At 62.0% G+C, this 230686-nt stretch carries 213 protein-coding genes and 2 tRNA genes (1 of these 215 cut by a window edge); 135 read left to right on the forward strand and 80 right to left on the reverse strand.

The genetic code is table 11. The features are described from left to right. Positions 1-329 precede the first annotated feature (329 nt). From SMD31_RS11490 to SMD31_RS11500, 3 genes are all read left to right on the forward strand, one after another. Positions 330-1424 carry a glycosyltransferase family 4 protein gene (locus SMD31_RS11490; RefSeq protein ID WP_320501030.1) on the forward strand — a complete coding sequence of 365 codons (1095 nt, stop codon included), beginning with the start codon at positions 330-332 and terminating at the stop codon, positions 1422-1424. Positions 1425-1511: 87 nt separating this feature from the next. Then, positions 1512-2399 (forward strand): glycosyltransferase family 2 protein, encoded by an 888-nt coding sequence (locus SMD31_RS11495; RefSeq protein WP_320501031.1) that lies wholly within the window; start codon positions 1512-1514, stop codon positions 2397-2399. After that, positions 2392-3327, forward strand: coding sequence for a glycosyltransferase family 2 protein (locus tag SMD31_RS11500; protein WP_320501032.1), 936 nt, complete (start codon positions 2392-2394; stop codon positions 3325-3327). Before SMD31_RS11495 ends, SMD31_RS11500 begins: the two co-directional genes overlap by 8 nt. Positions 3328-3355: 28 nt before the next feature. Here the strand turns inward: SMD31_RS11500 and SMD31_RS11505 are convergent, their stop codons facing one another. Then, positions 3356-5194, reverse strand: a complete 1839-nt coding sequence (locus SMD31_RS11505) for a VWA domain-containing protein (RefSeq protein WP_320501033.1) — start codon at positions 5192-5194, stop codon at positions 3356-3358. 611 nt (positions 5195-5805) lie between these two features. On the opposite strand from SMD31_RS11505, the gene SMD31_RS11510 reads away from it, so the two are divergent. Genes SMD31_RS11510 through SMD31_RS11525 form a run of 4 tightly spaced genes read left to right on the forward strand, consistent with a single transcriptional unit; the run spans position 5806 to position 11122 of the window. After that, complete coding sequence (locus tag SMD31_RS11510; protein WP_320501034.1) at positions 5806-7005, forward strand: glycosyltransferase family 4 protein; 1200 nt, start codon at positions 5806-5808, stop codon at positions 7003-7005. A 30-nt stretch (positions 7006-7035) separates the two neighbouring features. After that, positions 7036-8625 carry a VPLPA-CTERM-specific exosortase XrtD gene (gene xrtD / locus SMD31_RS11515; protein WP_320501842.1) on the forward strand — a complete coding sequence of 530 codons (1590 nt, stop codon included), beginning with the start codon at positions 7036-7038 and terminating at the stop codon, positions 8623-8625. Between the two features lie 48 nt (positions 8626-8673). After that, positions 8674-10386 (forward strand): GumC family protein, encoded by a 1713-nt coding sequence (locus SMD31_RS11520; protein ID WP_320501035.1) that lies wholly within the window; start codon positions 8674-8676, stop codon positions 10384-10386. A 22-nt stretch (positions 10387-10408) separates the two neighbouring features. Beyond that, positions 10409-11122, forward strand: coding sequence for a serine O-acetyltransferase (locus SMD31_RS11525; protein WP_320501036.1), 714 nt, complete (start codon positions 10409-10411; stop codon positions 11120-11122). Here the strand turns inward: SMD31_RS11525 and SMD31_RS11530 are convergent. Beyond that, positions 11119-12567 carry a hypothetical protein gene (locus tag SMD31_RS11530; protein WP_320501037.1) on the reverse strand — a complete coding sequence of 483 codons (1449 nt, stop codon included), beginning with the start codon at positions 12565-12567 and terminating at the stop codon, positions 11119-11121. The two genes, SMD31_RS11525 and SMD31_RS11530, sit on opposite strands and share 4 nt — an antisense overlap. A gap of 179 nt (positions 12568-12746) precedes the next feature. On the opposite strand from SMD31_RS11530, the gene SMD31_RS11535 reads away from it, so the two are divergent. Continuing rightward, complete coding sequence (locus tag SMD31_RS11535) at positions 12747-14147, forward strand: O-antigen ligase family protein (protein WP_320501039.1); 1401 nt, start codon at positions 12747-12749, stop codon at positions 14145-14147. Here the strand turns inward: SMD31_RS11535 and SMD31_RS11540 are convergent. Next, positions 14144-16558, reverse strand: a complete 2415-nt coding sequence (locus SMD31_RS11540) for a tetratricopeptide repeat protein (RefSeq protein ID WP_320501041.1) — start codon at positions 16556-16558, stop codon at positions 14144-14146. The genes SMD31_RS11535 and SMD31_RS11540 overlap by 4 nt on opposite strands. Positions 16559-16975: 417 nt before the next feature. Here SMD31_RS11540 and SMD31_RS11545 point away from each other — a divergent pair, with 417 nt between their 5' ends. The 8 genes from SMD31_RS11545 (at position 16976) to SMD31_RS11580 (ending at position 25354) form a co-directional block, all read left to right on the forward strand. Beyond that, entirely contained in the window at positions 16976-17509 is a 534-nt protein-coding gene (locus tag SMD31_RS11545) for a hypothetical protein (protein ID WP_320501042.1), read from the forward strand. 130 nt (positions 17510-17639) lie between these two features. Continuing rightward, complete coding sequence (locus SMD31_RS11550) at positions 17640-18638, forward strand: NAD-dependent epimerase/dehydratase family protein (RefSeq protein ID WP_320501043.1); 999 nt, start codon at positions 17640-17642, stop codon at positions 18636-18638. Between the two features lie 209 nt (positions 18639-18847). Continuing rightward, positions 18848-19633, forward strand: coding sequence for a CpsD/CapB family tyrosine-protein kinase (locus SMD31_RS11555; protein ID WP_320501044.1), 786 nt, complete (start codon positions 18848-18850; stop codon positions 19631-19633). Positions 19634-19659: 26 nt separating this feature from the next. Beyond that, on the forward strand, positions 19660-20727 hold the full coding sequence (locus SMD31_RS11560; RefSeq protein WP_320501045.1) for an ExeA family protein: 1068 nt from the start codon (positions 19660-19662) through the stop codon (positions 20725-20727). A 57-nt stretch (positions 20728-20784) separates the two neighbouring features. Continuing rightward, positions 20785-21552 (forward strand): glycosyltransferase family 25 protein, encoded by a 768-nt coding sequence (locus SMD31_RS11565; RefSeq protein WP_320501046.1) that lies wholly within the window; start codon positions 20785-20787, stop codon positions 21550-21552. Further along, the gene (locus tag SMD31_RS11570; protein ID WP_320501047.1) at positions 21536-23110 is read left to right on the forward strand and encodes a lipopolysaccharide biosynthesis protein; all 1575 of its coding nucleotides are present in this window, start codon (positions 21536-21538) and stop codon (positions 23108-23110) included. Before SMD31_RS11565 ends, SMD31_RS11570 begins: the two co-directional genes overlap by 17 nt. Before the next feature lie 19 nt (positions 23111-23129). Then, positions 23130-24140 carry a polysaccharide pyruvyl transferase family protein gene (locus tag SMD31_RS11575; protein WP_320501048.1) on the forward strand — a complete coding sequence of 337 codons (1011 nt, stop codon included), beginning with the start codon at positions 23130-23132 and terminating at the stop codon, positions 24138-24140. Between the two features lie 29 nt (positions 24141-24169). Beyond that, a complete protein-coding gene (locus SMD31_RS11580) occupies positions 24170-25354 on the forward strand; it encodes a glycosyltransferase (RefSeq protein ID WP_320501049.1) in 1185 nt (394 codons plus the stop codon). Here the strand turns inward: SMD31_RS11580 and SMD31_RS11585 are convergent. Both SMD31_RS11585 and SMD31_RS11590 read right to left on the reverse strand, forming a co-directional pair. After that, positions 25348-26547, reverse strand: coding sequence for a hypothetical protein (locus SMD31_RS11585; protein WP_320501050.1), 1200 nt, complete (start codon positions 26545-26547; stop codon positions 25348-25350). The two genes, SMD31_RS11580 and SMD31_RS11585, sit on opposite strands and share 7 nt — an antisense overlap. 38 nt (positions 26548-26585) lie before the next feature. Beyond that, entirely contained in the window at positions 26586-27179 is a 594-nt protein-coding gene (locus SMD31_RS11590; RefSeq protein WP_320501051.1) for a polysaccharide biosynthesis/export family protein, read from the reverse strand. Positions 27180-27892: 713 nt separating this feature from the next. On the opposite strand from SMD31_RS11590, the gene SMD31_RS11595 reads away from it, so the two are divergent. From SMD31_RS11595 to SMD31_RS11650, 12 genes are all read left to right on the forward strand, one after another. Beyond that, positions 27893-29407, forward strand: a complete 1515-nt coding sequence (locus SMD31_RS11595) for an undecaprenyl-phosphate glucose phosphotransferase (RefSeq protein ID WP_320501052.1) — start codon at positions 27893-27895, stop codon at positions 29405-29407. A 211-nt stretch (positions 29408-29618) separates the two neighbouring features. Then, on the forward strand, positions 29619-30374 hold the full coding sequence (locus tag SMD31_RS11600; protein WP_320501843.1) for an isoprenyl transferase: 756 nt from the start codon (positions 29619-29621) through the stop codon (positions 30372-30374). A gap of 48 nt (positions 30375-30422) precedes the next feature. Further along, entirely contained in the window at positions 30423-31736 is a 1314-nt protein-coding gene (locus tag SMD31_RS11605) for a UDP-glucose dehydrogenase family protein (RefSeq protein WP_320501053.1), read from the forward strand. Positions 31737-31775: 39 nt separating this feature from the next. Then, on the forward strand, positions 31776-32768 hold the full coding sequence (galE, locus tag SMD31_RS11610) for a UDP-glucose 4-epimerase GalE (protein WP_320501054.1): 993 nt from the start codon (positions 31776-31778) through the stop codon (positions 32766-32768). Continuing rightward, entirely contained in the window at positions 32768-33118 is a 351-nt protein-coding gene (locus SMD31_RS11615) for a VanZ family protein (RefSeq protein WP_320501055.1), read from the forward strand. The genes galE and SMD31_RS11615 overlap by 1 nt, the downstream gene beginning before the upstream one ends. A gap of 133 nt (positions 33119-33251) precedes the next feature. Continuing rightward, on the forward strand, positions 33252-34178 hold the full coding sequence (locus SMD31_RS11620) for an SMP-30/gluconolactonase/LRE family protein (protein WP_320501056.1): 927 nt from the start codon (positions 33252-33254) through the stop codon (positions 34176-34178). 245 nt (positions 34179-34423) lie between these two features. After that, complete coding sequence (locus SMD31_RS11625; protein ID WP_320501057.1) at positions 34424-35404, forward strand: ABC transporter permease; 981 nt, start codon at positions 34424-34426, stop codon at positions 35402-35404. A 37-nt stretch (positions 35405-35441) separates the two neighbouring features. After that, a complete protein-coding gene (locus SMD31_RS11630; RefSeq protein WP_320501058.1) occupies positions 35442-36473 on the forward strand; it encodes a sugar ABC transporter substrate-binding protein in 1032 nt (343 codons plus the stop codon). Positions 36474-36545: 72 nt separating this feature from the next. Then, positions 36546-38669 (forward strand): ABC transporter permease, encoded by a 2124-nt coding sequence (locus SMD31_RS11635; protein WP_320501059.1) that lies wholly within the window; start codon positions 36546-36548, stop codon positions 38667-38669. Continuing rightward, complete coding sequence (locus SMD31_RS11640) at positions 38666-39706, forward strand: hypothetical protein (RefSeq protein ID WP_320501060.1); 1041 nt, start codon at positions 38666-38668, stop codon at positions 39704-39706. The genes SMD31_RS11635 and SMD31_RS11640 overlap by 4 nt, the downstream gene beginning before the upstream one ends. 3 nt (positions 39707-39709) lie before the next feature. After that, positions 39710-41209, forward strand: a complete 1500-nt coding sequence (locus tag SMD31_RS11645; protein WP_320501061.1) for a sugar ABC transporter ATP-binding protein — start codon at positions 39710-39712, stop codon at positions 41207-41209. Between the two features lie 15 nt (positions 41210-41224). After that, positions 41225-41635 carry a carboxymuconolactone decarboxylase family protein gene (locus SMD31_RS11650; RefSeq protein ID WP_320501062.1) on the forward strand — a complete coding sequence of 137 codons (411 nt, stop codon included), beginning with the start codon at positions 41225-41227 and terminating at the stop codon, positions 41633-41635. Here SMD31_RS11650 and modC read toward each other — a convergent pair. Genes modC through modA form a run of 3 tightly spaced genes read right to left on the reverse strand, consistent with a single transcriptional unit; the run spans position 41632 to position 44211 of the window. Next, positions 41632-42729 carry a molybdenum ABC transporter ATP-binding protein gene (modC, locus tag SMD31_RS11655; protein ID WP_320501063.1) on the reverse strand — a complete coding sequence of 366 codons (1098 nt, stop codon included), beginning with the start codon at positions 42727-42729 and terminating at the stop codon, positions 41632-41634. The two genes, SMD31_RS11650 and modC, sit on opposite strands and share 4 nt — an antisense overlap. Next, a complete protein-coding gene (gene modB, locus SMD31_RS11660; RefSeq protein WP_320501064.1) occupies positions 42719-43420 on the reverse strand; it encodes a molybdate ABC transporter permease subunit in 702 nt (233 codons plus the stop codon). Before modB ends, modC begins: the two co-directional genes overlap by 11 nt. A gap of 5 nt (positions 43421-43425) precedes the next feature. After that, entirely contained in the window at positions 43426-44211 is a 786-nt protein-coding gene (gene modA, locus SMD31_RS11665; protein ID WP_320501065.1) for a molybdate ABC transporter substrate-binding protein, read from the reverse strand. Between the two features lie 161 nt (positions 44212-44372). On the opposite strand from modA, the gene SMD31_RS11670 reads away from it, so the two are divergent. Further along, entirely contained in the window at positions 44373-45581 is a 1209-nt protein-coding gene (locus SMD31_RS11670; protein WP_320501066.1) for an amidohydrolase family protein, read from the forward strand. A 79-nt stretch (positions 45582-45660) separates the two neighbouring features. Then, positions 45661-45948 (forward strand): GIY-YIG nuclease family protein, encoded by a 288-nt coding sequence (locus tag SMD31_RS11675; RefSeq protein ID WP_320501067.1) that lies wholly within the window; start codon positions 45661-45663, stop codon positions 45946-45948. A gap of 84 nt (positions 45949-46032) precedes the next feature. Here SMD31_RS11675 and SMD31_RS11680 read toward each other — a convergent pair whose 3' ends face one another. The 7 genes from SMD31_RS11680 to SMD31_RS11710 are packed head-to-tail and all read right to left on the reverse strand — an operon-like array spanning position 46033 to position 53646. After that, positions 46033-46482, reverse strand: a complete 450-nt coding sequence (locus SMD31_RS11680) for a MarR family winged helix-turn-helix transcriptional regulator (protein ID WP_320501068.1) — start codon at positions 46480-46482, stop codon at positions 46033-46035. Continuing rightward, positions 46482-47066 (reverse strand): amino acid synthesis family protein, encoded by a 585-nt coding sequence (locus SMD31_RS11685; protein WP_320501069.1) that lies wholly within the window; start codon positions 47064-47066, stop codon positions 46482-46484. The genes SMD31_RS11680 and SMD31_RS11685 overlap by 1 nt, the downstream gene beginning before the upstream one ends. Beyond that, a complete protein-coding gene (locus SMD31_RS11690) occupies positions 47063-47647 on the reverse strand; it encodes an amino acid synthesis family protein (protein WP_320501070.1) in 585 nt (194 codons plus the stop codon). Before SMD31_RS11690 ends, SMD31_RS11685 begins: the two co-directional genes overlap by 4 nt. Then, positions 47634-48536: a UPF0280 family protein gene (locus SMD31_RS11695; protein ID WP_320501071.1), complete on the reverse strand. Its 903-nt coding sequence runs from the start codon at positions 48534-48536 to the stop codon at positions 47634-47636. The genes SMD31_RS11690 and SMD31_RS11695 overlap by 14 nt, the downstream gene beginning before the upstream one ends. Beyond that, entirely contained in the window at positions 48533-50053 is a 1521-nt protein-coding gene (locus tag SMD31_RS11700) for a 6-hydroxynicotinate reductase (protein ID WP_320501072.1), read from the reverse strand. The genes SMD31_RS11695 and SMD31_RS11700 overlap by 4 nt, the downstream gene beginning before the upstream one ends. Beyond that, entirely contained in the window at positions 50050-52794 is a 2745-nt protein-coding gene (locus tag SMD31_RS11705; RefSeq protein ID WP_320501073.1) for a molybdopterin-dependent oxidoreductase, read from the reverse strand. The genes SMD31_RS11700 and SMD31_RS11705 overlap by 4 nt, the downstream gene beginning before the upstream one ends. A 3-nt stretch (positions 52795-52797) precedes the next feature. Further along, positions 52798-53646 (reverse strand): FAD binding domain-containing protein, encoded by an 849-nt coding sequence (locus SMD31_RS11710; RefSeq protein ID WP_320501074.1) that lies wholly within the window; start codon positions 53644-53646, stop codon positions 52798-52800. A 213-nt stretch (positions 53647-53859) separates the two neighbouring features. Between SMD31_RS11710 and SMD31_RS11715 the strand changes: the two genes are divergently transcribed. Beyond that, positions 53860-54411, forward strand: a complete 552-nt coding sequence (locus tag SMD31_RS11715) for a chloramphenicol phosphotransferase CPT family protein (RefSeq protein ID WP_320501075.1) — start codon at positions 53860-53862, stop codon at positions 54409-54411. Here the strand turns inward: SMD31_RS11715 and pncA are convergent. Next, complete coding sequence (gene pncA / locus SMD31_RS11720) at positions 54408-55025, reverse strand: bifunctional nicotinamidase/pyrazinamidase (protein WP_320501076.1); 618 nt, start codon at positions 55023-55025, stop codon at positions 54408-54410. The genes SMD31_RS11715 and pncA overlap by 4 nt on opposite strands. A gap of 222 nt (positions 55026-55247) precedes the next feature. On the opposite strand from pncA, the gene SMD31_RS11725 reads away from it, so the two are divergent. From SMD31_RS11725 to ureG, 7 genes are read left to right on the forward strand one after another with little or no spacing between them, the layout of a single operon-like run. After that, positions 55248-56090, forward strand: a complete 843-nt coding sequence (locus SMD31_RS11725) for an urease accessory protein UreD (protein WP_320501077.1) — start codon at positions 55248-55250, stop codon at positions 56088-56090. A 12-nt stretch (positions 56091-56102) separates the two neighbouring features. Next, the gene (locus tag SMD31_RS11730) at positions 56103-56405 is read left to right on the forward strand and encodes an urease subunit gamma (protein WP_320501078.1); all 303 of its coding nucleotides are present in this window, start codon (positions 56103-56105) and stop codon (positions 56403-56405) included. A 12-nt stretch (positions 56406-56417) separates the two neighbouring features. Beyond that, complete coding sequence (locus tag SMD31_RS11735) at positions 56418-56729, forward strand: urease subunit beta (RefSeq protein ID WP_320501079.1); 312 nt, start codon at positions 56418-56420, stop codon at positions 56727-56729. A 4-nt stretch (positions 56730-56733) separates the two neighbouring features. After that, the gene (gene ureC / locus SMD31_RS11740; protein ID WP_320501080.1) at positions 56734-58443 is read left to right on the forward strand and encodes an urease subunit alpha; all 1710 of its coding nucleotides are present in this window, start codon (positions 56734-56736) and stop codon (positions 58441-58443) included. Positions 58444-58448: 5 nt separating this feature from the next. Beyond that, on the forward strand, positions 58449-58940 hold the full coding sequence (locus tag SMD31_RS11745; protein WP_320501081.1) for an urease accessory protein UreE: 492 nt from the start codon (positions 58449-58451) through the stop codon (positions 58938-58940). Then, entirely contained in the window at positions 58915-59631 is a 717-nt protein-coding gene (locus SMD31_RS11750; protein ID WP_320501082.1) for an urease accessory protein UreF, read from the forward strand. Before SMD31_RS11745 ends, SMD31_RS11750 begins: the two co-directional genes overlap by 26 nt. Further along, entirely contained in the window at positions 59628-60284 is a 657-nt protein-coding gene (gene ureG, locus SMD31_RS11755; protein WP_320501083.1) for an urease accessory protein UreG, read from the forward strand. Before SMD31_RS11750 ends, ureG begins: the two co-directional genes overlap by 4 nt. On the opposite strand, the gene SMD31_RS11760 is transcribed toward ureG, so the two are convergent. The 8 genes from SMD31_RS11760 to SMD31_RS11795 all read right to left on the reverse strand — a co-directional run bounded on the left by SMD31_RS11760 (position 60281) and on the right by SMD31_RS11795 (position 67579). Then, positions 60281-61030: an SDR family NAD(P)-dependent oxidoreductase gene (locus SMD31_RS11760; RefSeq protein WP_320501084.1), complete on the reverse strand. Its 750-nt coding sequence runs from the start codon at positions 61028-61030 to the stop codon at positions 60281-60283. The genes ureG and SMD31_RS11760 overlap by 4 nt on opposite strands. Positions 61031-61060: 30 nt before the next feature. Then, on the reverse strand, positions 61061-61963 hold the full coding sequence (locus tag SMD31_RS11765; RefSeq protein WP_320501085.1) for a Gfo/Idh/MocA family protein: 903 nt from the start codon (positions 61961-61963) through the stop codon (positions 61061-61063). A gap of 11 nt (positions 61964-61974) precedes the next feature. Then, positions 61975-62805 carry a sulfite exporter TauE/SafE family protein gene (locus SMD31_RS11770; RefSeq protein WP_320501086.1) on the reverse strand — a complete coding sequence of 277 codons (831 nt, stop codon included), beginning with the start codon at positions 62803-62805 and terminating at the stop codon, positions 61975-61977. Then, positions 62806-63855, reverse strand: a complete 1050-nt coding sequence (locus tag SMD31_RS11775) for a sulfate/molybdate ABC transporter ATP-binding protein (RefSeq protein ID WP_320501087.1) — start codon at positions 63853-63855, stop codon at positions 62806-62808. 20 nt (positions 63856-63875) lie between these two features. Next, positions 63876-64736: a sulfate ABC transporter permease subunit CysW gene (gene cysW, locus SMD31_RS11780; protein ID WP_320501088.1), complete on the reverse strand. Its 861-nt coding sequence runs from the start codon at positions 64734-64736 to the stop codon at positions 63876-63878. Further along, entirely contained in the window at positions 64733-65590 is an 858-nt protein-coding gene (gene cysT / locus SMD31_RS11785; RefSeq protein WP_320501089.1) for a sulfate ABC transporter permease subunit CysT, read from the reverse strand. Before cysT ends, cysW begins: the two co-directional genes overlap by 4 nt. 144 nt (positions 65591-65734) lie before the next feature. Next, positions 65735-66181 (reverse strand): RrF2 family transcriptional regulator, encoded by a 447-nt coding sequence (locus tag SMD31_RS11790; RefSeq protein ID WP_320501090.1) that lies wholly within the window; start codon positions 66179-66181, stop codon positions 65735-65737. 90 nt (positions 66182-66271) lie between these two features. Then, positions 66272-67579: a hypothetical protein gene (locus SMD31_RS11795; protein ID WP_320501091.1), complete on the reverse strand. Its 1308-nt coding sequence runs from the start codon at positions 67577-67579 to the stop codon at positions 66272-66274. 58 nt (positions 67580-67637) lie between these two features. Between SMD31_RS11795 and SMD31_RS11800 the strand changes: the two genes are divergently transcribed. From SMD31_RS11800 to SMD31_RS11845, 10 genes are all read left to right on the forward strand, one after another. Beyond that, positions 67638-68405, forward strand: coding sequence for an SDR family NAD(P)-dependent oxidoreductase (locus SMD31_RS11800; protein WP_320501092.1), 768 nt, complete (start codon positions 67638-67640; stop codon positions 68403-68405). Between the two features lie 34 nt (positions 68406-68439). Next, on the forward strand, positions 68440-69765 hold the full coding sequence (gene hisD, locus SMD31_RS11805) for a histidinol dehydrogenase (RefSeq protein ID WP_320501093.1): 1326 nt from the start codon (positions 68440-68442) through the stop codon (positions 69763-69765). Positions 69766-69849: 84 nt separating this feature from the next. Further along, positions 69850-70854 (forward strand): ABC transporter substrate-binding protein, encoded by a 1005-nt coding sequence (locus tag SMD31_RS11810; RefSeq protein WP_320501094.1) that lies wholly within the window; start codon positions 69850-69852, stop codon positions 70852-70854. A 55-nt stretch (positions 70855-70909) separates the two neighbouring features. Then, positions 70910-71692 carry an ABC transporter permease gene (locus tag SMD31_RS11815; RefSeq protein ID WP_320501095.1) on the forward strand — a complete coding sequence of 261 codons (783 nt, stop codon included), beginning with the start codon at positions 70910-70912 and terminating at the stop codon, positions 71690-71692. Further along, positions 71689-72486, forward strand: a complete 798-nt coding sequence (locus tag SMD31_RS11820; protein ID WP_320501096.1) for an ABC transporter ATP-binding protein — start codon at positions 71689-71691, stop codon at positions 72484-72486. Before SMD31_RS11815 ends, SMD31_RS11820 begins: the two co-directional genes overlap by 4 nt. A gap of 7 nt (positions 72487-72493) precedes the next feature. After that, entirely contained in the window at positions 72494-73939 is a 1446-nt protein-coding gene (locus SMD31_RS11825; RefSeq protein ID WP_320501097.1) for an amidase, read from the forward strand. 165 nt (positions 73940-74104) lie between these two features. After that, the gene (locus tag SMD31_RS11830) at positions 74105-75190 is read left to right on the forward strand and encodes a putative B6 ABC transporter substrate-binding protein (RefSeq protein ID WP_320501098.1); all 1086 of its coding nucleotides are present in this window, start codon (positions 74105-74107) and stop codon (positions 75188-75190) included. A gap of 56 nt (positions 75191-75246) precedes the next feature. Next, on the forward strand, positions 75247-76869 hold the full coding sequence (locus SMD31_RS11835) for a putative B6 ABC transporter ATP-binding protein (RefSeq protein WP_320501099.1): 1623 nt from the start codon (positions 75247-75249) through the stop codon (positions 76867-76869). Beyond that, positions 76866-77885, forward strand: a complete 1020-nt coding sequence (locus tag SMD31_RS11840; protein ID WP_320501100.1) for a putative B6 ABC transporter permease subunit 2 — start codon at positions 76866-76868, stop codon at positions 77883-77885. Before SMD31_RS11835 ends, SMD31_RS11840 begins: the two co-directional genes overlap by 4 nt. 4 nt (positions 77886-77889) lie before the next feature. Further along, positions 77890-78825, forward strand: a complete 936-nt coding sequence (locus SMD31_RS11845) for a putative B6 ABC transporter permease subunit 1 (protein ID WP_320501101.1) — start codon at positions 77890-77892, stop codon at positions 78823-78825. Between the two features lie 113 nt (positions 78826-78938). Here the strand turns inward: SMD31_RS11845 and ppaT are convergent, their stop codons facing one another. After that, positions 78939-80114, reverse strand: coding sequence for a pyridoxamine--pyruvate transaminase (ppaT, locus tag SMD31_RS11850; RefSeq protein WP_320501102.1), 1176 nt, complete (start codon positions 80112-80114; stop codon positions 78939-78941). Between the two features lie 119 nt (positions 80115-80233). Here ppaT and SMD31_RS11855 point away from each other — a divergent pair, with 119 nt between their 5' ends. Genes SMD31_RS11855 through SMD31_RS11865 form a run of 3 tightly spaced genes read left to right on the forward strand, consistent with a single transcriptional unit; the run spans position 80234 to position 83103 of the window. Further along, the gene (locus tag SMD31_RS11855; protein ID WP_320501103.1) at positions 80234-80605 is read left to right on the forward strand and encodes a hypothetical protein; all 372 of its coding nucleotides are present in this window, start codon (positions 80234-80236) and stop codon (positions 80603-80605) included. 12 nt (positions 80606-80617) lie between these two features. Next, positions 80618-82132 (forward strand): acyl--CoA ligase, encoded by a 1515-nt coding sequence (locus SMD31_RS11860; protein WP_320501104.1) that lies wholly within the window; start codon positions 80618-80620, stop codon positions 82130-82132. Continuing rightward, positions 82129-83103: a 2-dehydropantoate 2-reductase gene (locus SMD31_RS11865; RefSeq protein WP_320501105.1), complete on the forward strand. Its 975-nt coding sequence runs from the start codon at positions 82129-82131 to the stop codon at positions 83101-83103. Before SMD31_RS11860 ends, SMD31_RS11865 begins: the two co-directional genes overlap by 4 nt. A 190-nt stretch (positions 83104-83293) precedes the next feature. Here the strand turns inward: SMD31_RS11865 and SMD31_RS11870 are convergent, their stop codons facing one another. Both SMD31_RS11870 and SMD31_RS11875 read right to left on the reverse strand, forming a co-directional pair. Beyond that, positions 83294-83581, reverse strand: coding sequence for a GIY-YIG nuclease family protein (locus SMD31_RS11870; RefSeq protein WP_320501106.1), 288 nt, complete (start codon positions 83579-83581; stop codon positions 83294-83296). Between the two features lie 284 nt (positions 83582-83865). Beyond that, positions 83866-85407 (reverse strand): UxaA family hydrolase, encoded by a 1542-nt coding sequence (locus tag SMD31_RS11875; RefSeq protein ID WP_320501107.1) that lies wholly within the window; start codon positions 85405-85407, stop codon positions 83866-83868. A gap of 64 nt (positions 85408-85471) precedes the next feature. Between SMD31_RS11875 and SMD31_RS11880 the strand changes: the two genes are divergently transcribed. The 11 genes from SMD31_RS11880 (at position 85472) to SMD31_RS11930 (ending at position 96248) form a co-directional block, all read left to right on the forward strand. Next, positions 85472-86245 (forward strand): GntR family transcriptional regulator, encoded by a 774-nt coding sequence (locus SMD31_RS11880; protein ID WP_320501108.1) that lies wholly within the window; start codon positions 85472-85474, stop codon positions 86243-86245. Between the two features lie 192 nt (positions 86246-86437). Further along, complete coding sequence (locus tag SMD31_RS11885) at positions 86438-87469, forward strand: aldo/keto reductase (protein ID WP_320501109.1); 1032 nt, start codon at positions 86438-86440, stop codon at positions 87467-87469. Further along, positions 87469-88293, forward strand: a complete 825-nt coding sequence (locus SMD31_RS11890) for an amidohydrolase family protein (protein ID WP_320501110.1) — start codon at positions 87469-87471, stop codon at positions 88291-88293. The genes SMD31_RS11885 and SMD31_RS11890 overlap by 1 nt, the downstream gene beginning before the upstream one ends. A gap of 130 nt (positions 88294-88423) precedes the next feature. Then, a complete protein-coding gene (locus SMD31_RS11895; RefSeq protein WP_320501111.1) occupies positions 88424-89182 on the forward strand; it encodes an SDR family oxidoreductase in 759 nt (252 codons plus the stop codon). A gap of 8 nt (positions 89183-89190) precedes the next feature. Continuing rightward, a complete protein-coding gene (locus SMD31_RS11900; protein WP_320501112.1) occupies positions 89191-90039 on the forward strand; it encodes a fumarylacetoacetate hydrolase family protein in 849 nt (282 codons plus the stop codon). Next, positions 90026-90985 carry a carbohydrate kinase family protein gene (locus SMD31_RS11905; RefSeq protein ID WP_320501113.1) on the forward strand — a complete coding sequence of 320 codons (960 nt, stop codon included), beginning with the start codon at positions 90026-90028 and terminating at the stop codon, positions 90983-90985. The genes SMD31_RS11900 and SMD31_RS11905 overlap by 14 nt, the downstream gene beginning before the upstream one ends. Beyond that, positions 90982-91641: a transaldolase family protein gene (locus SMD31_RS11910; RefSeq protein ID WP_320501114.1), complete on the forward strand. Its 660-nt coding sequence runs from the start codon at positions 90982-90984 to the stop codon at positions 91639-91641. Before SMD31_RS11905 ends, SMD31_RS11910 begins: the two co-directional genes overlap by 4 nt. 125 nt (positions 91642-91766) lie before the next feature. Continuing rightward, the gene (locus SMD31_RS11915) at positions 91767-93578 is read left to right on the forward strand and encodes an AsmA family protein (protein WP_320501115.1); all 1812 of its coding nucleotides are present in this window, start codon (positions 91767-91769) and stop codon (positions 93576-93578) included. 102 nt (positions 93579-93680) lie between these two features. Continuing rightward, positions 93681-94577 carry a bifunctional 5,10-methylenetetrahydrofolate dehydrogenase/5,10-methenyltetrahydrofolate cyclohydrolase gene (locus tag SMD31_RS11920; protein ID WP_320501116.1) on the forward strand — a complete coding sequence of 299 codons (897 nt, stop codon included), beginning with the start codon at positions 93681-93683 and terminating at the stop codon, positions 94575-94577. 7 nt (positions 94578-94584) lie between these two features. Then, the gene (locus tag SMD31_RS11925; protein ID WP_320501117.1) at positions 94585-94764 is read left to right on the forward strand and encodes a DUF1289 domain-containing protein; all 180 of its coding nucleotides are present in this window, start codon (positions 94585-94587) and stop codon (positions 94762-94764) included. A gap of 59 nt (positions 94765-94823) precedes the next feature. Continuing rightward, positions 94824-96248, forward strand: a complete 1425-nt coding sequence (locus tag SMD31_RS11930) for a C69 family dipeptidase (RefSeq protein ID WP_320501118.1) — start codon at positions 94824-94826, stop codon at positions 96246-96248. 122 nt (positions 96249-96370) lie between these two features. Here the strand turns inward: SMD31_RS11930 and SMD31_RS11935 are convergent, their stop codons facing one another. After that, the gene (locus tag SMD31_RS11935; protein WP_320501119.1) at positions 96371-97675 is read right to left on the reverse strand and encodes an MFS transporter; all 1305 of its coding nucleotides are present in this window, start codon (positions 97673-97675) and stop codon (positions 96371-96373) included. Between the two features lie 230 nt (positions 97676-97905). Here SMD31_RS11935 and SMD31_RS11940 point away from each other — a divergent pair, with 230 nt between their 5' ends. Together SMD31_RS11940 and SMD31_RS11945 are read left to right on the forward strand one after the other, a co-directional pair. Further along, the gene (locus tag SMD31_RS11940; RefSeq protein ID WP_320501120.1) at positions 97906-98472 is read left to right on the forward strand and encodes a TetR/AcrR family transcriptional regulator; all 567 of its coding nucleotides are present in this window, start codon (positions 97906-97908) and stop codon (positions 98470-98472) included. 139 nt (positions 98473-98611) lie between these two features. Next, positions 98612-99550: a dihydrodipicolinate synthase family protein gene (locus SMD31_RS11945; RefSeq protein WP_320501121.1), complete on the forward strand. Its 939-nt coding sequence runs from the start codon at positions 98612-98614 to the stop codon at positions 99548-99550. Positions 99551-99652: 102 nt separating this feature from the next. Here SMD31_RS11945 and SMD31_RS11950 read toward each other — a convergent pair whose 3' ends face one another. From SMD31_RS11950 to SMD31_RS11965, 4 genes are all read right to left on the reverse strand, one after another. Then, the gene (locus SMD31_RS11950; protein WP_320501122.1) at positions 99653-100048 is read right to left on the reverse strand and encodes a hypothetical protein; all 396 of its coding nucleotides are present in this window, start codon (positions 100046-100048) and stop codon (positions 99653-99655) included. A gap of 194 nt (positions 100049-100242) precedes the next feature. Then, positions 100243-101514, reverse strand: a complete 1272-nt coding sequence (locus SMD31_RS11955) for a tyrosine-type recombinase/integrase (protein ID WP_320501123.1) — start codon at positions 101512-101514, stop codon at positions 100243-100245. 727 nt (positions 101515-102241) lie between these two features. Then, positions 102242-104344, reverse strand: a complete 2103-nt coding sequence (locus SMD31_RS11960) for a DUF3987 domain-containing protein (RefSeq protein WP_320501124.1) — start codon at positions 104342-104344, stop codon at positions 102242-102244. A 1337-nt stretch (positions 104345-105681) separates the two neighbouring features. Beyond that, positions 105682-106407, reverse strand: a complete 726-nt coding sequence (locus SMD31_RS11965) for a hypothetical protein (RefSeq protein ID WP_320501125.1) — start codon at positions 106405-106407, stop codon at positions 105682-105684. 162 nt (positions 106408-106569) lie between these two features. On the opposite strand from SMD31_RS11965, the gene SMD31_RS11970 reads away from it, so the two are divergent. Further along, the gene (locus SMD31_RS11970) at positions 106570-106821 is read left to right on the forward strand and encodes a helix-turn-helix domain-containing protein (protein WP_320501126.1); all 252 of its coding nucleotides are present in this window, start codon (positions 106570-106572) and stop codon (positions 106819-106821) included. 77 nt (positions 106822-106898) lie between these two features. Beyond that, positions 106899-107531, forward strand: a complete 633-nt coding sequence (locus SMD31_RS11975) for a hypothetical protein (RefSeq protein ID WP_320501127.1) — start codon at positions 106899-106901, stop codon at positions 107529-107531. 5 nt (positions 107532-107536) lie between these two features. On the opposite strand, the gene SMD31_RS11980 is transcribed toward SMD31_RS11975, so the two are convergent. Next, positions 107537-108091, reverse strand: coding sequence for a recombinase family protein (locus tag SMD31_RS11980; protein WP_320501128.1), 555 nt, complete (start codon positions 108089-108091; stop codon positions 107537-107539). Positions 108092-109014: 923 nt separating this feature from the next. On the opposite strand from SMD31_RS11980, the gene SMD31_RS11985 reads away from it, so the two are divergent. The 4 genes from SMD31_RS11985 to SMD31_RS12000 all read left to right on the forward strand — a co-directional run bounded on the left by SMD31_RS11985 (position 109015) and on the right by SMD31_RS12000 (position 114341). Further along, on the forward strand, positions 109015-109329 hold the full coding sequence (locus SMD31_RS11985) for a hypothetical protein (RefSeq protein WP_320501129.1): 315 nt from the start codon (positions 109015-109017) through the stop codon (positions 109327-109329). 266 nt (positions 109330-109595) lie between these two features. Then, positions 109596-109967: a hypothetical protein gene (locus tag SMD31_RS11990; RefSeq protein WP_320501130.1), complete on the forward strand. Its 372-nt coding sequence runs from the start codon at positions 109596-109598 to the stop codon at positions 109965-109967. A 1972-nt stretch (positions 109968-111939) separates the two neighbouring features. Then, the gene (locus tag SMD31_RS11995) at positions 111940-112695 is read left to right on the forward strand and encodes a hypothetical protein (protein ID WP_320501131.1); all 756 of its coding nucleotides are present in this window, start codon (positions 111940-111942) and stop codon (positions 112693-112695) included. Positions 112696-112769: 74 nt separating this feature from the next. Beyond that, on the forward strand, positions 112770-114341 hold the full coding sequence (locus tag SMD31_RS12000; protein ID WP_320501132.1) for a hypothetical protein: 1572 nt from the start codon (positions 112770-112772) through the stop codon (positions 114339-114341). 193 nt (positions 114342-114534) lie between these two features. Here SMD31_RS12000 and SMD31_RS12005 read toward each other — a convergent pair whose 3' ends face one another. The 7 genes from SMD31_RS12005 to SMD31_RS12035 form a co-directional block, all read right to left on the reverse strand. Beyond that, a complete protein-coding gene (locus tag SMD31_RS12005) occupies positions 114535-115842 on the reverse strand; it encodes a FliH/SctL family protein (RefSeq protein ID WP_320501133.1) in 1308 nt (435 codons plus the stop codon). Between the two features lie 209 nt (positions 115843-116051). Then, positions 116052-116528: a very short patch repair endonuclease gene (locus SMD31_RS12010; protein ID WP_320501134.1), complete on the reverse strand. Its 477-nt coding sequence runs from the start codon at positions 116526-116528 to the stop codon at positions 116052-116054. 15 nt (positions 116529-116543) lie between these two features. Next, positions 116544-117548, reverse strand: coding sequence for a PD-(D/E)XK motif protein (locus SMD31_RS12015; protein WP_320501135.1), 1005 nt, complete (start codon positions 117546-117548; stop codon positions 116544-116546). Next, a complete protein-coding gene (locus tag SMD31_RS12020) occupies positions 117526-119793 on the reverse strand; it encodes a Z1 domain-containing protein (protein ID WP_320501136.1) in 2268 nt (755 codons plus the stop codon). Before SMD31_RS12020 ends, SMD31_RS12015 begins: the two co-directional genes overlap by 23 nt. Positions 119794-119897: 104 nt before the next feature. Next, entirely contained in the window at positions 119898-121889 is a 1992-nt protein-coding gene (locus SMD31_RS12025; RefSeq protein ID WP_320501137.1) for an ATP-binding protein, read from the reverse strand. Then, positions 121886-123460, reverse strand: a complete 1575-nt coding sequence (locus tag SMD31_RS12030) for a DNA cytosine methyltransferase (protein WP_320501138.1) — start codon at positions 123458-123460, stop codon at positions 121886-121888. The genes SMD31_RS12025 and SMD31_RS12030 overlap by 4 nt, the downstream gene beginning before the upstream one ends. Positions 123461-124267: 807 nt before the next feature. After that, positions 124268-124342: transfer RNA gene (locus SMD31_RS12035), tRNA-Val, on the reverse strand. A 260-nt stretch (positions 124343-124602) separates the two neighbouring features. On the opposite strand from SMD31_RS12035, the gene SMD31_RS12040 reads away from it, so the two are divergent. From SMD31_RS12040 to SMD31_RS12050, 3 genes are all read left to right on the forward strand, one after another. Beyond that, positions 124603-125529 carry an N-formylglutamate amidohydrolase gene (locus SMD31_RS12040; RefSeq protein ID WP_320501139.1) on the forward strand — a complete coding sequence of 309 codons (927 nt, stop codon included), beginning with the start codon at positions 124603-124605 and terminating at the stop codon, positions 125527-125529. 7 nt (positions 125530-125536) lie between these two features. Then, entirely contained in the window at positions 125537-126070 is a 534-nt protein-coding gene (locus tag SMD31_RS12045) for a GNAT family N-acetyltransferase (RefSeq protein ID WP_320501140.1), read from the forward strand. Positions 126071-126445: 375 nt separating this feature from the next. Beyond that, a complete protein-coding gene (locus SMD31_RS12050; protein ID WP_320501141.1) occupies positions 126446-127105 on the forward strand; it encodes a glutathione S-transferase family protein in 660 nt (219 codons plus the stop codon). On the opposite strand, the gene SMD31_RS12055 is transcribed toward SMD31_RS12050, so the two are convergent. After that, complete coding sequence (locus SMD31_RS12055; protein WP_320501142.1) at positions 127102-128514, reverse strand: MFS transporter; 1413 nt, start codon at positions 128512-128514, stop codon at positions 127102-127104. The two genes, SMD31_RS12050 and SMD31_RS12055, sit on opposite strands and share 4 nt — an antisense overlap. A 243-nt stretch (positions 128515-128757) precedes the next feature. Here SMD31_RS12055 and SMD31_RS12060 point away from each other — a divergent pair, with 243 nt between their 5' ends. Together SMD31_RS12060 and SMD31_RS12065 are read left to right on the forward strand one after the other, a co-directional pair. Further along, positions 128758-129111: a cupin domain-containing protein gene (locus SMD31_RS12060; RefSeq protein WP_320501143.1), complete on the forward strand. Its 354-nt coding sequence runs from the start codon at positions 128758-128760 to the stop codon at positions 129109-129111. Positions 129112-129150: 39 nt separating this feature from the next. Continuing rightward, complete coding sequence (locus SMD31_RS12065; RefSeq protein WP_320501144.1) at positions 129151-130371, forward strand: EAL domain-containing response regulator; 1221 nt, start codon at positions 129151-129153, stop codon at positions 130369-130371. 7 nt (positions 130372-130378) lie between these two features. On the opposite strand, the gene SMD31_RS12070 is transcribed toward SMD31_RS12065, so the two are convergent. Further along, positions 130379-130741, reverse strand: coding sequence for a DUF983 domain-containing protein (locus SMD31_RS12070; protein WP_320501145.1), 363 nt, complete (start codon positions 130739-130741; stop codon positions 130379-130381). Between the two features lie 104 nt (positions 130742-130845). Next, positions 130846-132240, reverse strand: a complete 1395-nt coding sequence (locus tag SMD31_RS12075; RefSeq protein WP_320501146.1) for an amidase — start codon at positions 132238-132240, stop codon at positions 130846-130848. A 117-nt stretch (positions 132241-132357) separates the two neighbouring features. On the opposite strand from SMD31_RS12075, the gene SMD31_RS12080 reads away from it, so the two are divergent. Continuing rightward, a complete protein-coding gene (locus SMD31_RS12080; RefSeq protein WP_320501147.1) occupies positions 132358-133248 on the forward strand; it encodes a PAS domain-containing protein in 891 nt (296 codons plus the stop codon). Positions 133249-133263: 15 nt separating this feature from the next. On the opposite strand, the gene SMD31_RS12085 is transcribed toward SMD31_RS12080, so the two are convergent. From SMD31_RS12085 to SMD31_RS12095, 3 genes are all read right to left on the reverse strand, one after another. Continuing rightward, positions 133264-134352, reverse strand: coding sequence for an extracellular solute-binding protein (locus SMD31_RS12085; protein WP_320501148.1), 1089 nt, complete (start codon positions 134350-134352; stop codon positions 133264-133266). Positions 134353-134445: 93 nt separating this feature from the next. After that, on the reverse strand, positions 134446-135942 hold the full coding sequence (locus tag SMD31_RS12090) for a CoA-acylating methylmalonate-semialdehyde dehydrogenase (RefSeq protein ID WP_320501149.1): 1497 nt from the start codon (positions 135940-135942) through the stop codon (positions 134446-134448). Positions 135943-136098: 156 nt separating this feature from the next. Beyond that, a complete protein-coding gene (locus tag SMD31_RS12095; RefSeq protein WP_320501150.1) occupies positions 136099-136431 on the reverse strand; it encodes a hypothetical protein in 333 nt (110 codons plus the stop codon). A gap of 123 nt (positions 136432-136554) precedes the next feature. Here SMD31_RS12095 and SMD31_RS12100 point away from each other — a divergent pair, with 123 nt between their 5' ends. Further along, the gene (locus SMD31_RS12100; RefSeq protein ID WP_320501151.1) at positions 136555-137394 is read left to right on the forward strand and encodes a class I SAM-dependent methyltransferase; all 840 of its coding nucleotides are present in this window, start codon (positions 136555-136557) and stop codon (positions 137392-137394) included. Positions 137395-137421: 27 nt separating this feature from the next. Then, on the forward strand, positions 137422-138069 hold the full coding sequence (locus SMD31_RS12105) for a DsbA family oxidoreductase (protein WP_320501152.1): 648 nt from the start codon (positions 137422-137424) through the stop codon (positions 138067-138069). Here the strand turns inward: SMD31_RS12105 and SMD31_RS12110 are convergent. The 5 genes from SMD31_RS12110 to SMD31_RS12130 are packed head-to-tail and all read right to left on the reverse strand — an operon-like array spanning position 138066 to position 142741. Further along, on the reverse strand, positions 138066-138938 hold the full coding sequence (locus SMD31_RS12110; RefSeq protein ID WP_320501153.1) for a protein phosphatase 2C domain-containing protein: 873 nt from the start codon (positions 138936-138938) through the stop codon (positions 138066-138068). The two genes, SMD31_RS12105 and SMD31_RS12110, sit on opposite strands and share 4 nt — an antisense overlap. After that, the gene (gene nagA / locus SMD31_RS12115; protein ID WP_320501154.1) at positions 138935-140074 is read right to left on the reverse strand and encodes an N-acetylglucosamine-6-phosphate deacetylase; all 1140 of its coding nucleotides are present in this window, start codon (positions 140072-140074) and stop codon (positions 138935-138937) included. Before nagA ends, SMD31_RS12110 begins: the two co-directional genes overlap by 4 nt. Beyond that, complete coding sequence (locus SMD31_RS12120; protein ID WP_320501155.1) at positions 140074-141096, reverse strand: SIS domain-containing protein; 1023 nt, start codon at positions 141094-141096, stop codon at positions 140074-140076. The genes nagA and SMD31_RS12120 overlap by 1 nt, the downstream gene beginning before the upstream one ends. Then, entirely contained in the window at positions 141093-141860 is a 768-nt protein-coding gene (locus SMD31_RS12125) for a GntR family transcriptional regulator (protein ID WP_320501156.1), read from the reverse strand. The genes SMD31_RS12120 and SMD31_RS12125 overlap by 4 nt, the downstream gene beginning before the upstream one ends. Next, positions 141857-142741, reverse strand: a complete 885-nt coding sequence (locus tag SMD31_RS12130; protein WP_320501157.1) for a BadF/BadG/BcrA/BcrD ATPase family protein — start codon at positions 142739-142741, stop codon at positions 141857-141859. Before SMD31_RS12130 ends, SMD31_RS12125 begins: the two co-directional genes overlap by 4 nt. 183 nt (positions 142742-142924) lie before the next feature. Here SMD31_RS12130 and SMD31_RS12135 point away from each other — a divergent pair, with 183 nt between their 5' ends. The 7 genes from SMD31_RS12135 (at position 142925) to SMD31_RS12165 (ending at position 149719) form a co-directional block, all read left to right on the forward strand. After that, positions 142925-143857, forward strand: a complete 933-nt coding sequence (locus SMD31_RS12135; RefSeq protein ID WP_320501158.1) for an N-acetylmuramic acid 6-phosphate etherase — start codon at positions 142925-142927, stop codon at positions 143855-143857. A 25-nt stretch (positions 143858-143882) separates the two neighbouring features. Next, on the forward strand, positions 143883-145154 hold the full coding sequence (locus SMD31_RS12140) for an ABC transporter substrate-binding protein (RefSeq protein WP_320501159.1): 1272 nt from the start codon (positions 143883-143885) through the stop codon (positions 145152-145154). A gap of 66 nt (positions 145155-145220) precedes the next feature. Then, positions 145221-146150: a carbohydrate ABC transporter permease gene (locus tag SMD31_RS12145; RefSeq protein ID WP_320501160.1), complete on the forward strand. Its 930-nt coding sequence runs from the start codon at positions 145221-145223 to the stop codon at positions 146148-146150. An 11-nt stretch (positions 146151-146161) separates the two neighbouring features. Then, positions 146162-147001, forward strand: coding sequence for a carbohydrate ABC transporter permease (locus tag SMD31_RS12150; protein ID WP_320501161.1), 840 nt, complete (start codon positions 146162-146164; stop codon positions 146999-147001). Continuing rightward, a complete protein-coding gene (locus tag SMD31_RS12155; RefSeq protein WP_320501162.1) occupies positions 146998-148053 on the forward strand; it encodes a Gfo/Idh/MocA family oxidoreductase in 1056 nt (351 codons plus the stop codon). Before SMD31_RS12150 ends, SMD31_RS12155 begins: the two co-directional genes overlap by 4 nt. A 19-nt stretch (positions 148054-148072) precedes the next feature. Next, positions 148073-149077: an ABC transporter ATP-binding protein gene (locus SMD31_RS12160; RefSeq protein WP_320501163.1), complete on the forward strand. Its 1005-nt coding sequence runs from the start codon at positions 148073-148075 to the stop codon at positions 149075-149077. Between the two features lie 210 nt (positions 149078-149287). Then, complete coding sequence (locus tag SMD31_RS12165) at positions 149288-149719, forward strand: hypothetical protein (RefSeq protein ID WP_320501164.1); 432 nt, start codon at positions 149288-149290, stop codon at positions 149717-149719. A 26-nt stretch (positions 149720-149745) separates the two neighbouring features. Here the strand turns inward: SMD31_RS12165 and SMD31_RS12170 are convergent, their stop codons facing one another. The 6 genes from SMD31_RS12170 to SMD31_RS12195 form a co-directional block, all read right to left on the reverse strand. Further along, on the reverse strand, positions 149746-150189 hold the full coding sequence (locus SMD31_RS12170) for a helix-turn-helix domain-containing protein (RefSeq protein ID WP_320501165.1): 444 nt from the start codon (positions 150187-150189) through the stop codon (positions 149746-149748). Between the two features lie 61 nt (positions 150190-150250). After that, positions 150251-151366: a hypothetical protein gene (locus tag SMD31_RS12175; RefSeq protein WP_320501166.1), complete on the reverse strand. Its 1116-nt coding sequence runs from the start codon at positions 151364-151366 to the stop codon at positions 150251-150253. A gap of 2 nt (positions 151367-151368) precedes the next feature. Beyond that, positions 151369-152091 (reverse strand): TfuA-like protein, encoded by a 723-nt coding sequence (locus tag SMD31_RS12180; protein ID WP_320501167.1) that lies wholly within the window; start codon positions 152089-152091, stop codon positions 151369-151371. Then, entirely contained in the window at positions 152088-153278 is a 1191-nt protein-coding gene (locus SMD31_RS12185) for a YcaO-like family protein (protein ID WP_320501168.1), read from the reverse strand. Before SMD31_RS12185 ends, SMD31_RS12180 begins: the two co-directional genes overlap by 4 nt. 9 nt (positions 153279-153287) lie before the next feature. Further along, a complete protein-coding gene (locus tag SMD31_RS12190; RefSeq protein WP_320501169.1) occupies positions 153288-153698 on the reverse strand; it encodes a hypothetical protein in 411 nt (136 codons plus the stop codon). A gap of 23 nt (positions 153699-153721) precedes the next feature. After that, positions 153722-155761 (reverse strand): BTAD domain-containing putative transcriptional regulator, encoded by a 2040-nt coding sequence (locus SMD31_RS12195; protein ID WP_320501170.1) that lies wholly within the window; start codon positions 155759-155761, stop codon positions 153722-153724. Between the two features lie 65 nt (positions 155762-155826). On the opposite strand from SMD31_RS12195, the gene SMD31_RS12200 reads away from it, so the two are divergent. Both SMD31_RS12200 and SMD31_RS12205 read left to right on the forward strand, forming a co-directional pair. Beyond that, the gene (locus SMD31_RS12200; RefSeq protein WP_320501171.1) at positions 155827-156549 is read left to right on the forward strand and encodes a helix-turn-helix transcriptional regulator; all 723 of its coding nucleotides are present in this window, start codon (positions 155827-155829) and stop codon (positions 156547-156549) included. Further along, positions 156546-158243 (forward strand): sensor histidine kinase, encoded by a 1698-nt coding sequence (locus tag SMD31_RS12205; protein WP_320501172.1) that lies wholly within the window; start codon positions 156546-156548, stop codon positions 158241-158243. The genes SMD31_RS12200 and SMD31_RS12205 overlap by 4 nt, the downstream gene beginning before the upstream one ends. Here SMD31_RS12205 and SMD31_RS12210 read toward each other — a convergent pair. Genes SMD31_RS12210 through SMD31_RS12220 form a run of 3 tightly spaced genes read right to left on the reverse strand, consistent with a single transcriptional unit; the run spans position 158240 to position 161056 of the window. Then, on the reverse strand, positions 158240-159343 hold the full coding sequence (locus tag SMD31_RS12210; RefSeq protein WP_320501173.1) for a hypothetical protein: 1104 nt from the start codon (positions 159341-159343) through the stop codon (positions 158240-158242). The genes SMD31_RS12205 and SMD31_RS12210 overlap by 4 nt on opposite strands. Before the next feature lie 41 nt (positions 159344-159384). Continuing rightward, positions 159385-160143, reverse strand: a complete 759-nt coding sequence (locus SMD31_RS12215) for a cyclase family protein (protein WP_320501174.1) — start codon at positions 160141-160143, stop codon at positions 159385-159387. A gap of 1 nt (position 160144) precedes the next feature. Next, positions 160145-161056 (reverse strand): LysR family transcriptional regulator, encoded by a 912-nt coding sequence (locus SMD31_RS12220; RefSeq protein WP_320501175.1) that lies wholly within the window; start codon positions 161054-161056, stop codon positions 160145-160147. A 99-nt stretch (positions 161057-161155) separates the two neighbouring features. Between SMD31_RS12220 and speB the strand changes: the two genes are divergently transcribed. From speB to SMD31_RS12250, 6 genes are all read left to right on the forward strand, one after another. Beyond that, positions 161156-162124 carry an agmatinase gene (speB, locus tag SMD31_RS12225; RefSeq protein ID WP_320501176.1) on the forward strand — a complete coding sequence of 323 codons (969 nt, stop codon included), beginning with the start codon at positions 161156-161158 and terminating at the stop codon, positions 162122-162124. 27 nt (positions 162125-162151) lie between these two features. Further along, complete coding sequence (locus SMD31_RS12230) at positions 162152-163423, forward strand: cysteine desulfurase-like protein (protein ID WP_320501177.1); 1272 nt, start codon at positions 162152-162154, stop codon at positions 163421-163423. A gap of 137 nt (positions 163424-163560) precedes the next feature. Continuing rightward, complete coding sequence (locus SMD31_RS12235) at positions 163561-163833, forward strand: hypothetical protein (protein ID WP_320501178.1); 273 nt, start codon at positions 163561-163563, stop codon at positions 163831-163833. Next, positions 163805-165034, forward strand: a complete 1230-nt coding sequence (locus SMD31_RS12240) for an amidase (RefSeq protein ID WP_320501179.1) — start codon at positions 163805-163807, stop codon at positions 165032-165034. The genes SMD31_RS12235 and SMD31_RS12240 overlap by 29 nt, the downstream gene beginning before the upstream one ends. Before the next feature lie 113 nt (positions 165035-165147). Continuing rightward, complete coding sequence (locus SMD31_RS12245) at positions 165148-165510, forward strand: YciI family protein (RefSeq protein ID WP_320501180.1); 363 nt, start codon at positions 165148-165150, stop codon at positions 165508-165510. Continuing rightward, positions 165491-166723, forward strand: a complete 1233-nt coding sequence (locus SMD31_RS12250) for an RNA polymerase sigma factor (RefSeq protein ID WP_320501181.1) — start codon at positions 165491-165493, stop codon at positions 166721-166723. Before SMD31_RS12245 ends, SMD31_RS12250 begins: the two co-directional genes overlap by 20 nt. Here the strand turns inward: SMD31_RS12250 and SMD31_RS12255 are convergent. Further along, positions 166711-167226, reverse strand: coding sequence for an adenine phosphoribosyltransferase (locus SMD31_RS12255; RefSeq protein WP_320501182.1), 516 nt, complete (start codon positions 167224-167226; stop codon positions 166711-166713). The genes SMD31_RS12250 and SMD31_RS12255 overlap by 13 nt on opposite strands. A 103-nt stretch (positions 167227-167329) precedes the next feature. On the opposite strand from SMD31_RS12255, the gene SMD31_RS12260 reads away from it, so the two are divergent. The 9 genes from SMD31_RS12260 (at position 167330) to SMD31_RS12300 (ending at position 175865) form a co-directional block, all read left to right on the forward strand. After that, positions 167330-167842 (forward strand): Lrp/AsnC family transcriptional regulator, encoded by a 513-nt coding sequence (locus tag SMD31_RS12260; RefSeq protein WP_320501183.1) that lies wholly within the window; start codon positions 167330-167332, stop codon positions 167840-167842. A 238-nt stretch (positions 167843-168080) separates the two neighbouring features. Then, positions 168081-169376: a type III PLP-dependent enzyme gene (locus SMD31_RS12265; RefSeq protein ID WP_320501184.1), complete on the forward strand. Its 1296-nt coding sequence runs from the start codon at positions 168081-168083 to the stop codon at positions 169374-169376. A 73-nt stretch (positions 169377-169449) separates the two neighbouring features. After that, the gene (locus SMD31_RS12270) at positions 169450-170577 is read left to right on the forward strand and encodes an MlaE family ABC transporter permease (protein WP_320501185.1); all 1128 of its coding nucleotides are present in this window, start codon (positions 169450-169452) and stop codon (positions 170575-170577) included. Positions 170578-170582: 5 nt separating this feature from the next. Continuing rightward, positions 170583-171356 (forward strand): ABC transporter ATP-binding protein, encoded by a 774-nt coding sequence (locus SMD31_RS12275; RefSeq protein WP_320501186.1) that lies wholly within the window; start codon positions 170583-170585, stop codon positions 171354-171356. Positions 171357-171377: 21 nt separating this feature from the next. Then, a complete protein-coding gene (locus SMD31_RS12280; RefSeq protein WP_320501187.1) occupies positions 171378-172316 on the forward strand; it encodes an MlaD family protein in 939 nt (312 codons plus the stop codon). Beyond that, positions 172313-172981: an ABC-type transport auxiliary lipoprotein family protein gene (locus SMD31_RS12285; protein ID WP_320501188.1), complete on the forward strand. Its 669-nt coding sequence runs from the start codon at positions 172313-172315 to the stop codon at positions 172979-172981. Before SMD31_RS12280 ends, SMD31_RS12285 begins: the two co-directional genes overlap by 4 nt. A gap of 29 nt (positions 172982-173010) precedes the next feature. Then, positions 173011-174333 carry an aspartate aminotransferase family protein gene (locus SMD31_RS12290; protein ID WP_320501189.1) on the forward strand — a complete coding sequence of 441 codons (1323 nt, stop codon included), beginning with the start codon at positions 173011-173013 and terminating at the stop codon, positions 174331-174333. Positions 174334-174483: 150 nt separating this feature from the next. Next, complete coding sequence (locus tag SMD31_RS12295; RefSeq protein ID WP_320501190.1) at positions 174484-175590, forward strand: DUF2336 domain-containing protein; 1107 nt, start codon at positions 174484-174486, stop codon at positions 175588-175590. Next, complete coding sequence (locus tag SMD31_RS12300) at positions 175587-175865, forward strand: hypothetical protein (RefSeq protein WP_320501191.1); 279 nt, start codon at positions 175587-175589, stop codon at positions 175863-175865. Before SMD31_RS12295 ends, SMD31_RS12300 begins: the two co-directional genes overlap by 4 nt. A 117-nt stretch (positions 175866-175982) precedes the next feature. Here SMD31_RS12300 and SMD31_RS12305 read toward each other — a convergent pair. Then, positions 175983-176059: transfer RNA gene (locus SMD31_RS12305), tRNA-Pro, on the reverse strand. 149 nt (positions 176060-176208) lie between these two features. Beyond that, a complete protein-coding gene (locus tag SMD31_RS12310) occupies positions 176209-177231 on the reverse strand; it encodes a polyprenyl synthetase family protein (protein WP_320501192.1) in 1023 nt (340 codons plus the stop codon). Between the two features lie 138 nt (positions 177232-177369). On the opposite strand from SMD31_RS12310, the gene SMD31_RS12315 reads away from it, so the two are divergent. From SMD31_RS12315 to SMD31_RS12360, 10 genes are all read left to right on the forward strand, one after another. After that, a complete protein-coding gene (locus SMD31_RS12315) occupies positions 177370-177579 on the forward strand; it encodes a putative signal transducing protein (RefSeq protein ID WP_320501193.1) in 210 nt (69 codons plus the stop codon). After that, entirely contained in the window at positions 177579-178313 is a 735-nt protein-coding gene (locus SMD31_RS12320; protein ID WP_320501194.1) for a tRNA1(Val) (adenine(37)-N6)-methyltransferase, read from the forward strand. Before SMD31_RS12315 ends, SMD31_RS12320 begins: the two co-directional genes overlap by 1 nt. A 33-nt stretch (positions 178314-178346) precedes the next feature. Beyond that, positions 178347-178586, forward strand: a complete 240-nt coding sequence (locus SMD31_RS12325) for a hypothetical protein (RefSeq protein ID WP_320501195.1) — start codon at positions 178347-178349, stop codon at positions 178584-178586. A gap of 181 nt (positions 178587-178767) precedes the next feature. Then, entirely contained in the window at positions 178768-179688 is a 921-nt protein-coding gene (locus SMD31_RS12330; protein ID WP_320501196.1) for a glycine--tRNA ligase subunit alpha, read from the forward strand. 3 nt (positions 179689-179691) lie between these two features. Then, on the forward strand, positions 179692-181809 hold the full coding sequence (gene glyS / locus SMD31_RS12335) for a glycine--tRNA ligase subunit beta (RefSeq protein ID WP_320501197.1): 2118 nt from the start codon (positions 179692-179694) through the stop codon (positions 181807-181809). Between the two features lie 8 nt (positions 181810-181817). Then, positions 181818-184505, forward strand: coding sequence for a pyruvate, phosphate dikinase (gene ppdK / locus SMD31_RS12340; protein ID WP_320501198.1), 2688 nt, complete (start codon positions 181818-181820; stop codon positions 184503-184505). A 172-nt stretch (positions 184506-184677) separates the two neighbouring features. Further along, positions 184678-185601 (forward strand): ArgK/MeaB family GTPase, encoded by a 924-nt coding sequence (locus SMD31_RS12345; protein WP_320501199.1) that lies wholly within the window; start codon positions 184678-184680, stop codon positions 185599-185601. 8 nt (positions 185602-185609) lie between these two features. Beyond that, positions 185610-186218: a CDP-alcohol phosphatidyltransferase family protein gene (locus tag SMD31_RS12350; RefSeq protein WP_320501200.1), complete on the forward strand. Its 609-nt coding sequence runs from the start codon at positions 185610-185612 to the stop codon at positions 186216-186218. Between the two features lie 8 nt (positions 186219-186226). Continuing rightward, a complete protein-coding gene (locus tag SMD31_RS12355; protein WP_320501201.1) occupies positions 186227-187138 on the forward strand; it encodes a phosphatidate cytidylyltransferase in 912 nt (303 codons plus the stop codon). Further along, positions 187138-187791: a lysophospholipid acyltransferase family protein gene (locus SMD31_RS12360; RefSeq protein WP_320501202.1), complete on the forward strand. Its 654-nt coding sequence runs from the start codon at positions 187138-187140 to the stop codon at positions 187789-187791. Before SMD31_RS12355 ends, SMD31_RS12360 begins: the two co-directional genes overlap by 1 nt. Here the strand turns inward: SMD31_RS12360 and SMD31_RS12365 are convergent. Genes SMD31_RS12365 through ygfZ form a run of 3 tightly spaced genes read right to left on the reverse strand, consistent with a single transcriptional unit; the run spans position 187788 to position 190334 of the window. Next, complete coding sequence (locus SMD31_RS12365; protein WP_320501203.1) at positions 187788-188291, reverse strand: cupin domain-containing protein; 504 nt, start codon at positions 188289-188291, stop codon at positions 187788-187790. The genes SMD31_RS12360 and SMD31_RS12365 overlap by 4 nt on opposite strands. Then, positions 188255-189370: a DmpA family aminopeptidase gene (locus SMD31_RS12370; RefSeq protein WP_320501204.1), complete on the reverse strand. Its 1116-nt coding sequence runs from the start codon at positions 189368-189370 to the stop codon at positions 188255-188257. The genes SMD31_RS12365 and SMD31_RS12370 overlap by 37 nt, the downstream gene beginning before the upstream one ends. Positions 189371-189425: 55 nt before the next feature. Then, complete coding sequence (ygfZ, locus tag SMD31_RS12375) at positions 189426-190334, reverse strand: CAF17-like 4Fe-4S cluster assembly/insertion protein YgfZ (RefSeq protein WP_320501205.1); 909 nt, start codon at positions 190332-190334, stop codon at positions 189426-189428. A gap of 89 nt (positions 190335-190423) precedes the next feature. Between ygfZ and SMD31_RS12380 the strand changes: the two genes are divergently transcribed. Next, the gene (locus tag SMD31_RS12380) at positions 190424-191515 is read left to right on the forward strand and encodes an ATP-dependent 6-phosphofructokinase (protein WP_320501206.1); all 1092 of its coding nucleotides are present in this window, start codon (positions 190424-190426) and stop codon (positions 191513-191515) included. Next, positions 191505-192005 (forward strand): TIGR02444 family protein, encoded by a 501-nt coding sequence (locus tag SMD31_RS12385; protein WP_320501207.1) that lies wholly within the window; start codon positions 191505-191507, stop codon positions 192003-192005. Before SMD31_RS12380 ends, SMD31_RS12385 begins: the two co-directional genes overlap by 11 nt. 10 nt (positions 192006-192015) lie before the next feature. Here the strand turns inward: SMD31_RS12385 and SMD31_RS12390 are convergent, their stop codons facing one another. Both SMD31_RS12390 and SMD31_RS12395 read right to left on the reverse strand, forming a co-directional pair. Then, entirely contained in the window at positions 192016-193464 is a 1449-nt protein-coding gene (locus SMD31_RS12390; RefSeq protein WP_320501208.1) for an ATP-binding protein, read from the reverse strand. Between the two features lie 164 nt (positions 193465-193628). Continuing rightward, complete coding sequence (locus tag SMD31_RS12395; RefSeq protein WP_320501209.1) at positions 193629-194138, reverse strand: hypothetical protein; 510 nt, start codon at positions 194136-194138, stop codon at positions 193629-193631. Positions 194139-194276: 138 nt separating this feature from the next. Here SMD31_RS12395 and SMD31_RS12400 point away from each other — a divergent pair, with 138 nt between their 5' ends. Beyond that, on the forward strand, positions 194277-195443 hold the full coding sequence (locus tag SMD31_RS12400) for an MFS transporter (protein WP_320501210.1): 1167 nt from the start codon (positions 194277-194279) through the stop codon (positions 195441-195443). On the opposite strand, the gene SMD31_RS12405 is transcribed toward SMD31_RS12400, so the two are convergent. Further along, positions 195440-196054: a UbiX family flavin prenyltransferase gene (locus SMD31_RS12405; RefSeq protein ID WP_320501211.1), complete on the reverse strand. Its 615-nt coding sequence runs from the start codon at positions 196052-196054 to the stop codon at positions 195440-195442. The genes SMD31_RS12400 and SMD31_RS12405 overlap by 4 nt on opposite strands. Before the next feature lie 264 nt (positions 196055-196318). Between SMD31_RS12405 and SMD31_RS12410 the strand changes: the two genes are divergently transcribed. The 6 genes from SMD31_RS12410 to SMD31_RS12435 all read left to right on the forward strand — a co-directional run bounded on the left by SMD31_RS12410 (position 196319) and on the right by SMD31_RS12435 (position 206176). Then, positions 196319-196489, forward strand: a complete 171-nt coding sequence (locus SMD31_RS12410; protein WP_320501212.1) for a YdcH family protein — start codon at positions 196319-196321, stop codon at positions 196487-196489. A gap of 483 nt (positions 196490-196972) precedes the next feature. After that, positions 196973-198673 (forward strand): 2-isopropylmalate synthase, encoded by a 1701-nt coding sequence (gene leuA / locus SMD31_RS12415; protein ID WP_320501213.1) that lies wholly within the window; start codon positions 196973-196975, stop codon positions 198671-198673. Between the two features lie 170 nt (positions 198674-198843). Then, a complete protein-coding gene (locus tag SMD31_RS12420) occupies positions 198844-200742 on the forward strand; it encodes a propionyl-CoA synthetase (protein ID WP_320501214.1) in 1899 nt (632 codons plus the stop codon). Between the two features lie 128 nt (positions 200743-200870). After that, on the forward strand, positions 200871-202208 hold the full coding sequence (locus tag SMD31_RS12425; RefSeq protein ID WP_320501215.1) for a S1C family serine protease: 1338 nt from the start codon (positions 200871-200873) through the stop codon (positions 202206-202208). A gap of 137 nt (positions 202209-202345) precedes the next feature. After that, the gene (locus tag SMD31_RS12430; protein WP_320501216.1) at positions 202346-203161 is read left to right on the forward strand and encodes a transporter substrate-binding domain-containing protein; all 816 of its coding nucleotides are present in this window, start codon (positions 202346-202348) and stop codon (positions 203159-203161) included. A gap of 39 nt (positions 203162-203200) precedes the next feature. Beyond that, positions 203201-206176, forward strand: a complete 2976-nt coding sequence (locus tag SMD31_RS12435) for an HD domain-containing phosphohydrolase (RefSeq protein ID WP_320501217.1) — start codon at positions 203201-203203, stop codon at positions 206174-206176. 75 nt (positions 206177-206251) lie between these two features. Here SMD31_RS12435 and SMD31_RS12440 read toward each other — a convergent pair whose 3' ends face one another. Then, positions 206252-208075: a DEAD/DEAH box helicase gene (locus SMD31_RS12440; protein WP_320501218.1), complete on the reverse strand. Its 1824-nt coding sequence runs from the start codon at positions 208073-208075 to the stop codon at positions 206252-206254. Between the two features lie 331 nt (positions 208076-208406). Further along, positions 208407-209099 (reverse strand): hypothetical protein, encoded by a 693-nt coding sequence (locus SMD31_RS12445; protein ID WP_320501219.1) that lies wholly within the window; start codon positions 209097-209099, stop codon positions 208407-208409. 234 nt (positions 209100-209333) lie between these two features. On the opposite strand from SMD31_RS12445, the gene amaB reads away from it, so the two are divergent. Next, a complete protein-coding gene (gene amaB, locus SMD31_RS12450; protein WP_320501220.1) occupies positions 209334-210851 on the forward strand; it encodes an L-piperidine-6-carboxylate dehydrogenase in 1518 nt (505 codons plus the stop codon). A 59-nt stretch (positions 210852-210910) separates the two neighbouring features. On the opposite strand, the gene SMD31_RS12455 is transcribed toward amaB, so the two are convergent. After that, entirely contained in the window at positions 210911-212086 is a 1176-nt protein-coding gene (locus SMD31_RS12455; RefSeq protein ID WP_320501221.1) for an MFS transporter, read from the reverse strand. Between the two features lie 118 nt (positions 212087-212204). Next, positions 212205-212330, reverse strand: a complete 126-nt coding sequence (locus tag SMD31_RS12460) for a hypothetical protein (protein WP_320501222.1) — start codon at positions 212328-212330, stop codon at positions 212205-212207. A gap of 211 nt (positions 212331-212541) precedes the next feature. Here SMD31_RS12460 and SMD31_RS12465 point away from each other — a divergent pair, with 211 nt between their 5' ends. The 7 genes from SMD31_RS12465 (at position 212542) to SMD31_RS12495 (ending at position 218487) form a co-directional block, all read left to right on the forward strand. Continuing rightward, complete coding sequence (locus SMD31_RS12465) at positions 212542-214134, forward strand: hypothetical protein (protein WP_320501223.1); 1593 nt, start codon at positions 212542-212544, stop codon at positions 214132-214134. A gap of 2 nt (positions 214135-214136) precedes the next feature. After that, entirely contained in the window at positions 214137-214835 is a 699-nt protein-coding gene (locus SMD31_RS12470; protein ID WP_320501224.1) for a hypothetical protein, read from the forward strand. 162 nt (positions 214836-214997) lie between these two features. Beyond that, positions 214998-215702 carry a hypothetical protein gene (locus SMD31_RS12475; RefSeq protein ID WP_320501225.1) on the forward strand — a complete coding sequence of 235 codons (705 nt, stop codon included), beginning with the start codon at positions 214998-215000 and terminating at the stop codon, positions 215700-215702. Between the two features lie 229 nt (positions 215703-215931). After that, positions 215932-216624: a hypothetical protein gene (locus tag SMD31_RS12480; protein ID WP_320501226.1), complete on the forward strand. Its 693-nt coding sequence runs from the start codon at positions 215932-215934 to the stop codon at positions 216622-216624. Between the two features lie 133 nt (positions 216625-216757). Continuing rightward, positions 216758-217258 (forward strand): hypothetical protein, encoded by a 501-nt coding sequence (locus SMD31_RS12485; RefSeq protein WP_320501227.1) that lies wholly within the window; start codon positions 216758-216760, stop codon positions 217256-217258. A gap of 45 nt (positions 217259-217303) precedes the next feature. Further along, positions 217304-217786 (forward strand): hypothetical protein, encoded by a 483-nt coding sequence (locus tag SMD31_RS12490; RefSeq protein ID WP_320501228.1) that lies wholly within the window; start codon positions 217304-217306, stop codon positions 217784-217786. Beyond that, a complete protein-coding gene (locus SMD31_RS12495; protein ID WP_320501229.1) occupies positions 217783-218487 on the forward strand; it encodes a hypothetical protein in 705 nt (234 codons plus the stop codon). The genes SMD31_RS12490 and SMD31_RS12495 overlap by 4 nt, the downstream gene beginning before the upstream one ends. Here SMD31_RS12495 and SMD31_RS12500 read toward each other — a convergent pair whose 3' ends face one another. Further along, positions 218488-219876 (reverse strand): aminotransferase-like domain-containing protein, encoded by a 1389-nt coding sequence (locus SMD31_RS12500; protein ID WP_320501230.1) that lies wholly within the window; start codon positions 219874-219876, stop codon positions 218488-218490. 89 nt (positions 219877-219965) lie between these two features. On the opposite strand from SMD31_RS12500, the gene SMD31_RS12505 reads away from it, so the two are divergent. Both SMD31_RS12505 and SMD31_RS12510 read left to right on the forward strand, forming a co-directional pair. Then, entirely contained in the window at positions 219966-220208 is a 243-nt protein-coding gene (locus tag SMD31_RS12505) for a hypothetical protein (RefSeq protein ID WP_320501231.1), read from the forward strand. A 137-nt stretch (positions 220209-220345) separates the two neighbouring features. Further along, positions 220346-221512, forward strand: a complete 1167-nt coding sequence (locus SMD31_RS12510) for an acyl-CoA dehydrogenase family protein (protein WP_320501232.1) — start codon at positions 220346-220348, stop codon at positions 221510-221512. A 4-nt stretch (positions 221513-221516) separates the two neighbouring features. Here the strand turns inward: SMD31_RS12510 and SMD31_RS12515 are convergent, their stop codons facing one another. The 3 genes from SMD31_RS12515 to SMD31_RS12525 form a co-directional block, all read right to left on the reverse strand. Then, a complete protein-coding gene (locus SMD31_RS12515; RefSeq protein ID WP_320501233.1) occupies positions 221517-222401 on the reverse strand; it encodes a 5-formyltetrahydrofolate cyclo-ligase in 885 nt (294 codons plus the stop codon). Then, on the reverse strand, positions 222398-223909 hold the full coding sequence (locus SMD31_RS12520) for a UbiD family decarboxylase (protein ID WP_320501234.1): 1512 nt from the start codon (positions 223907-223909) through the stop codon (positions 222398-222400). The genes SMD31_RS12515 and SMD31_RS12520 overlap by 4 nt, the downstream gene beginning before the upstream one ends. Positions 223910-224055: 146 nt before the next feature. Next, on the reverse strand, positions 224056-224901 hold the full coding sequence (locus SMD31_RS12525; RefSeq protein WP_320501235.1) for an SPOR domain-containing protein: 846 nt from the start codon (positions 224899-224901) through the stop codon (positions 224056-224058). Positions 224902-225090: 189 nt separating this feature from the next. Between SMD31_RS12525 and SMD31_RS12530 the strand changes: the two genes are divergently transcribed. Continuing rightward, a complete protein-coding gene (locus SMD31_RS12530; protein ID WP_320501236.1) occupies positions 225091-225399 on the forward strand; it encodes a hypothetical protein in 309 nt (102 codons plus the stop codon). Here the strand turns inward: SMD31_RS12530 and cobT are convergent, their stop codons facing one another. From cobT to SMD31_RS12545, 3 genes are all read right to left on the reverse strand, one after another. After that, positions 225400-227271 carry a cobaltochelatase subunit CobT gene (gene cobT / locus SMD31_RS12535; RefSeq protein WP_320501237.1) on the reverse strand — a complete coding sequence of 624 codons (1872 nt, stop codon included), beginning with the start codon at positions 227269-227271 and terminating at the stop codon, positions 225400-225402. Positions 227272-227291: 20 nt separating this feature from the next. After that, on the reverse strand, positions 227292-228290 hold the full coding sequence (cobS, locus tag SMD31_RS12540; RefSeq protein ID WP_320501238.1) for a cobaltochelatase subunit CobS: 999 nt from the start codon (positions 228288-228290) through the stop codon (positions 227292-227294). A 192-nt stretch (positions 228291-228482) separates the two neighbouring features. Continuing rightward, complete coding sequence (locus tag SMD31_RS12545) at positions 228483-229109, reverse strand: DnaJ domain-containing protein (RefSeq protein WP_320501239.1); 627 nt, start codon at positions 229107-229109, stop codon at positions 228483-228485. Between the two features lie 116 nt (positions 229110-229225). Between SMD31_RS12545 and SMD31_RS12550 the strand changes: the two genes are divergently transcribed. From SMD31_RS12550 to SMD31_RS12560, 3 genes are all read left to right on the forward strand, one after another. Further along, positions 229226-229714 (forward strand): YchJ family protein, encoded by a 489-nt coding sequence (locus tag SMD31_RS12550; RefSeq protein ID WP_320501240.1) that lies wholly within the window; start codon positions 229226-229228, stop codon positions 229712-229714. A 10-nt stretch (positions 229715-229724) separates the two neighbouring features. After that, entirely contained in the window at positions 229725-230000 is a 276-nt protein-coding gene (locus tag SMD31_RS12555) for a BolA family protein (RefSeq protein WP_320501241.1), read from the forward strand. Positions 230001-230208: 208 nt separating this feature from the next. Further along, positions 230209-230686, forward strand: the 5' end (the start) of a protein-coding gene (locus SMD31_RS12560) for a PspA/IM30 family protein (protein WP_320501242.1). It continues 674 nt past the right edge of the window; 478 of the gene's 1152 nt are visible here — the first part of the coding sequence; it begins with the start codon at positions 230209-230211; its stop codon lies beyond the right edge, outside the window.

The raw sequence follows: 230686 nt of genomic DNA on the forward strand, positions 1-230686 counted from the left end.
GGGATGGAGCAGCCCGGTAGCTCGTCAGGCTCATAACCTGAAGGTCAGAGGTTCAAATCCTCTTCCCGCAACCAATCCATCAGAGCCCTCGACCCTACAGGTCGGGGGTTCTTTTGTTTTCGGACCTTCTTACCGGCAACCTTTACCGCCTCCCTGGAGTTTAATTCCACCAAGCCGACATAAAGGCCGGCCCGACTTTCCCGTTAAGCGGGAAAATTCTCTTGTGCTGCGGCGCAACATGATCACAATAGGGTCTTGATCGGTGGATAGGCTTAACTCCCGCCCGGTCGGTATCGGCCCCCCGGCGGCGATTTCCTGGAGGTTGCCGCATGTCCAAGATCGTCATTCATCTGGTCTATTCGTTAGGTGGCAAAGGGTCCGTGCAAAGGCGGGCCCATCTCGACGCTGAGGTGGCGCGGGCCGCCGGGCATGAGGTTGTCATGGCGACCGATCGCGTCGCCGGCCCCGTGCCCGCAGGCGTCAAGGTCGTGAAGCCGGCGCGATTGTGGCACCACCGCCTCCCGGGCGTGCTGCGGGAACTCGGCGCCATGATCGCGGTCCATTTCACGCTGGCGCGTTATCTGCGCAACAACGCCGCCGATGTCATCGTCTTTCATGATTCGACGTTGTGCTGGCCGGCCCTTTGGAATGCTGGCAAACGACCGACGGTCTATATGGTGCACGCGCTGATCCGCGACCGGATCGAGAGCGGCGCCAACCCCTATGGCGCCTTGCGCACCTGGCTCTACCGCCAGGCCAATCGTTACGGCCTGAGGCACAGCAGCCATGTGGTCTGTGTGTCGCAATACATGGCGAAGATGGCGATCGCTGAAGGTGCCGATCCGTCTGCCGTGGCAGTGGTCCCCAATCTGCTCGACCTTACCGAATTCACGACACCGCACGTCGCCGAATATGACGTGATCTATGCCGGCCGCCTCTCGGTCGAAAAGGGCGTCGGCACCCTCATCACGGCGCTCAAGGACCTCGATCCCCATCTCAAGGTTGCCATCGTCGGCGACGGGCCGCAGCGCGGCCAGCTTGAGGTGCACGCCGCCACGTCGGGCCTTGCTGCCTGCAGCTTCCTCGGCTGGGTCGACCGGGCGCGCCTGCGGGCGCTCCTTGCCACTGCCGCCGTGCAGGTCGTGCCGTCACTTTCCGAGCCCCAAGGTGTGGTGGCGCTGGAGGGGCTTGCCGCCGGCACACCGGTCATCGCCGCCAATGTGGGCGGGTTGACCGAAATGATCGAGCCGGAGACCAATGGCTGGCTTTTCCCAGCGGGCGATGCCGGGGCCTTGCAGCGGCTCCTGGAGCGGGTCCTCAGCGACCGGACGACCCTTGCCGGGATGCGGGAGCGGGCCAAGCGCTCGGCCCAGGCATTTGATCTCAGGACCATGCAAAATCGACTGGAGCGGATTTATCTTTGACGCGTACAGCTTTATAACGTGCAAGGATGCTGCGGTGCGGCATTGTGGATAACAGTCGAGACCAACCGCATGACGATGAGGCCTTCCTTGCCCGCCAATCCCCTGCCTGCCGAAGCGGCGACAGTCGGTTCCCCGGATCCCAAAATCAGCATCGTTATTTCCGCCTATAACCGGCCGGCGCCCCTGGTGGAGGCGGTCGACAGCGCGTTGCGCCAGACCTATCCCAATAAGGAAGTCATCGTCGTCGACGATTGTTCGCCGGTCGATCTGAAGGCGGCCCTGGCGCAATTTGGCGACCGCATCTTGTACCACCGCAAGGAAACCGGCTCTGGCCCCAGCGGCACCCGCAATGTGGGCGTCAAGATTGCGTCCGGCGATTACGTCGCCTTCCTTGACGACGACGACATCTGGCTGCCCAACAAGCTGGAGGTGCAGCTGGTCGCGATGGGAACGCGCGACGCCTCGGTCTGCGGATTCTCGGTGCTGGAGACGGGGCGGCTGGTCGTGCGCCCGGTGACCAGCATCGATACCGGCATGCTGCTCTATGGCAACAAATTCGCCGGCACCACCGGCTTCATGGCCAAGCGCAGCAGATTGCTGGCGGAGCCCTTCGACGAGACGTTGCGCTGGGGTGAGGATTGGGACATCTATGTCCGCTATAGCCAGAAGGAACCGCTGGTCTATGTGCCGCAGCCCTTGTTTCAGCGCCGCACGGGCAACAATGACAGCATCACCAAGAGCCTGAAGAAGGTCGCGAGCGGCAAGGAAGAGCTGTTCATCATGTCGCTGAAGAAGCACCGGAAGCTCCTGGGCGAGACGATCTTCCGCCGCCGTGTGGCCGGCATCAAACTGTCCAATCTCAAATACAAGGACGACAAGGCGGCGATCATCTGGGATTGCATGAAGAGCGCCGGTGCGCTGCCGACCATCTGGTGGCTTGCCTATAAGACGATGCGGGGTGACGCGCGTGTCTGAGCCCAGGGATCCCGCCACGGTCTCGGTGATCATCCCGGCCAAGAACCGCGAGCATGTCATCGGCCGTTCGATCGAGAGCGCGCTGGCGCAGACGGTGAAACCGCACGAGATCATCGTTGTCGATGATGGTTCGACCGACCGCACCGGCGATGTCGCGCGCAGCTTCGAGGGCCGCGGCGATGTCGCCGTGCGCGTCATCAAGAATCTGCAGTCGACCGGCGCCCCCGAGGCACGCAATATCGGCGCGCGGGCCGCCACCGGGCGCTATCTCGGCTTCCTCGATTCCGACGACGCCTGGTCGGCGGACAAGCTGGAAAAGCAACTCAACGTCTTTGCCAGTGGCACCGGCATTGCCGCGGTCTTCGGTGGCGTCGCCTATCACCGCGCGGGCAAGGTCCGGAACAAGATCGTCGAGCAGCCGATCATCTCGCAGCGCGGGCTGATGCGGCACAACGTGATCGGCCCGACCTCATCCTGCCTGGTGCTCTCTGATGCCTTTCATGCCGTCGGCGGCTTCCGCAAAGACATGCCAAGCTGCCAGGATTGGGAATTGTGGCTGCGCCTATCAACCGCGGGCGCGCTGCACATGGTGCCGGAACCCCTGCTGCATTATTACTATGACGGCACGGGGCAGATCTCGAGCAACGTCGCCAAAGTGATGGCCGGGCACCGCATGGTGTTCGACACGGTCTATCGGATGGCGGCGCATGACGCTGCTGAACTGCGGGCCTTGCGGGCCGAGCATGAGATGCTGCTGGCGAAATTGAACGCGATGACGTTCCATGATGCCGGCGCCACCTTCGGCCACCTCGCCAAGGCTCTGACTGCCATGCCATCGCCCAGCCTGATCGCGCGTGCCGTTCATTACGGGCTGCGCGTCACCTATCACAAAGCCAGATTGATCTTGAAGCCGGCCAGCCGGCGCTGACGTTTCCGCCAGCGCCGGTTACCTGGCATCAGCTGGCGGCAAGTGCCGCCGCTTCGTGGTCGCCCGGCAGTGACGTCGGGGCGATATAGGTATCGATATGCTGGCTCGCCACCAGCGAGGCGTCCGGCGTGTCGGTGTTGTGGATGGTGATCACCAGATCGGCACCGCCGGGCACGCTGGTGCCGCCCTGGTCATTGTCGCCGCTGCCGCTATCGGCCTGGTCGACATCGCCATCCGCATCCTTGGTGCCGTAGTGGAAGACGACATTGGTGTCCTCCGACACACCACCCGGCGTGAAGGTGTAGGCACCGGTGTCGAAGTGGAAGGTCATGCGGCCGCTATCCGTGTCGAACGACACTTCGCGACCCGAGATGACCACGTTGATGCCACCGGCGGCATCCTGGGACACGTTGGCCGATGTGCCGTCCCAGCTGAAGCTGACGTCATAGGCGTCATCGGCGCTGTCATAGCTCAAGGTGTAGATATGCGTCGCACCATCGCCCGCTGAATCCGCCTGACCGGGCGTCGCATTGTCGCCGATCTGCGAGGTGTTGCTGCCGTCGAGCACATTGCCGGTGATCGAATGCCCTTCGATGGTACCGATCAAGGTGCTGCCGAGATCGAGCGGATCGGTCACATAGAGCACGTCCTGCGCCGGCACATGGTCGCGGTCCGGGTCGGCCACGTCCTTGAGGTCGCGATCGGGATGGGCCGGGCTGCCGCCGATGTCGTCGCCGATGCCGACGGCATAGACATGGTCGATGCCGTTGCTGGGATCTTCAAGGAAAGCGTCCCAGGCGGCCTTCTGGCCGGCGGTGAGGTGATTGCCGTTGTCCTTGTCGCCACCCCAGGTCGGCTTACCATCGGAGACGAAATAGACGACGTTGTCGACATCGCCGCTCAGCTTGCCCGGTGCTTCCCACGCGGTTTCGGCGGTAGCGAGCGCTGCCTGGTAGTTGGTCACGGCCTTGGGGTCGAGGATGATCGCCTCGATGGCGGCGATCGCATCGGCGACGCTGCCCCAGCTGAACGCGGTGCTGGCGGTCTTGTCGAAGGTCACCACGGTGACGCGCACGTCGCCCAGCGTTTCATAGGTATGGAGGAGGTTGCTGAGGGCCGCCTGCGCGATCTCAAGGCGCGACTGCACGCCATCGACGCTGGCATCGGCGTCTTCCTTCATCGAGCCCGAGACATCGAGCACGATCATCACATTGGTGTCGCGATAGCCGTTCTCGTCGCCGCTATTGGCATCGTTGTAGTTGATCGGCGCGATGCCGGTCGGCTCATCGACCGCCAGTGTGGTGAGGTCGTCGTCCTGCGGATCGTAGAACGAATTGGCGCGCTGAATGACCGTGTAGTTGAGCGACGTCGCTTCGAGGCCGCCGACGGCGTCGAGGCCACCGATGCCGTCGGAGGGATCGAACGGGGCGAAGATGCCGCCGGAATTGTCGGGACCGGTGCCGGCATCGCCCGCGGCCGGGCCGGCCGCGGTCTGAATGTCGATATTAGGATCGGTCGAGGCGAGCACTTCCGCCACATCGACAGGCGATCCATTGGAACCGACGATCTCGACCGGTGCCGCTTCGTTGGCATCGGCATAGCCTTGCAGAATGACGGTAACGTCGCCGGACTTGATGGCGAGATTGCCGTTCTCATCGCCCAGGCGAGCGTCGAGCCCGTCGGTGGGGAACGGCAGCTGGATGGTTTCACCGGCGGTGACCGGGATCCGAACGATGTTGTCGCCGGCTGGGACCTGAACCTGAACCACGGGGCCCGCGCCCTGGGTCAGGATCGCGCCCTCGACGTCACTCTCATGGATCACATGGTCAGCAACGCTGTCCGAATTGAGGCTGGATTCCACGTTCATAGCTGGCTCCATGATGGGTTTGTGGACTGCAGGATGCCGGCAACACACGGCTAAGCACCGGGTTTGCCTGACAAATTAAAGCTCCCTCTCGCGCACAACGTTTTCAGACCGCCCGAGGGCTCGAATCCATCTACGCTGCACTGCAAAAGTTCATTGCTCGGAAGCTAAACGTGGAGGGCTGGGAAGCGTCAATCGTCGTTTACTGAAATGAGATTAAAATGCCCGTTTTTTGCATGTTATTACGCTTTGCTGATAGGAATATCACGGTTATGTCACAGAACGGCAGACACTTAATTTTCTATTAACATCATCGTGTAAGGTTCTGGGTGCCTGAAATTTAGTCACTTATATTATGCAGTTATATGCCTCGTTGGAACGTTTTGCGACTAAGGGTTGGTATAAAGTGACAGGGAGAAATGCGCTTTGCAGCCCGGCCTGGAGCGGAATGTACCGGATTATCACAGATGTAAACGTGTTTAAGCTAAGTCATCGCTGGCTCTCCAAAGGGCTGGCGATTAGCATTATTGACGCTAAAATGAACCCATGTTGCATCGCGATAAATGATCGTATCCTGGGGTCGCCAGGTGGCAGTGCACAACGAGGAGTATCGCGTGGCTGACGCCTCAATTTTGGAGACACCGACCCGCATGACGGACCGCCCCGCCGATGGCAACACGGCTCATGGCACATCGGCCAAGAGAACGAAGATCTGCGTCGTCGGGCTGCGGGGCGTCCCGGGAGTCATGGGCGGAATTGAATCCCATTGCGAGCAGATATTCCCGCGCCTGAAGCGCCTCAACGCTGATTACGACATCACGATCATCGGCCGCCGGCCCTATGTGAGCGGCGCGCCCTACGCCTATGAGGGGCTGCGCGTCGTGCCGCTGCCGGCCGCGCGCAGCAAGTATCTGGAGGCGATCACGAATACGGCCCTGGCCGTGTTGTATGCGCGCTTCTATGAGAAAGCCGACGTCATCCATATCCACGGTATCGGCCCCGCTCTGATGGGCCCGCTGGCCCGCCTGCTGGGCATGAAATTGGTCGTCACCCATCACGGGCAGGATTTCGCGCGGGCAAAATGGAACAGCGTCGCCAAGGCGGTGTTGCGACTGGGCGAGCAATGCGCGGTCCGCGCGGCGCACCGGGTGATCGTGGTCTCGAAATCGGTCACCGAAGAGTTGCGCCGCCAGAATCGCCGTGGCGAAGCCCGCATCGAGTACATCCCGAATGGCGCTACCGAACTGCCGGCCGATCCGCTGGTGGGTGACGGGGTGGCGCCGCTCGAGGCATTGGGGCTGACCCCCGGTGGCTATATCCTGGCCGTTGGCCGGCTGGTTCCGGAAAAGGCGTTTCATTTGCTGATCGATGCATATCGCGTGGCCAAGCCAGGTTACAAGCTCGCCATCGTCGGCCGCGCCGACCATGACGACGACTACTCGCGCCAACTCTTGGCGAAGGCGGGCGGCGACGTGATTTTCTGCGGCTTCCAGAACCACGGCACATTGCGCGCGCTTTACCAGCATGCGGCATTGTTTGTGCTGCCGTCGACCCATGAGGGATTGCCGATCGCGGCATTGGAAGCAGCCAAGCTCGGCGTGCCGATGGTGCTGAGCGACATTCAAGCCAATGTTGATATCGGCCTTGCCCCCGACAACTATTTCCGCAGCGGCAATGTCCATGCGCTGGCCGCCAAACTGGGGCAGGACTATCAGAGCTTCGCGGTCGACGCCCAGGAGATCGGGCGCCGCTTCGATTGGGGAGCCATCACGGAGGCGACACAGAAGGTTTATGCCCAGCTTGCTGCAGCTTGATTTGATCCACCGCGGAGCAGCCCGGTGACGATGTTGGCGTCATCGGCGGCCAAGCCGTCCTTGCGCCTGTCGGCCTTGTTCCGCCAGGGGGCCGCGCTATGGGTGTTGGCGCTGATCAACTGCGCCTTGGTTGCGGGCGCCTTCCACAACTCGGTCGCGGCGACGCTCGATGTCTGGATGAACTCGCCGGAATACAATTATGGCCTGCTGGTGCCGGTGGTCGTGGCCCTGATGCTGTGGCGCGATTTGGGGCGCAGCACGGCGCCGCAGGCGGGCGGCTGGTGGGGTGTGGGGTTGGTCGGCTTCGGCCTTCTCCTCGGGCTCATCGAGGCGCTGAGCCAGACACGGTTTCCGGGGCAGGTAGGTCTTTTCCTCAGCCTGATCGGCATCTATGTCGCCTGGCAGGGCGAGGCACGGTCGCGCGCCACTTGGCCGGGCCTTGTCTTTCTGTTGTTCGGCCTGCCGATGGCGAACGGCATTCAGGTGATCCTCACCGGCGCCTTGCAGATGGTGTCGTCGATCGGTGCCGTGGCGCTCATTCGCCTGGCCGACATTCCGGTCCTGCGCGAGGGCAATGTCATCGACCTCGGTCCCATCCAATTGCAGGTAGCCGAGGCGTGCAGCGGTTTGCGCTATCTGTTCCCGCTCGCCACTTTCTCGTTCCTCTGCGCCTATCTCTATATCGGCCATCCGGTGAAGAAGGCCGTCATTTTCCTGTCCAGCATTCCGATTACCATTGTCATGAACATCGTGCGCATTGGCGTCACCGGATTGCTGGTCGACCGCTTCGGTGTCGCGGCGGCGGAGGGCTTCTTCCATGACTTCGAAGGCTGGATCATCTATTGCGCCTGTCTTGCCATCCTTGCGGTCGAGATGAAGCTGCTGTGCTATATCGGCGGCCATGACCGGTCGCTGCTGCGGCGGCTCGATCTCGACCTGCCGCCCAGCGGCGGCAAGACGGCGCCCGTCAGGCCTGCCCAAGCTGCGCCGGGCCTTGCCGTGGCATTCCTTGCCTTCCTTACCCTGTTGCTGGTCGTGGCCATCGGCACAAGGCCCGAGCATGTGCCCGTGCGCAATTCCTTCGCGCTGTTCCCGCGCGAGATCGGCGCCTGGCAGGGCGTCGAAGCGCCGGTCGATGCCGACTCCCTGCGCGCCCTCAATGCAAGCGACCATCTCAGTGTCAATTTCGCGCGCAACGATGGTGCGCTCATCAACACCTGGATCGCCTATTACAGTTCGCAATACAGTGGCAACGCCGCGCATTCGCCCCTGGTCTGCATGCCTGGCGGCGGCTGGCAGATCGAGCAGGCCGGTGTCACCACGCTGAACGTCAGCCGCGACGGTGCCACGACGGCGATCCCGGTCAACCGGATCATCATCGCGCAAGGGAACACTCGGCAGCTGGTCTATTACTGGTTTGTCGAAGGTGGTGCCATTGAGACGAATGAGTACCGCGCCAAGGCGCGACTGTTCGCCAATGCCGTGATGGAAAATCGCCGCGACGGCGCGTTGGTACGTTTTGTGGCACCGATCAGCGGCACCGACATTGCCGCAGTCGATGCACAGATGCAGAGCTTTATAGCGGAATTGCTGCCGGTCCTGCCCACCTACCTGCCATGAACGGCAGGGCGGTTGCGGGATCGGTAAAAGAAAAGGTGGAAGGTCGAGATGGCCATGGAAACTGATGATCGTCTGATCAATATCGATATCATGGGGGCACTTCGCCGCCGCAAATGGTACGGCATCGTCGTCGCAGCCATCGGTATTGCGGCAACGGTCGGCGTGGTCATGAATTTGAAGGCGACCTACCAGTCGACCGCCACGATCCTGATCGAGGAGCCGGACGTGCCGGCCGATCTGGTCAAATCGACGGTTTCAACCTTCGCCAATGACCGGCTGCAGGTGATCCAGCAGCGCGTCATGACCAGCCAGCATCTGAATGAGATCATCGACCGGTTCGGGCTCTACCCCGAGATGCAGGTGAAGATGCCGCGTTCGGCCATCGTCAACAGCATGCGCGGCAAGGTCACGATGGAGGTGGTCAGCGCCGACATAGGCGGGCAGCAGAACCGGCGCGCGCAGAACCAGGCGACCATCGCCTTCAACCTGTCTTTCGAGCATGAGGATCCGAGCGTTGCCCAGCAGGTGACCAACCGGCTGACCGACATCTATCTCGCCGAGAACGACAAGACCCGGCAGGAAAAGGCGGCCGGCACCACGGTGTTCCTGACCGAGCAGGCGGACAAGCTTGCGGCCGACGTGCAGAGTCTCGAAAAGCGCCTGCTCGAGGTGAAGTCGAAATACAATGGCAGCCTGCCCGAGCAGTTCAACTTCAACACCCAGCTGCTCAACCAGGCCCAGGCGCAGTTGCTGCAAAGCCGCAGCGACATGCAGATCCTGACCGACAAGAAGGCGTTCCTGCAGAACCAGCTGGCCACGATCAGCCCCTATACGCCGATGATGGCCAATGGCCGGCCGGCGACGCCGCAGGCCCAGTTGCTGCAGCTGGAGCTGCAATACAGCGACATGTCGGCCAAGTACGGCGCCAAGCACCCGGATGTGGTGAAGTTGCAGCGCCAGATCGAGGGTCTCAAAGCGCAGATGGGCGAGGTCGACAATGCATCGATCGACCGCGCCCAGTTCGATACGCTGCAGGCGCAGCTCAACGACGCGCTGCAGCGCTATGGCGAGAAACATCCCGAGGTGGTGAAACTGCGCCGGCAATTGGCCGAGCTTGCCGCAAAGCCAGCGGCGCCGAGCATTTCCAAGCTGACGGCACCGCAGGGTCCGCCGGACAACCCGATCTACATCCAGCTGCAGGCACAGCTTTCGGACGCCACTGCGCAGCTGGGCGGCGTCACGGCCCGCATCGCGACGCTGGAGAAGAATGTCGAGGATCTGCAGGCCCGCATTCTGCAGACGCCGGCGATCGAGGCGGAATACAATTCGCTGCAGGATCAGCATCGCGCCGCGCTGCAGCGCTATCAGAGCTTCAAGGACAAGGAGGCCGATGCCCAGGTCGCCGAGAACATGGAGCAGCAGAGCAAAGGCGAGACCTTCTCGGTGATCGAGCCGCCGCAGTTTCCGGATTCGCCGGTCTCGCCCAACCGCAAGCTGCTTTATGCCGCCGGGTTGATGCTGTCGATGATGCTGGGAGCAGCCGTCATGATTGCGCTCGATATGCTCGACGCGCGCATCTATGACGGACGCAACCTGATGCATGTCTTTGGCGAGATGCCGCTGGTTTCGGTGCCCTATATCAAGACCCGGGCCGAGGTGAAGGCGCGGCGCTGGCGTTATGCCGGCATGGCCAGTCTCACCATCATCTGTGCCATCGGCATTTCATCATTCTTGTATATCAAATATCTGCCACCGATGTGATGGCGAGGGAGACGAGGAACGGATGAGCGAGAGCGTGACTATTTCGCAGGATATTCCACTGACGGGCACAGGAACGGCGGGCAACGAGCGGGCGGAAGATGCTGGCCCGCGTTCGCTCGACGATCTTGCCAAGCCACATACGGCGGGCTGTGCTCGCAGCTTCGCGCAGTTGAAGAGCTGGCTGAAGGCCGACCTCTATCGCTATGCCGGCCGGTCCGATCTCAAATCCTTCGTGCGGCATTTCCTGTTCACGCCGGGCTATAAATACACCGTCTGGATGCGCACCTGCGGCTATTTCCGCGTCAAGACCTGGGCGAAGCTGCTGTTGCTCTATCCGCTGTCGAAATGGATCCTGCTGCGCTGCCGCTACAAGTACGGCATCGTCATTCCCGAATACACGGTGATCGGGCCGGGCTTTTTCATCAATCGCTTCGGCGGCATCTATGTGAACGGCGATGCGGTCATCGGCAGCAATGTCAATTTCACCCACGGCATCATGCTGGGTCAGGCCAATCGCGGCAAATACATGGGTTCGCCCATCGTCGGCGACCGCGTCTTCCTGGCATCTGGCGCCAAGGTCATCGGCCGCGTGCGGCTGGGTGATGGCTCGGTGGTCGGTGCCAATGCCGTGGTGACCAAGGACGTGCCGGAGAACGGCGTCGTCGGCGGCATCCCGGCCAAGGTCCTGTCGCTGGCTGGGTCCGACGGATACGTCAATCGCACCGCGCCTCTTTAAGGCGCGGTGCTGCTATCGACCGTTATCGTTTCGCTCCGCATCTCGCCATTGACGGCCACGTCATGCAGTTCGATGACGCCGGTTGCATTGCTGTGGGCGAGGGTGGCGCCTTGGCGCAGGTCGATGGCGCCGCCATGCATGCGGATGACCGGTGGTTCCATGCTTTTCAGCTTGTTGAGGCCGAAGGCAAAGGTGCCGTCGCCGGCCTGCAGCTTGGTGTCGACGATCTCGCACTGGCCGGTCACCTGAACGCAGCAGCCGGCGCTGTTGCCGCGGCTGACCGGTTCGCGGAAGTCGCAGTCGCGAATCAAATTATCGCCCATCGCCCAGATGCGCGCGCCGAACTTGCAATTGTCCGAACCGCTTTTCTCGATGGTGACGTTCCTGGTCTTCAGGTCGAAGGCGGCGTCGCCCATGTTGCTGCCGTGGCAATTGCGGATGGTGACGCGGCTGGTGCCGCTTTCGGTGACGATGCCGTCGCCCTGGGTGTAGCCGGGGGACCCGTCGGCCAGCGTCTTGGTGCTGATGGCGTTGCTGAGCTTGACGTTCTCGAACAGGATGTCGCTGCCCTTGGTGATGGCGATCAACTGACAGACATTCTTGGCGCCAGCATCGAGGTTGTTGGCGTCGAGATCGAGATTGCGGAAAACCGCCTGCGACAGATCGTGAAAGCGCGCGAAGCCGCGAATGATACCGAAGGCGCGACAATCCCTGACCGTGATGTTGCGCAATCTGCTGCCCTCGTCGGTCTCGATGACGCGGCCGACATTCGTGCCGGCGATATCGGCAAAGGTGAAGCCGTTGAAATCGGCCGATTTGGTCTTGCCGGAACGGAATTTGAAGAAGCCGTCGCCCGACGTGCCTTCCATGCGGAAGCCGGCGAGCAGGGCGTGCGCGGCACCTTTCTCGATGCCGATAAAGAAGGGTGCGCCCTTGCCGCGGTTGAATTCGGCAACCGACCAGGGAGCGACGCTGCGGAACTGGGCGCCAGCGTCATCGCCGGCGGGAAGGGCCAGGGCCCCGGCATCGTTGACCACCCCGGCCATGACGATGATCGGCGCGTCGGCCGTGCCTGCATTGCGCAGAAAGACCTGTGGCTTCTTGCGGCCGAGTTCGAAGAGGGCAGGCTTGGCCGGATCGACCGCCAGGAGCAGCGCGTCGCCAGGCCCAGCCAGAGCCTGGGATTTCGACAGCCATTGCAGCGGCATCGCATTCGACCAGTTTTCGCCGCTATGCCCGCCATTGCCCCAGCGCGTGAAGTATTTGACCGATCTGGCGGCGGCGATGGCCTTCTGGGTCTCCGCCGAGAAGCCATCGGCGATGGCCGCCCAGGCCTGCCGCTTTCCGAGCGCCACCAGCCCGGCAGCGAGCATCATCTGGGCGAATTGCCGACGATTGAGGCGGGGGAACGGCGAGGTCGGAAGCTGATCATTCTGGCGGGGCATTTAGAACCTGTGGGTCATGAACCGGGTGTCGGTGAGGAGACTGGTGATCGGGCGGCACCCTGTCAACGCGAAGGACGGGTTAATTCCGTGACAAGCGTGAAGCCGCGCGTATTTTCATTGCCACGACAACGGGCATATGGTCGAGAGCTATCGGCCGGGAACCAAATGGATGACGAAAGATGACTGAAGGCGTGGCCCTGGGGGCAACATTGCCGGCGTGGTTGCTCTACCCGACCACGCTGGTGATTCTGCTGATCCTTGCCTATCGCCTGTGGAAGGTGCCGAGCCTCGTTGCCGCTTTTGCCTGCTTTGCTCTGGCTTTCCGTTATCTTGCATCGGCGCATCACACCTTCACCTTCAGCGCCTCGCCCATCGGCCTTTCCTGGAACGCGCTGGGCTCGTCATCAGTCTTTCTGCTGGGCCTGGTGCTGATCCGCGCCCGGCATTTGCTGATCAAGCAGCTCATTCCCTGCTATGTCATCATTGCCATCGTCGTCGTCAGCGGACTTGCCAACCACACCATCCCCAAGATCATCGATGTGGGGGTCAAATTCGGCTACCTCGTGATCATGACGATCAGCGTCTATGAAGGTCTGCAGGCGCTGGGCGAGAAGCGGATGACCAATCTGCTGCTCTGGGCGTTCATCACGCCGCTGGGCTGCCAGGCTCTGTCGGTCGTCTTCCATGTGGTCAAGGCCAGCGAGGGCGACGGATCGGTCAGCTATATCGGCGGCTATAACCATGAGGCAGCCTTTTCGATCGTGTTGGCAACGGGACTTCTCATCGCCTGCTTTGCCACAGGCATGTCGGTCTGGCGCCGCTCGCTGATCTTGCTCATCTTCATGGGCGGGATCATCGCCGCCAATTACCGCACCGCGATCCTCGCTTTCGCACCGCTGATTGTGACCCAGTTCAACCTGGATATCCTTGGCCGCTTCTCGCCGCGCCAGCGCACCATCATTGCCGTGGTGCTGATCAGCGTCAGTTCGGTGGCCGTGATCGCCGTCGGCTGGGTGTTCCGTGAGCGGTTCCAGGACATCGTGACGGTCCTTGAATCGGTCGATGATCTGATGAAGCCGCAGAACGAATATACGCAGGAACAGAAGGAACTGCTGTCGGCGCGGCCCTATATCTGGAGCGGGTATATCGACGCCTATATCAAGGGCGGCGCGAAGGTGCATCTCTTAGGGTTTGGTCCCGATTCCTGGATCGGTGTCATGAACGTCTATGCCCACAACACCCTGATCTCGGCGATCTACGAGTATGGGGTGTTCGGCGTCGTCGCCTTCCTCATGCTGTGGGCCACCATGTTCTATACGGCGTTGCTGACGCCAGCCGGCGTGCGCGGCAAGCTGATTGCGGCGCATGCCAGCTTCCTGCTGCTCAACATGGCGACAATGCCGCATTGGATGCTGGAAGGAGACATTCTCTATGGCGTGCTGTGCGGCTATACGCTCTTCATGCTGCATCGGCCGGCAGCGATGCGAAAGCCGTCGGCTGGCAAAGCCGAAAAGCTCGGACAATGGGGCGGCGCGCAGACCGCTGCGCCGCGCCCGCGCCCCAACATCCTGAAGCCTTAGTTCTTCTTCAGATCTTCCGAGAGTTTGAGAGCGTCTTCGACGCCACGGAACTTCGGTTCGCCGCTGAGCGCACCGGCCAACACGGTCTTGGCCTTGTCGTTCAGCTTCTTCTGCGACAGGGCCAAGGCGTAGTGATAGAGCATCTGCTGGTCGGTCGGCGCCATTGAGCTCGCCTTCCCCAGCAGGATCGTGGCGTCACTGATATTCCCCAGGCGCAGTTGAACCCAGCCCAGCGTGTCGATCAGTGTCGCATTATTGCTGTTGCGGAAGGGCTCGGCGAGGACACGGGCGCGGTCAAGCTGCTTCTTGTCGGCCGGCCAGATATCGGCAATGAGCTGCGCCAGATTGTTCGAGGCGACGACATTGCCGGGCCACCGGGTCAAGACACTTTCATAAGCGGTGCGCGCCTTTTCATAGTCGCCGGCGATTTCGTAGGCAATGGAGACGCTTTCGGCGACCAGGCTGTCATTGGGGAAGGCCTTGGCCGCCTGTTCGAGAATGGCGATCGTCCCGGCCTTGTCGCCGCGCTGCTTCAGGAGCAGCGAGAGGTTGAGATAGGCGCTGCGGTTGTTGGGTGCCGCGGCGATGGCCCGGCGCAACAGGTCCTCGGCACCTTTGCCTTCGCCCTCGCGCTGCTGCAGGTTGGCCAGCAGAACCAGGGCATCCGCATCGTTTGGATTCTTGGCAATGCGGTCAGTGAGCATTTTTCGCGCCTCTTCCTGGCCGTCCGTGCTGCCGCTGCCCTGGTCGGACTGCCCCTGTGCCGAGGTCAATTTGGGGCCGATGACGGCAAAGTCGCGCCCCATGGCCAGCGCCTGCTTTAGCTCGCTGACGGCCGTGGTGTAATCCTTGCGCACGAGAGCGGCCTCGCCCAGGACTTGGTGGCCGGCTGCCGCCGTGGCCGGGTTGGCGAGCAGGCTCTGCCCGATAAGCTCGCCCTTATCCCATTGCAGCGAATAAATCAGGATCTGTGCCTTGCTCACCAGCAATTCCGGCTGGTCCGGACGCAAGGCAATCGCGGCATCGAGGTGCTGCACAGCTTCGACCGGCGATTTCGTGGCCAGAAGGCCGGCAAGCTTCAAGCGCGCCTCGACATTTTCCGGCGCCACCGTGACCAGCGAGCGCAATGTGGCGACGGCAAGTTCGGGCTCATTGGTGGCGATATAGGTCTGGGCGAGGAGGCTGAGCCCAAGGGGCGACGTGGGGTCCTCGCTCAGCAGGGACCGGGCGTCGGAAATGGTGTCGTCATAGCGGGCGCGGGAAAAATAGATGCTGGCGCGCTGGGTCAGTGCATTGCGGTTGCCGCTGTCTTCTTTGAGGATGGCATTGAGCTGGGCGAGGGCATCGTCCTCCTTGCCGCGAAGTTGCGTGATGCGGGCCAATTCGGCACGTGCATCGAGCTTGTCCGACAGGTTGGCCAGGCGCTCGATGAGCGGCGTCAGGATATTCTCGGCCGCATCCAATTGACCGGCCTTGATGTTGAGCCGCGCCAGCAGCAGGTCGTAACTGGCGGTCTTGGGGGCGGTCTTCACCAGGGCCGCGACTTCGTCGATCGCCTTCTGGGCGCCAAGGCTGCGCTCCAGAAAATCGGCATAGGCGTTGATGAGCAGCGTCGGCGTGGCGCTCTTGCCGATCGCCTGGCGGAAGATCTCCTGCGCCTCGGGCAGCTTGCCGTCCTGGCGCAGATGATCGGCCAGTTCCAGCACGTAGCGGGGGTTGTCCGGCTGCATCGCCATCAGCTTGCGCAGCACATCATTGGCTTCTGCAACGCGCCCCTCGTCGCGCAAGAGTTTCAGCTTAACGCTCCACAGCTGCGCGTTGGCCTGATCGGCGGCGAGGCCCTGATCGATGAAGGCGGCGGCCTCGTCGAACCGCTTCTGCCGCGCCCGCTGGCTGGCCAGCACGATGAGCGTGTCTGGATCGTTGGGCTTGAGCGCCAAAGCGGCTTGCGCCTCGATCTCGACATCGGCGTATTTGCCCTCCATCAGCAGCGCGGCGGCGCGCAAGGTATGGCCTTCGGCGCTGGTCGGGTCGATGGCGATGAGCTTGTCGGCGTGCAGCAGGGCCTTTTCCGGATCGGCGCCCATCAACGCGTACTGCCCCAGCTTGCGCTGGGCATCGGCATGCTTTGGGTCCTGCAGCGAAACTTCCTGGAAAGCGGCAAGGGCCGCCGGCAGATTGCCCTGGCGCTCCAGAATGAGGCCGACATAGTAGCGGGCCTCGACGCCGCGCGGATTGATCTGCAGGGCGTTGCGAAACTCCAAAATTGCCTTCACGAGATCGCCGCTTTCGTAAAGCGTCTTGCCGCTCTCGATATGCTTGGCCTCGCGCTCCTGCGGCGAGCCGCAGGCCGCTACCAAAAGGAGCGTGGCAAACAGAAATTTGCGCAGGAGCGCGGCGGCGGGAATCATGTAAGTCCTTTTAGAAATATTTGGCGACAGAACCGTTACGGGAGATTGTCGGGGATTCTTAGCTGCACGGCCGCTCAGCCGCCGGCGTAAGATCCTTTGCCCGTCCTGCATCGCCTTGTTGGCGTCTAAATCATGCGAATGACGGACATGTGTCAAGAAGCGGAGAAGGGACTGCGCAAAAGATGAGCAGTGCTGCTCAAGACGTAGTCAAATCGGGCCTTTTTCGTATGTTCGCGCGAGAAAAATGTCACAGCAAAAGCTCAGAGTCACCACAGCACGTGTCGTCGCCAAATGGTAGCTTGCACTTACGATAAATTGTCGGCATCAATGCACCATGTGACAAGTTTTGAGAGTCGCCCTTCAGGCGTTCGATGGCTTGCGTGATTAACGGTTACCGTCAGAAACGGCAGGGAAAACATGAAAAAGATAATTGCTTTGCTCTTCGCTGCTGGCCTCTCGCTTGGCGTTGCCCATACGCCGGCCAAGGCTTCCAACTTCGATCTCGGTGCGCTCAGTGCTGATACTTCCGGGTTCGTTGCGAACTTCGGCAGCAACATCACGACGTTTACCGATACCATCGCTTTCTCACTTGCTGGTGTGAGCAACGCGCTGGTTGGTTCGATCGAGGACCTCAACAACATTTTCGGCCAGGTCGTCGACAGCTTCAATTTCTCGCTCGATCTTTTCAAAGTCGGCGATGACACGACGCTCGGCCACTATACCGACGCGACCGGCACGGGCATCAGCTTCAACTATGCCGATCTTGCGGCGGGCGATTACTTCTTCCGCATCACCGGCGACAGCTCGCCCAAGGGCAACGCCTATAACTACCACTTCAACGTCAAGGTGACGGAGACCCCGATCCCGCCGGCGCTGCTGCTGTTCGGCACCGCGCTGGGTGGCATGGGCTTTGCCGCTTACCGCAAGCGCAAGGCCGCCGCGCAGGCCTAAACGCGCCCGCGTCTGGTTTCCTACTTCCTGCTGTTCGGTGAAACCCCCAGCGTTCGTCTGGGGGTTTTTCTTTGGGTCCTTGCGTTGCCGACCTCAGTCGCGCACGTAAGACAAGTACGAGGTTTTCTGAATGGGTGTGTTGGTCACCGGCGCCGCCGGCTTTATCGGATCCTTTGTCGCCCGCGCGCTGCTGGGTCGCGGCGAAACGGTCATCGGGGTCGATAACCTCAACACCTATTATGATGTCAGCCTGAAGGAAGGCCGTCTCGCCGGGCTGGTGCAGCACCCCAATTTCCGCTTCGTCCGTGCGGATATCGCCGATCAGCAAGGCTTGCTCAAGGCCTTGCAGCCGCATCTGGCTGCGCTCGACCGGATCGTGCATCTGGCGGCGCAGGCCGGCGTCAGGCATTCGATTGAGAAGCCACTCGACTATCTCAATGCCAATCTGGGTGGACATCTGCACTTGCTGGAGTTGGCCCGTGGCGTGCCGAATCTGCGCCACATGGTCTATGCGAGTTCCAGCTCGGTCTACGGTGCCAGCCAGCGCATTCCTTTTTCGCTGGACGATCCCGTGGATCAGCCGGTGTCGCTCTATGCCGCCACCAAGCGGGCGGATGAGCTGATGAGCGCCTCCTATGCCAGCCTCTACAAGATTCCGTTGACGGGCTTGCGTTTCTTCACGGTCTATGGCCCTGCCGGCCGGCCCGACATGGCCTATTTCAAGTTCACCCAGGCGATACTGGCCGGGCGCCCCATCGATGTGAACGGGGATGGTAGCCAGAGCCGTGATTTCACTTATGTCGACGACATCGTGGACGGCGTCATCGCGGCGCTTGATCGCCCGCCCGCCGGCACCATTCCGCACCGCTTGTTCAACCTCGGCGACGACCAGCCGGAAAAGCTGTCGCATCTCATCGCCCTCATCGAAGAGGCGTGCGGCCGCCGCGCCCAGATCAATTACCTGCCGCCCTCGCCAGGGGATGTGCCGGCAACCTGGGCCGACATTTCAGCAAGCCGGGCGGAACTCGATTACGCGCCGAAGGTTCCACTTGCCGAAGGTGTGAAGCGCTTCGTTGAGTGGTATCGGCGCCACGCGGCGCAACCAGACGTCGCAGCACTGGCTGGGTAGCCCGGGGCGGCGGCGGGCATTTTAACCACCACAATGCTGTGGTTCGGTTGAGAAAGTGTCGACGAAATTCGAGCGTTGGCGGAGATTCAGATTTGTCTCGCCCCATCTCCACAGGAAACACTTATCAGCGCGCGGCGAGATGGCTATAGTTCGACTTCGCACTTGCAGCAATTGCCGCCGCGCGACGGGCGGCGACGAAGGAGTTCACCATGGAGCAGATTGAAAAAGCGATGGCGCGTGCACGCGAATCGCGTGCTGGCAATCTGAAGCAGTTCCGCCCCGCCAACAGCCCCGGCGGGCGGGCCTCCATCAATGGCGTGGCGCCTGCCTATACGGAAACCGTCGTGGCACCGCTCGATGCGCGGCGCATGAACGAGGAGCGCCTGGTAGCCGACGCGCTTGGCCACCCGGTCTCGGATACCTACAGCCTGCTGCGCACCCAGGTGCTGCAGCGCCTGCGCGCCAACAACATGAATTCGCTGGCCATCACCAGCCCGGAAAGCGGTGCTGGCGTCACGACCACGGCCGCCAATCTGGCGCTGGCAATCGCGCTCGACGTCAACCAGACGGTGCTGCTGGTCGATCTCAATCTGCGCGATCCCGGCATTGCGCAAAAATTCCGCATCACGCCGCCCGCTGGCATCGATGACTACCTCCATGGCGAGGCCGACCTCAAGGATTGCCTGGTCAGCCCCGGCGTGCCGCGGCTCGTGATCCTCGGCGCCCGCATTCCGAATGGCGAAGCGGCCGAGGTTTTGAGTTCGCCGCGCATGGCAGCACTCGCACGCGAACTGCACAGCCGCTATCACGACCGCATCATCATCTATGACCTGCCGCCGCTCATTCCTTCGGGCGATACGCTGGGCTTTCTGCCCAATGTCGAAGCCGTGCTGCTGGTCGCGCGCAGTGGCAAGACCACGAAGAGCGAGTTGGAGAAGTCGGCGCGGCTCCTCGGCCAGAAGCCGATCGTGGGAACATTGCTCAATGCACATTGAGCGGAGGTCGGCTGGGGTAGGCTGCCATGTATGAAGACTTCTTCGGGCTCAACGAGAAGCCGTTCTCGCTGTTGCCGGATCCCGATTTCCTATTCCTGAGCAGCAAGCATTCGCTGGCGCTCAACATGCTTGAATACAGCCTGGCGGGCCAAGCCGGTTTCTGCGCGATCACGGGCGAGATCGGGTCGGGCAAGACGACACTGATCCGGGCGCTGCTGCGCCGCATGGACCGCGATATCCGCCTTGGCCTGATTTCCAACACGCATAGCTCGCTCACCGACATCGCCTCCTGGGCGCTGAGTGCGTTTGGGCGCAGTCCTGCCGGCAAGTCGCGTGCCGAGATCCACCAGGACCTGATGCTGTTCCTGATCGAGGAATACGGTGCCGGCAAGCGCTCGGTGCTCATCGTCGACGAGGCGCAGAACTTGACGATCGAGGCGCTGGAGGAGTTGCGCCTGCTTTCCAACATCAATGCCGACAAGGATCTGCTGCTGCAGATCATCCTGGTCGGGCAGCCGGAACTGCTGGAAAAACTGCGCCGGCCGGAACTGTGCCAGTTCGCGCAGCGCATCAGCGTTTCCTATCATCTGGCGCCGCTGACCTGCGCCGAGACGCTGCATTACATCACGCATCGCCTGCGCGTTGCCGGCACCACGGCGCCGATTTTCAACGACATGGCGGTGGGCGGCATTCAATACTTCTCGGGCGGCGTGCCGCGACTCATCAACTCGATCTGCGACATGGCCATGGTCTATGCCTATGCCGACCAGGTGCGCGAGGTCGATCTCGACCACATTTTCCGTGTCGTCGGCGACCGTATGAGCAATGGCGTGTCGGTTTTCGCCGGCATTGGCGGCCCGGAAGATCCGGCCGCGGTGCGCGAGATTACCGCCCTCATTCGCGCGGCTGCCGAGGCGCGGGCGACCTTGCCGGCGCCGGCCCTGCCGCAGCCAGAGCCGGCACCTGAACCGGCACCGGCCCGGCGCCGCCAGCTCGTCGCCAATGATTTCGGCAACGGCTATGCGTCGATCACTGCGCAACAGGCAGAAACGCGTCCGTCATGGTTCCGGCGTACCTTCCTGCGGGCCAATTGAAGCGAGCGGGATGTGGTGGAAACAGCGCAGAGCATCAACAGTGACGGAACGGCAGGGGTGACCGGCCAAGCGCCGCAGCGCACCAAGGTGCTGGTCGTCAGCATGGCCGATGCGCTCGACCGGCAGCACCGGTTCAGCGATCGCGCGAGTGCAGCGGTGGTTCCGTGGCGCTTTTTTTCCGCCTATTCCAAGCTGCATCCCCATCTGGTTTATGACGAGACCGAAGCGCTGCTGGCCCATGGCCGCCCGCTGCGTCCCGGCGAACTCGGCTGCTATTCCAGCCATTACGCGATCTGGGAACAGCTGGTCGCCGATGACGATGCCGATCAGTATGTCGTTCTGGAAGACGACGTGATCGTGGATTGGGAATATCTGAAAAAGATCATCGACGCCGATCTGTCTCCCATGAAGATCGATTATCTGCGTCTTTACTACAAATACCCGGTCAGGCAGATCGTGCTGATGAACGCCTTCGTCGACCGGTCGCGTTCGCTGGTGGAGCTGTCGGATTTCGCCTATGGCACGCAAGGGTACCTGATCACCAAGGCGGCGGCGGTGCGTCTGCTGATGCATTGCCGTGTGGTCAGGCGACCGATCGATGACGAGCTTGACCGCAGCTGGGCGCATGGCGTGCGGAATCTCTCCGTGTTTCCTTTTCCGCTCATCGAGGAATCGGGCGCATCGACCATCGGCGCCAGCCGCTTCGAGAAATATCCCATGCCGGCGCATTTGCGCGTCCGGCGCCGCATTCATCGCTTCGTCGAGCGCATGCGGCTAAGAAAGGCAAAGGCGATTCGCCGGCTCCGACATGCGTTCGCAAATTGAGTTGCCCCGCAAACCCGATCTGACGGACGAGGTCCCGGTGGTCGGCAAAGAAGAAGAAACGAGGCAGGCGGCGGTGGCGACGGAAGACGACGGGCAGGGAACGTATAATCGCGACCTTAAGCGCAGAACGCGAATCTCCATTGTCTGGACGGCGCTGCGGCTCGCGTCGAACCAGTTCTTCGCCTTCGTGGTGTTTGTCGTGCTGGCGCGGCTGCTGTCGCCGCATGACATCGGCACGTTTGCCATCGTCACGCTATTTTCCGAATTCAGCCGCATCCTTGCCAATGGCGGCATGACGAGTTACATCGCCCGCGCCAAGGTACTGACGCCGGAACTCCAGGACACGATCTTCTGGACCAATATGGCGCTGGCCTGCATCACGTCGGTGATCGTCATTGCCCTGGCCGAACCGGTCCTTGGTCTCATCGGCCAGCCTTTTGCCGCCGGCCCGCTGATGGTGGTGGCGGCATTGCTGCCAATCGTTGCCGCGGGTGCCTCGCATGCCGCGGTCTGCATGCGCCAGTTCAGCCACAAGTCGCTGGCCATCCGCTCGGCGATCAGCGGCACACTTGGCGGTGCGGCGGCGATTGCCGCGGCCTATGCTGGCTGGGGCATTTGGAGCCTGGTGGTGCAGCGCGTCGTCACCGAGATCCTCAATACGCTGGTGTCGTGGCAGGCCTATCGCTGGATGCCGGGCCGGCAGTTCAGCCGCGATTCCTTGCGCGAGATCTGGGGCTTCGGCTCCAACCTCGCGTTCGCGCAGATCGTCTTCCTGTTCCTGGTGCGTATCCAGGACCTGGTCATCGGCGCCACGATCGGCGCCGCCGCTGTCGGTATCTATCGTACTGCCTGGCGCATGACCGAACTGGTGACGAACGGCGCCATTCAGCCCTTCACGACGGTCGCCATCCAGACATTCTCGCGCTTGCAGGACAACCGCGCCGACCTCATCAAGGCCTATCGCGGCATGATCCTCGCCAGCTCCATGGTTTCGTTTCCGGCGCTGGTCGGGTTCGGCATCATCGCCCCGGATGCGGTGCCGGTCATCTATGGCGAGCAATGGGTGGCATCGGGCGTTCTGGCACAGATATTTGCCCTGATGGTGGTGCCCTTTACGCTCAATTACTTCGCCTCGCCGATGCTGAGCGCCATCGGTCGTGGCTCGGACATGCGGACGCTTTCGCTCATCCAGCTGGGATTGACGCTGGTCATGACCTGGGCAGCGGCACCCTACGGGATCGTGGCGGTCGCTGCCGCCTATGTCGCCCGCGCCTACATCACCTTTCCGATCAATCTGTGGCTGCTGAAGCGGCGCGCGGGCATCGGCTACAAGGAAACGGTGCGGGCCAGCCTGCCGCCGTTCCTGGCATCCTGTCTGATGGGTGTCGGTGTCTGGAGCTTCATGCATTTCGCCCGGCCCTACATTGCCCAGCCACTCCATCTCGTTATGGGCGGTGTCGCCATCGGCATGCCGCTCTATGCGATTTTCCTGCCCGTCCTGTCGCGCGATGCGCGTGGCGTGATCGGGCGCAAGCTCAAGAAGTTGCGCGGCAAATAGCCGGCGAAAGGGATCAAGGATGTCAGAAGTCGTCAGCAGCAAGGCACTGATCGCCGGATTGCAAGAGAAGATCGACACCGTGGTGCGGCCGCTCATTCCGGAAGGCCGCATCTCGCTGGTCGACTTCCCCAATTATGCCAATGTCGGGGACTCAGCGATCTGGCTGGGCCAGATCGAATTCCTGCGCCAGCGTCTGGGCGTCACACCGAGCTATGGCGCCACCATCGACAGCTATTCGCGCGAGGCATTGCTGGCCGCCGCGCCGGACGGGCCGATTCTGATCAATGGTGGCGGTAATTTCGGCACGATCTGGCCGCGGCATCATGATTTCATTTTGCGCCTGCTCCGCGAGCATCCGGGCCGGCCGATGGTCCTGCTGCCGCAATCGCTGCATTTCGACCCACCGGAAGCAGCCGATGAAGTGGCGCGCGCGATGGAGAAACACGGTCGCTTCACCATGGTGGTGCGCGATCAAAAGTCGCTGGCCTTCGCCCGCCAGAAATTCCCCTGTGATGTGCATCTGGCACCCGACATGGCGTTCTTCATCGGTGCCACGCAGCCGCGCCGCCCGAAGGACAACTTCCTGTTCCTGATGCGCTCCGACAAGGAGAAGGTCGAGGGCCAGGAGATGCCGAGCATTCCCGAAGGCGGCGACGTTACCGACTGGCTGGAGGAATCGCGCCGGCGCCTGCGCATCTCGCGCTGGATGGGGCGCCTCAGCGGCATCATGCGCGGCGGCAACGGCAGGATCAGCGCCTATAACGCCCTGGCGCTCAACCGCTATTGGCGGGGCGTCGAGATTCTGTCGCGTGGCCGCGTCGTCATCACGGATCGTCTGCATGCCCATATCATGTCGACGCTGCTCGATATCCCGCATGTGGCGCTCGACAATTCCTATGGCAAGGTCGGCGGCTTCATCGAGGCCTGGACCAAGCCCTATGCCGGCTTGCGTCGCGCGACGACCATGGACGAAGCGCTGGCGGCCGGCCGGACCCTGCTTGCCACCATGCCGCAATGTGCGGCGCGCTGAGACGCGCCGTCCTGACAAAGGAAACAGGCATGACCGGATCTTCCCCACAGCGCCGTCGCGTGGCTTTCATCATCAATTCCCTGGCCGGCGGCGGTGCCGAACGCGTCATGTGCACCCTATTGCGGGCCTCGGAAGAAGAACGGCGCGATGTCGACATCACACTGATCCTGCTCGACCAGGAGCCAGCCGCCTATACCGTGCCGGATTGGGTGCGTATCGAACAGCTGGATTGCCGGCATTCCTTTGCCCGGAGCCTGGGGCAGCTCTTCACGGCGCTGCGGCGCCTGCGCCCGGATGTCGTGCTGAGCTTCCTCACGCGTGCCAATATTGCGGCGGCACTCGCTTGCCGGGCCTTAGGGATTGCAGCGGTGATCAGCGAGCGCGTCAACACCAGCAGCCATCTGGGCACGGGTGGTGGGGCGATGGTGGCGCGCCTGCTCGTTCGCCTTTGCTATCCACTGGCGCGCAAGATCATCGCCGTTTCGCCGGGCGTCGCGGACGATCTTGCCGACGCCTTCGGGATTGCGCGGGCGAAGCTGATGGTGATTGCCAACCCGGTCGATCTCGACGGTATCCGGCGCCAGGGCGACGAGGCGCCAGCGGTCGTTCCCGGCGTGCCTTACATCATGGCGATGGGCCGACTGGTCCCCAATAAGAACTTCGCCATGCTGATCGAAGCCTATGCGCAGGCCGAGATGAGCGAGCAACTCTTCATCTTCGGGGAGGGGGGCGAGCGTGAGAATCTGCAGGGGCTCATCGGCAAGCTCGGCCTGGAGGGGCGTGTGCATTTGCCCGGTTTCTGCGCCAATCCATATGCCATCCTCAAGCATGCGGCACTCTTCGTGCTGCCGTCCAATGCCGAGGGGTTTCCCAACAGCCTCCTTGAAGCAATGAGCCTGCGGGTGCCGGTCGTCTCAACCAATTGCCTCTCCGGTCCGGCCGAAGTGCTGGCCGACGTGGCGCGGGAACGGGTTACTGAACCGGTCACCTTTGCGCCGCACGGCATTCTCGTGACACCCGACAATGTGGCCGATATGGCCCAGGGTCTCCGCGCCATGAAGGATCCTGAGCGGCGGGCGAGCTATGCCGAGAAGGCGGAACGCCGTGCCGCCGATTTCAGCGTCGCGCGCGCCAAGAACGCTTATTGGGATGCCTTGCGGGCGGAGATGACACCGCCGGCCGCGGCATCCGGGGCACCGCTGCGCGCTCAGTAGCCCTCTGACCCGCCCCAGGTCGGCAGCGCGTAGCGGAAGGTGAGGTAGACCGAGTTCGACATCGCGTCTTCGTTGCTTTCGTCATAGAGCTTGTAGCGGAAGCGGTATTCGGCAACGAGGCTGAGTTCGTCGGTGATCGCCCAGGAGAGCGACGGGCGCAGCGCGGCATAACGCGATTCCTCATTGCCGGTGCTTTCGCCTTCCAGGCTGAAATAGTCGAATGTGTCGACGTAATCGAGATTGAAGCCCAGTGATGTCAGCCGCGTCAGCTTGTGATCGACGCCAAAGCTCAGCCGGTTGCGCGTGGTCTGGTCACCATCACTCGACGGCTCGGAATTGTGCGAGAACGAGAACCGGCCCGACGTGAGGTCATCAAGGTCATAGCGCGCGTTGAAGCGCAGGCGATAACCGAGGCCGCCGCCATCCGAATTGTTGTCATCACCCTCGCCGGTGCTCTGGCCGCTCTCGATGCTGTAACCGAGACCAGCGGCACCACTGAGGGAGAGGCGCTCCGACGGTTCATAGGCATAGCCGACGAGGGCGCTGACCGTGTCGGTCATCCGGTCGCCGGGTTCGTCGGGGATGAAGCGGAAATAGCTGACATTGGCGGTGAATTGATCGACCTCGCTCAGGCGGTGGCCCCAGTCGAGCGTGCCGCCGAAATACTGATAGTCGGTCTTTTCGACATCATCATAGGCGGCCGAACTGTAACTGCCGCCCAGGGTCATCTGGTCGACCGGCGACAGCAGATAGGTCCAACTGGGGCGAACGTCCCAAAAGGTAATGCCGATCTTCTTGTCGATGAAGCGATCGGTCTGTTCCTGTTCGGATTTCAGCGTCGTGTCGCGCACGAAGCTGCCGCCCAGTTTCAGCGTGCTGCGCTCGGTCACCTGCTGGGTGACGCCGAGGCGCAGGCGCTGGTCCTGCGAATTGAATTCCGAATGGTTGATGTATTCGTTGAAATCGAACTTGCCATCGATCCAGACATTGAGCGTCGGCGCATTGCGCTCTAACCGCAACACCGGCGAGGTGACGAAGCCGAACGTCTCGATCTCGTTCTCGCGGCCGAGCAGCAGGTTGTCGCTATAGAGAAACTGCTGCGAGATGCTGGTGTCGAGCGTCCATTGCTGGGCCTGTGCCGACCCGCCGAGCCAAGGCAACAGCAAGGCTGCACCGACGAACAGGGCGCGCATGCTGACCGTGCCCCGCAGAGCGTCCCCCGGTCCCCGCACTAGAAGCCGAACCCGGCTTGCGGCACCACGACAACGTCGCCGCCCTTCAGCAGGATGTTGCTTTCCAGGTTTTGTCCGTCTTCGAGCTGCGAGTAGTCGAACGGAATAGCGCTTTGCTTGCCGGCGGCGTCGCGACGCAGGATCTTGATCTCGTCCTTGCCGGCAAAGGGGGTGAGGCCGCCAGCAAGGCTCAAGGCCTGCAGGACGTCGAGGCGCGTATCGAAGGCGAAGGTGCCCGGCGCCTTCACCTGGCCGATGACCGAAATGGAGTTGCCGACCGCCTTGCGCATCGACACGGTGACTTCGCTGTCGGTGAGATTGGGGAAGAACTGGCTCTGGCGCAGATTGTCGGCGATCTTGGCCTGCAGTTCCTGGAGCGTGAGGTCGAGGGCATTGATGTTGCCGGCGAGCGGGAAGGACAGCCAGCCATCGGGCTGAACCACGACGTCCTGGTTGAGGTTCTGCTCACCGTAAACGGCGATGTGCAGCTGATCGCCGCCGTTGATGCGGTACGTGCCATCTTCGGCGCTGGCGGCACCGGCGGCACAGGCGAAAAGGATGGCATACAGGGACAGCGCGAGTTTTCGCAGCATAGACGACCTCATGAGATGGATCTTAGTACCCAAAGCGGGTGGATGGTCAGAGGAACTCCCTGGCGCATGCACTTTAGAGTCATGGTCGGCTGTGTGTAAAGAATCCAGGGGGTGAAGCTTGAGCGGCGGGCCAGCGCGAATCATCGCGGGCCGCCAGCCACTCATTCATGAACGGTCGCGCCAGCGATGGCACGCAACATTTCGGGGACGTGACAAAAAATCCACACTTTTTGAGAAATTGGGAACCGGAATAGCCGCGCTGCGTTCTGGGTGGGCTCGACGCGTTTGCATAATCTTACGGCAGCGTTGAGTAAAAAATAGCCACGGCATTTCTCTGCTTCCCAGTAATTGTGAGTTTGTCGGAAATAATTCGACACTTTTCGGCGAAAGACGCGATTTTCTCTCAAGCTTGTTACACCCAAGGCCATCGACTTCGAACATGATCCCCCTCACCGAAAAAACGAGGAGATCGAGGAATTGTCGCTTGGCCCTTCTGCCGCACTGCGGTAGGCTCTCTTCGCTATTGCGATGAAGCGTCGGCCGGCGTCCGGTGATCTCGAGGGTGCTACGGCTTAATTACTCATAACCGACTGCAAATTGTGATGAAAAATACAAAAAAAAGAGCACCGGTTACTGCTTCTATGGGAGAGGGGTCGGCCGTTCAGGGGAGAATGACAGGTGTCGCCATGCTGCAACTGCACATTGCTCCGAATATGCGTTCCAGTCAGATTGTCGCCGCGCCCGCCAATGATGTAGAGGCGCGTCGATTCAACAGTATCCGCTTCATCCCGCGCGATCCGCGGTTGGGCGGGGTACTTCTGGCGGTCTGTGACATTTCTGTGTTCTTCGTCGCGATGGCCGCAATATCGGGCCTGTTACTGTACTCGCAGATCGAATTACTGCAGACGAACTTGCCCCACTTCTTCGTGACGGCCGCATTGAGCTTCTTCTTGGCTCATGCATTCGCGCAATCCTACAAGGCGGAGAGCCTGTCGCGGATCTCGAAGATCTCGCGCACGGAATTCATCCTGAAGCCCGCCCTTCTCACTGGGGCGGCTGCGGGTTTCGCCTATGGCTTGGAGACGCTGCTCGGCCGGGGCACCCCGATCGTCAGCAATTTGCCGCTGTCGGCCCTGCCGGCTGAAGCCTATTTCGCCCTGTTTGCCACGGTGGGTGTCGCCCTTGAGCGCGGGGCCGCCTATGGCCTGCTCAGCCGGTTGCAGGCCGCAGGCCATCTCGCCACCAATGTCGTCCTGTTCGGTGCCGACGTCATCGGCCAGCGCCTGATGCGCGTCATCAGCGATGATTATGCGGATTCGGTCCAGGTGCGGGGCATCTTCGACGATCGCCTGCAGCGCGTGCCGCGCGACCTGCAGGGAACACCGGTCCGGGGTGGCATCGACCAACTGGTCGATCTCGTCCAGAATGACCCGACCATCGACAAGGTCTTGGTTGCTCTGCCGATGAATGCCGAAGACCGGATTCTGCATCTCCTCGCCAAGCTGCGGCATTTGCCGGTCGATGTGGCACTGGTGCCGGAATTCATCGGCGTGCGTGTCGACAAGCAGGTCATCCGCGACGCCCATCCGCCCATTCTCAATGTCAGCCGCAAGCCGCAATCCGGGCTCGACCGCGTGGTCAAGCGCAGCTTCGACGTGCTCGCGGCTTCAGGCGCCCTCATTGCCTTGTCGCCGCTGCTGCTCGGCTCGGCGCTGGCGATCAAGCTGACCAGTGCCGGCCCGGTCTTCTTCCGCCAGCCGCGCATGGGCTTCAACAATCGCAAGTTCCACGTCTACAAGTTCCGCTCGATGTACACCGATTGCGCGGATCTTGAGGCCAAGCAGCAGACCCAGCGCAACGACAGCCGCATCACCAAGGTCGGCAGTTTCCTGCGCAAGACCAGCATCGACGAGCTGCCGCAGCTCATCAATGTGCTGAAGGGCGACATGTCGCTGGTGGGGCCGCGCCCGCATGCGCTCGGCATGCAGGTGGGCAATCGCCTGTGCGACGAAATCGTGCGCGAGTATGCCGTCCGACATCGGATGAAACCCGGCATCACCGGCTGGGCCCAGGTGCATGGTTTGCGCGGTGCGGTCGATGAGCCGGAAGTGCTCGAGGCGCGCGTTCACCACGACATCTACTACATTGATAACTGGTCGTTCATCTTCGATCTGCGCATCATCCTGATGACGGTGATCGAATTGATCCGGCCGCGCAACGCCTACTGATCCCGCGTGACTTCACTTGATCAACTGCCGGCGTGCGGCCGGGCAGGCGGGGGTTCTGTCCCCAAATCGCCCGCGAAATTGCCTCACCCGCGCTGCAATCGCCATGGCGCGATCCGCAATCCTGCCATCATTCCCGACAAATCTGCTCCGGACATGTTTGACCTTGGCCCATATGCCTGACCTTGGAAGATAAGGAGCTCCCGTGACCACTTTGTCGACGCTGCTGGCCCGGCAACCGCAGATCACCACCGGCGATGATGTTGCCGCGGCCCTCCATGTCGCCATCATCATGGATGGCAACGGCCGCTGGGCGCAGAAGCGCGGGCTGCCGCGCACCATGGGCCATTATTATGGTGCCGAAGCAGCGCGCAAGGTTGTGCGGGCAGCAGGCGAATTGGGGGTCACCCATCTCACCCTGTTCGGCTTCTCCTCGGAGAACTGGCGCCGCCCGAAGCCGGAGATCGATTATCTCATGAGCCTGCTGCGCGGCTATCTGCGCAAGGATGTGGCGAGCCTCCACGAGAACCGCGTGCGCCTCAAGGTGATCGGCGACCGCGCTGGGCTGCCGGCCGACATCGCGACCCTCATCGGCGAGGCCGAAGCGCTGACCGCCGCCAATGACGGCCTTAACCTTACCATCGCCCTCAATTACGGCGGGCGCGCCGATATTGTGGCTGGTGTCCGCCAGCTGGCGCAGGAAGTTGCGGCCGGCAGGCTTGATCCGGCTATGATCGACGAGGCCAGCGTCGGGGCGGCATTGCCCAGCGCGGCCCTGCCGGACCCGGACCTCCTCATCCGCACCAGCGGTGAGCAACGGGTCAGCAATTTCCTGTTGTGGCAGCTGGCCTATACGGAAATGCTCTTTGTCGAGCGCTATTGGCCGGATTTCTCGGGCGAGGACCTCAAGGCGGCCCTTGCCGAATTCAGCCACCGAGATCGCCGCTTTGGCGGCGCTGTGTCAAGATAACGGAACGGGCGGCAACGAAGCCTAAGCCCCAGAAGACAGGATGAAAGTATGAAGATTGCGGTCATTGGTACCGGTTATGTGGGTCTGGTTTCCGGCGCCTGCTTCTCGGAATTCGGCTTCGACGTGGTCTGCGTCGACCAGGACGCTGGAAAGATCGAGCAGCTGAAAGCCGGCAAGATTCCGATCTATGAGCCGGAGCTCGATACGCTGGTGAAGCGCAACACCGAGCGCGGTCGCCTCTCCTTCACGACCGATCTGCCGGAAGCCATGGTCGGCGCTGGCGCCGTCTTCATTGCGGTCGGCACGCCGAGCCGTCGTGGCGATGGCCATGCCGATCTTTCCTATGTCTATGCGGCGGCAGAGACCATCGCCAAGGAGATCAAGGACTATACCGTCGTCGTTACCAAATCGACCGTGCCGGTGGGCACCGGGCGCAAGGTGGCCGAAATCATCCGCAAGGCCAATCCGGCCGCCAAATTCGACATGGCCTCGAACCCGGAATTCCTGCGCGAGGGCTCGGCGATCGGCGATTTCATGCGCCCTGACCGTGTCGTCATCGGCTGCGAGACGGAAGAAGCCCGGGCGGTGATGCGCCAACTCTACCGACCGCTGTTCCTCATCGAGACGCCGATCCTCTTCACCAGCCTTGAGACGTCGGAACTCATCAAATATGCGAGCAACGCGTTCCTGGCGCTGAAGATCTCCTTCATCAACCAGATCTCGGATTTGTGCGATCAGGTGGGTGCCAACGTCACCGATGTTTCGCGCGGCATCGGCCTCGACGGGCGCATCGGCTCGAAGTTCCTGCACCCGGGGCCGGGCTATGGCGGCTCGTGCTTCCCGAAGGACACGCTGGCCTTGATGAAGACGGCGCGCGACGCGCATGCGCCGATCTCGCTGGTCGAGGCGACGGTCAGCTATAACGATGCGCGCAAGGTCCAGATGGCCGACCGCATCTCCACGGCGCTCAATGGCGACGTGAAGGGCAAGACCGTGGCGGTGCTGGGCTTGACCTTCAAGCCCAATACCGACGACATGCGCGATGCCCCCAGCCTGGTCATCATCCCGGAATTGCTGAAGCGCGGTGCCAAGATCCAGGCCCACGACCCGGTCGGCACCGAGGAAGCGCGCAAGCACATGCCGGATATCGATTACTGCGAGGACCCCTACCAGACGATGGTGGGTGCCGATGCGCTGGTCATCGTCACCGAGTGGAACAGCTACCGCGCCCTCGACCTTGCCAAGGTCAAGAAGCTGCTGAAGGCGCCGATCGTGATCGATTTGCGCAACATTTATCGCCCCGATGAAATGGCGCAGTTCGGCTTCAACTACACCAGTCTCGGCCGGCCGCGCACGATCTGAGTGCGACTTGTCTGGAAAGATGAAAAGGAGGGCACGGCCATGAAGATTCTCGTGACCGGCGGCGCGGGTTATATCGGCAGTCACACCTGCCTGGCGCTGGCTGATATGGGCTTCGAGCCGGTGACCTTCGACAGCCTCGTCACGGGCCATGAATGGGCCGTGCAATGGGGGCCGCTGGAGAAAGGCGACGTCCGCGACCAGGATCTGGTCTCCGCCGTTCTGGAAAAGCATCGGATCGAGGCCGTGCTCCATTTCGCGGCCTTGTCGTTGGTGGCGCAATCGGTTGCCGAACCCTTGCGCTATTACGACAACAACGTTGCCGGCACCTTGTCGCTGCTCGCTGCGATGAAGCGCAGCGGCGTGCGCAAACTGGTCTTCTCCAGCACCTGCGCCGTCTATGGCGTGCCACCCAGCCTGCCGATCCGCGAGGACATGCCGACGGCACCGATCAACCCCTATGGCCGCACCAAGCTCGCGGCCGAGAACGCCATCATGGATGCGGCGCAAGCGGGGCAGATCGACGCCGTGGTTCTGCGCTATTTCAACGCCGCCGGTGCCGATGCGGCGTTGCGCATCGGCGAGGCGCATGTGCATGAAAGCCATCTCATACCCTTGGCCGTACACGCAGCGCTGCTGAAGAGCGAACCCTTGCGTGTCTTTGGTACCGATTACGACACGCCGGACGGCACGTGCCTGCGCGACTACATCCACGTGACGGATCTGGCCCAGGCCCATGTCGCGGCGCTCAACTTCATCATGGGGCATTCGCGTGGCCATCGCTTCAATCTGGGCACCGGCAAGCCAGCATCGGTGCGCCAGGTGATGAAGGCGGTCGAAGCCGCCACAGGTCGTCCCGTGCCGCACAGCGAAGCGCCGCGCCGCGAGGGCGATCCCATGTCCCTTTATGCCGCGATCGATCTGGCGCGGGAAAAGCTCGGCTGGGAGCCGCAGCATCTCGATATCGTCGACATTGTCCGCAGCGCCGTCGATTGGGACGCGAAATACACCGCCGACCTTGCCAAGACGGCCTGATGACCTATCTGCGGCACCTGAGCTTGGCGTTGCTCCTGCTGGCGATCGCCACCGTCCTTTACGGTTCGCTGGCGCCGAGCCTTGCGCCCCCGGGCGGCGGGGTGATCGACAAGTTCGAGCATGCCGGTGCCTATGGCGTGTTGTCTGTGCTGGCTTTGCTGGCCTTCGAGACGCGGCGGCGGCAGATCGTTGCCCTCGTCTTTCTCTTCTGCCTCGGCATCGCGATTGAGTTGATGCAGGGTTATCTCGGCGGGCGCGAAGCCTCGGCGCTCGACCAGGCCGCCAATACCTTGGGCATTCTGCTGGCCACCAGCGGCTACTTCTGGGCGATGCGCCGCCGCTTTGCCTGAGCAAATCTGTCCAAATAGTCTGACAATTCCCTTGATCCGCCGCCCCCACTTCTAGGATGATCTGCCGCCGCCATGCGGGCGGGATGACGCGGCCAAGGCCCTGGTGCAACAGGGCAGGGCAAAGGGGAGAGCCATGCTGACCGAAAGCTTCGAAGTCTTCGACGACCGTTTCCGCCGTTATGCCGGTGGCTGCGTGCATCTGGAAAAGCTCTATACCGGTTGCCGCTGGGCCGAGGGTCCGGCCTATTTCGCTGCCGGCCGCTATCTCGTCTGGTCCGACATCCCCAATGACCGCATCATGCGCTGGGACGAGACGGATGGTTCGGTCTCCGTTTTTCGCGCACCGGCCATGAATACCAACGGCCACACTGTCGACCGCGAAGGGCGCCTGGTCTCCTGCGAGCATCGCGGTCGCTGCGTCTCACGCATCGAGCATGACGGCTCGCGCACGGTCCTGGTCTCGCATTACCAGGGCAAGAAGCTGAATTCGCCCAATGATGTCGTGGTGAAATCCGACGGCACCATCTGGTTCACCGACCCCAGCTATGGCATCGACAGCGAATATGAAGGCGATGCGGCGCCGTCTGAACTCGGCGGTGCCTGCCATGTCTATCGCTTCGACCCCGCGACCAAGGACCTCACCGCGGTCGCCACAGATTTTGAAAAGCCTAATGGGCTTGCGTTCTCGCCGGACGAGGGGCTGCTCTATGTCGCCGACACCGGTGCCACCCATGTGCCGAACGGGCCGCGCCACATTCGCCGCTTCCGTGTCAATGCCGACGGCAAATCGCTCAGTGGTGGCGAGAAATTCGCGGAATGCCAGGTAGGTTTGTTCGACGGCTTCCGCATCGATGTCCATGGCAATATCTGGACCAGCACCGGTGCCGGCGTCGATTGCTATGCCCCCGACGGCACCTTGATCGGCCGCGTGCGGGTGCCAGAAGTGGTCGCTAATGTCTGCTTCGGCGGGCCGAAGCGGAACCGCCTGTTCATCTGTGGCACGACGTCGCTCTATGCGATCTATGTCAACACGCAAGGGGCATTGCGACCCCAGCACTGAGGCTTCGGCCCGCGAGCTTTCCGCGCAAGCGCGCAAGATAAGCTCGTTCGCTCTGACCAACCGCAGCCGGATAAACGAACGCCCAGGCGATCTCCCGCCTGGGCGTATTTCGTTTGTCTTACAAATGATCAGTAGACTCTCCAAACATCTCCGTATTAGCCTTCACCCGGGAAATTTTCGGGGGCACGGGGCGTTTTGCCGGCGCAAGAAGATCGGCCGACGCTCCTTTTCAGTGGCATGACGGGATGACCATCCGCTCGGCTTTTTCGCGCCTGGACCAGGAACGCATCGTGTTGGCGATCGCGGTCCTTGTCTTCATCATCGCATCGGTGACCCTCAACGGGTTCCTGACGGCGGCCAATCTGGTAAATATCGTGCGCAGCGTGTCGGTGCTCGGCATCCTCGCCGTCGGCATGGCCATTGTCATCATTGGGCGCGGTATCGATCTCTCGGCCGTCGCCATCATGGCGATGTCGGTTGCCTGGTATCTGCAGATGCTGGGCGACGGCACCGCGCCCGGCCTGGCGCTGGTCATCACCCTGGGGGCCGTGCTGGCGATCGGCCTCGCCAACGGTTTCCTGGTGGCCTATGCCGATGTGCCGCCGATCTTCGTGACCTTGGCCAGCGGCGCCTTCGTCTTCGGCTTCGTGCGGTCGCAGCTTATCACCCAGGATGCCGTTCCGGTGCCGCCGCAGCATTGGATCGAACTTCTCGGTCAAACGCGCTGGCTCGGCATTCCTGTCGAAGTCTTCCTTTTTACCGCGATCGCCTTCCTTGCCTTCCTCTTCCTGCGCTTCACCAAATGGGGTCGCTACGTCTATTACGCTGGCGACAACCCGATGGCGGCGCGCAATCTCGGCATACCGGTGCGGCCGATGCTGCTGCTGCGTTATGTGATTTCGGCCTTTATTGCCTTTACGGCCGGCATCCTCACCGCCTCCAGCCTGCTCTCGATCAATACCCGCGTCGTCAATTCGACGCTGCTCTACGATATTGTGCTCGTGGCGGTGATTGGCGGCATCGGGCTGTCGGGTGGGAAGGGCGGCATGCGCAATGTGATCGTCGGCGCCCTGCTGATCGGCATCATGCTCAATGCCATGACGATCCTCGACATTCCAAATCTCTACCAGAACCTCATCAAATCGACGATCCTGCTGGTCGCCATCATCATCGACGGTCTCCTAAACCCGCGTGACGAACAGACGGCGCAGCAGGGCGATATTTAAAAGACAATCAGTCAGCACAGACAGGAAAGGGTGTCTCATGTTCGGATTCAAGAAGACCTTGATTGCAGCGACGGCCTTGGCGGCCGTGGCCTTCGGCAGCGTCGCCTTCAACGACGCAGCCATGGCGCAGGAAGATCCGGGCCCCGCGGCCTATGCCGCGGCCTTGAAGGATAAGCGCGTCATCCTGGTGCCGATGGCGATGGGTTTCGACCTGGCGCAGGGCTGGGCCGCGTATCTCAAGAAGGAAGTCGAAGCCTTCGGGGGTGTGTTCGAAACGCGCGACCCGAACTGGAGCATCGAAGCCGGCGCCCAGGCCATTACCGAGGCCATCTCGTCGGACCCGAAGCCCGCGGCACTCATCGTTCATTCGCCCGACCTCAACTCCTACGCCAAGCTGTTCAAGAAGGCGCAGAAGGAAGGCATCTATGTCATCGCCATCGACAACCCTGTGAATTACAAGGTCGATGCCTTCATCGGTTCCGATTGGGATCGCCTGGGCCAGCTTGAAGCCGAAGCGGCGATCAAGGCCTGCGGCGAGAATTCCTCGAAGCAGATCGGTCTCGTCCAGGGCGACCAGGTCAACGCCTCCAGTCTCTATCAGTACGCCGGCATCATGAAGGTGCTGGAAAAGCATCCCGACTTCAAAGTCGTGGCCAAGCCGGATTCCAACTGGGACGCCACAACGGCCCGCAACGTGACGACGACCATGTTGCAGCAGTTCCCGGATGTCTGCGCCATCATCGATTTCTGGGATGGTGACGCGACCGGTACGGCGGCTGCGATCCGCGAAGCCGGCAAGCAGGACAAGATCGCCCTGGTGACCACCGGCGGCGGCGAGAAGGTCGATTGCGATGCGCTGGAGAACGGCACGTTCAGCGCGGTCGTGATGACCGAACTGCACAACCAGTCGCGCGACATCAACGCGATCCTCAAATACCTGTTGCAGAGCGGTGTCGCCCCCGGCACGGCATCGACCTATATCTACACGCTGGAGCGCGCGTGGACGAAAGCCGACTTGACGCCCACCACCTGCTGGGATCTCAAGGGCCTGCAGGCGGCAGCTCAGTAAGCTTATCTCTCGCGACAGGGCAACCGGCTGCCGCGCCAGTTGCCCTGTCGCTCTTATCTCCTGGGAACATTCATGTCGGTACGGGAAACGCTGCAGCGCTGGCGCTATAACTACATCCCCGATCATCTGATCGGCGAGATCCTGACCAAGCGCTGGACAGACAGCGCGATTCCGTTCCTGGCTTTGGTGGTGACAATCGCCGCCTTCGGCACCGCCATCAACGGCTTCTTCAAGCCGGCCTCTTTAAGCGATTCCACGCGCCAGCTTGGCGAATTTTCCATCGTCGTCACCGGCCTCACCATCGTCATGCTGGGTGGCGGCATCGATCTCTCCGTGGGGTCGATCTTTGCGCTGGCCGCCTTTGCGGCCGTGTCCTCGCTCTTCATTTTCGATTTGCCGGTCTGGGTGGCGCTGCTGTCGGCCGTCTCCGTCGGCATCGCCTTTGGCGCGCTCAATGGCTTCCTCATCGGCTATGTGCGCCTGCGCGCATTTTTGACGACCCTCGTCACCTTCATTATCGGCCGCGCCATCTATGACATCCTGGTGGTGAGCTTCGCCTCGAAGGTGCAGCTTTCCGATGTCACTTCCGATCTCTGGGACTACATCGGGGATGGCACCGTCTTCGGTATCGCCATCAGCGTCATCGTCGCGGCGCTCATCGCACTCGTGGCACACATCGCCCTGACGCGGTCGCGGCCCGGCTGGCATATCCTCGCCGTCGGTGGATCGCGCCGCTCGGCCCACAATGCCGGCATCAAGGTGCGCCAGACCGTCTTCATGACCTATGTCATCTCCGGCATCTGCTGCGGCATCGCAGGATTCCTTTTTGCCTGCCGCCTGAGCGGGGCAGGACCGGGAACCGGTCTCAATCTCGAGATCATGGCGCTGACAGCTGCCGTGGTGGGTGGCAACAGCCTGGGTGGCGGGCGTGGCTCGATCGTCAAGGGGTTGATGGGGGCGGTCATCGTGCTGGTGATGACGAATGGCCTGATCCGTTTGGGCTACGGCACAGGCACCAACCAGATGGTGCTGGGGCTGATGCTGGCCGTGGCCGTCACGCTGGATATCCGCTGGCTGAAGAACCGGCACAAGGTGCTGAACGAGGTCTATGTGGCGCCGATCTATCAGCGCATGGGCGACACGCAATCGGCGGAGCCGGGTTCGGGCACGCCCTATGCCCTCAACAACAATCTGGCGAAGACCGACTACATCGGCCTCGGTGAGTTGGAGGGACCGGAGGATGTCATCCTGGACGAGGACGACAACCTCTATTGTGGCACCCGCCATGGCGAGATCATTCGGTTCTTCGCGCCGGACTACAAGCGCTCGGAGGTCTTCGCCCATACCGGCGGCTTCCCGCTGGGACTTGCCTTCGACAAGGCCGGCAACCTCATCTCCTGTGTCGGCGCGATGGGGCTCTATTCGATCTCACCCGACCGCGTGGTGACCAAGCTCACCGCCGAAACGCGGCGCAGCTGGACCTCGGTTGTCGATGACGCGCGTCTGCGCGATCCCAATGATTGCGACGTGGCGCCGGATGGGCGCATCTTCTTCACCGATTCCACCAAGCGCTATGACGCCCATGACTGGGCGCTGGATTCGATCGAAAGCCGGCCGACAGGGCGCCTGCTTTGTTATGATCCGAAGACCGGCAAGACCACGACGCTGCTCGACAACTACCTCTACGCCAACGGCGTCTGCATCGCCCATGACGGGCAGTCGCTGTTCTTCGCCGAATCCTGGGCCTGCCGCGTCCACCGCTATTGGTTCGATGGACCCAAGGCGGGTGAGGTCGAATGCGTCATCAAGGACATGCCGGGCTACCCCGACAACATCAACCGTGCCTCGGACGGCGGCTATTGGATGGCCTGGCTTGGCATGCGCACCCCAAGCTACGATCTTTCGTTGCGGCATCCCAGCATGAGGAAACGGATGACGCGGCGCCTGCCGCAGGATGAATGGCTGTTCCCCAACATTAATACCGGCGGCATCGTCAAATTCGATGAGACCGGCAAGATCGTCGAGACCTTGGGCGACCTCTCCGGCCTGTCGCATCCGATGGTCACCTCGATGCGCGAGCACAAGGGCTCTCTCTTCGTCGGTGGCATCCTCAACAACCGTGTTGGTCGCTTGCCGTTGCCCCATGCCAAGCCCGACTGGACCGGCATTCGCTCGTATTGGGGAGGGGCGAAATGATCTTCGATCCGATCCTCGATCTCTTCCGCGGCAAGGCGGTGACGATCGCGCCGCTCGACGGGGCTTTCCGGCCCAATACGGCGCTGGAAGAAGCGAATCTTGCCCAGGCGGTCGCGCAGCCGGACAACCTCATCGTTCACGGCGGCCGGTTGCTGTTTTCGTCCGGCAGCGATCTGTTCACCTTCACGCCCGGCGGTACCCCCGCTATCCAGCGCAGCTTCGGCGCTCCTATCAGCGCGCTGGCGGCATCGCCCGGCGGGCATCTGGCGGTAGCACTCGATGATGGCCAATTGTTCGTGGCCGACCGCGAGATCACATTGCCCCAAGGCGTTGCCTGTATCACCGCCATGAGCTTCGGCGATGATACGTCGCTCTATCTTTGCAACGGATCGGCGACGCATCGACCCGGCGACTGGGCGCTGGACCTCATGGAAAAGAACAGCAGCGGTTCCCTCTGGCGCCTCGACCCGGCGACCGGTGCCGCCGTCTCGCTGGCCGACAATCTCGCCTTCCCCAACGGCGTGCTGGTGGACGGACAATCCGTCATCGTCGCCGAAAGCTGGCGGCATCGCCTGCTGCGCCTCACGGGCGGTACCGTGACGCCGCTCCTCGAAAAGCTGCCCGGCTATCCGGCGCGCCTTGCCCCGGCATCGGGCGGGGGCGCCTGGCTCAGCCTCTTTGCGCCGCGCAATCGCCTGGTGGAGTTCGTGCTGCAGGAGGACGCCTATCGCCGCGACATGATCGCCCAGGTGCCGCGACCCTATTGGATCGCGCCGAGCCTTGCATCGGGCGCCAGCTTCCTTGAACCGCTGCAATGCGGTGGCATCAAGACCATGGGCATTCACAAGCCCTGGTCACCGTCGCGCTCCTATGGATTGGTGGCGCGCCTCGATAATGCGTTCCGCCCGGTCGCCTCCTATCACAGCCGCGCCAATGGCGCGCGCCACGGTGTCACCAGCGTTGCCGAGTATGGCGGTTACCTCTGGGTCGGATCGAAGGGCGGCAACGCCCTGCTGTCGCTGTCGCAGAAAGGATAAGAGATGGATCCGATCATCGAGATGCGGCAGGTCACCAAGGCCTATCGTGGTGTGCCGGCAGTGAAGAATATTGATTTCGCGCTCATCAAGGGCGAAATCCACGCCCTGCTGGGCGAGAATGGCGCGGGCAAATCGACCCTCACCAAGGTCATGGCCGGTGTCGTCGAGGCGACGAGCGGTGAAATGCGCTATCGCGGGATGCCGGTGAAATTCGCTTCACCCAACGAGGCCCTGCAGGCCGGCATCGCCATGGTGTTCCAGGAGACGAGCCTGGTGCCCTCCATGACCGTGGCGCAGAACCTCTATCTCGGCGAGGAGAAATTCCTCAACCGCCTCCGTGGCATCTACATTTCGGCCCAGCAATTTTTGCAATCGTTGAACTTTCCGGTCGACCCCACTGCAACCGTCGAGACGCTGGGTGCAGCGAAACGCCAGATGGTCGAGATCGCCCGCGCCGTCCATCACAATGCCGAAGTCATCATCTTCGACGAGCCGACGGCGACACTGACGCCCGAGGAAAAACGCCACTTCTTTGCGCTCATGCAGCGATTGAAGGCCCGCGGCGTCTCCATCGTCTTCATCAGCCACGCGCTGGAGGAGGCGCTGGCGCATGCCGACCGCATCACCATCATGCGTGACGGCGAGCATGTCATCACCGACGACGCCAAGAACTTCGACCGCGAGAAGATCGTGCGCGCCATGGTCGGCCGCGCCCTGTCGGACGAACTCTACGGCAAGGCGCGGGATGCGGCGAAGATCCGCGCTGCCGGCAACAAGGTGCTCTCGGTCGAGGATATCTCGATGGGTGCCGTGGTCAGGAACAACTCCTTCTCCATCTTCGAGGGCCAGATCACCGGTGTCTTCGGCTTGATCGGCTCGGGCCGCACCGAGACGTTCAAGGTCGTCTCCGGCATCTACAAGCGCAATTTCCTGCGCGGTGGCGAAGTGCATCTCGATGGCACGCCGGTGCGCTATTATGTGCCGCGCGAGGCGGTCAAGGACGGCATCGTTTATGTGACCGAGGACCGCAAGAGCGAAGGTTTCTTCGAGACCATGTCGATTGCGGAGAATCTGTTTTCGGGCTTGCTCGCCTCCGGTCGCGAGAAGAACGCCTATATTTCGATGCGCGAGATGCAGGATCTGGCGGCCGAATGGCGCTCGACGCTCAACATCAAGGCGATCAATGACAACGCGCGCGTGGTCGAGCTTTCGGGCGGCAACCAGCAGAAGGTGGTGATCGGCAAGGGCCTGGTGCAGAAGCCGCGCATCATCATCTTCGATGAACCGACGCGCGGCGTCGACGTGGGCGCCATCGCGGAAATCCACCAGCTCATCAACCGGCTGGCCGATCAGGGTCTTGCCGTGGTGGTGATCTCGTCCTATCTGCCGGAGATCATGAACTTGTCCGACCGCATTCTGGTCTGCCGCCAGGGGCGCATCGTCGAGGAATTCTCGCCCAGCGATGCCACCGAGGAAAAGATCATGTATGCGGCGGTCCACTGACGAAGGAGTAACGCCATGGCGACCTTGAAACTGCCAAGCATTGCCGAGGCAGAGAAGAATCCGGCGGTAAAGGCGGTCTATGACGACATCCGCGCCACGCGCAAATCAGATTTCATCAACAATATCTGGCGTGGCCTCGCTGGCAGTCCGGTGCTGCTGCAGCGCATCTGGGACCAGATCAAGGCGGTGATGGCGACGCCGAGCGCCATCGACCCGCTGACCAAGGAAATGATCTACATCGCGGTCTCGACAGCGAACGGCTGCTCCTACTGCGTTCATTCCCACACAGCCGCCGCGCGTGCCAAGGGCATGACGGATGAGCAGCACACCGAGTTGATGGCGATCATCAGTCTTGCCGGGCAGACCAATCACCTGGTGACGGCGATGCAGATCCCGCTCGATCCGGAATTCGAGGTGAAATCTTAATTCCACGTCCCGATCATGCGGCGGTCGAAGGCCACTGATTTGATCACCGCATAGACCGGTTTTCCCGGCTTGAGCGCCAGGTCGCGCGCCGATTTCGGCGTGATGCGGGCGAGGAGAGTGGCGCCCTCGCGGTCGAGACCGATATTCACCATGCCGCTTTCGTCTTCCCGCAGATCAGCAATGCGGCAGGACACGATGTTGAGCGCGCTGATATCGACCGGGCGCGCGAGGCTCAGCATCACGTCGCGCGCCTTGATCTGAACCCTGAGATGCGTGCCGATCGCGGCGCCCAGGGCCGGGATGCGCAGTTCGCCCAGTGGTGAGGCAAGAATTGTGAGCTGGTCGTCGATATCGTGTCGCGCAATCGTCGCGTCGATAAGAGCACCGGCACCGCTTTCGTCCTGCGCGGTGAAGGGCAGCAGGTCGAGCCGGCCCAGAATCTCCGCAGCGGTGCCACTGGCAATCGACTTGCCGTCGGCGATCAACACGACCGAGCTGGCGAGGCGCGCGATTTCCGGCACCGCATGGGTGACATAAAGGATCGGCATTTCGGCCTCGTCACGCAGCCGTTCGAGATAAGGCAGGATCTCGCCCTTGCGATCCTCGTCAAGCGACGCCAGCGGCTCATCCATCAACAGCACTTCCGGGTCCGACAGCAAGGCACGGCCGATGGCGATGCGCTGCTTTTCGCCACCGGAGAGATGCAGTGGTCGCCGTTCCAGCAGATGACCGATCCCTAGCAGCGAGACGATGTGGTCGAACTGTCGCTGGTCGCGGGCCTTGTTGAAAAAGGCACCGTAATCGAGGTTCTGCTTCACCGTCAGATGCGGGAAAAGGCGAGCCTCCTGGAACACATAGCCGACGCGACGGTGATGCGGCGGCAGGTTGATGCCGCGCGCACTGTCGAAAAGAACGCGGTTGCCGATCTTGATGACGCCTGAATCGGGCCGCGTCAGCCCTGCCACCATGTTGACCAGCGTGGTTTTGCCGGAACCGGAACGGCCGAAGAGCGCGGTGATGCCGCTCGCGCTGATGAAATCGGCGGCAATGTCGAGCGCGCCCATCTTGTGGCGCAGGGAGATCTCAACGCTCATCGCCGATGACCTTCGCTGAAACCCGGCGCGCCAGCAGTTCGGAAAGAACCAGCGCCGCCATGGAGATGACGATCGAGATGACGACAAGACGCATCGCCGCCGTGTCGCCGCCCGGCACATTGGTATAGGTGTAGATCGCGGTCGGAATGGTCTGCGTCTCGCCAGGGATGTTGGAGACGAAGGTGATCGTGGCGCCGAACTCGCCCAGTGCCTTGCCGAAGGACAGAATGATGCCGGCGATGATGCCGGGCAGGGCCAAGGGCAGGGTGACGGTGATGAAAACCCAGATGGGTGGGGCACCCAGGGTAACCGCCGCCTGCTCCAGTCGCCGGTCGACCAGTTCGATGGAGAGACGAATGGCCCGCACCAGTAGCGGAAAGCCCATGATACCGGCAGCCAGTGCAGCACCCGTCCAGCGGAAGGCGAAGACGATGCCGAACCATTGATCCAGAATGGATCCCACGGGCCCTTTGCGGCCCATGACCAGGAGAAGCAGATAGCCGGTCACCACCGGCGGCAGGATGAGGGGCAGGTGAACGATTCCGTTGAGCAACGTCTTCCCCCAGAAGTCCCGTCGCGCCAAAGCCCAAGCCACCAGAAGCCCGAACGGCAGCGATGCCGCCGTGGCCACCAGGGCGATCTTCAGGCTGAGATGGATCGCAACGAGTTCTTCCGGGGTGAATGACAGCACGAAACCTACTTCAGGATTTTGAAACCTGCCTTCTCGAACAGCACCGTCGCTTCCGGGGACTTCAGGTAGGCCAGGAAGTCAGCGGCGAGCGGCGCCGTCGATCCGGTCAATTGGGCGATAGGATAGATGATCGGCTTGTGCGAGTCCTCCGGGAAAGTGTCGACCACCTTCACCTTGGGCTCGGCTGTGGCGTCGGTCTGGTAGACGATGCCCAACGGCGCTTCGCCCGAAGCGACCAGTGCCAGGGCGGCGCGAACGTTCTCGGCCTGCGCCACCTTGGGCTCGATTGCGGCCCAGGCGCCGAGCTTTTCCAGTGACGCCTTGCCGTATTTGCCGGCCGGAACCGCCTTCACATCGGCCATCGCGAGCTTCCCGTCGCCCACCGCACCGGCGAGATCGACGCCGTCGGCGATCTTCAGGGTCAATGCACTGTCCGCCGGCGCGACGAGCACCAGCGTATTGCCCAGCCAGTTGCTGCGCGTGCCGTCCTTTACCTGGCCGGCCTTTTCGACATGGTCCATCCAGTCGAGATCGGCGGAGATGAAAAGATCAGCCGGCGCACCGCCTTCGATCTGCTTGGCAAGCGCTGAGCTGCCCGCATAGGAGATGGCGATATCGCCACCCTTGGCCGCCTTGAAGGCGGCTGCGGCATCATCGAGCGGACCTTTGAGGCTCGCTGCGGCGAAGACGACGATCTTGTCGTCAGCCTTCGCGACGATGGGTGCTGCGGCGAGGGTCGAGAGGGCGAGGGCCGCGGCGATGAGTGAGCGGCGGGTCAGAAAGGCGATCATGGAGTGTTTCCCGGACTTCGTTGTGTTCATTCGTATATATCGAAAATCCCTCCGTCGTCAAAGCCGATCCGACACCGTTTTTCGTGACTCACCCACGGCCCCTGCACTAAGATCGGCCACGAAAATTGTCCTTTGTTTCAAGAGAGTTGAAGGGAGCCACCATGGCCCATGACGCACCTGCCGGAGCCGCCGGGCCGGCAAAGCTGGCGATCCGCAATATCGGCCTGATCCTCAGCGGCGACATCCAGAACCCGATTCTTGCCGGTGATGCGGTCCTGGTGGAAAACGGCAAGATCAGCGCCATCGGCAAGGCCAAGGATCTCGATCTCGACAATGCCGACACGGTGATCGATGCCCAGGGTGTCGCGCTGGCGCCAGGGCTCATCGATAGCCATGTGCATCCGGTCGCCGGCGATTGGACGCCGCGCCAGAACCAGATCGGCTGGATCGATTCATCGCTCCATGGCGGCGTCACCACCATGATCTCGGCCGGCGAAGTGCATATGCCGGGGCGGCCCAAGGACATCGTCGGCTTGAAGGCGATGGCGATCTTCCATCAGCGCTCTTATGCGGCTTTCCGCCCGGGTGGCGTGAAGCTCCATGCCGGGGCGCCGGTCATCGAGCCCGGCATGACGGAACAGGATTTCAAGGATCTCGCCGATGCCGGCGTGAAGCTGCTGGGCGAAATCGGCCTCGGCGGTGTCAAGGACGGCCCGACGGCGCATAAGATGGCAAGCTGGGCCAGAAAATACGGCATTCAATCGACCATCCACACCGGTGGCCCATCGATCCCAGGCTCCGGCCTCATCGACAAGGATGTCGTGCTGGAGGTCGATGCCGATGTGGTGGGGCACATCAATGGCGGTCACACGGCGCTGCCCGACAATCAGATCCGTTGCATTTGCGAGGGCTGCAAGCGCGGGCTGGAGATCGTCCATAACGGCAATGAGCGCGCGGCCCTCTTCACCTTGCGCACCGCGCGCGAGATGAACCAGTTGGAGCGCGTCATCCTGGGTACCGATGCGCCGGCCGGTTCCGGCGTGCAACCGCTCGGCATCCTGCGCATGGTCTCGATGCTGTCGGCGCTGGGTGACGTGCCGGCGGAAGTGGCCTTCTGCTTTGCCACCGGCAACACAACGCGCATGCGCAAGCTCGATACCGGGTTGATCGAGAAGGGCATGGCCGCCGATTTCGTCTTCCTCGACAAGGCGCAGCATTCCGCCGGCAAGGATCTGCTGGAATCGGTCCGTCTCGGCGATCTGCCCGGCGTCGGCATGGTCGTCATCGACGGCGTGCCCCGCATTCAGCGCAGCCGCAATACGCCACCGGCAACGAAGATCCCGGATCTGGTGAAGGGGAAGCTGGGGTAGTTTCACCCAAACGTCATGCCCGGGCTTGACCCGGGCATCAGCTTGCAAGTGATGGAAGCAAGGCAAGAGAATTCGATAGATGGGTGGTTGGGTCTACATTGTCACCAATCGTCCACACGGCACGTTGTACGTTGGTGTAACCAGCGATCTTCCACGGCGGATCTGGGAACATCGCGAGGGTGTCGTTGAAGGTTTCACATCGCGCTACAAGCTGCATCAGCTGGTTCATGCAGAGTTCCACGACGATATCCGCGGCGCGATTCAGCGAGAAAAGAATATCAAAGGCTGGTCGCGCGGGTGGAAACTAGATCTGATCGAAAAAGAGAACCCTAATTGGGAAGATATCTTCGAGCGACTGCAGATTTAGCAGCATGGCGGAGTACAGCCCAGTCGCACCTGATCCCCGGGTCAAGCCCGGGGATGACGAAAGAATCCGGCAAACCCAATCTGATTAACTCAACGCCTTCAACAGCGCGATCAATTGCGCCCGCTGCCCGGCATCGAGTGGTGCCAGCGTTTCTTCGGTGATGGCGGCGGCGATGGGAAAGCCGCGTTCAGCTTCCTTCCTTCCCGCATCGGTCAAGGTCACCAGCACACGGCGGGCGTCGACGGGGTCGGGGCTGGTGATGGTGAGCCCGCGTGCCGCGAGGCGATCGACCACGCCCTTGATCGTTGCGGCATCGAGTGCCACCAGGCGGCCGAGCAGGTTCTGCGAGGTGGGGCCATTCTCATAGAGCTTGGCGAGTGTGGCCCATTGCGGGGCGGTAAGGTCGCTGCCGAAGGTGGCGGCAAAAATCGCCGTGTGGCGCTGGCTCACCTTGCGCAGGATGAAGCCGATCTGATCGTCGAGGCTATAGCCATCGACCGGCGCGGCGGGTCGCGTGCGCGGCTGGTTTGCCATCAGCGCAATCCATCCTCGCCCTTGATCTGATCCTTGGTGAGGCCACCCACACGCGGCAGCGGGCGACCGCTATCGGTGACGGCCACCGCCACCATGATCTCACCCGCACGCGGCGCGTCATTGATCTGCACCTCCATGCCGTCGAAATGGCTGCGCACGTAAGCCGCATCCTTGTGCCCCAGCGGCACGTCGAGCACGCATCCAAGCCCGCCGCGCTTCTTCGAGGAGGGGATGAGTGCCGCCCCCTTTTCCAGAACCTTGCGCACCGGCGTCCCCATCTTCGGGTGCAGGATGGCGGCGGCATGTTCCAGTTCGCCATTCTCGCCGACGGCAGCCGCCTTGCCATAGCTCTCGGCTTTCGCCCCGTCGATGCCGAGGGCCGCCACGGCCTTTGCCGCCAGCAGCGCGCCCAGTTCCTCGCCGATATCCATGAGGGGCGTCAGATCCTCGACATATTTCCCGGCAAAGGGATTGGCGATCACCGCGACCGCGGCGGCACGGCGCGTCGGCGGCGCGATACCCTTGTCCATCTCGCGGTGGGTTTCCTCGACGAAGGTGACGATCTTCCTGATCTCGGCTTTCATCGCAATCCGTCCTCTCCCTTGATCTCGCTGGCCTTGAGGCCGCCGGCGCGGTTGTGGATGCGGGCACCCGTCGTCATCACCAGCGCCACCAGCATCTCGTCGGCGCGCGGGCCGTCGGGGAGACCCACTTCTATGGAATCGAAATGGCTGCGCACATAGGAGGCGTTGACATGGGTGACCGGCACGTCGAGCCGCGCACCCAGGCCGCCCACTTTCTTCGACGAGGGCACGATCGCCTTGGTGTCGCCCAGAACCTCGCGCATCGCATAACCGCCCGGTGCGTGCCACAGCGCGCCGTGTTCCAGTTCACCGGCGGCGCCGACGATGATACCCTTGCCATAGCCTTCGACGATCGAGCGATCGCCGCCCAGCGCCTTCACCATGTCGCGGGCGAGATCGAGGCCAAGCGGGCGCAGATCTTCCATGAATGGCGTGATCTCCTCGACATAGCGGCCGGCGAAGGGATTCTTGATGACGGCGAGGCCGACGACGCGGCGCAGCGGCTTGTTGGCACGCGGGCCGCCTTCATGGAAAATCTCTTCGACCGAGATGAGACGCTTGCGGATATCAACCTGCGGCATGGATCTTCACTTCCTTCTGGTGGCCGATAAGGCTCATCAAACCCGGATTATTGAGAACGAGCCGGGTCTCGCCGGCAAGATGCAGGGCCGCTGCGTGAATGCGGCCGAGCGCCAGCAAGTGCTCGGCAAAGCGCACGCCGCGCATCAGGGCGCGGGCCACATCCTGTGGCGCCAATGCGCCGACGGAACGGGTCACGAGCCGCGAACCCAGGTCGCTGTCCGGCTGCAGTGAATCGGCTGGCGCGCGGATGATGGCCGGATGATCGGGGAGATCGACGGCATTGGCGATCATGGTGGCGGCGGCATCGGCAGTTGGCGCATCGGCAGCCAGAACGGTCACCGCATCGGCGATGCCGAGCGAGAAGCTGCGGCCATGGCGACCGCTGGTGGCGATCCCGCGCACACCATCGCCGGGCGCCACGAGGAGTTTGCCAAAGAGGCGCGGATGATCCGGGCGGTCTACCATGCCGATCTCGAAATGCGTTCCAGCCGTGAGATGCAGCGCAATGTCACCGCCATTGTTGACATAGGCCCGGGTAAGCGGTGCGGCAGCGGTCATGGCATCGAGGACCGCTTCGGCGCCGGCCCCGGCCACCGCCACCATCGGCGTGACGAAATGCTTGTCGGAATAGAGGCGCGCGACGGCCGCCATGCGGCGGGCCACAGGCCCATGGGGTGCAGCACTTTCCGGCGTCATGGGCCGGCGCAGCAATGGCAACTCGACGCAGAGTTCATCAAGCAGTGTGGCAAAGCGATCACAAGCGGCGTCATAGGCGATGGTGACCGCCGCATCCGGCCCTTGCGCCTCGATGATGAGGTCGATGGGACCGTCCTGCAAATGCAGGCGGCGCCCGTCCGGCAGGAACTTGGCCTGTTGCCGGCGGCTCATGACGCCTTGTCCGTCCGATTGTGGAAGGTGAGCGGCCAGGGCGCTTGCGCGTGTTGGCCCACCTGCTGGCGCTTGAAGCCGTCGCTGGGCAGCGCGTCGATGCGCTGCACGAAATCCATATGCCCGCCGAGCGCTGCGTAATCATCAAGCCGCATGGTGAATTCGATCGGCGCCACCAATGCTGGCGTCGGCACATAGCCAAAGGCGTTCTGCGGCAGCAGGGTGACATCGACCATCAAGGTGATGCCGCCACCGGGCCAGATATAAGCCGGGGCACCGCCGCAGGTGACATAGGTGAGGGCACGCTTCACTGATTGCGTGAGGCGCACAGGGTTCTCGGTCACACCAGCGCGCAAGGATCCGCCGGCACCGCCCATGAACAAGACGGTCGACAGGGCTGGCTCGCAATTCTCCTTGATGCGCGTCACCGAATCCTGCAGCGGTTTGGGCATGTCATGCTCGATCGGCTGCAGGTTGTCATCGAGCACGTAATAGCCGGCATGCTCGCCGGTCGTGCTCACCATCAGCATGGTGAGGCCAGGCTTTGCCACCTTCGGGTCGAAGGGCTGCAGGATGGAGAGCGGGTCGGAAATATCGGTGCCGCCCCAGCCCGTGCCGGGTTCGGCCACCTGGAAATAACGCCCGGGCGTCGAGCGACGTCCACGCATCTTGATGCCGGTGTCGGGAATGCCAAGGAGCTTGCCCGCTTGGTGTTCCGAGAGCACGCCGGTGATGTGGTCATCGACCACCACGACTTCATCGACCTTGCCCTGCCATTGCTTGGCAAACATGCCGATGGTGGCCGACCCGCAGCCGACGCGCATGCGCTCCTCTGGCACATGGTTGACGATGGGTGCCTTGCCCGCTTCGACGATGACGGTCGCCCCGCCATCGATGGTCAGTTCAACCCCCTGCTTGTTGCAGAGGGCGAGGAGCGTGTCGCAGGTAACACGGCCTTCCTTCTTCGACCCGCCGGTCAGGTGATGCACGCCACCCAAGGACAGCATCTGTGAGCCATATTCGCCGGTCGTCACATGACCGACCGCCTCGCCTTGCGCCCGCACAATCGATTGCTCGGGGCCAAGGAACCGGTCGGTATCGATTTTGATCTTCACGCCGCAATAGCTGAAGATTCCTTCCGTCACCACCGTCACCATGTCGACGCCTTCGACTTCCGCGGCGACGATGAAGGGGGCGGGTTTGTAATCGGGGTAGGTCGTGCCGGCGCCGATGGCGGTCACGAACGTGCCGCCGGCATGCAGGATGTCGCCGTCCCATTCCGACATCTGGCCGCCGAACGGCACCACCGCCTGGCCATCGGCCAGGGCCTGGCTCAACAGGATATGCGCATCGACACGGATCAGCTCACCGCCCTTGTTGGCGTAACGGTCGCAGGCACCGGTGGCGCCGTCGCGGATGTAGCACAGGACGGGGCAGGCATCGCAGCGGATCTTGCCGTCGACGACCTTGGGCCCGACGCTGCTGTCGACAGCGGCGGCTTGCTGGGTTTCACTCATCGCGCGGCCTCCTTGATGGCGGTCCGGATGCGGTCGGGTGTCGCTGGCACGCGCATGATGCGCACACCGGTCGCATCGGCGATGGCGTTGAGGATGGCGGGCGCGGTGGGGATGAGGGCCTGCTCGCCGATGCCCTTGGCGCCGAACGGACCGACGGGCGATGCATCTTCGATCAGGATCGATTCCACCGGTGGCACATCGCCAATGGTCGGGATGAGATAGTCGTGAAGGTTCTCGCCCCGGCCGGGGTGGAACTCCTCCATCAGCGCAAGCCCGATGCCTTGGGCGACGCCGCCCTCGATCTGGCCTTCGATCAGCGTCGGATTGACCGCGCGGCCAACATCATGGGCGGCCGTGATCTTGATCAGCTGCACGGTGCCAAGTTCAGTATCCACCGCCAACTCCACCAGATGCGCGCCGAAGCCATAGAGCGCATAGGGATTGCCCTGGCCGTTTTCGTCGAGCGGGCTGGTCGGCGGATCGAATGTCTCTTCTGCCGCCAGCACATAGCCGCGCGCATCTTTGGCCAAACCGGCAAGATCGATCGGATGGGCGATGCCATTGCCGACAACCAACAGCTGGCCATCTCGGAACGACAGGGTGGCATCTTGGCCGGCATTGGCGAGACGCAGAATCTGCTGGCGCAAGGCCGCCCCCGCCAAGGTCGCCGCCTTGCCGGTGACGAAAGTCTGCCGCGACGCGGACGTCTTGCCGCAATCCGGCGTGATATCCGTATCGGCCGAGAGCAGATCGAAGCGGTCGATGGGTGCGCCCAGCGCATCGGCGCAAAGCTGGGTAATGACGGTGTTCGATCCTTGCCCGATATCGACGGCACCCTGATGCAGAGCCAGGCGGCCATCGGGTTTAAGGCCCAAGCGGATCGTCGAGGGGTTCGGCAGCGAGGTGTTGCCGCAGCCATACCACATGCCGGCAACGCCAACACCGCGACGGATGGTCGATGGCTGTGCGTTGGCCGCTTCCGCGTCGCGATGCGCGCGGTCCCAGTGCGGCTTCAATGCCTCAAAACAGGCGCGGATGCCGGTGCCGGCACCAAGGATCTGGCCGGTCACCGTCGGCTGATCCGGGCCCAGCGCATTCTTCAGGCGGAAGTCGAGCTTATCGATGCCCAGTTTCTCCGCCAGCATGTCAAAGAGCTGCTCTTGCGCGATGCTCGCCTGCGGGACGCCGAAGCCGCGGAAGGCACCGGCCGGCACGGCATGGGTATGCACGGCGCGGGTCTTCGCCCGATAATGTGGGACGTAATAGGGACCAGAGGCATGAACCGGGACGCGATTGGCGACGGTTGGCCCCCAAGACGCGTAGGCGCCGGTGTTGAAATCGCCGGCAAAATCGATCGCGGTGAGAGCGCCGTCCTTGCTGGCGCCGACCTTCACCAGCATGCTGCCGGGATGGCGCTTGGTCGTGGTGGCGATGGATTCGGCCCGCGAATAGACCATGCGCACCGGCTGTTTGAGGTGCCACGCGGCCACAGCGATGAAAGGCTGCACCGAGAGATCGAGCTTCGAGCCGAAACCGCCGCCCACTGCCGTCGGAATGATGCGCACGTCTTCCGGCTTCAGGCCGAGGATCTTGGCGACATCGTCGCGGTCCATATAGGGCGCTTGCGTGCAGGCCTGCACCTCGATCCGGTTGCCGACGCGGCGCGCGATGCCGGCTTCGGGTTCGATATAGGCGTGCTCGACAAAGCCAGTTTCAAAGAGACCCTCGACCACGGCATCGGACGTGGCCAGTGCATCTACCGCTTCGCCGCGCTTCACCCAGCCGCGTACCAGGACATTGCCGGCGCGTGCATCGTGAAGGAGCGGCGCATCGGGCTTGAGCGCCGCATCCAGCGTGAGCATTGCCGGCAGTTCTTCCCAGCTCACGGGAAAATGCCGCAGATCCAGCGCCTCGATGATTTTGGGATCGCCCACGATCGCCGCCACCGCTTCGCCTTTGAAGCGCGTCTCATTCACGGCGAAGACAGGTTGATCGGCGAAGGGGCCAATCACGCCATAACAGTTCTCGCCCGGCACATCCTTGGCGGTGAAGATGCGGACGATGCCCGGGTTGGTGCGCGCGTAGGCGTCAAGATCGCCCAACGTGAAGCGCGCATGGTGATAGGGCGCGCGAATGGCGCGAAGCAACAGTGCGTTCGTCTCATGGCCATCGGCGCCGAACAGATCCGTGCCGCTGACCTTGCGTTGACCGTCCAACCTGTCGATACGTGCGCCGACGGCCGCACCTGCACCCGGCAATTCGGCCGCGCCACGTGCCGTGTCAACGTCCAGCACAGCGGCGATAATCTTGCGATAGCCTGTGCAGCGGCACAGGACGCCGCCAAGCGCATCCTTTACCGCCGTCTCATCCGGCGTCGGGTCTTTTTCGAGAAGCGCTGTCGCGGCCACCAGCATGCCCGGCGTGCAGATGCCGCATTGCGCGGCGCCGTGGCGAAGGAAGGATTGCTGCAGCTTCGCGGCGACCGGATTTTCGGCCGGCAACCCTTCGACGGTGACGAGTGCACGACCGCTCACCTGGCCCACGGCCATCAGGCAGGAACAGACGGCGTCACCATCAAGCAGGATGGTACAGGCACCGCAATCACCGGCGTCACAACCGACTTTGGTGCCAGACAGCCCCAGATCGTCACGCAACACATTGCTGAGGCGACGCTCAGGGGGAACGGCGACGGCAATCTTCTGGCCGTTGAGGGTGAAGGGGATGGCGGCGTTATCCTGCATGTCTCAAGCCTCGCCGCATTTGACGAAACAATCCTGCACGGCACGGCGAATGAGGGTCGCTGCCGCATCGCGCCGATAATCGGCGGTCGCGCGCACGTCATCGATTGGTGAGAGGGAGGCGAGCCGGACCGGCGTCACGGCAACGGCAATGTCGGTGACGGACCGCGCGCCGATCAGGGCCTGCTCGATCTGCGGCAGGCGCTGCGCCACGGCCGAGCACGACCCAATGGCGACGCGGGCCGTCGAAATGGCACCGTCGGCTGATCGCTCGAGCGCCACAGCGATCATGGCGATCGAAATCACCAGATAGCGCCGCGCGCCCAGCTTCACGAAATGGCTGGTCAAGCGCTCCGCCTGACGCCGGGGTATCAGCACGGCGCTGAGAATCTCGTCCGCCGCCAAGGCCGTGCGGCGGTTGCCGAGGATGAAATCGCCAAGCGGCATGTCGCGACGGCGCGATGGCGCGGCAATCTCGACCTGGGCATCCAGGGTGAGGAGCGGCGGTACGCTGTCGGCCGCTGGCGAGGCGTTGCACAGATTGCCGCCGATGGTGCCGCGATTCTGGATCTGGATGGACCCGATCTCGCGTGCCGCTGCCTTCAGCGCTTCCAGGCCGGCTGGCAGGGGGGCCGCCACGATCTCGCTCCAGGTGGCTCCGGCGCCAAGGCGAATGTGATCCGCCTCCGTGCTGATGACAGAGAGTTCCGGCACCCGCGAAATATCGATGATCGGCCGGTTTTCCGGCACCACGTTGATGCCCGGGAATAAATCGGTGCCCCCGGCCAGCAACCGACCCTGGTGCTGTGTCAGCAGGTCGATGGCGGCGTTGAGCGATGCCGGCTGCAAAAACATGGCGACGCGATGGCTCCCGAAACGGCTCGGCCCGGCGGATTTTGGCATCCAGCCGGGCTGGCGAATTCATTTGTGTGCAAATGATTGTCCCGCCGACAGGCCCAAGCGTCAAGACCCTTCCATCGCCCCGCGGGGTTAAGATGCCGATTGCGCCGCCCGCCAAATCCCTAGAAAAATGCCGACCTTATCGGCGGATCAGTGAAACGGGTTTTCATGGCGGCACGAATCGTCATCCTCAACGGCGTCGGCAGTGTGGGCAAAACATCGATTGCCAAGGCGCTGCAGGAAATCACCGCCACCCCTTTCCTGCATGTTTCAATGGATGTGTTCTGCGAAATGCTGCCGCCGGCCTATTTCGATCACCCGGACGGCATGCGATTTATCACCGAGATCGCGGACGGCAAACCTTCCGTCGCGATCCACAGCGGCCCGGTGATGGCGCGGTTGATGGACGGCATGCGGCACGCCATCGCCGCCTTGGCAAAGAGCGGCAACGATCTCATCGTCGACGATGTCATGCTGGGCGACACCGTGGACGCCTACCGCAAGGTGCTGGCGCCCTATCGCGTCCATTGGGTCGGCGTGATGGCCAGCCTCGCGGTGCTGGAAGCGCGGGAACAGGCGCGCGGCGACCGGCTCATCGGCCTGGCGCGCTGGCAGTTCGACCGCGTGCATGCGGGCCAGCGCTACGATCTGGAAATCGATACCAACGACATCACGCCGGCTGCTGCTGCGGCGCTGATCAAGGCGCGCTTCCAGCTCTAGGCGGCGAGCTCGACCCCGGCCGCGCGCATCTCAGTCAGTGCGGCTTGCAGCGAGCCGCCAAGATCGATGCCGCGGCAGGCCGCGAGCTCGACACGGGTCGTGAAACCCAGGCGCCGCGCATCGAGTGCCGAATAGGCGACGCAGTAATCGGTCGCGAGACCCACCAGGGTCAGACGCGGCAGGCCGCGTTCGCGCAAATAGCCGGCAAGGCCCGTCGGTGTCTTGCGGTCATTCTCAAAGAAGGCCGAATAGCTGTCGATGCCTGGGCGAAAGCCCTTTCGGATGACCAGCTCTGCCTTAGTCCAGGCCAAGCCGGCGTGAAATTCGGCACCGCGCGTCCCTTGAACGCAGTGGTCCGGCCACAGGGTCTGCGTCCCGTATGCGAGATCGATCGAGCCGAAGGGGGCTTGTCCCGCATGGCTGCTGGCAAAGCTCGAATGCCCCGCCGGGTGCCAATCCTGTGTCAGCACGACATGGGCGTGGGCGTCGATCAGGCGGTTGACCAGCGGCACGATCTCATCACCACCGGCGACCGCCAAGGCACCGCCGGGGCAGAAATCGTTCTGCACATCGATGACGATCAGGGCCTCATTATCGGCATTGGCTGCGGTCAAGATCCCTCTCCTGGAACGAATCCATGCGTGGCTCACGCCATCATAGGCGAGGCGAGCTGGCGGGGCCAAGGCGCCAGAATTTGGGCAGATGGCTGGACGGCTGCCTGAAATATGGGCAGGCGATCCCGTGACATGGCCGCAAATGAAGGATTTTCCGCCTTGGCCTACCTTGGCACCGGACTTGCGAAAGGGCCTTGGTCGCGGCAGCGCGACGAATGGCGCTTGAGCAAAAAGGGGATGGCGGTGGAAGGCAGTCTCGACATCCGATTTGCCGGCAAGTCGCCGGCCGAGACGCGCCTGGTCCACCTCGATCAGCGGGCGCCGCTTCGGGCGCTGTTCCCGCATTGCCCGGACATGGGCCTGCCGGTGACGGCAATCACCGCGACCTGCGGCGGCTTCACCGGCGGTGACCATCTGACCATGTCGGTCGACGTCGCGGCGGGTGCCGGGGTCATGGCGGTCGGCCAGGCGGCGGAGAAGCTCTATCGTTCGACGGGTGCCGAGACGCGGATCGACATCAATCTTAGCGTGGGCGCCGACGGCTGGCTGGAATGGCTGCCGCAGGAAACCATCCTGTTCGATGGCGCAAGGCTGCGGCGGCGCACCTCGCTCGCCATGGCCACGGGCAGCGCGATGCTGGGCGGCGAAATCCTGGTCTTTGGCCGCCAGGCGCGCGGCGAACACCTGACCCACGGCCTCGTCCATGACGGCTGGCAATTGGCGCGCGATGGCAAGCCCGCCTGGGCCGACATCTTTCATGCAGCCGACCAGGATCTCACGGCCATGCTGGCGCATCCGGCTGCCCTTGCCGGTGCTAGGGCCAGCGCCATGCTGGTCCATGTCGGCGCTGATCTCGGTGCGGCTCTAGCCTGGGTCCGTGAAAGACTGGCGTTGGCCAACAACGCCCTGCGGGCAGCGGCGACCATCGTGAACGATGTGCTGTTGGTGCGCTGGCTGGCCGATGACGCGTCGGACATCCGCCCATCATTCGCGGCCCTGTGGATGGGCCTGCGCGGCCGCGCGCGAAACTTGCCCGCCAATCTGCCCACGTTCTGGCACGCCTGAAGGATTGATCGCATGCGCCTCACGCCCCGCGAGAAGGATAAACTACTCATTTCCATGGCGGCCATCGTGGCGCGGCGGCGGCTCGAGCGCGGCGTCAAGCTCAACTACCCGGAAGCGATCGCCCTCATCTCCGATTACATCGTCGAAGGGGCGCGCGACGGCCGGTCCGTGGCCGATCTGATGCGCGACGGCGCCACGGTGCTGACCAGCAATCAGGTGATGGAAGGAATCCCCGAGATGCTGCACGAAGTCCAGGTCGAAGCGACTTTCCCGGACGGAGTGAAACTCGTCACCGTCCATCATCCGATCCGCTGAAAGGGCACGCAAATGATCCCAGGCGAAGTATGGCCCTTGGGCGGCGAGATCGTTCTCAATGACGGGCGCCCCACGGCGACGCTGCGTGTTGCCAATACCGGCGACAGGCCCATCCAGGTCGGGAGTCATTTCCATTTCTTCGAGACCAACACGGCGCTCGATTTCGACCGGGCGGCGGCGCGCGGCTACCGCCTCGACATTCCGGCCGGTGCCTCTGTCCGCTTCGAGCCGGGCCAAAGCCGCGAGGTGAATTTGGTCGCCATTGGCGGCGACCGAATCATCCATGGCTTCGGCGGTCTTGTCGACGGCAAGCTGGAGGGCTGACGGGATGGCCTATCGCATGAACCGCGGCACCTATGCCCTGACCTATGGCCCCACCAAGGGCGACCGCCTGCGCCTCGCCGATACCAATCTGGTGATCGAGATCGAAAAGGATTTCGCCATCCCTGGCGAGGAGGCGAAATTCGGCGGCGGCAAATCGATCCGCGACGGCATGGCGCAGTCGCAGCGCACACGGGCGCAAGGTGCCGTCGATACCGTCATCACGAATGCCGTCATCCTCGACCATTGGGGCATCGTCAAGGGCGATATCGGCCTCAAGGACGGCCGCATCGCCGGCATCGGCAAGGCCGGCAATCCGGATACGCAAGATGGCGTCGATATCATCATCGGTCCAGGGACCGAGATCATCGCCGGCGAAGGCCGCATCGTGACGGCAGGTGGGGTCGATTCCCATATTCATTGGATCTGCCCGCAACAGGCGGAAGAGGCGATCAATTCCGGCATCACCACCATGGTCGGTGGCGGCACCGGCCCCGCGGAAGGGACGTCCGCCACCACCTGCACGCCGGGGCCTTGGCATATCGGCCGCATGCTGCAGGCGATGGAAGGCCTACCGGTCAATATCGGCCTGCTCGGCAAGGGCAATACCTCAAAGCCCGACGGCCTCATCGAACAGATCAAGGCCGGTATCTGCGGCCTGAAGCTGCATGAGGATTGGGGCACGACCCCGGCCGCCATCGACAATTGCCTCAGCGTCGCCGACGACATGGACGTGCAGGTAGCGATCCATACCGACACGCTCAATGAATCCGGCTTCGTCGAGCGTACCGTGGCGGCCTTCAAGAACCGCATCATCCACGCCTATCACACCGAAGGTGCCGGCGGCGGGCATGCCCCCGACATCATCAAGCTGTGCTCGCTCCCCAATGTGCTGCCGTCCTCGACCAACCCGACGCGGCCCTTCACCGTCAACACGCTCGACGAACATCTCGACATGCTGATGGTCTGCCATCATCTCGACGCCCGCATTCCCGAAGACATCGCCTTTGCCGAAAGCCGCATCCGGCGCGAAACCATCGCCGCCGAGGATTTGCTCCACGACATGGGCGCCATTTCCATGATGTCGTCGGACAGTCAGGCGATGGGTCGGGTGGGCGAGGTGATCATCCGCACCTGGCAGACGGCGCATAAGATGAAGGCGCAGTTCGGCAGCCTGCCCGGCGACCCGGCCGAGAACGACAACAAGCGGGTGAAGCGCTATCTCGCCAAATACACGATCAACCCGGCCCTCGCGCAGGGCATGGCCCATGAGATCGGCTCGATCGAAGCCGGGAAGCTCGCCGATCTGGTGTTGTGGAAGCCGGCCTTCTTCGGCGTGAAGCCCGATATCATCCTCAAGGCCGGCATGATCATGGCGGCACCCATGGGCGATCCCAATGCCTCGATCCCGACACCGCAGCCCGTGCATTACCGACCCATGTTCGGCGCCTTCGGCAAGGCACTCACCCAAAGCACCGTGACCTTCCTCAGTCCGGCGGCGATTGCCGAAGGTGTCGGTGAGGCGCTGGGCCTGCAGCGGCGCCTGCTGCCGGTGCAGGGCACCCGCAGTGTCACCAAGAAGGACATGATCCACAATGACGCCATGCCGGCGATCGAGGTCGATTCCGAAACCTATGAAGTGCGCGCCGATGGCCGGCTGCTCACCTGCGAACCGGCCAAGGAATTGCCCATGACGCAACGCTATTTCCTGTTCTGACGATCATGACGGAACAGATGCACCGGGCGACGGCCGTCATTCCGTCAGGTTATTGGCCGAAGGCGCAGGAGAGCGGCACGGTGACGCTGATCTATGCCGATCGCAGCCGGCGCCGCATCCGTCTCGTCGATGATGCGGGCAGGCCGTTTCTGCTCGATCTTGAACGGCCGGTGCGGCTGGCCGATGGCGATGGATTGCAGTTGATGGGTCATGGCTTCATCCGCGTCGTCGCGGCGCCGGAGGCACTGCTGGAGGTGACGGCACGTGATCCCAGGCATCTGGCACAGCTTGCCTGGCATGTAGGTAACCGTCACACGGCGGCGGAGATGGTCGATGACCGGCGCCTGCGCCTCATCGACGACGCGGTCCTGCGCAACATGCTGAAAGGTCTGGGTGCCGAACTTGCGACCGTCGCAGCGCCGTTCCACCCCGAAGGCGGGGCCTATGCCGGCCCGGCCCATGATCACGCGCATGGACCAGATACCCACACCCATTGATCACGGCACGCATTCGGCAACGCGGCTGCTCACCTGGCTGTCGCCGAGCTTTCCCGTGGGCGGATTCAGCTATTCGCATGGCATCGAATATGCGATCGAGGCCGGCTTGGTCCGCGACCAGCCGAGCCTGGCCAGCTGGATCGATGGCATCTTGCGCTTTGGGGCGGGCCGCAATGACGGGCTACTCCTCCTTGCCGCCTATCGCGCCACGCGGGCATACGATGTGCCGGGGCTGGTGCTCGCGGCCGGTCAGGCGGCGGCCCTGCGCGGCACGATGGAACTGGCGCAGGAAGCCTCCGCGCAAGGGGCTGCGTTCCTCAAAGCCATTGCCGGCGGCTGGCCGCATTATGCCGATGCCCCGGCGGTGAAGGCCTTGGCGACGGCGGATTGCGCCATCACCTATCCCATCATCGTCGGCACCCTCTGTGCCATCGCCGGTATCGAAGAACCCGTGGCCGTTGAGGCCTATCTCACGGCCTTTGCCAACAATCTCATCTCGGCCGGCATTCGCCTGGTGCCGCTGGGGCAAAGCGATGGGCTGCGGACGGTCGCCATGCTCGAGCCGCGCATTACCGGTTATGTCGCGACCCTGGCAGCCCTTTCCCTCGACGACCTCGGTGGCGCGGCGCTTGCCGTCGACTGGTCGAGCATGAAACACGAAACGCAATATACGAGGTTGTTCCGCTCATGACCCTCCCCATCCGCATCGGCATCGGTGGTCCCGTCGGCTCCGGCAAGACGGCGATGCTCGAACGGCTATGCCGTTGCCTCGCTGATTCCTACGATATCGCCGTCATCACCAATGACATCTATACCAGCGAGGACGCGAAATTCCTGACGCGCGCGGGTGTCCTCCCGATCGAGCGCATCGCCGGTGTCGAGACCGGCGGCTGTCCGCACACCGCCATTCGCGAGGACGCGTCGATCAATCTCGCCGCCGTCGACGATCTGGTCGCGAAATTTCCGAAGTTGGAAATGCTGTTCGTCGAATCCGGCGGCGACAATTTGAGCGCCACATTCTCACCGGAGTTGGCCGACCTCACCATCTATGTGATCGACGTCTCGGCCGGCGACAAGATCCCGCGCAAGGGCGGGCCGGGCATCACGCGTTCCGACATCCTCGTCATCAACAAGGTGGATGTGGCACCCATCGTCCATGCCGATCTCGACGTGATGGCCAAGGATGCGACCGTTCAGCGCAAGGAAAAGCCCTTCGTCTTTGCCAATATGCGCGAAGGGCTGGGCCTCGAGCGCATCATCGAGCTGATCCTGGAGCTTGCCGGTCTCCCAAAGCGGAAAGACCGCTTCGTCGCGGCTCTGCCCGCCTTGCAGGATTGGAGCTAGGCGCGCAGGACCTGGCCGCCATCGGCCACCAGCGTCTGCCCCGTGACCCAGCTGGCAAGCGGCGAGGCGAGGAACAGGATGACGTTGGCGATCTCCTCCGGCTTGCCATAGCGCCCCAGGGGAATGCCGTCTTGGACGGATTTGTAGACTTCCGGCGTCTCGGTGCGGCAACGATCCCAGAAACCGCCGGGAAAATCGATCGAGCCTGGCGCCACGGCATTGGCACGGATCTTCTTGGGCGCCAACTGCACGGCCTGTGAGGTCGTGAAGTTGATGAGCGCCGCTTTTGCCGCCGCATAGGCCGGGTCGCGCGCCGACGGCATCATGCCGGAGATTGACGTGACATTGATGACCGAGGCATCCGTGGCACGCGCCAGGAACGGCAGGGCCGCGTCGGCCAGGCGGACGGCGGCCATGACATCGACATTGAGGCAATCGACCCAGCTGTCGCCGGTATTGTCGATGCCGGAGGCGTTGCTGACCAGGATGTCGATGCCGCCCAGGGCATCTGCCGCCGCTGCCACATAAGTCTTGATCGCCTCGGCGTCGGCCAAATTGCAGGTGGCCGCATGCACCATGCAGCCGACGGCAGCGATCTCGCCGCGCGTCTTCTCCAGCGTCTCGGCGCCACGCGCACAGATCGAGACATCGGCGCCGGCTCTGGCGAAGGCCAGCGCTGTCGCACGGCCGATACCGCGGCTGCCGCCGGTGACGATGACGCGACGGCCGGTGAAATCGAGCAGCATGGTCGTCTCCCCTAACTAGTTTCCCAGCTGTCAGTCCGCGAGCAGCGCCTCGATCAGTTCAGCAACCGCCAGCCCTTCGGCGAAGGTTGCCAGCTGGTGTGGCTTCCCGTCCAGCATATCGGCCAATGCGTCGAGTTGCGAGGTCGGCGGCAGGCTGGCGCCGGCATCGCCGGCATAATCGAGCTGGCTCCAATCGACGATTGCCACGTCGCCCTTGGCGCCCTTGACTTCAAAGCGGTTGTCGTCGTCGCGGTCGCCGCCGATCCCCGCATCGATGGTGAAGGCAACGCTGGGATATTGGATCGTGGCGGTGAGCTTGGTTTCCGTCCCGGCGCTGCCGCGCTCGATGGTGCGGGCCGTGATCTTGCCGGCGCCGAACAGGCGGTTGGCGAGGAAGACGAAATGCGAAATGACCTCACGCGTGAAACCGCCCTCGGCCGGCTGCGCCAGCCAGGCACCGGCATCGGACTGCCATTTGCGCGGCCAGGAGCCAAAGCGCACATGCAGATGCACGCCCTTGATGTCACCGATGGCGCCGCTCTTGACCACATGGGTCAGGCGCGTCGCCACGTCCCGCGCGGCATAGGAGAAATTGACCGCCGCCGGCAGTTTCGATTTGGCAACAAGATCGCAGCAGTCGCGCGCCGATGGGATGGTATGCGCCAGCGGCTTCTCGCATAGCAGCGGCTTGCCCGCCAAAACAGCCAGGCGCACCACCGCTTCATGGAAGGCCGGCGGTGTCGCGGTATAGATCGCCTCCACCCGCGGGTCGTTCACCACGGCCGCGGCGTCGCCGAGCAACGGGAACGGTACTTTGGGTCGTGCCGGATCGAAACCGGCCACGACATGGAAGCGGGGATGAGCGGCGAGGTCCGCCGCCATCTCCTGCCCCATGACGCCAAGGCCGATGATGCCGAAACCGTAACTCTTCATGGACCGATCCTTCAGAACAGCGAATAGAACATGCGCAGCGAGGTGACGAACAGAAAGCCGGCAAAGCAACGGCGCAGGATGATTTGCGGCATGGTATGCGCGACCTTGGCGCCGATCGGCGCAAAGATGAGGCTGCTCGGCACCAGGGCCAGCACGGCGACGAGATTGACATAGCCGACCGACACCGGTGGCAGTCCGCCTTCACCGAACCCGGTGACCATGAAAGTGATCGTGCCGGGCACGGCGATGATGAGGCCGAGAGCCGAGGCGGTGCCGACGGCGCGGCGGATCGGATAGGAGCACAGCGTCATCGCCGGCACAGAGAGGCTGCCGCCGCCGATCCCCATCATGGCCGAGACCCCGCCGATGAAGAGGCAGATCGCCTGGCGGATGGGCGTCCCCGGCAGTTTGTCGGTGAGGTGGAAGTCAGGCCGCCCCAGCGCCAGATAGAGCGCCACGATCATGCTCATGATGCCGAAGATCAGTGTCAGCGTGGCGCCGCGCACGTCGCTGGCGATGATCGAGCCCAGGATGACGCCGACAGCGACCCAAGGCCCCCATTGCCGGAACAGCGGCCAGTCGACAGCACCGCGCCTGTTATGCGCCCGCAGCGAGATGATCGAGGTCGGAACGATTGACCCCAATGAGGTGCCGACGGCGATATGCATCCGAAGGTCCAGCGGTACGTCGAATGCGCCCAGCACTTGGAACAAGGCCGGCACCACGACGATGCCGCCACCCACCCCCAGCATGCCGGCCAGGAACCCGGAGCCGCAGCCCGCGAGTGCCAGTACGCCGATCAGAATCCAGATTTCACCATCCAGTAGGCCAGAAAGATCCATTTACCCCGGCAGGACGTCGAACTTCGCGAAGTTCACCGTCACGCGCTGCCCCTTTGCCAAAATTGCACCCGCTTCGTCGGGGGGCAAGGTTACGTCAAGCGCCAGGGATGTATCAACCAATTGCACTTCGACCCGCGGCAGCGGGCTGGCGCGAAAGACATGCTGCACGATCGCCGGCACGCCACCGCCATCGGCACGGCCGATGCTGATCTCCTCAGGGCGGACATAGGCGGTCCCCGGCCCGTCCTTGAGATCGGCAACCTGCGGGGCCGCGATGATGGTGCTGCCGATCCTGACCACGCCGCCGCGGATCTCGCAGGGGACGCGGTTGGCGCCACCCAGGAATTCGTAGACGAAGGAGGTCTGCGGCTTGTGATAGACCTCTTCAGGTGAACCCACCTGTTCGATCAGGCCCTGGTTCATGATGACGACCTTGTCGGCCAGTTCCAGCGCCTCTTCTTGGTCATGGGTCACGAAGACCGAGGTCAGCTGCATGCTTTCATGGAGGCGGCGCAGCCAGCGGCGCAATTCCTTGCGCACCTTGGCGTCGAGCGCGCCAAAGGGCTCGTCGAGCAGCAGCACCGAGGGCTCGATGGCCAAGGCGCGGGCCAGGGCGACACGCTGCCGCTGGCCACCCGACAATTGGCTGGGATAGCGATCGCCGAGGCGCTCCAACTGCACCAGGCGCAGCAATTCATCGACCCGCGCCTTGATCTCCGCCTTGTTGGGGCGCTCCGTGGTCGGCCGCACGCGCAGGCCAAAGCCGATGTTCTCCGCGACCGTCATATGCTTGAAGAGGGCATAATGCTGGAACACGAAGCCGACGCGGCGGTCGCGCAATTTGCGCCCGGTCATGTCCTCCTCGTTGAACAGCACATGACCTTCATCCTGCGCATCGAGGCCGGCCAGGATCCGCAGCAAGGTCGTCTTGCCGGAACCGGACGGGCCTAGCAACGCCACGAACTCGCCGCGCTTGATGTCGAGGTCGATGCCGCCCAGCGCCTTGAAGGTGCCGAACGTCTTGACGATGCCCTGTGCCTGCAAGCCCATGATCATCTCCTATCGGCGCATCAATGGGCTCTTCCGGCACTGAGCCGGTCGCCATAGCGCCATTCGAGGAAGGATTTGGCGGCGAGCGTCACCAAGGCCAGCAAAGCCAGCAGCGAGGCGACGGCAAAGGCGCCGACGAAATCATATTCGTTGTACAGAATCTCGACATGCAGCGGCATGGTGTTGGTCTGGCCACGGATATGGCCGGACACGACCGAGACCGCACCGAATTCGCCCATCGCGCGGGCATTGCACAGCAGCACGCCGTAAAGCAGGCCCCAGGCGACGTTGGGCAAGGTCACCAGCCGGAAGGTCTGCCAGCCATTGGCGCCGAGCGAGATGGCCGCTTCTTCTTCCTCGGTGCCCTGTTCCTGCATCAAGGGGATGAGTTCGCGCGCGACGAAGGGGAAGGTGACGAAGATGGTCGCCATCACCAGCCCAGCGACATTGAAGATGACCTTGATGCCCCATTGGTCGAGCGTCGGCCCGAACCAGCCATGGGCGCCATAGAGCAACACATAGATCAGGCCGGAGATAACCGGCGAGACCGAGAAGGGCAGGTCGACCAGCGTCAGGAGCAGGCTCTTGCCGCGGAATTCGAACTTGGCAATGGCCCAGGCACCAGCGAGGCCGAAGACGACATTGAGCGGGACCGAGATCGCCGCAACCTGCAATGTCAGCAGGATGGCGGAGCGCGCATCGGGCTCGGTGACGGCTGCGAAATAGGCGCCAAGCCCATGCCGCAACGCTTCCAGAAAGACCAGGGTCAAGGGCAGGAACAGCACCAGCGCGATGAAGGCGAGGGCGAGGGCGATCAACACCCAGCGCACGGGCGCCGGGTCGCGCAGGGTCAGCTTGTTGTTGCGCAGGTCGACGCTCATCGGTCGTTATCCTCGTGCCGCCGCGCCCAGCGTTGGATGAGGTTCAGCACCAGCAGCATGACGAAGGAAATAACGAGCATCACCACCGCGATGGCCGCGGCCCCCGCGTAATCGAACTGTTCCAGCTTGCTGACGATCAGCAGCGGCGCAATTTCCGACTTCATCGGCATGTTGCCGGCGATGAAGATGACCGAGCCGTATTCACCCACTGCGCGCGCAAAGGCGAGGGCGATGCCGGTCAGAAGGGCCGGCATGATCGACGGCAGGATGACCAGGCCAAAGACCTGCAAGCGCGAGGCGCCAAGGCTTGCCGAGGCCTCCTCAAGCTCGCTGTCGAAATCCTGCAGCACCGGCTGCACCGTACGGACGACGAAGGGCAGGCCGATGAAGATGAGCGCGATGACGATGCCGGTCGGCGTGAAGGCGACTTTGAGGCCCAGCGGCGTCAGCAGGGCGCCGATCCAGCCATTGGGCGCGTAAAGTGTCGTGAGGGCGATGCCGGCAACTGCCGTCGGCAAGGCAAAAGGCAAATCGACGAAGGCATCGATGAGGCGTTTGCCCGGAAACTGATAGCGCACCAGCACCCAGGCGATGATCAGCCCGAAGATCCCGTTGATAACGGCGGCGATCGCCGCGGTGCCGAAACTCACGCGCAAGGCGGCAAGAACACGCGGCGTGGTGACGGTGTCGAAGAAACCGGCCAGGCCCAGTTCAGCCGGCCGCAGAATGAGGGCCGCCAACGGCAGCAGGACGATGATGCTGAGATAGAGAAGGGCATAGCCCAGCGTCAGCCCGAATCCCGGCAGAACGCTTGGTCGCTTCCAGTTGCTCCATGTTCCGGCACGTGCCGACATCGCTCACCCTCGTCCCACAGGCCACTGGCCCAACGTCATGCGCCATTCTGGCCCCAAGATCACAGGGCAATACAGGGCATGGGTATTTGCCGCAACCTTTATGTATTTACTCGGATTTGCTGTGGTTTAACGCCTGGGCGTCGATCAGATGCCGTCGCCCATGACGAGCTCGCCCGTCCGGCCGTCGAGAACGTCGGAGAGGCTGGTCCGGTCCAAAATGCCGGAGGATGCATCACGGACCTGTTTGAGGACGCGGCGGATGACGCAGGTCGCCTCGTCCTCGCAATCGACGCAGCGGCGATAGGCGGTGAGGCTGGCGCAGGGGAGTGCCGCCAGCGGTCCATCGATGAGGCGAATGACCTCGCCGAAATGGATCTCCTCCGGCGCTTTGGCCAGGGCATAACCACCATGTTTACCGCGAAAGCTTTGGACGAAGCCGTTGCGCTTCAGCTCCAGCAGGATCAGTTCCAGGAATTTGCGCGGCACGGCCTGCTTGGCGGCGATCTCAGCGATTCCAACGGGTTCGTCAGAGTTTGCCTTGGCCAGATAGAGCAAGGCGCGCATGGCGTATTTGGCTTTTTGCGACAGCATTCTAAAATCTCTATAGGGTAACTAGAGAATATTACTTAAGGCCGGAATGTCAAGCATCAGCCCTTAAAACTTTCTCGTGATCTAGGGTGCTTAGCGGTGATTTGCCGAATCGGGTGTGAGTTCGTCGAAGAATGCTGAAAGAAGTCCCATTCCTGCCACAGGATCGCTGCCCATGGCAATCGCCGTCGCCAGGCCGATCGCCGACGAGACGGGGTTATGGCTGCCGCCACCCGCCCGCAAATTCATCACCAGCGTCGGGCACAGGAACAGCGCGAGCTGCACGACGCGCCGCCAATCCGTCGGCAGCAACTTGCGGGCGGCGAGTTCCGCCAGCAGCGGCTTCCACAGCAGGTCGCGTTTGGCTGCCAGCAAAGCAAGGCGCACCGGGCTCGGCCGCCAATCCGTCTCGATATGGAGGACGTCGCCGATCCGTTTGGCGTTTGCCGTGAAAGTCTCGGCCGCTGCCGGGGCGTCATAGAGCCACAGCGGGTGGGCGAAGATGTTGTGGAAGGTCGTCTTCACCTCGGCGAGCAGCGCCGGCACATGGCGCCCGGCAAAGGCTGGGTCGAACATCGAAAGCCGTGCCGCGTCACCCCCATCCTCGTACCAGACATTGGCGTTGTGGGCGTCGCCATGGGCGGTGACGCCGCCGCAATCCCCCAGCCGTGCCGGCTCCAGACGCACAAAAGCCTCGGCAAAGAGTGCGCCTAGGCTGTCGCGATAGCGCACGCCATTTACCTCGAAGGTAAGGTGCTGCAATTCATCCCACGACAAAGTCTCGCCGGGCAGTGCGAAAACCTGGTCGCGATAGAAGCTCCCGAAACGCCCGCCAAGGTGGCCCGGCCGGTCTGCATCGACCAGCCGCGCATGAAACAGGCGATGGATCGGTTCGGCCGCCGATTGTGCCGCCGTGATCGGATGCAAGGTGCGGCGATAGACCGCGATCAGCTCCTCATTGAGTCGTCGTTCGGCAGCAACCGCCCGTAGAATGGCCGCTTGGTCGGTGCTGAAATCGAGCGACTTCAGCACATCGGCAAAGCGCCGGTCGTCGCGGCGGCGATAGACGAGAATCTGCTCGCCCGGCTCTGTCGAGACATGCAGCGGCTGGTCGACGGGCAGGCCTGCCTCGGCCAGCAGAGCGGCGCGGTAATATTCGCCGGCCATCGCTTCCTCGTTTTCCTCCTGGTGGAACTTGAAGAAGAACGGCTTGTCGCTGGCCGTGAAAAATCCGTTCAGCGAATTGAGGCTGTAGATGTCGACATTGATGCGGATGTCCCGGGCTTCAAGGGCGAACTTCTCCTGCAGCAGCCGCGCGATGATCTCGCCCGCACCGGCCAGGTCGCCTGCTTTGGCGCGCGCCCGGGCCTCGGCGGTCAGGGAAGGGGCAGGGATGGGCATGACAGGCGGTTCTTTTCGGTTATGCTGCGGGCGCCTCGATATCTAGCGTGAGTGTCCCATGCAAGTCGATCTTTCCCGTTTCAGCCTTGCCGGCAAGCGCGCCCTCGTCACCGGCGCCAGCCGCGGCATCGGCCAGGCCATCGCCATCGGCTTGGCGCAAGCCGGCGCCTCGGTGGCCGTCAGCGCGCGCAAGGAAGCGAGCCTTGCCGAAACGCTGGCGGGCCTCTCCGGGAAAGGCGTCGCCATCGCCATGGATGTGGCCGCCGTCGATGCCTGCCATGCCGGGGTCGCGGCGGCTGTGAAGGCGCTGGGCGGACTCGACATCCTCATCAACAATGCCGGTGTCGAGGAGGTGCGCCCCTCCCTCGATGTCGACGAAAAGCTGTGGGACCGCATCCTCGATACCAATTTGAAGGGTGCCTTCTTCTGTGCGCAGGCTGCGGCGAAGGCGATGCAGGCCGAGGGTCGCGGCGGTGCCATCCTCAACATGTGCTCGCTGACCTCCGAGGTGGGCGTGCCGACGGCCGTCCCCTATGGCTCCTCGAAAAGTGGGCTGCTGGGCATGACAAGGGCGCTGGCGGCCGAATGGGCGCCGCTCGGCATCCGCGTCAACAGCCTTGGCCCGGGCTATTTCCGCACCGCTCTCACCGATGTTTTCTACGAGAACCAGGATTGGGCTGCCGCGATGCTGCAGAAGATCCCGCTGAAGCGCTTCGGCCAGCTCGACGATTTGGTGGGTGCGGCGATTTTCCTCTCCTCGGATGCCGCCGCCTATGTCACCGGAATTTACATGCCGGTCGACGGTGGCTATCTTGCCTCGATCTGATTTCCGAACAATTTGACCGAATGGAGAGGCTGCAATGTCCCGCAGCGTCAATCTGCACGAGCTCGCGCGCCTCAGCGCCGACGACCGCGCCAATCTCTTGAAGCGCAGCGAGAGCGATCTTGGCGCCTTCCTCGACCGCGTCCGCCCCATCATCGAGGCCGTGCGCACCGAGGGCGACGTCGCCTTGGCGCGCTTTGCCAATGAATTCGACAAGTCGCCGGTGAAGGCGAATGAGATCGCGGCAACACCGGCCGATTTCGACGCCGCCTTCAAATCGGTCGAGCCCGAGGTCATCGAGGCCATCGAGTTCGCGGTCGAGAACATCCGCAAGTTTCATTCCGACCAGAAGCCGGAAGAGATGTGGCTGCATGAGATGCGCCCCGGCGCCTTCGCCGGCGATCGCTTCCGGCCCATCCCGTCGGTCGCCTGCTATGTCCCGCGCGGCAAGGGCTCCTTCCCCAGCGTCGTCATGATGACGACGGTGCCGGCGGTCGTTGCCGGGGTGAAGAACATCTGCGTCATCACGCCCCCGGGTCCGGACGGCAAGATCGACGCGGCGACGCTGGTGGCAGCGCGCCTCGCCGGTGTCGACAAGGTCTATAAATGCGGCGGTGCCCAGGGCATTGCGGCGGTCGCATTCGGCACCCAGACCGTGCCGAAATGCGCCAAGGTGCTGGGGCCGGGTAGCCCCTATGTCGTGGCCGCCAAGCGTCTCCTCTCGGACGTGATCGATCCCGGCATTCCCGCTGGCCCCAGTGAATCGATCATCTTCGCCGACGATACCGTCGATGGTGCGCTGGCTGCCCTCGATCTGCTGGTCGAAGCCGAGCACGGGCCGGATTCATCGGCCTATCTGGTGACGCCCAGCCGGAAGGTTGCCGAAGAAGCGATCAAAGCTCTGCCTGATTATTGGGCAAATATGAGCGAGCAGCGCGTCAACTTCTCCTCGACCGTGCTGTCGGGGCGCAGCGGCGGCATCGTGCTCACCCCCGATACTGACAGCGCCATCGCCTTCATCAACGACTACGCGCCGGAACATCTGGAAATCCTCTCCGACGAGCCGTTCGCCTATCTCGGCCGCATCGAGAATGCGGGCGAGGTGTTGCTCGGCAAGCACACGCCGGTCACCTTGGGCAATTTCGTGCTGGGGCCGAATGCCGTGCTGCCCACCAGCCGGGGCGCCATGACCCATTCGCCGCTCTCCGTCTTCGATTTCATGAAACGCATCTCGGTGGGTTACGTGACCTCGGTCGGTTATCCGCAGCTTGCCAAGCACGCGCGCGTGCTGGCCAAGTACGAAGGTTTCGACGCCCATGCCAATGCCGTCTCGGATATCCGCGACAGATTGCTGAAGAAGTAGGGCCATTTGCTTGACGAATGCCGGGCCGGCCATCACTATCGCCGCCGGATTGGGGAAACACGTTTGGGAGAGGGAGCAAAACACATGAATTGGACACCGAACCGCCGCCAGGTCCTGCAGGCTGGCGCCGCTACTTTGGCCGCCGGCAGCTTTGCCAAGGTTGCCTTTGCGCAGTCGATTCCGACCACGCCGGAAGAAGGCGCCATCAAGATGGCGATCGAGCCGTGGCTGGGTTACGGCCAGTGGCACATCGCCGCCAAGAAGGGCCTGTTCAAGAACAGCGGCCTTGCCGATGTCGAGGTCGTCAACTTCAACACCGACGCTGACTTGAACGCGGCCCTCGCCGCCGGCCAGGTCCAGTGCGGCAATATCGCGACGCATACCGCGATGGCGTTTGCCGCCGCCGGCCTGCCGATCAAGATCATCGCGCTGCTCGATGTCTCGATGACGGCCGATGCCATGATCACCGATGGCTCCGTTACCTCGATTGCCGATCTCAAGGGCAAGCAGGTCGCGTTCGAGGAAGGCACCACCAGCCACATCCTCCTCAACTACGCGCTGGGTCAGAATGGCATGACGTTGAACGACGTCGAGAAGGTACCGATGCCGGCCTCCGATGCGGGTTCGGCCCTCATCGCCGGCAAGGTGCCGGTCGCCGTCACCTACGAGCCCTATCTCACCCTCGCCATGCAGCAGAACAACAAGGTGAAGATGCTGTATTCGGCCGGTGAAAATCCGGGCCTCATCTCCGACGTCTTCGTCGTGCGTGAAGATTTCCTGGCCGAGAAGCCGGGCCAGGTTCTGGCGCTGCTCAAGGCCTGGGATGCGGCGCTCGCCGATTACAATGCCGACACCACCGGCGGCCGGACGATCATCTCCGAAGCCGTGGGTGCCAAGCCCGAGGAACTGGCGACGGCGTTCGACGGCGTCAAATATTTCTCGGTCGCGGACAACAAGACCCAGCTGACCGGCGATTTCGTGAAGAAAGTGGTGCCGGAAGTGAAGAAGGCCGCGACCGAAGCCGGCCTGCTCTCGAAGGACGTCGATCTCGCCAAGTTGATCGATACCCGCTTCGTCGAAGCGCTCTAAGTCGATGCCGGGGGAGAAACAGGAGCGATCCGCTCCCCCGGCTTATTCTTCCAAAATGTTCTCATTGACCGCCACCGTCTCCGGACGGCGCTTCATCGCGATTGCGATCCTGGTTTTTCTGGTTCTCGGCCTGCTGTGGTGGGGCGTGACCGAGACGGGATTGGTGACGCCGCTTTTCCTGCCTTCGCCGGCAATGGTGATGTTGCGCCTGCAGGAACTGGCGGTGAGCGGGAAGCTCCTCGACGACCTCATCGTCAGCGTCTATCGCATCTCGCTGGGCTTCCTCATCTCGACCCTCTTCGCGCTTCCCATCGGCATCCTCATCGGCTCCTATCGCGCCTGGGAAGCGGCGATCGAACCGCTGGTCGATTTCATCCGCTACATGCCGGTGGTGGCCTTCGTGCCGCTCACCATTCTTTGGACCGGCACGGGTGATGCGCAGAAATTCCTCATCATCTTCATCGGCACCTTCTTCCAGCAGGTTCTGCTGGTGATGGACAACGTCAAATCCGTGCCGCGCGATTTCATCAATCTCGGGCGTACGCTACAGATGCCGGAATGGCGCATCCTCTCGCGCATCATCCTCCCTTCCGCCATGCCGGCGATCTGGGATTCGATGCGCATCAGCCTGGGCTGGGCCTGGACCTGGCTGGTGGTGGCCGAGTTGGTGGCCGCCACTTCGGGCCTTGGCTATCGCATCACCACGGCGCAGCGTTTCTTTCAGACCGACACCATCTTCGGCTATCTGCTGCTCCTGGGCGTCCTGGGGCTTGCCACCGATCAGGCGATGAAATGGGCGCATCGGCGCCTGTTCCGCTATCTGCGGGTGCAGCGATGACCGCGCCCAAGCTCGTCGTCTCAAACCTTGGCAAGACCTTCCGCGGTGATCGCGGCGATGTCGTCGCCTTGAACGGCGTCGACCTCGTCATCGGCGAAAATGAATTCGTTTCATTGGTTGGGACCTCCGGCTGCGGCAAGTCGACCCTGCTCTCGATCGTCGCGGGGCTCGAGAGCCACGATCAGGGCACCCTCACGCTGGACGGCAAGCCGATCAGAGGCCCCGGCCTCGATCGCGGCGTCGTGTTCCAGAGCTATACCCTGCTGCCCTGGCTCACCACGCTCGGCAATGTCGAATTTGCGCTGCTCGCCGCGGGCAAGTCGCGGAAAGATGCCCGCGACATCGCCCGATCGCATCTGTCGCTGGTTGGGCTCGATGGGTTTGCGGATCGCTTCCCCAGCGAACTGTCCGGCGGCATGAAGCAGCGCGTCGCCATCGCGCGGGCCCTTTCCTATCGCCCCAACATGCTGCTGATGGACGAGCCCTTCGGCGCCCTCGATGCCCTCACCCGTCATCACATGCAGGAGCTGCTGGCCCGCATCTGGGAACAGCACCGCTTGACCGTCCTCTTTGTGACCCATGATGTGGAGGAGGCGGTCTATATGTCCGACCGCGTCGCCGTCATGTCGAACCGTCCCGGCCGCATCAAGAGCATCATCCCGATCGATCTGCCGCGCCCGCGCACCTATGAGATGACCGGGTCGCCGGAATTTGCGCGGTTGCAGCGCGACGTGCTCTCCGAGATCCGGGCCGAATCCATCGCCATCGCCGCACTCGGCGACGCGCTGGTCTGAGCTTTCCATGAACCGCGCCGACTATCTCGCCCAGGATGGTCTCGGTCTCGCCGATCTCATCCGTCGCCGCGCCGTCTCGGCCGATGAGGTTCTCGTCGCCGCGCGCGAGGTGATTGCGGCCACCAATCCCGAGACCAACGCCATCGTCGACCTGTTCGCCAATCCTGCTGAATCCAACATGGATCCAGCAGCGCGCTTTCACGGTGTGCCGTTCCTGCTCAAGGATATCGGCGGCGCCCTCAACGGCGCCAGGACCACCGGCGCCAGCCGCTATCTGGCCGGGCTGCCGCCGCTCGACACCGACGATGCGCTGACGGCCCGCTTCAAGCAGGCTGGCCTGCGCATTCTCGGGAAGACGAATCTCCCCGAACTCGGCTTCAACGTGACGACCGAGCCTGCCATGTTCGGGCCTGCCCGCAATCCCTGGAATCTGGCGCATTCGACTGGCGGTTCTTCCGGCGGCTCGGCGGCGGCGGTCGCCGCCGGCATGGTGCCGCTTGCCCACGCGACCGACGGCGCCGGATCGATCCGCATTCCGGCGGCGGCGTGCGGCCTGGTCGGCTTGAAACCGTCGCGCGGGAGCCTCCCGCAAGGTCCGGCCCATGCCGATATCTATGCTGGGCTGGTGAGCGAGGGCGTGGTGAGCCGTTCCGTGCGCGATACGGCGGCGGCTCTCGACATCGCCTACGGTCCCGATGCGGGGGCGCCTTATGGCGCACCGCCGGCACCCATTGCCGGCTTCCTCAGCGCGCTCATGCAGAACGGGCCGCGCCTCAAGATCGGCGTCAATCACCAGCATCTTGATGACGTCGCCTTGGCGCCGGAGGGATTGGCAGCGCTGGAAACGGCAGCGGAACTGCTCCGCGGGCTCGGCCATCACGTAGCGCCGATCGCCCTGCCGATCAAAGAACACGATCTCGTCCTTCCGCGCCGCGTCTACAAGGCACAGGTCTGCGCCCAGGCTGCGGCGGACGCGGCCGAACTCAAAACGATCCTCGGCCGTCCGCCGCACGAAGGCGAAATGGAACGCATCAACCTTGCCGCCGCCGAAGCGGGGCGGCGCATGGGCGCTGCCGAATACGTCGCCACCATCCGCGCCGGGCAGGCTTTCACGCGGACCATGGCGCTGCTCTGGGACGATATCGACGTGTTGCTGACGCCGGCATTGGCCGGCCCCGCACCGCAACTCGGCGCCTTCCCGACCGATCATGACGACGTCGATCTGCATGTCGCGCGCATGCTGCGTTTCTCGCCCTTCACCGCCACCTACAACGTGACCGGCGAGCCGGCGATCACCTTGCCGATCCAGCAATCGGCCGATGGGTTGCCGCTCGGCATCCAGCTTTGCGCCGCCTTAGGAAATGACGCCTCACTGCTGGTCCTGGCCCAGGAAATCGAGACGGCGCGCGTGTTTGCGCTGTCACCGATGCTGCGCCGGCAAGGCGACCTTTAGACCATCCATCGCTTGTATCGAGACAAGCTCATCCACAACTGTATCGAAGCAATAACCCGCTGGACGGGCAGGGCCGCGCCAGCGCATGCTTGGGCGTTGTTGGCGGCCCGGCCGCCGCTTTCTGGTGCTGACCGATCGGTCGGAATGCGTGAGGAGAAAGACGTTATGACCAAAGCTGGAATGTTCGCGCGGGCGCGGGTCGGGGCCACGGGCTTCACCCTGGTCGCCGCGGCCATCACGGCCATCATATCTGGCACGCTCATCGCCCAGCCCGCAGCGGCGCGTGAAGTAAAGAAGCTTGCCATTCTGACACCGGAAGATCCCACCGATTACGGCTGGAACCAGCAGGGCTATGATGCGGCGAAGGCCGTGGCGGAAAAACTCGGCCTCGATTTCATGCCGGCAACCGGCCTTGGCTATGGTGATGTGCATCCCACTTTACGCGAACTTGCCGATGACGGCGCCAGCCTGCTCATCGCCCATGCCAGCGGCTACAACACGGCCGCACCCGAAGTCGGCGCCGAAAAGAACGTAGCCGTCGCCATCGTCGACCGCCCGAACGACAGCAAAGAAGGCGCCGTTGCCGATTATACCTTGAGCGGTCATGAAGGTGCCTATCTCGCCGGCGTGCTGGCGGCGAAGACGACGCAGACGAAGGCCGTCGGCATCGTCGTCTCCGGCGAGCCGCCGTCATGGAATTCGCAATCCGCCGCTTTCGCGCAAGGGGTGAAGGCCACGCGTGCCGACGTGAAGATTCTCTACGCCGTCATCGGTCCGGCGGCCTATTCGGATGCAGCTGGCGGCCGCCGGGTGACGGACTCAGTCATCGGCGCTGGCGCCGATGTGATCTTCGGCCAGGGCGATGGTGCCAGCTTCGGCATGCTGCAGGCGGTCGAAACGGCGAAATCGACTTCGGGCGGGAAGGTCTGGTTCATCGACGTCATCGGCGACAAGACGCCGATCGACAAGGGGCATCTCCTCTCCTCGGTCGTCTGGAATCTGGAGCCGGTCTATACGGCGATGGTCGAGGATCTGAAGGCCGACAAGTTCGGGACCCATCCCTATTCAATCCAGCTGGCCGACGATTCCGTGCGTCTCTTGAAGACCAACCATATTGCCGATGATGTCTGGGCTGCGGTTTCCGAGGTGCGCCAGCAGATCGTCGACGGCAAGCTGAAGATCGAGCCGGTCTGGGAGGCGGACAAGGTCCGCGCTCTTATGAGCTCGATCACCGATGCCGGCGCGCAATAAGGGGGCAGGGGGCCGGCGGCCTGGACTTGGGGCCGCCCGGGGGGCAAGCTGGCGACATGGCAAGCGACAACGGACAGCCGCGATCGAACTCGGCGACGGGCGCAGATTCTGCGCCCGTTTTATCTGTGCATGCCCTCACCAAGCGCTTCCCCGGAATCGTTGCCAATGACCAGATCTCGCTCGACTTTCATGCCGGTGAAATTCATATCCTGCTCGGCGAAAACGGTGCCGGAAAATCGACATTGATCGGCATGCTCGCCGGCATGCAATCGCCCGATGCCGGTGAAATTCGCGTCGGTGGTGAAATCGTGCAGATCAAATCCCCCCGCGAGGCCCTCAATCTTGGCATCGGTACGGTCTTCCAGCATGTGCTGCTGGTGCCGAGCCTTTCGGTCATCGAGAATCTGATGCTGGGTGGCGCCTGGTGGCAAAGGCTGGCACGCGGGTCGGCCCTGGCGCGCTTTGCCGAATTGTCCGGCTTGCTGGGTGTGACCCTCGATCCCAATGCCAGGCTCGGCAGCCTGTCCTTGGGCCAGCAGCAGCAGGTCGAAATCATGCGTGCCCTGTGGCGCGAGGCACGGCTCCTCATCCTCGACGAACCGACATCGATGCTGACGCCGCAGGGCGTCAAGGATCTGGCGGCGGTCCTCCGACGCCTTCGCGACAAAGGCGTCGCCATCATCCTGGTCACGCACAAGCTGGGCGAGGCCACGGATCTTGGCGATCGCATATCGGTGCTGCGCCATGGCCAGCTGGTCGGCGCGGTCGCCCCTGCGGATTGCCGCAGTTGGACGGCGGCCGAGGTGAGCGACCGTGTCATCGCCATGATGTTCGGCGGCAGCGACGCGTCGGCAGAGCGCGCCATCCAGGTTGGCAGTGGCGAAGGCCATGCCTCGCTGGTCGCCCATGCCGGTGCGCCTTGCCTGCAGGTCAGCGGTCTGACCACGGCGGCCGAACGGGGGGCCTGTCCCTTGCGCGACGTGACGCTCGACCTGTGGCCGGGCGAGGTCTTGGGCATTGCCGGTGTCGACGGCAATGGGCAGAAGCACCTGGCCGAGACGCTGGCCGGGCAGCGCGCGGCCAGCAGCGGAACCATCCGCGTTGACGGGAAGGACGTGACCGGTGGCGATGTCGCCGCGCGCCGGCAGGTCGGCATCCGCTATGTAACGGATGATCGCCTGGGCGAAGGGACGGTCGGCAGCCTCTCGGTCGCAGTCAATTTGCTGCTGAAGGATATCGGAAGACCGCCCTTCTGGCGCCATGGCATCGCCGATCGCGCGCGCATCCGCGCAGCTGCCGTCGGTCGCATCGAGGCCAATGACATCCGCACGCGCGCCCCCGAGACACCGCTCGGCAAACTGTCCGGTGGCAATATCCAGAAAGTCCTCCTGGCGCGCGAGCTGGGCGAAGGTGCGGGCGCTGCGCCCACGCGGGTCATCATCTTCGCCAAGCCGACCCATGGCCTCGATCTGCAGAACGCCGAGCTTGCCCATGACCGCATTCGCCAAAGCGCCGCTGCCGGGCAAGGGATCCTGTTGCTGTCGACCGATCTCGACGAATTGCTGGGCCTGAGCGACCGCATCGCCGTCCTCGTCGACGGGCGCGTGGTCGGCATCGTGGCGAACGGTGCAGGCGCCGGTCTCGCGGTGGGGCGCCTGATGACCGGGGCGGCGGCATGAACCATCTTTGGCGCCTCTGCCTTCCGCTCCTGCTGGCCCTCGTGGCTGGCGGCCTGGTGCTGGTCATCCTGGGCAAGGATCCGCTCGCCTATTATTTCTATGTGCTCGACCGTGGCATCCTCAGCTGGGGCGGCTTGCAGGAAACGCTGACCCGCATGGCGCCGTTGTTGCTCATCGCCGCAGGGCTCATCGTTGCCTTCCGGGCCGGTATTTGGAATCTGGGCGGCGACGGGCAATATCTGCTGGCGGCGGTGGTGACGGCGGCCCTGGCTCCGGCCCTGATCGGCTTTGTGCCGCGCGGCCTCACACTCATCCTCTGCATGCTGGCGGCGACGCTCGTCGGGGCCCTGTGGTCGCTGCTGCCGGCTTTCTTGAAGGCGCGCTACGGAATCAACGAGATCATCACGTCGCTGATGATGAGTTTCCTCGGCATTTCCCTGGCAAATGTGCTGGTGAAGCTGTTCTTCTGGGACCCGGCGACAACTGTCCCCCAAACCCGTACCCTCGACATCGCCAGTCGCCTGCCGCGAATTTCCGGCAGCAATATCCATATCGGTCTCCTAATCGCTCTCTGCCTTGTCGTCCTCGTCCATCTGCTGATGACGCGCACGGCCTTTGGACTGAAATTGCAGGTCGTCGGCGCCAGTCCGGCTGCGGCGCGTCATGCGGGCCTCAAGGTGGGTTTTCTCACCGTCGCCACCTTCGCCTTGAGTGCCGGCCTCATCGGTCTGGCCGGCGCGGTCGAGATTCTTGGCGTCTGGGGCAATGTGCGGGCGGATTGGAACCCGGCCTATGGCATGCTGGTGGTGCCGCTGGTCTTTCTGGCGCGGATGAACGGCCTTGCCGTCATCGGCTTTACCTTCTTTTTCGCGGCGCTGATGATCGGCGGCGAAAGTGCCGCCCGCCGCATCGGTGTGCCGCAGGATTTCGTGCTCCTCCTCATGGGCCTCGTGCTGGCGTTTCTGGGCCTCGTCGAATATCTCGACCATCGCCACCAGATGCGGGCGGCAGCGTGACGCCATGACCGAATTGCTCTCGCAACCCTTCCTCGTCTCGCTGCTCTTTGGGGCCGTCACCGCTGGTATTCCGTTGCTGCTGGCCGGGCTCGGCGAGCAGATATCCGAGAAGGCGGGCGTGCTCAATATCGGCATCGAGGGCATGATGCTGCTCGGCGCCTATTGCGGTTTCGTCGCCGCCTATTATTCCGGCTCCTTCACCCTGGGTTTTGTCGCCGGCGGTCTCGGTGGCATGGCCGCTGCTGCCCTGATGGCGTTGTTATGCGTTCGCCTTGGCCTCAACCAGATCGTCATCGGCATCGCCTTGACGCTTGGTGCCGAAGGGCTGACCGCCCTGCTGCATCATTTTCAGTTCTCGCGCACCTATCCGCGCCTCGACCAGGCGCCGGTGCTGGCCTTCCCGCTGCTCCTCGACATCCCGGTGATCGGCCCGGCGCTCTTTGCCCACAATCCAGTTGTCTATCTCGCCGTTGCCTTCGTGGCGGTTCTCGCCTGGGTGTTTCGCAATACGCATGTCGGCCTCAATCTCGAAGCCGCCGGCACCCATCCGGCGGCGCTCGATGCCGCCGGTACCAGCGTGGTGGTGACCAGAAGTGGGGCGGTGCTGGCGACTGGCTTCCTGTCGGGTGTCGCTGGCGCCTATCTTGCCAATGTCGGGGCCGGCCTCTTCGTGCCGTTCATGACCCATGGTGCCGGCTTCATCGGCATCGTGCTGGCCATGCTGGCGCGTGGCAGACCGGTTTGGGTCTTGCTCGGCGCGCTGTTCTTCGGCCTCAGCCTGGCGATGACCACGGCGCTCCAGGTCGCCGGCATCGACATCCCCACCGACATCGTGCAGATGCTGCCCTTCGCCGTCGTCATGCTGGTGCTGGTCATCTTCGCGCGCCACGCGGTCCTGCCGCCGGCCCTGGGCCAGCCCTACCAGCGCGGCGAGCGTTAGCCTGCCCCTCACCCCAACCCTCTCCCCACTTCGTGGGGCGAGGGAGTTTCGAGTGAGTTCGTTATAAAGCCCCTCGCCCCTCTGGGGAGAGGGGTTGGGGTGAGGGGTCCGTTTCAGCCGGCGGCGATCACCGCGAGGGCCGCTTCAATTCCGGCACCGACATCCACTTTGTGCCCCAGCTTGCGCAAGGCCCCACCCATGGCGGTGATGGCGGTCGTTGCATAGATCGGCTCCGCCGCCGGCCCCATATGGCCGACGCGCAACACCTTGCCCGCCGTGGCGCCGAAGCCGCCGGAGAACACAACGCCGAATGCGTCTCGTGCCGTACTCACCCAGGCCTGTTCCGTGACGCCATCCGGAACGCGGATCGCCGTCGTGGTGGGGGAGGCGATGGCCTCCGTCTTCGCCCAGAGTTCCAGCCCCATCGCCTTGACGCCGGCCCGGGTGGCGGCGGCGGTCAGCGCATGGCGGCGCCAGACCTTCTCCGGCCCTTCATTGAGATACTGGTCGAACACGGCGTCGAGCCCGTTGATCTCGGCGACCGACGGCGTGAAGGGGAAGGGCTTGTCGTGCCGCCAGGCATCCTTCCAATCGAGATAGGAGAGGATCGAGGCGCGCGGCGCCTTCGGATTGGCTTCCATATGCGCCCAGGCACGCTCGCTCACCGCGACGACGGTGGTCCCCGGCGCACCGCCCAGGCATTTGCCGGGACCGGTGATGAAGACGTCGACATGGCAGTCATCGGGATGCACATCCATGCCGCCAAAGGACGAGACCGCGTCGACCAGCAGCAGCGCGCCATGATCGCGCACGATCTTGCCGATTTCGCGGATTGGGTTGATCGTGCCGGAGGGCGTGTCGTGATGGACTAGCGACACGATCTTGATGTCGGGGCGCTGCTTGAAGGCGGCGGCGACATCGGCCGGATCGATCGCCTCGTTGAACGGCACCTCGATCTCGACCATGTCCTTGTGATAGCGCGCCGACCAATAGCCGAAGCCCTTGCCATAGACGCCGGACGCCAAATTGAGCACGGTATCCTCAGGCCCAATCAGCGAGGCGGCCGCGGCTTCGATGGCCGGCGCCGGTTCCACCTGCAGCAGCAAAGCCGGTTCCTTGACCCGCAAGGCCGTCGCCGCTTTCTTCGCCACACTTTCGAAGAAATGCTGGAAATAGGGGTCGTAATGATAGGCGACCGGTCGCGACAGGGCGCGCAGGACGCTCGGATAGACCGCAACCGGTCCGGCGGACAACGTGACGACGGCTTCCTTGATGGTGGGCGCGCTCATGATCTGGGCATTTCCCCTGTGGTCGAGACGGCTTATTCTGATGCCGCCAATTCTAGACTGCGGCCGCGCCCATGAAAATACATCCGCTTCTGCTTTCGCTCCTTCTTCCTGCAGCTTGTATGCATACGCTTGGGGATCATGCCGTCAATCTGCAGCTCACCAATGCGGGGGCAGAACCGCTTTCATGCAAGATCGTTTATGGCCATTGGGTTGAGCGCGACCTGGGGCGCCTCGATCCCGGCACCACCTTCGACATCGCTTTGCGGCAGCAGAGCGAGGACCACGCGCTTTTCATCTACCGCGACGACATGCAGCGCCGATTGATGATTGAGAACATCCTGTGCGGCCGCGCGGGGAACTGGCATGAGACGACCGGCCAGGTCGATCTGGCGCGCCCGCGCCAGGCGGATATCGCCTATCTCGAAGCCACTTGCGCTGCCCCCGCAGGACCGGGCAGGGTGTCGTGCCAACTGACCGACATTGCGCCTTAAGGAATAAGATCGATGACCACCGCGACCCATGTTCCCGCTCTGCTGCAGGGCGATCCGCAGGCCGACGCCATCGGCGCGCCTGAGCGCCGCACCATGACGCGCGGCGAACTCGCGGCACTCGTCGCCCGCATCGGCGGTGCCTTGCGGGCGATCGGCATCGGGCAGAAGGATGCGGTGGCGATCGTCATGCCCAACGGCCCGGAAATGGCGGCGATGTTCGTGGGCGTCGCCAGCTATGCCGTGGCCGCCCCCTTGAACGCCGCCTACCGCGCCGACGAGTTCGATTTCTACTTGAGCGATCTCGATGCCAAGGCGCTCATCATCCTCGGCGGCCCGGACCAGCCCGCGCGCGCGGTGGCGGCGAAGCGCGGCATCCGCGTCATCGACGTGACGCCCGATCTCGCCGGTCCCGCCGGCGCGCTGACACTCTCCGTGCCCTTTGCCGATCACGGCGCCCCCAACCCGTCGCCCGATGATGTGGCGCTGGTGCTGCATACCTCCGGCACCACCTCGCGCCCGAAGATCGTGCCGCTCACCCATCGCAACCTCGCGACCTCGGCCGGCAATATCCGCAACACCCTGGCGCTCACGCCGGCCGACCGCTCTCTGGTCGTCATGCCGCTCTTCCACATCCACGGGCTGATTGCGGCACTCCTCTCCTCCTTCGCTGCCGGTGCCTCGGTCCATGTGCCGGCGGGCTTCAATGCCCTCAAATTCTTCGCGCAGCTCGATGAGGCCAAGGCCAGCTGGTATACGGCGGTGCCGACGATGCACCAGACCGTGCTGGCGCGCGCCGACCGCAACCAGGATGTGCTGGCGCGCAACAAGCTGCGCTTCATCCGCTCCTCTTCCGCCAGTCTGCCGCCCCAGGTGATGAAGCAGCTCGAAGAAACCTTCGGCTGCCCCGTCATCGAAGCCTATGGCATGACCGAGGCGGCGCACCAGATGGCCAGCAACCCACTGCCGCCCCGTGCGCGCAAGCCCGGCTCTGTCGGCATCGCGGCGGGGCCGGAGGTCGCCATCATGGGCACTGACGGCGCGCTGCTGCCGGCCGGCGAGGTGGGCGAGATCGTCATCAAGGGCGCCAATGTGACGCCGGGCTATGCCAACAACCCGAAGGCCAATGCAGAAGGCTTCCGCGATGGCTGGTTCCGCACCGGCGATCAGGGAATCCTGGACACGGAAGGCTATCTGCGTCTCACCGGGAGGCTGAAGGAGATCATCAACCGCGGCGGCGAGAAGATCTCCCCGCGCGAGGTCGACGACATCCTGATGGACCATCCCGCCGTGGCGCAGATCGTCACCTTCGGCATCCCGCATGAAAAACTGGGCGAGGAAGTCGGCGCCGCCATCGTGCTGAAGGAAGGCCAGAGCGCCAGCGAGCAGGACATCCGCAGTTTCGCGGCATCGCGCCTTGCCGATTTCAAGGTGCCGAAGAAGATCGTCTTCCTCGCCGAAATCCCGAAAGGGGCCACCGGCAAGCTGCAGCGCATCGGCCTGGCGCAAAAGCTCGGCCTCGTATCATGAAGGTAGCGATCTATGGTGCCGGCGCCATCGGCGGTCTGATCGGCGGTCACCTGGCGCGGACGGGTCAAGACGTCACGCTCATCGCCCGCGGCGCACATCTCACCGCCCTTAAGGAGAAGGGCCTGCACATCCATGGCATGAGCGGTGACTTCACCGTGCACCCGAAAGCCACCGAACACGCGATTGAGGCCGGCCCGCAGGATTTCGTCATCGTCGCATTGAAGGCCAATGCGGTCCCTGGCATCGCCGACAAGCTGGCGCCGCTCCTGGGCGCAAACACGGCCGTCGTCATGGCCGTCAACGGCATGCCCTGGTGGTATTTCTATGGCCAGGAAGGTGCCTTGAAGGATGCGCGCATTCCCGCCGTCGATCCGGATGGGAAGCTCTGGGATCTTGTGGGGCCGCAGCGCGTCATCGGCTGCGTCGTCTATCCGGCGGCCGAAGTCGTGGCACCCGGCGAGATCCGCCATGTCGAGAACGACCGCTTCTCCCTGGGTGAGGCGAGCGGCGAGAAGACCGAGCGTGTGCAGGCATTGTCCGCCGCCTTCATCGCCGCCGGTTTCAAGGCGCCGGTCAAGACCGACATCCGCACCGAAATCTGGGTCAAGCTCTGGGGCAATGTCGCCTTCAATCCCTTATCGGCCCTGACCGGCGGGACGCTGGCGGGGATCTGCAGCGACCCCGACACCCGCGCCGTCGCCAAGGCGATCATGGGCGAGGCCGAGGCCATCGCGAATGCCCTCGGCGTCAAGATGCCGATCGATGTGGAGAAGCGCATCAACGGTGCCGCCGGGGTGGGTGAGCACAAGACGTCGATGCTGCAGGACATCGAACGCGGCCGCCCGATCGAGCTCGAAGCCATCGTCGGCGCCGTTCGTGATCTCGGAAGGCTCGTTCATGTGCCCACACCGATGATCGACACGATCTACGCCCTGGTGAAACAGAAGGCGGGATTGCTGGGGTTGCTGTGAGGCACATCTAGCTCCACCGTCATGGTCGGCGAAGGCAGAGCATCACTGACGAGCAAACCCTTGGTAACTGTGGATCCCCGGGTCAAGCCCGGGGATGACGCAGTTGGTTCGGGAGAGACTGCAGAAACAGTATCGCACGACCTGTCCTGCAAAGCACCGTCATCCCCGGGCTTGACCCGGGGATCCACGCTCACAGCATGAGTCGGTCATAAAGGTCTTCCCAACCAGGATTGGTCTTTTCGATAAGTTCGATCTTCCAGTTTCTTGGCCAGCGTTTGATATTCTTCTCGCGTTGGATTGCGGCCTGAATGGTCTCGTGAAGCTCGGCAAAGACCAACTGCTTCAACGCATATCGGGCCGTAAACCCGTCTATACCAGCTTCTCTATGTTCCCAGGCGCGCTTGGCAAGATCGCTCGTGACGCCGACATAGAGTGTTCCTTGCGGATGATTGGTGACGATATAGACCCAGCCGCTCAATGCTTGCCCCTGTCGTCAAGAATAGATCCATCCTCAGCAACAGTGGATCCCCGGGTCAAGCCCGGGGATGACGGCTCTTTTCGAATAATCGCTTCTGCGATGCATAGACCCTGGCTGCCTCGGCCCCAAATCAACCGTCATCCCCGGGCTTGACCTGGGAATCCACTCTCATGGCACCAAAACCCGATATCGAATGCTCCCCAAAAGAAAAGCCCTCCCGCGATGGGGAGGGCGAGGAAGGGGACGTTGTTTGCGACAGGTCCCCGGCTATGCTGTGGCGCCGCTCACATCGTGGCGCCGATCTGCCACGGCACGAATTCGTTGTCGCCATAGCCCAGCTGCTCCGACTTCGACTGCTCGCCCGACGCCACGCGCAGGATCAGCTCGAAGATCTCCTGGCCCTTCTCCTGCACGGTGACACCGTCGAGGATGTCGCCGCAATTGATGTCCATGTCCTCGACCATGCGCTGATACATCGGCGTGTTGGTGGCGAGCTTGATGGAGGGTGTCGGCTTGCAGCCATAGGCAGAACCGCGGCCGGTGGTGAAACAGAGGATATTGGCACCGCCCGCCACCTGGCCAGTCGCGGAAACGGGGTCATAACCGGGCGTGTCCATGAAGACGAAGCCCTTGGCCGTCACCGGTTCGGCATATTCATAAACGGCGGTGAGGTTGGTGGTGCCGCCCTTGGCTGCAGCACCCAGCGACTTCTCAAGAATGGTGGTGAGGCCACCCGCCTTGTTGCCGGGCGAGGGATTGTTGTTCATCTCGCCGCCGTTTCGGGCGGCGTATTCTTCCCACCACTTGATCCGGCTCACCAGCTTTTCACCCACCTCGCGGTTGACGGCGCGGCGGGTCAGCAGATGTTCGGCGCCATAGATTTCCGGCGTCTCGGACAGAATGCCCGTGCCGCCATGCTTCACGAGGAGGTCGACCGCGGCACCCAGCGCCGGGTTTGCGGTGATGCCGGAATACCCGTCCGACCCGCCGCATTGAAGGGCGAGAATGAGTTCGGAGGCCGAGATCGTCTCGCGCCGCACGTCATTGGCCTTCGGCAGCATTTCCTTGATCGCGGCGACGCCGGCTTCGATGGTCTTTCGCGTGCCGCCGGTATCCTGGATGGTCATGGTGCGGAAGGTATCGCTCTCGACGATGTTGTAGAGCTCCTTCATGCGGCTGATCTGGAACACTTCGCAGCCCAGTCCCACCAGCAGCACGCCGGCAAGGTTCGGATTGGTGGCGTAACCCCACTGCGTGCGCTTCAGAATGTCGAAGCCTTCGCCCTTGGCGGCCATGCCGCAGCCGGTGCCATGGACGAAGGGGATGATGCCGTCGATATTGGGATACTGCGCCAGGATGCCGCTCTTGGTCACCGCTTCCGCCATGAAGCGCGCCACCGACGCCGAGCAGTTCACCGAGGTGAGGATGCCGATATAGTTGCGGGTCCCCGATTTGCCGTTGGCGCGGCGATAGCCTTGGAAGGTGGCGCGCGCCTCGACCGGCAACACCTCGTCGTTCTTGGCACCAGCAGCGAATTCATAGTCGCGGTCGAACTCGCCCATGCTGGTGTTATGCTCATGCACCCAATCGCCCGGCGCGATTTCCTCCGTCGCAAAACCGATGATCTGGCCGAACTTCAGCACCGGCTGTCCCACGGCAATCGGCGCCACTGCCATCTTGTGGCCGCGGGTGACGCGCGCATTGGCGGCGATGCCGCCGGCCGCCAATTTGCCCTTCTCGATTTCGTCGACGGCGACGACGACATTGTCTTTGGGCGACAGGCGAATGGACCGGGGTTCGGCGGCGACGACGCTGAGATTGCTCATGGCGGTTGTGCTGGCTCTGGCAAAAAGGGGTTGCGTTTCTTCGGCTACATTCTAACATGTTAGTATGAATGTCAAAGCGGAATCCTATGCGTTTTTGGGCGACGTCAGCGCATCGGCGCGTGGCGGCACGACCGCGCGCGTGGTCAGCGCCTTGCGCGAAGCCATTGTTTCGCTTGAACTCCTCCCGGGCACGCCGATCGACAAGGCAGCGCTCTGCGAGCGGCTGGGTGTTTCCCGTTTCCCCGTTTCAGAGGCGCTCTCGCGTCTCCAGGCCGAGGGGCTGGTCGATATCCGGCCGCAAAGCGGCACCACCGTCTCGCTCATTCGCTTAGGGGATGTGCGCGAAAACCTCTTCATGCGGCGCGCGCTTGAGGCGGAAGCCGTGCGCTCCCTCGCCCGCAACCTGGCGCCCGATGTGCTCGCGGCCTTGCAGCGGAACATCCGCTACCAGAAGGCCGCGGCCGGCGCCGGCGATCCGGTGGGCTTCCACAAGCTCGATCTGGAATTCCACGAGATCATCTTCTCCGCCCTCGGCTTCCCGCGTGCGCGGGCCGCAGTGGAAAGCGCGCGCCTGGGTCTTGATCGCATCCGCCGTCTGCTGGCGTCCAAGCGCCGCCACAAACTGACCTATGATGAACATGCCAAGATCGTCACTGCACTCGAAAGAGGCGATGGCGATGCGGCGGCCTCGGCGATGATCGTCCATCTCGACGCGGTGATGGGCGAATTGCTGAGCCTGGCCGAGAAACAGCCCGAAATCTTCGCCGACCGCAGCACCCAGCCCGTCCGCCGCGCGGCACTCGCCGCCAAGCCACAAGCGAAGAAGCGGGGGACGTGATGCAAACTTTGCTCATAGTTCTTCCCCCTCCCCCCTTGAGGGGGAGGGTCGGGGAGGGGGGTATCTCTCAACTGCCGAGATGCATCGTTACTGAAACGAACCACACCCCCCTCCCGCGCTAACGCGCGACCTCCCCCTCAAGGGGGAGGTAAGGGGAAGACGCCGAGAAGAATAGAAAGCCAGGGGAATGACATGAAATCGAAGATCTTCAAGGCGCCATCGGGTGCCGAAATCCCGTTCACCGAGCTTGGCTTCGGCACGGCGCCCTTGGGCAATCTGTTCCGTGCGCTTAGGGAAGACGAGGCGCAGGCGACGATGCAGGCGGCCTGGGAAGCGGGCATTCGTTACATCGACACGGCGCCGCTTTACGGCCTGGGGCTCTCCGAAACCCGCATCAATCATTTCCTGCGCGGCAAGCCGCGCGATTCTTATGTGCTCTCCACCAAGGTCGGCCGCCTGCTCGAGGTCTGCCCGCCGAGCGAGCGCACCGGCATCGGCAAGTTCTTCGACACGCCCTCGCGCCGCGAAATCTACGATTACAGCCATGACGGCATCATGCGCTCGATCGAATTCTCGCTGGAGCGCCTTGGGGTCGACCGCATCGATATTCTCTTCGTGCACGATATCGACGTTGCCAATCACAAGAGCGCGGCAGTGCGTGACGAAAAGGTCGCCGAGCTGATGAAGACCGGCTATGGCGCGCTGGTGAAACTGCGCGACCAGGGCGTCATCAAGGCCTTCGGGGCCGGCGTCAACGAATGGGAAGTGTGCGAGAACCTCGCCAAACAGGGCGATTTCGACATCTTCCTGCTGGCCGGCCGCTACACGCTTCTCGAACAGGAAGCGTTGAACTCCTTCCTGCCGCTTTGCGAACGGCGCAAGATCGGGATCGTGATCGGTGGCGCCTATAACTCCGGCATTCTCGCCACGGGTGCGAAGCCTGGCGCCTTCTACAATTACGACCCGGCGCCGCAGCATATCCTCGACCGCGTCGCCGGCATCGAGAAGGTGGTGGCAAAGCATGGTGTCAAACTGGTGGAAGCGGCCTTGCGCTTCCCGCTGGTGCATCCGGCGGTCGTCACCGTCGTTCCCGGCGCCAGTCGGCCGGAGGAGGTGGCCCTCAACATGCGGACACTCGCCGCCGATATTCCGGCAGCCCTCTGGGCCGATCTCAAATCCGCCGGCTTCATCCGCGCCGAAGCGCCGGTTCCGGGCAGCAAGTGATGCGCATCGACGCTCATCAGCATTTCTGGGCGCGTGCGCGCGGCGATTACGGCTGGCTGGAGACGATCGAGGCGGTGAAGCCGATTCGCCAGGATTACTATCCGGCCGATTTTGAGGCGATCCGCGCGCGGCACGGCATCGACCGCACGGTCCTGGTGCAGGCCGCGCCCAGCGTCGAAGAAACCGAATACATGCTGGGCCTTGCTGACGCGACGCCCTGGATCGCCAAGGTCGTGGGCTGGGTCGATTTCGAAGATGCCACCCACCGCCGGCACCTCGAACGCTGGTCGCATCATGCCAAGTTCTCAGGCGTGCGGCCGATGATCCAGGATATTGCCGATACCGATTGGATGCTGCGGCCGGATGTGCAATGGGGCTATGCCGCCGTCTGCGCACTCGACCTCACTTTCGATGCGCTGGGCCTGCCGCGCCATCTCGACAACTTCCTGCGCCTGTTCGACCGCTACCCGAAGATGCGCGTCGTCATCGATCACTGCCTGAAGCCGGAAATCCGCAACGATGCCTTCGACGACTGGGCGGTAAAGATGGCGTCCATCGCCGACAAGACCGGCGCCTTCTGCAAGCTCTCGGGCCTTGGCACCGAAGCAAAACCGGGCTGGAGCGCCGCGACCCTCAGGCCCTATGCCGAGCATGTCATCAACAGTTTCGGGCCCTCCCGCGTCATGTGGGGCTCCGACTGGCCGGTGATCAATCTCAACGGCAGCTATGACAGCTGGCGCGCCGCCGCAGAAGAGATCGTAAAACCCGCCGACGCTGCCCGCATCTTCGGTGGTACTGCGAAAGAGTTTTATCGGATTGCTTGATGCCTATTATTGAGTCGTCATGCCCGGGCCCAGAGTTTATCCCATTGGCCGGGCATCCACTTTCTCCAGGCCATCAGTGGATCCCCGGGTCTTCGCCCGGGGATGACGGAATAGAGAAGGAAACAGAAAATTGACCAACAGACTTTCCGGCAAGATCGCTCTCGTCACCGCTGCCGCCCAAGGCATCGGTGAGGCCTCGGCGCGTGCATTCGCCGCTGAAGGGGCGCAAGTGATCGCCACCGACATCTCCGCCGCCAATCTCGAAAAGCTGAAGGGCGTTCCCGGCATTCGCACGCGTTTACTGGATGTGACGAAACAGGACGCCGTCGATGCCTTGGTGAAGGACGAGCCCAGGATCGACGTGCTCTTCAATTGCGCCGGCTTCGTCCATAACGGCACGATCCTCGATTGCGCCGAAAAGGATTGGGATTTCAGCTTCGACCTCAATGCCAAGGCGATGTACCGCATGATCCGCGCTATTCTTCCGGGCATGCTGGAGCGGGGCAAAGGCTCGATCGTCAACATGTCCTCGGTCGCCTCGTCGATGATCGCCGTCCCCAACCGCTTCGTTTACGGCGCCAGCAAGGCTGCGGTGATTGGTCTCACCAAGGCGGTGGCGGCCGATTTCGTGACCAGGGGCATCCGCTGCAACGCCATCTGCCCGGGCACGGTGGAATCTCCCTCCCTGCAGGACCGCATGCGCGCGGTCGGCGAGACGATGGGCGGCGATTACGACAAGGCGCGCGCCGCCTTCATCGCCCGCCAGCCCATGGGCCGGCTGGGCACGCCGGAGGAGATTGCCGCCGCAGCGGTCTTTCTTGCCAGCGACGAATCTGCTTTGATGACTGGAACCGCTCTGGCCGTCGATGGCGGCTGGACGAATATCTGAGGAATAAGATGAAACTTTTGCGTTACGGCGCCCGCGGTGCCGAAAAGCCGGGCCTCCTCGACAAGGACGGCAAGATTCGTGACCTCTCGCAGCATGTGCCGGATATTGCCGGTGCGGTGCTTTCGCCGGAGAGCCTCGCGCGCCTCGCCAAGATCGATGCGGCGACCCTGCCGCTGGTCGAGGGCAACCCGCGTTATGGCGCCTGCGTCGGCAATATCGGCAAGTTCATCTGTGTGGGCCTCAATTATTCGGATCACGCCAAGGAAACCGGCGCCGAGCCGCCCAAGGAACCGATCCTGTTCATGAAGGCGACCAGCGCCGTGGTCGGTGCCAATGACAATGTCATGATCCCGAGGAATTCGGTGAAGACCGATTGGGAAGTCGAGCTTGGCGTCGTCATCGGCCGCGAGGCGCGCTATGTCGACGAGAAGAGCGCCCTCGACTATGTCGCCGGCTATTGCGTCATCAACGATGTCTCCGAGCGCGCCTTCCAGACCGAGCGCGGCGGCCAGTGGGTGAAGGGCAAGTCCGCCGACACCTTCGGTCCCACCGGCCCCTGGCTGGTGACCAAGGACGAGGTGAAGGATGTCCAGAACCTCGGCATGTGGCTCGATGTCGACGAGAAGCGCTATCAGAATGGCTCCACCAAGACGATGATCTTCGGTGTGGCACATCTGGTGCATTACATCTCGCAATTCATGAGCCTGCAGCCGGGCGATGTGATTTCGACCGGCACGCCGCCGGGCGTGGGTCTGGGGCAGAAGCCCAATCCGATCTATCTCAAAGCCGGCCAGGTCATGCGCCTTGGGATCGAGGGCCTGGGCGAGCAGCGCCAGCAGGTCATTGCGACGCCGTAAGATGTTCCTGTCCTGCGGCGACGCGCTCTTCGACTGTTTCTCCGTTCCGACCGACGGCCCGGCCACCATCCGTTTGGATGGCCGGGTCGGCGGCTCACCGCTCAATGTGGCGCTCGGCCTCGCCCGTCTCGGCCGGCCGGTCGGCTATTTCACCAAGAACTCGACCGATCTCTTCGGTCGGCGCATCCTCGCCTTCCTGCAAAAGGAAGGGGTCGATACCAGTTTGATCGTGCCGACATCCCGCAATTCGACGCTGGCGATGGTCGAACTCGACAAGACCGGCAGTGCATCCTACGCCTTCTACACCGGTGGGACCGCCGACCGATCGCTGGAACAAAGCGAATTGCCGGCACAATTGCCAGCGGCCATCCGCGCCATTCATATCGGTTCCTACACCACGGCGACCGAACCCACAGCGTCGACGCTGGTGGCCCTGGTGAAGCGCGAGCGCGACCGCCGCTTCATCTCTTATGATCCCAATATCCGCCCGTCGATCGAACCCGACCTCGATCTCTGGCGCGCCCGCATCGCGTCACTCGTCGGTACGGCGCATCTCCTGAAGCTGAGCTCAGAGGATGCCGAGCTGCTGTTCCCGAAACAGTCGCTGGAAAGCCTCGCCCAGGATTGGACCCGTCGCGGCGTGCGCCTCGTCATCGTCACCAAGGGCGGCGAGGGGGCCATCGGCTTCACCGGACATGGCGTCAGTGCCGCCGTTCCCGGTGTTCATGTCAATGTCGTCGATACGGTGGGGGCGGGCGATACGTTCCAGGCAGCGACGCTGGCCTGGCTCGAAAAGCACGACGCCCTGGGCGGTGCCGAAGCGGCCGATCTCGATTCCGACGCGCTGCGTGCGCTGCTTTCTTTCGGCGCCCGGGCTGCGGCCATCACCTGCAGCCGTCGCGGCGCCGATCTGCCGTTCGCGGCCGACCTCAAGGATTTCTCATGACTTACCGCCTCTTCATCGACAGCGCCAACCCGGCCGATTGGGATCTGGGCTTGGCTCGCGGCTGGTTGCATGGCGTCACCACCAACCCGCTCATCATCTCGCGTGCCGGCAAGAAGGTCGACCTCGCCACCGCGCAGGATCTCGTTGCCAATGCCAAGAAGCGCAATCTCCATGAACTGCAGCTGCAGGTGACCGGCCACACCGCCGGCGAGCTACATGCCAGTGGTGCCGCCTTGCGCGACCTCTGGGACAAGGTGACGATCAAGATCCCGGCGACCGCCGCCGGTTTCGAAGCCGCGGCACCGCTCTGCCGCCAGGGCTACAGCGTCACCATCACCGCCTGTTACACCGCGCATCAGACCATGCTCGCCGCCAGCATCGGTGCCAAATATGTGGCGCCCTATTACGGCCGCATGCTCGATGCCGGCCTCGATGCCGATGCGCGGTTGAATGCGATGCTCGAAATCAGCCGCCGCGAGGATGTCCGGGTGCTGGTCGCCAGCATTCGCTCGATCGACCAGTTGGAGACCCTGACGGCGCGTGGTTTCGACACCTTCACCATCACCGCGGCGCTGGCCGGTCAGCTCGGCACCGATGCCCAAAGCGACGGGGCGGCGGCCGATTTCATGGCGGCTGCCGAGGCCAGCCTGAAATAGCCCCCTCGCGGGGGATGCAAAATCCGCTTTTAGCCTGAATATCTGTTCAAAATTTGAACAGGTATTCAGGCAACCGCTGCCCTTGCCGATTGTTCCTGATCACCTCTTCATTGATCGGGTCCGGCGTGAAATTTTTCCTGCGCATCGTTCTTGGCCTAGTCGTCGTCATTCTCCTCCTCATCGGCGGGGCGGTGATCTGGCTGACCCAGGCCGATTTGAAACCGATCGCCGAACGGGCGGCGAGCGAAGCGTTGGGCCGCACCGTGGCCGCCGAGAGCTTCAGCGTCGACTGGGGCGCGCCGCTCCATATCGAACTCACCAATCTGCGTATCGCCAACGCGCCGTGGGGCAGCGAGCGTGACATGATCACGCTCAAGAGCTTCAACGCCGATGTCGAGCCGATGTCGCTGTGGCGTGGCGTTCCTGTTTATCAGCATATGCGGGCGCAAGGCCTCAAGGTCGTCCTGGAACGTGATAAGCAGGGCATCGGTAATTGGAAGTTCGGCAGTGAAACGTCAAGTGGCGGCTTTGCGCTTATTCCGAAAAACCGGACTCAATTTCCGACACTGCTCGACATGGTGCTGAAGGATGCGCTTGTCACCTACCGCACCTATTCAGGCAATACCTTGCGCATCCAGCTGGACAATGTCGCCATCGCGGCACCTGACGACGTCTCGGCGGTCACGCTGAAGGCAGCCGGTGCCTATAACAACACGCCTTTGGGCCTTGATGCGACGACTGGATCGTTCCGGGACATGCGCCTGGCGGATAAGCCGTTCCGCACTGATTTCGAAATTTTCGGCAAGACTGCGCGCCTCAGCTTCAAGGGCACGCAGATGGAGCCCTTGGATTTCGACGGTGTCGATGGTCAGGCCCATCTCAAGGCGGAGGAACTCGACAATCTGCTGGCAAGTTTCGGCGCCGATCTGGTCGCCGACTATCCCCTGGTCATCGATGCGCATTTGACCAAGAAGGGCGACCATTGGGAACTGACGCGTGCCAAGGGCCAGTTGGATCAAGGAAATTTCAGTGGCCAGCTGATCCTAGACGAGGGCAGCAAGGGCGCGCCGGACCGCGTTGCGACAGAACTCTCCTTTGACCGATTGGATGTCGATCGGCTTCTGGCTGGTCAGTCATCGGGTGCCGAGCCCAACCTGTCGGCGCCTGGCCAGTCGGGCGTTGTGCTGGATGCACAGCTGCGGGCCGATCAGTTCGTCTACCGCTTCATCAGGCTGCGTGATGTCGAGGTGAGCGGTCACATGGGGCCGGGTGTCCTGGCATTGAAGTCGCTGCGCTTTCCCTATGCCGGTGGGCGCGTGCAGGCGTCGCTTGACGTCAAAGATCGCATTGCTGCCACGGCCATCGTCGATGGCGTGGATGCCGACAAGCTGGCGCGCGAAATGGGGGCGGCGGCAGGCGATGTCACGGGAAAGATATCGGGGCGCATCAAACTTGATATGCCGAGCGGCACGCTGCGTGAGGCCCTGGGGCAAAGCCAGGGTGCTGCCGTCATCAGCATGAGCGAGGGAGGCTTACGCCGCGCGATCCTCGAACAGATGTCGACCGATCTGCGGTCCTTGTTTCGCGAAAAGGAAGGCAGTTCGCCGATCCGCTGCATGGGTGGGATCGTCATTCTGAAAGATGGGATCGCCGTGGTGGCACCGCTGCGCCTGATGGCCAAGGGGGCCATCCTCAATGGCGGCGGCACGATCGATATGGCCAAGCGACAGGTCGATCTGCGCCTGCGGTCGGAGCGCAAATCCACGGGCTTTTTCGCGCTGGATCTGCCGATCGGGATCAGCGGCAGCTTCGATAATCTGTCGGCGGGTCTTGCCGGGGATGGGGCCAAGAAATGGGCGCCACCGCCGGGGCCGAAGGCCACTGCGCTCGATCCCGACATGCAAAAGCTCGTGAGCGGCAATCCCTGCCTCAATTAGCGCCAAAAGCGGCCGAATGTCATGGCCGGGTCATGGACAGAAGGCGGGCAGAAAGGTTAAAACCCGGCGCGCAAGGATGTTTGCGCGAGGGAGCCTTTTGCCATGTCGAATGCGTTGCTGAACGGCCGCCAGGTTGCCGATACCATGCTGGTGCAGACCCGCGCCCAAGTGGCGGATCTCAAAGCCAATGGCTGGGCACCGCGGCTGTGTTCGATCTCGGTCGGCGACGTCAGCGCCGTGCAGCTCTATGTGCGCAACCAGAAGCGCACGGCTGAAAAGGCCGACATCCAGTTCGAAGAAGTCCATTTCCCGGCCGAGATCCATCAGGAGCAGTTGCTGGCGGCGATCCACGGCATGAACGCGGATCCCCGCGTGACCGGCATCATCCTGCAGCGCCCGGTGCCGCAGCATCTGTCGATCAAGCAATTGCAGGGCGCCATCCATCCGCTCAAAGATGTCGAAGGCATGCATCCGGCCTCGATCGGCAACATTGTCTATAACGAACTGGAACTGGGGCCGTGCACGGCGATGGCCTCGGTCGAGTTGCTGCGCCAGACCAGCCTCAGCCTCGCCGGGCTTGAAGTCGTCGTCGTCGGCCATTCGGAAATCGTCGGCAAGCCCATCGCCTTCCTGCTGATGGCGGAAGGGGCCACCGTTACGGTCTGCCATCATATGACGCGGAACCTGTCGGTTCATTCGCGCCGGGCCGATGCGCTGTTCGTGGCGGTGGGGAAGCCGGGCCTCATCAAGGCCGAGATGGTGAAGCCGGGGGCTGCCGTCATCGATATCGGTATCAATCAGATCACGCTGCCGGACGGGTCGACCAAGGTGGTCGGCGATGTCGATTTCGATTCCGTGTCGCAGATTGCCGGCTGGATCACGCCGGTCCCGGGTGGTGTCGGCCCGGTGACGGTCGCGGTGCTGATGCGCAATGCGGTCATCGGCGCCACCCGCCAGAAAAAGCACTACGAGAGCCTGTTCGGCCCGCAGGCACAGTAGCCAATCTATGAAGTCACCCTGCATCGACATCTGCAAGTTCGACGGCCGCACCGGCTGGTGCGTCGCCTGCGGCCGCACCAAGGAAGAATGCCGCGGCTGGAAGAAAGCGCCGCGTCCAAGACTGATTTCCTTGAGCGCGGAACTGCCGCGCCGGCTTGCCAAGCTCGCGGCAAGGGACGCAGGCTGACCTTTTCTTTGAGGACGCCACATGCTCTAAACGCCTGATCAACCGGGCGTGAGGATGCGATGAGTTACGGGCTTTACATCGGCAAGAATCTGACGGCGGACGGAATCGCCTATCTTGCCGGATATGGCGATGAGCCGTCGAGCCACTGGCTGGAGATCGTACCGCGCGCGCATCATCCTGCAGGCGCCACGATCCATGTCGGTGTCACGCCACAAGCCGATCTGCCTGGCGTCATGAGCACCATCCCGCAGGTCGCCGAGACGGCGCGCAATATCCGTGTCAGCTATTCCTATTATCTCGGCGTGCCGGCGCCGCTCACCAATGGCGGCTTGAACGAGCATGGTGTTGCCGTGCGCGATATCTGGTCGACCTCGCGCGACGAACTCATCGCGCTGACGCCCAAGGACCAGAGCGGACCGAATTACAGCGACCTTGCCCGCATTGTGCTGGAGCGGGCGCGCTCGGCGCGGGAAGGCGTCGATCTCATTGCGGATCTCATCGCCCGCCATGGTTATGCGGATTATGGCGGCAATTCGCATCTCATTGCCGACGCCAATGAAGCCTGGGTCGTGATCGAATGTTCCGGCGGCAAGGGACTTTGGGCGGCGGAACGCCTGGGCGCAGACAGCGTCCGCGCCTCACGGCCCGGTTATATCGGCGTCATTCCGATTGATCAGCCGAACCATCCGGACTTCCGCTATTCGCCCAATCTGGTCTCGTTCGCGGTCGAGCAAGGCTGGTTCGATCCTGCCGCCAAGCAACCGTTCGATCTCAACAAGGTCTATGGCGACGGCAAGGGGCGCTGGGCGGGGGTTGCTTGGATCGAAGGCGAGATGACCCGGCGTGCCGCGCGGCGTGAGAAGATCGGCATCGCGGATATCTTCTGGGCCGTGCGCACCGAGAAGCTCACCGGCGATACAGCGGGCTACGGTCAGGTGGTGCCACTTTACGGGAAGGTCGCGCCCGAGCTGCGCATGCTGTGGCACACCCAGGTCGGCGCCATTGCCGCACCCTTCGCGCCAGTCTTCATGGGGGTAAGCGAGGTGCCGGAGGAATACCGCCAGCATCGCTATCTGACGACCGGGGAATCGGCACGCTTCCTCGATCTGCGTCATGGCGATGCCGTCTCCATCGTGCCACAGGGCATTGAATCAACGCGGTCGGCGAGCGCGGTCTTCAAGCGGCTGCAGAACCTCGTGGCCCAGCATGACGATCTGTTCCGGCCGGAAGTGACGGCGGTCTGGGAGGCGATCGAGCGCAAGTTGACGGCGGATTATCCGGGCGTTGTCGACACGGTGCAGACCTTGATCGATGCCGGCAAGCCGCAACGCGCCGCAGCCTTTCTCACCTATTACTGCCGCACCGAATTGCTGGCCGCCTTGGAACTGGGCGAGACCCTGACGCGCAGCATCGAAGCGCGCACACGGGCGCTCTTTGGCATCAGTGCCGATCCGGTGCCGAAATCAGCCGCGCAGATCTGGTAGGCGACGACTGTGCCGTCATCCCCGGGGCTTGACCTGGGGATCCAGTTTCGTCCGCCAAGCAGTGGATCCCAGGGTCAGGCCCGGGGATGACGAACTTAATATACTGTGGTGCCGTCGTGTCGTTACTCCGCCGCCACCTGGACCGGCTTGACGTGCTTCTTCACCGTGATGACAAGCACCGAGGCGACGAGGCAGAGGGCGCCGGCGGTGAAGAAGGCGGGGAGATAGGTATCGAGTTCCGTGCGAGACCAGCCGGCGCCATAGGCCGCCGCCGCTGCACCCAGTTGATGCGCCGCAAAGACCCAGCCGAAGACGAGGTTGGCGCGCTCGCGACCGAAGCGTTCGGCGCAGAGTTTCACGGTCGGCGGGACCGTCGCGATCCAGTCGAGGCCGTAGAACATGGCGAAGACGCCGAGGCCGACGAAGGTGAAGTCCGACGCCGGCAGATAGAGCAGCGAGAGACCGCGCAGGCCGTAATACCAGAACAGCAGCCAGCGATTGTCGAAGCGGTCGGAGAGCCATCCTGACGCCACCGTGCCGAGGAAGTCGAAGATGCCCATCATCGCCAACAGATTGGCGCTGGTCTGTTCCGGCACGCCGAAATCGAGGCAGAAGGGGATGAGATGCGGCTGAATGAGGCCGTTGGTGCTGGTGCCGCAAATGAAGAAAGTGAAGGCGAGCACCCAGAACACCCAGGAGCGCGACGCGTCCCGGAGGGCGTGCAGGGCCGCGAAAGCAATTGAATGCGAGGCCGCTGCCGCTTGCGCCGCAGCAGCACCGGCGACCGACGCACCTGTATCGCCATAAGGAACGAGGCCAAGATCCGATGGCCGATCGCGCATGAGGGCGGCAACGACAATCGCCACGATTGCGAGCAGGATGCAGAGCAGGCCGATCGACCAGCGCCAACCGGCAACCTCGGCGATATGGATGAAGAGGGGGATGAAGACCAACTGGCCGGTGGCGGAACTGGCGGTGAGGAAACCCACGACCAGGCCGCGACGCCGGGTGAACCAGCGTGTCGCCACCGTGGCGCCCAGCACCATCGCCGTCATGCCGGTGCCGAAGCCCAGCACCACGCCCCAGAGCAGGATCAACTGCCAGACCTCGGTCATCGCCAGCGAGGCGGCGAGGCCGCAGATGATGAGCGCCAGTGATGTGAGGATCATGCGCCGCACGCCGAACTTGTTCATCAGGGCGGCGGCAAACGGGCCCATCAGGCCGAACAGCACCAGGCGCACGGCGAAGGCGCTGGAGATGTCGGAAGTGGTCCAGGCAAATTCCTTCTGCAGCGATATCAACAACACCGCCGGGCCGCCCATGGCGCCAGCCGTCACCAGCATGGTGAGGAAGGTGGTCGCCGCCACCAGCCAGCCGTAATGGATTTGCCGACGGGCGAGGCTGGCTGCAAGGATATTGGAGATCATGGCGACATCCTGGTATGAAGCGCGGGACTTAGGAACAAATGCGGCTTGCGACTGGATCCTGAAAAGAGATACAGGCGTCCTGCGGCACGATGCCAATGTCCATATTCGATGGGTGCTCTGCAAATAATCATGATGGGCGTCATGATAACCATGGTATCATCGTGGGAATAACGATACCGGTGACCCAGTCGCCGCGCGGCGTCGGGTTGCCTGGCTGAAGGGTTAGGGCGATGAAGGTCACGCGAGAGAAGGCAGCAGCACATCGGGCTGCGATCGTGAAAGCGGCGGCGGATTTGTTCCGCGCGCGGGGCCTGGGCGGTGTCGGTGTTGCCGAGATCATGCAGGCGGCCGGGCTCACCCATGGCGGCTTCTATGGGCATTTCAAATCGAAGGATGCGCTGGCGGCCGAGGCCTGCACGGAGGCCTTCACCGAAGGGTTGCAGCGGGTCGCCGCTGATTCAGACCTTGCCAATTATGTGGCGCGTTATTTCACCAAGGCGCATCGCGACCGGCACGACGGCGGCTGTCCCATGGTGGCGCTGGGCAGCGAGATCGCGCATCAGGAAAAGGATGTGCAGGCCAAGTTCGCCGACGGAATTGCCGCCTATCTCGCCGGGATCGAGGATTTGCTGCGGCGGAGCGATGACGGCACGGACCCGGTGGCCCAGCGTGCCCAGGCGATTGCGACGGTGGCGACGCTGGTGGGCGGTATGATCCTCGCCCGTGCGACCGCTGAAACGAAGCCCGAGCTTTCGGCCGAGATCCTCGAGACCCTGCCGCGCGTCATCACCCACTGACTTTTCCGCACAGCCGGGCAATCCGCTTCAGGGCGTTGGGAAGGCGCCATCTTCTTATCTTGAACATTGTATACAATATTCTATTCTGCTATACTCTTATCCAGTCTTAGAGATTTCAAACACTTAAGGAGCGACGATCTTGAGCAGCAATGTCTTTGCGGGCTGTATCCCGGCCTTGATGACCCCCTGCAAGCCCGACCGGACCCCGGATTTCGCGGCCCTGGTGAAGAAGGGGCAGGAACTGATCGGGCTTGGCATGTCGGCGGTGGTCTATTGCGGCTCGATGGGCGATTGGCCGCTGCTCACCGATGAGCAGCGCATGGAAGGTGTCGAAAAGCTGGTGAAGGCCGGCGTGCCGGTCATCGTCGGCACGGGTGCGCAGAACCCGGCGCGGGCGGCGGCGCTTGCGGCCCATGCCAAGAAGGTCGGCGCCAAGGGCCTGATGGTGATCCCGCGCGTGCTGTCGCGTGGGCCCGTCGTCGCGGCGCAACGCGCGCATTTTGCCGGCATCCTCGAGGCCGCCGTTGATCTGCCTGCCGTCATCTATAACAGCCCCTATTACGGCTTCGAGACCAAGGCCGATCTGTTCTTCGATCTGCGCACGAAGTATCCGCACCTCGTCGGCTTCAAGGAATTCGGCGGCGCCAAGTCGCTGAGCTATGCCGCCGAGCACATCACCGGGCGTGACAAGGCGCTGACCCTGATGGTCGGCGTCGATACGCAGGTGGTGCATGGCTTCGTCAATTGCGGTGCTGCCGGGGCCATCACCGGCATCGGCAATGTGCTGCCCAAGCACGTGCTGCATCTCGTTGAGTTGTCGGCGAAGGCGGCGAAGGGTGACGCGAAGGCGCGCAAACAGGCACAGGAACTCGACAACGCGCTGATGGTGCTCTCAAGCTTCGACGAGGGCCCCGACCTGGTGCTGTTCTACAAGTATATGATGGTGCTTGAAGGCAACCCGGAATTCACGCTGCACTTCAACGCCAGCGACGAGCTGTCGGCCAGCCAGAAGCACTATGCCGAGACGCAGCTGAAGCTGTTCAAGGATTGGTACGCCAATTGGGACGGGAAGAAGTAACCGCTGGCGTTTTCATATCCCCCGGCAAATTGCAGAAGGGAGATGCCATCGCCGGCATCTCCCTTTTTTTCGTTGAAAGCCGTGCCGGCGGATGCGGCGCGCTTATTCCGGCGCGCGGTAGGGGACCTGGGTCACGCGGTCGATGGCAAAGACCATGCAGGGTGCGCCTTTGCTCTGGCATGTGCTGACGGCGTCGGCCTGGACCTGTTGCGTGTCGGCGCAGGCAGCGGCGTCGCAGGTCGCTGCCGCCGATGCCGAGGCGCCGTCGTTCGAAATGGCGAAGGCGCCGCGCTTGCTCTTGTCGATGCCTTTGAGATAGGCCTGGAACGAACTCCAGACATCCGGCCCCAGGCGCAAGCTGATATTGACTGGGGCGTTGGGGTCGCTGGAGGTAGCGGCGGCCGCAGGGGCATCGCCCTGGCCGTCGGTTGCAGCAGTGGAGCAGGCGGCAACAACCGCCAGAAGAGCAACTGCCAACGCCGCTCGAAGAAACGCCATGTCGACCTCCACATTCGCGAGGTGGGTAACATGCCATAGATGCGGACCGGCGCAAATGGCACGGCGGCCAAAGGCCAAAGTTGTTCGCATCACTTATGGGGGAAAATGGTGGGCGGTACAGGGATTGAACCTGTGACCCCTACCATGTCAAGGTAGTGGATTATTCCAAGTAAACCGCATTTTCTGGGCTTTAATCATCCTGCTTTTTTTATCTGCACGTTTTTTGCACGTGAAGCCATCCCGAACTCAAGCTCGTTGGCGAGGTCTTTGGCATGCTCGGGGGAAAGGTGCTGGTACCGCTTAAGCATCCGGGGGCTAAGCCAACCGCCCGCTTTCTGGACGTGTCGGTCCGAGAAGCCGCGCATGGTCAGGTGGCTGGCAGCGTTATGCCGGCCCCAATGGGGCGTAACGGTCCTGACTATTGCCGCCCGACCCCGGAGGCGCAGCGCGGCCGCCGCGTCGCCCTGGTGGGCCTTCTGGCTTGCCAGACGCTCGATAACGATCGCCGCCCGCTCCCGCATGGCTTTCCAGGCAGTCTTCACCACGAACCCGGTCTGCTTCTTGGGACGTTTATAGGGTTTGCCGTCATCGGCCAGGAATAAGGCGTCGTGACTATCCGTCCGCTTCTCTAGGCTTTCCCGGATCATCTCGGCATACCAGTCCGGGATTGTCCGAAAGATGGGCTTCTTGGACTTTGAAAACCCGAGAAATATATGTTCATGGCCGGGCTCCATGCTGATCCCGGTGCCGTCCGGACGCTGGTAGTTGGGTAGCCGACGAGGCACAAACAGTAATTCTCCGCCGCGGATGCCCGTCGCGAATACGCCGGCCACGAACAGTTTAAGATGCTTTGGCGCCTTACGGATCAATAGCGCTATTTCCTCGGCATAGAGCCATTTATTAACGGGTTGCTCCGCAATATCGTATTCGGGAAGGTCGGGGCGTTCGTATTCGCTTATCCACCGCTGCGCCACGGCATGGTTCATGATGGTGCAAAAGACGGTTGCCTCACGTTGCATCGTGGAGAGCGAATTGCCCTTCGCAATGTGCATCTCATCGAAATAGGCCGCGAGGTGTCCCTTCGAACTTTCGACGAACTCTTTGAGGGGGATGTCGGCCACCCGCCTCGCCCGCAAGAAGTTGACCCATTTGATAACGTACTCGATTTCCTTATCTGGCTGGCCGGCAAGGGCGGGGTTTCCCGCTACGCGGCGTCGATTCCGAACATCGGCGTAGTCTGCCGCTGCTTCGATGAATGTCTTGACGGCTGCTGCACCATAGAGAAGCTCATTGTAGATTTCGCCTTCTCGGCGGAGGCGGATTTCCTCGGCACGGGTTGCAGCCCCGGGCTCCCCTGCGCCAATGCCTGTAGTCTCATAAACGGATCGCGATTTTTTCCCTGCGCGGACCGTGCCACGGAGGTAGTACGTCGAGCGACCGGCGGGGATGCAGACCTTGAGAGACATGGCAGCAACTCGATTATAAGGTTGTAGTGGTGTTTCTCAAAAAGCTTGTGACGCTCGGTTCCCGAGTAGAAGACAGTATCAGGGAACCGCCTGCGGAGATTCGCAAGCCAGTTCTGTAGCGTGCGAGGTGAGCACTGCAATTTGTCACGCAATTGCGCCTGAATCAGTGGCCAGCGGTCGTTTAGGCGATCCGCTTCTTGTTCCTGATGCACGGCTCAGGCCTGCACCGGGTTGGCTTGATTTGCTGCAATTGCGAACGCGCGGCAGTTGCAGTGTTGCAGCACCGGACCAGGAGGCATTTAGGCTTGTCCTCTTTGGCTTGTCAGCTCAGCGAACCTCTGCCTCGTGCAGTTCCAAGTGGATTCATAGAGATCTGCCATATAGTCAAATCGCTGATCGGCTTCCAAGTTCGCGACATGGTTTTCGTCGATCGCCATATCAAACGTTCTGAGGACTGCTCTTAGGAACATGAGCATTGCCTCATACTTGTCGTCAAAGTCTGCGGAGGTCAGGTCCTGCCCAGAGCGGAGCTTCGCCATGCGTGTTCCGCTAGGGTCGGGCGCCGGAGGCTCTCCTTGCCAAGGGTGACGGGTATGGATGTCAATCACGTTCATCTCTTCTCCAATTCTTCGTTTTGATGAAAGCCGAATCAGGGAACCACTGGCACCGCTGCAACTGCTAACGCGACATTTGGCGCAGCAATTGCAGCAGTGCAGCAAGCCGGTCTCTACTTCACGATCTGCCAATGCCCCCCGCCGGGAAGCTCAATGACCTGGCCGTGGTCCTTTAGGACACTCAACCCGCGGACAACGAGATCTTTGGCTCGGATCCGGTTGTGGCCGTGAGTGTAGATATCCCGGAGGCTGGCTGTACCGCCCAGATTCTCTATTGCTGAGCGCACCCTTTCCGCCAGGACGATGTCGGGGTGTACGGACATGACGCCAGACAGCCGCAATGCTTCAGCCCGGTAATACTCCATGAGCTCAACACTCCGCTGCATGGACTGGCCAGATACTTCCATCGCATCCGGGTTCCCCACCAGTTCGATGATGGCTGCTATTCTGGCGGCATTCTCCGTGCAGCGGGCACTGAACTCTAGGATGTCATCAAATGCTCCGCCGGGTGCACGTTGAGCCTCGTTGGCATCGTGGAACTTGATCGCTATCTCCTTTGCCTGCGGTGACATGGTTAGGTTCTTGAATTGCAGCCGAGCAGGTTCTCCGATCGCAGGCAGGTCGATCCGGCTTAGCAGTTCTTTCATGGCGCGCTCGTAAGTCTCGATTGCGCCCGGACTTGCAGCTTTCGGTGCACGGTACATCCTCGTCCCAGCGACCGAAGGTGGTGCAGATATGAGCATGCGAGCCATTAGACCCTGAGATTTCAACAAAGGGTCGCCTAGCAGCATGTCGGCAATACTTGGCTGCAACATCAAGTGAAGGGCGAACCGAACGCCCCGTACAGTCTGCAACGGCTCACCAGCTCTTGTGCGCATGAACGATCCACTGCTCCACAGGCCGGACAGATGAGCCGCTGTCTTTGTGCGGTTGTCTTTGTTCATCGCGAAGCCGCCCAGAAAGCTCCCTCCTTCGTCCGAGAACAATCCCGCGCTACCAGGATTGGATGTCAGTAGCTTGAACGCTCCCTCAATTGTCGGCTCCGAGCAGAGAAGGTATGGCTTGACGGGCGGGACGGGTTTTGCCCGAAGCGCTTCCAAGTCACATTCCGAGCCTGCCCGTTGCTCCTTCGAGCCCTTTCCGGTGCCATCCAGAGCGTCATTAAAATCCGCCTCCCACTGGGCGAGCATTGCCTGATAGCGGGTGTCGTCCAAGCGTCCCATACGTTCGTGCTCAATCTCCCAATTGCGGATTGGACGCATGGCAATACTGTCGCTTGATGATTTCCCCTCGCCTGAAGCAGCGATCGTCACCAAGAACAACGTCGTCGGTGACTGCCCACCTACAATCGGAGTAACGTCGGCAAAGCTCTGGACGCACAGCGATGCCGCTCCCAAAACCGACTGAGCGGCGACCGCAGGCGGGGTTTGAGTTACGTCATGAATCGCTTCCGCTGCCGGACCCAAGATGGGGCCGAGAGCGTGAATCGGGAACGGCGCGCTTTCTTCGACCGGTCGCCGCAGTGGCAAAGGGCCGTTGGCCGAAAGTGCCTCGGTTGCTGCTTGCTGCAACTGCTGCAAACCGTGAACGGTGACACCGTCCGGCAACTCATCGGCCAGATCCCATCCCTCAGGGTAGGTTGAAGGGACATTGACGATCTTGATGGACTTTGCACCGCTAATGCGGCAGGCGCGAGCAACGTCAGCCGAGTAGCGCCTCCCAGCATCGTCGTTGTCCGGCCAGATCCACACGTCCCGGTCCTTGACGGGTGACCAGTCAGACTTGTCCGCCCCATTTGAGCCCCCGACCGACGTGGTGACTGCCATTGCCGGAAACTTCTCCGCCGCGGCGATGACCGTCTTCTCTCCCTCTACCACCAAGATACCTTGTGACGGGTCCTGCAAGAGTTCTGCCAACCGGAAGAGGGGAATGTTCTTCGGTCTGCCGGTCCATGTCAGACTGCCGTCGCCATTCAGAGACGCAAATCGATATGTCTTGCCTGCCGCCGTCTGGAAACGAAGGACATGGCCAACCAGTGACCCCTCCCTATCCCGGTAAGGCCAACCGGCGGCAGGGCTGCCCAGCCCCCGGTGTTCAAAAGCTGCCAGTTGTGCCTCATCAAGAGCCGAAAGAAGTTCGACGGTGGGTGATGAGGGGGGACCAAGCAGCAACGCGGTGGGGCTAGTACCGTCCAACGCGTCAATACGACTATTCAATTAATAACTCCCATGAAGTTGATTCAGAATCTGACGAGCCGCTTCGGCTGGGCGACAGCGGTTGAGGTACGCAAACAGGGCGACTAGATCGCCGCCGCGGTCTTTCGTGGCAAAATCTGCCCATTTGCCGCTCTGAACATTCACAGAGAAGCTTCCGGCAGCGTGATCTGTACGCGTGGGATTCCTGACGACGTACTCATTTCCCTTGAACACGCCTCCGGGTAGCCAGGACGGCACAAGCCATCTGGCGCAGGACAGCGCCTTATCCGCAGCCATGCGGATAGGAGAGGGCAAATGCCCTCGTACATTGTTCATGTGCTCTCACGAAGAAGTCAGATGCGCCCTGCGGGCGACTATCTGACGAGTTCTTGCGCATTCGCGTGGACGGCGCACAGCCTTGGTGCCCACTTACGGCGCGACCGCATTTTATCGCGGGTATTGACGCTACCGAGCGGAGATTGCTCGGAGAGTGCGGCGTCTCTATTGGAGGCGCCAGGTACGGCAACATGCGTATCAGCACGTCATGTTGCACTAACTCAGCGACCTTGACGGAAATGGTTGGCGAGATAAAGCCAAAAATTCGTGCCTCGATCATTTCGCCAACAGAATCGCAAAATAAAGCATCAACTGGATTTTTGTGAGCACGGAGCTTCAAATTTCGTTCGAGAAGCGTCCGCGATACGAATGAGGAGTATGCCCGCCGGAAGCGCTTTTAGAAAAAGATGTTGGCAGCGGGTGCCTTGTGTCCGCTGCCATTTCTTTCTCAGCAATTTCGCTCGTTGGTATGAGCGAAATGACCTCACGGAAACCCCAAGGACAGCTGGTTTACGGCTATGATAATTGGCCAGATCTAATCAATCATCGGATGCAGCAGGCGGGCCGTCACGGTCATTCCCGGAACGCCGACGCCAAGACGGCCTGACATAGCCTTCGTAGCCCAACAGTTGGAAAGCTGTGTCCGCGACATCGTGCAGCGACTGCCGAATGCTATTAGCCTCCAAGAGGGAGAAGTGCTCCGCGCCCCTCTGAAAGACGACGTAGGCGGCAGCCAGAGAGAACATCACTGCGTGCCATTCCCGGTCGAATTTAGGGCCGGCAAGCGCCTCCCTGGCTCGGAATACGGCAGAGAGGTCGTCGTAGTAGGCTGCGAACGCGGCCGCTTGCTCTTTCAGTAGATCAATTTGGCTCATCATATCCTCACACATGCAGAACCATGCCCTAACGGCACATCTTCCAATGGTGGGATAACGGGATGCGCCTATGTAGAGGCGCTTGGCTCATATGCTACGCGGAGGAAATACAGGTCGCTAAGACATCGCTAATCTGACTCCGCAGCGTCAAGCTTTGTCGGTGTCACCAGAAGCGTCGGTTCCAGCGCGATTGCGCCATTCCTGCAAGGACGTAACCGAACCTTTAGTCTCATCGGGCCCCTCTGAAGCGGGTGGGCGCGGAAACGACGCCCGGATGATCTTCCATGTGGTCAGGAAGGTCGCGTGCTCAGCAGCTACCGCACTCATTGCTGCTTCCAATGTGTCGGTCTTAGGCCAGCTGATACTCCGCTCCGTGGGAAGAGCGTGTTTGATGAAGCCGGACCAGGGAACGTCGGTTGCATAAAACTGACCAAGGAGATACCTAGCCGCGTCGTAAATCGAATCATAACAGTCCTCAGGCGGCAATCCCTTCGTCGCCCGGCGAGCGCGCGCCGGCTCGTACAATGACGCAGCAGTCAACACAGCGGCGATTGCGACCGGTGACCCATCGGCGGACGCGAGAAGCTGTAGAGTCATAAGGCGACCTTTACCACCTGACACTCGGTCCTGGATGATACGACCCGGCGTGCCTGGTGCCTTGGCCCAGAATGCCCGATTGCGCTCTAGCTCGGCCGCGATTTCGTCGGTCTTCCAGAAAACGAATTCGTCGGCCCGCACATAGTCCCTGGTTGCATTGCCGCCGTCGTCCAGCTCGATATGCGTAACTAGCTGGTTTAGGTCGATCCCGGCCTGGTCGAGCGTGCGACGCCAAATCTGGAAGTACTGATGCCAAACGGCCTCTAGGGTGCTCATTAGCCTCTCCTGGTCAATCGAGCGCATATGGCGCGGTTCGGTTGGCTGCATAGTGGGATGGCCATGCCTGCGCGCGGACGCTAGCTGAACCTAACGCAACCGAAGTGGGTCATAAAGACCCAATCGGTGGAATCGACATGTTAACCCGGCTTTTCTCTCGCCATGATCACCTCTGGCGAAATCCGGGCAGCAAGAGCCTATATGGGTTGGACTCGGCAGCAATTGGCTGATCGGGCTAAGGTGGCGCTTAACTCCGTTACCCGTATGGAGATGGAGCAGGTTGATCCCCGTTTGGATACGCTCATGGCAGTTCGGCGCACCTTCGAGAAGCATGGTATCGAATTTCTGTCGGTGGTCGAAAGCCGGGAAGGTATACGAATTCGGCAGAAATCGGACCGAGCCACGAAACGCTGACGGCATCGCAGTTTAGCCACAATCCTGTGTCAGCTTCTCATTTCAGTGCAGTGTATTCGCGCGCGGGTAGGGGATCCATGGAACACGGCCGAATCAGACTTCTTCTTCGCTGCGAATTTATTGGCGCGGTCGCTCTAGCTTCGCTGCTGGCGACCACGCTATCGCCGAAATCAAGCCGCGCAGACGAATACTATAATTTTTACTCAATCCGGTGCTTCGAAGAGCTTGGGGCAGCTCGAATTGAACGGGTCGGCCTATGGAACGTTCGAAGTGTGGTGTGGCCAATCGGTGGCATTGACGAGGTAAATCGGACGATGGAAATGCCTAGGGCGCAGCGAATGCAACACCGATGGGATTCGCATAGTCAAAGTTTGAAGCGGCTTGAGGAAGAGCAGAGCCTTTACGTCTTTGGTGAGGGGTACGGGCGCTACGAAGAGCCACCGATACGCTGCCAGTTTCCGAACGGCTTTCTCGAAATTACGTACGAAAAGCTAGACCGCGATTACGTCACGTCGGGCGACCCAAGAGTTTACTATCGAGGGCCGATGAGTCTCAAAGTTCAGCGGAGCGATGGGAAAGTTATATTTGAGAACAAGACGTTCATACCTGAGAGCTTCCAGGTTCAGGACACCGACGGCCATTTTGTCTATTCGGTCTGCGGGCAGACTGGTCCGTGCGTCGAAAAAACCGTTTTGCTCAACGATCAATAAGGAACTTAAGGGCTGCCGAGCAGCCGATAGATCGACGCTTTTGAGAGGCCAAAAGAGGTCATTAAGTCGCGAATTAACTCTCCCTTTTGTCGCCGCGCCTTTAACTGTGCAATCTGGTCGTCAGTCAGGACTCGCTGCCTTCCGAAGGCAACGCCACGTTCCTTTGCCTTTGCGATGCCCTCCAACTGGCGCTCCTTGCGGATATCTGCCTCAAACTCGGCAATTAGAGCCAAGAGGCCTACCATCAGCTTGCCGTGCTTGGTGGTTGTATCCAGCCCGCTCTGGTCCAGGCAACGGAAGCCCACGCCCTTGTCCTTTAGACGGGCCAGGATGGCGTAGAAGTCGGTTGTGGAGCGGGCTAGGCGGTCAAGCTTGGTAACTAGCAGCACGTCGCCTTCTCGGACGTAGTCGAGGCACTTGGCGAGTTCGACGCGCTTGCCATCGAGTCCAGATTTCTTTTCGGCATAGATCTTTTCGCAGCCGGCGTTCTTCAACATATCGTGCTGCACTGCGAGCGTTTGGCCGGTGGTCGAGACGCGGGCATATCCAACTATTGCCATGACTCGAATATCCTAGACGTTGCGAGAAACTACTTATAAGACACCAATTTGGACACTGCAACCCTAGGTTCTCATCTAGTATAAAATTCGAGACTGTCAGGCGACGTGAACGAGTCTGTCGATATCGAAGATGTTTCAGCCGACGGAATTGGTAGTTTGGCGGCGTCCTAGCCCGCTGAGAGCCAATCAATGACAAACATCTTCTATGCCCTAATTTTCTTCTCGCCCTACGCGCTAGGCCCTTGGATCCTAGTCGAGGGCCTGGTTCGCTTGCTGGCAGGAAGGTGGATGGGGTTGGAATGGAGGCTTTGTGCTCTGGCTCTGAGCATCCTGGCCACGCCGTTCACAGCGATTGCATATCTGATAGCTATAGATGCCAAGTGGTAAGTGCCAATGGCAATGGCCTGAGCCAAGTGAGTTCCCTTGTCGGAGCGCTAAGGCTTTCCTCAACCTTCTTCGGAGTCTCTACCTTCGATAGCGTTAGCGCGAAATGGAACGCCTGGTGGGTACTATTGTGGGCGTCGATCAGCATTTACCGAGAGGGGCCAGGGGGTAAACGCGACTGCCAATAGATCTGCCCGTGCATACGATTTCGCGCGGGCATCGAGAATTTTTTGCAAAAAAATTGAACCGTATCCGTGAGCGGCGTTGAACTCCTCCCTTGGGCTGAGGCTTCTTTCAGGCTTTCCGGCAAGCAACCAAGGGCTGTAAGATGGGGCGGTAACAACCAAACAGGGAGAGTCGAAAATGCCTGCACTTGGAGAACCGGACCCCGCCGCTATGCGCCAACAAATCCAGGATCACGAGAACAGAATCAAAAAGCTTGAACGTGCCTTAGTAGATTTGGAAGGGCTGGTGGCGAGGTTGAAACGTGAGGTCAGGAAGTAAGCGACGGCACAGAAACTAGACGGGAGGGATGCAGGGTGGCTATCAAAGCGATTTTCCAACCATCAGCAAGAGAACTGAAGTTGCTTGAAGACTTGGCCGCTGAAGTGAAGGCGATTGAGGACGCACATTGGGAAGGGTACCGGAACCACCTGAAGACCGAGCAAGGCATGAACGATGAACAGGCTGATGCACATATAGCCAGTCTGAAGAGCTCACAGTCCAGGAGAAGGGCACTCAAAAGGACAGCTAAGAAGGTCGTCAAGAAACCCACCGCAAATAAGGCAGTCAAGCCCAAAGGCAAGCTACCCAGCAAACCAAAGAAGCCGAAGAAACCGAGTAGGCCGAAGTGAAGGGGTAGAGGTCATGGCATCAAGAGTTAGATACCCGCTCCAATGTAAATGCGGGCACACTGGCGAACTGGTGATGAAGGAGAATGACACTCCCTATTCAGCATCTTGGGAAGAATACTCGACAACTGGCTTCGATAGTGCCGGCTATCAAGTCCAAGGCAGGACAGCGGGTTTTCAAGAAGTGTTCAAGGAAATGACGGTCAAGTGTCCACAGTGCGGGAGTCAGTTATCGGAAGCGAATGTTGTGGAGAAGTAAGGGGTAGGGAATGAAGTGGCTGGCTTTGATCGTGACAGGGCTTTTCATTTCCAGCACCGATCAAGCCCAACAGGTTCAAGAACTCCATTATAGCAATGGGATGCTGCTTTCTTACACGTGCAGCCAACCGGACAAACCGGGTGCCAGCATATCGGGGCAAAACCGCTGCATCATGCTCTTGGATGGGTTGATCGGTGGAATAGCCTATCGAGCAAACAAAGAAGGCACTTGTCTGTTCAACATCGATGCGTTGCCGGAAATGGAGAAGGTCAGGAAGCAGGTTGTCGCATGGTTTGAGTTGAACAAGACGATTGATGATCTAAACCGGTCAGATGCTTCCATTGTCGAAGAAGTGTTGATGAAGGTCTATCCGTGTAAGTGACAGAGTAGGGTCAGGGGGACAGGATGAAGTGGGGATTGATTGCGTTGCTGCCTCTGATCTTGGCTGGCATGATGTTATTGCCTTGCGGGATGGCCAGTGCTGAGACGCTATTCGAATTGGTCGCTTCCAATCAGTACCAGTCATTGTGGTCCGGGTACGCGACGGTCGAGACGTGCACCAGTTCGAAGGAAAGCATCGAGTTGGGACCGTACCTTTTTGTCTGTGATCAATATGAATACGCCTACCCCTACCACTACGGCGATACTATGCTTCTGGGCAAGCAGGTGGAGTTAAACGGGAACAAATTCTATATCTTTTATCTGTGCATGAAAGGTGAAGACGATTGCATTAAAGGATCGGTCTACAAAAGATAATTCGTCTAGCTCTTTTGGTGATCCAAAGCCAAGGCCAGTAAGTCCCAACCCAGTTGGTTATCGTATATCTGTTTGCCGGCTTCTCGCAGCACGGATATCCGCCATTTTCTGAGCATGCTCTGGCACGACCTTTCCGTATAGAGAGCCGGAGGTATCTCAATGTGAACAAGTCTCGCGTGATGCCAGGTGCATAGAAGCTGTAGATCATTCATCGTGCTGCCCAGGAGCCCATTTGCTCTAAAGGAGCGCCACATGAAGATCGTTCTATGGAGCGTAGGTATTGGCTGCGCGCTATTGTACTTGTGGCTCAGCAGAATTTCATTCGTGTTCTAACGCTCACAGCCACGTGAAAGCGCTGCTCGGTGGCTGCACATATCAGCGGTTTCGACAGCATGAGACATTTCTATGAGAGTGATGGCAGATGACCGGGCTGGCGTTCGGCATAGCACTCTTCGCGCCAATGTTTGTGCTACTGGCCGCGACCAAGAACATTCAGTCAATGACCATCAGGCTCTTGGTGTCGCTGGGTGGCGGATTGGTGTTAGGCGCACTTGGGGTCGTCGCTTTATTGCTCTACGAGTTCCTTAGCTGCCCATTCATAATGGGGTGTCAGTAGGCGCAGGGTGAGGTTCGCAGTTGGGTCCGATATTTGGGCGAAACAGTGGCCGATTCCCTAGGATCGTCCAGGTGCGGCGCAATGGGGGGGGGACCCCCTAAGCACCATCGCCAATAGATCAGCCCGTACATACGATTCCGCACGGGCAGCTACATTCCATTTTTGCATGTGTCTTCTGAGGTCACCCCCTGAGTCTTCAAGGCCCGCGACGAAGTAAGCGACCCGGTCGACCGCCAGTTGATGAATTTCTATCGGTCAGGACTTCGTATAAACCGGCATTATTTCGTCGTCGTGAGTTCTCTGCATTGCTACCGAGCAAAATGTTTTAGACACTCATTCTGATCCAAAGATGTCGAGATGAGACACGCTACAGGCTTTGGCACTAACCTGCTCTGCGATAGCCGGCTTTCTTTGTGAGAAAAATCCCGGGCTCGCAGAATTCGTGGCGCAGCATACAGTGATCGCTCACGGCGGCTGATCTTCGCAAGCCCGATCATGAGGGCGGTATATAGGGGTCGATCAGTGGACATTTTGTAGACTAGTAGACCAGTCAGATTTCGCTCAATCGAGAAATTGCGTTTCCCCAACGTCGCATCCTCCCGTGGTGTCAGTTGGGCATAGCTTCGTTCCCAATGGACTAATACGGATGAATGGATGATTCCGATCCGCGCGTGCTTCGAACGCCGGTCGACTTGGAAAGTCTGCTTGCTGCTAAGCGTCACCGGGCAATCAGCGTCGTGTCACATCTCCATGACCTCCCCGCCGTTTATAACTATTAAAGTACCGGTGTGTCCATAATACAACTTGAGGTTACATCCGTTCTTGCTACAATTACAAAGGAACTTGCGCAAGGGGCACCTTGTCGAACATGGCTGGCAATTCGAATTTGCAACGCTGGAGTCTTTCCCGACGGTCCTTCGGACTGAGCGTCTCTGTTGGGATGGCGTTATCGTGGCGGCAGGCCCTCGCTCAGGATCAGACATTGGAGTTCAACGCAACACCGGACGAAACGCCTACGACTTCGGAAGGCACGCAGGGCACTTCGCACTACAAAGACTCCAATGACGAGTCTTCTAGTGAAGGCGGAGAAAGCGATTCCGCAAACCGTGGCGACCCATCGCAGGGTTTACACTATCGCGAGCGTGTCGATTTCTTTGACGACCGAATAACAATGGAATCTCTGGGGCAAACGTCGACGACGCAAGGTGGTCAACGAGGCACTCGATCAGACAACGTAACAAGCGCGAGAGATGCAGCCCTTATAGGCTTGGTTCTTGCCAAAATGGCTGTTGATATACGATCTGGCCAGTTGGGGAATCTAGCGAGTGATCTCTACCTAGGCCAGAATGCATTCACATACGGTAATCTTTCTCAGGCGGCGCTAGTCAAGCAAACTGACGAAGCGTTGGCGGACCTTGCATCAAATCTGCTAGTTGACGGCACATTATTTCTCGCATCCGACATGTTAATCGGTGCGGCAGCCGGCGGCGTTACTATTGCAAGCGCCGCTGTTGCCTTGGGAATCTCCCCTGCCATTCTCGGTGCTGCAGGGGCGGCCGCACTGATTTATTCCAGCATTCTTATCGGTAACGCGGCTCAGCCCCTAAAAAATGAGATCAAACAAGGAATCAAAGGTGATTTGCAGAAGCTGCGTCAGAAAACTACGAAAGATGGCAGCATTCGTCCTGATATTGGATTCAACCGCCCTGGCGGCACTCGCGCAACTAAGCATCTTTGATGGCATTCCAACGACCTGGGAAAATGAGCTTTTGAAGTGATGGCAACTGCTTCTACCTTTTGGACGGGGAGAACATGGCAGATAGTAAATTCGAGTGGCCAGATGATGAAGCGTTCCAACAGTTCCTTATAAAACGGGCGCAAACGTATCCGCCATCTATCGTTGATGTGGATCTCTACAATCGTGTCGCAGAGGGTTTGGAGCCGTTTGTAGACAGTACCTATCAGGCAACGCAGGCACTTTTCGAAACCGGCAATGCCGGCTCCGGCGCTCACGGTGTCGAAAAGCTCAACCCGCTGCATGTCGAAATTTTATTGGATCAAGCAGCGGATTTGTTAGAGAGGGCAGCCGCGGCGACGAGGAATCTTGATGAGCTTAAGCGGCGGCAGTTTCAGCAACGCCTTGAGTTCAGCGAATTTGAGCAAGTGGACAAGATCCACGCCAATGAGATTAGAGAGAACAAGTATAAAATTGACGGACTGACGGCGACTGCTGAGTTTAATGGAGTGAGTTCAGCCATATCTTCGCTAACTCTAAATCTTGAAGCCCTCGCGGCTCACCGCAATGACTATTGGGTTGGAGAAAATCTCAATAACATGATCTCTAGAGCCGCTACCTTGCTGACGATCCAACAGTTTCCAAGCGAAGGGTTTCCTGAGCAACAATTTAGCTTCGAAGACGCCGCGAGTCCGAAGGCGACTAACCCTAAAGCCCAAGCAGTATGGAAACTATCTCCATATCTGATTGCACCAGATCTTGGTGAACGAGCATTGCAATTGTCGATTCAATATCAAGAGATGTTTGGGCAAAGAGTAGCCTTGGAGGCGAAGAGGGAGGCACTTTCGGTTAAAAAAGATTTCGAAACGGCTAATGAGAACTTTCAACTCAGCCGCATCAAGGTGGCGCGCGACCTAGTATCGAGAAAGCTGGTTGAGAGCGCGATACCTGGGAGCGCGTTAAATTACGATTCGCAAGTTAAAGTGCATGAGGAGTTAGTTGACCAGGATGTTCGCCGAGCCCTCTTTCGAATGATGGCCAGTCAGACAGGCTTAAAACGAATTTATGGTTTTGATGAAGCATTACCGGGGGGGGCAGGAAGCAACTCAGGCGCCGATGTCTACTCGCTGCTGAATTGGGTGCGCCGAGCTATTGACTTCCTGAGTATCTCGGCCGCAAGCGATCAGCTCACCGTGATGCCAGTATCCATTCGTTCGCTTCTGAATGACGATACTGTGTGGGAAGAAGGAAAGAAACACGGGGTATGGACTTTCTCCATACCTGAGAATGGATCAGTGTTCGGCGCGCTTGGAAGGATGCTTTCAGATCTTTCCTGTCTTCGGATTCGTGGTGTAAGTGGTTTTACAGTCGGTTCGACTGAGTATTGGCAGTTGCGCATCGAGCGGCCAACTGAAAGCTGGCTCGGCGCACCCCTGTTGCCAGTGTGGCTCGGCCGCGTGACGGACCGTGGTGCCAATGCGGACGCCGAGGTTGCGGGGACTGCGACGTGGTTTAATGCTAGCCTATATGGAGACTGGAAGGTGTCACTAGCGAAAGCCGCTCAGGCGACATCGTCGGATCTTGCAGCAGTTAAGGATGTATATCTCGAGCTCATGACCGTGGCGCGACCAGCCGTTGCGCCAAAGTGATCTAGGCGCTTAGCCTTGTCAAAGGTCATAGCCATCTTTCGCTGGCCACTAGTACTCGCAAGTGCTTGTAGCCAGACGCTTCAAAGGTGCCGGGCGAGTGGATGCGCTGGCGCGAATCATTGACCTGGACCCCAACATTCACGCCCTCTGGGCGCACTAATCCTTTCATGAGGTTGGAAGCGATCCGTAGCGCTCAAACCACGCCATCGTCGGACGCCACTTCCCCCCGGCCGGGATAGATCTCTTCAGGTGTTTTCCATTGCAGAAACGTCTTTAGCGCATCCGTTTCACCGATCAATGCTTGAGCCCGGTCCAGTCGCTCTCGGAGGGCTCCCTGCTCATCAATTGGCATAAGGGAAAGCTGCGCCCGCGCATTTTTGAAGAAAGCTTCAAGCTGCTTGCTCTTGGCCCAATCCTCGATGATCGAGCGCATCTCTTCCGTGCTCTCTTCGAGCGCTTCAGCGCGCTTTTTGGCTTCTTCCTTGCGCTTCCATTCGTCCATTTGGGCCCGCCAGCGCTGGTGCTCGCGCTCGGCCTCTCGTTTTCCCTCCTCGATCAGCCGTGTGATTTCAGGAATCGAGTTTTCGAGTTCCTCGACGATCTTCCCGCTTTCCGGAAGGGGCGTGTCGCGCTCCTCGCGCCATACTCGGCTCCATTTCGCGAACCCGTATGGTGAGTAGGCGAGGACAGAGAAACGGCCAGTGGGAAGGTCTTTTTTCGTGGTCCAGGACCAATCGCCGGGCCGTTTTGCCAGTCTCGCTGTGACTTCCGTCTCGCGAACGTACTGACCGCCGACGTATCGCATCTCAACGTCTTCAGCGAGCTCTATAATCGTAAGCCCGAACGCCATCTCGCCCACGCGTGCAACGGTTATGCGACGTGGCCCCCAGAGATGATGGCGGCCGTGGCGGTCTGTCTTTCTCGGAACCTCACGCTCGTCGATTTCAGGACGGTAGTGAAATTTATCCTCACTTTTTGCAATTGAGACGCGATAGCCTCTTGCTTCGAAAGCGGAGAACAGTCGATTGGCGACACTCAACCCCTTATCAAGGCCGCTTTCTGTCACGACCAGATCGACAAGCAGTTGTTTGGTGGGGCGCAGATACTGAGAATCGTATGCGGTCCTCGACCCATGAAATAGTTCTCTTGCACCCGCCAGGAGCGGATGTGTTTTCGGTACTCTGGATGCGCCCGCGCTGGATGTTTCGCGAATTCGAGTCCGTTGCATCTTCGGCGGACGCTTCGCCGGAACTTTCGATCCCGGCTTCCACTCAGCAGGTTGTCCGGGGGCCGCAGGTGGCAGTTGTGGCCGCTTAGGTGCCCGTCCGACAGCATGCTTGCCCCAGTACCCGGGGGCAGGGCGAGGGATTCGGAGCGCGTCACAGGCCTCGGCAAACTGGATTGCCGACACACCAAACTGTACCGCCAATCTATTCAGCGGTTCCGACCATGCCAGTTCATAGAGTTGAACTCGCGAGATTGTTGAGTTCTGCAATTTCATTAGGTGCTGGGACTTCCTTGGCGAAAGGGAGAAGCCCTTCTTGCATTACTTAACGGCGCTACCGGAACTACGCGATTCGTCATCTCGCCTGGTAATCCGCAGTGGGGCCTTGAGCTGAAGAGTCTTGGCACGACGTCCGATTCCCCAACTAGTTGACCAAGTTTCGGAAAGCAGGCGCTTCAGCGGTTTGCGCTCGCACCAGCGATCGATCACGACGCGCCACGGATCTGCACCGTCTTTCCGGCTGATCTGATGCCGGGTCTATTTTCCAGTATGAATTTCTCGCAGGCTTCGAGGACATCATCTGGTTGGCGCCGCCTCGGTCCCCTAAGCGCACATTCCCAAACAAGCATAACGCGCCAACCGGCTGAGCGCAGCCTGTCGAGAATTTGCTCATCTCGCTTTCGATTGCTGTCTATCTTCGACTGCCAGAACGCCTGACGCGTTTCCGGGAGCTTAAACAATGAGCAGTTGTGACCGTGCCAAAAGCAGCCATGAACGAAAATGACAGCCTTATGCCTAGGAAAAACTAGGTCCGGTCGGCCCGGGAGGTCACGTGAGTGCAATCGGAAGCGAAACCCCATTCGATGCAAGCCTCGTCGGAGAAGCCATTCGGGCTTGGTGTCTTTACTCCGAACACGGCTCATATTGAGCCGCCGCTGCTCTGGTGTCAGGACGTCAACCAATTATCCATGTCCTTCTCAGGCGTAGCTTGGATTGGCAGCGCCAACGATTGTTTTTAACTCATTGGAGTCCAGCGTTGGTAGATTGGCCAAATCGATTGTGTAGCGAATAGCAACGATCCCCGTCGGTAATGCCAGATTGTCCGGGAACCTGGGAAACTCATCATCGACTTCATATGCTGAGACTTCACGAAGATTAAATCGTAATAGCTCCCCAGAATCACGCATCTCTTCTGACCAACCCATGCTGACCATCTTAGCCAGAAATAGATCCAGTGACGCTGCGTCCTTCCGCATTGCCTCGATAATGGAATCTACCCGCGTAGCGATCGTTTCTCGCCCCCCAATCGTTTCCTCCAACTGAACCGATATCATCAACAGCTGGCAACCTGACGGCGCTGTCAATTGATCTAAGCGCGAAATCTCGTGCTCATGTCGGCTCTTGCGGGTTGTCTTCACCTCTATATGCAATTGGTCACCGACAAAATCGTGTCGCTCAGAATCTGGCCCGCTCCATTGCTCGACCGCAGCTGACCCAAGGCATGGAATCATTAGTGTTTCGAGAACGAAGAGCTCGCCAAACAAGCCAACCTGAGTAGTCTTGTCCATTTGCTGTCGCGAGGGCTTCCAAGCCGACTGCCAAGCCCGAATAGTTGCGGCCACTGCAGCCCATGGCTCACGATAGTCCACTAGAATTGCTTCGACGAACTCTCTGCAGAATGGAGTGAATACCCGCTCATGGGAAGGATGTGCCGTTACAACGAGAAAATCTCCGGTCTCAAGGCGTCTATATCGAACTTTCAGCCCGTTCAGATCCGGAATCTTTTGGGTGGTCGGGCCGCGAGAGACTGGCACTAGCAAGAGAAGATTTCCCGCGTCATCTATCGCCATTGAAAGCGAAGTCTCCGCACCATCCGCCAGGATTGGAGTGGTTACCAAGGTGTCCCTATTAGAGGGCCTCTTGGTCCGAAGTGCAGCCCATTGCGCCGGAGTGGGACAATCAGCCATTGGCGACCATCTCATTAACTACCCAAGGCGCGTCGGCATCTGAGGTGTGTGGCAGACTGAGAGCCAGAGCGATTACAGTGTCGGCTTTCTCAGTACCCAGTGGTTCAGGGTCCAACGGATAGATTAGCAGCAAGCCCTGCGTCGCAGGTCTTGCTGCACGCATCGCGTCTGAATCATAAGTATTGTTCTCACGCTTGTAGGCTTCGGGTCCGTCAACGAGATCAACGCCTTCGTGACGAGGGTCAATCAGAATTCCAATGCTTTCGCTACTCTCGCGACGGCGTCTTACGAGGCCAATGTTCTGGTTGCCGATCGTTATCCGCCGTCCTTGCTCCGGAGACGCGATGAAGATTGTCCAGTCCGTGAGTTCGCCAAGAACAGAACGTGACATGATCCAATCAGCAAGCTCGTAGCTGCGAAACGCGACAATGTCGTCATGAGTTTGATACCTGCGCAGTATAGCGCAGACTGCTTCCGGAGCTACGTCGCGTATAATCAGGCCGCCGTGCCGTTGCTGGGGACGCGGAAGTGTCTGAATGGACTCGTCAATAAGGGTTCGATTCTCCAAGATTTTTACGGAGTCCGACAGAGGCAAAAGAACGGTCTGGGGATGTTCGCCCGACCAGGAATCTTGCTGAGTCACCGCGGTTGCCGACTTATTTCGGGCAGTGAGCAGCAAGTCGCTATGACCCCGGAGACGGATGGCCATCTGATCCGGTCTTCGGCCGGCGCGTTCCAGGGCGATGATTGAGTCTCTCATCGCCTGCTCAACGATGGCCAACTCTGAGAACCACCTTGCAATCCCGTCTGTTGTCCAGACTCGTATCAGATCCTCATATCCGCGTCTGAATCCGTACCAGCGTGCCATCTGGAGAAGCGTATCGCACATTGACGCGGTGCGCAGAAAGTAGGAGATCGTTAGCCCTTCAAGTGTAAGGCCGCGAGATAAACGGTTTCCACCCACGGCAATAAGGTGTCGGCCGGGTTTCTCGTCATATTCGAGATTTTCTCCAGTCGCACTGTTCAGCACGACAATAACGATCCGACGTAGAACCGAAAGTGCCTGTTCGACGACATCGGCATCATCCGGTGGCGATTCCATCCCAACCTTCAAATTGGCCCAGGCAGCCCGTAGGAGTGCTTCGAGTGGCTCGCGCTGACCCAGTTCTTCCGCATTACGCCACAGTCTTATGTGTTCGCTGATTGTCTTTGCAATGCGCTCCTGATCATCTGTTCTCGCGCTGACATGTACGAGCATAGTGTGGCTTTGACCGGCCAAATTTGGCCGCAATTGACGTACCCCGCCCGCTACGCAGAACGATAGAACTGCGTCGGATAGCGACGTCGGCAGACTCTGTCCGCCAGCTTCAATCACGATCTCGGCGCTCTTCCGACGGCGAGGCGCCCGAAGTGCTTTGACATCCTCATCCGGGACAACACGCAGAACCTCACGGCCCTGAGCCGAAACGCCAAAAAGCTCCTCGGTGCCGGTGTAACCAGCCGGACGAGGTAGCTGCACTACAAAATCCTTTGGAAACAAGTCTTCGCCCACCCGCCGATCCACGGCACTGGGATTTATAAAGATGTTTGCGAATGGCGTGGCAGTATATGCGACGTAGGCCGCTTTCGGCGCACGAGACAATATTGAGCGAATTAGCGCGTTCGTTCTGGACGGCGCCAAATTCTCGTCCGCTTCATCGTCTTCGGTAATAGTAGGGTCGGGCGGTCTGTTGCCTTTAGTGTTTATGGAGGCTTGGTCAGCCTCGTCGTCAATAATCAAGACGGGCATCTCGTCGAGATAGCGTCTGGCGGAGTTCAGCCAGTGGTCCAGCTTTTTCAGAACTGCAACATGCTTTTTTACCACTGCCAGGAATGGCGCAGAGGATTGCAATATGCGGACATCTTGCTCCTTAAAATCCTCCGTTGGGGTCGTAAGTCTTATCCATTCCCGACCCCTCTCAGCTGTCGGCGCATCAGCTTGGTGTCCGGTCAGCTCTCGTTCAAGCCGGTTCTGTGTTTGATTTCTGAGAGAGTCGTGGATGCCCGACAGAACAATCACAATTCTATAGCCCGCGTCCGCAGCGCGCGCGGCAAGGGCAGTATAGTTCGCTGTCTTCCCACTCTGGACATAACCGACCACGAGGCCTCGACCTTGAAAGGGAGAATCGCTCTCCGGGTCGCGTAAGTGACGCAGCACTCTTAGAGACTCTGCTGCGACAGAGGCGATCTGCTGAGGTTGCCATTTCGGGTCGGCGCGCAATAGCGCTTCTAGCCGTGTCCAATGATACCAGGAAGCATCACGGACAAGACGGTCAGTCCAGTTGGGCCTTAGAGGAAGGCTCCCAATGACGCGCACATTTGGCATCAGTCGGCTTTCTTATTGAGAAGGTGCTTCTGCACCTCCATCTGATCCAACCGGTCGAGAAAGGCCGCCAGGTGGGAAAGCGTCGCTTCGTCCTTTCCAATCTGCCTTACTAGCGCTGAAAGCGCCGGATCTGCTTCACTGACCTGTACGGCAACATCCCCGGCCAACCCCCGGGTCACCTTCCAGACAAATTTCGTTGTCTTCACCTCGCGGACCGCGATCTTTGGCGTAGGGGGCGCAGCTACACCTGTTCCCGTGCTACCGGGCGGCGGGTTCGGTTTACCCGCACGACTGACTCGGGGGCCAGCGTCGCCCGGCTTACCGGTCGGGCGCGACGCCTTCCGATACTTACTCTGGCTATCCCGACGTGCGTCGGTGGCAATCTTCTTGATTGCTTCCTGTAACTGTAAGGGGAGCTGGACAAACTGTTTACTGATGTTGACTTCCATCGCGTCATCGAGAGCTTGACCGAAGTTCACAACCACTCGCGCGAGCTTCGTCTTCTCGTCGCTCGTGGCCCACATCTGATGCCAGCCTCCCCATTTGATGAGGCGATCATTTCGGTATATGAAGAGCCCCTGGCTCTCGTTGCGTTTCCCGTGAAGTCCGATCTGGTCGAGCGCCGCGTTTATTGATTCCTGGCCACCAGCTTTGTGATGAGCCTCGATTTCATCCTCACTCGGCAAAAGAAAAGCTTGCACCTCAACCTTCGCGTCACCGTTCTCGGTAGGAATCTTGATCGTCTTCCTATCATACGCAGCGGTAAGCGGGTGCCCGACAGGATTGTTGGCCGCAATGGGCTTCCCGTTTATTGAGATAGTCACGCGCTTGCGGCCAGCGGCCTTACCTTCGATAAATCGATGAAAGACCAGTGCTAGGTGTCGCTGGAGTTCCATGATTTCCCAGGAGTACGGATCAAGTCCGCGCAGTCCTCTTGATGCCTGGGGTGGGCGCATGTTTTTCCATAGCACAACGGTGCCTTGTTTCCCGAGCCGGGTAGCCTCCTGTTCCCACGCTTCGAGTGGATCGGAAAGCACATCCCATTCCCCAAGACGATCTTTGTCCCACGTCAGATGGTGAGCCTGCTGACCATCCTGCTTTGTAACTACCGTCAGAACTTTCGCCTGTGACCAGGATGCTCCCTTCAACCCGTAACCATATTTCCCCAGCGCATTATCATCGTAATCAGTAACGCTCCCAATGCGCATCGCTTCGTCGAGCGTACTTGGGTCCATGCCCTTGCCGTCATCGGCAATTGTCAGCCAGCGTCCGTGCCCTGTGTCGGGACGGCCGAAGAATATTTTGATATTGGTGGCTTCGGCTCCAATAGCATTGTCTACAATGTCGGCAACGGCGCTTGGCATCGAATGCCCGACCGACGACAAGATGTCGATTAGCCGTGGGGCATTTGGAGGCAGCTGCTTCCGTCCTGAAGAATTGTCTTTGTGAGAGTTAGGCATAACCTTTCCCTTACCCTTCCTCGAAGTTCCGAACAGATCCGGCCGACTCTCACACAAAATCCTTCGGACCTTCTGACCTTCTTCACCGTGAAGCGCGATCATCCCCGATTTCGATTTTGCTAGATTGCTTGTCTCGCCGGTCGCAAAGATTGCCCGGGTCGTCCGATCGTCCGGCGGGAAAATCGCCCAGGCTCCCGATGCAGGAGTCTTACTGGAATTGATTTCCATTGCGAACAAGCATCCGGGCTCTACGAAGTGAAAGCACTTGTCTTTTGGGCAATTTCCTTCAAGCCGCCAGTTCTTATCCTGTCGCTTCAGCCAATGCTTTTTCTCGCTGACACCGATGTCCGTGTCATACCGCAAGTCCATGTAAATCAGCTCTGAATCTTTCGCGGCCGGGAAAACTCGGTCTACGACATCCCAGTCAAAATTTACTGCGCGCTGCTTCGAGCCTTCCTTGCCCTGGCGCCGATACTCATGGAACATCCCAAGTTCGCTATGCGTGAGGCGGCGTAATATAAGGAAGATCATTTGTCTTCCTTCCCGGTCGTGGTGTGCAGCAGCCGCCTGTCGACTCCCAGGACATCACTGCGAATATCCGGAAGGTGCCGGCACCCCAGCATTGTCCTCATAGCCATGGCAATTGCGTATGCGACAAGAGGAGGAACCGCGTTACCTATCTGCTTCAGCGCCGGATTCATTGAACCCTTGAGGGAAAAGCCGTCCGGAAAGGATTGAAGTCGCGCAGCCTCTCGCACGGAGATTGTGCGAGCTTGCTCACTGTCGAAGTGAATATGACTGTAGGAGTCTTTCCCAAGGTGAGCCATTAAGGTACGCACGGGCCTGTCGCGATAAAGCTTCCACCATTTGTTCGGAAATTTCCCGGGATCGTAGGGAAGGGTCCATTGCCTCGCAAACTCCTTGGCGTCCTGACTGTTCGAAAATCCGTTCACCCCCGCGCGCCAGCGGCCGTTCATCAGCTGCTCGCGCTTGGCTTCGACGAAACGCCATATCTGCGGGTATTCCCAGCCTTCCTCCATCATCCTGAAGATCTTGTAGTCCCTCGGCAAATATCGGATGACATGGCCAGTCGTATGGCCACTTGCTCCAAACCCAGGCCATTCACGCATGAGGCGAGACCATTTTGTCGTCGGCTTCACCGACAAGTAAGTCACCGGCTCGGAAGGATCCTTTCGGCCGCGAGAAAGCTTTCCTGCCTCCAGCAACTCAAGTGCGTGGATTGGTGGAAGGTCTGCGAGGGCCTGTTCAGCCGTAGTCGCAGGTAGAGCACTTCCTTCGCTTGGATCATCTATCCATCGGTGACTTTGCTCTGAGGCAAAGGGAAGGCCGATCGCTTCAGAGATCAGCTTTCGCGCAGTCGCCCGGGTGCCTTCGTAACCAGGTGGCAATGGCGTGTGATGGGTAGGCGCCGGAAAAAGTACGTCTTCGTCGAGATCCCGATGAACGCCAACGAGAAACATGCGTTCGCGGATCTGTGGCACTCCGAACCATGACGCATTCAGCAATGTGTAACGAACTCTGTATCCTTCTTTCCGGAGGTGCTCCGAAACAGTATCCGCGACATTTTTCCCTCCATGATTCAGGATGTCGGGGACATTCTCCATGAGCAGGGCGAGGGGCTTGGTTTTTCGGACGTAGTGGAGATATCTTCTCCACAGGTTCACCCGCCCGTCGACAAGAAAGGCCACATCGGCATCGTCCTCATCGCGACGGTGCGCTTCGTGCCTCAGCTTCGCCCGCCCGACCCTGGCGAATGCCTGGCATGGCGGCCCGCCTACTAGAACGTCAACCTGGTCGTCGGCTGCGCCATCAATTCCCAGGTCGCGGAAAATCGAACTTGGCGTTTCGATCATTATGTCGCGGGCCTTGAAATGGCCTTGTTGACGCGAGCCATAGGAAATGTGGGCGAAATTGGCGCCGTGTGATTCGGCTGCCCAGGGATCGGAATCAACCGAAGCTACCAGTTCAAATCCGGCCGTGACAAAACCAAGAGTGATACCGCCACAACCCGCGAACAAGTCCATGAAACGGGGAGGATTACCGGCTCTCAGCCTCTTAAGTTTCTTTTTAATTGTATCCATGTCCGTCCGTATTGCTTGCATCACCAGGTTAGGGCCGAAAATGCGTCGATTCGGCTGCTAACCGTCACTCTTGGGCAAATCTAGAAAACTCGCAATTGGCTAGCTGCCAGTTTGTTCGCAAGTTACCTGCTGAAGCCACAGCTAATATTAGCAGTTTGTGAACGCTAAGCTCCATCACTTCCTGTAGACGGTGGCTAGGTTTGCAATAGAGCGCGTCTCCAGAGTTGCCGTCATCTCAAAGTCAGTTGGGGCGACGCTTATGTAGCAGTATGCAGATGGAATATTAGGGTGGAGCGAGACGCGCTCATAAGGCAGTTTTGTTCCGCCGGAAGCTGGCATGCACGCCTTCGTTCGGCCAGCTGTAAGAGCAGGTGCAAATGACGCCGGTCGAAAGACTTGGCACGGCCACGGACCCCAGCCGCGACGTCGTGAGTCAGAGCGAGGCATTCTTCGCGCACCCGGATCCGGGACGCATCCCGCGCGCGAGGCGGAAACACCCCTCGTCGAATAAGCTCCGGAAACATTCACCATAAGATTTCGATCGAGAGCCCACACCTCCGTCGAAGACTCTTCTTCGCGCAAGAGATGTGCCGGCAAGCCGAGAAATGCCTCATGGCGGACGTACCGATAGATTATGACGAGCGGCTATATAAGCGGATCTGTTGTGTGGAACGACCGGGCAACAAGTGCACGGCTTCTGCACGGCTTCAGCTGCCGGTTCATGCCGTGTTCTGCCTTATCTTGCCGGATCGCTCTCAATCGCCCGCGGCACAATTGCGAGGAAGTGCTGATTTTAATTGGAAGGAATGGTGGGCGGTACAGGGATTGAACCTGTGACCCCTACCATGTCAAGGTAGTGCTCTCCCGCTGAGCTAACCGCCCGCCGTGACCTGCGACCAGCCCGCCTGGAACTCGGGGGTGGTGGCGTGAGCGGGCAACAAGGGAAGGCCCGTTCGGTCGGCGGGTGGCGAAATAGCATCCTCGCCAGGGGAATGCAAGCCTTGCCGCTGCGGCGATCCAATTGCGTGCGGATTTCCACTGGCTAGCAAAGGGGATAGGCACGGGAAAACGGCGCAAAAATCGCCGCTTTCAACGCTCCCGCCCCGTGACAGCGGCGGTAAATTTCTCTAAACCATCAGTGGATGCCCAACGGTGATTTCCATCGCGAGCCGACCGGGACAGAGACGGGGCATGATTCCGTCGCGCCCGGTCACGCCATCCTCAATCTGGTCCGCCCCGAGACGTGGCGGGCCCCGCTGATTGTCGCCTCGCCACATTCGGGCCAGCATTACCCACCGGACTTCCTGGCCAGCACCGGTTTGACGCAACAGGAATTGCGTCTCTCAGAGGATTGCTATGTCGACGAATTGGTGAGTGCTGCACCCAGCGTTGGCGTGCCGCTGCTGGCGGCGCTGTTCCCGCGCAGTTTTTGCGACGTCAACCGAGAGCCGCTGGAGCTTGACCCCAGCATGTTCAGCGACCGGTTGCCGGCGGGCGCCAATACCGCCTCGCCCCGGGTCGCCGCAGGCCTTGGCGTGGTGCCACGGCTTGGCGCCAATGACCGCGAGATCTATCGCCGCAAGCTCTCCTTCGCCGAGGCAGAGGCGCGCCTTGCCGTCTATTACCGGCCGTATCACGCCGCCCTCAACGCGCTCAGCAACGAGGCGATCGCCAAGTTCGGCGCCTGTCTCATTCTCGATTGCCATTCGATGCCATCGGTCGGCGGTCCCGGCGAGCGGGGCCCGGGTGGCCAGGGCCGGGTCGACTTCGTGTTGGGCGATTGCTTCGGCGCTTCCTGCGCGCCAGCAGTGACCGCGGCGGTCGATGCCTTTTTGCGTGCGGGCGGCGCCAACATGCGGCGCAATTCGCCCTATTCCGGCGGGTATGTGACGCAGCATTACGGCCGACCGGCAACCGGCGTGCATGTGCTGCAGGTCGAAATCAACCGCGCGCTCTATGTGAATGAACGCTCGCTGGAGCGTAGCGCCGGCTTTGCCGCGATGCAGGCGAATATGACCGGGCTTATCAGCATGTTGGCCGAGAAGACCGCCGACTTGCTGAAAGGATGAGGGCGCGGTGACGGCATTTTCATTGCGGCCCACCGTTGCGGGCGATCTTGGCGTCATCCAGCGCATCTATGCGCACCACGTTCTGACGGGCCTCGCCAGCTTCGAGGAGACGCCGCCGGATATCGATGAACTGACGCGCCGCTGGCGGTCCATTGCCGAGATGGGGCTGCCCTATGTGGTGGCCGAGGGGCCGGGCGGCGAGATCGCCGGCTATGCCTATGCCAGCCCCTACCGGCCGCGCAGCGCCTATCGCTTCACGGTCGAGGATTCGATCTATCTGGATCCGGCGTTCCAAGGCCAAGGCTTGGGGCGGGCGCTGCTCGCGCGTCTCATCGCCGATGCGACCGCCTGCGGCAAGCGGCAGATGATCGCCGTCATCGGCGATTCGGCCAATGCGGCCTCGATCGGCGTCCATCGGGCGCTGGGGTTCGAGATGACCGGCACCTTCAAGGGGATCGGCCGCAAGTTCGGCCGCTGGGTCGATACCGTGCTGATGCAGCGGGCACTGGGCGACGGCGTCGCCTCTACTCCGACAAATTAAGGATTTTGGCCGGCTCGGGGGCCGTTTCTTCATCGGCAGAAAAAAAGGCCGTGCCTGACGGCACGGCCCAAGTTCTGGGAGGAAACGCCCATGAGGGGCGCCTTGTGACGACGCCTGTCAGGGGAGAAATGCGTCGTCACGAGGCAAAGATGGCGATTTTGCAGTGCAATGTCAAGTCTTTGGGCAGTGGTTAATTAAGCGTCATCATGCTGAAAAAACTAGCAAATTTGTGTTGCTGCCATGCAACACTATTCAGTTGATAGAGTATTAACGGGGACCGCTAATCCTCTGACAAAAGACGGCTTTCAGCGATCTTTTTCACCGGTTAACCAAGCGGCATTGCGGGCCGGTCCAGCGCCCGGTAACGTCCATGTCATGACCGAAATCCTTCTTTCCGGGCCCCTCAACGGCACCCATGTGGCTGCCGCGCGCCTGGCATGCGAAGAAAAAGGTCTCATTTATGCCGTCCAGGAGCCGGATCTGCTGAAGGCAGGCGGTTTTCGACTCGCCGAGCTCCTCACCTATCTGAGCGAGCGCCAGCCGACCCTCGCCCATGCCGGGCTGATGCTGTTCGATCTCGAGGCGATCCTGCGCTATGTCGACGAAGGCTTTCCGGGGCCGATCCTGCAGCCGGAAAACCCCCGCGACCGGGCGCTGATGACCCAGATCATGGCGGTGATCCGGGCCCATCTCGCCCCCTCGGCCGTCGGCGTCGTGATCGCGCAGCGCCTGTTCGTGCCGTTCCTGGGCGGGGCGCCGGATCTCCACCTCGTCACCCGCATCATTCCGGCGATGCAGGATTCGCTCTATGCCGTCGAACAGCTGTCGCTGCTTTCCCATGACGGCGAACGCTCGGAATTCCTGATCGGACATGATCTCAGCCTGGCTGACATCATGCTGATGCCGATCGCGGGCTATTTGATGGCAACGCCCGAGGGGAAGACGGCACTCAATGCCTCGACCAGGCTGTCGCGCTGGTGGATCAGCCTGTCGCGCCGTGCCGCCTGGGCGCGCTGCAAGCCCAAGCTCGGCTAGATGGCCTGGCGCTTCACCAAAGCGATGAAGCGCCATACGAAGACCAGGCCCAGCATCGGCGCCAGGGCACCCACCGACAAAACCCAGGTCACGGCATGGGCGACATCGGCCGGTGCGAGCGCATCGGTGAGGCCGGCGGCATTGGCGATGGCACCGGCCGCTGCCGCACCGAAGGCGATGCCGAGCGAGCGCATGGTGGGGATAGAGGAGGCGGTGATCGATTCCTCGCCCTTGGCGGCGTGGCGCATGGTGGCCGCGACGACATGGAGATTGGACGAGCCGAGGCCGATGCCGACCAGGCCGTTGAAGGCGGCGATCGCCAGGGGCGGCAGGACCACGACGCCCAGCGCCAGCGAGACGAGGCCGATGACGCAGAAGGCGAGACCACAGACCATGGCGGTGAAGGCCTTGGCGCCCTGCCATTTCGCGGTGAAGACGGAGGCCGCCGTCCAGCCAATGGCGAGGATCGCCATCATGTAACCGGCGGCGATCGGGGTCTGGCCGTGCAATTCCTGCAGAGCCAGCGGCAGGAAGACGCCGATGACGGTATGCGTCATCGACGCCAGGAACATCACCCAATAGCCGGTGCCGGTTGTGGTGCGCCAGGACAAGGGCTGGCTCGGGAAAATGCGGTTGAGGCCGCGCCGGTCGAGCGTGAAGGTCACGAAGACGAGGACGAGGGCCAGCACGATGAGGCCGACGCGCTCGGCCAGATTGGCGCCTTCGCTGGCGATACCGATGCTCATGACACCGGCTACAAGCAATGCCAGGCGGCCGAAGGGGAATTGCGGGATCTCACCTTTCTGCGTCTTGTCGGCAGGGAGGCGTGTGAGCGCAACGCCGAGGAAGAGCAGCACGAAGGGCAGGTTGAACCAGAAGGCACCACGCCAGAAATGGAAGGCGGCGAAACTGCCGCCCAGTGCCGGGCCGATCAAAGCCGCAACGCCCCAGGTAGATGAGATGAGCGCCAGGATCGGCTTCTTGAGATGTTCGGGAAAAAGCTCGCCCACCATCGCCATCGAGCGCGACAGCACGATGCCGCCGCCGAAGCCTTGCACGAAACGCGCGATGATGAAGAGCTCCATATTCGGCGCCGTGGCGCAACTCACTGAACCGATCAGAAAGAGGATGGCGCCGGCGCAATAGGCGCGGCGACCACCGAAACGCAGGCGCAAGGGCGCCGTCGCCGCGGCGCCGATGATCGAGGCCACCATGTAGAGCATGGTCGACCAGGCATAGAAATGCGCACCGCCCAGGTCGCGCACCACATCCGGCATGACGGTCGACACGACGAAGACGTCCACCGCATGCAATCCGATACCGAGATTGAGCATGATGACGTAGAGGCCGAGGCCATGGCTGAACAAGCTGCGCCAGGTGGCTGGTGCGGTGGAATCTGGTGATGTCATCGGGCGATCCTGCGGCGGCATTGATGGGCGCGGATCGTAGAAGGGGCAGGCATCATCGTCAAAGCGGGATGGGCGCTGGGCAGCCATGTTCGCAAAGCGGGCGCGGTGAGCGATTGGCCGAGCCAGGACCGGGGGCCAGAGCGCCACAACCTTGTGAGGTGCCGCCGGTGGCGCCAACCCGCCGATGATGCTAAGAATCTCCGACGTTTTGGGCGCCCGATGGGCGCATTTCGGGGGAATGAGATGAGCGTCAAGTTGATCCGGTTCGGAGCCAATCCGCCAGCCATCGAGACCGGCGTGCCGGGGAATATTGTCAGCGGCAATCCCAGCACGAAACTGCAGAACTACTATACCGACAAGACCGGCCAGTTCTTTGCCGGCATCTGGGAATCCTCGGTCGGCAAGTGGCAGGTCAATTACGGCGAGGAGGAATTCTGCGCCATCCTGGCCGGCAAGGCGATCCTGACCGGCGCCGATGGTGTCGCCGAGACTTTCAAGACGGGCGATGCCTTCATCATCCCAAAGGGTTTCAGCGGTACCTGGGAAACCGTCGAGGCGGTGAAGAAATGGTATGTCATCCTGGAGCTGAAGGCGTGATCCCGACACCCCGCCCGAACGAGCGGTGGTGAGGTTGCCATGCCGGAGGTGACGGCCGGCTTACGCGTGCTCGTGATCGATGAGCAGAACGTCACCCGCCGCATGGCGGTGAAGATGGTGCGCGACAGTGGTGCCGCCGAAGTTCTGGAAGCGGAGACACCGCTCCAGGCGCTGACCCTGCTGGATGCGCAGGAACGACCGGTCGATCTGGTCATCACCGATGTCAAAGCCGCAAGCGAGAGCGGGGCCATCGACGGCGTCGAATTCGTGCGGCGCGCGGCGGAGCGGCGCCTGGTCGGGCATGTGGTCATTGCCTCGGCCCTCGACGATGCGATCATTCGCACGGTCGAGACGATGGCGCGCGGATTCGGGATCGAATTTGCCGGTCACGTCAAGCGCCCGATCAGCCCGGAGAGTCTGCGCCCGCTGATCGTACGGCTGGTGGCGCGGCGCGCGGCAGCACCTTTGTTGAAGTCACGCTCGGTCCACGTCACGGTCGAAGACCTGCGCCATGCGATTGCCGACAAGCAGTTCGTGCCGCATTTCCAGCCGCGCGTGCGCCGCGCAGACGGCGTGGTGACGGCGGTCGAGGCGCTCATCCGCTGGCGCCATCCCGATCGCGGGCTGGTGTCGCCAGGGGCCTTCATTCCGCTCGCCGATCGGACCGGCCTCATCGACGGCATCACCGATGTGGTGCTGGAAAAATCGATCGCCTGGGCGCGCATCTGGCGCGACAGCGGCATCGACATCGCCGTCTCGGTCAACCTCACCGAGAATGCGCTGAGCGAGCCGGATCTGCCCGAGCGGATTGCCCTTTTGGCCCGGCAGCATGACGTGCCGCATGAGCGGATCCTGCTCGAGGTGACGGAAACGGTCGCCATCACCGAGGCCGCCACGTCACTGGAAGCGCTGGCGCGGCTCCGCATCAAGGGGTTTGGTCTGTCGATCGATGATTTCGGCACCGGCATGGGAACGCCTGAGCAGCTGGCGCGCACGCCGTTCACCGAAGTGAAGATCGACCAGGCGCTGGTGACCGGCGTCTTCGACCAGCCGCAATTCTACGGCGTGCTGGAATACTCGCTGAAGCTAGCCAGGCAATTGGGCTTCAAGACGGTGGCCGAAGGAGTCGAGGGGCCCAAGGACTGGCAGCTCCTCAGCGATCTCGGCTGCGATGAAATGCAGGGCTATCACGTGGCCCGCCCCATGCCCGGCGAAGAGGTCGAAGGCTGGGTCCAAGGCTGGCACCGCGACGCGCAGTAGCGACGCGCTATCCCTTGGCGTGGGAGCAGTAGATCACGGCCATCACGGCACCCTTGAGATAAGGGAGCAGTGCCACCGACATGACGACGGTGGCCGGCAGCCAGATTGCCAGTTGCACCCAAGTGGGCGGATGGGCGTAGCTTTCCAGCAACAATAGGCCGCTCACCACGATATGGCCGACGATGAAGATGGTGAAGTAAGCCGGCGCGTCATCGGCGCGTAAGGGTTCGAATGGCAGATGACAGACGGCGCACGTCTCGGCGATGGTCAGATAGCCGCGAAACATCGACCCCTGGCCGCAGCGCGGGCATTTGCGCCGGCAGCCGCGAAGGAAGGCGGTGGTCCAACGCGATGTTTCAACGGGCGCCATTGTGGGTCCTTCAATCAACAGAGGGTGCTGACCATAGCGGTCGCGCGACACATCGCCATGCGTCCGATTGTCACCAGCCGGGCCATGGCGAAACCGTCGTCCCGTCAGAGGGTTGGGTGGTGGAAGGGGCGGCCCTGCTCGAAGGCGCGGGCCGCATTCAACACCGCACGGTCGCCATAGAGCGGCCCCACGATCTGCAGGCCGATCGGCAATCCGGCCGCAGTGAGGCCGCAGGGCACGGATATCGCCGGCTGGCGCGTGAGGTTGAAAGGATAGGTGAAGGGCGTCCAATCCGACCATTGCTTGTCGCCGCCTTCCGGCGGGAAATCATGGCCGGCGGCAAAGGCCGGAATGGGCATGGTCGGTGTCAGCAGCAGATCATAGCGCTGGTGAAAGCGGTTCATGGCCGTGCCCATCGCCTCGCGCGCCTTGACGGCGGCCAGATGATCCATCAACGAAATGCGCCGGCCCATTTCGACAACGCCGGCGAGGCCCGGGTCGAGCAGCTTCTGCTTTTCCGCCGGGAACTGATTCACCAGGAAAGCAGCACCACCGAACCAATGCGTCTGGAAGGTGGCGAGACTGGAGTCGAGTACGTGCTCGACCAACTCGACCTTGGCGCCCAGGGTTTCGAACACCTTGGCGGCAGTCGCCACGCTGGCGGCAATTTCGGGATCGACCTTGGCGCCGGCAAGGGTCGGCGCATAGGCGATGCGCCAGCCGGCGATATTGCCGTTGAGCGTTTCATGATAATCGGCCGGCTCGACCGGCAGGGTGTAGCAATCGCGCGGATCCGGGCGCGAGATGACCGAGAACATGAGGGCGGCATCAGCCACCGTCCGGGTCATCGGCCCGACATTGGCGAGGCTCCCGAAGGGCGAGAGCGGGAAGGCGGGGACCCGGCCGAAGGTCGCCTTGAAGCCGACGATGCCGCTGAAGCTTGCCGGAATGCGGATCGAGCCGCCGCCATCGGTGCCGATATGAAGGGCGCCCATGCCGGCAGCCGCCGCGACCGCAGCGCCGCCGCTGGAACCACCCGGGGTCTTGCCGGCATCCCAGGGGTTGCGGGTGATGCCGGTGAGCGGTGAATCGGTCACACCCTTCCAGCCGAACTCCGGCGTGGTCGTCTTCCCCAGGATGACAGCGCCATGTTCCTTGAGCCGTGCAGCGCTTGGCGCGTCATCGTCCCAGGCCTGCGCGGGGTCAACCAGGCGCGAGCCGCGCAAGGTCGGCATGCCTTTGGTGAGGACGAGATCCTTGATCGAGACGGGGACGCCGTCGATGAGGCCGCAAGGCGCATTGCGCTGCCAGCGTTCCTCCGACCGGCGCGCCTGCGCAAGCGCACCGTCGCGATCGACCAGGCAAAAGGCATTGAAGCGCGGGTTGTGGCGGTCGATGGCCTGGAGCGCTGCCTCGGTCGCTTCGACGGGCGACAATTTGCCGGCCCGGTAAAGTGTTACCAGTTCGACTGCACTGAGATAGGCGATATCATCGACCATTTGTTTCCCCGCCCGGTTAACCAACTATCAACCGCTATTCCTGCATGGTTACGCTGCGCCGATCAATGCCAACGCCGCTCTGGTCCTGGCCCGCTGATCGATTTTCCGGGAGCCTTGATGAGTCTGCAGGGGACATGGGAACTATCCTTCCTGGTGGATAAGGATGGCCGCATCCTGGAAGGACGCGGCGCCTGCAGCGAACATCTGGGCCACAGCCTGCAAAGCGTCATCGGCAAGTCGGTCTTTTCCTTCCTGACCCATGACGAGCGACCGCATTTTCGCCGCTTCATGGGGCAGATCAACCGGCCAAGCGGGAAGCGTGCCGCGCTGGTGTCGCTGCAATCCTCGGTCGGTGGCATCCGATCCTACGCCATGGAAGCGCAAGCGGGGCGCTCGGCCGACGATAACTGGCTGATGTTCAGCCGCGATACCGGCGGCGCGGAAGGCCTCGACGATCTCGACCTGCCGGTGGTCATGGTGGATGAAGACCAGTTCCTGCGCCTGGTCGAAATGGCCGCATCGCAAGCGCAAGCCTCACTCGACCTCACCACGATCGAGGTCGGTGGCCTGAGCGATACGCGGCGCCTCGACGGCATGGGGCATGCTGCGATCGAAGCCTTCGAGCGCAGCGTCGGCGAGACGCTGACGAACAGCGCCCACGAAGGCATCCTCTCTAGCCCGGCCCGCGGCTATTACAACCTGCTGCATGATCCGGCCAAGGGCGGTGCCGCCATTGCCCAGGACCTGACATCGATCGCCAGCCAGCACGGCATCAATGCGGCGCAGGCTGGAATCGTCCATGCCACCCTGTCGGTGGCGCCACAGACATCGCTGGCGGGCATCCGGGAAGCGCTGGGCATCATGCAAAAGCGCATGCCGGGCTATCAAGGCTGGGCCAAGCCAGCCGGGCCGAAAATGCGCGAAGGGCAGATCGCCGCTGCCTTGGGCATCTGCGCCTTTTTGGCGGGGGTGATCGCGATCGTCGTCTGGATGATGAAGCGGTTCTGAGCGCCCCGACCGGAATCAGCTCCGCTGCAGCATGTCGGCGAATTCGGTGCGCGCCTTGTCGAAATTGTCTGCCCACCACTTGCTGTCGACAATCACCTGTTGGCTGAGGTTGTCGGGCTGGGTCGGGTCGTAATCGCGCAGGGCCTTGGGCATGGCGGCCGTCGCTTCCGGATTGGCGGGGCCCACGCGCTGCAGATTGGTGAATTCGATCTGCCGCCCGGCATCCTGCATGTGCGCAATCAGCTTGAAGGCATCGATGCCGCCGGGATTGCCCTTGGGCACCACCCAGACGCCGGGATAGAGAATGCCCCCGGCCCAGGTGAAGGCGATCTTGCCTTCCGTTTCCTTGGCGAGCGCCACGGCGCGGGTGTGCCACAGGCACGCCATCGAGATAGTCTTGTCGGTGAACATCTGCTGCACCTGTTCGCCCGTCTCCCAGGTCTGCAGATTGGGCTTGAGGCGCGAGAGGCGGTTGAGGGCCACGGTGAGGTCGATCGGGTATGGCTTGTCGCCACCTTGCGCCATCATCGCCGCTTCGAGCGCACCATTCATCCAGCGATAGACGGCACGGCCGCCGGGATAATTCTTGGTGTCGAAGAAGTCCTTCCAACTCATCGGCGGGCGGGCGGCAAAGCGCTCGGTATCGAAGGCGAGGACGTAGGAATAGGTATAGCCGCCAGCGCCATGGGTAAAGGCGAAGGGCGACATGATCTTGGCGGCGTCCACCGTCTTGTAGTCGATGGCGCTCAAATGCCCGCTGGCGCCAAGGCGCATGGCGGTGAATCCATCGGCATCGCAGAGATCCCAGGTCACGTCGCCGGAATCGACCAAGGTTCGGATGGCGCCTTCGGTCGGACCCGTGCCGTCGAAGACGACCGAGGTGCCGGTCGCCGTTTCGTAGCTTTTGCCATAGGCGCGGGTGAGGCTCTTGATCTCGTCGCCGCCCCAGCTGGCGAACACCAGCTCCTTGGCGGCGGCCTGGGATCTGGCGGGCAACATCAGAGCTGCCGTTCCACCGGTCAGGGCCGCCAGCATCTGCCGTCGCGACCAGCCTCCCGCGCGGGCGAGGGCAAAGGTATCGGCGAGGAAGGGCGAGATCGGCATTCAGGGGCTCACTAAAAACGAAACGGCCGGATCGGGTTTAACCGATCCGGCCGTCATTATAAAGCGATCTGAAGGTGTTTACTTCATCGCCCGTCACTTCATGGTGGGCATGACGAATTCGGCGCCCGAGCGGATCCCGGTCGGCCAGCGGCCGGTGATCGTCTTCAGCTTGGTGAAGAAGCGGATGCCTTCCATGCCGTGCATGTGGTGGTCGCCGAACAGCGAACGCTTCCAGCCACCGAAGCTGTTGAAGGCCATCGGCACAGGGATCGGCACGTTGACGCCGACCATGCCGACCTTGATGCGCGAGGTGAAGTCGCGGGCGGCGTCGCCGTCGCGGGTGAAGATCGCCGTGCCGTTGCCGTATTCATGGTCGTTGATGAGCTTCACGGCACTGGCGTAATCGGGCACGCGCACGACGGAGAGCACCGGGCCGAAAATCTCTTCCTTGTAGATCTTCATCTCCGGCGTGACGTGGTCGAACAGGGAGCCGCCCATGAAGTAGCCGTTCTCATAGCCCTGCAGCTTCAGCGTGCGGCCATCGACCACCAGCTTGGCACCTTCCTTGACGCCAGCGTCGATATAGCCCTTCACCTTCTCGTAATGCTGTTTGGTGACCAGCGGGCCCATTTCGGCTTCGGGATCGGTGCCCGGCGCCACCTTCATGCCGCGCACGCGGGGGCTGAGCTTGTCGACGATGGTGTCGCCGACCTTGTCGCCCACCGCAACGGCGACCGAGATCGCCATGCAACGCTCGCCGGCCGACCCGTAGCCAGCCCCCATGAGGGCGTCGGCAGCCTGGTCCATATCGGCATCGGGCATGATGATCATGTGGTTCTTGGCGCCGCCCAGAGCCTGGACGCGCTTACCGTGCGCAGTGCCGGTCGTGTAGATGTATTCGGCAATCGGCGTCGAGCCCACAAAGCTGATCGCTTCGATGCCGGGATGGGTGAGGAGCGCGTCGACCGCCACCTTGTCGCCCTGGACGACGTTGAAGACGCCATCGGGGAGGCCCGCTTTCTTCAGCAGATCGGCGACCATGATCGAGACCGACGGGTCGCGCTCGGAGGGCTTCAGGATGAAGCAATTGCCGGCGACCAGCGCGGTCGGGAACATCCACATTGGCACCATGGCCGGGAAGTTGAACGGCGTGATGCCAGCGACGACGCCCAAGGGCTGGCGCACCGACCAGGAATCCACATTGGTGCCGACGTTTTCGCAGAACTCGCCTTTGAGGAGCTGCGGCGCGCCGCAGGCGAATTCGATGACTTCAAGGCCGCGGGTGAATTCGCCCCGGGCATCGGAGAGGACCTTGCCGTGCTCGGCCGTGATCATGGCGACGATCTGGTCGGCATTGTCTTCGGCCAACTGCTTGAACTTGAACATGATGCGCGCGCGCGTCAGCGGCGGGGTATTGGCCCAGCCGGGGAAGGCACCTTGCGCGTTCTTGACGGCGGCGTCGACTTCCTGCGCGGTCGCCAGATGGACCTTGGCCTGGGCCTCGCCAGTCGCCGGGTTGAATACGTCGGAGGTGCGGCCCGATGTGCCCGCCACTTCCTTGCCGCCGATGAAATGATTGATGGTCCGCATAGCCGCCTCTCCAGATATCCAAGGATTATGCACTTTGCCCGTGGGTATAGTGCGGGAGCGGCTGTGTGGTCAAGATTTTAATCAAGACGCTAAGTATTTTGAGCGCTCGGATTCCCGCGCGGTGATGAAGCGCGGATTTCTGCCGAGAATTCGGCCTCAGGGCGCGTTGATGCCAACGACCGTGCCGTTGAAATCGACGGTCAGCGCATAGATAGCACCGCCCTTGCGCCCGGTCGCGCGCCAGACGAAGGGATTGACCTGTTCCAGATCGGCGATGCCGGCATAACCCGCCTGTTCGAGCCGTTCCTGGGCGTCATCGGCTGAGAAGGCGCCAGTTGCTGCGGTGTCGAACTTGGCAATCGTTTCGGGCGAACCCGCCGATGCCGGCAATGGCTGGCGCCAGTCGCCGCGTTCGTCGGCGTTGCTCGTGAGCGCCGGCACCAGGAGTGATAAGGTCAGCAAGGAACCGAAGGTGAGCCGGTACCGCATGATGTCTCCCTCCACCGACGCCCCAAGCGCCGCGTCGGGATGCGTCGAGAGAGAAACGCGGCGCAGGGAAACGGTTCCCCGGGGCATGCATTTTTTTTGGGGGCGTATGGGAGGGCCAGGGTCATGACGATCGAGCAGCAGGTCGCCCGGCATTACGGCAGCAAGGATCTGGAGGCGAATATCCTTGCAGCGCTCGCCGCGGCCGGGAAGGACATGGCGCATCTCTCGATCGATGACCTTGCCGGGCTGGATGAATTTCATCTCGGCTGGCGCGAGCAAACGGCGCGCCTTGCCAGCGATCTGGGGTTGTCGGCCGGCCAGCATGTGCTGGATATCGGCTGCGGCATCGGCGGGCCGGCGCGCTACTTTGCGGCACGGCATCAGTGCCGCGTGACGGGGCTCGACCTCACGCCGGAATTCGTCGCGGCCGCCCGGATGCTGACCGAACGCTGCGATCTGGCCGGCAAGGCGTCGTTCGAGGTGGGAAGCGCCCTGGCGATGCCCTTTGCGGCCGGCGGCTTCGATGCCGCCTGCCTCATTCATGTCGGCATGAACATCGCCGACAAGCCGGCCCTCTTTGCCGAGGTGCGCCGCATCCTGCGGCCGGGCGGGCGCTTTGCCGTCTATGACGTCATGGCGATGGGCGATGCCGATCTCACCTATCCCATGCCGTGGTCGGCGCTGCCGGCGACCAGCTTTGTCGCCAAGCCGGCGGCCTATCGGCAATGGCTCGAGAATGCCGGTTTCGTGCTGGAGGTGGAGCACAACCGGCGTGACAGCGTGCTGGAGCAGGTGAAGATCATGCGCGCGCGTGCCGCTGCGGAAGGCCCGCCACCATTGGGGCTTCACGTCATCATGGGTCCGCAAGCCAAGATACGGCTGCAGAATGTCATGGCTGCCCTCGAACAAGGGCATATCGCACCGGTCGAAATGATCTTGCGCGCCGCCGAGATAGGCCGTTGACTGCGGCTGCAGATCAAGGAGGCCGGGATGGCGCAGAATTTGAAAATCGATTTCGTGTCGGATGTGTCGTGCCCGTGGTGCATCATCGGCCTCAAGGCGCTGGAAACGGCGTTGGCGCGGCTCAATGGCACGGTCGCTGCCGAGATGCATTTCCATCCCTTTGAGCTCAATCCGCAAATGGGGCCAGACGGGCAGAACATCGTCGAGCATATCGGTGAGAAATACGGCTCGACGCCGGAACAATCGGCGCAGGCCCGCGTCATGATCAAAGAGCGCGCGGCCGATCTCGGCTTCGAGATGCGCATGCATGAAGGGAGCCGCATCTACAACACCTTCGACGCGCATCGCCTGTTGCATTGGGCGGAAGCCGAGGGCAAGCAGGCGGCGCTGAAGCATGCCATGTTCAAGGCCTATTTCACCGACGGTGCCAAGATGTCGGACCACGAGACCTTGGTGAAAGTGGCGACCTCGGTCGGCCTCGACGAAAAGAAGGCGCGGCAGATTCTGGCGGATGGCACCTATACTGATGACGTCCGCGCCGAGCAGGCATTCTATCGCCAACAGGGAATCAATGCCGTGCCGGCGATCGTCATCAACGAGAAATACCTGATCTCGGGCGGGCAGCCGGTCGATGTGTTCGAGCGGGCCCTGCGCGAGATCGCGCAAGAGAACTAATCGACCGCAAGCAATAACGCCGTGGCGTCATCCGCCATTTTGAGGCGCGGATGTTTGACGCCGGTCGGATCCTCGGCCTCAATGCGGCGCAGTCTGGCAAGGTTCTCCGCCGGGCCCTGGGCGATGGTCTGCTGCAGGAGGCTTTCGTTGCTGTCGTGACCATAGACGTCGACGAGCCGATAGTAGCCATCGCTGAGCAGCAACAGGTGCCGGATATCCTTCGCCGGAAAGCGGTCGCGCTGCAGCAGGCCGATCGAGTTTTGTTCGGCGCTTAGCACGCCGTAGCCGCCTGCCTGGTTGCGCCGCTGCCGGATCGCCCGCAGGGCCGGCCGCATTTCCTGGAACAGGGTCGCCGCCTCATGCACACCGCGCGCACGGTGTGCCAGGATCTGCCTTTTGAGGTCCGCCTCGATCTCCGCCAGGATCGCATCGTCGAGGAGATGAACCCGCCCGTCATGAGTCTCCAGCAGAACCGGACAATCGCCGAGGCGCGCGATTTCTATCTCGTCGCCGATCCGCCGCGCCAGCGTGAAGCTTGCGGCCGGCGTCTCGCCGTGATCACCGCTCATGCCATCGCGCCATGAGCGTTCCTGCGTGGCGCGGAGCTCGCCGATGAGCCGGCCAAGAAGTGTTTCTGTCGGCACGTCCGAACCGGCGGCGAGCAATCTCGGCAGGATCTCCTGCACCTGCGCCACGAACCAGGCGGCATCCGTCGGGCCGGGCAGCAATGGATGATCGTTGATCCCCGTGACACCATCAAGGACCCAGGCGGCACGCGCTTCCGGCCCTGGCCAAATCGCATAGGCATCCTCGTTGATGCGGGTGCCGGGAGCGGTGACGGCGCCCAGCACGCTGAAGCCCCGGGTCATCGCCGCACGCCACCGCGCCAGACGGCCTTGGCCCGGAGATCATGATCGATGAGGACGAAATCGGCGCGCGCGCCCGCCGCGATGCGGCCGATGTCTTGGCGCCCGAGGAAGTCCGCGGGGTCCACCGAGGCCATGCGCAGCGCCTGGAGGAGGTCGAGGCCGACGCCTTGCACCATGAAGCGCACGGCAGCCATCATGTCGAGATCGGAACCGGCGAGCGTGCCGTCATCCAGCACCAAGACGCCGTCCTGGCGCGTGATGCGTCGCCCGTTGAGATCGAAGCTCTGGATGTCGGACCCCACGGTCGACATGGCATCGGTCACGAGGAAGATGCGCCCGGGCCCGCGCTTGGCGCGTAGGGCGATGTCGATGGCCGCCTTGTGCACGTGATGGCCGTCGGCGATGAGGCCACACCAGAGCTGACCGGAATCGAGTGCCGCACCGACGACGCCGGGGGCGCGATGGGTCAAGGGCGACATGGCGTTGAAGAGATGCGTGACGCCGCGGGCGCCGGCATCGACCGCCGCCAGGACCTGGTCATAGCTGGCATTGGAATGGCCGAGGCTGACGACGATGCCGGCATCGGCGAGGCGCCGGATGATGCGGGGCTGCACGCGTTCCGGCGACAAGGTGACGAGCAGGGTTTGAAGCCCCAGGCCGAGCAGGAGATCGACGTCGGCATCGTTCATCTGGCGGATGAGCTGCGCGTCATGGGCGCCGCGCCGTTCCGGCGACAGGAACGGGCCTTCGAGATGAAGGCCAAGGCAGCCCGGCAGATTGGCGGCGAGCGCCTGCTTAACGGCGGCAACCACCGTGGCCGTCAGGGCCGGTGTATCGGTAATGAGCGTCGGCAGCAGCGACGTCGTGCCAAAGAGGGCGTGCGCATCGCAGATCCTGCCGATACCCGCCACATTCGGCGCGTCATTGAGCAGCACGCCACCACCGCCATTCACCTGCACATCGATGAAACCGGGCACCAACATGTGGCCAGCGAGACGTTCAGTCGCCATGTCACTGCCGAGCTGGGCTGCGGGAAGCAGATCGGCCACCCTGCCATCGCGGATGATGACGGCATGATCCCGGCGGACGCCAGTGCCGTCAAAGATGTCGACGCCGATGAACGCAAACGCTGACATCACACGGTTTCCGTCACTTTCTTCAGGAGACGGGGATGGTCGGGGTCGAGCTTGCGGCCAAGGCTTACCTGTTCGATCGCGAGATACCCGCTGGCCATGGCGGCGATGAGCGCGGTGGCCGGATGCTGGCCGGTTGCCATTGGCAGATCGCGACCCGTGACCAGCACCTTGGCTCCAGCCGCGCGCAGCGTCTTGGCGCAATGATCGAGCGAGGGGGCTGAGGCATCGTCCTGGCGGAACATGAGAACGGGAAAGCCCTCGTCGACGATTTCGATCGGGCCATGCAGCACTTCGGCGGCGCTGTAGGGTTCTGCATGCAGCGCCGCCGTTTCCTTCAACTTCAGGGCGGCTTCCATGGCGATGGGAAGACCCATGCCGCGGCCAATGACGAGGGCCGAGCGCGCGGCGTGGAAGGTTGCCGGCAAGGCTGACCAATCCATCCTGAGTGCCTTGGCAAGGTCAGCCGGAAGATCGGCGAGCGCGCGGCGCAATTCATCATGGCCGGCGAATTCGGCGAGAATGCCGAGGCCGGCGGCCATGGAGGAGAGGCAGGATTTCGTGGCGGCAACGCTCTTTTCCGGACCGGCTGCCAAGGGAATCGTGAGATCGGCAAGCTCGGCCGCCGGTGATTGCGCGTCATTGACGATCGAGATCACCTTGGCCCCGCCTGCCTGCGCATTCTTGGCCAGCGCCAACAAGTCGGGGCTGCGGCCGGATTGAGAGATGAGCAGCATCGCTGCACCCTTGGCGCGGAGGGGTGTCTGATAGATCGAGGCGATCGAGGGACCGACCGACACGACGGGCAAGCCAAGGAGGGATTCGCAGGCATATTTGAAGAAGATCGCGGCATGATCGGATGATCCGCGCGCGCAAAGCGCGATGAAAGGCGGGTTGAGTTCGCGCAGCAGCGCGCCGGCGCGCGCGATGGCCGCGCCCGATTGCGACCACAGGCGTGCCACGGCATCGGGGCTTTCCATCGTCTCCCGGCGCATCCAGCTCATCGCGGTTTCGGGCGTGTTCATTCAGTCTCTCCACTGGTGGTCAGTTCGACGACGAAGTCATAGGCGTCGCCGCGGTAATGGCTCTTGGTGAATTCGACGGCGCGGCCGTCGGCGAGATAGGAGATGCGCTCGATATAGAGCGCTGGCGAGCCGGCAGGGACCGACAGCGCCTCGGCATCCTCCGCGCTGAGGCTTTCGGCCGACAGGCGCTGCATGGCCCGCACGGGCCGGATGCCAGCTGTCTGCAAGGCTTCGTAGAGCGAACTGCCGACCGCGTCAGGCGAGGCGAGCATGCGCGCCGGCACCACCGCGAGTTCCAGCGCCATCGGCCGACCATCTGCCATGCGCAGGCGACGCAGGCGAATGACGCGCTCGTTGGGCGAGAGTGCCAGCACCATGGCTTCGTCGGGCGAGGGCGAGGCGACGGTCTTCTGCAGCCATTTGACCGAGGGCATGAGGCCACGGGCCAGCATGTCCTCGGTGAAGGAGGTGAGGCGCGAGAGACGCTGTTCGACGCGCTGCCCCTGGCCGGTCACATAGGTGCCGGAACCGCGCTTTTGCGTCAGAACCCCTTCGTCGACCAGCTCGGTCAGCGCCTTCCTGACGGTGACGCGCGAAATATCGAGCTGGCTCGCGATCTCGCGTTCCGACGGCAGCGCGTCCTGCGCCGTCAGCGCACCTTTGTCGATGGCGCCGCGGATCAGCGATTTGAGGCGCAGATAAAGGGGCCCGGTGCCGCCCCCCGCCAGGGCCTCTGCCGTGAAAATCGCCGCCGGCTCGCTCACTGCACGCGACCGCCGGCGAGAATCAGCGCGCCATCCAGCGCGTCATGGCGGGGGCTGACGAAATAGGGGCGGAAACGATAGGGGAAGTATTTCTGATAGGCCTGCCCCAGGCCGCCCATGATGCAGATGCGCTTGGCGCCGAGCTTCACCAGATGATCGAGCACCAGGGTAACGCCGGTCTGTCCACGCTCGACGATAAAGCGGGCGACCGTATCGTTCCGTTCGGCATGTTCCAGCAGCAAGGGCGTCAGCGCGCCGTAATCGCGGGGTTTCGCCGTTTCGGCAAAGCGATGGAGGTTATCCATGGATCCGTCGAAGCGCGCCCAGACCGCATCGGTGAAGGGCGTGCGCTCGATGATGCCATCTTGGGCATAAAGCGTGCGGCGGAGCGATTCACGCCCGAGATCGGCGCCGCTCCCCTGGTCGGACAGCATGAAGCCCCAGCCGCCGAAGGTCTGCAGCTTGCCGCCGACCTGGATCACATAGACAGCGCCGGTACCGATCGCGGCAATCGCCCCATCTTCGCCGCCATGGGCGCCGACGCAGGCGATGATGCCGTCATGCTCGACGCGCAAGGTTTGAAAGGGCCAGGTGTGGGCTTCGACCCTGGCAACGGCGCCGGCCATGTTGGCACCGGCGAGGCCGAAACAGGCGGCCGTCCTTCCCATGGCGTCGTCGCCAAGGCCGGCGATGGTGAAAGCGGCGTGGCAGGCGTCGGCGATGTTGGTAAGTGCCTCGGCTGGGTCCGTGAAAATGTTGGCGGAACCGCCTTTTGTTTCGGCGCGCAAGGCGCCTTGGGCATCGCGCAGCCGCACCCGGCAATGTGTCCCGCCGCCGTCAACGCCCAGGAAGAAGTCCGCCGCCATCGTGGAAACGTCCATTTTAATGCCACTTAGATACCAATATACGAAGCTTCCAGTGACAATGCCAGGGTTTCTTTTTCTGATATTATCGAATTGATATAGATGTAATTTTTCCGAATTTCGACAGCTGCAAAATTTGTGTCTCGACAGATATGGTATTATTTCGGTATTGTCACGCTCAGAAGTCAAAAAGGCGACTCAATGCTGGGACGGCAGACGGAGGAAGTGAGCGCGGCAGCGTCGGGCATCGATACCTGGCCCGATCAGCGTGCCCTTGCTGAAATGCTCGCCGGCCAAGGGCGGGGTGTCGCCGCGGTCGAAGGTGCGCTGCCGGCCCTGGCCGCCGCTGCCGAGTTGCTCGCGGCACGGATGGCTGATGGTGGGCGTCTCATTTATGTCGGCGCCGGCAGTTCGGGCCTCATTGCCAAACTCGATGCCTTGGAATTGCCGGCGACCTTCGGCATCCCACCTTCGCGGGCGCTGGCGTTGATCGCCGGCGGCGCCGCCTCGTTCGAGCATCTTAATGGCGCTGCCGAGGACGATCCGCAGCTCGCCCGATTGGACATTGCGTCGGTCGATGTCGCGGCGACGGACGTCGTGGTCGGCATTTCCGCCAGCGGTTCCACCATCTATACCTGTGCCGCGTTGAAAGAGGCGCGGACACGTGGCGCCGCCACGGTCGGCATCGCCTGCAATGCCGGTGCGCCGATCTTCGATGGCGTCACAGTTGCCGTGGTGCTGCCGAGCGGTGGCGAGGTTCTGGCGGGTTCGACCCGCATGGGCGCCGGAACGGCACAGAAGGCGGCGCTCAATCTGCTCTCGACCTTGACGGCGATGAAACTTGGCCATGTGCATGACGGCATGATGGTCAATGTGCGTGCCGAGAACGCGAAGCTGCGCGAGCGCGCGGCGGTCATCGTTTCGCGTATCGCCGGTGTCGATGTGGCATTGGCGGCGGAAAAGTTGAAGCTGGCCGACTACGAGCCGAAGCTTGCCATCCTGCTTGCCGCTGGTGCGGCTGATATCGCGGAAGCGAAGCGGCTGATTGCGGAATCGAAAGGACATTTGCGCCCGGCGCTGGCCTGGCTGGGCGCGTCGCCACGACAAACGGCGAGCGCTGCAGGCACCAAGTAGAATGAAAAAAGGGAGGTACAACATCATGCCACGTAACCATTTCCGCAGCACGATCCTGGGGTCTACGACCCTGGCGATCGGCCTCATCCTTTCTTCGGCGGCCTTTGCCGAAGATGTGACGCTGACGATTGAGAGCTGGCGCAATGACGATCTGCCGATCTGGCAGGAGAAGATCATCCCGGCCTTCGAGAAGGCCAATCCGGGTATCAAGGTCGTCTTCTCGCCGACGGCACCCACCGAATACAACGCGGCCCTCAACACCAAGCTCGACGCCGGCACCGCAGGTGACCTCATTACCTGCCGCCCGTTCGACGCCTCGCTGGAGCTCTTCAAGAAGGGGCATCTGACCAGCGTCAACGATGTGGCCGGCATGGACACCTTCAACGCGGTCGCGAAATCGGCCTGGAGCACGGATGACGGTGCCACCACCTTCTGCGTGCCGATGGCTTCGGTGATTCACGGCTTCATCTACAACAAGGATGCCTTCGCCAAGGTCGGCGTCGACGTGCCGAAGACGGAGGAAGAATTCTTCGCCGCTCTGGAGAAGATCAAGAAGGAAGGTTCCTATGTGCCGATGGCCATGGGCACTGCCGACCAGTGGGAAGCGGCCACCATGGGCTATCAGAATATCGGCCCGAACTATTGGCATGGTGAAGACGGCCGCAAGGCGCTGATCGCGGGCAAGGAAAAGCTCACCGATGCCGATTGGGTCGCCCCCTATCAGACGCTGGCGCGCTGGGCCGATTATCTTGGCGATGGCTACAAGGCACAGACCTATCCGGACAGCCAGAACATGTTCGCCCTTGGCCGTGCCGCGATCTATCCCGCCGGCTCCTGGGACATCTCGGTCTTCAACACCCAGGCCGAGTTCAAGATGGGCGCGTTCTATCCGCCGGTGAAGAAGGAAGGGGATACCTGCTACATCTCCGACCATGCCGACATCGCCATGGGCGCCAATGCCAAATCGGCGCATCCGGAAGAGACCAAGAAGTTCCTGGCCTGGCTGACCTCGGCCGATTTCGCCGACATCTATGCCAATTCGCTGCCGGGTTTCTTCAGCCTCTCCAACCACGAGGTGAAACTGCAGGATCCCCTCGCCCAGGAATTCGTCAACTGGCGTGGCACCTGCAAGACGACGATCCGCTCGACCTATCAGATCCTGTCGCGCGGCACGCCGAATCTCGAGAACGAGACCTGGGGTGCGTCGGCCAATGTGATCAATGGCAGCGAGACGCCGGAAGCCGCCGCCAAACGGCTGCAGGACGGTCTCGACAGCTGGTACAAGCCGGCCCCTTAAGGGCTTAACCGGAGCGGGACGGGCTTCCATGGCGGAAGCCCGTCTTTCTCTGTAGCCTCATCCCCCATGAGCGAACCCGTTCACATCCGCCGCCCGCGGCGCTGGCACATTGCCGTCTTCCTGGCGCCGGCCTTGCTGGTCTACACCATCTTGATGGTGGTGCCGCTGGCCGAAACCCTGCGCCTGTCGCTCTTTACCGAGCAAGACCAGGTCAGGAGCTTCGCGGGGCTCAGCAATTTCGCGACACTCTTTGGCGATCCGCGCTGGGCCCAGGCGTTCTGGAATGCGCTCCTCAACAACATCGAATTCTTCTGCATCCACATGGCGGTGCAGAACCCGGTGGGCATCGCGCTGGCGGCCCTCCTCAGCGTGCCGCGTCTGCGCGGGCGCGCTGCCTATCGCACGACGATCTTCATGCCGACCATGCTGTCCTTCGTCGTCATCGGCTTCATCTGGAAGCTGATTTTGAGCCCGCTTTGGGGTGTTACGCCCAGCATCATGGCGGCGGTCGGCCTGAAATGGCTGTTCGGTCCTTGGCTCGGGCAGGAGGATACGGCACTCATCGCCGTTTCATTGGTCTCAGTCTGGCAGTATATCGGCATCCCGATGATGCTGATCTATGCAGCCCTCCTGTCGATTCCCGAAGAAATCATCGAGGCGGCGGAATGCGACGGCCTCATCGGCGTGGCGCAGTTCTGGAAGATCAAGCTGCCCCTGATCATGCCCGCCATCGGCCTCATTTCTGTGCTGACCTTCGTCGCCAATTTCAACGCCTTCGACCTCATCTATGTGAGCCAAGGGGCACTCGCCGGGCCGAATTTCGCGACCGACATTTTGGGCACCTTCCTCTATCGCACCTTCTTCGGGCACCAGCTGCAGCTGGGTGACCAGCATATGGGGGCCACCATCGCCACGGTGATGTTCCTGATCATCCTCAGCGTCGTCGCCTTCTATCTCCTCGTCATCCAGCGGCGCATGCGTCGCTATGAGTTTTAGGGGGTGGCGCGATGGCACAGATTCCCGTCTTCCGCATGCGCCGCGCCGTGGTTCACGGCTTGCTGGGGGGCTATACGCTGATCGCGATCCTGCCGGTCCTGCTCATCATCATGAATTCCTTCAAGGACCGGAAAGCGATTTTCAATCACCCGCTGGCGCCGCCGGGGCCAGCCACGTTCAGTCTCATCGGCTATGAGACGGTGCTGAAGCAGGGTGACTTCCTGTCTTATTTCCAGAACAGCCTGATCGTCACGGTCGGCTCGCTGTTCTTCATTCTGCTGTTCGGGGCGATGGCATCCTTCGCCCTCACCGAGTATCGGTTCCGCGGCAATGTCTTCCTGGGGCTTTTCCTGGCGCTCGGTGTCATGGTGCCGATCCGCCTCGGCACCATCGGGATCCTGGAAATGATGGCGAAATCCGGTCTCGTCAATTCGCTCTTCGCCTTGATCCTGGTCTATACGGCGCAAGGCCTGCCGCTGGCCTGCTTCGTGCTTTCCGAGTTCATGCGCACGGTCTCGGCTGATTTGAAGAATGCGGGTCGCGTCGACGGGCTGTCTGAATATGTCGTGTTCTTCCGCCTGGTACTGCCGCTGGTGCGGCCGGCCATGGCGACGGTGGCGATCTTCTCGATGATTCCGATCTGGAATGATTTGTGGTTCCCGCTCATCCTGGCGCCCGCGGAAGGCACCAAGACCATCACGTTGGGGACCCAGGTCTTCATCGGCCAGTTCGTCACCAATTGGAACGCCGTGCTGGCGGCACTCACCTTGTCGCTGACACCGGCGCTGATCCTCTATCTCATCTTCTCGCGCCAGCTCATTCGCGGCCTGACGGCAGGAGCGGTGAAATGACAAAGCCCTTGCGCGTTCTCGTGGTCGGTCTCGGCAATATGGGCTTGAGCCAAGCCCAGGCCTATCACGCCAATCCCGGTTTCGAGATCGTCGGGCTTGCCAACCGGTCGGCGGTGACGTTGCCGGCAGCTCTTCAAAGCTATCCGCGCTTTGACAGCTTCGAGGCCGGCCTTGCGGCCGCGAAGCCGGATGTCGTTTCGATCAATACCCATACCGACAGCCACGCCGAATACGCCATCAAGGCGATGGAGGCGGGCGCCCACGTATTCCTCGAGAAACCGCTGGCAGCAACGGTCGCCGAGGCCGAGCGCGTGGTGGCTGCTGCCACCAGGTTCAGGCGCAAGCTGGTGATCGGCTATATCCTGCGGCATCACCCGTCCTGGATCGAATTCATCCGCCGTGCCCGTGACCTCGGCGGCCCGTTCGTGATGCGCATGAACCTCAACCAGCAATCCAATGGGGCCGAATGGGCGGTGCATAAGCGCCTGATGCAGACAACCTCGCCCATCGTCGATTGCGGCGTCCACTATATCGACGTCATGTGCCAGATCTGCGATGCCAAGCCCATCGAGGTGCGGGGCATGGGTGTGCGCCTCAGCGATGAGGTGGCGCCAGACATGTATAATTACGGCCATCTGCAGGTGCTGTTCGAAGATGGCTCCGTTGGCTGGTATGAGGCGGCCTGGGGGCCGATGATCTCGGAAACCGCCTTCTTCGTGAAGGATGTGATGACGCCCAAGGGTTGCGTCTCCATCGTCATGAAAGAAGGCGCGCGCTCGGCCGACATGGAAACCCACACCAAGACCTCGACCATACGCACGCATTGGTCCGAACGCGATGCGCAGGGGCGGTATCTGCGGGCGGATGAGGACCAGGCCATGGCTGACGAGCCAGGGCACCAGGAGCTCTGCGATCGTGAGCAGGCCTTCGTGCTGAAGGCGATCCGCGAGGATCTGGATCTGACGGCACATATGGCTGAGGCCGTGAAGTCTCTGGCCGTCGTGCTGGCGGCGGACAGAAGCGTGCGCGACGGTGTCGCGGTGAAACTCTAAGGCGAAAGGTCGGCATCCCGTGGGTTCACTCAAGCTCAAAGGCGTGCGCAAGAGCTTCGGCAAGTTCGAGGCCATCAAGGGCGTCGATCTCGACATCGCCGATGGCGAATTCGTCGTCTTTGTCGGCCCTTCAGGTTGCGGCAAGTCGACCCTGCTGCGCGTGATTGCGGGGCTTGAGGAGCATTCGGAGGGTAATGTCGAAATCGACGGCCGCATCGTCGACGCGCTGCCGCCGGCCAAACGCGGTATCGCCATGGTGTTTCAGACCTACGCGCTCTATCCGCATCTCTCGGCCCGCGGCAATATGGAACTGGCGCTGAAGCAGGAGGGAGTCGCGCGGAGCGATATCGATGCGCGTGTCACCGAAGCCTCGCGCATGCTGGCCCTCGACCAATTGCTTGACCGGCGGCCGGCGGAACTGTCCGGCGGCCAGCGCCAGCGCATCGCCATCGGCCGCGCCGTGGTGCGCCAGCCGAGCCTGTTCCTGTTCGACGAGCCGCTTTCCAATCTCGATGCCGGCCTGCGCGTCAACACGCGGCTGGAGATCGCGCGTCTCCACCGGCTGCTGAAGGCGACGATCGTCTATGTCACGCATGACCAGGTCGAAGCCATGACACTGGCGGACCGCATTGTGGTGCTGAACCAGGGTGCCATCGAGCAGGTGGGGGCACCGCTCGAACTCTACCGGCGTCCTGCCAATCTTTTCGTCGCCGGGTTCATCGGTTCGCCCAGGATGAATTTCGTGCAAGGGGCTGCGGCCGCGGCTTATGGCGCGCAGACCCTGGGGGTCCGCCCCGAGCATCTGCGATTGATGGGGACAGGCGGCACCTGGCAGGGCGAGGTGAGCCACGTCGAGCATCTGGGGTCCGACACCTTCGTCTATGTCGACGTGCCGCAGACGGGCACCCTGACCGTGCGGCTTGATGGCGAGGCGGTGGCGGCGCCGGGGGCGAAAGTGTCACTGTCTCCGGTTGCAAATCAGCTGCACCGATTTGGCCCGGATGGGCAGCGGCTGGCGGATTGATGTTGCTTATCGATTTGAAATCACGCCCATAATTCAGTCTTAACGCGATCCCGTCCTACCCGCGTCCGGAGATTCACGCCGGAGTCACGCCACCCCGATTACAAAATGTGTCTATTGGACAAAGTGCTTTCGAGCGCATCCGATCCGGGCAGGGACGTCCGGCAGGGGCGTCCGGCAGGGTTGTCCGTAACCAGGGTAGGTGGGGTTACCATGAAGCAGGGAAATGGGTCGCGTCGCAAAGTGCAGGCATTGAAGGGTCCGCGCGGCAGCCAGATCGGCGGTACCGATGGTGAGCTTGAAGTGAAGGCGTTGGAGGCCTTGCGCACCGCCTATAAGCGGCTGTCGCGGGTGCTGAGCGACGAGATCGATCGTTCGCGCAAGAATGTCGATCGGATGTCGGATCTGGGCGGCCGGTTGCGCTGGGTGGCGGAGCGGCACAGCATGGTGCATACCGCGCTTGCTGCCGGACCGGCCTACGCTGCCTATCTCTGCGGCGAATGCGATCAATTGCCGGAAGTGCGCTCGCTCGCGGAAATGGCGGCCAAGATGGCCAATGACGGCAATGCCTATCCGACAGCTCTCAACCTTCTCAACTATATCGATCACGAATTGGGTTGGATGCCGATCGAGAAATCGGCCTAGGGGCGTGAAGCCGGCTTAAGGACCTGTCACTTCTTCCCCAAGGATCGCGCCAGATCGACCAGATTTTTGCGCACCTTGGGGCTTTTGATCTGATAATAGGCGCGCACCAGTTCCAAGGTTTCGCGCCGTGCCATGGGGTCCTTTTCCGCATCGGTCACGAGCGGCACCGCACCTTGCAGGTGACCTGGGCTCTGCCCCTCCACTTCCGACGTCATGCCTTCGAAGAAATAGGGGATGCTGACATCAAGCACCTGGGCGATGTCGAACAGCCGGCTTGAACTGACGCGGTTGGCGCCGGATTCATATTTCTGAATCTGCTGGAAGGTGAGCCCGATCAGGGTGCCGAGGCGTTCCTGGCTCATGCCGAGCAGCGTTCGCCGCAATTGCAGCTTCTTGCCCACATGCACGTCGATTGGATTGGGAAAGCCTTTGCTGGCCATTCGGCCGGAGGATTTACGTTCGCGCGGCATTCTAACTGGCCCCATCCCGAGTCGTCGGAAAACTATCCCAGAAAATTAAGTGAGAACGAACTCAAGTGCCAGTCCTCGGCTGAGTGCAGACATCGCCAGCACGCTTCAGGACCTTGCTTGCACAGCGCACACCACCCCCGGCTCTGGCCAGCGCACTGAAACCGAAAACCGGCACAGGATCGAAGCCGAGATCCTGCCAGAGACCGCGGTTGGCCGCGTCGAAGCCGGTCAATTGCGGCTCCTCATCGCCATATTGGGGAAGCCAGACGAGCGGACGCGAGCGACCCGGCCGGGTCACATTTTCCAGAAGGATATTGTTGTAGGGGCGGAGGTTCGGGTTGGGGCTCCACTGCGGATGCGCCACATAGGGCACCGGGTTCCGCCTGACGGCAAAGCCGTCCGCCTCAAGACGGCATCTGGCTGCATCCAACTGGTCGGCCCAACCAGGCGTGCGCGGCGCGTCGATGGCGTGGCCTGATCTTGGATCGGCCAGCAGCAGGAGCGGGCGCCCGTCGGCATCGGCAAGTCCCGTCAGCGACAGAACCAGGTCAAGATGACTGGGCTGCTGCCGCAGATCGGCTGGACCTGTCGTCAAACCGGGCAGGGCGAAGCCGAAGATCGATAGCGGCCTTGGATCAAGCGCCTGATGCCGCGCCAATGCGTCCGCCCAGGAGAGGCCACCGATGCCGACGCGCTTGGTCATCTCCACGCTGGCGGCACCGAGAATGCGAAAATCCGGGCCGGTCAGCGTGTTGCCCCCGGCGAGATGCAGAAGGGGCCGCTGGAGATCAAGTACGTGGGCTGCTGCAAACCACTTCGCTTGCCGGCCCGGTCGATCGGTGTTGGTCGGGTACTGGATGATCCAGCGGCCATCTTGATCCGCCAGCATCCAGGGATCCTGGCTCCACATTTCCGATTCCAGGACCGGGGCATCGGCGCCGACGCCGATGACCTGCGCCCGACCGAGGCTGTGCCGTGCGGTCCAGGCTGCAAAATCGGGGTGGGCGGGATCGTCCGTCATCAGATAGAGAGAGGTTTCGGGCGGCATCGCGGCAGCGAGCGCCCCCAGGGCGACGGTCTTGGGCGCGTGGTCGGGTTGCAGCAGGCGCAGCGGAATTGTCATCGCCAGAGCGCTGATCCAGCCGCCGCAATCGGGAACCAGCTGAGTCACCGACATGGCTAAGGACGCCGCGCGGAAGCTGTCATCATTTCTCGGAAGAACAGCGTCTCATTGAAGTCGAAGGCAGGCGGCGTTGCCCGCGCTGCCGGAAGCGCACGCATGTGATCAATCAAGGCCAAGGCGTCCTCGGTCTTGATGCTGACGCGATGGGCGCGGAGGAGGGCTGTGAGATCATCCTTTGCCGCGCCGTCGATGCCGGCGGCGGCAAGAACCTGTGGCCAGGTCCGGTCCTTGAAGTGCAGCGCCGACGCCGCTGCGCCTAGTCGGCCTGCGATATCCGCATCGATCTTGGCGGTTGCCAGGAGGCGGGCCAGCGTCTCGTCCATGTCGACGAGCGCCTCAGTCAGCGGTTTGTAACCGAGGGCCGCGGGGGCGTGTACCATGGCGACGTCACCGTCCGACCGGCGCCGACCGGCCTCATAATCGGCAAAGACGCGGCCGATGCCGACCATGCCGAAAGCGGCACATTCGGCAGCCCGCAATGCCCCCATGCTGGCGGCACCGAAGACGGCGACACCCCGGCGAAGGGCAAAAAGAATCTCCTTGTGCCAGACCGACGCGCCGTATTCGAAGGAGCCGTCGATGACGCCGATCGCCTGGCCACCGGCCTGGACCGCTGCCAGCAGATCACCCTTGCCGGCCGGCGGGCGCAGGTCGATCCCCGCAAGCCTTTCAGAGGCGATGCCGTGGAGGCTGGGGCCAGCGAAGACGATCGGGGTCATGCCAGGCCTTTCAGCAGGGCATCGATCAAATTGGCGCTGCCCTGGGCGACACCACTGTCGTTACCGGTGCCAAGATCGGGCGCCAGGATGCGGACGACCTCAATGCCGAGTTCGGGTCGCGCCAGCGGAAAGAAATAAAAGTCGTCGATCCCGGCGTGGGCGAGGCACGCAAGGAAGTGTTCGAGCTGCGCGCCGGCATCGGCCATCTCGGATTGGGGCAAATGCCCATCGACATGCTGGAAACCGCTCAACGGGGTTGTCGTCTCACGCGGCAACTGCGCCTTGCTGCCGCTGTAGCCCAGCTCGCTGATGTCGTCGCGTGAGCCGGCAATGTCCGTCGCGCGCGATTGCACGCATTCCAGCAGTGCGGCGATGGCGGCGTCATGGGCATCGGGTCGGCAGGCGAACCCGGCGGTCAAGGTGGCGCCTGCACCGTCGGCGGAGGCAACCAATCGCTCGAAGAAGCAGCCCACGACCGGGACCGGCACGCGTGTCGGCAGACTGAAGAAACGTGGTTCGAAGCCGGCGCTTCTCACCTGTTCCACCAGCCGATCAAGGGTCGGATGGGCGCCAACTGCCGGTTTCACCGGGCGGGCAATCCCGGCGCCAAGGCCAAAGAGATCAAGTGACGCCGTCGCGTCATGTTCGAGCACTTCAAGCAGGCCATGGATCACCGCGCGGTCCAGGCTGTTGCTGCCCGCCAATCCAATCGACGACATCTTGAAAGCGGTATGATCCCAGGGCGTGTCCGCCCGCATGTCGAGGCCGACAAGCTCATAGGGGGCGAAAATCTCGCTGCGCTCGCGCCAGGTGAAGCCGCGCACCCAGGCATAACGTCGAGTTGGTTGGATCCGGCCAGGTTGGCAGCGCATCATGCGAGCAAAGGGGACGGTCGGGCGCGCTGCTGCGGCCATCTCGTCCGGGGTAGCGAAGCATGCGACGACATCTTCAGGCCGCTCGGCAATAGCGCCTTCGGCCGCTTCCATCACCGCCGAGATACGGGCCAATGCCGGCGTCTTTCCTTTACCTTGCGAAACCGACAGGGCGCGGGAATTGGGCCGGCAGGCAAACCAGACGGGAATGCCGATGCAATCGAGATCGGTGATGTCGCCGACTCGCGTGATCCCCAATTGACGGAGATCGCGTGGGTCGGCCTCACCGCTTTCGAAAAAAGCTTCCGTGAACAACAGGTGATTCTAAACGAGCTGGGCGTCCTTCAACTGCCCATCCGCCGGCAGCGAGGGGTTGAGATCGGCAAGCGCGCTCGACAAAGGCGCTGCGGCCCAACGATTGGACGACCAGTCCGTATCATCGATATCCGCGACAAAGCAGAAATCCGCGTCGGAGAGCACGGCGCCTTTGCCGATCATCTGACCGATCGCCTGATAGCTGGTGTCGATGTCGGCAAAAGTTTGCGGCACTTCGGTCTTGTTGATGATCGTCTTGGCACCAGTCGCGATCTGCGCGAATACCGCGTCGAATGTTGTGCCCTTCTGCTGCGCGTAGGCGGTGATTGTCGCCTTGCTGATATGCGTGAGTTTAAGTGGTTCCGTCTTGACGAAGAGAACGCCGCTCTCACGGTCGCCGATGATGTAAAGCTTGGACATATCTACCTTCCTTTGGGCGTTTATCAGTGCTCCGCCATGCGGAGTCCGTCGAGAACTGTTTGCTTGGAGCTTTCGTGTTTGAACGGTGCCAGCTTGACTGCGCTGGCGGGGTCAGTATCCGGGTATAATTCCTGAAAGCGGCGCCAGTACGCGCGTGCCTCGCTGCGGTTGCCGAGATGCGCGTGACAAGCCGTCAGAATCCTTAGAACGGAATTCTCCGACGCCATTTTTGCGCAAAGCTCGATGGCCCCGGCAAAGTCTTTCTTCTGCACCAGGATGCTGGCGCCGGCCCACCAGTAATGATCGGGCGCAAAGGGATTGAGATCGACGGCGCGTTCGAAATGCGCCCAACCAGCGTTTTCTTCACCAAAGCATGACAATGCGTCCGCATGCTGAACCAGAAAGTCGGCTGAATTCGGACTGAGCGCCTCGGCCTCGGCGAATTTCTCTGCGGAATAGTCAAAGTCACGTTGGTAGAGAGCGACTGACCCGCACATCAAATGCGTGAAACCGGCACCAGGATCGATCTTGGCAGCGAGTTCGGCCGATTCCCGGCCGTGGCGCAGAATTTCGGGATCGTTGCCGCCCAGTGCCAGCCACTCCAGGTACAGCGTCTGGGCAATCCGGGCGTGGGCCAGTGCCATGCCATTGTTGAGGTCGATCGCTTGCTGGAAGGAGCGCCGGGCGCGCCGAAGTCGAGGCAGGTCGGAATTCTTTAGGAGTTCCTGCCCATCGAGATAATGCAAATAGGCTTGGTTGTTGCCGTCCCGGCGCATCACATCGAGCAGATGCCGCTCAACAGAATTTGCGACCGTAGAAGCGACTTGCAATGAGAGCAGGCGGAAGGATCGGACCAACTCTTCTGGGCGGAACGAGAACTCTCCCGCCCAAAGAATCTCGCCGTTCTGACAATCGGCCATCCGCAATACCAGCAGTTGTTCGCGTTCACTTGGTTTGACGAACCCACTCACTGTGTAGTCAGCGCGCAATACCGAATTGTCGAGAGGTACACCGGAATCGTGCGCCAGCTTGAAGGATGAATGCGGTGCCAAGGTGACAAAGCTGCGATAGCGCGCCAGTTCATTGGCAATATCCTCGACCAAGGCACGAAGCAGCGCTGATTGCCCCGGATCGCCCGCCGGCATGATCCAAGTCGGCGCCATGAAGGCGACGCGTGGTTGCGCTTTCTGCGGTTTGGCCTGCGCCAGATCACCCGGTTGATGACCGCGCGAGGCTAGAACACGTCGCAAGACGGCGGCTGTTTCCGGCTGCGGCGGGACGCCGAATTCGCGTTCCAGCATGGCGATGAGCTGGCGGTAGGTCCGCTCGGCTTCTTCGTGCATGCCATTGCGGCCATAGGCCTCGATCAGGCTGCGATAGCTGGCTTCCCGTTCCGGGTCGAGGGCCAGCATCCGATCGGCCACGGCGCGCAGATCCTGCTCCGAGGCGCGGCCGAAGCGGGTGAGTTCAATGAGAATGGAGGAGGCGGCTGAGAAAAAGCGTTCCCGCAGCGCCGCGCGCTCGACCATCAGCCAGTGCGAAAAGGCGTCGGTCGTCTCCGTGATGCCTTCCAGCAATTCGCCGCGGAAGAGCAGCAGGCCGCGCAATGCTTGTTCCGGCGAGCCGGAACGGTAGCCGATTTCGAACAGGCTGAGATCGATGAGGGCCGCACCGCCGCCCAAGGCGACGGTCTTCGTGTCGGCATCGAGCAGATCGTCATGCGCGCCGCCGGCCTTGCGTACCCGGGCCAGGAGCTGACGCAGATTGCCCAGTGCCGCGGCCTCGGTATCGTTGTCCCATAGCAGCGCCGCCAGCTCCTTGCGCGGCAAGCGCTTCGATGGCGCGCGCGCCAGCAACGCCAAAAGCTGAAAGCCCTTGGCCGGAAAGATGACCGCACCGCCGGGCCGGACGAGTTCCGGCAGCCCTAGCAGGCGAATCTCAATGTCTGATTCTAATCCCATGCGATAAACGCGCGTATTCCCCAACCCATTGAGAATCTGACTTAAATGGTGGTGCTTCGCAAGCGCAAAACTCAGACAAATGGGAGACTTGGCCCATGTCACGGTGGCGTCACGTCACCTGCGGGACACTAGCGCGTGAAAGTAAACGAAACGGTAAGGTTGGGCCGATGAGTGGGATAAGGAGCAATGTGACGCATCTGCCGACGTGCAGAAGCACCGTTGCCGATGGTGCGATGGGAAGCGGGCAGCCGGAAGCCGTGGCTTTGCGCTCGGATATTGCCGCCTTGATATGCCCGGATTGGCGCATCGCCTCCCTGGTCATGGATGCCCGCACCGGCCAGGTCACCTTTGCCAACACGCCGTGCCTGCAATTGCTGTCGGGCGAGCACAGCATCCAGATCGTGTCCGGGCGTTTTAGTTTTATGACGCCGATTGTGACGGACCGTTTCTATGCCACCCTCGATCGCCTGGTTTCCAGCGGCCTTGAAAGCGCCACCATGGTCGAGCGCGGCGGCGTTGGGGCGCATTTCCTGGCGATCACCATCCGCAACACGCAGGGGTTTTTCCGCGACGTTCTCAACCGCAGCCTGGGTGAGCGGGGTGAGCGCACCCAGTTCGTGATCGTCGAATTCGCCGGCAGCCGCGACCAGTCGGATTGGCTGGCGATGCGTAGCTTTACCCAGAGCTTCGGCCTGTCGACCTTCGAGAGCGAGCTCTGTGACCTGATCGTGCGTGGCCTTGATCCGGCTGAGATCGCGGCCCTGAAGATGCGCGATGCCGACGAGGTCGATGCGGCCATTGATGGCCTGCTGGTCAAGCTCGGTTGCAAGAATGCCGCGCAACTGGTGCGGCTCGTGATGACGCTGTGTCCGCCGACGAGGCAGGCATGATGCGTTCGGACAATTCCTGTTTGCTCTCCGAACCGGCCACGATCCTGATGACACAGCCTACCGAAAAGCAGAAAGTCACGCAGGCGCAGGCGCAGGCGCAGGCGCAGGCGGGGCTGCCGTCCTGGCTGATTTCATGGCCGACCGCCCTTCTTGCTGCCGTTCTGGTCTTTGCCATCGCAGCGATCCTGCTGGCGCAGGATTATGGCAACGTGCTTGACGCGGGGCGCCAGCGCGCCCAATCCCTGGCCGAGATCGCGGCGGCACATCTGCAGCAGACCTTGTCCGCGGTCGAGGTCAGCATGCAGGTCCTCGACCGCCCGCCAGCCGCCCTCACAGCCGCCGGATCCGAGCCGGCGCTGGGGCCGATCCTTGCCAGGGTCATGCGCATCATGCCGGCGCTGAGCGACATGCAGGTAGTGGATGTCGATGGTCGCGCCATCGTGAAGAGCGAGCAGGGTGTTGCCAAGGGCGGGATGAATGCAATGGCCTTTGCCTATCATCGCGACCATCCCGGCGATACGATCCGCCTGGATTGGCAAGGACCGACCACCGCCGATCTCCTCATCTCGCGCCGCATCAGCAATGGCGATGGGTCCTTCGGCGGAGTCACCCTGGGCCGCCTCGATCCGACCTATTTCGCCGATTTCTTTGTGGCGCTCGGCGCGGACCGGGCGACCCTGCGCCTCGCCGACGGAACGGTACTGGTCAATTTCGGGCGGGCGGATATCGCCGACAGCCTGACCGCGGTGGAAAGCCTGCATGGCCTGCCGCTGGCCGTCGAGATCGGACTCGACCGGGAGCAGCTCCTTGCCTCCTGGTACAGCAAGCGTGATGTCGGCATGGCCCTGGCGGCCTCTCTCACCTTGTTGCTGTTCGGCGGCGTGATCTTTTTGCGGCGGCATCTTGCCCAGATCACGGACCTTGCGGCGCTGAGTTCGCATGCAGCGGCCGAATCCGCCGCACGCAGCCGTGCGGATGAGATCAGCCGGCGCAAATCCGATTTCGTGTCGCAGATGAGTCACGAGTTGCGCACGCCGCTCAATGCGATCCTTGGCTTTTCCGAGGTCATCAAATCGGCAAGCTTCGGCCCGGTGGGTCAGCCGAAGTACCAGGAATATGCCGACGACATCCATTACAGCGCCCAGCATCTGCTGGCGGTCATCAACAACATCCTGGATCTTTCCAAGGTCGAGGCTGGCAAATGGCAGATGATGGAGGATCAAGTCACCTTGGACGAACTGTTCGACGCCTTAAGGCGCCTGGCCAGCGAACGCGCCGCCCGTGAAAATGTCGAACTGAGCATCAAGGACTTGCCTGCCAATATGATCCTGCGCGGCGACAAGCGGACCCTGGTTCAGATCATGCTGAACCTCACCATCAATGCGATCAAGTTCGCGGGGCCCGATCGGCAAGTCGATTTGGAGGTTCAGGCCCAGAGTGATGGCAGTCTTGCCATCGCGGTGGCAGATCACGGCGAGGGCATGACGAAGGACGAATTGGTGCGCGCCATGCGTCCGTTCGACGCGCCGATGCACGGTGCCAAGGGCAAGAAGCAGGACACGGGCCTCGGCCTGCCGCTGGCCGCAGCCTTTGCCGAATTGCATGGCGGGCGCGTCGAGCTCGACAGCATGCCGGGGCTCGGCACCACGGCCCGCCTCATCCTGCCGGCCGAGCGCGTGCAGTCAGTCCACTAGCCGAGTTCGGGAAGGCGAACTTCCAGGAACTCGGTGCCGGCGGATGCGTCGAGCCTGTAGCCGATGTCGTTCGGAATGACGACGCTGTCGCCGACCGTGAGCGCGTGATTCCCGACCGTACCACCCAGCGCCAGCGCGCCCTTGAGCACGAAATAGAACAGAAACTCGCCGCCATGCGGTTCGGCGTCGACGCTGCCTGCGCCCGCCGCCCGCACCACCCGCACGCCGGCAAGGCCGTCGGTCGCTGCTGAAATGCCGAGATCGCGGGCCTCGAAGCCAGGCAGATGCCAGGGCGACCATGTGGCCTTGGCGGCGATGTGGCGGACGAAGCGTTGGTCGCCATAGTAGCGCGCCGGAATGAAATGGCCGGTCGGCAAGGTCATGTTGTTGTCGGCAAAGGTCTCGTGCACGGCCGGACAACCGATCTCGATCACCTCCAAGCCATCGGATGCCTCGAGCACACGGTGGCGGATCTCGGGCGGCTGCAACACGCAATCGCCCGCTTCAAGGAGGAAGGGGTCGCCCTGGTCCTCATAGACCAGCTTGGCCCAGCCGGCCTTGCAGAAGATCATCTGGAAACGGATCTTGTGGAAATGGACGTAATCCGGCACGGGGCCGCCGGTTGGAATGCGAATGTGGGAGGCGATGAAGCGCCCGCCCAGGCGCGAGGGTATGAGATCGCGGTATTGCATGCCGGCACGGCCGACACCCCAGGCGTCGGCACCACCCTTCGACAGCACGAACTCCTGCGTGCCTTCGGGCACGATCATGGGCGGCTGCACGTCGACCAATTGCAGCTTCGTGCCGCTCGGCGCCGTCAATTCTTCCGGCGTGCCGGCAGGCAGCGCGCTGAGATCGCACAGCAGGCGCAGTTGCAGCGGCGTCTGGTTGCCGGCATTGGGCCGCCGTTCCAGCCGCAGGGTCAGGCCATGCCCGGAAATGACGGCAAGCGCCGGTGAATCCGCCGGCATGATGAGATTGACCTTGAAACCCAGGCGCTGCGTGAAGAAGGCGAGTTCCGCGGCAAGGTCGGGGCAGGGCAGCACGATCTGTGCCGCGCGGATATGGGTGCCGATGTCGGCGGGAATGTCAGCGATCATCTTCCTGTACTCGTCGCATGTTTGGCAGCGTTCTAGCGCATTCAGCGATGAATGGCGATGGCGCGGGCGGGAAAGCCCGAGCCACCCTTGGGCTTGGGCCAGGTGGCGATGATGAGGGCGCCGGCCGGGGGCACGCGGTCGAGATTGGTCAGCATTTCGATCTGCCAGCGGTCCTTGGACAGCACGTAGCGCTCCAAGCCATCGTCACCGGCCGAGACGGAGAGGCCGGGATCGGTATCGAGTTGTTCGTGGCCGATCGCCGTGACGTTCCGCTGTTCAATGAGGCAGGTCAGGACCTCCTGCGACCAGCCGGGGCAATGCGACTTGCCGGCGGCGTCGTGATTGCTCATCAGAACCTTGTCTGGCCAGCGTTGCGACCAATCGGTGCGGAGAGCGACGAAGGCACCGGATGGGATGCGCCCGAACCGCGCTTCCCAGATGTCGATATCGCCAAGGGTCGGCACGGCATCGGGATTGCGGGCGACGCGTTCGCTGATATCGAGGATGACCAAAGGCAGCACCATCTCCGCCGGCGTGATCGCATCCAGCGTCCGCCCGCCTTCAATATAGTGGACCGGTGGGTCGACATGGGTGCCCCACTGGCCGACATGGGCATAGTGATGCACCTGGCAGCTGTGCCCCAGCGCGTAATCCTGCAGCAGGTGGCGTTCCTCATCGGGGAAGTCGGCAAATTTCGGTTGGCCGGGAAAGAAGGCATGGGTGAGGTCGGTGAAAGTGGCGCCGGCGAGATGCTCCCGAAAGAACGGCCACAGTCCATGTGCCAGATCGTTGCCGTCCATGTCAGCCTGCCTTCCTGCTCTCAGCCACGCGGTTGAGGAAGCTCCGCAGCACCACATTATCCTCGGCGTGCCGTTTGTGCAGCAGGAAGAAGGGCGATTCATATTCGCCGGCCGGACCCAAAGGCAATTTCTGCAGCCGGCGCTCGCGGCCGACCATTTCGGCATAGTGAATGGGGAGGAAGCCGACGAAGCGACCGGAGAGGATCAGGGCGGCCTGCGCCTCCATCTGGTCGACCACGGCGCCGGCCTTGAGATGGCCGATAATCTCGAGATCGAACAGATGCAGATAGCGGCGCGCCACGAAGGCATGGCCGCGAATGTCGGCAAGCGTCACCTTGCGCCGGCCGAAAAGCGGATGGCCTTCGGCGCAGAACATCGCCTGCCTTTCGCGGTAAAGCGGCAGATAGGCGACATCCGTGCTTGCCTGGCGCGGCGGTTTCACGAAAGGGCCGATGGCAATGTCGCGGGTGCCGTCGCTCACCGCACGGGCCATGGCGTCGGGTGAATCCGTCGACAACTCCAGCACCACTGACGGTGCGCGTCCGGCAAAGGCCCCCAGAATGGCCGGCAGGTCGAAATCCGGGTTGCTCAGCATCGCATCGACGGTCCCGATCCGCAGCGTGCCCTTCATCTCGCCTGAGACATCGGCCGTCACCTTCTGGAATCGCTCGACGGCCGAGAACAGTTCGCCGCTGGCGCCATAGAGCTTCTCGCCGGCGGCGGTGAGGGCAAAGCCCGCCCGGCCGCGCCGGCACAGGCGAAAGCCTAAGCGCTTTTCCAGTTCGGCCAGCTGGGTCGACAGCGTCGATTGGCTGACATTGAGGGCGAGTTGTGCGGGCGCCAAGCCGCCGCTTTCCACGATCGTCGTGAAGACGCGCAGGAGTTTCAAATCGAGGTCGTTGAGCTGGCGCATGATTACATCGGAGAAATCGATATATCGGCGATTATCTTCCCTTTATCGTGAATGTAAAGCCGTGGCATTTTCCCGAAGGAAAGCCAACGGAGTGATGCCATGAGCCAGAACGCCTATGAGACCGGCCGTCTCAACCTGCCCTTTGTCGGGCATTGCACTTTTGCCAAGCAGCCGATCTGCACCGATTGGGACAATATCAATGCCGATGTGGCAGTGCTCGGCGTCCCCTACGACATGGGCACGCAGTACCGCTCCGGTGCGCGTTTCGGCCCGCGCGCCATCCGCGAGGCGTCGACGCTGTTCTCCTTCGGCCATGGCGGCGCTTATGATTTCGAAGACGACGTCGTCTATCTGCCGACCGACAAGGTGAAGATCGTCGATATGGGCGATGCCGACATCGTCCATACCGACACGGTAAAGAGCCACGAGAACACTCGGTTTGCCGTGCGCAAGATCCTCAAAAGCGGTGCCATGCCGCTGATCCTGGGCGGCGACCACGCTGTGCATGCACCGGTGATCGAAGCCTTCGCTGGGCAAGAGCCCGTCCACATCGTGCATTTCGATGCCCATCTCGATTTCGTCGATGAGCGCCACGGGGTGCGCTACGGCCATGGCAATCCTTTGCGCCGCGCGTCGGAGACCGGCCATGTCACCGGCATGACGCAGCTCGGCATCCGCAATGTCTCCTCGTCAAACCGCTCGGATTACGAGGCGGCGCGGAATTTCGGGTCGAAGATCCTCTCGGTGCGCCATGTGCGCAAACTGGGGACGCAAGGCGTGCTGGATCTGATCCCGAAAGGTGTGCGTTATTACGTCACCATCGACATCGACGGCTTCGATCCGTCGATTGCGCCGGGGACGGGCACGCCCAGCCATGGCGGCTTCCTCTATTACGAGGTGCTGGAGATCCTGCAGGGCCTGACCAAGCAGGGCGATGTCGTCGGCATGGATCTGGTCGAGGTGGCGCCGCCCTATGATCCGACCGGGGTCACTGGTTTTCTCGCCGCACAATTGCTAATGAATTTCCTCGGCTTCATCTTCGAGGCGCGCCACCAGCGCAGCCGGTAAATCCCGATCCTTCAGGAGTAGCACCTCATGACTTACGACGTTGCCGCCATTCGCGCCCAATTTCCGGGCCTGAAGCGGGTGCAGAACGGCGAACCGGCTGTCTTCTTCGACAATCCCGCCGGCACGCAGATGGCGAAACAGTCCATCGACCGCATGGTCTGGGCGATGACCGAAGTGAACGCCAATCTGGGCGGTCAATTCGAAACCTCGATCCTGGCGGGCAAACTGGTGGATGACGCCCATGAGGCGGCGAAGGATTTCGTCAATGCCGCCAGCGTCGAGGAGATCGTCTTCGGCCAGAACATGACGACACTGACCTTCATGATGTCGCGCGTGCTGGGCCGGGAGTTCAAGGCCGGTGACGAGATCGTCGTCTCGCGCATGGACCACGACGGCAATGTGACGCCCTGGCTGATCATGGCGGAAGAGCGCGGCCTGACCGTGAAGTGGCTGGATTTCAGCCCGGAGACATTCGAATTCGATCTCGCCCAGCTCGGCAAGATCGTCACTGAGAAGACGCGGCTTGTGGCGGTTGGTTATGCCAGCAACGTCACCGGCACGATCAACAATGTGAAGGCGATCGCCGCGGCGGCGAAGGCCGCCAGCAACGGCAAGGCGCTGGTCTATGTCGATGCGGTGCAGTTCGCCCCGCATGGTGTCATGGACGTGCAGGATATCGGCTGCGACTTCCTGGTCTGCTCGGCCTATAAGTTCTATGGCCCGCATTACGGCCTGCTGTGGGGCAAGCAGCATCTCTTGGAAAAGCTCAGCGCCTATAAGGTGCGCGCGGCGACCAATGAGCTGCCATCCAAGTTCGTCACCGGCACCACCAATCGCGAAGAACTCGCCGGCATCATGGGCGCGGTCGAATACTATGCCTGGCTGGGTCAGAATTATGGCGGGGCTTCGGACCCGAAACTCACGCGCCGCCAGCGCATCGTCGCCGGGACCGAGGCCATGTTGCGCCACGACCACGGGCTTGCCGAGCGCCTCATCAACGGCCTGGAGCAGGTGAAGAATGTCCGCATTATGGGCATCACCGACCGCAAGTCGTTCGCGCGCCGTGTGCCGACCGTTTCCTTCGCCATGGAGGGGACCGACCCGACCGAGGTCGCCAAGTTCATGGCCGATCAGGGTATCTATGTCTGGGACGGCCACAATTACGGCGTCGAGCCGGTGACGCGCCTTGGCCTCATCGACAAGGGCGGCGTCGTACGCGTCGGCCCCACCCATTACAACACCCCGGCCGAGATCGACCGCTTCTTGAAGTCGCTCGACGTCTATCTGCAGCGGCGGTGAGTAACGCTTTGTTGCTGATGCGATGAGCATTACACTGTCATGGTCCGCTTTAGGCGGACCATCCACACATTTGCCGACGACGGCAGAAGGTAACTCGTGGATCCCCCGCCTAGAGCGGGGGATGACAGGAGGGCAACATGAGGTTGTTTGCGCCGGTTCTTTCGATAGCGATGCTTTTGGCAGCGCCAGCTGCCGCTCAGTCGACCGATGAAGCCGAGAAGCTGGCCGGCGAAGGTATCTCCAAGATGCTGCAGGCGCTTGATCTGCTGTTGAAGACCGTCCCACAATATGGCGCACCCGAAATGCAGCCGAACGGCGATATCATCATTCGCCGGCTGCATCCGGAAGACCAACCAGATGCAACGCCCCAGGAAGAGGACGATGAACCAGGCGACGGTACAGAGACATGAGGCGTGGCGGATTCTTCAGCGACTTGGTGCCCTGGCGCCCGAAGGCGAGATAACACTCGAACCCACCGGGTCCGGCCCCCTCAATGGCCTGACATTCGCGGTCAAGGATCTGTTTGATGTCGCGGGTTACGTCACCGGCTGCGGCAATCCAGATTGGAAGCGCACCCACAAGCCGGCGACCCGGCATGCTGTGAGTGTGGAGCGGCTGCTGGGTGCGGGGGCACGCGCCATTGGCAAGGTCATCACTGACGAGCTGGCCTTCAGCCTCAACGGACAGAATTTCCATTACGGCACGCCGCGCAATTCGGCGGCACCGGATCGCATCCCCGGCGGGTCCTCTGCTGGATCCGCTGCGGCGGTTGCGGGTGGGGCCTGTGATTTGGCGCTTGGCACCGATACCGGTGGGTCCGTGCGCATTCCGGCAGCACTCAATGGCATCTATGGCATCAGACCCAGCCATGGCGTGGTCGATGATCGGGGTGTGATGCCGCTGGCGCGCAGCCATGACACGGTCGGCTGGTTTGCGCGCAGCGCGGATATCCTCGCCAAGGTTGGTGACGTCTTGCTGCCGCCGGATACCGGCGAGGATACGCCCTTCAGCGAGGTCTATCTCGCACGGGATGCCTGGGCGCTGGCTGATCCCGCCGTGGCGGCTGCCTTGGCACCCTATCGCGACCGGATTTTTGCTGCCATCGGCCCCGCCATCGACATGACCTTGGGCGCCGATTGCGGCGGCCTCACCAACTGGCGCATGACCTTCCGCTTCCTGCAGATGCGGGAAATCTGGGCCGAGCATGGTGCCTGGATCGAAGCCGAAAAGCCGCGCTTCGGGCCCGAGATTGCCGAACGCTTTGCGATGTCGAAGGACGCTGCCAGCAGGACCGATACGGGAGAAGCGGAAACGCGCCGCCTGATTACCAGCCGCCTCGACGACATGCTGGCAGAAGGTGGCATCCTGGTCATTCCGACCGCCGCCGACATCGCGCCGTTGAAATCGATGAGCGCCGCAGACTCGGCCGGTTTTCGCGACCGGACCTTGACGCTGACCTGCATCGCGGGTCTGGCACGTCTGCCGCAGGTGACCTTGCCGGTTGCCGCGGTCAATGGCGCGCCGGTCGGGATTTCGCTCATCGCCCGCCATGGCCGCGACCGTGCCTTGCTGGCCTTGGCAAAGCGCTTGGCGCAAGACCTGGTATCCTGAAACGCGAAAAAAAAAATTGGGAACGCTGTCGAAATCGGTCGATCTTCAACGTCTCTCCGGGTGGAAGGCATGCGACGGGCATGCCCAAAAGGCCCGGAGGAGGGGCTAAGTCCATGAAATATATGTTGATGGTGTGCGAGAACGAGCAGAATTTCGGCGACCGGAACGACCTTCCGGCGATGGAGGGGCTGCTGCAGCGGCACATGGCCTTCCAGAACGAGATAAAGGCTGTTCATGTCGGCGGTGCCGGCCTCAAAGGGGTGTCGACCGCGACAACCGTTCGAACCAGCGGCGGCAAGCAGGTCGTTCATGACGGCCCCTTTGCCGAGACCAAGGAGCAGTTGGGCGGCTTCTATCTCATTGACGTCCCAGATCTCGATGCGGCGATCGAGATTGCGCGCAAGGTGCCGCTCATGAAGGACGGCGCCATCGAAATCCGCCCGCTGATGACCGTGGATGCCAAGGCCACCGCTTGAACTGACCGTGCGCGAGGCGAGTGGCCGCATCATCGCGGCGCTCGCCGCCCGGTTCCGCAATCTGGATCTTGCCGAGGAAGCTTTGGCCGAGGCGAGCCTCCGCGCTGCCGAGACATGGCCGCGCGATGGCCTGCCGCGGGATCCGGCCGCCTGGCTCTACCGCGTCGCCGAGCGTTGCCTGCTGGACAGTCTGCGACGGCAACGGCGGGAGGTCGGGCGTGATCTGGATCCACCGGAGCCCGCACCCAATGCCGAGGACATGCTGTTGGACGACAACCGCCTCATTCCTGACGAACGCTTGCGGCTGATTTTCATTTGCTGCCATCCGGCGGTGGCGGTCGACGCGCGGGCGGCGTTGACGCTGAAACTGGTCTGCGGCCTGACCACCGGCGAGATCGCCCGCGCCTTTTTGCTGACCGAGACCACCCTGGCGCAACGTCTGGTCCGCGCCAAGCGCAAGATCGCGGAGGCCGGCGTGCCGTTCGAGATTCCAGGGCCGGCGCATTGGCGACCACGGCTTGACGCCGTCCTGTCGACCGTGGAAATCGCCTATTCAAAGGCCCATGAAGATGCTGCAGGTGCTGGTACCCATGCGGGTTTTGGGGCCGAGATGCTGGATCTCACGCGCGCACTCGCCGAATTGCTGCCCCAGGAACCCGACGTGCTGGCGCTGGCGGCGCTCATCCGCTTTGCCGAAGCGCGGCGTCCAGCGCGTGTTGCGGCAGATGGGGCGATGGTGCCGCTGTCCGAGCAGGATCCGGCCTCGTGGCGCTGGCCGCTCATTGTCGAAGGCCGACGCTATCTGTCGGCTGCCCTGGCCGTCGCGCCGCCAGGGCCGCGCGTGTTGCAGGCCAGCATCCATGGCGCGTGGTGCGCCAGGAAGAGCCTTGCCGAGCCGGCGCCCTGGCCACGTATCCTGGAACTCTATGACGCGCTGCTGAACTGGCGCGACGATGCCGTCATCCGCCTCAACCGGGCAGTGGCCCTGGCCGAGATCGCCGGGCCGCAAGCGGCGCTGGATGATATCGCGCAACTCGCTGCCGATGCGTTGGCCGGTTTTCCCCCGTACCACGCCTTGCGCGCTGATCTGCTGCGGCGCCTCGACCGCTTGGCCGAGGCGCGCGCGGCTTATGATGCCGCACTAGCCCTCAATCCGCCGCCGGCCGAGGCGTTGTGGCTCAGACGTCGCCGCGACGGTCTTCAGTTATCGTAGCTCAGCAGCGAGTGGACCGGCATCTTGAAGCGCTTGCGGCCGTTCAGAAAGGTGAGCTCGATCAGGCAGCCGATGCCGACGACGTCGGCGCCGACCTTCTCCAGCAGGGTGACGGCGGCGGCCATGGTGCCGCCGGTCGCCAGCAGATCGTCGAGCACCACGACACGCTGGCCCGGCTTGATCGCCTCGGCCTGGATCTCGATGACGTCCTCGCCATATTCCAGATCATAGGCATGGCGGATGGTCTCGCCCGGCAGCTTGCCGCGCTTACGAACCATGATGAAGCCGGTCCCCAAGCGATCGGCCAAGGGGGCCGCCACCAGGAAACCACGGGATTCGATGCCCACCAGCACGTCCGGCTTATAGGGCCGCAATGTCTCGGTGAGGCGGTTCAATGCCTCGTGCCAGGCGCCGGCATGGGCGAGCAGGGTGGAGATGTCGTAAAAGAGGATGCCGGGCTTCGGGAAATCCGGGACATGGCGGATGTGCTGTTTGAGATCCATGGGGGCCTGAAGGGGGTTGGGGGAGGTGGCTTCTGCCGCTGATCTGGCTGTATAAGCCATGGGCCGGGACCGGAAAAGGGCCAAAGCGGAGGGGTTGAGAGGCATGCGCAAGTCGCATCGGATCGACAAGGTGGACGTGAAAATCCTGACCGCGCTCCAATCGGCGGGCCGGGTCAGCAATCTGGAACTTGCCGCCAAGGTGGGCCTTTCCGCCAGCCCCTGCCACACGCGCCTGCGGCAGCTGGAGAAGCAGAAGGTCATCCGCGGCTACCGGGCCGATATCGATCTGGGCAAGGTCGCCGACCATGTCGAGATCATGAGCTTTGTGACGCTCCACAAGCACGGGCGGGCCCAGCAGGGCGCCTTCGAGCAGTTGATCGACGGGACGCCGCAGGCCATCGCCTGCTACCAGATATCGGGCAATTTCGACTACATCGTCCACTTCGTCTGCCGGTCGGTGGGTGAGTATGTCGAGATCCACCATGGGCTCATCGAGCAGGACCCCAACATCGCCTCGGTCACCACCAATGTGATCATGTCGGAGACCAAGAAGTTCGCCGGCTATCCGCTGAAAGAGCTGATCGACCCCGGCGAGTTGAAGCCCGATCAGGGCTAAAGCAGAAAAATCTTCGGGTGAGGGGCCCCTGCTTGCGCAGATATTCTGCCGAGCCGGCCATCAAAAACGACAAATCCTGCTAAACAATTCTTATCTATTGCTCCGCCATGATGGCATTCGCCGCGTGGGATTCACCCTCTGACCAGGGGTTTCCAGCGCGGCGATTTCATTTTCACCCCTTTGTGTTACCGGGGCCCTGAAGAGCCCCCATCGGCCCTTGAGAAGGATGAATTGGCAGATGAACAAGATTGCGGCTGTGCAGGCGAATTCTAAGCTGGCGAACTCGAAGCTGGCGAAGTCGAAGAAGGCGTCGCAGGAAGTGAGCGCCCGCGACCTGACGGCGACCTCGCTGCGGGCCCAATTGGCCCCGCAGGCGGTCATCGCCAACGATGCCGGCCCCCGGCCTGAGCGCGCCCTGCAGTTCCTGGCCCAGGAAAAGCCGGCGACCCCCTGCCTCGTGGTCGATCTTGACGTCGTCGAGCGCAAATACGCTGCCCTCCAGGCGGCGCTGCCGCAGGCCGAAATCTTCTATGCCGTGAAGGCCAACCCGGCGCCGCAGATCCTCGGTCGCCTGGCCGCCGCCGGTTCCAGCTTCGACACCGCGTCCTCGGGCGAGATCCGCTCGGCCCTCGAGACGGGTGCGGCACCCGACCGTATTTCCTTTGGCAACACCATCAAGAAGCCGGCCGACATTGCCTGGGCGCATGGCATCGGCGTCAATCTCTTCGCTTTCGACGCCATCGAGGAGCTGCGGAAAATCGCTGCCCATGCCCCGGGTGCCTCGGTCTATTGCCGCATCCTGGTCGAAGCCGAGGGCGCCCTGTGGCCGCTCAACCGCAAATTCGGCTGCGTGCCGGAAATGGCGACCGAACTCCTGATCGAAGCCCGTGAACTTGGCCTGGTGCCGGTCGGTGTCTCGTTCCATGTCGGCTCGCAGCAGCTCGACCCCAGCCAGTGGGACCGCGCGATCGCCGCTGCCAAGTCCGTGTTCGACGGCTGCGCCAAGGCTGGCGTGACCTTGAACATGATCGATCTGGGCGGCGGCTTCCCGGCCGAATATGCGCCCGGTGTCGCCGGTATCGAGGCCTATGGTGCCGCGATCTCGGACGCCATTACCCGCAGTTTCGGCCAGACCTGGCCGCGCCTCATCATCGAGCCCGGCCGCTACATGGTGGCGGATGCCGGCGTCATCGAGGCCGAGGTTTTGTTGGTCTCGCGCAAATCGTCCAGCGAGGAGCGCCGCTGGGTCTATCTCGACATCGGCCGCTTCGGTGGCCTGGCTGAAACCGAGGGCGAGGCGATCCGCTACCGGGTCGAAGCGCTGGACACGGTGGCGACCGCGACCGGCCCGGTGATCCTCGCCGGCCCCACCTGCGATTCGGCCGACATCCTCTATGACAAGGCCAATTACCGCCTGCCGCTCGATTTGAAGGCCGGCGACCGGGTGCGCCTGCATTCGACGGGGGCCTACACCACGACCTATTCTGCCATCAATTTCAATGGCTTCGACCCGCTGAAAGCCTATTTCATCTAACCGTCGGGTGTTCCATCATTGCTGTGCCAAGGCGGGCTGCTAGACTGCAGCCCGTTTTGCATTTGAGGCACTCATGAGCGACCCCGGTTGGGTCAAATTCAGCACCAGCGGCGGCATGGCCATCTGGTCATGCGGCGGGGCGTGGACGATCGATCACGCAACGCGTCTGGCACGCGATTTGGCCATCCCCGCGGAAGCCAAGGGGAAATCCGCGCGCATCGAGCTTGCCGCGATCGACCAGCTCGACACCTCCGGTGCCTGGCTCATCCGCCGTCATGGGCATGCCTTGGTCGATGCCGGCTTCAAGGTTGAGACGACGGAAGGCGATCCGGACCTTGCCGTGCTGTTGAAGCGCGTGGTCGAGACGCAGGACGTGCTGCCGGCCGAGCTGCCCCGCCGCAATCTCGGCGACAAGGTGGCGGAGATCGGTGCCTCGGTCGAAAGCATCCTCACCGAGAGCCGCGATCTGCTGGCGTTCTTCGGTGCCTTGATCAGTGCCCTGGCGCGCCTCGCCATGACGCCGTGGAAGCTGCGCTGGAACGCGATCTTCTCGCACCTGGAACAGACCGGGCTCAATGCCCTGCCGATCGTCGGCATGATCAATCTGCTGGTGGGCGTTGTGCTGGCCTTCCAGGGGGCCGATCAGCTGGCCCGTTTCGGCGCGCAGACCTTCACCATCAACATGCTGGGGATCTCGGTCCTCCGGGAAATGGCGGTGCTGCTGACCGCCATCGTCGTTGCCGGCCGCTCTGGTTCGGCCTTCACCGCGCAGATCGGCACCATGCAGGTGAATGAGGAGGTGGATGCCCTGCGCACCATCGGCCTCGACCCCATGGATGTGCTGGTGGTGCCACGCGTCATCGCCCTCATGGTGGCGCTGCCACTCCTCACCTTCTTTGCCGATATGATGGGCCTTCTGGGTGGCGGGCTCATGTGCCTGGTGCTGCTCGATATCAGCTTTGGTCAATATCTGGGTCTGCTCAACCAGGCCATCACGGTCAATCATTTCTGGGTGGGCATCGTCAAGGCGCCGTTCTTCGCGGCACTCATCGCGCTCATCGGCTGCTTCGAGGGGCTGCGCGTCTCCGGCAGTGCCGAAAGTGTCGGCAAGCTCACCACGCGCTCGGTGGTCGAGGGTATTTTCCTTGTCATCATCGTCGATGCGCTCTTCTCCATCCTCTTCTCCTATATCGGGGTCTGAGGCACATGGCGCAGAGCCAAGATAACGTCATTTCGCTGCGCGGCATCGTCAACCGCTTCGGCAAACAGGTGCTGCATGACGGACTCGATCTCGATGTGCGCCGGGGCGAGGTGATCGGCGTCGTCGGTGGATCGGGCACCGGCAAGTCGGTCTTGATGCGGACCATCATCGGCCTCAACCGGCAGGCTGCCGGAACCATTTCGGTCCTGGGGCAGCGCATGGACCAGATCAGCGATTCCGAGCGCACCAAGATCGAGGCGCGCTGGGGTGTCCTCTTCCAGAACGGGGCGCTCTTTTCATCGCTGACCGTGGCCGAGAACGTGCAGGCGCCGATGCGCGAACACACGGATCTGTCGCCCCAGCTGATGGACGAACTGGCGGCGCTGAAGATCCGCCTTTCCGGCCTGCCCGCGGAAGCGGGTGCCAAATATCCATCGCAGCTCTCTGGCGGCATGAAGAAGCGGGCCGGGCTCGCGCGGGCGCTGGCGCTTGATCCCGATATCCTCTTCCTCGACGAACCGACGGCGGGCCTCGATCCCATTGGTGCCGCCGAATTCGATCAGCTCATCCGCAATCTGCAACAAAGCCTGGGGCTGACGGTGGTCATGATCACCCATGACCTCGACTCTCTGGTGGCGATCTGCGACCGAATCGCTATCCTCATCGACCGGCGCATCCGGGTTGGCACGCTCGAAGAGCACCTCAAGGACGAGCATCCGTGGATCAGGGAATATTTCCACGGGCCGCGCGCCCGGGCCGCCGGCATCGGCGCCCGATAGACACAAAGGAACGGCAGGATCATGGAAACAAGGGCTCGGCATCTGGCGGTTGGCAGCTTCGTGCTGCTGCTCCTGGCGGGCGCCTTCATCTTCGTGCTGTGGGCGGCGAAGTTCCAGGGCCAGGTCAGCTATAACGGCTATTACGCGCGCTTCTCCGGCTCCGTCTCGCAGTTGCGGGTCGACAGCACGGTCAATTATGGGGGCATCCCGGTCGGGCGCGTGACGGACGTGCGCATCGATCCTGAAGACAGCGCCCTTGCCCGTGTCGATTTCGAGGTGCGCGCCGGCACGCCGATCCGGGTCGATTCACAGGCGACCCTTGAATTGCAGAGCATTGCCGGCGGCGTCGGCATGTCGGTCAGCCGTGGCAGCTCGTCACAGCCCCTGTTGCCGGCAGGCAGCGAAGTGCCGGCAGCCGCATCTGCGCTGGAGCGCCTGACGCGCCAGGCACCTGACCTCATCGCCAAGATCGATCGCATCGCCAACAACCTCAATGCCATGCTGTCGCGCGAGAACCAGCAGGCGCTGACCGACACGCTCGCCAATCTGCGCGACTTGTCAGCGGGTCTCAAGGAACGCGGGCCGCAGATCGATGCGCTGATCGCCGACAGCGATGCGGCCGTCAACCGCGTGGGCGATGCGGGCGACAAGTTCAGCAAGCTTGCCGCCGATTTGCAGAAGACCCTGGGGCCGGCGGCCAGGGAAGCCCAGAAGGCGGTCGACGCCTTTGAGAAAATGGCAAGGTCCTTTGAAGGGACGTCAGACCAGATGAACGCCCTGGTGGCCGAGAACCGCGAGCCGCTGCGTCAGTTCTCCGGCACCGCGCTCTATGAGGCCACGGATCTTCTGGCGCAAATGCGCGATCTCGTCGCGTCCATGGCCCGCATTTCCCAGGAATTGGAGCGCGACCCGGCGCGCTTCTTCCTCTCTGACCGCAATAAAGGTGTGCCCGCTCCATGATCGACCCCGCGACGCTATCGACCAGCCGTCAATCGACCCAGTCGATTGACCGGCGTGCGGCCCTGCTGCTGGGTGCCTGCAGCCTGCTGACGGCCAGCGGCCTGCTCGCGGCCTGCAACGTGATCCCCGAGGTCAACACGCCGCTCAACCTTTATTCCGTCTCGCCCAAGGTTGCAGCCGTGGCCAACCCGCCGGCGCTCGACTGGCAGCTGGTCGTGGCGGAGCCCAAGGCGGGGGCCGATCTCGCCACCAACCGCATCGCACTGAGCCGTGCTGCCAACCGCATCGAGTACTTTGCCGAAGGGGTCTGGTCGGATGCGGCACCGGCACTGGTGCAGTCGAAGCTCATCGAGGCTTTCGAGGATGTGGTGCCGCAACTGGCCGTGGGGCGCGATTCCGCCGGCCTCAAGCCCGACTACATCCTGCAATCGGAACTGCGCGATTTCGAGGCGGCCTATAACGGCGGTGCCGGCGAAGCCGTGGTGCGCATCACCGCCAAGCTGGTGAAGATGCCAGAGCGCAAGATCGTCAAGTCGATATCGGCCGAGGCCCGGCAGCCGGCGAGCGGCGGCGGCCTGCCCGCGATGGTCGCGGCGTTCGAAGCCGCGCTCGGCAATGTCTTCAATGAACTCATCTCAGGCGTTCTCGCCGCCCCGCAATCCTGACTTCCACATCAGCAGAGATTCCTCTCACCATGTCTCACGTTCTGCATCGCGACCTCCGGAATCCGCTCCCCACGGCCGTCAAAGGCGACGGTCCCTATGTGATCGACAGTGCGGGCAAGCGATATCTCGACGCCTCGGGCGGACCGGCGGTGTCGTGCATCGGCCACAACCATCCCAAGGTGATCGAGGCCGTGCGGCGACAGGTGGGCGAAATCTCCTTTGCCTATTCGGCCTTCTTCACACATCCGGCGATGGAGGCACTGGCGGACACGCTGACGGCGCAGGCACCAGCTGGCCTCAGCCATGCCTTCTTTGTCTCCGGCGGGTCGGAGGCGATCGAAGCGGCCATGAAGCTCGCGCGCCAATATTTCCTGGAGATCGGCCAGCCGCAGCGCAAGCATTTCATCGCCCGCGAGCGCAGCTATCACGGCAATACCCTGGGCGCGCTGTCGCTGGGGCATGATTTTAACCGCCGCCAGACCTATGAGCCGCTGCTGCTGCCGGTGACGCATATCTCGCCCTGCTATGAATACCGCGAACGCCGTGCCGATGAGAGCGCCGAGCAATACGGCTTGCGCATCGCCAATGAACTTGAGGCGGCGATCCTGAAACAGGGGCCGGAGACGGTGGCGGCCTTTTTCGCCGAGCCAATCGCCGGCTCGTCGCTGGGTTGTGCGGAACCGGTGCCGGGTTATCTCGCGCGGCTGCGGGAGATCTGCGACCGTTACGGTGTGCTGCTGGTGTTCGATGAAGTGATGTGCGGCATGGGGCGGACCGGCCATCTTTATGCCTGCGCCGAGGATGGTGTGACACCCGACATCCTCACCATGGCCAAGGGCCTGGGTGCCGGCTATCAGCCGATTGGCGCCTTCCTGGCTCATGACAAGATCGTGGGGGCCTTGGAAAAGGGATCGGGCCAGCTGAAGCACGGCCATACCTATGCCGGCCACACCATGTCCTGCGCCGCGGCCTTGGCCGTTCAGCAGGTGATCGCCGAGGAGAATCTGCTCGACCGCGTGAAGGATCTCAGCACCAAGCTGCGGGCGCGGCTCAACGATGCCTTTGGCCAGCATCCGCATGTCGGCGATATCCGTGGCCGCGGGCTCTTCATCGGCCTGGAACTGGTGGCTGACCGGGAGACGAAACAAGCCTTTGATCCGGCGGAGAAAAAGTGGCTGAAATTCCGCCAGGCGGGCATGGCGGAAGGACTGATAACCTATCCGGCTGCTGGCTGCATTGACGGCAAAAGTGGCGACCACATCACCTTGGCGCCGCCCTTCAACCTCACGGACGCGCAGCTCGACGAGATCATCGAGAAGATGGGCACGGCCTTGAAGCAAACCATCGGATGATCATGCACGTCGCAGCCACTAAGCCTGTGATTTGGCAAAATTTTAAATATCGACGACTCTGCGCGTTACCAATACTTTAACTAATTGTGGATTAGGTGATCTTGATGGCACCATAGAGCCCTTGGCTCGTTACAACTGGAGTAAGCCTCGATGGCAGGCATGCTGACGGAAGCCGATGTCCGCAAACTGATGACCGACCCATCAGCGGACTCCCGGGTCGAGACGGCGACCAAGGTCGCCAAGGCCTTCTACGGGACCGAGTTGACAGCTGCCGAAAGGCAGCTTGCCGAAGAAATTTTTCGGATCATGGTGCGTGACGCCGAGGTGCGCGTGCGCGAGGCGCTGTCAATCAATCTGAAATCGAGCCCCGAGCTGCCCAAGGATGTGGCGCTGTCGCTCGCCAAGGACGTCGAGGCGGTGTCGCTGCCGGTCCTCGAATTCTCAACCGTGCTCTCTGACGCCGACCTCATTGAGATCATTCGCATGTCGGGCGCCGAGAAGCAGACGGCCGTGGCGCGCCGCGCCAATGTTTCTGGCGATGTCGCCAACGCCCTCATTGATCACGGCAAGTCCGGCGATGTCGTGGCGACGCTGGTCAACAATCCGGGAGCGTCACTCAAGGACGCCGATCTGGAAAAGGCCTTTGCCAAATTCGGCAACGATCCTTCCGTCAGCAACTCGCTGGTGGCACGCGCCAATCTGCCGCTGCGCGTCTCGGAAAAGATCGTGGCGCTGGTATCTGAATCGCTGCGCGACCATCTGCTGTCACACAAGGAAATCTCGGCCGAGATGGCAGCCGATCTGGTCCTGCAGGCGCGCGAGCGGGCGACCGCCGGCCTGCTGCCGCCGGGGTCGAAATCCGCCGATGTCGTCGATCTGGTGAAGCAGCTGCGCGACACCAAGCGCCTGACGCCCTCCCTGATCCTGCGCACGCTCTGCACCGGCGATCTCACCTTCTTCGAGGCGAGCCTTGCCGTGCTGGCCAACATGTCGATCGTCAATGCCCGCGTCCTCATCCATGACGAGGGCAAGCTGGGGCTGCAGTCGATCTATCAGCGCACGCCCTTGCCGGCCAATCTGTTCCCAGCCTTCCGTGTCGCCTTCGACGTGGCGCGCGAGACGGAATATGACGGCGGCGCCAATGACCGTGCCCGCTTCTCTGCCCGCGTCATCGAGCGCGTGCTGACCCAGTTCGAGGATATCGGCAACGATAACCTCGACTATCTGATGAAGAAGCTGAAGCAACTCGCCGCATGAAAAAGCTCATCACGCCCGTCGCCGCATTCTTCGTGCTGGCGGCAACGCCCGTTTTTGCCTGCGACCAGCAGGAAGCGGTCGACCTCATGGTCAAGGTCTCGACGGCGCTCGGTGAGAAGGCCGGTGCTGCCAAGACCGAGGAAGACAGCCTGAAGGTGACGGCGGCCAATGCCCGCATGAACGAGGGCGGTGCGGCTCTCTCGGCTGGCGATCCCGACAAAGCCTGCGAGATCTACCGGGCAGTCGCCAAGGACGAGGGCATTTCGCTCGAGTGAGCCTGCGCCTGGGGTGTGCACGGTATCGCTGAAAGCAGCAACAGCACCGAAACGGCACTTCTACCGTGGATAGAGCCGTGCTTTTGGAAAAGAGCGCCGCTGGGCGCTGAGATGAAATGGTCGGAGTGAGAGGATTCGAACCTCCGGCCCCTACGTCCCGAACGTAGTGCTCTACCAGGCTGAGCTACACTCCGACCGAAGCGCCCGGGTCCTGGAAGTGCCGGGCGGCGAAACGCGGTGCCTTATAGCCGCTGGGAGGGGCGGGCGCAAGCCTGCCTTAAGGCCCCTGGGCAAACTTTATGGCCGAGGCCCAAGTGGTTGGCCGGACAGCCTCTTTTTGCGCTTAAAAACCCCGGTCGATGCAGAAATCGATGACGTCGATGAGGGCGCGCTTTTCCGGCCCTTCGGGGAAGATGCCGAGCGCATCCCGGGCGATGGCGCCGTAATGGGCGGCGCGGGCCACCGTGTCCTTCAAGGCGCCGTGGCGTTCCATCAGCTGGATGGCGTGCCTGAGATCGCCGTCCTCCTGCTCGACCTTCTCCAGCGTGCGCTGCCAGAAGGCGCGTTCCTCGGCATCGCCGCGGAGGTAGGCAAGAATGACGGGGAGGGTGATCTTGCCCTCGCGGAAATCGTCGCCCACGGCCTTGCCCAGCGTCTCCTGCTTGGCGGAATAGTCCAGCGCGTCGTCGATCAGCTGGAAGGTGATGCCGAGGTTGAGGCCGAAGCTCTGCAGCGCGTCTTCCTCGACCTTGGGGCGCCCGCCTACAACCGCACCCACTTCGCAGGCGGCGGCGAAGAGGGCCGCGGTCTTGCCCTTGATCACCTCGAGATAGGCCTGCTCGGTGGTCGCCGTGTCGTTGCTGGTCATCAGCTGCAGCACTTCGCCTTCGGCAATGACGGCGGAGGCGGTGGAGAGGATTTCGAGCACGCGCAAGGAGCCATCGGCCACCATCAGCTGGAAGGCGCGGCTGAACAGGAAGTCGCCCACCAGGACCGACGCCTTGTTGCCCCAGACCGCATTGGCCGAGGCCTCGCCGCGGCGCAATGCGCTTTCGTCGACGACATCGTCATGGAGAAGGGTCGCGGTGTGGATGAACTCGACGCAGGCCGCGAGGCCCGGCGCCCGATCGCCGCGATAGCCGCACATATGGGCGGAAGCGAGGGTGAGCAGTGGGCGCAGGCGCTTGCCGCCGGCGGCGATGATGTGGCCGGCCAGCTGCGGGATCAGCTGCACGTCGCTCTGCATGTTCTGGACGATGAGCTGGTTGACGCGGGCAAGATCGGCGCCGACCAGCTCGGTCAGGCGGTCCAACGCGTCAGGCTTTGCTTCCTTGCGCCCGGTTTCGAGGTTAACGACGACGGCCAATTGGGGTATCCCCTACCTAAATTCTTGAGAAAAACCTTATCTCGCGCGAGCATAGCCGCTCTCCCGCCTCGGTCAAGTTAAGCCGGGGTCGGTCCCGCGACATAACGGCGCGGGAAAAACGCGAAAAGGGGCGAGGTTTTGCGCGAATTGCTGCGGTCCCAGGACCCGGTCAGGCTGTCCTTCATCACGGCCCTGCTCGCCGATGCGGGGATCGATTCCCTCATCCTCGACACCCATTCCAGCATCATGCAAGGCAGCCTTGGCATCCTGCCGCAGCGCCTGGTCGTGGCGGAGGACGATCTTGAGCAGGCGCGGCGCGTGCTGACGGAGGCTGGCGAGCTGTTCTGATGGAAACCAGCACCGACCGAATCTTAGGCAACCGGCTGCAACTGATGCAGCCCGCCCAAGGCTACCGCGCGGCGATCGATCCGGTGCTGCTGGCGGCGGCGGTACCGGCCCAGCCGGGGGAGCGCTTGCTTGACCTGGGCTGCGGTGTTGGTACCGCCGGATTGTGCCTGCTCGCCCGCGTGCCGGGCACCTCGCTCAGCGGCCTTGATCTGCAGCCGGGGCTGATCGCGCTAGCGACACGCAATGCCGCGGCCAATGGCCTTTCCGGCAGCACGTTCTTTCAATGCGGGGACCTGCTCGGTTTCAAGGATGCGGGCTTTGATCACGTGCTGGCGAACCCGCCTTATCTCGCGCGTGAGAAGGCGTCGATCTCGCCCAACCCGGTCAAGGCGCTGGCCAATGTCGAGGGCGACGCAAAGCTTGCGGACTGGGTCGCTTGCGCGATCAATGCAGCGAAGCCTCGTGGCAGTGTCACCTTCATCCACCGCGCCGATCGCACGGGGGAATTGCGTGCCGCCATGGAGCAGGGCCTTGGCGATCTGTGCCTTCTCGAATTCCTGCCGCGCGCGGGGGCCGAGGCAAAGCGCATCATCCTCACCGGCCGCAAGGGTGCCGCCCGCGCGTTCAGGTCTTGCCAACCCTGGGTGCTGCACGGCGCCGATGGCAGCTTTACGCCGCAGACCGAGGTCATCTTGCGCGATGCCGCTGCACTCAGCCTCGACCGCCTCGCTTGACCGGGCCGTGGCAACGCCCTAAATCTCGCAGCCATGTTCGGTCTTCCCACCTTCCCCAAATTGCTGATCATTGCCGCGGTCATCGCGGCGGTCTGGTATTTCATCCGCCGCGGCCAGGTCGCGAAAAGCGAACAAGGCAGCGGGCGGGGTGATGCCGCGCCCAAGCCCGGAGCGGCGCGCCAGAAGCCGATTGAAGACATGATCCAGTGCAAGTCCTGCGGCGCCTATTTTCCCGCGAAATCCGGCTGTTCCTGCGGCCATTCCGGCAACTGAGCCATCGACCTTCAGCATTCCCCTGTTAAGTCACACAAATTTGGCGGAATCGCGCCGGTTTTGTGCCGCGCCGGGACCAGCCCTGGCTTGATTAACCCCCGGGGGCTTTGTATGTTGCGGCGCACCAAGAAGCCGCATACGGCCACAATTCAAAAGACGTTCGTAGGGGGACTGCAAGATTATGCCCGCCGAGGCGAAGCCTGCGCGCCGGAAACCCAACCCTGAGACCTGTTTCCAGGCGCTCATCCTCAAGCTGCAAGCCTATTGGGCGAGCCATGGCTGCGTCGTTCTGCAGCCCTATGACATGGAAGTCGGCGCCGGGACGTTTCACTGGGCGACCACCTTGCGGGCGCTTGGCCCCAAATCCTGGCGTGCGGCTTACGTGCAGGCCTCGCGCCGCCCCAAAGACGGGCGCTATGGCGAGAACCCCAACCGCCTGCAGCATTACTATCAGTTCCAGGTGATCCTGAAGCCGTCACCCGCCGACAGCCAGGATCTTTATCTGGGGTCGCTCAAAGCCATCGGCATCGATCCGCTGCAGCACGATATCCGCTTCGTCGAGGACGATTGGGAAAGCCCGACCTTGGGTGCCTGGGGGCTCGGCTGGGAAGTCTGGTGCGACGGCATGGAAGTCAGCCAGTTCACCTACTTTCAGCAGGTGGGCGGGCTTGAATGCAATCCCGTCTCGACCGAGCTCACCTACGGCCTCGAACGCCTCGCCATGTATGTGCAGGGCGTCGAGAGCATCTACGACCTCGACTATAACGGCCACGGCATGACCTATGGCGACGTCTTCCTGCAATCCGAGCAGGAATACTCGACCTTCAATTTCGAGCGCGCCAATACCGACCTGCTGTTCCAGCACTTTGCCGATGCCGAGAAGGAATGTGCCGCGTTGTTGGGTGGCAACAAGGCGTTGCCGCTGCCGGCCTATGACCAGGCCTTGAAGGCCAGCCATCTCTTCAACCTCCTGGATGCGCGCGGTGTCATCTCGGTGACGGAGCGCCAGGCCTATATCGGCCGCGTCCGCACGCTGGCCAAGGCCTGTTGCGAGGCCTGGGAAGCAACGCAGCGATCCGACGTTTCGGGAGGGGAGGCATAAATCATGGCCGAACTTCTCCTCGAACTCTTCTCGGAAGAAATCCCGGCGCGCATGCAGGCCCGCGCGGCAGACGACCTGCAGCGCCTTGTTACCGATAAACTGAAGGCCGCCGGACTGACGTTCACCTCCGCCAAATCCTTCGTCACACCGCGTCGTCTCGCGCTCGTCATCGAGGGACTGCCGCTGGCGCAGCCGGATGTGAAAGAAGAAAAGAAGGGTCCGCGCGTCGGCTCGCCGCAACAGGCGGTGGATGGCTTCCTCAAATCCGCCGGCCTTACCTCTTTGGATGCTTGCGAGAAGCGGGATACTGGCAAGGGCGAATTCTATTTTGCGGTTGTTGAAAAGAAGGGCGTAACTACGTCTGCGGTAATCGATTCACTCATCGACTCTGTGCTCATGGAATTTCCCTGGCCAAAATCGATGCGGTGGGCCGGCAATGATTTCCGTTGGGTGCGTCCGCTTCACAGTATCGTCCTGCTGTTCGACGGAAAGAAGTCGAGCAGGACCGAGTTTGAACTGGGAACAACTCAGAACAAGAGTCGTGAACGCATCCAGATCGGCGACAAGACCAAGGGGCATCGCTTCTTGTCGTCTGGCGAGCTCACGGTCACGAGTTTCGCTGATTATCAAGCGAAGCTGAAGGCCGCGAAGGTCATCCTCGACCAGGCAGAGCGTCGCGCCGAGATCAAGCGCCAGGCTGATGCAGTCGCCGCGAAAGAGGGCCTCAGCGTCAAACAGGATGACGGGCTGCTCGATGAAGTGACTGGCCTCGTCGAATGGCCGACGGTGCTCATCGGCAAGATCGATGACGAATTCATGTCGGTGCCGCATGAGGTGCTGACCACCTCGATGCGCGTCAATCAGAAATACTTCGCGCTCCTCGACAAGTCGGGGAAACTGGCGCCGCGCTTCCTGGTCACCGCCAATATCGAAGCCAGCGACGGCGGTGCCGCCATCGTCCACGGCAACGAGCGCGTCCTGCGCGCGCGTCTGTCGGATGCCAAGTTCTTCTGGGACCAGGATTTGAAGGTGAGCCTCGCTGAGCGCACGCCGCTCCTCGACGCCATCACCTATCATGCCAAGCTCGGCTCGGTTGGGCAAAAGGTCAGCCGCGTGAAGGCATTGGCGCGGGATCTTGCCAAATTCATCCCCAGCTGCGACGCGGGTCTTGCCAATCAGGCCGCCGGTTTGGCGAAAGCGGACCTCGTTTCCGGCATGGTGGGCGAATTCCCGGAACTTCAGGGCATCATGGGGCGTTACTACGCCCGCCATGAGAAATTACCGGATGCCGTTGCCGATGCCATTGCCGATCATTACAAGCCGCTGGGTCCGAACGACACCTGCCCGATTGCGCCGGTGAGTGTCGCGGTGGCCCTGGCCGACAAGATCGACACGCTTACCGGCTTCTTCGCGGTCGATGAAAAGCCCACCGGGTCGAAGGACCCGTTTGCCCTTCGCCGTGCGGCACTGGGCATCATCCGTCTCATTCTTGAGAACAAGCTGCGTTTGAAGCTGCGCGATGTGTTGGGGCTGGCCTATAGCGGTTATTACGATTCCGTGGGCGGCTTCGAGAAGAGCGCGCCCAAGGCGGTCATCAACGATTTGATGGATTTCTTCGCCGACCGCCTCAAAGTGGCGCTGAAGGAGCAGGGCGCGCGCCACGACCTCATCAGTGCCGTCTTCGCCCTGGGCAATGAAGATGATCTGACGCGCCTTCTTGCACGTGTCGATGCGCTGAAGGGATTGGTCGACAGCGCTGATGGCGCCAATCTGCTCGCTGGCTATAAGCGTGCCACCAATATCCTGCGCATCGAAGAAAAGAAGGATGGCCGTGCTCACAGTGACCCGCCCGATAAGAGCTGGCTCAAGTTGGACGAAGAAAAATCGCTGTATCAGGCTCTCGACGTTGTGAAGCACTGGGTCGATGAGGCCATTGGCAAGGAAGATTTTGCCAGCGCTATGGCGAAACTAAGCACCCTACGTGAACCTGTCGATGCCTTCTTTGACAAGGTCACCGTCAACGCCGACGAAAAGGAACTTCGTGGCAATCGCCTGCGATTGCTGAACTCGATCCGCAGCACGTTCAATCTCGTCGCGGATTTCTCCAAAATCGAAGGATGATCACAACCATGACGAAATGGGTCTATCATTTCGGTGGCGGTGCGGCCGATGGCCGTGCCGATATGCGCAACCTGCTGGGCGGCAAAGGCGCCAACCTCGCCGAAATGTCGGCGCTGGGCCTGCCGGTCCCCCCGGGCTTCACCGCGACCACCGAAGTCTGCACCCATTATTACGCACATGATCGCAAGTACCCGGCCGAACTGACGGCACAGGTCGAAGCGGGTGTGGCGCATATCGAAAAGATCGTCGGCCTGAAATTTGGCGATCCGAAGGCGCCGCTGCTCGTCTCCGTGCGCTCAGGCGCTCGCGTCTCCATGCCGGGCATGATGGATACGGTGCTCAATCTGGGCTTGAATGACGAGACGGTGAAGGGCCTGGCGGAGAAATCCGGCGATGCGCGCTTTGCCTATGATTCCTATCGCCGCTTCATCCAGATGTTCGGCAATGTCGTGCTGGGCGTCGAGCATCACAATTTCGAAGACATCCTCGATTTCCATAAGCAGGAGAAGGGCGTCGATCTCGACACCGCCCTCACGGCCGAGGATTGGCAGAAGATCATCGCCGACTATAAGGCGAAGGTTGAAGAGGAGTTGGGCAAGCCCTTCCCGCAGGATCCGAAGGAACAGCTGTGGGGCGCCATCGGTGCCGTGTTCGGCAGCTGGCAGATCCCGCGCGCTGTCACCTACCGCAAGATCAACAGCATTCCGGAAGAATGGGGCACGGCCGTCTCGGTGCAGGCCATGGTCTTCGGCAATATGGGCGAAGACTGCGCGACCGGTGTCGCCTTCACGCGCAACCCGTCGACGGGTGCCAAGGAATTCTATGGTGAATATCTGATCAACGCCCAGGGCGAGGACGTGGTGGCGGGCATCCGTACGCCACAGCATCTCACCCTTGCCGGCAAGAAAGCCAACAATTCCACCCTGCCGGCCATGGAAGAGACCATGGCCGACGTGTTCGGCCAGCTTCTCAAGGTCCGCGACCAGCTCGAGAAGCACTACGCCGACATGCAGGATATCGAGTTCACCGTGCAGCAGGGCAAGCTCTATATGCTGCAGACCCGAAACGGCAAGCGCACGGCCCAGGCCGCGCTGAAGATCGCGGTCGATCTCTGCAACGAAGGCCTCATCGACAAGAAGACGGCGGTCGCGCGCATCGAGCCTGCCTCGCTCGATCAGCTGCTGCATCCGACCCTCGATCCCAAGGCGAAGAAGGATGTCATCGCCCGTGGCCTGCCGGCAAGCCCCGGTGCCGCCTGTGGCAAGGTGGTCTTCACCGCTGACGAGGCCGAGGACCGCGCCGCCAAGGGTGACAAGGTCATCCTGGTGCGCGTCGAAACCTCGCCGGAAGACATCCACGGCATGCATGCGGCCGTCGGCATCTTGACCACGCGCGGCGGCATGACCAGCCATGCGGCTGTGGTTGCGCGCGGCATGGGCCGGCCTTGCGTTTCGGGTGCCGGCGATCTGCGCGTTGACGCTGCGGCCAAGACCATGGTCGTGAAAGGCCAAAAGATTGGTGAAGGCGATCTCATTACCATCGATGGCGGGACCGGCGAAGTGATGCTGGGTGCCGTCTCGACGATCGAGCCGGTGCTATCCGGCGACTTCGCCACGCTCATGGGCTGGGCCGACGAGTTCCGCCAGCTGAAGATCCGCACCAATGCGGAAACGCCCTTGGATGCCCGTACCGCGCGTCAGTTCGGTGCCGAAGGCATCGGCCTGTGCCGGACCGAGCACATGTTCTTTGACGGCGCGCGCATCATCGCCATGCGCGAGATGATCATGGCCGAGGATGTGGCTGGACGTAAAAAGGCGCTGGCCAAGATCCTGCCGATGCAGCGCCAGGACTTCATCGAACTGTTCCAGATCATGAAGGGCCTGCCTGTTACGATCCGCCTGCTCGACCCGCCGCTCCATGAATTTCTGCCGCACAGCCGCACCGAAATGGCGGAAGTGGCGGCGGCCGCCGGAATCTCGGTTGAACTCGTCGCCAACCGCGCGGCGCAGCTCCATGAATCCAATCCGATGCTCGGCCATCGCGGTTGTCGCCTCGGCATCACTTATCCTGAAATCTATGAGATGCAGGCGCGCGCGATTTTCGAGGCCGCGGCCGAGGTGAAGGCCAAGCATGGCGACACTGCCGAGCCGGAAATCATGATTCCGCTGGTCGGTATCCCCAAGGAGCTGACTTTGATGCGCGCGATCATCGACCGCGTCGCCAAGGAAGTCGCGGCGCAGAGCGGCAGCGCCATCCCCTATTCGGTCGGCACCATGATCGAGCTGCCGCGCGCGGCGCTGCTTGCCGGCGAGATCGCCAAGGATGCGGCCTTCTTCAGCTTCGGCACCAACGACCTCACGCAGACCACTTATGGCCTCAGCCGCGACGACGCCGCGCGCTTCATCCAATCCTATGAGCGCCAGGGCATCATCGAGCGCGACCCCTTTGTGACGCTCGACGTCGAGGGCGTCGGCGAGCTGGTGAAGATCGCCGCCGAGCGCGGCCGCAAGACCCGCCCCGACATCAAGCTCGGGATCTGCGGCGAGCATGGCGGCGATCCGGCCTCGATCCATTTCTGCGCCAAGGTCGGGTTGAACTACGTCTCCTGCTCGCCCTACCGCGTGCCGATCGCCAAACTCGCGGCCGCGCAGGCGGCGCTGACCGGCGATCAATCCGGCCGCAAGGGCGAGGGGTGAGGGGCTGGGCTGAAACGCCCCCTCTCCCTAACCCTCCCCCACGTTGGGGGGAGGGAACGCTAGCCAGCTTGTCTACGACGTCGTTGCATACTCTCTCGAACTCCCTCCCCCCGCAGGCGGCGAATGCCGACATTAGTCGGCAGTGGGGGAGGGTGGGGGAGAGGGGGACGTTTTGACGGATCTCTCCACCCTCCGCACCGCCGGTAAGCCTGCCATTGCCCGCGTGCTGGCGCGCCTTGAATCCAATCCCGACGACCCTGAGATCGTAGCGCTCTTGAACGCCGCTTATGTGGCGCCGATGGCGCAGGTCATTGGCCTCACCGGCCCGCCGGGTGTCGGCAAGTCGACGCTTGCCGGTGCCCTCATCGGTGCCTATCGGCGGGCGCAGAAGACCATCGCCGTCATCGCCATCGATCCGTCCTCGAAACGCAGCGGCGGGGCCTTGCTCGGTGACCGCACACGGCTCAGAACCGATCCGGACGACCAGGGAGTCTTCGTCCGCTCCATGGCGGCGCGCGACCAGTTGGGCGGCCTCGCTGAGATCACTTTCGCGGCCATGGTCCTGCTGCGGGCGCTCTATGACGTGGTGCTGATCGAGACGGTCGGCGTCGGGCAGTCCGAGACCGACATCGCACTTGCGGCCGACACGATTGTCTTCTGCGTCCAGCCCGGCTCCGGCGATTCCCTCCAGTTCATGAAGGCCGGCATTGTTGAGATCCCGGATATCGTGGTTGTCACCAAGGGCGATCTCGGCCGGGCAGCGACCCGGGCCCGGGCAGACGTGAAGGGCGCTCTCGGCCTCAACGAGGGCCGGCAGGATGCCACTGCCTGGTCGGTGCCCGTCCTCATCGTCTCTGCCAATGCTGCCGAGGGGATCTCGAACCTCACCAGCGCCGTGGCCGACCATGCCGCCTGGCTGGCTGCGGGAGGGCGCGGTGGGGCCAAGCGGCAGGCCCAAGGCGTGGCCTGGGTGGAAGCCGCCGTTAAGGAACGCTGGGGGCGGGAAGGGCTAAAGCGCCTATCCGGCGCGCTGGTGACGGCGCGCACAGCCCAATCCCCGTTTCTGGCCTTGGCGGAGATTGCGCGCCAGCTATAGTGGCGCCCATGGCATCCGTATACGACTTGAAGCCGCGTTTCGTGGCGCTCCTCCGACCCCTCGCCGCGAAACTCGCCGGCCTTGGCGTCACCGCCAATGCGGTGACGCTGGCCGCCATGATCGGCTCCATCGCCGTGGGCATCCTGCTCGCCTGGTGGCCGACCTGCCTCGAGCTGTGGCTCGTTCTGCCGGTCTTCCTGTTCCTGCGCATGGCTGCCAACGCCATCGACGGCATCCTGGCGCGCGAGCATGGGATGAAGTCGCGCCTTGGCGCCATCCTCAACGAAGTCGGCGACGTCGTCTCCGATACGGCACTCACCTTGCCGGTCCTGCTGCTGCCGGGCGTCACGGGCTTCTGGGTCATCATGGCCATCGTCATCGCCATCATCGGCGAACTGGTTGGCGTCCTCGGTCAGGTAGTCGGGTCAACACGCCGCTATGACGGACCCATGGGTAAGAGTGACCGGGCGCTCGCCTTGGGCCTCCTTGGTTTGATGCTGGGTGCGGGCTTCGGGCTCGGCTCCTGGATCGACTGGGAAATGATCATCGTTGCCGGCCTTGGCCTCGTCACCATCTTCAACCGCGCCCGCAAGGCGCTTGCCGAGACACCCAAATGATCTTCGACATGACGCCCAACGTCGCCACCGCGCTGGCAGCGGTGTTCGCGCTGCTGCTGGTGGCGACCGCCTTCGCCTGGCCGCAGCGCAAGAAGAAGCACGAGTTGTGGCTGCGTACCCGCACCTGGTGGGTGATCATTGCGCTGTTGGGCCTGTCGATCGCCTTGCCGTCCTGGGTGCCGATCGCGCTCTTTGGCCTCATCTCCTTCCTCGCCTTCAAGGAATTCGTGACGCTGATCCCGACCCGCCGCGCCGACCACCGCGTGCTGCTCTGGGCGTATCTCTCCATCCCGCTGCAATATTACTGGGTGTCGATCGGCTGGTACGGGATGTTCATCATCTTCATCCCCGTCTACATCTTCCTGGCGCTCCCTTTGCGCATGGTGCTGGCCGGCGAGACGCAGGGCTTCATCAAGGCGGCCGGCACGGTGCATTGGGGCCTGATGATCGCTGTCTTTTCGCTCAGCCATGCCGCCTTTCTGCTGGCGCTGCCGGGCGCTGCCAATCCGGTCGCGGGTGGCGACGGGCTGCTGCTGTTCCTGCTGCTCCTCACCGAGATCAACGATGTCGGCCAATATTGCAGCGGCAAACTGCTTGGGAAACACAAGGTCATTCCCAAGGTCAGCCCCAACAAGACGGTGGAGGGCCTCATCGGTGGCGTCGTCATCACCACGGCCGTTGCGGTTCTGGCGGCACCCTATCTGACCCCGCTCAATTGGTATGAGGCAGCGGGGATCGGTTTCGTCCTGGCGCTTGCCGGTTTTGCGGGCGATGTCACCATCTCGGCGGTGAAGCGCGATCTGAAGCTCAAGGACAGCGGCACGCTGCTGCCCGGCCATGGCGGCATCCTCGACCGCGTCGACAGCCTGACCTTCACCGCGCCGCTCTTCTTCCACATCATCTATTTCCTGCATTACTGATGATGTCGCGTTGGCTGCGGCTGCTTTTGGCCATCCTCTTCCTGCGCCCCGTCGCCTTCATGATGCTGGGGCTGACGGTGAAGGGGCGCGAGAACCTGCCAAAGGCCGGCCCCGCTATCGTCATCGCCAATCACAACAGCCACCTCGACACACTGGTCCTGCTCTCGCTCATGCCGCTTGGCCAGCTCGACAAGGTGCGGCCCGTGGCAGCGGCAGATTACTTCCTGAAGAACCCCGTCATCGCCTGGTTCAGCCTGCATGTGCTCAACATCCTGCCGCTCGACCGGACCAACACCGGTCGCGGCGCCGATCCGCTGGCCGAAGGTGCGGCGGCGCTTGATCGCGGCGAGATTCTCATCGTCTTTCCGGAAGGATCACGCGGGAGCGCCGAGGTCATGGGCAAGTTCAAGGGCGGTGTCGCCCGGTTGAAGGAGCGCTATCCGGACGTCCCCGTGACACCCGTTTTCCTGCAAGGTGCCGGCAAGGCGCTGCCGCGCGGCGAGATCATTCTGGTGCCCGTTGTCGTCGATGCCGTGGTCGGCACGCCGGTCGCCTGGACCGGCAACCGCGCCACCTACACGCAGGCGATGGAAGACTCAGTTCGCAGCCTCGGCGCGCATCTGCCCAAGGTCTTTGACGACGACGAGGATTAATCCGTCAGGCGCTCGATCCAGGCTTTGTGCTGCGGAAACGCGCTGAGCAACTTCCCACGATCGGCCAGTTCGAAATCGGCAAAATCGAAACCCGGCGCCACGGTGCAGCCGGCCAGCGTGAATGCGCTGACCTTGGCCGGCAAGGCACCGAACCAATACCCGGCCGGCACAACATGCTGGGGCACTTGCCCCCGGGAAAACTCGCGACCCAGCGTCGTTTCGATCAACTGTCCGTCGGCCGAGATGGCGATGATGGTCAGCGCATCGCCTTCATAGAAATGCCAGACCTCGTCGGACTTGATCCGGTGCAGCTTCGACCGCTCACCGGCACGCAGCAGGTAATAGATCGCCGTCGCAAGGGAGCGCGGGCCGTGAAAGCGTGCGGGCAACCCCGCATTGGGGATTGTTTCGCCGGCCCGATAGGTTTCGCGGTAGAAGCCACCCTCCGGATGTGGGGCAAGATTCAGTCGGGTGACAAGCTTGTCAATTCCTTCCGGCATAGCGTGCCATCCCTTCTGGTATATTGCGCCACGGCTTGTTTCAGCAAATCATGCGGAACGGCGTAGGCGGTGCGGCCTTTGTAGCCGGTCATGGTTTCGGCGGCACAGAGAGCGTTCCAGATCGCCTCTTCGGTCGCTTCGGCGGCAGCCTGGAAGAGGGGAGTGCATTCCTCCATCCCCAGCATGCGCACATCGGTCATCTTGGATTTGAGCGGCACCCGGTTGCTGGTCGAAAACGCGAGGAAGATGTCGCCGGAGCCGTTGGAGCCGATGCCGCCCACCCAGGCGAGGCCAGTTGTCGCACGCCGGGCGAGGCGCTGGCATTGGATCGGCAACAACGGCGCGTCGGTCGCCAGAATGACGATGATCGAGCCCTGTTCCGCTTTCCGTTCGGCGTGAGCCGAGGTCACGACATCGGTCGTGAGTTCAAGGCCCACCGGCGCATGACCACAGCGCAGCAGCGAGCGGCGGCCGTAATTCGATTGCACCAGCGCACCCACCGTCCAACCACCGTCCTCCGCCGATAGGCGGCGCGAGGCAGTGCCGGTCCCGCCCTTGAATTCGTGGGTGATCATGCCGGTCCCGCCGCCGATATTCCCTTCCAGCACCGGTCCGGCCTTGGCTGAATCCAAGGCCTCGATCGCCATGTCGAGGGTAACGGGGAAGGTCTCGGCATCCGACAGCCAGCCATCCCACGTCTCTGCTGCAACCGGGAGATGCCAGGCCTGATCGATGCCCCTCCTGGCCGCATGAACACAGATCGCATCGCGCGCGACACCGACCGCATGGGTATTGGTGATGGTGATGGGGGCGGCGAGCAGGCCCTGCTCGTTGATCCAATGACTGCCCGTCATCTCGCCATTGCCGTTGAAGGAATGCATGCCGGCAAACATGAAATCGGTATAGATGTCGTCCGCGGGCCACAGCGCCGTGACGCCCGTGCGCACCACATGCGGCTCATCGCGAATGAGTGTCGAGAACCCAACGCGGATGCCGTCCACATCGGTGATGGCATTGAGCGGCCCCGGCTGCATCTGCCCCAGAGTGATACCGAGATCCCGCAACCGCGCCTTTGCCATGATCGTTCCCCTGATTTGTTGTTGCAGGGAGATTAGGCGAGGTGGGCTGCGTTACTCAAGCAACTGCTGGCAATTTCACCCAGTTGGGGATGCTGGCCGTCACGCGGGTGCCATCGACATCTATGCCGTTTGCAAGGATCGCGTCGAGATATTCGAGGCGCAGCAGCGCGAGGCCGCGATAGCCGTCGACGGCGCGGATATCGCCGACGTCCTTGCCGTCCAATGTCAGGTCGGTGCCGATGGGCGGTGGGTTACCCTCGAACCGGACCGGTAGGAGGCGTTTTCTGACCAGGCCGCGGTATTTGGTACGGGCGGTCAGCTCCTGGCCCATATAGCAGCCCTTCTGCCAATCGACGCCGTTGAGTTCGTCGAAGCCGCATTCGAGCGGAATGGCCTTGTCGGGCAGAAGATCATGGCTGCCTTCCGGCACGCCGAGAGCATAGCGGTGATCCTTGAAACTACCCTGGGGTGCTTCTGCAAAGCCAAGGTCGCTCAAGGTTGCGCCGTAGGTTGCGCGCGGCAGGAAGGCATGGACACCGAGATCGGGGAGGCGTGGGTCGGTGAAGACGACGCCCCCGCCAAGTGCTTTGGCCGCACCGGCATGTGCCGCGAGGCCAATGCGTGCCAGCGCGCCGCCGCCAAAGAGATTGACCACGACGAATTCACTGTCGAGATCGTCGAGCGTCACCTGCGAGCGCAGCTTGAACATCTTGAGGCGCTTCAGGAGATCGGCGCGGCGGGCACTTTCGCAATCAACCAGATAGCGTGCGCCTTCTTCGACCAGCAGCAGGTCATAGGCGAATTTTCCCTGCGGCGAGAGGAGGGCAGCAAAAACCGCCTGCGCAGGCCCGATGCGCTTGGTGTCATTGCTGATCAGCCCCTGCAGGAACTCGGCGCGATCTTGGCCGCCGATGGCAATCATGCTGCGGGCCGGGTTGAGTTCGAAAAAAGCCTTATCTTCCATGTGGCTATGCGGTACCTTCGAGTTTCGTTACTAATACTTGGAACAGTGTGCCGAAAAGGCAAGGGGCTTCCGGTAATGGGGGACGGGCTTTGGCAATAAAGCGGATCGGCATTCTGACCAGCGGCGGCGATTGCGCCGGGCTCAATTCCATCATTCGCGCGGTCTATGCCCATGCCAAGGGTCATTTCGGCTGGGAGGTCATCGGCATCCATAATGGCACGGCTGGGCTGCTGGCCCGGCCTGTGGAAGCGACGGCCCTCGACGAACGAGTCGCGGGCTCCGACATGCTGCGCCAGGGCGGCACGATTCTGGGCACGACCAACAAGGGCGATCCATTTGCTTTCCTGCAGGAGGATGGCAGCCATATCGATCGCTCCGGCGAGGTGATCGAAGGCTTCCGTCTGCTGGGGCTGGATGCGCTGATCGGTATTGGTGGTGACGGCTCGCTCGACATCCTGCGGCGGCTGGCGATCCAGGGCGGCTTCCAACTGGTGGCCATCCCCAAGACCATCGATAACGATCTCGGCGCCACGGAATTGTCGATCGGCTTCGAGACGGCCGTGCAGACCGCGACCTCGGCGCTGGATCACCTGCAGCCCACGGCGGCAAGCCACAGCCGCGTCATGGTGCTGGAGGTGATGGGCCGGGATGCCGGCCATATCGCGCTGTCGGCCGGCATTGCCGGCGGTGCCGACGTCATTCTCATTCCCGAAATTCGCTATTCCTTCGCGGCCATCGAGAAGAAGCTTGCCGATTTGCGCAAGGGCGGGCGCAACTTCGCCCTCGTCATCGTGGCGGAGGCGGTCAGGACCGAGAACGGTCAGTCGATCACGTCCGTGCATGGTGGCGGTGCCACGGCAATGCAGACCTATGGCGGCATCGGCCATTACATCGGCACAGAACTCGCCAAGCGCAGCGGCGCCGAGACGCGCGTCACGGTGCTGGGGCATGTGCAGCGCGGTGGCACGCCGGAACCCAAGGACCGGGTGCTGGGCTCGGCCTTCGGTGTGCATGCGGTCGACCTCATTGCCGAGGGCAAGTTCGACCGCATGGTCGCCTGGAATTCACGGCGCGTCATCGATGTGCCGATCGTCGATGCGATCAAGGGTGCTGCCACGGTGGATCCGCACGGCACATTGGTCAAGACCGCGCGCGGATTGGGGATCAGCTTTGGCGATTAGACTGAACGCCGACGATTTCTGGGAATTCAGCCTGGCGATCTATTGCCGCGAGGCGGTAGCGAATGCGTGCCTGTCGCTGCAGGACCGACGCGGCGCCGACGTCAACATGTTGCTGGCGATCTGCTGGCTGGCGCGCAGCGGCTATGCGGTGAGCGACGCGGCGCTGGAAAGCGGATTGGCGGCCACGGCACCCTGGGCCGAGTCGGTGCTGCGGCCCTTGCGTGCCGTGCGCCGGAGTCTCGCGAGCTTTGCCGATGTGGGAGGCAATGATCGGCAATCGATCAAGCATGGCCTGCTGTCGGTGGAACTGGAAGCCGAGCGTGTCGCACAACAGAAGATCGTCGCGGCACTGGCCGGGCATATGAACGGCCTCAGGGCCGAGCCGGCGCGCAGCCTGGCGGCAATCGGGCTCGATCTTTACGCTGCTAAAATGAGTGCGGGCGAAGTCCAGGACCGGGCCGATCTCGACGCCATTCTGGCAGCACTCTGAGGTAGAGGCGCTACTCCGCTGCCCGTGCCAAGGGCTGTGGCTGCAGCACGCGGTCGGGCGGCAGCCACAGGCTGACCGTTGTCCCAACGCCCGGCGTGCTTTCAATGTCGAGGCGCCCGCCATGAAGATCGGTCAACAGCTTGGCGACCGGCAGGCCGAGGCCGGTACTGGTCTGGCCAACATCGTGCTTGATCGCTTTCAAGCGCTTCAGGTGGTCCTGGTTCTCCAGTTGATGAAATGGCACGGTGATGCGTTCGATATGGGCGGCATCGATGCCGATTCCGGTATCGCTGACGCTGAGGCGCATGCCGCCGTCATTGCCCAATGTGGCAGTCAGTGTCACGCGTCCTTCGGGGGGCGTGAACTTGATGGCATTGTCGAGAAGGCTACCCAGTGCCTGACGCAGCTTGGCATGGTCGGCGATGAGGCCCGGATTGCCGGCTGGGCTCGTCACGTGCAGCAGGATCCGGTCGCGCTGCGCCGCAAAAGTCACCGGTTCGACCACTTCCGCCAGCAGCGTATCGACAGCGACGCGTTCGTCCTGCAACGCGACGGTGCCCGATTCCAATTGCGACAGGTCGAACACCTGGTTGACGAAGCCCAGCAGATGCCGGCCGCGATCATGGATGTGGTTGATGTAGTCGGCATATTGCACGTGGCCGATCGGCCCCAGCATTTCCAGTTTGATCATCTCCGAATAGCCCAGCACCGCATTGAGCGGCGTGCGCAATTCGTGGCTCATATTGCTCAAGAATCGGGTCTTGGCTTGGTTGGCCCGTTCGGCACGGTCCTTGGCGATTGATAGATGTTCGACCAGCCGCTGGTTGCCGAGCAAGAGAGCGATGTTGGACTTGAAGCCGTCATTGAGGTGCCGCGCCATGGACCACAGCAACCAGCCCCAGAAAACGACGAAGGCGGCGATGGCATAGCTCGGTTCGCCGTCGAACCAGACCATGCGCAGGCCGAAGGGGAGAAGGGCAGGAATCGTGAATGCCGCAAAGGCGATGAGGCTGTTGGTATAGCCGGCGATGGCCGACGCGCTCAGCGCTGCCATCATGAACGCGGCCACAAGCTTGGCGTGATCGGGACTGAGGCTGCCGATGAGATAGATCGAGAGGCCCCAGAGCGTGCCAGCAACACCGGAACCGACCGAAAAGGCATAGACCCAGTTCTTGGCTTCGCCGACCGAACGCTCCTGGCGCAGGTAAAGCTTGGCGAGGGCGAAGCGCAACATGGTCCAGGCAAAGAGGGTGACGGCCCAGCCCAGCAGATAAAGATGCGGCGCGCTGGTCCACAGGGCGCCGGTCAACAGCACCATGGCTCCGATATTGGCGATGAGCAGCGGGCGCGTGCGCTGGTAGAGGCTGGCGATAAGCTCCGCCTCGACCTCTTCCCGAGCCACCGGCGCGGTGAGGTCGGTGCTCCTCGGATTGGGGGCGCCCATCGACGCGGCGGTCATGCAACGCGCTCCAGCGCGCATCCGCGTTGGATGCGGCGCACCAGTAAGCCGGCGCCCATGAAGTCGGGCGAATGCCGGTCTTATCGCGGAAGCGGCTTAACGAAGGGCTAAGGACAGCCCATTGAGAAGGCTTTTTGCTGGGATACTACACAATGATGTATGGCTCAGGCGGTTGGTAGCGGAAGACTGCCCAGGCTAATTTTCACCCCAGATTGCTTCTCGATCTCCTGCCGGATCTTGGCTTCGATCTGGACGCGGATCTTCTCCTCGATTTCGGCCCGGGTCTCGGCATCGAGGCTGGCGAGTTGCTCCTCCGTGAGACCCAGATCCGCCAATACCATCGCCCGCATCTGTTCGGCCGGGGTCTTGCGGGCGAAATTCAGGAATTCGTCGCGGGCGTCCGGTGTCTTGTCCACGGCACCGGACTGCAGGTCGCTGACGTCGAGGGATGGCTGCGTTTCGACGCCGGCATTGATGAGCGTCGCCGAAATGACGCCATTGCCGGGCCGGCCGCTGATGGTGGCGACGTTTGACCCGGCATTGGTCTGCTGGGCGAGGAGGCTTGAGAATGCGCCCTCGGCATTGGCTTCGGTCGCTTTTTGCTCGGCATCTTTTTCCGCTTTGCCAAGGATCTGGAGACCGCTGGAGGCTGCGCTGAACAGGCTGATCGACATCGGTTAAGGCCCTTCCTGCCGCGTATGGCTAAATTTGTCTGGTATCAAGCAAACGCCATGCCGAAAGTGTTAACAATTTCGCCTTCTGGGAATGTGTCCGCACAGCTATTGTGCAGGCGGACAAGAAGTGGGGAGTTCATGTCGCAGGACCTGGCCATCGGCGCGACAACGCGGCAGCGCTTCATCGCGTTGGCGGGGCTCTATGCCAGCGTCTTCACCTTCGGCATTTCCTTTGGCGGACTGGTGCCCTGGATGGCCCTCCATCTGGATGCCCAGGGGCTGGACGGTGCGCTCATCGGGCTTATCTCGGCGGCACACCCCGTCGGCGTCATGCTGATGGCCCCGTTCACGCAGCGCATCGTGCGCCGCTTCGGCAGTGGCAATGCCATGATCTTCTGCAGCGTCGTCGGCGTCGCTGCGATGTTTCCGTTGGGGTTGACCGATTCCCCATGGATCTGGCTGGGGTTGCGTTTCATCAGCGGGCTTTCGGGCAGCGTGCCATGGGTCGTGACCGAAACCTGGATCAACAGCGCCACCTCGTCGGAAACGCGGGGACGGGCGGTGGCATTCTACGCAGCCATCATGGCGGCAGGGTTTGCCGCCGGGCCCGAGGTGCTGAAATGGTCGATCCATTTCGGGGCATCGGCACTGCCGTGGCTGATCGGGCTCAGCGTTCTTTCGCTGCTCATCATTCTGCCGCTGCGGCGCCTGGCGCCGGCCATGGATGACAGTGGCGGCGCCCATGTGCTGGGCGTGTTCCTGACATTGCCGGCCTTGTTGTCGGCCGCCGTCGTATCAGGTTCCATCGACGCCTCGTTCTTCAGCTTCCTGGCGATCTGGGGACAGCGCGTCGGGTTCGAGGAATCCTTTGCCCTGACGCTGCTCAGTGTCTTCATCGCCGGCAATGTGCTGCTGCAATTCCCGGTCGGGTGGATGGCCGACCGCATGGGGCCGCGGCCCGTCATGCTGGGATGCGGCGTCGTCTGCATCATCGGGCCGCTGCTGGCACTGAGTGGGCTCACCGCCTATCCCATCTGGCTGGGTCTCGTTGCCTTCATCTGGGGCGGCTGCGTGTGGGGCGCCTATTCGGTGGCGCTGGTGGCGATGGGAAGGCGCTATGCGGGGGGTGAACTTGCCGTGGTCAACGCGGCCTTCGTGATGGCCTACACCTTTGCCAATGTCGCGGCACCGCCGGCCTCGGGCCTTGCCATGGATGTCATCGGCACCAATGGCTTGATGCTGGTGGCACTGGCGGTCGCCGCGAGTTTCACATTGCTGGTCTTCTTGCGCCGCCGCGAGTTCTAGCGCCGCTTTTTCGCGGCCTTGTCCCAGCGGGTGACGTGGTCGAGGTGCAGGCCGAAGAGGTCGAGGACGCGGCCGAGGCTTTGGTCGACCATCTCCTCGATCGATTGCGGCTGGGCGTACATGGCGGGCACCGGTGGGGCGATGATGCCACCCATTTCGGTGACACTTGCCATGTTGCGGATGTGGCCGAGATGCAGCGGCGTCTCGCGCAGCATCAGTACCAGGCGGCGGCGTTCCTTCAATACGACATCGGCGGCACGCGCGATGAGTGTCGGCGTCACGCCACTGGCGATCTCGGCCAGCGACTTTGCCGAACAGGGGGCCACGATCATGCCGAGCGTGAGGAAAGAGCCCGACGATATCGGGGCGGCGAGATCGTCATTGCCATGCACGTGATCGGCGAGCGCCTTGACCGCAGCAAGCTTACGGTCGGTTTCGTAGGCAAGGGTCAGTTCGGCGGTGCGCGACATGACCAGATGGGTCTCGATCATCGTGTCTTTCAACAACTCGAGGAGTCGTATCCCATATAGGACTCCAGACGCGCCTGAGATGCCGATGATCAGGCGCGAAGGCGGGTGCTGTTGGCTGGTTTGGGCGGGGTGCTTGTTCATGCGATCATTCATTCTGGAATTCATTCTGGCGCAGGATACGCTTTGTCGGCGTATTTGGGTCAGCGTGGCTTAATCAATCAGACAATTTTACCGTGACATCTTGAAGCGCCAAGCCCTGTCTCTCATTTACTTAGGGGCCAGAATGGCGCAGCATTCAGGGGTCGAGGCACCCTGAAACAACAGCAGGAGGGAGCAAACCAGCAAAGCGCCGTGGCTCGCAATGCAATTCCGATCCGATCACTGAAAACAGATGGGAGAATGGGTATGGCAATGACTGCGCATGTGGACTCGCTGAAGTCAAAGCACGCCGATTTGGACTTAAAGATCGCCGATGAAGAACGGCGCCCCCACCCTGATGAAGCCACCATCCACGCGCTGAAAAAGCTCAAACTGCGCATCAAGGACGAGCTCGCCGTCCTTGAAAAAACGCACTGACGCGCACGAATTTTCGGGCCTGAACAGGCCCTGATCTCCCGCAACAGACCGCCGTAGATGGCCCCGACGTGGCCGTCCGGCGGTCTTTTACTTGGCATTCGGCGGCCGAATTAGGCCCCGGTTTCGGTCTTGACCCGGTATCCGTCCCCTGGTTAAGGTTCGCCTATGAGCAACCTGACGCAAATTCTGGCCCTTACGCTTCGACTTACCGCCCCGGCGTGCTGAATCGCGCCGGCCGCGTGGCCGCTTGGCTACATCTCCGCCAGAGATTTTCTAACGTGTCAGGGATTGCCGATGATCCGCAAAATCGTCATAAGCAGCAGTGTGTTAGGGTATTTGGACCAGCCTTTTGGCGCGACCTCGCTTAGCCGCCGCCGTCGGCGCTGATGGCGACGTCCCTCGTTCCTGGGGGATACCGGCGGCGGCTTGAAGTCGCTCCTTCCAAATAACCCTGCTGATCAAATTCCTCGCGAGGATAGTGCCATGCATATCGACCCCAGTAGCAAGTACAAGCCGTTCCAGCCGATCAACCTCACCGACCGACAATGGCCGGGAAAGACCATCACCAAGGCGCCGATCTGGTGCTCCGTCGACTTGCGCGACGGCAACCAGGCGTTGGTGGAACCCATGGGCCCGGAGCGGAAGCTGCGCATGTTCCGCACGCTGGTGAAGATGGGCTACAAGGAGATCGAGATCGGTTTCCCCTCCGCCAGCCAGACCGATTTCGACTTCTGCCGCGAGCTCATCGAGGGCGGGCATATTCCGGCCGATGTCACCATCCAGGTGCTGACCCAGGCGCGCGACCACCTCATCACCCGTACCTATGAGGCGCTGGTGGGGGCGAAACGGGCCATCGTCCATGTCTATAACTCGACCTCGACCCTGCAGCGTCGTGTCGTGTTCAACCAGGACATGAAGGGCATCAAGGAAATCGCCGTTCACGGCGCCACCTTGGTGCGGGATCTCGCCAAGCAGCAGACCGGCAATACCGAATTCGTTTTCCAATACAGCCCGGAAAGCTTCACCGGCACCGAGATCGACTATGCGATCGAGGTTTGCGAGGCGGTGATGGATGTATGGCAACCGACCAAGGCCAAGCCCTGCATCCTCAATCTGCCGGCCACCGTCGAAATGTCGACGCCTAACATCTATGCCGACCAGATCGAGTATTTCTGCCGCAAGATGAAGAACCGGGAAGCCGCCATCATCTCGCTGCATCCGCATAATGATCGTGGCACGGGCGTTGCCGCGGCGGAACTGGGTGTGCTGGCCGGCGCCGATCGCATTGAAGGAACGCTGTTCGGCAATGGCGAGCGGACCGGCAATGTCGATCTCGTGACCTTGGGCCTCAACCTCTTCACGCAAGGCGTCAATCCGGAAGTCGACTTCTCGGACATCAACGAACTGGTGCGAACAGCCGAATATTGCAACCAGCTTCCCGTGCATCCGCGCCACCCTTACGCCGGCGATCTCGTCTTCACGGCCTTCTCGGGTTCGCATCAGGATGCGATCAAGAAGGGCTTCGCGGCGATGAAGCAGTCGAACAGCGGCGAATGGGCGGTGCCGTATCTGCCGATCGATCCGCAGGATGTGGGACGCTCCTACGAGGCCGTCATCCGCATCAACAGCCAGTCCGGCAAGGGCGGCGTCGCCTATGTGCTCGAGACCGATTACGGCCTTTCCTTGCCGCGCCGCCTGCAGGTTGAATTCAGCCAGGTGGTGCAGGACATTGCCGACAAGACCGGCAAGGAGATCACGGCCAGCCAGATCTGGCAGTCGTTCAATGACGAGTACCTGTCGCTGACCGAGCCCTATGGCTTCGTCGATCACCAGACGCTGGCCGATGCGCATGCGAGTGAAGTGCGCAACCTCACTGCCAGCATCCGCGACAAGGGCAAGGTCATCACCATCACCGGCCGCGGCAACGGGCCGATCGACGCCTTCATGGACGCCTTGAAGAAGCATTCCGGCATCGATCTGAAGGTAGTCGATTACCGCGAGCATTCGGTCGGTGGCGGAAGCGATGCGCAGGCCGTCTCCTATATCGAGATGGCGATGCCGGACGGGCGCGTCGTGTTCGGTGTCGGCAAGGATTCCAACATCGTTACCGCGTCGTTGAAGGCGATCATCAGCGCCACCAACCGCGTGGCCGGCGGCAAGGTTACCGCCGCCGCGGCGGAATGACGCGCTGACCGCGCTGTCATAGTGCACGTGATTGCCAGGGCCGCTTGCCTCGCCAGGTAAGCGGCCCTTGTTATGTGCGACCAAAGGAGGGGCCTTAAATCCTTGCCTCCGTCAGGGTTATGCTCATACTGCGGCATCTGAGAAGGCCTAGCGAAGAAGGGTCAGTCGGCATGTCGGGGAAATTCGATACCATCTATCGCCAGTCGATCGAGGCGCCGGGAACATTCTGGGCGCATGCGGCGCGCGATCTTTATTGGCACAAGAGCTGGGACGACGTCATTGACGGCAGCAACCCGCCGGCGACACGCTGGTTCGCCGGCGCCGAGTTCAACACGGCCTATAACTGTCTCGACCGCCATATCGATGCTGGGTTCGGCTCGCAGACGGCGGTGATCTATGACAGTCCGGTCACGGGCGTCGTGCGGCATATCACCTATAGCGCGCTGCTTGCCGAGGTGGCGCGCTTTGCTGGCGCCCTCGCCGGCCATGGCGTGGTCAAGGGCGACCGCGTCATCATCTACATGCCGATGGTGCCGGAAGCCCTGGTCGCCATGCTGGCCTGCGCGCGGCTGGGCGCCATTCATTCCGTGGTCTTCGGTGGCTTCGCCGCCAAGGAACTGGCGACGCGCATTGACGATTGCCAGCCCAAGATCATCGTCGGCGCCTCCTGCGGGATCGAGGCAGCACGCGTCGTCGCCTATAAGCCGCTGATCGACGAAGCGATCTCGCTGGCCAAGCACAAGCCGGCGCATTGCATTATCCTGCAACGAGACCGGCAGCGCGCCGAGATGCAGGCCGGGCGCGATCTCGACTGGCTCGAAGTGACGGCGGCAGCGACACCACATGATTGCGTGCCCGTGCCGGCGACCGATCCGCTCTATATCCTCTATACCTCCGGCACGACCGGCGCCCCGAAGGGGGTTGTGCGTGACAATGGCGGCCATGCCGTGGCGCTCAACTGGTCGATGCGCAACATTTACAACATGGAACGCGGCGAAGTGTTCTGGGCCGCCTCCGATGTGGGCTGGGTGGTGGGGCATTCCTATATCGTCTATGCGCCGCTGCTCTATGGCTGCACCACGGTGCTCTATGAAGGAAAGCCGGTGGGCACACCCGATGCCGGCGCCTTCTGGCGCGTCATCGAGCAGCACAAGGTCCGGACACTCTTTACGGCCCCCACGGCGTTGCGGGCCGTGAAACGTGAGGATCCCGAGGGCAAGCTTGTCGGCAATTACGACATCAGTTCGCTGCGGGCCCTGTTCCTGGCCGGCGAGCGCTCTGACCCGCCGACGCTGGAATGGGCCGAAGCCAAGCTCGGTGTGCCAGTGATCGATCATTGGTGGCAGACCGAGACCGGCTGGGCGATTGCTGCCAACTGCCTCGGCATCGAGCAACTGCCGGTCAAGCACGGTTCCCCGACACGCGCGGCGCCGGGTTGGGATGTGCGCGTGCTGGGCGATGACGGGCATCCGGCCAAGGCCGGCGAGATCGGCAACATCGTCTGCAAGCTGCCGCTGCCGCCGTCATCCTTTCCGACACTGTGGAACGCGCATGAGCGCTACCGGAAGAGCTATTTCGACCACTTCCCCGGCTATTACGAGACGTCGGACGCCGGCTATATCGACGGCGACGGCTACGTCTACATCATGGCGAGGACCGACGATATCATCAACGTGGCCGGGCACCGGCTTTCGACCGGCGGCATGGAAGAGGTGCTGGCCAGTCACCCGGACGTCGCGGAATGCGCCGTCATCGGCGTCACCGATGAACTGAAGGGGCAATTGCCGCTGGGTTTCCTGGTGCTGAAGGCCGGGGTCACAAAACCGCATGAGAAAGTGGTGATCGAGGCCGTGCAATTGGTGCGCGACCGGATCGGTCCGGTGGCGGCGTTCAAGACGGCGACCGTGGTCAATCGCCTGCCCAAGACCCGTTCCGGCAAGATCCTGCGCGGTACGATGCAAAAGATCGCCGACGGTGCCGCCTACAACATGCCGGCAACGATCGACGATCCGGCGATCCTGGGCGAGATCGAAGGCGCGCTGAAGGGCGTCGGCTACGCCAGGAAATGACGCCGGGCACGCAGAGGGCGCGCGTAAAAAGTTTTCTACCGCGCGATTTTACGCTTTACAGTACCATATTTGTTCTCCCAGGATAGCGACGGGGTAATCGTCAACGGCCGACCGGCCCGGGGGAATGAATGTTCGGTCAACTGCGTCAGTGCTGCGTTGCGGCGGTACTTCTGGCTGCCTGTCTGTCAATCACGGCCTGCGAGCGCACGCATGTCGAGGCGGCGCCGCTATTGGCGAGTGCAGCCTCCCAAGGCGAAGATCTGGCGCCAATTCAGTTGGATCGAGTGGTCTTCAATCTGGAACGCGGCCAGCAGATCGGCACCTACCGCGACAACAATTTCAAGCTTTGCGGTCAGACCATGCTGCCCCAGCCAATTCATTGGGCGGCGGGCAAAGTGACCGTACGCGATGAAGAGATGATGGACAGCTTCTATCGCGCCCTCAAATCGGCAAATTATGATGTGGTCGGCGATCCGGATGCATTGTTTGGCAACTACACTGATGCCAAACGGAGCCCTGAATATCTTGTCGGAGGGCGCGTCGATTTCATCGCACTTGATGTCTGTGACGAAGTTACATGGGGCGGTCGCTGGAAAGGAACGCAGAGCGGCCTTGGCCGCGTTGACGTGACCTGGCAGGTGTTTTCACCACTCGAAGGCAAAGTAGTCCTTGAGACGCGAACCAGTGGTTCCGATGAATTGAATGGAGGCGTGCCGAAGGGTGAGGTCGCGCTCATTATGCGCGCCTTTGCGGTCGCCGCCAGGAATCTCGCCGGCGATCCGCGCTTTCATGACGTGTTGTTGCGCCGGAATCATGTTCAAACGGCCGCGGCACCGCTCAATGGTTGGGGCGAAGTGCCGGCGCAATCGCCCATGGCCCTGCCGCTGACGCCGCTTTTCACAACACCGATCGGCACCAATATGGCCCGCATCCAGGCGTCGGTGGTCACCATCTTCAGTGGGGTGGGGCAGGGTTCCGGCTTCTTCATCACGCCCGAGCTGGTGCTGACCAACCACCATGTCGCCCATGACGCCAAACGCCTGAAGGTGGTGTTCATCAACGGGACCGAGGTCTATGCCACCACGCTGCGCAGCGACCCCAAACGCGACGTCGCTTTGCTGAAAGTGGAAGGCGGCCCCTATACCCCGCTGCCGCTGCGCCTCTCCGCCTTGGAACTCACCGAGGAAGTCTATGCGGTCGGATCGCCGCTGGACCCAAGCCTTGCCGGCACCGTGACGCGCGGCATTGTCAGCCAGATCAAGGAGAACGAATTCGGCCAGCCGCTGATCCAGGCCGATGCATCGATTCAGCATGGCAGCAGTGGCGGTCCGCTGCTCGATGCCAAGGGCAATGTCGTTGGCATCTCGCAATCCGCGTTGACGGATCAAGGCGAATACTCGGTCGGTATCAACTTCTTCATTCCCATTGCCGATGGTGTGCAGCGGCTCGGATTGCAGCTGCAATAAAGGCCAATATCCATTGTGCAGGAGCGGGAGAATCTGGCGCCAGGCGGCGTGATCTCCCAACGCAGATGCATCATAATCGCAATCGGACTATGATGCGTTAGAACAGCCAATGGTGCTAATTCATGCGGGGCCCAGTTATGCGGGCATGGCAAGCGGCGCTGTCGGTCTTCATGGTTGGCAGCCTGTGCCTTGCGTCACCGGCTGCGCAGGTTCTGGCTGCCGATGCCGGTCGCGATTTTGGCTGCACCCGCCCGGTTCGCGTTGGCCTCGTCGAGTTCGGGCCGATGTATCACCAGGGCAAGGGTGTCGATATCGACCTGCTGGACGAGTTGGCCAGGCGCACCGGCTGCCAGTTCGACATAAGGATCACGGTGCGGGCCAAACTGTGGCCGGCGATCGAGGCCGGCGACATTGATATCGCTACCAATTCGATCTCGACACCCGACCGCGCAAGACTGGCCCGGTTTGTGACCTTTTTTGGCTTCAAGAACATGATGGTGATGCCGTCGGCCGAGGTCGGCACCACGTTTTCGATGCCGGCGTTGGTCGCCAAGGCCGGCTGGCGCCTGGGCCTGGTGCAGGGTTTCCGTTACGGCAATTACTATGACTACCATCTCAAGATGCTGCTGGGTGACGACCGGGTCATCTTCTATGAGACGCAGGAAGCACTATTCAATGGCTTGCGCCATGGCGAGGTGGAGGCCATCCTGGCGCCGTCCATTCATTATTTCTTCTATCTGACGGCTGCGGAACGGGAGCATTTCACCCTGGTAAATGCCTCGCCGGCGCCACCGACGCCGTCCGGCCTGGCGCTCAGCCGGGCACGGTTCAGCGCTGCACAAACCGATAATTGGCTGCGCGTCGTGGAAGGGATGCGGCTCGATCGAACGTTGCATCGCATCGCCGCCCGCCGCGTCTCGGCAGCGGCGGCCAACACCATGATCGAATACTGACCGCCGCGCTGATCACAGCCGCCGCACGAGGAGTCTGGCATGGCACGTCCGAACCAGCAGTCCAAATCGCCCGTTGAGGTGCCCCTGTATCTGCTGGGAGCGGGCGGCATCACGCTCCTTCTCATGCTGGTGATCGCGACCTTTGCGTGGCACACCTATCGCGGCGCGCAGACGATCCTGCTGCAGACCTCGGACGAAACGACCCGCTACATCCGCGATACCTTGAGTGAAAAGGTGCAGCGCGTGCTGCTGCCGGCCCGCAACCAGATCACCCTGCTGGCCCACAGCGGATTTTCCAATGCCGATACCCTGGCGCGACGCCTTGATGAGATGCCGCTGGTGCTGGACGCACTCAACGAGAATCCGATCACGGACGCGATCTATATCGGGTATCCCAATGGCGAGTTCGTCCTGTTCCGCCCCTTGCGCGATGAAGCGATGCGCCGGCAGATGAAGGCGCCGCCCAATGCCACCTTGCTGGTGCAGTCGATGACCCAGGATGCGGTAGGCACGATGCTCGGCGAATTTCGATACTTCGACGCGGATCGCAAGCTGCTCGATGCCAGGTTCATGCCGAACTACAACTACGATCCGCGCACCCGGCCATGGTTTCAGTCGGCGTTCAAAGAGCAGGGCACGATCCTGACTGAGCCCTATCTGTTCTTCACCACGAAATCGGTCGGGATAACGCTGGCCAGCAAATCGACCGACGGCGCCGTCATCGTGGCGCTGGACCTGACCATTTCGTCGCTGGCCGAGGCGTTCAAAGACATCAACATCACGCCGTCCTCGGAACTGGCATTGGTTGGCCCCAGCGGGCAGGTGGTGGCCTATCGCGACAGCGCCAAGATGCTGGCGCTGCAGGCCGATGGTTCGGTCCGGTTGGTGAGCCTGGCGGAGCTCAAGGTCCCGGCGCTCGAGCGTGCCGGTGAACTCATTGGTACAGCGCGGGCGCGGTCCGTGGCCGAAATTGACGGACGTCGCTGGCAATTGTCCATGACGCGGATTCCGATCGAGGGCACCAAAGGCATCGACATGCTGATTGCGGTGCCTGAAGACGAACTGTTTGCGGGTGCGCGTGAAATTGTCGGGAAGCAGATCACAATGGCTCTGCTCATCTTGATCGCCGCCATCCTGCTGGGTTGGCTGGGCACGCGATTGCTGGTGAAGCCGATAAACCGCCTGGTTCGCGAGACGAAGGCGATCGCCTCTTTCGATCTGGAACAGGACGTCAATGTTCGCGCATCCATCAGCGAAGTGGCCGATCTGGCGCGCTCACTCAACAAGCTGAAACGGACATTGCGCAAGTTCATGGGCATCGGTCATGCCTTGGGCGCCGAGCGGGACCTCAAGTCCTTGCTGGATTTGGTGCTGCGCGAGACCATTGACCTGGTCGAAAGTGACGGTGGTGCCATCTACCTGCTGAATGAAGAAGCCAAGGTCATGCATCCCGAGATCGTGTTCTGGCATCACGCGCATGTCGGCGAGACGCGGGTGGCGCCACTCGACATGGGCGAAAGCGGCTTGCAAAGCGAGATCAGCGCCATATTGCATGACGGTCGCATCGGGCAGATCGAGCGGCGCATGGAATACAACGAACTCGAGGAATTCGGCCTCCGGGATCTGGTCGAGCGGGAGAATGCCCATCGCCTCGCTCTGCTGATCGTGCCATTGTTCAATCGCAAGCAGCAAGTGCTCGGTGTCCAGATCCTGGTGAAGACGCGTGGCGAAGCAGACGGCGCCTGGTCGCCGAGCAACCGCCTCATTGAACTGGTACGCGCCGTCGGCGCATCGGCCGGCATCGCCATCGAGAACAAGCAGTTGCTGCAGGCGCAGAAGGAACTGATGGATGCGCTGATCAAGCTCGTTGCCGGCGCAATCGACGCCAAGTCGAGCTATACCGGTGGACATTGTGCGCGCGTGCCGGCGCTGACCAGGATGCTGGCCGAGGCGACCTGCGCCGAAAAGACCGGACCCTTCGCGGAATTCGATCTGTCGGCGGAGGAATGGGAGGCGGTCGAGATCGGGTCGTGGCTGCATGATTGCGGCAAGGTCACGACGCCGGAATATGTGGTCGACAAGGCAACGAAGCTGGAGACGATCTATGATCGCATCCACGAGGTTCGAATGCGTTTCGAGGTACTCAAGCGCGATGCCGAGATCGCCTATTGGCAGGGGAGGGCCGAAGGCGGCGACGAGGCATCGTTGCGATCCGAAATGGTGGCGAGGCAGCGCCAGCTCGACGACGATTTCGCTTTCGTCGCCTCCTGCAATGAGGGCGGCGAGTTCATGGATCCCGCCAAGATCGAGCGCATCAAGACGATCGCCAGCAAGGTGTGGCGCCGGACGATCAGTAATCGCCAGGGCCTGTCCTATGAAGAGAAGAAACGCATGGACCGGACGCTTGAGCCGGCCCTGCCGGTCGAGGAGCCATTGCTCGCCGATCGCGAGGATCACATCTCGCCGCTGGAGCCGCGCGACTTGATCACGCCGGACAATCCCTGGGGTTTCCAGCTCAACGTGCCCAAATACAAGATGAACCGCGGCGAGGTCTATAATCTGTGCATCGGTCGCGGTACGCTCACCGAAGAAGAGCGATACCGAATCAACGATCACATCTCGCAGACGATTGTGATGCTGCAAAGCCTGCCGCTACCCAAACATCTGCGGGCTGTGCCGGAGATCGCTGGTGGCCATCACGAAAAGATGGATGGCACCGGCTATCCCAGACGCCTGAAGCGAGACGAGATGTCGCCGGTTGCTCGCATGATGGCGATTGCCGATGTATTCGAGGCGCTGACCGCCGCCGACCGGCCTTACAAGAAAGCGAAGAAGCTCAGCGAAGCGATCAAGATCATGGGTTTCATGAAGAAGGAAAACCATCTAGATCCGGACCTGCTCGACATCTTCCTGCGCCATCAGGTGTGGAAGCGCTATGCCGAGGAATTCCTGGAAGCGGATCAGATTGACATGCCGGATCTCGATTTCGTCCTGAACATAAAGCCAGCGGCCTGACACCGCGAGCTACAAAAGAAAACGCCGGCCGATGGATATCGGCCGGCGTCGCTTCGAAAACGTGATTTTGTAGGATTAGCCGCGCGGCTGGCTCTTACCGGCACGGTGCGGGCGCTGGCCGGCGCCCTGGCCACCCGGCTGACCGCCGCCTTGGCGGACGCGCGGGGCTTGACCGCGGCCGTCCTGTTCGGCGCGGGCGCGGTAATCGATGCGGCGATGCTCGCCATCGGGGCGAACCGGCTTCTGCTGGTTGTCGCCACGATGCTGACGGGTAGCCGCCATCCGGCGCTCGGCCTCGAAGCGGCTTTCACCATCGTGCTGATGGCCACGCTCATCGCGATGGCTGCCTTCATGGCGGTGGCCGCGGTCGTCACGATGCGGTCGCTCTGCCCGGCTTTCATCGCGGCGCGGACGATCGGCACGCTGTTCAGCTTGGCGCACGGGAGGCTGGTTGTGGCTGCGATCTTGGCGCGCCTCGCCACGGGGCTGGGTGCTGCGGGTGCGCTTTTCGCCCAAGGACTTCTCGCCCTGGCGTTTCGCGTCGCGGTTGCCGTCCTGGCGATTGCGGTCGCGGCGCTGTTCGCCACCGCGCTGGTCGCGACCGCGTTGGCCGCCGCGGCCGCTGCCCCGACGCTCGCCATTGCGAGCCTGGTCCATTTCGCGCGATTCGCGGATGTTCTGGGCGCGCTGCAGGGTGATCTGCTCGCCACCTTCGGCATCAGACCCAACCGCCAACGGATGATCGTCGACCACGGGGATCTTCATGCGCACAATCTTTTCGATGTCGCGCAGCAGGCTGCGCTCTTCACCGTCGCACAGGCTGATGGCGATGCCGGTGGCACCGGCCCGCGCCGTGCGACCGATACGGTGGACATAGCTTTCCGGTTCCAGCGGCAGGTCGAAATTGACGACATGGCTGATGTTGTCGATGTCGATGCCGCGGGCGGCGATATCGGTGGCGACCAGCACCTTGACCGCGCCGGTGCGGAAGGCGTTGAGCGCGATCTGGCGGGCGTTCTGGCCCTTGTTGCCGTGGATCGCGGCGCTGGAGAAGCCATCGCGCTCCAGATTCTCGGCCACACGGTCGGCACCGCGCTTGGTGCGGGTGAAGACGATCGTGCGCGTCACGTCCGCAGACGCCAGCAGATTGCTGAGCAGCTTCCGCTTGTTGGTACGGGAAACCATATAGACGATCTGGTCGATGCGCTCGGCGGTGGTCGATTGCGGCACGACTTCGACACGCTTGGGTTTGGTCAGCAGGCTCTGCGCCAGATCGGACACGTCATTCGGCATGGTGGCCGAGAACAGCAGCGTCTGGCGGCGGGCCGGCAGGAAGCCGACGATTTTCTTGATGTCGCGGATGAAACCCATGTCGAGCATGCGGTCGGCTTCATCGAGGACGAAGAACTCAACCGAGGTCAGCGTAATGTGACCCTGGTTCATGAGATCGAGCAACCGGCCCGGCGTCGCGACAACGAGGTCGATGCCACGGCGCATGGTGTTGACCTGCGGCATCTGACCGACGCCGCCGAAAATGACGGTCGAGCGCAGCGGCAGATGACGGCCATAGGTCTTGATGCTGTCGTTGATCTGGACGGCGAGTTCACGCGTCGGCGTCAAAATCAGCGCGCGCATCGATTTAGGCTGTGGCTGCTTGCGATTGGCCATCATGCGCTGGAGCATGGGCAGGGTAAAAGCAGCGGTCTTGCCCGTGCCGGTTTGGGCGAGGCCCAACAGGTCATGGCCTTCGAGCAGTGCGGGGATCGACTGCGCCTGGATCGGCGTCGGCTTGGTGTAGCCGGATTCGGTCACTGCCTGCATCAGCGGCTCGACCAGATTGAGGGAGGCGAAATCCGCCAGAACGTTCGTGGCGGGGGTGGTTTCGGTAAGCGTATTCAATGCCTGAAATCCTTTTCGGCAGTTGGTGTCATGCCGCAAGGTCTTGCGCTCGCACCATAAGGGCGCGGCAGGCAAATAGCCGGCGGGCGAACCCAAGGCGCGCCTGCTCAGGAATCTATGACGTGGGAATATGTATCTCGGGACGGACGCCGAAAAAGTGGCCGCGTGGAGCGGTCCAAGCCAGGGCGTAAGCGCGCAGTCCGCAAGAATTGCGAGAGAGATATGGAGCGAACCGCTGCTTAAGTCAAGGCGTTTGACGTATTAACCGACCCATACAGGGGCAACGCATCCCGCATGACCGGCAAAAATCGTTGCTGATTCAAACCGTTACTCAATCCGGCTTGATCTTCCAAAGGGTCGCTGACCATTTCAGAAAAGATTGGAAATCGGCGTAGCCGATCAGGTATTGGCCGCTCTGGTCACGTACCTTGCCGCCAAACTCGAGATAGGGGTTCTGCGTTGCCAGATAAACCTTGGGATCATTGATGATGAGCTGAAGGTTGTCGGGACCGCCGTCAAAGCCGACGATAAGCACGGCGCGCTTCTCGGCCTTTGTCTCGCCCTCATTGGGGGCCGGTTCGATTTGCACCAGAACCGGTCGCTCGAACTTGATCTCCTGGATGATGTCCTGCGGCGGGATCGTCTTGGCCTCTTCCCAGCGCATGGCGATCGGCAATTCGCCAAAGGATTCGTGAGCAAATTGCGGATAGCCTTTGACGATGCGGCTCACCGCTGTGAACTCGCTCTCATCCGGCGCCTTGTAGCAGTTCGGGGTGCCGGTCAGGAAATAAGCGAGGCTGCATTGCATGTCGCCAGGTCCGGTATTGGGCACGTCGTAATAGACCATGATCATTTCGGCGACACTGGCCCAGGCCTGGCCGGGGCCTGTTTCGGGCGCAGGGTCGATGTCGAGCAGGCTTTCCGCGCAGGCGGGCGCTGCCCAGCCGAGGCTGCCGGCGATCATTGCGGCGCAGGCAGCCGTCTTCAACCCATTCACCCACGACCCACTATCGAGGCGCGCCATACCGGAATCTCCCCTGGAAGATGAACTCTGTCCCCAGTCGGCATTCTTGCCGCCTTGGTGGGGGCAGGGCAAGTCCGGGGGTGCCAAATTGGCCGACAAATGCCGGTGCGAAAGGCTTCCGCGCCGCGAAAGTTCCCTGACGCCGGGCGAAATGTGGGTTCTCTTGTTGCCGAGTTGACAATGTCGGCGGCTCTGGCGCATGCATGGGCGCCATTTACTGGGAGCTGTTCCGTTATGAAACTCGACAAAGTGCTGAAGTCGCTTGGCCTTGACGGCAAAGCGCTGAAAAAGGGCGACCTCATCGTTCGCTCGCCCATCACCGGGGGCGAAGTTGCCCGCCTTGTGTGCGACGACGCCAAGGGTGCCGCGAAGAAGATCGGGAAGGCCCAGGCGGCGTTTCTTGCCTGGCGCCAGGTGCCGGCACCCAAGCGCGGCGAGCTCGTGCGCTTGCTCGGCGAAGAACTGCGCGCCCACAAGGCAGCGCTCGGTGAACTGGTGTCGATCGAAGCCGGCAAGATCACGACCGAAGGTCTGGGTGAAGTGCAGGAGATGATCGACATCTGCGACTTCGCGGTCGGTCTGTCGCGCCAACTCTACGGCCTCACCATTGCCTCGGAACGTCCTGGCCATCGCATGGCGGAAACCTGGCATCCGCTGGGGGTCGTCGGTGTCATCACCGCTTTCAATTTCCCCGTCGCGGTCTGGTCGTGGAACACGGCGCTGGCGCTGGTTGCCGGCAATTCGGTGGTGTGGAAGCCCAGCGAGAAGACACCGCTCACCGCCCTTGCCAGCGCCAAGATCTTCGGCAAGGCGGCGGCCCGCTTTGCCAAGGAAACCGGCACGGCGATCCCCGATGGCTTGCTTGAAGTTCTCATCGGCGCCCGCGAAGTGGGCGAAGTCATGGTCGACGATCCGCGCGTGGCATTGGTCTCGGCCACCGGGTCGACGCGCATGGGCCGCGAAGTGGCGCCGCGGGTCGCCAAGCGTTTCGGGCGTTCGCTGCTTGAGCTTGGTGGCAACAACGCGATGATCGTCTGCCCGTCGGCGGATTTGAAGCTGGCCGAGCGCGCGATCCTGTTCAGCGCGGTCGGCACGGCCGGTCAGCGCTGCACGAGCTTGCGCCGTCTCATCGTCCACGAGGAGATCTATGGCAAGTTGCTGCCGCGCTTGAAGAAGCTCTACGGCCAGGTGCCGGTGGGCAATCCACTGGAAGGTAAGGCTCTGATCGGTCCGCTGATCGATGCGGCCGCCTTCGAGGCGATGCAGAACGCGCTGAAACAGGCCAAGGCCGAGGGCGGCAAGGTGACGGGCGGCGAGCGCGTCAGCGTTGCCGGCTGCTCGGGCGGCTATTACGTGAAGCCCGCCATCGTCGAACTTGCGAAGCAGAGCCCGGTGATGACGCACGAGACCTTCGCGCCGATCCTTTATGTCGTGAAGTACAAGACGCTCGCTGAGGCGATCCAGCTGCAGAACGACGTGCCGCAGGGGCTTTCGTCCTGCATCTTCACCCGCGACGTGCGCGAGGCTGAGCTGTTCACCTCGGCGACCGGTTCCGATTGCGGCATCGCCAACGTCAACATCGGCCCGTCCGGCGCTGAAATTGGCGGTGCCTTCGGCGGCGAAAAGGAAACCGGCGGCGGGCGCGAGAGCGGCTCGGATGCGTGGAAGGCCTATATGCGCCGTGCCACCAACACCATCAACTACTCCGACCAGTTGCCGCTGGCCCAGGGCGTGAAGTTCGATATCGGCTAAGGCCGGCCCGATCTGCAGAACGAGAGACGGGGTGCCAGTGATGGCACCCCGTTTTGTTTTCAGTGCGCGATCACCCAGAGGCGTTCCAGGCGGCGGTGATAGGCCGTGACGAGCCCTACCGCGCCGCTCGCCAAGGCGAGGAATAGGAAGAGCCCGGTCGGTCCCCAAGCCTCCATCGCAAAACCAGCGCCGAGGGGCCCGAGTGCCGCGCCGATGCCGTTGACGAACAGCAGGGCGCCAGTCGTGGCCAGTGTGCAGCCGCCGCCCGTTCGTTCGTTGGCCGCACGGTCATTGGCGAGTGCCGCGCCGACGCCATAGATCGGCGCCATGATTGCGGTCAGCAAGCCGATGAACATAACCAAGGTGATCATGCCGCCACCGGCGAAGAGCGCCATACCCGTACATAAGGCGATGCCGGAGAAGACGATGCCCTTGGCGACCGACAGCCGCTCGCGCACCCGGTCGGACAGGTGGCCGATGGGGAACTGTCCGGCAATGCCGGCAATCGCCGCCACGGTCAGCAGCAGCGACAGATCGCCATTGCCGAGGCCGGTCTCCACCGCATAGCTCGGCAGCAGGCCATGCAGCCCGCCATTGATGATGCCGGAGCCGAAGCAGATGGCGAGTGCTACCGGCGGCACGGCGCGGAAATGGGCGATGCTGAGTGCGCCATGCGACGGCACCGGCAATTCCGCCCGGCGTGACAACAGCACGGGCAAGGTGGTGAGGGCGATGAGCGCCCCGGCGATGATGAAGCAGATGACGCCGCCGCTGCCTTCCGCCAGCACCGCGACGGGCGAGGCGCCGGCCGTGAGCCAGGATGCCGTCATATAGACGCTGTAGAGCCGGCCGCGATTGCCGCGGGAGGCCAGCACGTTGAGCAGGCTCTCGGCGATCGTGTAGATGCCGGCCATGGCGAAGCCGCACAGGGCAGAGAGCAGCAGCCAGAATAGCACGTCGAACAAGACGGCATGCGCCACGAGACTCACCGCGGCGAGCAGGGCCAGCAGCGCAATCGTGCGCCGGGCACCGAGTTGCAGGATGAGGTGCCGGCAGATCTGCGTGCCGCCCAGATAGCCCACGGAATAGGCCGAGGCGACGATGCCGATCATCGATGTGGAGACGCCACCATCTTCGAGGCGCAGTGAGATCAGCGGCGAGACCAGAGCCAGAGCCGTCTCGAAGCCGGCCACCGCGATGAGGGCGGGCAGGAACAAGAAGAGGGAGGTACGCATGATCGGAAACTCCGGTCGGCAGGCAAGCGACAACAGCGGGTGAAGCGGGCGCGCGCCGTGAGGCGCGGTCCGTTCAGGAACGTCATCAAGCTCTAAGGATGGCGGAAGGGTCGGAGCTCTAGCGTTCGATGTCGCCGCGTTCGAGCGGCCCGCTCGGCGGCAGATCCGGCAGCAAGACAAGCGCATGCCGCCCGAGCCAAAGCCCGGTCATGCGTAAATCGCCATGTCGCCGCGGATAGGTCATCTGAGTTCCTCGTTAAGACCGGCAAGTTAGCGGCGGAGCGCTAATAAGTCAATAATAACAGCTATATGAAACGCATTTCCTGAATGACGGTTCACTCGGACGGTGCGGAAAATCCAGCCGAGTGCAGCGCATTAGCATACTGTTCCTATTTTGTTCTTTACAAGAAGCGTAATTCATGTTACGTCTAATCCATAATTTTTCGGAGATTGGCATGGCCCCCGTCAACCCTCGTCCCAGACCCTACGCAGAGCGTCCGTCCGGCCCGCTCACACCGAAACCTGCCAACGACAATGTGCTCGGGACCTGGGAGAACGGCGTGTTCCGCTTCGCGTCGCCCGAGGCGAAGGAGAAGTGGCGGCGCAAATCCTACGAACAGGGCGTCGGCGAGGAGACTTGGCATCTCGGCAAAGAGATGGACTCACAAAGCGTCGATCTCATGAAAGCGGGGCTCGGCGGTGCCAACGCAGCTTTCTATCAGGCACCCGACGGCACCTATCGGCGGATGAATCCAAAGACGATCGAAAGCCAAGAAGCGCGCGATCATCGCAGTAAGTATCTCGTCGGCAAGACGATAGATCAGATCGCCAAAGCCAATGGCATGCCGGGTGCCGATCAGTGGGTGGCGAAGGGTAGAGAGGTTCCGGATGCCGCGAATGACAATGCCGCCGGTCTGACAGCGCTAACGCCGATCCAGTCGCTGAAAGTTCCATCCGCGGAGGACAAGAAGCCGCCATCGGCAGTGCTGCCGATACGGACCGACCAAGGTGCCGGCCAAATGATGGCCGGCCGATTTGGCGCGATGAAGCCTGCGTTGGAGAGTGCCGACAAGCAGAGCGCTGATGACCTTGGGCGCATCGCCGTGAACGCGGTCCTCGGCAACTATGGGGATGAAGCCAGGGCTGCGTTGGGCGCTACCAGTTCATTGTGGGATGGCAAGTCCTTTGCCGAGACCTACGACAGCAACCTCCAGGTCGAAAGGCAGGCAACTGCGGCGGCCCAGGAGCGACAGGGTCTGACTGGCACTGGCGTGGAACTCCTCACCAGTTTCATTCCGATCGTCGGCGATGCCTCCGGTGCTCTGGCGGACTTTAAGGATTGGCAAGAGCACGGCGACGAATGGGGCTGGAGCGACTATGGCCTCGTTGCCCTCGGCCTCATACCAGAGATGCCGAATCGAAAGGCAGTCAAAGGTGCGGAGAAAATCGGCGAGGAGTTGATTGAGGTCGCTGGCGAGGCCGGCGATGAGATAGCTGGTCTCGGCAAAAAGGGCTCAAAGGTTGCTGATGCCGCTGAAGCAGCGAAGGTCAACTACAAGGCCCTGGTCGAAGAGGCGAAGAGTAAAGTCTATCTTGAGGGTGACGCGAGGAAATTAGATAGATCGACGCGTGGCATCATCTACGTGAAAGAAAAGGCGGGAGGTACGGAAGCGGCGAAAGAGTTCATGAAGACTCATCCTGACGTCATTTATGATGCCGAGAACGACATGTTTCACGTCCCAGCCATATGCTACGACAACCCCAATCCCAATGGGTATCCCTTTATCAAGCTCGATGCAGCTAGCGTGTTCGGTGAGAATATCGAACTCGTACTAACTGACGTGAAGACAAAGATGGCCATCTGGAATCAGGAAACTCAGAATAAGGCCCGTGTTACGCTCGGGCGCCTGCAAAGTGCACTTAGGCAAAACCCTGGGATAAAAGTTCACTATCAATTCAAAACGCGAGAGGCCGCTGAGGCTGCCCAAAATTTTCTTGAAGCCAACGACTTCGCAGATATCGTTGTTGTCACCGTGCGGGAGCAATGAGTATGAGTAATTTTGAGTGTTTCATTCACTATCCGCCGCGCCATGAAGAAGCTGTTGAATCGCGTCACGCTGACGTCGTGAACCGGATGAAGGCGCAAGATGGTATTTTGTCGTGGCGCAACTTGGATACTCCTGAGGCCCCATCATTTGGCAGAGAACTGATCGCATCTTACAAGCTGATCTATCCGATACCGTCGCTGGTAGTGACGGGCCTCTATACATATCGCGGTTCAAACTACGCTTATGAAGATCGGATATCGTATGACGACAAGCTGATTTTTGGTTTCGACATTGACCAAATCGGCGAATTATATGCGCCCATTCTGCACAAAGAGCTGCCGGCGGTGGTTGAGGCGTTTCAAGGTTACTTGCTGCGAGCCTTCTACTCAGCTTATGCCACTAAATATCATGCACTTCACAAAGATGCGCTGGATATTTTACGTGGTAAAGGCAATGTCAATGTGAACGGCCGTAACAACGTGTTTTCTCTTCAACCAGCTCAGTATTGGACTGAAGGGGTCTGTCAGAAAGCTATGGGTTACGGCCGCGACGAGGTGATCAAGCGTCTCTCTGGCAAGGTGCCGTTGGTGAGGCCGTTGATGGATGGGGTCTATGTCGTGTTCAACGACAATCCCGATCTCACTTTCGATGAGTTCTGCGCCTATAATGACCGGTTGAAGCCGGTGTTGGGGCTGCAGTAACGCGCGGACAGTCAGGTTGGAGCGCGCCAAGCGAGCCGTCCAACAGAATCCAGGCTACAGATTGATGTACGAATTCGATACTGATGAGGCAGCGGAAGAGGCGCGCATTTTCATTAGAGACAATAAGTTCTCAGCGTATGTTCAGGTTGGAGTCAGAAAGCCATGAGGCGCAGCAATTTTCGCTTTTATATCCATTCTCGTGCCAGCCACGACACGTCAATCGAGACTCGGCATACAGCATTTGCAGCTAGGATGATGAAACTGCCGCCACCACTCGGTTGGAAAGGACTCAATGTGCCTCCGGCACCTGATTGTGGAGACGAGCTCGGAGCCAGTTTTGAAATTGTGTATGCAATCCCGGGCCTGGAGCTGGATGGCCGTTACATATACCGTGGCGAGACGTACAAGTATGAAGATGAAGCGTTCTATGATGATAAGGTCTGGATCAGTTTCGCGCCAAAGAGCGCGGAGATCGATTATCGATCGATGCTTCATGAGCATTTTCCTGGCGTAGTAGTTGCCTTTGAAGGTTATGCCGCACACGGCTACTTTGGTGGTTATGTTGTCAATTTTGAAGACTTGCATGCCGCTGAACTTCAGAAGCTGCAAGATCGGCCAGATATTGATGTCAATGGCCGCAACAACATCTTCACGCTCAATGTCGTCCAATACTGGGATGCCGAGCTTTGTCAGCGCGCTCTGGGATACGGCCGTGACGAGGTCATCAAGCGTCTCTCTGGCAAGGTGCCGTTGGTGAGGCCGTTGATGGACGGGGTCTATGTCGTCTTCAACGACAACCCGGATCTCACCTTTGAGGAGTTCTGCGCGTACAACGACCGGCTGAAGCCGGTGTTGGGCCTTCAGTAGCGCGCAGATGTTCAGCCACCGCCGGCACGGGTGTTGTGGGTGGGTTCGGTGAGCGTGTTTGCGACCGTCGTCAGAGCAAGGTCGAGGCTCTCGCGGTCGGTCTTGAGAACGGGGTCTTCCGCTTCGCCTCGCCCGAGGCAAGAGACAAGTGGAAGCGTAAGTCCGATGAGCAGGGCGTCGGCGAGGAGACCAGGCATCTCTGCAAAGAGATTGACGGGCAGGATAAAGAATGATTGATCTTTTTGTTTATAGACGCCCTGCACTGCAACAGAGTGTGGAGGATCGCTATCAAGAGATTACAAAGAAAATGCTGTTGGTTGATCAGCCATTTGGTTGGCAAGGAATGAAACTTCCACCGACGCCATCCTTTGACGAAGATGGTCTCACTGCTCATTTCGAAGTCAGCTATCCATCCAGCAATATTCATCACCACGGCTACTTTCATCTACGCGACGCCAACTACCTGTCTGAGGATCGTGCAGCGAAAGACGATGCGATGTCGTTTAGTATTGGTCAGCGCGATCAACCCCAATATTCGAACATCCTGCTCAAATATTTTCCCCAGCTGGTGGCCGCATTTGATGCTTACCGTGCAGTTGCCTACTTTGATAATTATGTCGTGTTGTACTATCAGACTTATGCGGAAGCGTTAAAAAAGCTAAGAACGCGGCCCGATGTGAACGTTAACGGCCGAAACAATATTTTTACGCTTCACCCCGCCCAATACTGGGATGCCGAGCTTTGTCAGCGCGCTATGGGCTATGGCCGCGACGAGGTCATCAAGCGTCTCACGGGCAAGGTGCCGCTCGTTCGGCCATTGATGGACGGGGTCTATGTCGTGTTCAACGACAATCCCGATCTCACTTTCGATGAGTTCTGCGCCTATAATGACCGGTTGAAGCCGGTGTTGGGGCTGCAGTAACGCGCGGACAGTCAGGTTGCCGCAGGCGCGACACCGCCAACGCTGCTTCATCCTCTGAAGTATCCTTTCAGTCGAAGAGAAGAAGCCGCCATCGGCAGTGCCCCCTGCACGGACCGACCAAGGTGCCGGGCAAATGTTGGCCGGCCGATTTGGCGCGATGAAGCCTGCGTTGAACAGCGCGGACAAGCAGGGCGCCGATGACATCGGGCGCATCGCCGTCAACTCATTGCTCGGCAACTATGGCGACGAAGCCCGGGCTGGGTTGAGCGCCATTGGCTCATTGTGGGATGGGAAGTCCTTTGACGAAGCTTATGACACCAACCTCCAAGCCGAAAAGGAAGCAACTGCAGCGGCCCAGGAGCGGCAGGGTCTGACTGGCACCGGCGTAGAACTCCTCACCAGCTTCATTCCTGTCGTTGGTGATGTTTCTGGCGCCTTGGCAGACTACAAGGACTGGAAAGAGCACGGAGACGAATGGGGGTGGGAGGATTATGGCCTCGTTGCCCTTGGCTTGGTACCGGAGATGCCGAATCGAAAGGCAGTCAAAGGTGCAGAAAAAGTCGGCGAGGAATTGCTAGAGACGGTTGCCAAGAGCGGCGACGAGGTTGCCGGTCTCGGCGAGACCAACGTGTAAGCCGAACACTCAGCGAGTGTTGGATCGATTGATCATCGCGCCAAGTTGGAAGAGGCTAAGGGAAACGTGCTTTCTTCAAAACAGGCTAGAGGTCTCGAATCTGAAAACCGGGGAGTGATATACGTTCAAGGCAATTTGCAAGGCTCCGAACGTGCTCGCGCGCACCAATCAGGTGGCACGGGTGCTTTCAGCGATATTGAGTCCAAAAAGTTCGCGGATCCCGCACTTAGGTTTGATAATCCAAATCCTCGAGGTCTCAGTTTCATTCGCTTCGATAGCGCATTCGCTGCAGCCGACAACAGCCATACGGTTCTAGTGGACAGCAAGACGAAACTCGCCACTTGGAGTAAAAGAACGCAAAAGAAGACGCTGAACACGCTGGAGCGCGTTAAGCACGCGGTAATTCAAAACCCTGGGCACAAAGTAATGTATGAATTTGACAGCGAAGAAGCAGCTGAAGCGGCGCTGACATTCATACGCAAAAACGGCTATTCGCAGTACATTGAAGTTGGGATCAGTAAGCCATGAAACGCAATATTCTTGATTTCTACATGCATTTTCGCGCGCGCCATGAAGAATCGATCGAAGAGCGACATGAGGCATTCGCCAATAACATGCTCAACTTGCCAACGCCTCTTGGATGGCGAGGCCTTAAAATACCGCCATCACCAGATTGTGGCGAATACCTGGGGGCGAGTTTCGATATTGAATATCCTGTTCGGGGCCTAGAGCTTCAGGGCCGATATGTCTTCCGTGGCGAAACGTACGAGTATGAAGATGAAGCCACTTACGATGATAAGGTTTGGATTACGTTTCCGACACACAGCCAACACTTAGACTATCGCGAAATGCTGCATCAACACCTTGCTCGAGCCATGGAGGCATTTGGCGGATACTCTGCTCACGGATACTTCAATGGATATGTCGTAAAGTACGAGGATCTACACGGGGCGGAAATTCAGGCACTACGCAATCGCCCGGGCGTCGACGTCAATGGCCGCAACAACATCTTCACGCTCAATGTAACGCAATATTGGGACGCCGAGCTCTGCCAACGTGCGCTGGGCTATGGCCGCGATGAGGTCATCAAACGTCTCACCGGCAAGGTGCCGTTGGTGAGGCCGTTGATGGACGGCGTCTATGTCGTCTTCAACGACAATCCGGATCTCACCTTCGAAGAGTTCTGCGCTTACAACGACCGGCTGAAGCCGGTGTTGGGGCTGCAGTAATTAGACGACTGCCGGCACGGGTCTGCCGGCGGGTTCGGTGAGGGTGGTAGCGACCGTGGTAAGAGCGAGGTCGAGACTCTCCCGGTCGGTAGCGGCGCCGAGGCAGAGGCGCACGGCCTCGGGCGGCTGTTCAGTGACGGCGAAGGCGTCGCTTGCCACCACGGCGATGTTCTGCCGTTGCAGATGCCGCACGAAGGCCGCGCGCGGCCAGGCTTCCGGCAGATGCAGCCAGAGATGATAGGCCTCCGGTGCGGTCTTGAGCGATGTGCGCGGCAGGCGGCCGGTGGCGAGACGCTGGCGTGCCACCGACTCGTCGCGCAGCGACGATAGCAGGCGCGTGGCAATCCCTTCGAGAATCCAATGGCTGGCAAGCGCCAGCATGAGGGGCGGGGTCATCTGGCTCACCGCGCGCAACGCACCGGCGAGGCGCTCGGCCATCCAGGCATCCGGCACGACCATGTAGGTGACGCGGAGCGCCGGTGTCAGCACTTTTGACAGCCCGCCAAGATAGATCGTGATATCCGGTGCAAGGCGCGCCAAAGCCGGCGGCGCGTTGCGGGCGAGGAGGCCGTAGGAATCATCCTCGATGATGGTGAGGCCATTGCGCCGCGCCACATCGGCGATCTGCTGTCGCCGTGTTTCCGACATCGTCGCCGTGGTCGGGTTGTGGAGGGTCGGCGCGCAATAGAGCAATTTGACGCGGCCCGATTGGCAGGCAGCGTCCAAGGCGTCCGGCAGCAGCCCCTCGTCGTCCATGGCAATGCCTTCCATGCGCAGGCCGAGATGCTCGGCGGCGGCACGGAAGCCGGGATAGGTGAGGGCTTCGGTGAGGATGCGGTCGCCGGACTTTGCATAGGTGGTGAGGATCGCGGTGAGCGCCAATTGCGTGCCGCCGGCGATGAGCAGGCGTTCCAGCGGAACCGCGCCGACGCGATCCTGCAGCCAACGACCGCCCGCCGCGCGGTCGGCCGCCGTCCCAGCACTGTCACGATAGGTCATCAAGGTGCCGAAATCCGCGCGGCCGGTGATCGCCTCCATGCCGTCGCGCACCAGGCCGGCGATATCGGTGGCGGCCGAGAGCGGCGGCAGGTTCATGCTCATATCGATCGGCGATTGCGCCGCGTCGCGCCGCAAGGGTGCCCGCACAAAAGTTCCCCGCCCGACGGTCGCGTCGATGAGACCGCGCCGTCGTGCCTCGGCATAACCGCGGCTGACCGTGGTGAAGTCGATCCCGAGAGCCTCGGCGAGGGCGCGCTGGGTCGGCAATTGCTGGCCAGGGCTCACGCGACCCGCCTGCAAGTCAGCCGCAAGCCGGTCGGCGATCGCGAGGTAAAGCGGGCCATCATCGTCGCGCATGTCGGGCAGCCAGGGGCATGTCTTCTGTCGCATGGGTCTTGCAATTCTCTGTCTTGGGCGTATATCGATACATACAAAGACAAATGAATGCAGTCAATTTAGTTTTGTATGTGGAGAAGATCATGAAGCGCTGGATCGCCGCCTATTCGGCAAGCTCGGCCGGGCTCATCGGCTTCGTTTGCTTTCTGATCTGGGCCTTCAATGATTTCAAAGGCTTGGATATCAGCTGGCAGGGCATGGCGGCCCTCATCGTCGGTTGCGTGCTGGTGACGGCCTTGAGCATCGGGCTGATGGCGGCCGTCTTCTGGAGCAACCGCGGCGGGCATGATGCCGACGCCCATGACACGACCGCGCGGTCCGAATAATTGTTCTATTTTACGATCGTAAAATAATACTTCCCCAGCGCTGGGGCTGAGGGTATAGCTTGGCGAATCCGGGTGGGTGGCGTATGCCCGCCTGCCCTTAACATTCGCCGCGCCTGACGCCATGGGGACCTAGACCAATGCCCTTCGATTTCCAGCCGACCGACGAGCAGCGCATGCTGGTCGAGACGACACGTGCCTTTGTTGAGAACGAGCTCTATCCGGTGGAGCGCGAAGTCGACAAGCTCGGCTACGTCCCTAAGGAAATCGGCACAGCGATCAAGGAGAAGGCGAAGGCGCTTGGCCTCTATTCGGCCAACATGCCGGAATCCGTTGGCGGCGCCGGTCTCGACGTCATGTCGCAGATGCTGTTCGAGCGCGAACTGGGCAAGGCGAATTGGGCGGTGCAGAAATTCGTCGGCCGGCCTTCCTACATTCTGATGGCCTGCAAGGACGAGCAGATCGAGAAATATCTGCTGCCGACCGTGCGTGGCGAGAAGTCGGAGGTCTTTGCGCTGACGGAACCCGGTGCCGGATCGGATGCCATGTCCATCACCACGCGTGCCGAAGCTGATGGCGACGACTACATCATCAAGGGCGGCAAGCATTTCATCACCGGCGTGTGGGAGCCGGATTTTGCCATCGTCTTCACCGTGACCGGTGTTGACGAAACCAAACGGGGTCCGCGCAAGCGCATCACGGCGTTCCTGGTCGATCGCGACACACCGGGCTTCACCATCCGCCGCGGACCGCGCTGCGTCTCCTACCGCGCCTATGACAATTGGGAACTGTTCTTCGACAATGTCCGCCTCAACAAGCGGCAGATCCTGGGCGAGGAAGGCAAGGGTTTTGCCGTCGCCAGCGAATGGCTGCTGGGCGGTCGCGTGTTCATTGCCGCCAATTGCTGCGGCAAGGCGGAGCGCGCGATGGATCTGGCGCTCGACTGGGCGGCGACACGCAAGCAGTTCGGCCAGACTATCGGCAAGTTCCAGGGCGTCTCGTTCAAGCTGGCCGACATGAAGACCGAGCTTGCTGCAGCCGATGCCCTGACGGCCTATGTCTGCTGGAAACTGCAGAACGGCACCATGACCGATGGCGATGCCGGCATGGCGAAGCTGTTCGCGACCGAGATGCTGGGGCGCGTCACCGACCAGGCGATCCAGATCTTTGGCGGCATGGGCCTGATGGAAGAGCTGCCGCTGGAAATGATGTGGCGCGACGCGCGTGTCGAGCGCATCTGGGAAGGGACGTCGGAAATCCAGCGCCACATCATCTCGCGCGAAATGCTGCGCGCGAAAGAACAGTAAACGGTTAGGACAGCAGCGTCGCGCGCAGGGCCTGCAAGGCGGCGTGGATGCCGTCATCGGCGACACGCGGGATCAGCTTGCCGAAATGCGCTTCGATATCCGCAGGCGGGGTGCCGTTGCTGCGCGCTGCCGGCTGCACGCCCAGGCGCCAATAGATGAATTCGACCAATGGCAGGCGTTCCGGCGGCAGGACCGATTCAAGTGGCTGCAGCAGCGAAGCGATCTCGGCCGCGTCGAAGTCACCGGCATAGCGCCGGTCTGATTCATCGGCATAACAAACGGGCGAGCTTGCGCTGTTGCCGGGTGCCAGTCCCGCCGACCGCTCGGTGACGATGCGGCCCATCGGGATGTCGTGCTGCTGCGGCTTGATGCTGGGCAGTTGGAACATGGCGAAGCCGACGCCGATCACTTCGGCCGGTCGCTTGCGCGCCGCCAGCGTCCGGTCGAAGAACCCGCCACCATACCCTAGGCGATAGAGCGCCGTATCGAAGCCAACCAGCGGCGCGATGACGGTTTGCGGCGTCACCTCAAGATCGGTGGCCGGAATTGGAATATCCCAGATGCCACGCGCCATGGCGCAGCCGGGCGACCAAGGGCGGAAGGTCAACGGCTCACCGAGCTTCTTGCCGACGGGCAAGGCGATCTCGATGCCTTCGGCCGCCAGCGTGCGCATCAAGGGGCGCAGATCCGGTTCACTGCGGAACGGCCAATAGAAGCTGATCGGCCCCTCGGCCTCCTCCAGCACCGCATGCAGCCGCTCCATGAGGGCGGCGGACATGCCTTGGCGCAGGGTCGGTGGCAAGGCGGCGCGGGCGGCGAGGATCCTGCTCCGCGCTTCCTTGCGCCAGGGCTTCACCTCGTCCCAGGGCTGGCGGGCGGGCGCCGTCATTTCCAGATCGGCTTGCCGCTACCGGGCAGGCCAAGCTCGGCCCAGCGCGACGTGACACGGTCGACGACGTTGCGATCCATGGCGATCTTCTCGCCCCATTCGCGATGCGTTTCCGGCGGCAGCTTGTTGGTGGCATCAAGCCCGATCTTGCCGCCAAGGCCGCTTTCGGGCGAGGCGAAGTCGAGATAGTCGATCGGCGTGCGCTCGACGAGGGTGAGGTCGCGCACCGGGTCCATGCGGGTCGAGATCGCCCACATGACATCTTTCCAATCGCGCGCGTTGATGTCGTCATCCACGACGATGACGAATTTCGTGTACATGAACTGGCGCAGAAACGACCAGACCCCGAACATCACGCGCTTGGCATGGCCCGGATAGGCCTTCTTCATAGAGACGACGGCGATGCGATAGGAGCAGCCTTCCGGCGGCAGCCAGAAATCGACGATCTCGGGGAACTGCTGGGTCAGCAGCGGGATGAAGACCTCGTTCAGCGCTTCACCCAGCACCGATGGCTCATCCGGCGGCCGGCCGGTAAAGGTCGACAGATAAATCGGGTCCTTGCGCATCGTGATGGCGCTGATGGTGAAGACCGGGAAAGGCTCGACCGAATTGTAATAGCCGGTGTGATCACCGTAAGGCCCCTCTGGGCGATAGTCTTCGAGCGAGACATGGCCCTCCAGCACGATCTCGGCATGGGCCGGGACCTGCAGCGGCACGGTCTTGCAATCGACAAGCTCGACCTTCTTGCCACGCAGCATGCCGGCGAAATGATACTCGGACATCGTATCGGGAACCGGTGTCACGGCAGAAAGGATCGTGCCGGGATCGGCACCGATGACGACGGCGGCCGGCAAGGGCTCGCGCTTGGTCTCGCCCCAGCGGGCATGATGCTGTGCGCCGCCGCGATGCTTCAGCCAGCGCATCAGCGTCTGGTTCTTTGAGAGCACCTGCATACGGTAGATGCCGAGATTGAAGTCGTCGGACTTGCCCTTGCCGGGACCCTTGGTCACCACCAGCGGCCAGGTGATGAGCGGTGCCGGCTCGCCCGGCCAGCAGCCCTGGATCGGAAATTCGGAAAGATCGATCTGGTCGCCGGTAAGAACAACATCCTGCACCGGGGCGTAGCCGACTTGCTTGGGCTTCATGGCGAGCGCCGTCTTTAGGAGCGGCAGCATCTCCCACGCTTCCTTGAAACCGCCGGGCGGTTCGGGCTGCTTCAGGAAGGCCAAGGTCTCACCGAGTGCCCGCAAACCCGATGGCTCGCGGTCCATGCCCCAGGCCACACGCTCTACCGTGCCGAAAAGATTGACCAGCACCGGCATGGGGTAACGCTTACCGCTTTCCTTCGAGACGGGATTTTCGAACAGCACCGCCGGCCCGCCTTCGGCCAGCAGGCGGGTCTGGATTTCCGTCATCTCGAGATGCGGATCGACCGGGGCGGCGACACGCTTCAAGCGGCCGCTCTGCTCCAGCTTCAGAATGAAGTCGCGCAAGGATTCATAAGGCATAGTCAAGGCAATCTAGCGGGTTTCGTCTGCCCGGGCTAGGCCGTGAGGCTGTCGCTTTCTTGTCGGCCACGGAACAGAAAAGCCAGGCTAGGCAGCCCTGCGCTAGGGCGAGATGCCGCCCTGTCAGGCAGCTTCCCGTTCAGCGCTCAATTGGCGACCAGCAGGCAGTCTCCGCCGGCGGCGTTGATATCCTTGCATGCGGCCTTGGCGGCACTGCGATCGGCGAAGGGGCCGATCTGCAGGCGATAGAAGATTCCCTTGGTGCCGAGATCGGCGCGCTCGATCTGAAGCTGCTGGCCGTCGAGGGCCGCCCCCAAGCGCTTGCGCAGGCGCTTCCATTCGCCGTCGACATCGGCTTCGTTGGCAACCGAAGCAAGCTGGAGGCGAATGCCGCTCGGCGCGTCGGTGGCGGGGAGGGAAGCGACCTGTGTCTCCGCCGGTTCAGCGGCGACTGGAGCTTCGGCGGTGGCGACCGGCTCGACTGCGGTTGCGGCAGCTGGCGCCTGGTAGCCGGCGGCGGCCTGGCTTGATTCCGTCTCGGCGGTCGCGCGCTGCGCCGGCGTCATGCGTTGCCCGACCACGGTCTGGTTGGTTTGCGCCATGATGCGCGACACACCGGGTGCCGCACCGCGCGAGGCGAGGGACAGCCATTTATAGGCCTCGGTATCGCTCTGTGGCACGCCTTCGCCCTTGGCATAGAGCACGCCCAGGCGGGACTGCGCTTCCGGCTCTCCGGCCTCGGCCGCTTCCTGCAGCAGGGAGACGCCTTCCGCCGCCGATCCGCCGTGGCCAGCGAGGTAGAGCTGCGCCAGCTTCCATTTGGCGTAGCCGTCACCGGCCGACACCAAGGGCTGCAACTCCGCGATGGCGGTATCGTATTTTTTGGCGGCGATGGCCGCTTCGGCGGCGGCCAGATCGGCTGATGCCGGGAAAGCCAGCGCCAAGCCCACACCCAAAGGCGCGAAAGCCCATAAAATTCTCAACGAAGCCATGGGTTTCCCCTCACGCGATGATGCAATTGTTGAGGAGGGTAACCCGACAATGCGAGTCGGGTCGATGCCGCATTGTGCCGGCAGCGATCACGAACTGGCGCCAATTCGCGGCAAAATGACCTCTTCGGCGCGATACCGGAACTGTGCCAGACTGGCGAGGTTGAAGTTGCGTCAGTCGCGAGAATGCCGATGCCCAAACTGGTCAAATTCATGCTGCGCCATGCCCTTATCGGCGCCGCCGCCGCGATCGTGTTCGTCGCGGCTGTCATGATGCTCGATGTCGGCGGCCTGGCGACATTGGTGAGCAACTCAACCTACGGTCCACTTGCAGTAGCGCTGCTCACCTTCTTCACCGCGCTGACCTTCGGCGGCCTGCAGATGGGCATTGCTGTGATGTCGCTGAAGGAGCGGGACGACGAGGCCGATCCCAAGGATGGCCGGCATCAGGATGCTGCCGTGTTGCAGCCGGTGCCGCTCCGCATCACGCGGCGGCGCTGATCAGGCGGCGAAGCCGCCCTTGCCTTTGCCGCCGCGGCGCTGATCTTCCTCGAAGAGGGCCGCCAGCTGCTCCAGCACCGTGCCACCCAGCTGTTCGGCATCAACCAGCGTTACCGCGCGCTTGTAATAGCGCGTCACGTCATGGCCGATACCGATCGCGACCAGCTCCACAGACGAGCGCGTCTCGATCCAGTCGATGACGTCGCGCAAGTGGTGCTCAAGGTAGTTGCCGGGATTGACCGACAACGTTGAATCGTCGACCGGTGCGCCGTCCGAGATCACCATCAGGATCTTGCGCTGTTCGGGGCGAACCGCGATGCGGTTGTGCGCCCAAAGCAATGCCTCGCCGTCGATGTTCTCCTTGAGAATCCCCTCGCGCAGCATCAGACCCAGGTTCTTGCGGGCCCGGCGCCACGGCGCATCCGCCGATTTATAGATGATGTGCCTGAGATCATTGAGGCGGCCGGGATTACCGGGCTTGCCGGCGGCGATCCAGCTTTCGCGCGACTGCCCGCCTTTCCACATGCGGGTGGTGAAGCCCAGAATCTCGACCTTCACGCCGCAGCGCTCCAGCGTGCGCGCCAGGATATCGCCGGTCATGGCGGCGACCGTGATCGGCCGGCCGCGCATGGAGCCGGAATTGTCGATGAGCAGCGAGACGACCGTATCGCGGAACTCGGTATCGCTTTCCTGCTTGTAGGAGAGCGGCAAATCCGGATTGACGACCACGCGCGGCAGGCGCGCCGCGTCGAGGATGCCTTCCTCAAGGTCGAAATTCCACGAGCGGTTCTGCTTGGCGAGGAGGCGCCGCTGCAGACGGTTGGCAAGCTTGGCCACCACGGTCTGCAGGGCCGTCAGCTGCTGGTCGAGCAACTGGCGCAGGCGCGAGAGTTCTTCCGGGTCGCACAGATCGGCGGCGTCGACCACTTCGTCGAACTGCGTGCTGAAGGGCTTGTAGGGCGCCTCGTTGCGGCGGCTGAGATCCGGTTCGTTGCGGCGCTTGGGGCTGCCGGGTTTTTCGTCACCCGTCTCGGCATCCATCTCCATGTCGGTTTTTTCGGAATCGACTTCCTCGGATTCCGCGGCGGCACTTTCGGCCGCTTCCGATTCCAGCTCCATCTGGCTGTCGGATTTCTGCTGCTCCTTGCCCTTGGTCTGCTGCTGATCGTCGTTGTTGTCCTGATCAGGCTCGTCCTGGTTCTCGGCTTCCTCGTCCTCGGGATCGAAATCGTCTTCCGAGGCTTCCAGTTCCATGTCGGCGAGCAGGCGCCGCGTCGCCTTGGCATAGGCCTTCTGGCTGGTCAGGCATTCGCCGAGGCGCTCGATATCCTCGCGCACCTTTTGCGGCAGGTCACCGCGCCACAGGTCCACCATGCCCTTGGCGAGCTCCGGCACGGATTGGCCGGTGAGCGTCTCGCGGGCGAGGAGGCGCAGCACGTCGGGGAGCGATCCCTCCTGCTGCGAGGCGACACGCACGAAGCCCTTCTGCCGGCAATGCTCGTCGAGTGCGGCATTGAGGTTCTGCCGCACACCGTCCATGCGACGCGAACCGATCGCCTCGACGCGCGCTGTTTCCAGCGCCTGGAAGATGTCACGCGCCAGCTGGCTCTTCGGTGCCTCGCGCATATGGACTTTGGGGTTGTGGTGCTTCAGCTTCAGCGCGATCGCATCGGCTTCACCGCGGGCCAGGGCCACATCCGCCGCCGGCAGGTGTCGGCCGGGAAGCGGCAGGCGCGCGTCATTGCCGCTGATCCCCGCCGGTCCCTGATTGGGGGCGAAGCTCACCTGCAGTTCATTATTCCCCGACATGGCGCGCATGGTGGCGCCGGTGACGCGGCGGAACTCTTCGACCGGATTCTTCGGCCCCGACATTGCCCTCTGGCCCCTCTGGGTTACGCCCGGATCTGAGCCTGGGTGGCGGAGTCCTTGAGGTCCTGGCCGAAGCAGCGCTGATAGTATTCGGCAACCACCGGCCGCTCCAACTCGTCACACTTGTTGAGGAACGAGACGCGGAAGGCGAAGCCGACATCGCCGAAGATGCGCGCATTCTCGGCCCAGGTGATGACGGTACGCGGGCTCATCACGGTCGAGATGTCGCCGTTGATGAAACCGGCGCGGGTAAGCTCGGCGCAGGCGACCATGGCATTGAGGGACTTGCGGCCCTGTTCGTTGTCATAGGTCGGCGACTTGGCGAGCGCGATGCTCACCTCGTCGTCATGCGGCAGATAGTTCAGCGTCGCGACGATGTTCCAGCGGTCCATCTGGCCCTGGTTGATCTGCTGCGTGCCGTGATAGAGGCCGGTCGTGTCGCCAAGGCCCACCGTGTTTGCCGTGGCGAACAGGCGGAAAGCCGGATGCGGGCGAATGACCTTGTTCTGGTCGAGCAGCGTCAGCTTGCCTTCGACTTCGAGCACGCGCTGGATCACGAACATCACATCCGGGCGGCCGGCGTCGTATTCGTCAAAGACAAGTGCTGTCGGGTGCTGCAGCGCCCAGGGCAACAGGCCTTCGCGATACTCGGTGATCTGCTTGCCGTCCTTGAGGACGATCGCGTCCTTGCCGATGAGGTCGATGCGGCTGATATGGCTGTCGAGGTTGACGCGGATGCAGGGCCAGTTGAGGCGCGCCGCGACCTGCTCGATATGGGTCGATTTGCCGGTGCCGTGATAGCCCTGGATCATGACGCGGCGGTTGAAGGCAAAGCCCGCCAGGATGGCCATGGTGGTGTCATGGTCGAAACGATAGGTCTCGTCGACATCCGGCACGAGCTCGCTGCGCTGGCTGAAGGCCGGCACCTGGAGGTCGGAATCGAGGCCGAACATCTGGCGCACCGAGATGTTGATGTCGGGCTTCGAGGACTTGTCGATTTGGGCGAGATTCTGGGTGACCATGATGGGGCTCGTCAGCTCGTTAACATCTTAAAAAGGGTGCCCTTTCTAGGGCAATTCCAGGATGGTGACTAGGTCATTCGCTGCAAAGCAGCCCTGCTTTCCGGAAGGTTTCAACGTGGGGCTGCTTCTGTGCCCAAGAATTCGGCAAAACTGTGCCGATACAATGCCGTGCTGCGGACCGGTCAGTGCGGCCTAGTCGGCGATGGCAGCGCGCTTGAGCGTGCTGTAGGCCTGATTGACGACCTTCAGCTTTTCCTCGGCCACCTTGTCGCCGCCATTGGAATCGGGGTGCAGCTGTTTGGCCAAGGTCTTGTAGCGGGTCTTGATGGCATCCCAATCCACCGGCGCCACCAAATCGAGCACGGCCAGCGCCTGGTCCTCGGCCGACAGTTTGCGCCGGGCCCGCGCCCGGGCTTCTTTCTCGGCCTGGCGTTTGGCTTGCCCCATCCGCGCCTCGATATCGGCCTGGACCTCTTCCGGGAAGAGGTCGAAGCGTGTCTTGGCGTCGAATTTGTACTGCCGGCCGCTGGCGGAACGCTGGCCTAGCTTCCAGGTCGGACGATCACCGACGATCGACGAACGCACCGATTTTTCGATGTCAGCAGCGCCCATGCCGGCATAATAATCCCAGCTACGATTGTATTCCCGGACGTGGTCCAGGCAAAACCAATAGTAGTCGTTGAGCCGGTCGCGCGATTTGGGCGCGCGAAAGGTACCGGCTTCGTGGCAGCCGGCGTGGTTGCAGGTCACAGGGCGGGCTGGCGGGTCGGGATCGAAATGGCTCCGACGCCGGTGACGGATGGTCTGTTCTTTCGACATGAGATTAAGTATGAGGTGCGGCAAGCATTCTCGCAAGGGCGAGAGCACTTGCCGGAACAGATGTCGCAGGCTAAGTCAGTGCGGCAACACATTTTTTACGAAGCGGATTTGATCTCATGACGATGTGCCATTGCGGTTCTGGGAAACAGCTCGAGGCCTGCTGCCTGCCGCTCATCAACGGGGCGCCGGCGCCGACGGCCGAGGCGCTGATGCGCTCGCGCTATTCCGCTTTCAAGGAGCGGAACCTCGATTATATCGACAAGACCCATGCCAGTGACATGGACGAGCCCTTCGACCGTGCCGAAGGCGAAGTCATGATGAACGAGATCGACTGGCGCGGACTCGAAATCCGCCGCGTCGTCGCTGGTGGCGAAAAGGACGAAACCGGCGAGGTCGAGTTCATCGCGCGCTTCAAGCGCCAGGGCCAGGCTGGCGTCCATCACGAACTGGCGACCTTCAAGCGCGAGAACGGTCGCTGGGTCTATGTTGATGGCGAGCTCAACCCGAAGGCGCCGCCGCGCCGCGTCGTGCAGGTCGGCCGCAATGATCCTTGCACCTGCGGTTCAGGCAAGAAGTATAAGAAGTGCTGCGGCGCAGCTGCCTGAGACGGGGGCGATGATGGCCAAGGTTGCGGACGGCATGGCAGCGAAGCTCACCGAAGCCTTCGCGCCCACGCATCTCAACGTGATTGACGAGACCAACCAGCACCATGGCCATGCGGCCTGGAAGGAAAGCGGCGAAACCCATTTCAAGGTGGAGATCACCGCCGCTGCCTTCGCCGGCAAGAGCCGCGTCGAGCGCCAGCGCCTAGTCTATGCAGCCCTCGCCGAAGATCTCAACGCCGGCGTTCACGCGCTGGCCTTGGTCGTGAAGGCGCCCGGCGAAGCCTAGCCAAAACCCGGCATCCGAAATATCCGCCGAGGCGGATTGACGCAGGGGCTGCCATTTCCTACTTGTTTTAGGCGTATCGTCGAACGCGGCGGTCACGTTTTGGTTAACGCCGCTTTTCATTCGCATATGCAGCCAGGAGTCGAGAATTTTTCAAGACAGCCTTCGAAAAGTCTTGAAAAGGATAAAATGAGTCCTTTATGTTTTATCGATGGTCAAGAAACGTCGATACGAGCAATTCGGCCAGTGCCGTCTGACCCTGCACCCGGATGCAGCCGGCATCGCCGCCCTGCGCCGGTCCTTGGACGCCTATCGCGAACTGCTTCTTTGGCTTGATGAAGCCGTGCCGGCGGATCAATCGGCCGACCTCGTGGCGCTTCATCGCCAGTATTACGAATCCGCCCGCGCGCGCTCACATCTGCCGGCGCAGGCGGTGGTGTTGACGTTAAAGGATTGGGCGCAGCGGCGGCGTGGCTTGAACGTCGAGGGCATGCCCTTCGACGAAAAGCTGTTCTCCGTGCGGGACATCCAGTCGCTGTCGTTAGCGACAGTCGACGGCAGGATCAGCGTGCCCTTTGCGCTGACCGACTACAGCGAGGTTTGGCATGGCAGTGCGCCGGCAAGACTGGTCGAGCGCGGCGGCCGCTTCGAGTTCCTGATTTCCGCCGAGTTGGCTTTTGTTGAAACCG

Origin of the sequence: Dongia rigui (genome assembly GCF_034044635.1) — a bacterium.
Taxonomy (GTDB): domain Bacteria; phylum Pseudomonadota; class Alphaproteobacteria; order Dongiales; family Dongiaceae; genus Dongia; species Dongia rigui.

Bases quoted from the DNA above. Each gene is read 5' to 3' on its own strand.
- SMD31_RS11490 (WP_320501030.1), top strand. From the start codon at position 330: ATGTCCAAGATCGTCATTCATCTGGTCTATTCGTTAGGTGGCAAAGGG.
- SMD31_RS11505 (WP_320501033.1), bottom strand. From the start codon at position 5,194: ATGAACGTGGAATCCAGCCTCAATTCGGACAGCGTTGCTGACCATGTG.
- xrtD (WP_320501842.1), top strand. From the start codon at position 7,036: ATGTTGGCGTCATCGGCGGCCAAGCCGTCCTTGCGCCTGTCGGCCTTG.
- SMD31_RS11520 (WP_320501035.1), top strand. From the start codon at position 8,674: ATGGCCATGGAAACTGATGATCGTCTGATCAATATCGATATCATGGGG.
- SMD31_RS11525 (WP_320501036.1), top strand. From the start codon at position 10,409: ATGAGCGAGAGCGTGACTATTTCGCAGGATATTCCACTGACGGGCACA.
- SMD31_RS11530 (WP_320501037.1), bottom strand. From the start codon at position 12,567: ATGCCCCGCCAGAATGATCAGCTTCCGACCTCGCCGTTCCCCCGCCTC.
- SMD31_RS11535 (WP_320501039.1), top strand. From the start codon at position 12,747: ATGACTGAAGGCGTGGCCCTGGGGGCAACATTGCCGGCGTGGTTGCTC.
- SMD31_RS11540 (WP_320501041.1), bottom strand. From the start codon at position 16,558: ATGATTCCCGCCGCCGCGCTCCTGCGCAAATTTCTGTTTGCCACGCTC.
- SMD31_RS11545 (WP_320501042.1), top strand. From the start codon at position 16,976: ATGAAAAAGATAATTGCTTTGCTCTTCGCTGCTGGCCTCTCGCTTGGC.
- SMD31_RS11550 (WP_320501043.1), top strand. From the start codon at position 17,640: ATGGGTGTGTTGGTCACCGGCGCCGCCGGCTTTATCGGATCCTTTGTC.
- SMD31_RS11555 (WP_320501044.1), top strand. From the start codon at position 18,848: ATGGAGCAGATTGAAAAAGCGATGGCGCGTGCACGCGAATCGCGTGCT.
- SMD31_RS11560 (WP_320501045.1), top strand. From the start codon at position 19,660: ATGTATGAAGACTTCTTCGGGCTCAACGAGAAGCCGTTCTCGCTGTTG.
- SMD31_RS11570 (WP_320501047.1), top strand. From the start codon at position 21,536: ATGCGTTCGCAAATTGAGTTGCCCCGCAAACCCGATCTGACGGACGAG.
- SMD31_RS11575 (WP_320501048.1), top strand. From the start codon at position 23,130: ATGTCAGAAGTCGTCAGCAGCAAGGCACTGATCGCCGGATTGCAAGAG.
- SMD31_RS11580 (WP_320501049.1), top strand. From the start codon at position 24,170: ATGACCGGATCTTCCCCACAGCGCCGTCGCGTGGCTTTCATCATCAAT.
- SMD31_RS11585 (WP_320501050.1), bottom strand. From the start codon at position 26,547: ATGCGCGCCCTGTTCGTCGGTGCAGCCTTGCTGTTGCCTTGGCTCGGC.
- SMD31_RS11590 (WP_320501051.1), bottom strand. From the start codon at position 27,179: ATGCTGCGAAAACTCGCGCTGTCCCTGTATGCCATCCTTTTCGCCTGT.
- SMD31_RS11595 (WP_320501052.1), top strand. From the start codon at position 27,893: ATGCGTTCCAGTCAGATTGTCGCCGCGCCCGCCAATGATGTAGAGGCG.
- SMD31_RS11605 (WP_320501053.1), top strand. From the start codon at position 30,423: ATGAAGATTGCGGTCATTGGTACCGGTTATGTGGGTCTGGTTTCCGGC.
- galE (WP_320501054.1), top strand. From the start codon at position 31,776: ATGAAGATTCTCGTGACCGGCGGCGCGGGTTATATCGGCAGTCACACC.
- SMD31_RS11615 (WP_320501055.1), top strand. From the start codon at position 32,768: ATGACCTATCTGCGGCACCTGAGCTTGGCGTTGCTCCTGCTGGCGATC.
- SMD31_RS11620 (WP_320501056.1), top strand. From the start codon at position 33,252: ATGCTGACCGAAAGCTTCGAAGTCTTCGACGACCGTTTCCGCCGTTAT.
- SMD31_RS11625 (WP_320501057.1), top strand. From the start codon at position 34,424: ATGACCATCCGCTCGGCTTTTTCGCGCCTGGACCAGGAACGCATCGTG.
- SMD31_RS11630 (WP_320501058.1), top strand. From the start codon at position 35,442: ATGTTCGGATTCAAGAAGACCTTGATTGCAGCGACGGCCTTGGCGGCC.
- SMD31_RS11635 (WP_320501059.1), top strand. From the start codon at position 36,546: ATGTCGGTACGGGAAACGCTGCAGCGCTGGCGCTATAACTACATCCCC.
- SMD31_RS11640 (WP_320501060.1), top strand. From the start codon at position 38,666: ATGATCTTCGATCCGATCCTCGATCTCTTCCGCGGCAAGGCGGTGACG.
- SMD31_RS11645 (WP_320501061.1), top strand. From the start codon at position 39,710: ATGGATCCGATCATCGAGATGCGGCAGGTCACCAAGGCCTATCGTGGT.
- SMD31_RS11650 (WP_320501062.1), top strand. From the start codon at position 41,225: ATGGCGACCTTGAAACTGCCAAGCATTGCCGAGGCAGAGAAGAATCCG.
- modC (WP_320501063.1), bottom strand. From the start codon at position 42,729: ATGAGCGTTGAGATCTCCCTGCGCCACAAGATGGGCGCGCTCGACATT.
- modA (WP_320501065.1), bottom strand. From the start codon at position 44,211: ATGATCGCCTTTCTGACCCGCCGCTCACTCATCGCCGCGGCCCTCGCC.
- SMD31_RS11670 (WP_320501066.1), top strand. From the start codon at position 44,373: ATGGCCCATGACGCACCTGCCGGAGCCGCCGGGCCGGCAAAGCTGGCG.
- SMD31_RS11675 (WP_320501067.1), top strand. From the start codon at position 45,661: ATGGGTGGTTGGGTCTACATTGTCACCAATCGTCCACACGGCACGTTG.
- SMD31_RS11680 (WP_320501068.1), bottom strand. From the start codon at position 46,482: ATGGCAAACCAGCCGCGCACGCGACCCGCCGCGCCGGTCGATGGCTAT.
- SMD31_RS11685 (WP_320501069.1), bottom strand. From the start codon at position 47,066: ATGAAAGCCGAGATCAGGAAGATCGTCACCTTCGTCGAGGAAACCCAC.
- SMD31_RS11690 (WP_320501070.1), bottom strand. From the start codon at position 47,647: ATGCCGCAGGTTGATATCCGCAAGCGTCTCATCTCGGTCGAAGAGATT.
- SMD31_RS11695 (WP_320501071.1), bottom strand. From the start codon at position 48,536: ATGAGCCGCCGGCAACAGGCCAAGTTCCTGCCGGACGGGCGCCGCCTG.
- SMD31_RS11700 (WP_320501072.1), bottom strand. From the start codon at position 50,053: ATGAGTGAAACCCAGCAAGCCGCCGCTGTCGACAGCAGCGTCGGGCCC.
- SMD31_RS11705 (WP_320501073.1), bottom strand. From the start codon at position 52,794: ATGCAGGATAACGCCGCCATCCCCTTCACCCTCAACGGCCAGAAGATT.
- SMD31_RS11710 (WP_320501074.1), bottom strand. From the start codon at position 53,646: ATGTTTTTGCAGCCGGCATCGCTCAACGCCGCCATCGACCTGCTGACA.
- SMD31_RS11715 (WP_320501075.1), top strand. From the start codon at position 53,860: ATGGCGGCACGAATCGTCATCCTCAACGGCGTCGGCAGTGTGGGCAAA.
- SMD31_RS11730 (WP_320501078.1), top strand. From the start codon at position 56,103: ATGCGCCTCACGCCCCGCGAGAAGGATAAACTACTCATTTCCATGGCG.
- SMD31_RS11735 (WP_320501079.1), top strand. From the start codon at position 56,418: ATGATCCCAGGCGAAGTATGGCCCTTGGGCGGCGAGATCGTTCTCAAT.
- ureC (WP_320501080.1), top strand. From the start codon at position 56,734: ATGGCCTATCGCATGAACCGCGGCACCTATGCCCTGACCTATGGCCCC.
- SMD31_RS11745 (WP_320501081.1), top strand. From the start codon at position 58,449: ATGACGGAACAGATGCACCGGGCGACGGCCGTCATTCCGTCAGGTTAT.
- SMD31_RS11750 (WP_320501082.1), top strand. From the start codon at position 58,915: ATGGACCAGATACCCACACCCATTGATCACGGCACGCATTCGGCAACG.
- ureG (WP_320501083.1), top strand. From the start codon at position 59,628: ATGACCCTCCCCATCCGCATCGGCATCGGTGGTCCCGTCGGCTCCGGC.
- SMD31_RS11760 (WP_320501084.1), bottom strand. From the start codon at position 61,030: ATGCTGCTCGATTTCACCGGCCGTCGCGTCATCGTCACCGGCGGCAGC.
- SMD31_RS11765 (WP_320501085.1), bottom strand. From the start codon at position 61,963: ATGAAGAGTTACGGTTTCGGCATCATCGGCCTTGGCGTCATGGGGCAG.
- SMD31_RS11770 (WP_320501086.1), bottom strand. From the start codon at position 62,805: ATGGATCTTTCTGGCCTACTGGATGGTGAAATCTGGATTCTGATCGGC.
- SMD31_RS11775 (WP_320501087.1), bottom strand. From the start codon at position 63,855: ATGGGCTTGCAGGCACAGGGCATCGTCAAGACGTTCGGCACCTTCAAG.
- cysW (WP_320501088.1), bottom strand. From the start codon at position 64,736: ATGAGCGTCGACCTGCGCAACAACAAGCTGACCCTGCGCGACCCGGCG.
- cysT (WP_320501089.1), bottom strand. From the start codon at position 65,590: ATGTCGGCACGTGCCGGAACATGGAGCAACTGGAAGCGACCAAGCGTT.
- SMD31_RS11790 (WP_320501090.1), bottom strand. From the start codon at position 66,181: ATGCTGTCGCAAAAAGCCAAATACGCCATGCGCGCCTTGCTCTATCTG.
- SMD31_RS11795 (WP_320501091.1), bottom strand. From the start codon at position 67,579: ATGCCCATCCCTGCCCCTTCCCTGACCGCCGAGGCCCGGGCGCGCGCC.
- SMD31_RS11800 (WP_320501092.1), top strand. From the start codon at position 67,638: ATGCAAGTCGATCTTTCCCGTTTCAGCCTTGCCGGCAAGCGCGCCCTC.
- hisD (WP_320501093.1), top strand. From the start codon at position 68,440: ATGTCCCGCAGCGTCAATCTGCACGAGCTCGCGCGCCTCAGCGCCGAC.
- SMD31_RS11810 (WP_320501094.1), top strand. From the start codon at position 69,850: ATGAATTGGACACCGAACCGCCGCCAGGTCCTGCAGGCTGGCGCCGCT.
- SMD31_RS11815 (WP_320501095.1), top strand. From the start codon at position 70,910: ATGTTCTCATTGACCGCCACCGTCTCCGGACGGCGCTTCATCGCGATT.
- SMD31_RS11820 (WP_320501096.1), top strand. From the start codon at position 71,689: ATGACCGCGCCCAAGCTCGTCGTCTCAAACCTTGGCAAGACCTTCCGC.
- SMD31_RS11825 (WP_320501097.1), top strand. From the start codon at position 72,494: ATGAACCGCGCCGACTATCTCGCCCAGGATGGTCTCGGTCTCGCCGAT.
- SMD31_RS11830 (WP_320501098.1), top strand. From the start codon at position 74,105: ATGACCAAAGCTGGAATGTTCGCGCGGGCGCGGGTCGGGGCCACGGGC.
- SMD31_RS11835 (WP_320501099.1), top strand. From the start codon at position 75,247: ATGGCAAGCGACAACGGACAGCCGCGATCGAACTCGGCGACGGGCGCA.
- SMD31_RS11840 (WP_320501100.1), top strand. From the start codon at position 76,866: ATGAACCATCTTTGGCGCCTCTGCCTTCCGCTCCTGCTGGCCCTCGTG.
- SMD31_RS11845 (WP_320501101.1), top strand. From the start codon at position 77,890: ATGACCGAATTGCTCTCGCAACCCTTCCTCGTCTCGCTGCTCTTTGGG.
- ppaT (WP_320501102.1), bottom strand. From the start codon at position 80,114: ATGAGCGCGCCCACCATCAAGGAAGCCGTCGTCACGTTGTCCGCCGGA.
- SMD31_RS11855 (WP_320501103.1), top strand. From the start codon at position 80,234: ATGCATACGCTTGGGGATCATGCCGTCAATCTGCAGCTCACCAATGCG.
- SMD31_RS11860 (WP_320501104.1), top strand. From the start codon at position 80,618: ATGACCACCGCGACCCATGTTCCCGCTCTGCTGCAGGGCGATCCGCAG.
- SMD31_RS11865 (WP_320501105.1), top strand. From the start codon at position 82,129: ATGAAGGTAGCGATCTATGGTGCCGGCGCCATCGGCGGTCTGATCGGC.
- SMD31_RS11875 (WP_320501107.1), bottom strand. From the start codon at position 85,407: ATGAGCAATCTCAGCGTCGTCGCCGCCGAACCCCGGTCCATTCGCCTG.
- SMD31_RS11880 (WP_320501108.1), top strand. From the start codon at position 85,472: ATGAATGTCAAAGCGGAATCCTATGCGTTTTTGGGCGACGTCAGCGCA.
- SMD31_RS11885 (WP_320501109.1), top strand. From the start codon at position 86,438: ATGAAATCGAAGATCTTCAAGGCGCCATCGGGTGCCGAAATCCCGTTC.
- SMD31_RS11890 (WP_320501110.1), top strand. From the start codon at position 87,469: ATGCGCATCGACGCTCATCAGCATTTCTGGGCGCGTGCGCGCGGCGAT.
- SMD31_RS11900 (WP_320501112.1), top strand. From the start codon at position 89,191: ATGAAACTTTTGCGTTACGGCGCCCGCGGTGCCGAAAAGCCGGGCCTC.
- SMD31_RS11910 (WP_320501114.1), top strand. From the start codon at position 90,982: ATGACTTACCGCCTCTTCATCGACAGCGCCAACCCGGCCGATTGGGAT.
- SMD31_RS11920 (WP_320501116.1), top strand. From the start codon at position 93,681: ATGTCGAATGCGTTGCTGAACGGCCGCCAGGTTGCCGATACCATGCTG.
- SMD31_RS11925 (WP_320501117.1), top strand. From the start codon at position 94,585: ATGAAGTCACCCTGCATCGACATCTGCAAGTTCGACGGCCGCACCGGC.
- SMD31_RS11930 (WP_320501118.1), top strand. From the start codon at position 94,824: ATGAGTTACGGGCTTTACATCGGCAAGAATCTGACGGCGGACGGAATC.
- SMD31_RS11935 (WP_320501119.1), bottom strand. From the start codon at position 97,675: ATGATCTCCAATATCCTTGCAGCCAGCCTCGCCCGTCGGCAAATCCAT.
- SMD31_RS11940 (WP_320501120.1), top strand. From the start codon at position 97,906: ATGAAGGTCACGCGAGAGAAGGCAGCAGCACATCGGGCTGCGATCGTG.
- SMD31_RS11950 (WP_320501122.1), bottom strand. From the start codon at position 100,048: ATGGCGTTTCTTCGAGCGGCGTTGGCAGTTGCTCTTCTGGCGGTTGTT.
- SMD31_RS11955 (WP_320501123.1), bottom strand. From the start codon at position 101,514: ATGTCTCTCAAGGTCTGCATCCCCGCCGGTCGCTCGACGTACTACCTC.
- SMD31_RS11965 (WP_320501125.1), bottom strand. From the start codon at position 106,407: ATGAGCACCCTAGAGGCCGTTTGGCATCAGTACTTCCAGATTTGGCGT.
- SMD31_RS11970 (WP_320501126.1), top strand. From the start codon at position 106,570: ATGATCACCTCTGGCGAAATCCGGGCAGCAAGAGCCTATATGGGTTGG.
- SMD31_RS11975 (WP_320501127.1), top strand. From the start codon at position 106,899: ATGGAACACGGCCGAATCAGACTTCTTCTTCGCTGCGAATTTATTGGC.
- SMD31_RS11980 (WP_320501128.1), bottom strand. From the start codon at position 108,091: ATGGCAATAGTTGGATATGCCCGCGTCTCGACCACCGGCCAAACGCTC.
- SMD31_RS11990 (WP_320501130.1), top strand. From the start codon at position 109,596: ATGAAGTGGCTGGCTTTGATCGTGACAGGGCTTTTCATTTCCAGCACC.
- SMD31_RS12000 (WP_320501132.1), top strand. From the start codon at position 112,770: ATGGCAGATAGTAAATTCGAGTGGCCAGATGATGAAGCGTTCCAACAG.
- SMD31_RS12005 (WP_320501133.1), bottom strand. From the start codon at position 115,842: ATGAAATTGCAGAACTCAACAATCTCGCGAGTTCAACTCTATGAACTG.
- SMD31_RS12015 (WP_320501135.1), bottom strand. From the start codon at position 117,548: ATGAGATGGTCGCCAATGGCTGATTGTCCCACTCCGGCGCAATGGGCT.
- SMD31_RS12025 (WP_320501137.1), bottom strand. From the start codon at position 121,889: ATGATCTTCCTTATATTACGCCGCCTCACGCATAGCGAACTTGGGATG.
- SMD31_RS12030 (WP_320501138.1), bottom strand. From the start codon at position 123,460: ATGGATACAATTAAAAAGAAACTTAAGAGGCTGAGAGCCGGTAATCCT.
- SMD31_RS12040 (WP_320501139.1), top strand. From the start codon at position 124,603: ATGCCCAACGGTGATTTCCATCGCGAGCCGACCGGGACAGAGACGGGG.
- SMD31_RS12050 (WP_320501141.1), top strand. From the start codon at position 126,446: ATGACCGAAATCCTTCTTTCCGGGCCCCTCAACGGCACCCATGTGGCT.
- SMD31_RS12055 (WP_320501142.1), bottom strand. From the start codon at position 128,514: ATGACATCACCAGATTCCACCGCACCAGCCACCTGGCGCAGCTTGTTC.
- SMD31_RS12060 (WP_320501143.1), top strand. From the start codon at position 128,758: ATGAGCGTCAAGTTGATCCGGTTCGGAGCCAATCCGCCAGCCATCGAG.
- SMD31_RS12065 (WP_320501144.1), top strand. From the start codon at position 129,151: ATGCCGGAGGTGACGGCCGGCTTACGCGTGCTCGTGATCGATGAGCAG.
- SMD31_RS12070 (WP_320501145.1), bottom strand. From the start codon at position 130,741: ATGGCGCCCGTTGAAACATCGCGTTGGACCACCGCCTTCCTTCGCGGC.
- SMD31_RS12075 (WP_320501146.1), bottom strand. From the start codon at position 132,240: ATGGTCGATGATATCGCCTATCTCAGTGCAGTCGAACTGGTAACACTT.
- SMD31_RS12080 (WP_320501147.1), top strand. From the start codon at position 132,358: ATGAGTCTGCAGGGGACATGGGAACTATCCTTCCTGGTGGATAAGGAT.
- SMD31_RS12085 (WP_320501148.1), bottom strand. From the start codon at position 134,352: ATGCCGATCTCGCCCTTCCTCGCCGATACCTTTGCCCTCGCCCGCGCG.
- SMD31_RS12090 (WP_320501149.1), bottom strand. From the start codon at position 135,942: ATGCGGACCATCAATCATTTCATCGGCGGCAAGGAAGTGGCGGGCACA.
- SMD31_RS12095 (WP_320501150.1), bottom strand. From the start codon at position 136,431: ATGCGGTACCGGCTCACCTTCGGTTCCTTGCTGACCTTATCACTCCTG.
- SMD31_RS12100 (WP_320501151.1), top strand. From the start codon at position 136,555: ATGACGATCGAGCAGCAGGTCGCCCGGCATTACGGCAGCAAGGATCTG.
- SMD31_RS12105 (WP_320501152.1), top strand. From the start codon at position 137,422: ATGGCGCAGAATTTGAAAATCGATTTCGTGTCGGATGTGTCGTGCCCG.
- SMD31_RS12110 (WP_320501153.1), bottom strand. From the start codon at position 138,938: ATGACCCGGGGCTTCAGCGTGCTGGGCGCCGTCACCGCTCCCGGCACC.
- nagA (WP_320501154.1), bottom strand. From the start codon at position 140,074: ATGTCAGCGTTTGCGTTCATCGGCGTCGACATCTTTGACGGCACTGGC.
- SMD31_RS12120 (WP_320501155.1), bottom strand. From the start codon at position 141,096: ATGAACACGCCCGAAACCGCGATGAGCTGGATGCGCCGGGAGACGATG.
- SMD31_RS12130 (WP_320501157.1), bottom strand. From the start codon at position 142,741: ATGGACGTTTCCACGATGGCGGCGGACTTCTTCCTGGGCGTTGACGGC.
- SMD31_RS12135 (WP_320501158.1), top strand. From the start codon at position 142,925: ATGCTGGGACGGCAGACGGAGGAAGTGAGCGCGGCAGCGTCGGGCATC.
- SMD31_RS12140 (WP_320501159.1), top strand. From the start codon at position 143,883: ATGCCACGTAACCATTTCCGCAGCACGATCCTGGGGTCTACGACCCTG.
- SMD31_RS12145 (WP_320501160.1), top strand. From the start codon at position 145,221: ATGAGCGAACCCGTTCACATCCGCCGCCCGCGGCGCTGGCACATTGCC.
- SMD31_RS12150 (WP_320501161.1), top strand. From the start codon at position 146,162: ATGGCACAGATTCCCGTCTTCCGCATGCGCCGCGCCGTGGTTCACGGC.
- SMD31_RS12155 (WP_320501162.1), top strand. From the start codon at position 146,998: ATGACAAAGCCCTTGCGCGTTCTCGTGGTCGGTCTCGGCAATATGGGC.
- SMD31_RS12165 (WP_320501164.1), top strand. From the start codon at position 149,288: ATGAAGCAGGGAAATGGGTCGCGTCGCAAAGTGCAGGCATTGAAGGGT.
- SMD31_RS12170 (WP_320501165.1), bottom strand. From the start codon at position 150,189: ATGCCGCGCGAACGTAAATCCTCCGGCCGAATGGCCAGCAAAGGCTTT.
- SMD31_RS12175 (WP_320501166.1), bottom strand. From the start codon at position 151,366: ATGTCGGTGACTCAGCTGGTTCCCGATTGCGGCGGCTGGATCAGCGCT.
- SMD31_RS12180 (WP_320501167.1), bottom strand. From the start codon at position 152,091: ATGACCCCGATCGTCTTCGCTGGCCCCAGCCTCCACGGCATCGCCTCT.
- SMD31_RS12190 (WP_320501169.1), bottom strand. From the start codon at position 153,698: ATGTCCAAGCTTTACATCATCGGCGACCGTGAGAGCGGCGTTCTCTTC.
- SMD31_RS12200 (WP_320501171.1), top strand. From the start codon at position 155,827: ATGAGTGGGATAAGGAGCAATGTGACGCATCTGCCGACGTGCAGAAGC.
- SMD31_RS12205 (WP_320501172.1), top strand. From the start codon at position 156,546: ATGATGCGTTCGGACAATTCCTGTTTGCTCTCCGAACCGGCCACGATC.
- SMD31_RS12210 (WP_320501173.1), bottom strand. From the start codon at position 159,343: ATGATCGCTGACATTCCCGCCGACATCGGCACCCATATCCGCGCGGCA.
- SMD31_RS12215 (WP_320501174.1), bottom strand. From the start codon at position 160,143: ATGGACGGCAACGATCTGGCACATGGACTGTGGCCGTTCTTTCGGGAG.
- SMD31_RS12220 (WP_320501175.1), bottom strand. From the start codon at position 161,056: ATGCGCCAGCTCAACGACCTCGATTTGAAACTCCTGCGCGTCTTCACG.
- speB (WP_320501176.1), top strand. From the start codon at position 161,156: ATGAGCCAGAACGCCTATGAGACCGGCCGTCTCAACCTGCCCTTTGTC.
- SMD31_RS12230 (WP_320501177.1), top strand. From the start codon at position 162,152: ATGACTTACGACGTTGCCGCCATTCGCGCCCAATTTCCGGGCCTGAAG.
- SMD31_RS12235 (WP_320501178.1), top strand. From the start codon at position 163,561: ATGAGGTTGTTTGCGCCGGTTCTTTCGATAGCGATGCTTTTGGCAGCG.
- SMD31_RS12240 (WP_320501179.1), top strand. From the start codon at position 163,805: ATGAACCAGGCGACGGTACAGAGACATGAGGCGTGGCGGATTCTTCAG.
- SMD31_RS12245 (WP_320501180.1), top strand. From the start codon at position 165,148: ATGAAATATATGTTGATGGTGTGCGAGAACGAGCAGAATTTCGGCGAC.
- SMD31_RS12250 (WP_320501181.1), top strand. From the start codon at position 165,491: ATGCCAAGGCCACCGCTTGAACTGACCGTGCGCGAGGCGAGTGGCCGC.
- SMD31_RS12255 (WP_320501182.1), bottom strand. From the start codon at position 167,226: ATGGATCTCAAACAGCACATCCGCCATGTCCCGGATTTCCCGAAGCCC.
- SMD31_RS12260 (WP_320501183.1), top strand. From the start codon at position 167,330: ATGCGCAAGTCGCATCGGATCGACAAGGTGGACGTGAAAATCCTGACC.
- SMD31_RS12265 (WP_320501184.1), top strand. From the start codon at position 168,081: ATGAACAAGATTGCGGCTGTGCAGGCGAATTCTAAGCTGGCGAACTCG.
- SMD31_RS12270 (WP_320501185.1), top strand. From the start codon at position 169,450: ATGAGCGACCCCGGTTGGGTCAAATTCAGCACCAGCGGCGGCATGGCC.
- SMD31_RS12275 (WP_320501186.1), top strand. From the start codon at position 170,583: ATGGCGCAGAGCCAAGATAACGTCATTTCGCTGCGCGGCATCGTCAAC.
- SMD31_RS12280 (WP_320501187.1), top strand. From the start codon at position 171,378: ATGGAAACAAGGGCTCGGCATCTGGCGGTTGGCAGCTTCGTGCTGCTG.
- SMD31_RS12285 (WP_320501188.1), top strand. From the start codon at position 172,313: ATGATCGACCCCGCGACGCTATCGACCAGCCGTCAATCGACCCAGTCG.
- SMD31_RS12290 (WP_320501189.1), top strand. From the start codon at position 173,011: ATGTCTCACGTTCTGCATCGCGACCTCCGGAATCCGCTCCCCACGGCC.
- SMD31_RS12295 (WP_320501190.1), top strand. From the start codon at position 174,484: ATGGCAGGCATGCTGACGGAAGCCGATGTCCGCAAACTGATGACCGAC.
- SMD31_RS12300 (WP_320501191.1), top strand. From the start codon at position 175,587: ATGAAAAAGCTCATCACGCCCGTCGCCGCATTCTTCGTGCTGGCGGCA.
- SMD31_RS12320 (WP_320501194.1), top strand. From the start codon at position 177,579: ATGGAAACCAGCACCGACCGAATCTTAGGCAACCGGCTGCAACTGATG.
- SMD31_RS12325 (WP_320501195.1), top strand. From the start codon at position 178,347: ATGTTCGGTCTTCCCACCTTCCCCAAATTGCTGATCATTGCCGCGGTC.
- SMD31_RS12330 (WP_320501196.1), top strand. From the start codon at position 178,768: ATGCCCGCCGAGGCGAAGCCTGCGCGCCGGAAACCCAACCCTGAGACC.
- glyS (WP_320501197.1), top strand. From the start codon at position 179,692: ATGGCCGAACTTCTCCTCGAACTCTTCTCGGAAGAAATCCCGGCGCGC.
- ppdK (WP_320501198.1), top strand. From the start codon at position 181,818: ATGACGAAATGGGTCTATCATTTCGGTGGCGGTGCGGCCGATGGCCGT.
- SMD31_RS12350 (WP_320501200.1), top strand. From the start codon at position 185,610: ATGGCATCCGTATACGACTTGAAGCCGCGTTTCGTGGCGCTCCTCCGA.
- SMD31_RS12355 (WP_320501201.1), top strand. From the start codon at position 186,227: ATGACGCCCAACGTCGCCACCGCGCTGGCAGCGGTGTTCGCGCTGCTG.
- SMD31_RS12360 (WP_320501202.1), top strand. From the start codon at position 187,138: ATGATGTCGCGTTGGCTGCGGCTGCTTTTGGCCATCCTCTTCCTGCGC.
- SMD31_RS12365 (WP_320501203.1), bottom strand. From the start codon at position 188,291: ATGCCGGAAGGAATTGACAAGCTTGTCACCCGACTGAATCTTGCCCCA.
- SMD31_RS12370 (WP_320501204.1), bottom strand. From the start codon at position 189,370: ATGGCAAAGGCGCGGTTGCGGGATCTCGGTATCACTCTGGGGCAGATG.
- ygfZ (WP_320501205.1), bottom strand. From the start codon at position 190,334: ATGGAAGATAAGGCTTTTTTCGAACTCAACCCGGCCCGCAGCATGATT.
- SMD31_RS12390 (WP_320501208.1), bottom strand. From the start codon at position 193,464: ATGACCGCCGCGTCGATGGGCGCCCCCAATCCGAGGAGCACCGACCTC.
- SMD31_RS12395 (WP_320501209.1), bottom strand. From the start codon at position 194,138: ATGTCGATCAGCCTGTTCAGCGCAGCCTCCAGCGGTCTCCAGATCCTT.
- SMD31_RS12400 (WP_320501210.1), top strand. From the start codon at position 194,277: ATGTCGCAGGACCTGGCCATCGGCGCGACAACGCGGCAGCGCTTCATC.
- SMD31_RS12405 (WP_320501211.1), bottom strand. From the start codon at position 196,054: ATGAACAAGCACCCCGCCCAAACCAGCCAACAGCACCCGCCTTCGCGC.
- SMD31_RS12410 (WP_320501212.1), top strand. From the start codon at position 196,319: ATGGCAATGACTGCGCATGTGGACTCGCTGAAGTCAAAGCACGCCGAT.
- leuA (WP_320501213.1), top strand. From the start codon at position 196,973: ATGCATATCGACCCCAGTAGCAAGTACAAGCCGTTCCAGCCGATCAAC.
- SMD31_RS12420 (WP_320501214.1), top strand. From the start codon at position 198,844: ATGTCGGGGAAATTCGATACCATCTATCGCCAGTCGATCGAGGCGCCG.
- SMD31_RS12425 (WP_320501215.1), top strand. From the start codon at position 200,871: ATGTTCGGTCAACTGCGTCAGTGCTGCGTTGCGGCGGTACTTCTGGCT.
- SMD31_RS12430 (WP_320501216.1), top strand. From the start codon at position 202,346: ATGCGGGCATGGCAAGCGGCGCTGTCGGTCTTCATGGTTGGCAGCCTG.
- SMD31_RS12435 (WP_320501217.1), top strand. From the start codon at position 203,201: ATGGCACGTCCGAACCAGCAGTCCAAATCGCCCGTTGAGGTGCCCCTG.
- SMD31_RS12445 (WP_320501219.1), bottom strand. From the start codon at position 209,099: ATGGCGCGCCTCGATAGTGGGTCGTGGGTGAATGGGTTGAAGACGGCT.
- amaB (WP_320501220.1), top strand. From the start codon at position 209,334: ATGAAACTCGACAAAGTGCTGAAGTCGCTTGGCCTTGACGGCAAAGCG.
- SMD31_RS12455 (WP_320501221.1), bottom strand. From the start codon at position 212,086: ATGCGTACCTCCCTCTTCTTGTTCCTGCCCGCCCTCATCGCGGTGGCC.
- SMD31_RS12460 (WP_320501222.1), bottom strand. From the start codon at position 212,330: ATGACCTATCCGCGGCGACATGGCGATTTACGCATGACCGGGCTTTGG.
- SMD31_RS12465 (WP_320501223.1), top strand. From the start codon at position 212,542: ATGGCCCCCGTCAACCCTCGTCCCAGACCCTACGCAGAGCGTCCGTCC.
- SMD31_RS12470 (WP_320501224.1), top strand. From the start codon at position 214,137: ATGAGTAATTTTGAGTGTTTCATTCACTATCCGCCGCGCCATGAAGAA.
- SMD31_RS12475 (WP_320501225.1), top strand. From the start codon at position 214,998: ATGAGGCGCAGCAATTTTCGCTTTTATATCCATTCTCGTGCCAGCCAC.
- SMD31_RS12480 (WP_320501226.1), top strand. From the start codon at position 215,932: ATGATTGATCTTTTTGTTTATAGACGCCCTGCACTGCAACAGAGTGTG.
- SMD31_RS12485 (WP_320501227.1), top strand. From the start codon at position 216,758: ATGTTGGCCGGCCGATTTGGCGCGATGAAGCCTGCGTTGAACAGCGCG.
- SMD31_RS12495 (WP_320501229.1), top strand. From the start codon at position 217,783: ATGAAACGCAATATTCTTGATTTCTACATGCATTTTCGCGCGCGCCAT.
- SMD31_RS12500 (WP_320501230.1), bottom strand. From the start codon at position 219,876: ATGCGACAGAAGACATGCCCCTGGCTGCCCGACATGCGCGACGATGAT.
- SMD31_RS12505 (WP_320501231.1), top strand. From the start codon at position 219,966: ATGAAGCGCTGGATCGCCGCCTATTCGGCAAGCTCGGCCGGGCTCATC.
- SMD31_RS12510 (WP_320501232.1), top strand. From the start codon at position 220,346: ATGCCCTTCGATTTCCAGCCGACCGACGAGCAGCGCATGCTGGTCGAG.
- SMD31_RS12515 (WP_320501233.1), bottom strand. From the start codon at position 222,401: ATGACGGCGCCCGCCCGCCAGCCCTGGGACGAGGTGAAGCCCTGGCGC.
- SMD31_RS12520 (WP_320501234.1), bottom strand. From the start codon at position 223,909: ATGCCTTATGAATCCTTGCGCGACTTCATTCTGAAGCTGGAGCAGAGC.
- SMD31_RS12525 (WP_320501235.1), bottom strand. From the start codon at position 224,901: ATGGCTTCGTTGAGAATTTTATGGGCTTTCGCGCCTTTGGGTGTGGGC.
- SMD31_RS12530 (WP_320501236.1), top strand. From the start codon at position 225,091: ATGCCCAAACTGGTCAAATTCATGCTGCGCCATGCCCTTATCGGCGCC.
- cobT (WP_320501237.1), bottom strand. From the start codon at position 227,271: ATGTCGGGGCCGAAGAATCCGGTCGAAGAGTTCCGCCGCGTCACCGGC.
- cobS (WP_320501238.1), bottom strand. From the start codon at position 228,290: ATGGTCACCCAGAATCTCGCCCAAATCGACAAGTCCTCGAAGCCCGAC.
- SMD31_RS12545 (WP_320501239.1), bottom strand. From the start codon at position 229,109: ATGTCGAAAGAACAGACCATCCGTCACCGGCGTCGGAGCCATTTCGAT.
- SMD31_RS12550 (WP_320501240.1), top strand. From the start codon at position 229,226: ATGACGATGTGCCATTGCGGTTCTGGGAAACAGCTCGAGGCCTGCTGC.
- SMD31_RS12555 (WP_320501241.1), top strand. From the start codon at position 229,725: ATGATGGCCAAGGTTGCGGACGGCATGGCAGCGAAGCTCACCGAAGCC.